Origin of the sequence: Flavobacterium sp. DG1-102-2, assembly GCF_033042555.1 — a bacterium.
Taxonomy (GTDB): domain Bacteria; phylum Bacteroidota; class Bacteroidia; order Flavobacteriales; family Flavobacteriaceae; genus Flavobacterium.
On sequence record NZ_JAWLIK010000001.1, the window covers coordinates 461,374 to 692,059 of the forward strand.

General features: G+C 37.6%; 219 protein-coding genes, 1 tRNA gene, 1 other RNA gene and 1 riboswitch (1 of these 222 cut by a window edge). Of the genes, 89 read left to right on the forward strand and 132 right to left on the reverse strand.

Annotation, left to right across the window (positions count from 1 at the left end; translation table 11 throughout):
• The first annotated feature begins 60 nt into the window (after positions 1 to 60).
• Entirely contained in the window at positions 61 to 261 is a 201-nt protein-coding gene (locus R1T16_RS01950; RefSeq protein WP_317499374.1) for a hypothetical protein, read from the forward strand.
• 308 nt (positions 262 to 569) lie between these two features.
• Here R1T16_RS01950 and R1T16_RS01955 read toward each other — a convergent pair whose 3' ends face one another.
• The 9 genes from R1T16_RS01955 to R1T16_RS01995 form a co-directional block, all read right to left on the reverse strand.
• Positions 570 to 1,058, reverse strand: coding sequence for a hypothetical protein (locus R1T16_RS01955; protein WP_317499375.1), 489 nt, complete (start codon positions 1,056 to 1,058; stop codon positions 570 to 572).
• 199 nt (positions 1,059 to 1,257) lie between these two features.
• Positions 1,258 to 1,743 carry a hypothetical protein gene (locus R1T16_RS01960; RefSeq protein WP_317499376.1) on the reverse strand — a complete coding sequence of 162 codons (486 nt, stop codon included), beginning with the start codon at positions 1,741 to 1,743 and terminating at the stop codon, positions 1,258 to 1,260.
• A 13-nt stretch (positions 1,744 to 1,756) separates the two neighbouring features.
• Complete coding sequence (locus tag R1T16_RS01965; protein WP_317499377.1) at positions 1,757 to 2,263, reverse strand: hypothetical protein; 507 nt, start codon at positions 2,261 to 2,263, stop codon at positions 1,757 to 1,759.
• Between the two features lie 64 nt (positions 2,264 to 2,327).
• Positions 2,328 to 4,970: a carboxypeptidase-like regulatory domain-containing protein gene (locus tag R1T16_RS01970; RefSeq protein WP_317499378.1), complete on the reverse strand. Its 2,643-nt coding sequence runs from the start codon at positions 4,968 to 4,970 to the stop codon at positions 2,328 to 2,330.
• Positions 4,971 to 4,983: 13 nt separating this feature from the next.
• Positions 4,984 to 5,739, reverse strand: coding sequence for a GLPGLI family protein (locus R1T16_RS01975; protein WP_317499379.1), 756 nt, complete (start codon positions 5,737 to 5,739; stop codon positions 4,984 to 4,986).
• A 105-nt stretch (positions 5,740 to 5,844) separates the two neighbouring features.
• Positions 5,845 to 6,162 carry a hypothetical protein gene (locus tag R1T16_RS01980; protein WP_317499380.1) on the reverse strand — a complete coding sequence of 106 codons (318 nt, stop codon included), beginning with the start codon at positions 6,160 to 6,162 and terminating at the stop codon, positions 5,845 to 5,847.
• A 153-nt stretch (positions 6,163 to 6,315) separates the two neighbouring features.
• Complete coding sequence (locus R1T16_RS01985) at positions 6,316 to 6,642, reverse strand: hypothetical protein (RefSeq protein ID WP_317499381.1); 327 nt, start codon at positions 6,640 to 6,642, stop codon at positions 6,316 to 6,318.
• A 1,020-nt stretch (positions 6,643 to 7,662) separates the two neighbouring features.
• Positions 7,663 to 7,824 carry a hypothetical protein gene (locus R1T16_RS01990; RefSeq protein WP_317499382.1) on the reverse strand — a complete coding sequence of 54 codons (162 nt, stop codon included), beginning with the start codon at positions 7,822 to 7,824 and terminating at the stop codon, positions 7,663 to 7,665.
• Positions 7,825 to 8,574: 750 nt separating this feature from the next.
• A complete protein-coding gene (locus R1T16_RS01995) occupies positions 8,575 to 10,185 on the reverse strand; it encodes a GH39 family glycosyl hydrolase (protein WP_411162009.1) in 1,611 nt (536 codons plus the stop codon).
• Between the two features lie 146 nt (positions 10,186 to 10,331).
• Here R1T16_RS01995 and R1T16_RS02000 point away from each other — a divergent pair, with 146 nt between their 5' ends.
• The 6 genes from R1T16_RS02000 to R1T16_RS02025 all read left to right on the forward strand — a co-directional run bounded on the left by R1T16_RS02000 (position 10,332) and on the right by R1T16_RS02025 (position 18,221).
• Positions 10,332 to 11,207 (forward strand): helix-turn-helix domain-containing protein, encoded by an 876-nt coding sequence (locus R1T16_RS02000; RefSeq protein WP_317499383.1) that lies wholly within the window; start codon positions 10,332 to 10,334, stop codon positions 11,205 to 11,207.
• A 121-nt stretch (positions 11,208 to 11,328) separates the two neighbouring features.
• Positions 11,329 to 12,465 (forward strand): aldo/keto reductase, encoded by a 1,137-nt coding sequence (locus tag R1T16_RS02005; RefSeq protein WP_317499384.1) that lies wholly within the window; start codon positions 11,329 to 11,331, stop codon positions 12,463 to 12,465.
• 27 nt (positions 12,466 to 12,492) lie between these two features.
• Positions 12,493 to 13,086 (forward strand): NAD(P)H-dependent oxidoreductase, encoded by a 594-nt coding sequence (locus R1T16_RS02010; protein WP_317499385.1) that lies wholly within the window; start codon positions 12,493 to 12,495, stop codon positions 13,084 to 13,086.
• A gap of 370 nt (positions 13,087 to 13,456) precedes the next feature.
• Positions 13,457 to 14,377: a helix-turn-helix domain-containing protein gene (locus R1T16_RS02015; RefSeq protein WP_317499386.1), complete on the forward strand. Its 921-nt coding sequence runs from the start codon at positions 13,457 to 13,459 to the stop codon at positions 14,375 to 14,377.
• Positions 14,378 to 14,467: 90 nt separating this feature from the next.
• Positions 14,468 to 17,035, forward strand: a complete 2,568-nt coding sequence (locus tag R1T16_RS02020; protein WP_317499387.1) for a TonB-dependent receptor plug domain-containing protein — start codon at positions 14,468 to 14,470, stop codon at positions 17,033 to 17,035.
• 49 nt (positions 17,036 to 17,084) lie between these two features.
• On the forward strand, positions 17,085 to 18,221 hold the full coding sequence (locus R1T16_RS02025; protein ID WP_317499388.1) for a cysteine desulfurase family protein: 1,137 nt from the start codon (positions 17,085 to 17,087) through the stop codon (positions 18,219 to 18,221).
• Between the two features lie 2 nt (positions 18,222 to 18,223).
• Here R1T16_RS02025 and R1T16_RS02030 read toward each other — a convergent pair whose 3' ends face one another.
• From R1T16_RS02030 to R1T16_RS02145, 24 genes are all read right to left on the reverse strand, one after another.
• Entirely contained in the window at positions 18,224 to 19,345 is a 1,122-nt protein-coding gene (locus R1T16_RS02030; protein WP_317499389.1) for an ATP-grasp domain-containing protein, read from the reverse strand.
• A 9-nt stretch (positions 19,346 to 19,354) separates the two neighbouring features.
• Positions 19,355 to 20,263, reverse strand: coding sequence for a bifunctional molybdenum cofactor biosynthesis protein MoaC/MoaB (moaCB, locus tag R1T16_RS02035; protein ID WP_317499390.1), 909 nt, complete (start codon positions 20,261 to 20,263; stop codon positions 19,355 to 19,357).
• 1 nt (position 20,264) lies between these two features.
• Entirely contained in the window at positions 20,265 to 20,705 is a 441-nt protein-coding gene (locus R1T16_RS02040) for a molybdenum cofactor biosynthesis protein MoaE (protein WP_317499391.1), read from the reverse strand.
• Positions 20,698 to 21,810 (reverse strand): HesA/MoeB/ThiF family protein, encoded by a 1,113-nt coding sequence (locus R1T16_RS02045; RefSeq protein ID WP_317499392.1) that lies wholly within the window; start codon positions 21,808 to 21,810, stop codon positions 20,698 to 20,700. Before R1T16_RS02045 ends, R1T16_RS02040 begins: the two co-directional genes overlap by 8 nt.
• 1 nt (position 21,811) lies before the next feature.
• Complete coding sequence (locus tag R1T16_RS02050; RefSeq protein ID WP_317499393.1) at positions 21,812 to 22,039, reverse strand: MoaD/ThiS family protein; 228 nt, start codon at positions 22,037 to 22,039, stop codon at positions 21,812 to 21,814.
• Position 22,040: 1 nt separating this feature from the next.
• Positions 22,041 to 22,544: a molybdopterin-binding protein gene (locus R1T16_RS02055; RefSeq protein WP_317499394.1), complete on the reverse strand. Its 504-nt coding sequence runs from the start codon at positions 22,542 to 22,544 to the stop codon at positions 22,041 to 22,043.
• 2 nt (positions 22,545 to 22,546) lie between these two features.
• Positions 22,547 to 23,281, reverse strand: coding sequence for a sulfite exporter TauE/SafE family protein (locus tag R1T16_RS02060; protein WP_317499395.1), 735 nt, complete (start codon positions 23,279 to 23,281; stop codon positions 22,547 to 22,549).
• Between the two features lie 15 nt (positions 23,282 to 23,296).
• Positions 23,297 to 24,475 carry a gephyrin-like molybdotransferase Glp gene (glp, locus tag R1T16_RS02065; RefSeq protein WP_317499396.1) on the reverse strand — a complete coding sequence of 393 codons (1,179 nt, stop codon included), beginning with the start codon at positions 24,473 to 24,475 and terminating at the stop codon, positions 23,297 to 23,299.
• Positions 24,472 to 25,059 carry a nucleotidyltransferase family protein gene (locus R1T16_RS02070; protein ID WP_317499397.1) on the reverse strand — a complete coding sequence of 196 codons (588 nt, stop codon included), beginning with the start codon at positions 25,057 to 25,059 and terminating at the stop codon, positions 24,472 to 24,474. The genes glp and R1T16_RS02070 overlap by 4 nt, the downstream gene beginning before the upstream one ends.
• Positions 25,056 to 26,036: a GTP 3',8-cyclase MoaA gene (gene moaA / locus R1T16_RS02075; RefSeq protein WP_317499398.1), complete on the reverse strand. Its 981-nt coding sequence runs from the start codon at positions 26,034 to 26,036 to the stop codon at positions 25,056 to 25,058. Before moaA ends, R1T16_RS02070 begins: the two co-directional genes overlap by 4 nt.
• A gap of 1 nt (position 26,037) precedes the next feature.
• Positions 26,038 to 27,162 carry an XdhC/CoxI family protein gene (locus R1T16_RS02080; protein WP_317499399.1) on the reverse strand — a complete coding sequence of 375 codons (1,125 nt, stop codon included), beginning with the start codon at positions 27,160 to 27,162 and terminating at the stop codon, positions 26,038 to 26,040.
• 65 nt (positions 27,163 to 27,227) lie between these two features.
• The gene (locus R1T16_RS02085; protein WP_317499400.1) at positions 27,228 to 29,387 is read right to left on the reverse strand and encodes a xanthine dehydrogenase family protein molybdopterin-binding subunit; all 2,160 of its coding nucleotides are present in this window, start codon (positions 29,385 to 29,387) and stop codon (positions 27,228 to 27,230) included.
• An 18-nt stretch (positions 29,388 to 29,405) separates the two neighbouring features.
• Complete coding sequence (locus R1T16_RS02090) at positions 29,406 to 30,035, reverse strand: hypothetical protein (RefSeq protein WP_317499401.1); 630 nt, start codon at positions 30,033 to 30,035, stop codon at positions 29,406 to 29,408.
• Between the two features lie 5 nt (positions 30,036 to 30,040).
• Positions 30,041 to 30,508, reverse strand: a complete 468-nt coding sequence (locus R1T16_RS02095; protein WP_317499402.1) for a (2Fe-2S)-binding protein — start codon at positions 30,506 to 30,508, stop codon at positions 30,041 to 30,043.
• 724 nt (positions 30,509 to 31,232) lie between these two features.
• Positions 31,233 to 31,511, reverse strand: a complete 279-nt coding sequence (locus tag R1T16_RS02100; RefSeq protein ID WP_317499403.1) for a hypothetical protein — start codon at positions 31,509 to 31,511, stop codon at positions 31,233 to 31,235.
• Positions 31,512 to 31,547: 36 nt separating this feature from the next.
• Positions 31,548 to 32,135, reverse strand: coding sequence for a ferritin-like domain-containing protein (locus R1T16_RS02105; RefSeq protein ID WP_317499404.1), 588 nt, complete (start codon positions 32,133 to 32,135; stop codon positions 31,548 to 31,550).
• A 13-nt stretch (positions 32,136 to 32,148) separates the two neighbouring features.
• A complete protein-coding gene (locus tag R1T16_RS02110) occupies positions 32,149 to 34,314 on the reverse strand; it encodes a catalase (RefSeq protein WP_317499405.1) in 2,166 nt (721 codons plus the stop codon).
• Between the two features lie 347 nt (positions 34,315 to 34,661).
• Entirely contained in the window at positions 34,662 to 35,114 is a 453-nt protein-coding gene (locus tag R1T16_RS02115) for a response regulator (RefSeq protein WP_317499406.1), read from the reverse strand.
• Positions 35,115 to 35,124: 10 nt separating this feature from the next.
• Positions 35,125 to 35,685, reverse strand: a complete 561-nt coding sequence (locus R1T16_RS02120; RefSeq protein WP_317499407.1) for an AraC family transcriptional regulator — start codon at positions 35,683 to 35,685, stop codon at positions 35,125 to 35,127.
• Between the two features lie 165 nt (positions 35,686 to 35,850).
• On the reverse strand, positions 35,851 to 37,041 hold the full coding sequence (locus tag R1T16_RS02125) for a hypothetical protein (protein WP_317499408.1): 1,191 nt from the start codon (positions 37,039 to 37,041) through the stop codon (positions 35,851 to 35,853).
• Positions 37,038 to 38,180 (reverse strand): UDP-galactopyranose mutase, encoded by a 1,143-nt coding sequence (gene glf / locus R1T16_RS02130; RefSeq protein ID WP_317499409.1) that lies wholly within the window; start codon positions 38,178 to 38,180, stop codon positions 37,038 to 37,040. Before glf ends, R1T16_RS02125 begins: the two co-directional genes overlap by 4 nt.
• Positions 38,177 to 39,307 carry a glycosyltransferase gene (locus R1T16_RS02135; protein ID WP_317499410.1) on the reverse strand — a complete coding sequence of 377 codons (1,131 nt, stop codon included), beginning with the start codon at positions 39,305 to 39,307 and terminating at the stop codon, positions 38,177 to 38,179. Before R1T16_RS02135 ends, glf begins: the two co-directional genes overlap by 4 nt.
• Before the next feature lie 153 nt (positions 39,308 to 39,460).
• The gene (locus tag R1T16_RS02140; RefSeq protein ID WP_317499411.1) at positions 39,461 to 40,111 is read right to left on the reverse strand and encodes a ferritin-like domain-containing protein; all 651 of its coding nucleotides are present in this window, start codon (positions 40,109 to 40,111) and stop codon (positions 39,461 to 39,463) included.
• Positions 40,112 to 40,358: 247 nt separating this feature from the next.
• Entirely contained in the window at positions 40,359 to 40,577 is a 219-nt protein-coding gene (locus R1T16_RS02145; protein WP_317499412.1) for a hypothetical protein, read from the reverse strand.
• Between the two features lie 264 nt (positions 40,578 to 40,841).
• On the opposite strand from R1T16_RS02145, the gene R1T16_RS02150 reads away from it, so the two are divergent.
• From R1T16_RS02150 to R1T16_RS02160, 3 genes are all read left to right on the forward strand, one after another.
• Positions 40,842 to 41,267 carry a response regulator gene (locus R1T16_RS02150; protein WP_317499413.1) on the forward strand — a complete coding sequence of 142 codons (426 nt, stop codon included), beginning with the start codon at positions 40,842 to 40,844 and terminating at the stop codon, positions 41,265 to 41,267.
• A gap of 29 nt (positions 41,268 to 41,296) precedes the next feature.
• A complete protein-coding gene (locus tag R1T16_RS02155) occupies positions 41,297 to 42,427 on the forward strand; it encodes a sensor histidine kinase (protein WP_317499414.1) in 1,131 nt (376 codons plus the stop codon).
• A 204-nt stretch (positions 42,428 to 42,631) separates the two neighbouring features.
• Positions 42,632 to 43,147: a hypothetical protein gene (locus R1T16_RS02160; RefSeq protein WP_317499415.1), complete on the forward strand. Its 516-nt coding sequence runs from the start codon at positions 42,632 to 42,634 to the stop codon at positions 43,145 to 43,147.
• Between the two features lie 207 nt (positions 43,148 to 43,354).
• Here R1T16_RS02160 and R1T16_RS02165 read toward each other — a convergent pair whose 3' ends face one another.
• The 3 genes from R1T16_RS02165 to aroC all read right to left on the reverse strand — a co-directional run bounded on the left by R1T16_RS02165 (position 43,355) and on the right by aroC (position 47,158).
• Complete coding sequence (locus tag R1T16_RS02165; RefSeq protein ID WP_317499416.1) at positions 43,355 to 44,854, reverse strand: T9SS-dependent choice-of-anchor J family protein; 1,500 nt, start codon at positions 44,852 to 44,854, stop codon at positions 43,355 to 43,357.
• Between the two features lie 121 nt (positions 44,855 to 44,975).
• The gene (locus R1T16_RS02170) at positions 44,976 to 45,926 is read right to left on the reverse strand and encodes a T9SS type A sorting domain-containing protein (RefSeq protein ID WP_317499417.1); all 951 of its coding nucleotides are present in this window, start codon (positions 45,924 to 45,926) and stop codon (positions 44,976 to 44,978) included.
• Between the two features lie 188 nt (positions 45,927 to 46,114).
• Positions 46,115 to 47,158 (reverse strand): chorismate synthase, encoded by a 1,044-nt coding sequence (gene aroC / locus R1T16_RS02175; RefSeq protein WP_317499661.1) that lies wholly within the window; start codon positions 47,156 to 47,158, stop codon positions 46,115 to 46,117.
• A 146-nt stretch (positions 47,159 to 47,304) separates the two neighbouring features.
• Here aroC and R1T16_RS02180 point away from each other — a divergent pair, with 146 nt between their 5' ends.
• From R1T16_RS02180 to R1T16_RS02195, 4 genes are all read left to right on the forward strand, one after another.
• The gene (locus R1T16_RS02180; protein WP_317499418.1) at positions 47,305 to 48,132 is read left to right on the forward strand and encodes a UDP-2,3-diacylglucosamine diphosphatase; all 828 of its coding nucleotides are present in this window, start codon (positions 47,305 to 47,307) and stop codon (positions 48,130 to 48,132) included.
• Positions 48,133 to 48,184: 52 nt separating this feature from the next.
• Positions 48,185 to 48,979 (forward strand): hypothetical protein, encoded by a 795-nt coding sequence (locus tag R1T16_RS02185; protein ID WP_317499419.1) that lies wholly within the window; start codon positions 48,185 to 48,187, stop codon positions 48,977 to 48,979.
• Between the two features lie 101 nt (positions 48,980 to 49,080).
• Positions 49,081 to 49,581: a hypothetical protein gene (locus R1T16_RS02190; RefSeq protein WP_317499420.1), complete on the forward strand. Its 501-nt coding sequence runs from the start codon at positions 49,081 to 49,083 to the stop codon at positions 49,579 to 49,581.
• Between the two features lie 62 nt (positions 49,582 to 49,643).
• Positions 49,644 to 50,045 carry a glyoxalase gene (locus R1T16_RS02195; protein ID WP_317499421.1) on the forward strand — a complete coding sequence of 134 codons (402 nt, stop codon included), beginning with the start codon at positions 49,644 to 49,646 and terminating at the stop codon, positions 50,043 to 50,045.
• A gap of 11 nt (positions 50,046 to 50,056) precedes the next feature.
• Here the strand turns inward: R1T16_RS02195 and R1T16_RS02200 are convergent, their stop codons facing one another.
• From R1T16_RS02200 to R1T16_RS02260, 13 genes are all read right to left on the reverse strand, one after another.
• The gene (locus R1T16_RS02200; protein WP_317499422.1) at positions 50,057 to 50,725 is read right to left on the reverse strand and encodes a DUF2461 domain-containing protein; all 669 of its coding nucleotides are present in this window, start codon (positions 50,723 to 50,725) and stop codon (positions 50,057 to 50,059) included.
• Positions 50,726 to 50,731: 6 nt separating this feature from the next.
• On the reverse strand, positions 50,732 to 51,160 hold the full coding sequence (locus R1T16_RS02205) for an META domain-containing protein (protein ID WP_317499423.1): 429 nt from the start codon (positions 51,158 to 51,160) through the stop codon (positions 50,732 to 50,734).
• 75 nt (positions 51,161 to 51,235) lie between these two features.
• A complete protein-coding gene (locus R1T16_RS02210; protein ID WP_317499424.1) occupies positions 51,236 to 53,263 on the reverse strand; it encodes a hypothetical protein in 2,028 nt (675 codons plus the stop codon).
• 48 nt (positions 53,264 to 53,311) lie between these two features.
• On the reverse strand, positions 53,312 to 54,058 hold the full coding sequence (gene fabG, locus R1T16_RS02215; protein WP_317499425.1) for a 3-oxoacyl-[acyl-carrier-protein] reductase: 747 nt from the start codon (positions 54,056 to 54,058) through the stop codon (positions 53,312 to 53,314).
• Positions 54,059 to 54,125: 67 nt separating this feature from the next.
• The gene (locus R1T16_RS02220; protein WP_317499426.1) at positions 54,126 to 55,109 is read right to left on the reverse strand and encodes a TerC/Alx family metal homeostasis membrane protein; all 984 of its coding nucleotides are present in this window, start codon (positions 55,107 to 55,109) and stop codon (positions 54,126 to 54,128) included.
• A 25-nt stretch (positions 55,110 to 55,134) separates the two neighbouring features.
• The gene (locus tag R1T16_RS02225) at positions 55,135 to 55,797 is read right to left on the reverse strand and encodes a TerD family protein (protein WP_317499427.1); all 663 of its coding nucleotides are present in this window, start codon (positions 55,795 to 55,797) and stop codon (positions 55,135 to 55,137) included.
• 12 nt (positions 55,798 to 55,809) lie between these two features.
• Positions 55,810 to 56,361, reverse strand: a complete 552-nt coding sequence (locus R1T16_RS02230; RefSeq protein ID WP_317499428.1) for a TerD family protein — start codon at positions 56,359 to 56,361, stop codon at positions 55,810 to 55,812.
• Between the two features lie 3 nt (positions 56,362 to 56,364).
• Complete coding sequence (locus R1T16_RS02235; RefSeq protein WP_317499429.1) at positions 56,365 to 57,267, reverse strand: hypothetical protein; 903 nt, start codon at positions 57,265 to 57,267, stop codon at positions 56,365 to 56,367.
• A 97-nt stretch (positions 57,268 to 57,364) separates the two neighbouring features.
• Positions 57,365 to 58,456, reverse strand: a complete 1,092-nt coding sequence (locus tag R1T16_RS02240) for a toxic anion resistance protein (protein ID WP_317499430.1) — start codon at positions 58,454 to 58,456, stop codon at positions 57,365 to 57,367.
• A gap of 9 nt (positions 58,457 to 58,465) precedes the next feature.
• Complete coding sequence (locus tag R1T16_RS02245; protein ID WP_317499431.1) at positions 58,466 to 59,074, reverse strand: TerD family protein; 609 nt, start codon at positions 59,072 to 59,074, stop codon at positions 58,466 to 58,468.
• Positions 59,075 to 59,096: 22 nt separating this feature from the next.
• Positions 59,097 to 59,648, reverse strand: a complete 552-nt coding sequence (locus R1T16_RS02250) for a TerD family protein (protein ID WP_317499432.1) — start codon at positions 59,646 to 59,648, stop codon at positions 59,097 to 59,099.
• Entirely contained in the window at positions 59,617 to 60,474 is an 858-nt protein-coding gene (locus R1T16_RS02255) for a phosphoribosyltransferase family protein (protein WP_317499433.1), read from the reverse strand. Before R1T16_RS02255 ends, R1T16_RS02250 begins: the two co-directional genes overlap by 32 nt.
• Positions 60,449 to 61,150 (reverse strand): HAD family hydrolase, encoded by a 702-nt coding sequence (locus R1T16_RS02260; RefSeq protein ID WP_317499434.1) that lies wholly within the window; start codon positions 61,148 to 61,150, stop codon positions 60,449 to 60,451. Before R1T16_RS02260 ends, R1T16_RS02255 begins: the two co-directional genes overlap by 26 nt.
• A 204-nt stretch (positions 61,151 to 61,354) precedes the next feature.
• Here R1T16_RS02260 and R1T16_RS02265 point away from each other — a divergent pair, with 204 nt between their 5' ends.
• From R1T16_RS02265 to R1T16_RS02345, 17 genes are all read left to right on the forward strand, one after another.
• Complete coding sequence (locus tag R1T16_RS02265; protein WP_317499435.1) at positions 61,355 to 61,720, forward strand: VOC family protein; 366 nt, start codon at positions 61,355 to 61,357, stop codon at positions 61,718 to 61,720.
• A 1-nt stretch (position 61,721) separates the two neighbouring features.
• Positions 61,722 to 62,273 (forward strand): GNAT family N-acetyltransferase, encoded by a 552-nt coding sequence (locus tag R1T16_RS02270; RefSeq protein ID WP_317499436.1) that lies wholly within the window; start codon positions 61,722 to 61,724, stop codon positions 62,271 to 62,273.
• Between the two features lie 151 nt (positions 62,274 to 62,424).
• Positions 62,425 to 62,601, forward strand: coding sequence for a hypothetical protein (locus R1T16_RS02275; protein ID WP_317499437.1), 177 nt, complete (start codon positions 62,425 to 62,427; stop codon positions 62,599 to 62,601).
• A gap of 287 nt (positions 62,602 to 62,888) precedes the next feature.
• The gene (locus tag R1T16_RS02280) at positions 62,889 to 63,125 is read left to right on the forward strand and encodes a hypothetical protein (RefSeq protein ID WP_317499438.1); all 237 of its coding nucleotides are present in this window, start codon (positions 62,889 to 62,891) and stop codon (positions 63,123 to 63,125) included.
• A 49-nt stretch (positions 63,126 to 63,174) separates the two neighbouring features.
• Positions 63,175 to 63,459, forward strand: coding sequence for a hypothetical protein (locus R1T16_RS02285; RefSeq protein WP_317499439.1), 285 nt, complete (start codon positions 63,175 to 63,177; stop codon positions 63,457 to 63,459).
• Positions 63,460 to 63,626: 167 nt separating this feature from the next.
• The gene (locus R1T16_RS02290) at positions 63,627 to 64,391 is read left to right on the forward strand and encodes a hypothetical protein (RefSeq protein ID WP_317499440.1); all 765 of its coding nucleotides are present in this window, start codon (positions 63,627 to 63,629) and stop codon (positions 64,389 to 64,391) included.
• Between the two features lie 54 nt (positions 64,392 to 64,445).
• Positions 64,446 to 64,991 (forward strand): XAC2610-related protein, encoded by a 546-nt coding sequence (locus R1T16_RS02295; protein WP_317499441.1) that lies wholly within the window; start codon positions 64,446 to 64,448, stop codon positions 64,989 to 64,991.
• Between the two features lie 142 nt (positions 64,992 to 65,133).
• Positions 65,134 to 66,561, forward strand: coding sequence for an L-serine ammonia-lyase (locus tag R1T16_RS02300; RefSeq protein WP_317499442.1), 1,428 nt, complete (start codon positions 65,134 to 65,136; stop codon positions 66,559 to 66,561).
• A gap of 208 nt (positions 66,562 to 66,769) precedes the next feature.
• Positions 66,770 to 67,588: a 3-methyl-2-oxobutanoate hydroxymethyltransferase gene (panB, locus tag R1T16_RS02305; protein WP_317499443.1), complete on the forward strand. Its 819-nt coding sequence runs from the start codon at positions 66,770 to 66,772 to the stop codon at positions 67,586 to 67,588.
• 39 nt (positions 67,589 to 67,627) lie between these two features.
• Positions 67,628 to 68,317, forward strand: a complete 690-nt coding sequence (locus tag R1T16_RS02310; protein ID WP_317499444.1) for an RluA family pseudouridine synthase — start codon at positions 67,628 to 67,630, stop codon at positions 68,315 to 68,317.
• A 194-nt stretch (positions 68,318 to 68,511) separates the two neighbouring features.
• Positions 68,512 to 69,870 (forward strand): hypothetical protein, encoded by a 1,359-nt coding sequence (locus tag R1T16_RS02315; RefSeq protein WP_317499445.1) that lies wholly within the window; start codon positions 68,512 to 68,514, stop codon positions 69,868 to 69,870.
• Positions 69,871 to 69,994: 124 nt separating this feature from the next.
• The gene (locus R1T16_RS02320) at positions 69,995 to 70,849 is read left to right on the forward strand and encodes a neutral zinc metallopeptidase (protein ID WP_317499446.1); all 855 of its coding nucleotides are present in this window, start codon (positions 69,995 to 69,997) and stop codon (positions 70,847 to 70,849) included.
• Between the two features lie 71 nt (positions 70,850 to 70,920).
• Positions 70,921 to 71,274, forward strand: a complete 354-nt coding sequence (locus R1T16_RS02325; protein WP_317499447.1) for a heavy metal-associated domain-containing protein — start codon at positions 70,921 to 70,923, stop codon at positions 71,272 to 71,274.
• A 39-nt stretch (positions 71,275 to 71,313) separates the two neighbouring features.
• A complete protein-coding gene (locus R1T16_RS02330; protein WP_317499448.1) occupies positions 71,314 to 72,849 on the forward strand; it encodes a YifB family Mg chelatase-like AAA ATPase in 1,536 nt (511 codons plus the stop codon).
• A gap of 19 nt (positions 72,850 to 72,868) precedes the next feature.
• Positions 72,869 to 73,093 carry a hypothetical protein gene (locus R1T16_RS02335; RefSeq protein ID WP_317499449.1) on the forward strand — a complete coding sequence of 75 codons (225 nt, stop codon included), beginning with the start codon at positions 72,869 to 72,871 and terminating at the stop codon, positions 73,091 to 73,093.
• 71 nt (positions 73,094 to 73,164) lie between these two features.
• Positions 73,165 to 73,539: a PH domain-containing protein gene (locus tag R1T16_RS02340; protein WP_317499450.1), complete on the forward strand. Its 375-nt coding sequence runs from the start codon at positions 73,165 to 73,167 to the stop codon at positions 73,537 to 73,539.
• Positions 73,540 to 73,619: 80 nt separating this feature from the next.
• The gene (locus R1T16_RS02345) at positions 73,620 to 74,978 is read left to right on the forward strand and encodes an FAD-dependent oxidoreductase (RefSeq protein ID WP_317499451.1); all 1,359 of its coding nucleotides are present in this window, start codon (positions 73,620 to 73,622) and stop codon (positions 74,976 to 74,978) included.
• A 62-nt stretch (positions 74,979 to 75,040) separates the two neighbouring features.
• Here R1T16_RS02345 and lpdA read toward each other — a convergent pair whose 3' ends face one another.
• The 3 genes from lpdA to R1T16_RS02360 all read right to left on the reverse strand — a co-directional run bounded on the left by lpdA (position 75,041) and on the right by R1T16_RS02360 (position 78,718).
• The gene (gene lpdA, locus R1T16_RS02350; RefSeq protein WP_317499452.1) at positions 75,041 to 76,447 is read right to left on the reverse strand and encodes a dihydrolipoyl dehydrogenase; all 1,407 of its coding nucleotides are present in this window, start codon (positions 76,445 to 76,447) and stop codon (positions 75,041 to 75,043) included.
• A gap of 128 nt (positions 76,448 to 76,575) precedes the next feature.
• Positions 76,576 to 78,210: a carboxylesterase/lipase family protein gene (locus tag R1T16_RS02355; protein ID WP_317499453.1), complete on the reverse strand. Its 1,635-nt coding sequence runs from the start codon at positions 78,208 to 78,210 to the stop codon at positions 76,576 to 76,578.
• Between the two features lie 55 nt (positions 78,211 to 78,265).
• Positions 78,266 to 78,718, reverse strand: a complete 453-nt coding sequence (locus R1T16_RS02360) for an Lrp/AsnC family transcriptional regulator (protein ID WP_317499454.1) — start codon at positions 78,716 to 78,718, stop codon at positions 78,266 to 78,268.
• Positions 78,719 to 78,908: 190 nt separating this feature from the next.
• On the opposite strand from R1T16_RS02360, the gene R1T16_RS02365 reads away from it, so the two are divergent.
• From R1T16_RS02365 to R1T16_RS02375, 3 genes are all read left to right on the forward strand, one after another.
• Complete coding sequence (locus R1T16_RS02365; RefSeq protein ID WP_317499455.1) at positions 78,909 to 80,126, forward strand: aminotransferase class I/II-fold pyridoxal phosphate-dependent enzyme; 1,218 nt, start codon at positions 78,909 to 78,911, stop codon at positions 80,124 to 80,126.
• A 147-nt stretch (positions 80,127 to 80,273) separates the two neighbouring features.
• On the forward strand, positions 80,274 to 82,448 hold the full coding sequence (locus R1T16_RS02370; RefSeq protein ID WP_317499456.1) for a S9 family peptidase: 2,175 nt from the start codon (positions 80,274 to 80,276) through the stop codon (positions 82,446 to 82,448).
• A 51-nt stretch (positions 82,449 to 82,499) separates the two neighbouring features.
• Positions 82,500 to 83,126, forward strand: a complete 627-nt coding sequence (locus R1T16_RS02375; protein WP_317499457.1) for a hypothetical protein — start codon at positions 82,500 to 82,502, stop codon at positions 83,124 to 83,126.
• 103 nt (positions 83,127 to 83,229) lie between these two features.
• Here R1T16_RS02375 and sucD read toward each other — a convergent pair whose 3' ends face one another.
• The 8 genes from sucD to R1T16_RS02415 all read right to left on the reverse strand — a co-directional run bounded on the left by sucD (position 83,230) and on the right by R1T16_RS02415 (position 90,753).
• On the reverse strand, positions 83,230 to 84,102 hold the full coding sequence (gene sucD / locus R1T16_RS02380; RefSeq protein ID WP_317499458.1) for a succinate--CoA ligase subunit alpha: 873 nt from the start codon (positions 84,100 to 84,102) through the stop codon (positions 83,230 to 83,232).
• A 113-nt stretch (positions 84,103 to 84,215) separates the two neighbouring features.
• Positions 84,216 to 84,578: a nuclear transport factor 2 family protein gene (locus R1T16_RS02385; protein ID WP_317499459.1), complete on the reverse strand. Its 363-nt coding sequence runs from the start codon at positions 84,576 to 84,578 to the stop codon at positions 84,216 to 84,218.
• A gap of 1 nt (position 84,579) precedes the next feature.
• Positions 84,580 to 85,509: a UDP-3-O-(3-hydroxymyristoyl)glucosamine N-acyltransferase gene (locus R1T16_RS02390; protein WP_317499460.1), complete on the reverse strand. Its 930-nt coding sequence runs from the start codon at positions 85,507 to 85,509 to the stop codon at positions 84,580 to 84,582.
• An 83-nt stretch (positions 85,510 to 85,592) separates the two neighbouring features.
• The gene (efp, locus tag R1T16_RS02395) at positions 85,593 to 86,159 is read right to left on the reverse strand and encodes an elongation factor P (protein WP_317499461.1); all 567 of its coding nucleotides are present in this window, start codon (positions 86,157 to 86,159) and stop codon (positions 85,593 to 85,595) included.
• A gap of 107 nt (positions 86,160 to 86,266) precedes the next feature.
• Positions 86,267 to 87,052: an acyl-ACP--UDP-N-acetylglucosamine O-acyltransferase gene (gene lpxA, locus R1T16_RS02400; protein ID WP_317499462.1), complete on the reverse strand. Its 786-nt coding sequence runs from the start codon at positions 87,050 to 87,052 to the stop codon at positions 86,267 to 86,269.
• Positions 87,053 to 87,062: 10 nt separating this feature from the next.
• Positions 87,063 to 88,451 (reverse strand): bifunctional UDP-3-O-[3-hydroxymyristoyl] N-acetylglucosamine deacetylase/3-hydroxyacyl-ACP dehydratase, encoded by a 1,389-nt coding sequence (locus R1T16_RS02405; protein ID WP_317499463.1) that lies wholly within the window; start codon positions 88,449 to 88,451, stop codon positions 87,063 to 87,065.
• Positions 88,452 to 88,462: 11 nt separating this feature from the next.
• Positions 88,463 to 89,485 carry a UDP-3-O-(3-hydroxymyristoyl)glucosamine N-acyltransferase gene (gene lpxD / locus R1T16_RS02410; protein ID WP_317499464.1) on the reverse strand — a complete coding sequence of 341 codons (1,023 nt, stop codon included), beginning with the start codon at positions 89,483 to 89,485 and terminating at the stop codon, positions 88,463 to 88,465.
• Positions 89,486 to 89,508: 23 nt separating this feature from the next.
• Positions 89,509 to 90,753 carry an HD domain-containing protein gene (locus R1T16_RS02415; RefSeq protein ID WP_317499465.1) on the reverse strand — a complete coding sequence of 415 codons (1,245 nt, stop codon included), beginning with the start codon at positions 90,751 to 90,753 and terminating at the stop codon, positions 89,509 to 89,511.
• A 127-nt stretch (positions 90,754 to 90,880) separates the two neighbouring features.
• On the opposite strand from R1T16_RS02415, the gene R1T16_RS02420 reads away from it, so the two are divergent.
• From R1T16_RS02420 to R1T16_RS02435, 4 genes are all read left to right on the forward strand, one after another.
• Positions 90,881 to 91,225, forward strand: a complete 345-nt coding sequence (locus R1T16_RS02420; RefSeq protein WP_317499466.1) for a hypothetical protein — start codon at positions 90,881 to 90,883, stop codon at positions 91,223 to 91,225.
• Between the two features lie 206 nt (positions 91,226 to 91,431).
• Positions 91,432 to 92,988, forward strand: a complete 1,557-nt coding sequence (locus R1T16_RS02425) for a bifunctional response regulator/alkaline phosphatase family protein (protein WP_317499467.1) — start codon at positions 91,432 to 91,434, stop codon at positions 92,986 to 92,988.
• A gap of 15 nt (positions 92,989 to 93,003) precedes the next feature.
• On the forward strand, positions 93,004 to 93,411 hold the full coding sequence (gene tsaE / locus R1T16_RS02430) for a tRNA (adenosine(37)-N6)-threonylcarbamoyltransferase complex ATPase subunit type 1 TsaE (RefSeq protein WP_317499468.1): 408 nt from the start codon (positions 93,004 to 93,006) through the stop codon (positions 93,409 to 93,411).
• A gap of 51 nt (positions 93,412 to 93,462) precedes the next feature.
• Complete coding sequence (locus R1T16_RS02435; protein ID WP_317499469.1) at positions 93,463 to 94,662, forward strand: alanine dehydrogenase; 1,200 nt, start codon at positions 93,463 to 93,465, stop codon at positions 94,660 to 94,662.
• A 469-nt stretch (positions 94,663 to 95,131) separates the two neighbouring features.
• Here the strand turns inward: R1T16_RS02435 and R1T16_RS02440 are convergent, their stop codons facing one another.
• From R1T16_RS02440 to R1T16_RS02470, 7 genes are all read right to left on the reverse strand, one after another.
• Positions 95,132 to 95,452, reverse strand: a complete 321-nt coding sequence (locus R1T16_RS02440) for a MazG-like protein (RefSeq protein ID WP_317499470.1) — start codon at positions 95,450 to 95,452, stop codon at positions 95,132 to 95,134.
• Positions 95,453 to 95,464: 12 nt separating this feature from the next.
• Positions 95,465 to 95,806, reverse strand: coding sequence for a nuclear transport factor 2 family protein (locus R1T16_RS02445; RefSeq protein WP_317499471.1), 342 nt, complete (start codon positions 95,804 to 95,806; stop codon positions 95,465 to 95,467).
• Between the two features lie 60 nt (positions 95,807 to 95,866).
• Positions 95,867 to 96,778, reverse strand: coding sequence for an AraC family transcriptional regulator (locus R1T16_RS02450; RefSeq protein WP_317499472.1), 912 nt, complete (start codon positions 96,776 to 96,778; stop codon positions 95,867 to 95,869).
• Between the two features lie 40 nt (positions 96,779 to 96,818).
• On the reverse strand, positions 96,819 to 97,625 hold the full coding sequence (locus tag R1T16_RS02455) for an SDR family oxidoreductase (RefSeq protein ID WP_317499473.1): 807 nt from the start codon (positions 97,623 to 97,625) through the stop codon (positions 96,819 to 96,821).
• A gap of 189 nt (positions 97,626 to 97,814) precedes the next feature.
• Positions 97,815 to 97,889, reverse strand: a tRNA-Val gene (locus R1T16_RS02460).
• A gap of 92 nt (positions 97,890 to 97,981) precedes the next feature.
• Positions 97,982 to 98,359, reverse strand: a complete 378-nt coding sequence (locus tag R1T16_RS02465; protein WP_317499474.1) for a DUF4258 domain-containing protein — start codon at positions 98,357 to 98,359, stop codon at positions 97,982 to 97,984.
• Between the two features lie 15 nt (positions 98,360 to 98,374).
• Positions 98,375 to 99,547, reverse strand: a complete 1,173-nt coding sequence (locus R1T16_RS02470; protein ID WP_317499475.1) for a proline dehydrogenase family protein — start codon at positions 99,545 to 99,547, stop codon at positions 98,375 to 98,377.
• Between the two features lie 89 nt (positions 99,548 to 99,636).
• Here R1T16_RS02470 and aroB point away from each other — a divergent pair, with 89 nt between their 5' ends.
• The 5 genes from aroB (at position 99,637) to R1T16_RS02495 (ending at position 104,404) form a co-directional block, all read left to right on the forward strand.
• Positions 99,637 to 100,704, forward strand: coding sequence for a 3-dehydroquinate synthase (gene aroB / locus R1T16_RS02475; RefSeq protein ID WP_317499476.1), 1,068 nt, complete (start codon positions 99,637 to 99,639; stop codon positions 100,702 to 100,704).
• 299 nt (positions 100,705 to 101,003) lie between these two features.
• The gene (locus tag R1T16_RS02480; RefSeq protein ID WP_317499477.1) at positions 101,004 to 102,410 is read left to right on the forward strand and encodes an arginine decarboxylase; all 1,407 of its coding nucleotides are present in this window, start codon (positions 101,004 to 101,006) and stop codon (positions 102,408 to 102,410) included.
• 25 nt (positions 102,411 to 102,435) lie between these two features.
• Complete coding sequence (locus tag R1T16_RS02485) at positions 102,436 to 103,407, forward strand: deoxyhypusine synthase family protein (RefSeq protein WP_317499478.1); 972 nt, start codon at positions 102,436 to 102,438, stop codon at positions 103,405 to 103,407.
• A 7-nt stretch (positions 103,408 to 103,414) separates the two neighbouring features.
• Positions 103,415 to 103,843, forward strand: coding sequence for a DNA primase (locus tag R1T16_RS02490; RefSeq protein WP_317499479.1), 429 nt, complete (start codon positions 103,415 to 103,417; stop codon positions 103,841 to 103,843).
• A gap of 81 nt (positions 103,844 to 103,924) precedes the next feature.
• Positions 103,925 to 104,404 carry a hypothetical protein gene (locus tag R1T16_RS02495; protein ID WP_317499480.1) on the forward strand — a complete coding sequence of 160 codons (480 nt, stop codon included), beginning with the start codon at positions 103,925 to 103,927 and terminating at the stop codon, positions 104,402 to 104,404.
• Positions 104,405 to 104,438: 34 nt separating this feature from the next.
• Here the strand turns inward: R1T16_RS02495 and R1T16_RS02500 are convergent, their stop codons facing one another.
• The 4 genes from R1T16_RS02500 to R1T16_RS02515 all read right to left on the reverse strand — a co-directional run bounded on the left by R1T16_RS02500 (position 104,439) and on the right by R1T16_RS02515 (position 109,344).
• The gene (locus tag R1T16_RS02500; protein ID WP_317499481.1) at positions 104,439 to 104,957 is read right to left on the reverse strand and encodes a DinB family protein; all 519 of its coding nucleotides are present in this window, start codon (positions 104,955 to 104,957) and stop codon (positions 104,439 to 104,441) included.
• Between the two features lie 3 nt (positions 104,958 to 104,960).
• Positions 104,961 to 107,537: a phosphoenolpyruvate carboxylase gene (locus R1T16_RS02505; protein WP_317499482.1), complete on the reverse strand. Its 2,577-nt coding sequence runs from the start codon at positions 107,535 to 107,537 to the stop codon at positions 104,961 to 104,963.
• A gap of 81 nt (positions 107,538 to 107,618) precedes the next feature.
• Complete coding sequence (locus R1T16_RS02510) at positions 107,619 to 108,098, reverse strand: Lrp/AsnC family transcriptional regulator (RefSeq protein WP_026300077.1); 480 nt, start codon at positions 108,096 to 108,098, stop codon at positions 107,619 to 107,621.
• Positions 108,099 to 108,186: 88 nt separating this feature from the next.
• Entirely contained in the window at positions 108,187 to 109,344 is a 1,158-nt protein-coding gene (locus R1T16_RS02515) for a M14 family metallopeptidase (RefSeq protein ID WP_317499483.1), read from the reverse strand.
• Positions 109,345 to 109,625: 281 nt separating this feature from the next.
• On the opposite strand from R1T16_RS02515, the gene R1T16_RS02520 reads away from it, so the two are divergent.
• The 3 genes from R1T16_RS02520 (at position 109,626) to R1T16_RS02530 (ending at position 111,983) form a co-directional block, all read left to right on the forward strand.
• A complete protein-coding gene (locus R1T16_RS02520) occupies positions 109,626 to 110,117 on the forward strand; it encodes a helix-turn-helix domain-containing protein (RefSeq protein WP_411162010.1) in 492 nt (163 codons plus the stop codon).
• 470 nt (positions 110,118 to 110,587) lie between these two features.
• Complete coding sequence (locus R1T16_RS02525; protein ID WP_317499485.1) at positions 110,588 to 111,325, forward strand: phytanoyl-CoA dioxygenase family protein; 738 nt, start codon at positions 110,588 to 110,590, stop codon at positions 111,323 to 111,325.
• The gene (locus tag R1T16_RS02530) at positions 111,318 to 111,983 is read left to right on the forward strand and encodes a fused MFS/spermidine synthase (RefSeq protein ID WP_317499486.1); all 666 of its coding nucleotides are present in this window, start codon (positions 111,318 to 111,320) and stop codon (positions 111,981 to 111,983) included. The genes R1T16_RS02525 and R1T16_RS02530 overlap by 8 nt, the downstream gene beginning before the upstream one ends.
• On the opposite strand, the gene kdsB is transcribed toward R1T16_RS02530, so the two are convergent.
• Complete coding sequence (gene kdsB / locus R1T16_RS02535) at positions 111,984 to 112,715, reverse strand: 3-deoxy-manno-octulosonate cytidylyltransferase (protein WP_317499487.1); 732 nt, start codon at positions 112,713 to 112,715, stop codon at positions 111,984 to 111,986. It lies immediately after the preceding gene.
• Between the two features lie 15 nt (positions 112,716 to 112,730).
• Positions 112,731 to 114,152: an ATP-dependent RecD-like DNA helicase gene (locus R1T16_RS02540; RefSeq protein ID WP_317499488.1), complete on the reverse strand. Its 1,422-nt coding sequence runs from the start codon at positions 114,150 to 114,152 to the stop codon at positions 112,731 to 112,733.
• A 107-nt stretch (positions 114,153 to 114,259) separates the two neighbouring features.
• On the opposite strand from R1T16_RS02540, the gene R1T16_RS02545 reads away from it, so the two are divergent.
• The 3 genes from R1T16_RS02545 (at position 114,260) to R1T16_RS02555 (ending at position 116,368) form a co-directional block, all read left to right on the forward strand.
• Positions 114,260 to 115,063 carry a DUF3822 family protein gene (locus R1T16_RS02545; RefSeq protein ID WP_317499489.1) on the forward strand — a complete coding sequence of 268 codons (804 nt, stop codon included), beginning with the start codon at positions 114,260 to 114,262 and terminating at the stop codon, positions 115,061 to 115,063.
• On the forward strand, positions 115,060 to 115,644 hold the full coding sequence (rsmD, locus tag R1T16_RS02550) for a 16S rRNA (guanine(966)-N(2))-methyltransferase RsmD (RefSeq protein ID WP_317499490.1): 585 nt from the start codon (positions 115,060 to 115,062) through the stop codon (positions 115,642 to 115,644). Before R1T16_RS02545 ends, rsmD begins: the two co-directional genes overlap by 4 nt.
• A 64-nt stretch (positions 115,645 to 115,708) precedes the next feature.
• Positions 115,709 to 116,368 (forward strand): hypothetical protein, encoded by a 660-nt coding sequence (locus R1T16_RS02555; protein WP_317499491.1) that lies wholly within the window; start codon positions 115,709 to 115,711, stop codon positions 116,366 to 116,368.
• Positions 116,369 to 116,383: 15 nt separating this feature from the next.
• Here R1T16_RS02555 and rnpB read toward each other — a convergent pair.
• Positions 116,384 to 116,706: RNase P RNA component class A (gene rnpB, locus R1T16_RS02560), an RNA gene on the reverse strand.
• 189 nt (positions 116,707 to 116,895) lie between these two features.
• Between rnpB and R1T16_RS02565 the strand changes: the two genes are divergently transcribed.
• From R1T16_RS02565 to R1T16_RS02590, 6 genes are all read left to right on the forward strand, one after another.
• A complete protein-coding gene (locus R1T16_RS02565) occupies positions 116,896 to 117,204 on the forward strand; it encodes a hypothetical protein (RefSeq protein ID WP_317499492.1) in 309 nt (102 codons plus the stop codon).
• A 3-nt stretch (positions 117,205 to 117,207) separates the two neighbouring features.
• Positions 117,208 to 118,281, forward strand: coding sequence for a DNA topoisomerase IB (locus R1T16_RS02570; protein WP_317499493.1), 1,074 nt, complete (start codon positions 117,208 to 117,210; stop codon positions 118,279 to 118,281).
• Between the two features lie 74 nt (positions 118,282 to 118,355).
• A complete protein-coding gene (locus R1T16_RS02575) occupies positions 118,356 to 119,618 on the forward strand; it encodes a Na+/H+ antiporter (protein ID WP_317499494.1) in 1,263 nt (420 codons plus the stop codon).
• A 77-nt stretch (positions 119,619 to 119,695) separates the two neighbouring features.
• Positions 119,696 to 120,781: a DNA polymerase III subunit gamma/tau gene (dnaX, locus tag R1T16_RS02580; RefSeq protein ID WP_317499495.1), complete on the forward strand. Its 1,086-nt coding sequence runs from the start codon at positions 119,696 to 119,698 to the stop codon at positions 120,779 to 120,781.
• A gap of 50 nt (positions 120,782 to 120,831) precedes the next feature.
• Positions 120,832 to 121,455, forward strand: coding sequence for a DNA polymerase III subunit gamma/tau (locus tag R1T16_RS02585; protein ID WP_317499496.1), 624 nt, complete (start codon positions 120,832 to 120,834; stop codon positions 121,453 to 121,455).
• Between the two features lie 81 nt (positions 121,456 to 121,536).
• Positions 121,537 to 122,433 (forward strand): bestrophin family protein, encoded by an 897-nt coding sequence (locus R1T16_RS02590; protein WP_317499497.1) that lies wholly within the window; start codon positions 121,537 to 121,539, stop codon positions 122,431 to 122,433.
• On the opposite strand, the gene R1T16_RS02595 is transcribed toward R1T16_RS02590, so the two are convergent.
• The 9 genes from R1T16_RS02595 to pyrR form a co-directional block, all read right to left on the reverse strand.
• Entirely contained in the window at positions 122,434 to 122,949 is a 516-nt protein-coding gene (locus tag R1T16_RS02595; protein WP_317499498.1) for an O-acetyl-ADP-ribose deacetylase, read from the reverse strand.
• 8 nt (positions 122,950 to 122,957) lie between these two features.
• Positions 122,958 to 123,848, reverse strand: coding sequence for an exopolyphosphatase (locus R1T16_RS02600; protein WP_317499499.1), 891 nt, complete (start codon positions 123,846 to 123,848; stop codon positions 122,958 to 122,960).
• Between the two features lie 28 nt (positions 123,849 to 123,876).
• Positions 123,877 to 125,991, reverse strand: coding sequence for a polyphosphate kinase 1 (ppk1, locus tag R1T16_RS02605; RefSeq protein ID WP_317499500.1), 2,115 nt, complete (start codon positions 125,989 to 125,991; stop codon positions 123,877 to 123,879).
• A complete protein-coding gene (locus tag R1T16_RS02610) occupies positions 125,957 to 126,478 on the reverse strand; it encodes a SixA phosphatase family protein (protein WP_317499501.1) in 522 nt (173 codons plus the stop codon). Before R1T16_RS02610 ends, ppk1 begins: the two co-directional genes overlap by 35 nt.
• An 88-nt stretch (positions 126,479 to 126,566) precedes the next feature.
• Positions 126,567 to 127,211, reverse strand: coding sequence for a pyridoxamine 5'-phosphate oxidase (pdxH, locus tag R1T16_RS02615; RefSeq protein WP_317499502.1), 645 nt, complete (start codon positions 127,209 to 127,211; stop codon positions 126,567 to 126,569).
• Positions 127,212 to 127,269: 58 nt separating this feature from the next.
• Complete coding sequence (locus R1T16_RS02620; RefSeq protein WP_317499503.1) at positions 127,270 to 128,175, reverse strand: ribonuclease Z; 906 nt, start codon at positions 128,173 to 128,175, stop codon at positions 127,270 to 127,272.
• A 69-nt stretch (positions 128,176 to 128,244) separates the two neighbouring features.
• Entirely contained in the window at positions 128,245 to 128,577 is a 333-nt protein-coding gene (locus tag R1T16_RS02625; RefSeq protein ID WP_317499504.1) for a ribonuclease Z, read from the reverse strand.
• A 113-nt stretch (positions 128,578 to 128,690) separates the two neighbouring features.
• Positions 128,691 to 129,620, reverse strand: a complete 930-nt coding sequence (locus R1T16_RS02630; RefSeq protein ID WP_317499505.1) for an aspartate carbamoyltransferase catalytic subunit — start codon at positions 129,618 to 129,620, stop codon at positions 128,691 to 128,693.
• 24 nt (positions 129,621 to 129,644) lie between these two features.
• Positions 129,645 to 130,178: a bifunctional pyr operon transcriptional regulator/uracil phosphoribosyltransferase PyrR gene (gene pyrR, locus R1T16_RS02635; protein ID WP_317499506.1), complete on the reverse strand. Its 534-nt coding sequence runs from the start codon at positions 130,176 to 130,178 to the stop codon at positions 129,645 to 129,647.
• Positions 130,179 to 130,374: 196 nt separating this feature from the next.
• Between pyrR and R1T16_RS02640 the strand changes: the two genes are divergently transcribed.
• Positions 130,375 to 130,545 carry a hypothetical protein gene (locus tag R1T16_RS02640; protein ID WP_317499507.1) on the forward strand — a complete coding sequence of 57 codons (171 nt, stop codon included), beginning with the start codon at positions 130,375 to 130,377 and terminating at the stop codon, positions 130,543 to 130,545.
• Positions 130,546 to 130,606: 61 nt separating this feature from the next.
• Here R1T16_RS02640 and R1T16_RS02645 read toward each other — a convergent pair whose 3' ends face one another.
• Positions 130,607 to 132,229, reverse strand: coding sequence for an ABC-F family ATP-binding cassette domain-containing protein (locus tag R1T16_RS02645; RefSeq protein ID WP_317499508.1), 1,623 nt, complete (start codon positions 132,227 to 132,229; stop codon positions 130,607 to 130,609).
• Between the two features lie 144 nt (positions 132,230 to 132,373).
• On the opposite strand from R1T16_RS02645, the gene R1T16_RS02650 reads away from it, so the two are divergent.
• Entirely contained in the window at positions 132,374 to 133,762 is a 1,389-nt protein-coding gene (locus tag R1T16_RS02650) for a thioredoxin-like domain-containing protein (protein WP_317499509.1), read from the forward strand.
• Between the two features lie 35 nt (positions 133,763 to 133,797).
• On the opposite strand, the gene R1T16_RS02655 is transcribed toward R1T16_RS02650, so the two are convergent.
• A complete protein-coding gene (locus R1T16_RS02655) occupies positions 133,798 to 134,289 on the reverse strand; it encodes a GyrI-like domain-containing protein (protein ID WP_317499510.1) in 492 nt (163 codons plus the stop codon).
• Between the two features lie 178 nt (positions 134,290 to 134,467).
• Between R1T16_RS02655 and uvrA the strand changes: the two genes are divergently transcribed.
• The 4 genes from uvrA to R1T16_RS02675 all read left to right on the forward strand — a co-directional run bounded on the left by uvrA (position 134,468) and on the right by R1T16_RS02675 (position 143,587).
• Positions 134,468 to 137,299: an excinuclease ABC subunit UvrA gene (uvrA, locus tag R1T16_RS02660; RefSeq protein ID WP_317499511.1), complete on the forward strand. Its 2,832-nt coding sequence runs from the start codon at positions 134,468 to 134,470 to the stop codon at positions 137,297 to 137,299.
• Positions 137,300 to 137,332: 33 nt separating this feature from the next.
• On the forward strand, positions 137,333 to 138,055 hold the full coding sequence (locus tag R1T16_RS02665) for a TIGR00730 family Rossman fold protein (RefSeq protein WP_317499512.1): 723 nt from the start codon (positions 137,333 to 137,335) through the stop codon (positions 138,053 to 138,055).
• Between the two features lie 111 nt (positions 138,056 to 138,166).
• Positions 138,167 to 141,001, forward strand: a complete 2,835-nt coding sequence (locus R1T16_RS02670) for an aminopeptidase (protein WP_317499513.1) — start codon at positions 138,167 to 138,169, stop codon at positions 140,999 to 141,001.
• Between the two features lie 180 nt (positions 141,002 to 141,181).
• Positions 141,182 to 143,587 (forward strand): thiamine pyrophosphate-dependent enzyme, encoded by a 2,406-nt coding sequence (locus tag R1T16_RS02675; protein ID WP_317499514.1) that lies wholly within the window; start codon positions 141,182 to 141,184, stop codon positions 143,585 to 143,587.
• A gap of 62 nt (positions 143,588 to 143,649) precedes the next feature.
• Here R1T16_RS02675 and R1T16_RS02680 read toward each other — a convergent pair whose 3' ends face one another.
• Positions 143,650 to 145,011, reverse strand: coding sequence for an NAD-dependent succinate-semialdehyde dehydrogenase (locus tag R1T16_RS02680; protein ID WP_317499515.1), 1,362 nt, complete (start codon positions 145,009 to 145,011; stop codon positions 143,650 to 143,652).
• 96 nt (positions 145,012 to 145,107) lie between these two features.
• Between R1T16_RS02680 and R1T16_RS02685 the strand changes: the two genes are divergently transcribed.
• A complete protein-coding gene (locus tag R1T16_RS02685) occupies positions 145,108 to 146,376 on the forward strand; it encodes an OmpA family protein (RefSeq protein WP_317499516.1) in 1,269 nt (422 codons plus the stop codon).
• A 138-nt stretch (positions 146,377 to 146,514) separates the two neighbouring features.
• Here R1T16_RS02685 and metE read toward each other — a convergent pair whose 3' ends face one another.
• Positions 146,515 to 148,833, reverse strand: coding sequence for a 5-methyltetrahydropteroyltriglutamate--homocysteine S-methyltransferase (gene metE / locus R1T16_RS02690; RefSeq protein ID WP_317499662.1), 2,319 nt, complete (start codon positions 148,831 to 148,833; stop codon positions 146,515 to 146,517).
• Positions 148,834 to 149,002: 169 nt separating this feature from the next.
• Positions 149,003 to 149,188: riboswitch (cobalamin riboswitch) on the reverse strand.
• Between the two features lie 169 nt (positions 149,189 to 149,357).
• Here metE and R1T16_RS02695 point away from each other — a divergent pair.
• Complete coding sequence (locus R1T16_RS02695; protein ID WP_317499517.1) at positions 149,358 to 149,819, forward strand: Lrp/AsnC family transcriptional regulator; 462 nt, start codon at positions 149,358 to 149,360, stop codon at positions 149,817 to 149,819.
• An 18-nt stretch (positions 149,820 to 149,837) separates the two neighbouring features.
• Here the strand turns inward: R1T16_RS02695 and R1T16_RS02700 are convergent, their stop codons facing one another.
• The 5 genes from R1T16_RS02700 to R1T16_RS02720 all read right to left on the reverse strand — a co-directional run bounded on the left by R1T16_RS02700 (position 149,838) and on the right by R1T16_RS02720 (position 157,026).
• Positions 149,838 to 150,548 carry a DKNYY domain-containing protein gene (locus R1T16_RS02700; protein WP_317499518.1) on the reverse strand — a complete coding sequence of 237 codons (711 nt, stop codon included), beginning with the start codon at positions 150,546 to 150,548 and terminating at the stop codon, positions 149,838 to 149,840.
• A 155-nt stretch (positions 150,549 to 150,703) separates the two neighbouring features.
• Positions 150,704 to 152,146: an efflux transporter outer membrane subunit gene (locus R1T16_RS02705; protein ID WP_317499519.1), complete on the reverse strand. Its 1,443-nt coding sequence runs from the start codon at positions 152,144 to 152,146 to the stop codon at positions 150,704 to 150,706.
• On the reverse strand, positions 152,139 to 155,336 hold the full coding sequence (locus R1T16_RS02710) for an efflux RND transporter permease subunit (protein ID WP_317499520.1): 3,198 nt from the start codon (positions 155,334 to 155,336) through the stop codon (positions 152,139 to 152,141). The genes R1T16_RS02705 and R1T16_RS02710 overlap by 8 nt, the downstream gene beginning before the upstream one ends.
• Before the next feature lie 26 nt (positions 155,337 to 155,362).
• Complete coding sequence (locus R1T16_RS02715) at positions 155,363 to 156,445, reverse strand: efflux RND transporter periplasmic adaptor subunit (protein ID WP_317499521.1); 1,083 nt, start codon at positions 156,443 to 156,445, stop codon at positions 155,363 to 155,365.
• Positions 156,446 to 156,615: 170 nt separating this feature from the next.
• Entirely contained in the window at positions 156,616 to 157,026 is a 411-nt protein-coding gene (locus R1T16_RS02720) for a hypothetical protein (protein ID WP_317499522.1), read from the reverse strand.
• A 343-nt stretch (positions 157,027 to 157,369) separates the two neighbouring features.
• Between R1T16_RS02720 and R1T16_RS02725 the strand changes: the two genes are divergently transcribed.
• Both R1T16_RS02725 and R1T16_RS02730 read left to right on the forward strand, forming a co-directional pair.
• Positions 157,370 to 157,936, forward strand: coding sequence for a DUF4256 domain-containing protein (locus R1T16_RS02725; protein WP_317499523.1), 567 nt, complete (start codon positions 157,370 to 157,372; stop codon positions 157,934 to 157,936).
• 121 nt (positions 157,937 to 158,057) lie between these two features.
• A complete protein-coding gene (locus tag R1T16_RS02730) occupies positions 158,058 to 158,747 on the forward strand; it encodes a DUF1345 domain-containing protein (protein WP_317499524.1) in 690 nt (229 codons plus the stop codon).
• A gap of 3 nt (positions 158,748 to 158,750) precedes the next feature.
• On the opposite strand, the gene R1T16_RS02735 is transcribed toward R1T16_RS02730, so the two are convergent.
• Both R1T16_RS02735 and R1T16_RS18385 read right to left on the reverse strand, forming a co-directional pair.
• Complete coding sequence (locus R1T16_RS02735; RefSeq protein ID WP_317499525.1) at positions 158,751 to 159,623, reverse strand: DUF808 domain-containing protein; 873 nt, start codon at positions 159,621 to 159,623, stop codon at positions 158,751 to 158,753.
• A gap of 96 nt (positions 159,624 to 159,719) precedes the next feature.
• Positions 159,720 to 159,821 (reverse strand): hypothetical protein, encoded by a 102-nt coding sequence (locus R1T16_RS18385; protein WP_411162011.1) that lies wholly within the window; start codon positions 159,819 to 159,821, stop codon positions 159,720 to 159,722.
• Positions 159,822 to 160,311: 490 nt separating this feature from the next.
• Between R1T16_RS18385 and R1T16_RS02740 the strand changes: the two genes are divergently transcribed.
• Entirely contained in the window at positions 160,312 to 161,424 is a 1,113-nt protein-coding gene (locus R1T16_RS02740) for an AI-2E family transporter (RefSeq protein ID WP_317499526.1), read from the forward strand.
• On the opposite strand, the gene R1T16_RS02745 is transcribed toward R1T16_RS02740, so the two are convergent.
• From R1T16_RS02745 to holA, 5 genes are all read right to left on the reverse strand, one after another.
• Positions 161,421 to 161,822: a hypothetical protein gene (locus tag R1T16_RS02745; RefSeq protein ID WP_317499527.1), complete on the reverse strand. Its 402-nt coding sequence runs from the start codon at positions 161,820 to 161,822 to the stop codon at positions 161,421 to 161,423. The genes R1T16_RS02740 and R1T16_RS02745 overlap by 4 nt on opposite strands.
• Before the next feature lie 103 nt (positions 161,823 to 161,925).
• Positions 161,926 to 162,816, reverse strand: a complete 891-nt coding sequence (locus tag R1T16_RS02750) for a sulfite exporter TauE/SafE family protein (RefSeq protein ID WP_317499528.1) — start codon at positions 162,814 to 162,816, stop codon at positions 161,926 to 161,928.
• Positions 162,817 to 162,984: 168 nt separating this feature from the next.
• Entirely contained in the window at positions 162,985 to 164,679 is a 1,695-nt protein-coding gene (gene ettA, locus R1T16_RS02755) for an energy-dependent translational throttle protein EttA (RefSeq protein WP_317499529.1), read from the reverse strand.
• 36 nt (positions 164,680 to 164,715) lie between these two features.
• Positions 164,716 to 164,892 (reverse strand): CAL67264 family membrane protein, encoded by a 177-nt coding sequence (locus R1T16_RS02760; protein ID WP_317499530.1) that lies wholly within the window; start codon positions 164,890 to 164,892, stop codon positions 164,716 to 164,718.
• Between the two features lie 49 nt (positions 164,893 to 164,941).
• Positions 164,942 to 165,946, reverse strand: a complete 1,005-nt coding sequence (holA, locus tag R1T16_RS02765; protein WP_317499531.1) for a DNA polymerase III subunit delta — start codon at positions 165,944 to 165,946, stop codon at positions 164,942 to 164,944.
• A 189-nt stretch (positions 165,947 to 166,135) separates the two neighbouring features.
• Between holA and R1T16_RS02770 the strand changes: the two genes are divergently transcribed.
• The 3 genes from R1T16_RS02770 (at position 166,136) to R1T16_RS02780 (ending at position 168,492) form a co-directional block, all read left to right on the forward strand.
• Positions 166,136 to 166,588, forward strand: a complete 453-nt coding sequence (locus tag R1T16_RS02770) for a type I restriction enzyme HsdR N-terminal domain-containing protein (protein WP_317499532.1) — start codon at positions 166,136 to 166,138, stop codon at positions 166,586 to 166,588.
• Positions 166,585 to 167,592 carry a glycosyltransferase family 2 protein gene (locus R1T16_RS02775; protein ID WP_317499533.1) on the forward strand — a complete coding sequence of 336 codons (1,008 nt, stop codon included), beginning with the start codon at positions 166,585 to 166,587 and terminating at the stop codon, positions 167,590 to 167,592. Before R1T16_RS02770 ends, R1T16_RS02775 begins: the two co-directional genes overlap by 4 nt.
• A 63-nt stretch (positions 167,593 to 167,655) precedes the next feature.
• A complete protein-coding gene (locus R1T16_RS02780) occupies positions 167,656 to 168,492 on the forward strand; it encodes an OmpA family protein (protein WP_317499534.1) in 837 nt (278 codons plus the stop codon).
• A gap of 107 nt (positions 168,493 to 168,599) precedes the next feature.
• Here R1T16_RS02780 and R1T16_RS02785 read toward each other — a convergent pair whose 3' ends face one another.
• The 5 genes from R1T16_RS02785 to ychF all read right to left on the reverse strand — a co-directional run bounded on the left by R1T16_RS02785 (position 168,600) and on the right by ychF (position 176,304).
• Positions 168,600 to 171,248 carry a DNA gyrase/topoisomerase IV subunit A gene (locus tag R1T16_RS02785; protein ID WP_317499535.1) on the reverse strand — a complete coding sequence of 883 codons (2,649 nt, stop codon included), beginning with the start codon at positions 171,246 to 171,248 and terminating at the stop codon, positions 168,600 to 168,602.
• A gap of 91 nt (positions 171,249 to 171,339) precedes the next feature.
• Entirely contained in the window at positions 171,340 to 173,190 is a 1,851-nt protein-coding gene (locus R1T16_RS02790; RefSeq protein ID WP_317499536.1) for a DNA topoisomerase IV subunit B, read from the reverse strand.
• A 125-nt stretch (positions 173,191 to 173,315) separates the two neighbouring features.
• Positions 173,316 to 174,299, reverse strand: a complete 984-nt coding sequence (locus tag R1T16_RS02795; RefSeq protein WP_317499537.1) for a transglutaminase domain-containing protein — start codon at positions 174,297 to 174,299, stop codon at positions 173,316 to 173,318.
• Between the two features lie 106 nt (positions 174,300 to 174,405).
• Positions 174,406 to 175,089 carry a TIGR02117 family protein gene (locus R1T16_RS02800; RefSeq protein ID WP_317499538.1) on the reverse strand — a complete coding sequence of 228 codons (684 nt, stop codon included), beginning with the start codon at positions 175,087 to 175,089 and terminating at the stop codon, positions 174,406 to 174,408.
• Between the two features lie 120 nt (positions 175,090 to 175,209).
• Entirely contained in the window at positions 175,210 to 176,304 is a 1,095-nt protein-coding gene (gene ychF / locus R1T16_RS02805; protein ID WP_317499539.1) for a redox-regulated ATPase YchF, read from the reverse strand.
• 217 nt (positions 176,305 to 176,521) lie between these two features.
• Between ychF and R1T16_RS02810 the strand changes: the two genes are divergently transcribed.
• Complete coding sequence (locus R1T16_RS02810; RefSeq protein ID WP_317499540.1) at positions 176,522 to 177,049, forward strand: hypothetical protein; 528 nt, start codon at positions 176,522 to 176,524, stop codon at positions 177,047 to 177,049.
• 73 nt (positions 177,050 to 177,122) lie between these two features.
• Here R1T16_RS02810 and R1T16_RS02815 read toward each other — a convergent pair whose 3' ends face one another.
• Complete coding sequence (locus R1T16_RS02815) at positions 177,123 to 177,476, reverse strand: 4Fe-4S dicluster domain-containing protein (protein WP_317499541.1); 354 nt, start codon at positions 177,474 to 177,476, stop codon at positions 177,123 to 177,125.
• Positions 177,477 to 177,545: 69 nt separating this feature from the next.
• Between R1T16_RS02815 and R1T16_RS02820 the strand changes: the two genes are divergently transcribed.
• From R1T16_RS02820 to R1T16_RS02830, 3 genes are all read left to right on the forward strand, one after another.
• Positions 177,546 to 178,604 (forward strand): acyl-CoA reductase, encoded by a 1,059-nt coding sequence (locus tag R1T16_RS02820; RefSeq protein WP_317499542.1) that lies wholly within the window; start codon positions 177,546 to 177,548, stop codon positions 178,602 to 178,604.
• Positions 178,605 to 178,683: 79 nt separating this feature from the next.
• Positions 178,684 to 179,757, forward strand: a complete 1,074-nt coding sequence (gene serC / locus R1T16_RS02825) for a 3-phosphoserine/phosphohydroxythreonine transaminase (protein ID WP_317499543.1) — start codon at positions 178,684 to 178,686, stop codon at positions 179,755 to 179,757.
• 101 nt (positions 179,758 to 179,858) lie between these two features.
• Positions 179,859 to 180,824, forward strand: coding sequence for a D-2-hydroxyacid dehydrogenase (locus R1T16_RS02830; protein WP_317499544.1), 966 nt, complete (start codon positions 179,859 to 179,861; stop codon positions 180,822 to 180,824).
• A gap of 93 nt (positions 180,825 to 180,917) precedes the next feature.
• Here the strand turns inward: R1T16_RS02830 and R1T16_RS02835 are convergent, their stop codons facing one another.
• On the reverse strand, positions 180,918 to 181,538 hold the full coding sequence (locus R1T16_RS02835; protein WP_317499545.1) for an L-threonylcarbamoyladenylate synthase: 621 nt from the start codon (positions 181,536 to 181,538) through the stop codon (positions 180,918 to 180,920).
• Between the two features lie 196 nt (positions 181,539 to 181,734).
• Here R1T16_RS02835 and R1T16_RS02840 point away from each other — a divergent pair, with 196 nt between their 5' ends.
• Genes R1T16_RS02840 through R1T16_RS02850 form a run of 3 tightly spaced genes read left to right on the forward strand, consistent with a single transcriptional unit; the run spans position 181,735 to position 186,381 of the window.
• Entirely contained in the window at positions 181,735 to 183,024 is a 1,290-nt protein-coding gene (locus R1T16_RS02840; RefSeq protein WP_317499546.1) for an anthranilate synthase component I family protein, read from the forward strand.
• Positions 182,979 to 184,361, forward strand: a complete 1,383-nt coding sequence (tilS, locus tag R1T16_RS02845; protein WP_317499547.1) for a tRNA lysidine(34) synthetase TilS — start codon at positions 182,979 to 182,981, stop codon at positions 184,359 to 184,361. The genes R1T16_RS02840 and tilS overlap by 46 nt, the downstream gene beginning before the upstream one ends.
• A 1-nt stretch (position 184,362) precedes the next feature.
• Complete coding sequence (locus R1T16_RS02850) at positions 184,363 to 186,381, forward strand: protein-disulfide reductase DsbD family protein (protein ID WP_317499548.1); 2,019 nt, start codon at positions 184,363 to 184,365, stop codon at positions 186,379 to 186,381.
• A gap of 39 nt (positions 186,382 to 186,420) precedes the next feature.
• Here R1T16_RS02850 and R1T16_RS02855 read toward each other — a convergent pair whose 3' ends face one another.
• Complete coding sequence (locus R1T16_RS02855; protein WP_317499663.1) at positions 186,421 to 188,757, reverse strand: ATP-dependent helicase; 2,337 nt, start codon at positions 188,755 to 188,757, stop codon at positions 186,421 to 186,423.
• A 49-nt stretch (positions 188,758 to 188,806) separates the two neighbouring features.
• Positions 188,807 to 189,199 carry a DUF2809 domain-containing protein gene (locus R1T16_RS02860; RefSeq protein WP_317499549.1) on the reverse strand — a complete coding sequence of 131 codons (393 nt, stop codon included), beginning with the start codon at positions 189,197 to 189,199 and terminating at the stop codon, positions 188,807 to 188,809.
• A gap of 140 nt (positions 189,200 to 189,339) precedes the next feature.
• Between R1T16_RS02860 and R1T16_RS02865 the strand changes: the two genes are divergently transcribed.
• The 8 genes from R1T16_RS02865 (at position 189,340) to R1T16_RS02900 (ending at position 196,148) form a co-directional block, all read left to right on the forward strand.
• Positions 189,340 to 189,867: a hypothetical protein gene (locus tag R1T16_RS02865; protein WP_317499550.1), complete on the forward strand. Its 528-nt coding sequence runs from the start codon at positions 189,340 to 189,342 to the stop codon at positions 189,865 to 189,867.
• Positions 189,868 to 190,051: 184 nt separating this feature from the next.
• Entirely contained in the window at positions 190,052 to 191,941 is a 1,890-nt protein-coding gene (locus tag R1T16_RS02870) for an amidohydrolase (RefSeq protein WP_317499551.1), read from the forward strand.
• A gap of 10 nt (positions 191,942 to 191,951) precedes the next feature.
• A complete protein-coding gene (locus R1T16_RS02875) occupies positions 191,952 to 192,389 on the forward strand; it encodes a DoxX family protein (RefSeq protein WP_317499552.1) in 438 nt (145 codons plus the stop codon).
• A 23-nt stretch (positions 192,390 to 192,412) separates the two neighbouring features.
• Entirely contained in the window at positions 192,413 to 193,075 is a 663-nt protein-coding gene (locus tag R1T16_RS02880; protein ID WP_317499553.1) for a YoaK family protein, read from the forward strand.
• Between the two features lie 221 nt (positions 193,076 to 193,296).
• On the forward strand, positions 193,297 to 194,244 hold the full coding sequence (locus R1T16_RS02885; RefSeq protein WP_317499554.1) for an alpha/beta hydrolase: 948 nt from the start codon (positions 193,297 to 193,299) through the stop codon (positions 194,242 to 194,244).
• A 51-nt stretch (positions 194,245 to 194,295) separates the two neighbouring features.
• Positions 194,296 to 194,613, forward strand: a complete 318-nt coding sequence (locus R1T16_RS02890) for a phosphoribosylpyrophosphate synthetase (RefSeq protein ID WP_317499555.1) — start codon at positions 194,296 to 194,298, stop codon at positions 194,611 to 194,613.
• 2 nt (positions 194,614 to 194,615) lie between these two features.
• A complete protein-coding gene (locus tag R1T16_RS02895; protein ID WP_317499556.1) occupies positions 194,616 to 195,092 on the forward strand; it encodes a MaoC family dehydratase in 477 nt (158 codons plus the stop codon).
• 48 nt (positions 195,093 to 195,140) lie between these two features.
• The gene (locus tag R1T16_RS02900; protein WP_317499557.1) at positions 195,141 to 196,148 is read left to right on the forward strand and encodes a type I glyceraldehyde-3-phosphate dehydrogenase; all 1,008 of its coding nucleotides are present in this window, start codon (positions 195,141 to 195,143) and stop codon (positions 196,146 to 196,148) included.
• A 67-nt stretch (positions 196,149 to 196,215) separates the two neighbouring features.
• Here R1T16_RS02900 and R1T16_RS02905 read toward each other — a convergent pair whose 3' ends face one another.
• The 8 genes from R1T16_RS02905 to R1T16_RS02940 all read right to left on the reverse strand — a co-directional run bounded on the left by R1T16_RS02905 (position 196,216) and on the right by R1T16_RS02940 (position 210,841).
• Positions 196,216 to 197,013 (reverse strand): TerC family protein, encoded by a 798-nt coding sequence (locus tag R1T16_RS02905; protein ID WP_317499558.1) that lies wholly within the window; start codon positions 197,011 to 197,013, stop codon positions 196,216 to 196,218.
• A gap of 138 nt (positions 197,014 to 197,151) precedes the next feature.
• Complete coding sequence (locus tag R1T16_RS02910) at positions 197,152 to 197,541, reverse strand: DUF1634 domain-containing protein (RefSeq protein WP_317499559.1); 390 nt, start codon at positions 197,539 to 197,541, stop codon at positions 197,152 to 197,154.
• Positions 197,542 to 197,543: 2 nt separating this feature from the next.
• Positions 197,544 to 198,380 (reverse strand): sulfite exporter TauE/SafE family protein, encoded by an 837-nt coding sequence (locus R1T16_RS02915; protein WP_317499560.1) that lies wholly within the window; start codon positions 198,378 to 198,380, stop codon positions 197,544 to 197,546.
• 69 nt (positions 198,381 to 198,449) lie between these two features.
• A complete protein-coding gene (locus R1T16_RS02920) occupies positions 198,450 to 200,027 on the reverse strand; it encodes a Na+/H+ antiporter (protein WP_317499561.1) in 1,578 nt (525 codons plus the stop codon).
• Between the two features lie 74 nt (positions 200,028 to 200,101).
• Positions 200,102 to 202,921: a beta-galactosidase GalA gene (galA, locus tag R1T16_RS02925; protein WP_317499562.1), complete on the reverse strand. Its 2,820-nt coding sequence runs from the start codon at positions 202,919 to 202,921 to the stop codon at positions 200,102 to 200,104.
• Between the two features lie 150 nt (positions 202,922 to 203,071).
• Positions 203,072 to 204,931, reverse strand: coding sequence for a T9SS type A sorting domain-containing protein (locus R1T16_RS02930; RefSeq protein ID WP_317499563.1), 1,860 nt, complete (start codon positions 204,929 to 204,931; stop codon positions 203,072 to 203,074).
• Between the two features lie 84 nt (positions 204,932 to 205,015).
• Positions 205,016 to 209,908, reverse strand: a complete 4,893-nt coding sequence (locus R1T16_RS02935; protein ID WP_317499564.1) for a PKD domain-containing protein — start codon at positions 209,906 to 209,908, stop codon at positions 205,016 to 205,018.
• A 276-nt stretch (positions 209,909 to 210,184) separates the two neighbouring features.
• Entirely contained in the window at positions 210,185 to 210,841 is a 657-nt protein-coding gene (locus R1T16_RS02940) for a response regulator (protein ID WP_317499565.1), read from the reverse strand.
• A 487-nt stretch (positions 210,842 to 211,328) separates the two neighbouring features.
• Here R1T16_RS02940 and R1T16_RS02945 point away from each other — a divergent pair, with 487 nt between their 5' ends.
• The 5 genes from R1T16_RS02945 to R1T16_RS02965 are packed head-to-tail and all read left to right on the forward strand — an operon-like array spanning position 211,329 to position 215,857.
• Positions 211,329 to 211,802 (forward strand): DNA starvation/stationary phase protection protein, encoded by a 474-nt coding sequence (locus R1T16_RS02945; protein WP_317499566.1) that lies wholly within the window; start codon positions 211,329 to 211,331, stop codon positions 211,800 to 211,802.
• A 4-nt stretch (positions 211,803 to 211,806) separates the two neighbouring features.
• Positions 211,807 to 212,571, forward strand: coding sequence for a sensor histidine kinase (locus R1T16_RS02950; protein ID WP_317499567.1), 765 nt, complete (start codon positions 211,807 to 211,809; stop codon positions 212,569 to 212,571).
• A gap of 11 nt (positions 212,572 to 212,582) precedes the next feature.
• Complete coding sequence (locus R1T16_RS02955; protein WP_317499568.1) at positions 212,583 to 213,950, forward strand: sigma-54 dependent transcriptional regulator; 1,368 nt, start codon at positions 212,583 to 212,585, stop codon at positions 213,948 to 213,950.
• A gap of 11 nt (positions 213,951 to 213,961) precedes the next feature.
• A complete protein-coding gene (locus tag R1T16_RS02960; protein WP_317499569.1) occupies positions 213,962 to 214,267 on the forward strand; it encodes a GNAT family N-acetyltransferase in 306 nt (101 codons plus the stop codon).
• Positions 214,268 to 214,285: 18 nt separating this feature from the next.
• Complete coding sequence (locus tag R1T16_RS02965; RefSeq protein ID WP_317499570.1) at positions 214,286 to 215,857, forward strand: sigma-54-dependent Fis family transcriptional regulator; 1,572 nt, start codon at positions 214,286 to 214,288, stop codon at positions 215,855 to 215,857.
• An 8-nt stretch (positions 215,858 to 215,865) separates the two neighbouring features.
• On the opposite strand, the gene R1T16_RS02970 is transcribed toward R1T16_RS02965, so the two are convergent.
• From R1T16_RS02970 to R1T16_RS03045, 16 genes are all read right to left on the reverse strand, one after another.
• Positions 215,866 to 216,624, reverse strand: coding sequence for a hypothetical protein (locus R1T16_RS02970; RefSeq protein WP_317499571.1), 759 nt, complete (start codon positions 216,622 to 216,624; stop codon positions 215,866 to 215,868).
• Complete coding sequence (locus R1T16_RS02975; protein ID WP_317499572.1) at positions 216,624 to 217,415, reverse strand: hypothetical protein; 792 nt, start codon at positions 217,413 to 217,415, stop codon at positions 216,624 to 216,626. Before R1T16_RS02975 ends, R1T16_RS02970 begins: the two co-directional genes overlap by 1 nt.
• Before the next feature lie 6 nt (positions 217,416 to 217,421).
• Positions 217,422 to 218,132, reverse strand: a complete 711-nt coding sequence (locus R1T16_RS02980) for a hypothetical protein (RefSeq protein WP_317499573.1) — start codon at positions 218,130 to 218,132, stop codon at positions 217,422 to 217,424.
• Positions 218,133 to 218,134: 2 nt separating this feature from the next.
• Positions 218,135 to 220,798 carry an OmpA family protein gene (locus R1T16_RS02985; RefSeq protein WP_317499574.1) on the reverse strand — a complete coding sequence of 888 codons (2,664 nt, stop codon included), beginning with the start codon at positions 220,796 to 220,798 and terminating at the stop codon, positions 218,135 to 218,137.
• A gap of 19 nt (positions 220,799 to 220,817) precedes the next feature.
• Complete coding sequence (locus R1T16_RS02990) at positions 220,818 to 221,318, reverse strand: DUF4280 domain-containing protein (RefSeq protein WP_317499575.1); 501 nt, start codon at positions 221,316 to 221,318, stop codon at positions 220,818 to 220,820.
• Positions 221,319 to 221,338: 20 nt separating this feature from the next.
• Complete coding sequence (locus R1T16_RS02995; RefSeq protein ID WP_317499576.1) at positions 221,339 to 222,391, reverse strand: hypothetical protein; 1,053 nt, start codon at positions 222,389 to 222,391, stop codon at positions 221,339 to 221,341.
• Positions 222,392 to 222,397: 6 nt separating this feature from the next.
• The gene (locus tag R1T16_RS03000) at positions 222,398 to 223,411 is read right to left on the reverse strand and encodes a DUF2931 family protein (RefSeq protein ID WP_317499577.1); all 1,014 of its coding nucleotides are present in this window, start codon (positions 223,409 to 223,411) and stop codon (positions 222,398 to 222,400) included.
• On the reverse strand, positions 223,408 to 224,967 hold the full coding sequence (locus tag R1T16_RS03005) for a phospholipase effector Tle1 domain-containing protein (RefSeq protein ID WP_317499578.1): 1,560 nt from the start codon (positions 224,965 to 224,967) through the stop codon (positions 223,408 to 223,410). Before R1T16_RS03005 ends, R1T16_RS03000 begins: the two co-directional genes overlap by 4 nt.
• Entirely contained in the window at positions 224,951 to 225,124 is a 174-nt protein-coding gene (locus R1T16_RS03010) for a hypothetical protein (protein WP_317499579.1), read from the reverse strand. Before R1T16_RS03010 ends, R1T16_RS03005 begins: the two co-directional genes overlap by 17 nt.
• Positions 225,125 to 225,134: 10 nt before the next feature.
• On the reverse strand, positions 225,135 to 226,982 hold the full coding sequence (locus R1T16_RS03015; protein ID WP_317499580.1) for a type VI secretion system Vgr family protein: 1,848 nt from the start codon (positions 226,980 to 226,982) through the stop codon (positions 225,135 to 225,137).
• A gap of 47 nt (positions 226,983 to 227,029) precedes the next feature.
• A complete protein-coding gene (locus R1T16_RS03020) occupies positions 227,030 to 227,728 on the reverse strand; it encodes a tetratricopeptide repeat protein (RefSeq protein ID WP_317499581.1) in 699 nt (232 codons plus the stop codon).
• 96 nt (positions 227,729 to 227,824) lie between these two features.
• Positions 227,825 to 228,358 (reverse strand): hypothetical protein, encoded by a 534-nt coding sequence (locus R1T16_RS03025; protein WP_317499582.1) that lies wholly within the window; start codon positions 228,356 to 228,358, stop codon positions 227,825 to 227,827.
• 32 nt (positions 228,359 to 228,390) lie between these two features.
• Positions 228,391 to 229,329, reverse strand: coding sequence for a polymorphic toxin type 23 domain-containing protein (locus R1T16_RS03030; RefSeq protein WP_317499583.1), 939 nt, complete (start codon positions 229,327 to 229,329; stop codon positions 228,391 to 228,393).
• Between the two features lie 3 nt (positions 229,330 to 229,332).
• Positions 229,333 to 229,728, reverse strand: a complete 396-nt coding sequence (gene tssD, locus R1T16_RS03035; RefSeq protein WP_317499584.1) for a type VI secretion system tube protein TssD — start codon at positions 229,726 to 229,728, stop codon at positions 229,333 to 229,335.
• A gap of 95 nt (positions 229,729 to 229,823) precedes the next feature.
• The gene (gene tssD, locus R1T16_RS03040) at positions 229,824 to 230,210 is read right to left on the reverse strand and encodes a type VI secretion system tube protein TssD (RefSeq protein ID WP_317499585.1); all 387 of its coding nucleotides are present in this window, start codon (positions 230,208 to 230,210) and stop codon (positions 229,824 to 229,826) included.
• A gap of 142 nt (positions 230,211 to 230,352) precedes the next feature.
• A protein-coding gene (locus R1T16_RS03045; RefSeq protein ID WP_317499586.1) for a DUF5458 family protein crosses the window boundary here: on the reverse strand, positions 230,353 to 230,686 show its 3' portion. The gene runs 1,034 nt beyond the window's last position; only the last 334 of its 1,368 coding nucleotides appear in the window; its start codon lies off the right edge, out of view; it ends in the stop codon at positions 230,353 to 230,355.

A 230,686-nucleotide genomic window follows, 5' to 3' on the forward strand; every position in this document is an offset into this window, starting at 1 on the left:
ATAGTTATTCTCAACTATAAGCTACGTTAGACGAATGATGCGGAGTTTATTAACAACTACATGATGGATAATAGAGAGCGCATAGAGGTATTACAATTCCTTAAAAATGAAAAAATTAGAGAATACAGGAAAGCTGTAGCAGAGTACGTTCAGCCGTTCCAGACTGTTATTTCACGTGAAGAAATCCAAGCTTTAAGGGAGGAACTTGATGAGCTCTATGCAATGATTGACGCCATTGAAATTGAGACTATTTTGCGTTAAAAATTGGCGATTTATAATAAAAAAGCCCTTCCGAACTACCAGAAGGGCATAATTAATCGCATCTCTTTCCAATCACAGAAAGAAAGTGCTAAGGTAAATATTTTTCTAAATGTATGCCGTGTTTGAATGGTAGATTTCCAACAATCTCATTATTCTCCTGATTGTAATGTATCTCTACAAAGAAGTTATTAATTGCATATAGTTGGTATATAATACCATCTTTTTCTTTAGTATCAATATGCTTACCGTTGTGCCAAATAGCCTCATATCTATTTCTTCGGGAAGACTTAAGAATTCATATATTTTCATTAATCGAATGAGTAGGGATGAGTCTGTCTGAGAATGATAGTCTTTTTCTTTAGGTCACCTTCATATATAACATAGTACTTATGAAGCTTCCTGTTTTGTACTTTCAGGGTTTCATAGAATAATTTCCTGTATCCATATTTTTCTATTTCCTTTAGCGTAATAATGTTATTCTTATGTGTTTTAAGAAATTTTGAGCCTTTCACAGTGATATTATTCTTAACCATATAGGGTGATGATGAATCATCCTGAGTGTTGAGGCTAATTTTTCCATTGCTGGCGAGATCATTAAATGAATACTGAATGGAACCGTAAGTTTTAGTTCCCATATAGCTTAGTTTAAAGTCTTTAAAATTGAGTTCTATATTTTTAAACTCATTGTTTTGCGGTAGTACCAAAAAAATGGTGTCATATTCAGCTATGTTTGACAAGCCTTGCGAAAATGCATTTAAAGCAAACAATAAAAAGAAGAGATAGCTAACATACTTCATTGCAAGGAAATTTTGACTTAATGGTTAATAAGAGATGCCATAAAAATACGACAGTATACAAAATTACTTTTTCTCATTACTAGAGATACAAATTTAATCAAAAAATAAGCCCGCTGTGATGCGGGCATTTTTATTATGGAAACTATTTTTACACTAGAGGCCATCTGGATTATGCTTCAAATACTTTTAGTGAGTGTAATTATTCTTGTTCTGCTTGAACTTCTTTTGTACTTGATGCGGAAGTATTTGTAGCGGGTTTATTGTAGTTCAATATTTGAAAAGTTGTATTGACTAAAAATGTGATAAATGCTAAAATCCAAAAGAATTTCTGAAGCACATCTTTAACCCTTTCATTATTCCTTTGTTTTAAAATTCCGCCATTCTCAATTAATTCCAAGCCTTTATAACTTATCAAATAATCAGGGTTTAGAGGATTTTTATCCTGCCTCATTATAAGACCGAGCTCAACTAAATAGATAGTCGCAGTTCTAAAAAACAAACGTTCTTTGTCGACGGGGATATTAGCCTTAGTGACACTAATCTCGCCAAATACTTTGTGTTTTATTTTTTCAAATGTGACTTTGGGAGCAACATCATCTTCGCTAACAAAACTCCCTGAGTTTTTTGCAAGTTCTTTCATAATATCGTCAAGATAAGAAAGTCTTGCATTCTCCATTAATTTCATATTATACTTGGTTTTAAAATGGTTGCTTGATTGTTTCATCTCTTCTTGCCTCTGAGTATGTGTAAGTCTTTTGATACTTACCATCTTTCAATTCAGCAAAGAACATTACAAATCTAAAATTTTTATCAATCATGATTTGCTGTCCATAATTATCGGCGAACAGATAATAATCTCTTGAATTTTCAGATAAAGTGAGACTATTAAATTTCCACTCTGGATTACCCTTTCTTAGAAAACCAAGACTCCCTCTGGAAAAGTAAAGTTGTGCACCGCTCCAGTCACTTCCAATTGTATCGTATTTCCCAGTTTGAGGATTGTATACAGCTTCAATAATACCCATAACAGAATACCCACCAAAAAGTTTTGATAGTGCAATTTCTAATTGTGACTTTTCAACAATCAATTCTGTATTATACCTGTTGATTTCTTCTTTGGTTATATTATTAGTGGTGTCATAAAGCCATTTGATAATTTGGTTAGTTGTTGAAGCATTTGAGATATCGTAATTTTTACCGTTCAAATAGTTTACACCTTCTTTTAATGAATTGATACATTTTTGAAACAAGGTATTATACTTATTTGTGTTAAAATCTAACCTTAAAAGAAAAAAGAATGTATCTCGGCAATAAACGGTAAGAAGTTGATGAATAACCATAATCTGAAATGGTATATGATGAAAAAGTTTTGACGTTGAGCAAATTCCTTGCATCAAGGCTTATTATATATTTTTTATCATTAAAAAAATAACTGCTCTCTATGTCATTAAAAAAGTAATTATTATATTTATCGAGACCCCCGAAATTATAATGCTCTGTACGTATTTTCAACGTAAAGTAGTCCTCCTGTTTATACATTAAATCCAGAAAGCTGTTTTTTGTGCTATTGCGAAATGTTTGCTCGGAATCAGTCTGGTAAAAATTCCAGTCTGCTCCAATATTAAAATTAAATGCTCCTTTAAAATTACTTCGCCAGCTTAAATTGTAATTCTGGTTGTCAGCAGTGTTTCTACGAAGTCCCGAATCATTTATAATATTGTAGTATACAGACTTTCCTGCCATAGCCTCCAGCATAATACTGCCCCTTAATTTTTTGACAACAAAATGTGATTTAAAATTTGCGTTAACCCTGTCACCACCTTTCATTACAAATGCTTCTGAGAGGGCATTGTTTTGTTCAAGAGTGTTCCGATATCTTATTGCATCGATCTGTTGAGAATAATCTAGTCCCCATGAGAAACTGTAACGGTTAAGGTAATGCTTGGTGTTATACTCAATTCCTGCCATTGTATTCTGCAACTGATTAAAATCACCAAGGCCCTTAACGAAACTACGTGATGAGGTAAGCAAATAGGCATCGTTTATTTGTAATATGCTATTGTTATTAACTCGATAATTGTAGTGTGCTGAAATGAAATTTTTAGAATTAATTGAATATAAAGCATCCAGAATTATATTTACGAAAAAAGGATTTTGATCCCTGTGTGTATTAGATTTGCTTTCAAACTTATTGAAAAATTGATGGGCAGTTAAATTGGCGGTTACAGAGAACTTATCTACTTTCAAAGTATATGCAGTGTTAGCATAAAGATCACCTGTATTAAGTTGCGAATCGGATTGAAAATCCTGCGGTAAATTGTTTCCTGAATCTGAAAATAACGTAAATGCTGTTTTTAGAAAATCAATGTTATTATCATATCCAAAAGTAAAGGCTATCAGGTTGTTGTTTTTTTGTCTTATTCTAAAGTCAGACTGAAAACCTACGTATTGTCTTTTACTTCTCACATTGGTTCCTACAGAAGCAATATTTTCATCCAAAAATAAATCGCCCAATAAATAATCATTTATCTGATATTGCTGTGGCATTTTATCCGTTAAAAAACGTCCTTTTAGCAGCAACGCCGTGTTCTTGTTCCATTGTTGTGTGTATGTCAACTTCTGATCAAAGTAGTTGTCCGAAGTTCCAAGATCTTCTCGTGTATTAATGCCATTAAAAGTTAAATCGTTCCTGAAATCATTAGTTCCCTTATTCAAGGTTGAGGATGACTGAATCATCATCGTCTTTGAGATATCAAAATTTACAAATGCATTAATGTAACCTTTTCTAATTTTGTTGACCGATTTGTTTACATCGGTGTTTTCAAAGTGGGTATCTGGGAGATCTACAACAGAATAAGAGCTATTCCAGGCAGAGAGTTTATCCGAACCTAAGAAACCTTTTAACTGAAGTTTTAATTTGGTAGTTACCGGCACGATAGAGCTTAGGGTAACCATTTTTGCATTATTGAACGACGAACGTTTTTGGTCTAACCTGGTTATGCCCGTTCCCAAGTTCATTACCGTAACTGCACTATAACCTCTGCCTATAGATTCAATCTCATTAGAATCAAAAATCATTTCATTTATATCCCCTACCTTATCGTAGCCGGCATTATTAGCATTGCACGTGAGAAATAGTTTGTATGCATTACTGAAATTCATAAGATTACTACCGAAATTGTAGCGATCATAACTACCAAAGCCTGCAGTTAAGTCACCAAACCATATATTTTTATATTTTTCATCTATGGTAAGGTTAAGGGCGACCTTACCGGAGTCTTCGATGCCTTTAAGTAATTTATTGTTGGAATAATTCTGCAAAATTTCAATTTTATCCAACGGTTGTGTTGGCATGTTTTTAGTGAGAAGCGAATAACCTTTGCTAAAGAAATCGTCACCGTCAACCATAACTTTTTCAATTTCAGTCTTTCCATAAAAAATTCTTCCATCGTTGGATACTGTAAGTCCCGGGATATTTTTCAATAAATCCTGAACAACTACTTCGTGCCCTGTTGCAAGTTTTTTTGCATCATAGACCAATGTATCACCGCGTAATTTTACAGGCTGTTCATATTCTATTACGATTTCATTCAAAACTTCTTTGGATTCTTCCAATAAAAAGTTAATGCCAACTGAGTCCTTTGATATTTTTATTGTTTGTTTTTGCTTGGTAAATCCCATGTATATGGCCTCCACTGTATAGGTGCCAGACTGATTAATGTCAATAAGATAAGTGCCGTCTGCCTCCGAAATTGCATAGGCAATAAGTTTATCCTCATCACTTTTTACCATTATAGAGGCACCTGGCAATGCTGCTCCCGATGCGGTGGTCACTCTTCCTGAAATGTGATGTTGTGCCATTGTCCTCAAAGAAATCATAGACAACATAGAAAAAATTAAAAATTTGAGCACTTGTTAGTAATAATTATTTGGTCTCCCATTCATATTTTAGTTCATAACCTGTTCTGGTATGTATAGGTGTTCCCATGTCGGGCATAAGTTGCTTCATTTGCGCTTCAAGATTAGCTTGATATTCATCCATATCGTCTAGAAGCTTTCTTTTGGTTACTGGAGTTTTGTTTTTAACCTTGACCAAGGTATTGAAATCCATATCAAAGACCGGATCTTTTCTGAATTCTATTTTTTCAACTGCCCAACTAAATGTGTTAGTAGAATCTGTTGCTTCAACGATCAAGCCCGGCAAGCCATGAAGCTTCCAAGGCCCATAGTTTAACGGAATCTCAGGAGTGAACCACACTAACCAATCTTTGCCACGATAAGTAGTGGTCGCTTTGATACATTTATATTTTCCTATAACTTTCTCTTCTTGCGATATATCCCATTTAAGGTTAGGATATTCATCTTTAACAAGTATATAATCAGCCTCAAATGGTTCTATTGAAAGTGATTCTTTGTTTTTATGATCAATTTTTAAGTAATCGGTATCTTGTGTTTTTCTGTTTGGCCGATCAGCTTCCTCCTTTGGGTTGTTGAATTTTTGAGTACTAAATTTCGCAAGGAAAATTGTACTAGAATTGTGTACAGATAGGGTCGAAGTTAAAGTGTTTGGAGTTTCAGTATTATTATATTCTTTATAATCTATAACGGCATTGCTTGTATTCTGCTGGGAAAATATGCTAAGTGTAAAAAAATTTATAATAAGTAAAAAAAATAATTTCATAGTTTGTGCTTTATATGAACCAGATGAGAACATGTTGTCCCACCTGGTTGTATTAATACATAGGAATTAATTTTACGCCACCCTATTAGTTAGAATGGCGAACCACTAAATAGAGCAGTCCATGTCAGATTCTGCCGTATAGCCCGGAGAATTGGCATATTGTGCTTTCCAAATTTTAACATTATTCGCTGCCCAATCACAACAATCTCTAACTGTTGGAGTTGAACCATTATATGGAATCGTCCTAACAACCTGTCCTCTGACGTTTTTAATTAGTATGTTATAAGTACATGGAGGTGCTAGTGTATTTTCAGATGTATTTTTAACCTCTGTTTTTGTATCAGTCACAGTTTTAGAATTTTTTGCGAAACCTGTCGCACTAATTGCTACCAATAAGCATGTCGTAATAAAAGCTTTTTTCATAAAAGTAAATTAATTGGTTAAAAGACGCCCTAAACATTACTGATATTAACGCCTCCTTTATTTGTTTTTATTTGGTCAAATAGATATTAACCAGGGTTGTTTATTAGAGAACAGGTGCGGTCAATAGACCACACCTGTTTAATGCAATTGCGATTAATACAAATCGTGTTCAGCAGTATATCCCGGAGAATGAGCATATTGCGCAGTCCAAATCTTAACATTACTTGCTGCCCAATTGAAACAATCTGTCCAATTAGCTGTAGTTCCGTTATAAGGAATAGTGTTAACTACCTGTCCTCTCGAATTTTTAATCAAAATATTGTATACACATGGCATTACCTCATCTTCTGAAGTATTTTTGTCATCTTTTGAAGTGTTTTTGTCTGATGATTTAACATCTACGATAGTCTCAGAATTTTTGGCAAAGCCAGTCGCTGTTAATGTAAGGATAAGTCCTGCTGTTAAAAAAACTTTTTTCATATTAATAATTAAAATTGGTTGAAATATCCCTTAAACGCGTATGGGTTGAGCGTTTCTTTTATTCATTTTTTCTTTGGTCCAATAAAAGAAGACCGCAATTTATCGCGACTAAATATTTTGATTATCCTGATTTGATAATATGATACTAACTCTTTAAACCTGTATACATTAACTTAAATGTAACTTGATATGACTCGTCATATTAAAGTTAATTATGCTAGAATGATTTTTATAATTGTCTTTTTTGAAATCTATTATAAAATGTTGAAAACTAATAATTTTTATTCTTTTGTGTAATAAAATTCTGTTCTTTTCATTTAGTAAAGCTAATAGATATTTATATAAGTTGTTTACGGAAAACCACATCTTTATCATAATTTTTTGTTAAATTTAATATTACATGAAATTATAAGGTAATTTTTAGCAAAAATTTTGGCAGTACATATTTTATCAAATACCAATTTTCTTGGCAATATGCTCCAAATTATACAAGTTTAACCATATTTACATTCTCAGTAATCGGAGAGCTGTAGTAGAATATATTGTCATAAATTTGACAGTACACAGGCTGAGATTTTAGGTATTGATTAATTTTGACAAGGCCGTAGTTCTAGTTTGGAAAATATCAATAAGATTTCCTTTCCGAACCATCAGAGGATATTAATCAACTTTTCCTTCAACCACGGAAGAAAGCGCTAAGGTAGGATACGTATAATATTCAATATTTAGGGGTGAAATGTAAAATTACCTAAAAATGAAACAGTTAGAAGATATATTTATGGGAAGTTATTCACATTAAAAACACGCTTAAAGGCGGTTTTTATTTTGAAGGATAATAATAGATTTCATAAATTTCTGAGGGATATAGAGAAGATGTAAATTTACCTCATAAAAGTAAAACTTAAATATTTGATATAGTAGGAGGTAAAACTATAGACAAATCATATTAAGTATTGATTTAATGTGTTAGATTTAATGTACTTTTTTTGTGCAATGCTACTTTTCCCCCTTCCTTAACCTCTATGTCATCCTTTTAATTTCCTTTGGATCAACTACCGCTGTTTTCCCATCCTTAATTACCGTAACTTTATCCGGCCTGATATCCAGCAAAGCCTTAATACTTCTTTTCGCCTTATCCACTGCTGCACCCTGAAACCATTCCCCTATTGAATAAAACACCATGACCGCTAATTAATCTTATTTGTTATACTGTTGGTTACTGTATTATAAAATAAAGTAAAAAGATTAACGCTTTTCTGCTTCAAAAAGAAAGTTAATTTTAATAACAATTTGAAAAGGAAAATATTTAGAAATGGAATATTATTACAAGGACGAAACAAATTGAAACTTTGTTTGATTAAATTTTTAAGACTTCATATCTTACAATTTGTTTGATTTTTTTCTGTTGAGGTTCCCGAATTGACAATATTGATCCAGTACAAAAATTCGCAAAATCGAAATTAATTTTTGAAAAATATTATATATTTGCGGTATAACTAGTCCCAAAGTTCTTATACATCTCTGATATAAAACTATTGGTTTGTTTGTGATGTTTGCGTTATTATGCTCAAAATTGTACCTCATTTGTACCTCGCCATTCGGAAAGGCCTGCAAATGCTGGATAGTTAATTTCTGCATCGGAAAATAACCCTGCAAAAGTCAGATAATCTTAAAATTAGCTAAAAAAAATATAACGTAAAACTTCCTATTATTCCGAAAAAAACTGGTTTGATTCTGTCGCATCTTAATTAGAGGATGAAAGTTTATTATAGCCTTGATAGCCATAGTATCGGAACCACTTTGTCAATGAAAATTACTTTTAGCTTACAATTATTAGCAATTGCTTAGTAATGGACTTTGGATAACAATTAACCTTTAAACACCAAATGTGTAGATACTACAGATCTCGACGTTAAAAGCCAATAATAGAAACTATATTTTAACCAGGTTAACCATAATAACATCATTTTCGCGAAGGTCAATTTCTCTAGAGAACTTGCCGTCGTCGTTAATTGTAATTGTTTCGTTGGAAAAAGGTTTGCCATCATTTTTGCTCTTAATCTCGGTAAGCTGTTTTCTGGTAAGTTGAGTTGGTTTTCCAAGTTCCATGTAAGTAGCATAAGCATCGTTAGCTTTATAGCCTATTTTATAAAGTTCCATACGATATTTGCCTTTTGGCATACCCGTAACTGATACTGTGGTTTTTCCTTTGTCCTTAGCGGGCAAATCGCGTATATAATACTGCTGGTTATTTACCCCCTCGCCTCCATCGGTATAAGTGAAATCCCAAAATAATAGCTGAACGTCGCCCTTACTGTTCTTAGCAGCCCAGGAGCGGGTATCTGTATTGGTAAGTTCAATTTCACCTAGCCTGTTTAAAAACTGATATGAATAAAAAGCCGGCTTGTTAATACCTTGTGTATTCAATAGCCCAAAACCACCGTGAAAAGGTGTAAACCGCGGACCTGCTTCTTCAAAAATGTCGGTAAATACCCAATACGACATTGAATTGGGTGCAGTTCCTACCTGTTTTAATTTTTCAAGTATATATGCCGCCTGATGATAGCTGTCATGCATTGGGTCGGCCGGAGTGTAGGATGAACTCCACTCGGTGTAATGTAATTCGATATTTGGATTTGTTGAACTTTGGATTTGCTTACGTGAACTGATTACATCGCTGCTTACCGCCATAGGGTCTTTGCTAAGTACCGTACCCGAATTACCAAATTCATCCAGGAATCCTTGATTTACACCATAGGAGTGTGTACTGGCAAAATCTATGGGCACATTATTCTTGTGGCAGAACTCTAAAGTTTCAGGAATCCAGGCAGCACCTGCTGTTGCCGGCCCTCCTACCTTATAATTTTTATTTACACTTTTTATTGCCTTGGCAGCAGAAGCATAAAGCTTAAAATATTCATCTTGTGTCCCTGCCCAAAAGCCGTCGAGGTTGGGTTCGTTCCAAACTTCAAAATACCAGGTCTTTACCTCTTCAGCACCATAACGATCTGTAAAATGGGCTGTCAGATTTTTAATAAGTGCCTCCCATTTTGCATAATCTTTGGGAGGTGTAACATTACCCCTCCACCAAAAAATGGTTTTATCTCCACTTGCAAGTGCACTCGGCATAAAACCCAACTCTACAAATGGTTTTATCCCGATGCTTAGTAAATAATCATAGAGGGCATCAACATACATGTAGTTGTATTCTGGTTTGCCTTTGTTGTCTTCCTTGTACACAGCCATCTCATCAGTCAGTAGTCCATGCATACGGATGTATTTAAAATCGCACTCCTTTTTTACATAAGCCAGCTGCTGCTGCCAGTCGGCACGCAGGCCTTCATTAGCTCTCCCCGCGCCTATACATTCTTTAAACATTGTATTCAGTTTTCCTGAGGATTTAGTATAATCAACCGAAATAACACGATTTGTTTGTGCTTCTATAGAGTTGGAAAGAGCAATGATACTGATTAATAAAAACAGAAGACTTTTTGCTTTAATTTTGAATAATTTAAAATTAAATAGAGATAAAATTATTGACATATGATATTTATTATCTATTAAAAGACAAATATACATTTTTTTTTGAACTTATAGTCTTTTAAACCATAAGGTAGAGATTTTATATTTTAATGATACCTGGATTTTTAAATTATGGCAAATGCAATAACTAATCGTAACTTTGCTTAATGAAAATTTTTAAAGACTTCATATCATATAACACCTATTTAGGGCTCCCAGCTCCGCTGGATAATAACATTGATGTCGGCTACTATGATCCGCCTAATATGTTGCTAAAGTCGGAACCTGTAGCTGTAGACTTTTACAGAATTTCTTTTAAGGTAAATTTTAAAAGCAAAATACTACCTGATAATGATCCAATAACTGCGGTATTTTTCAACAGTCCAAATATTGTACTATCCGAGGGGTGGGATATAGAACCAACCTATACTGGAATGTATTTGCAGCTCTCTAAAAAAATAATTGAAGAGAACCGTTTCCTCTTTAAAACATATCTCGACTATGGGCAGCACGAGGCACTTTATTTAACTGAGGAAGAAATAAAAGAAATTAGCTCAGTTTTTGAATTGATGATGAAATATTACAAAAATAGCACACGAAATTTTAATGTGTTGATTTCTTATGTCAATGTGTTAGTTTCTTTAGTCGAAGCTTACTATAAGAGACAGTTTTCTACAGACCCTAAACTATACAGCCGTATCGTTTCTGATTTTCAGCAAAGCCTGATTCAATATTATGATCAGCCCGTATCGCAGCTCCCATCTGTGCAATATTTTGCAGAAAAACTAGGCCTGACTCCAAATTATTTGGGCGACATAGTTAAACACTACACACAAAAATCAGCTTTGGAAAATATTCATGATTTTGTAACCAAAAAAGCAAAAGAACTGCTGGAGCAAAACAGCAACATGAATAATTCTGAAATAGCATATGAACTCGGCTTTGAATATCCCAACTACTTCTCAAAATTCTTTAAAAAACAAGTCGGCTTAAGTCCCAAAGAATACAGGTCACAGGTCATTACCAAACTTCAAAATCAATAATTGTAACGCCCCCGAGGGCGTTTTTAAGTATCAGTAATTTGTTTCTTTTTTACAGGTAGTCTGTTTCCAGCCGTTCGTTTTTAACCGGGTAATTTTGAATACTATTTAAACAGAAAGTCAAATGGTAACAAATACACCACAAAGTAACGAAGAGCATCCAAGGCGAAAATTCATTCGGCAAACTACAATTGCAGGGATGGGTTTATTGCTCGCGCCAAACCTTTTATCAGCAACCGTCGGCCCGAATGAAAATAGACCTGATGAAAATAAAAAAGAAAAAAATACGAACATCCGGAAATTAGGAAAATTAGAAGTATCTCAAATAGGAGCCGGATGTATGAGCATTAGTGCTAATTATGGTGCTGCTGCAGATAAGCAACAAGGCATTAAAACCATGCGTACCACCTTTGAAAAAGGGGTAACTTTTTTCGACACTGCCGAAGTATATGGCCCGTATACCAGCGAGCAACTCGTAGGTGAAGCATTGGCACCATTAAGGAATCAGGTAGCTATTGCTACTAAATTTGGCTTTGACATTGAAAAAGGCGGATTGAACAGTAAGCCAGAGCATATCAAAAGAGTGGTTGAAGCATCATTAAAAAGACTTAAAACCGACCGTATAGACCTTTTATATCAACATCGTGTTGATCCAAATGTACCAATTGAAGATGTAGCGGGCACTGTTAAGGATTTAATCGGGCAAGGTAAAGTTTTACATTTCGGATTGTCTGAGGCAAATACAGACACTATCAGGAAGGCGCATACTGTTCAACCTCTATCGGCTATACAGACAGAATATTCATTCATGGAACGAAGTGTCGAAAAAAATGGAGTCCTGGAAATCTGCGAAGAACTAGGAATTGGTTTTGTCCCTTGGGGGCCGCTAGGCATGGGGTATTTAACCGGTAAATTAAATGCGCAGACGAAATTTGAAGAGAAGCTGGATCTGCGTTTAACCTTTGACCGATTCAGTCCTGAGAATTTAGCGGCTAATATGTCAATTGTAAATCTATTAAACCGGTTTGCTTCCAGTAGAAATACAACAGCCTCTCAAATAGCCCTGGCATGGTTAATGGCTCAGAAACCTTTTATAGTTTCGATTCCCGGCACACGTAATATTCTGCATCTTACAGAAAATTTAGGCGCGACAACTATTCAGATAACAACTGCCGATCTAAACGAACTTGAAACAGAATTTTTAAAATTAAACGTTTCGGGTGGAAGGATGAATGCAATGCAAATGGCATTTTGCCAATAAATAATTTTTAAAAAGTATTTAAACTCAATGAAAAAAGTTTTGCTAATAAATACGCATTTAACATATCCGAACTGGTCAGAAGGAACGCTGAATAATGCTTTCTTTAAGAAAGCTAAAGACTTCTTTACAATTAAAGATTATGAAGTTTTAGAAACTCTGGTTGAAGCCGGATACGATGCAGAGGAAGAAGTGGAAAAGCACCTGCAGGCCGATATTATTATTTTACAAACGCCTGTAAATTGGTTTGGTGCACCGTGGATTTATAAAAAATATGTAGATGAAGTTTTCAATAGTGGGCTTCAATCCCAAAAGTTCCTTACCGGTGATGGGAGAACCCGGGAAGATGCAGGCAGACAATATGGAACAGGTGGAAAATTGCAAGGTAAAAAATTTATGGTATGCGCAACTTTCAACGCTCCGGCAGAAAGTTTTGATAATCCCTCCCAACAATTAATGCAAGGCAAAGGTACATCTGAATTATTCCTGAATATAACAAGTAACTATCGTTTCTGTGGTGTTGAAATCCTGCCTGGCTATAACTGTTTTGATATTTTCAAGGATGGAGATACTATCGCTGACTTAGAAAATTATCCTGCACATCTTTTGAAGGTCATTATATAATTATCAAATTGTGCATTATATAAAAAGGGGCTGTCTCAAACTGACAGCCCGCTTTAACCCTAGCTATACCATTCCTTCTTTAACTGTACATACCCGGTAATATGTGTTACGGTAAAACCGGAATCTAAAAGCGAATCCATCTCAATGATGTTTATCAATCATCATTCTGGATAGTTCCCTCACGGCGGCAAGGATTGTTCTTTATTTTCGGAATACACATTGTTCGATTTTAAAGTAAATTTCAGTTTTATGAGACTGCAAATTGTATATATATTACAGTTTCCCTTACCATTTTTACTGATTACGACGACCCGTTTAACTATCTGAATAAAAAAGCCTTAATTTTGAATGTAATTAAATGAAATGACATATGGAAAGGATTGTAAACTTTGAAAGCATTAATGATTATAATGTTTTTAATAACCACAAAACGCTGCATCCGTTAGTAAGCATAGTAGATTTATCTAAGGCCAGCCCAAGGCTGCCCTACAAGATGAATTTTGGCATCTACACCGTTATCCTAAAAGATGTTAAGTGTGGTGATCTTAAATACGGAAAGCAATATTACGATTACCAGGAAGGGACTCTTGTATTTTTTAGTCCGGGTCAAACGGTGGAAATTGAAGATACAGGTATTGCTTACCAACCGTACGGTCACGCTCTTATATTTCATCCTGACCTGCTTGCAGGAACATCACTGGGCAAGCTTATGGACGATTACAGCTTTTTTTCGTACAGTACCAGTGAAGCGCTGCATTTGTCTGAGAAAGAACGACAGATTATACTTGACTGTTTCGACAAGATTGCTACAGAACTTGAGCGTGGTGTTGACAAACACAGTAAAAAACTAATTGCAAGCAATATAGAACTGCTCTTAAACTATTGCGATCGCTTTTATGATCGTCAGTTTATTACCCGTGACAACGCAAACAAAGGCATTATAGAACGTTTTGAAAATCTTTTAAGCGAGTTTTTCCTGGAAAACAAAGCACAACAAATGGGCTTACCAACTGTTTCTTATTGTGCCGATCAGTTACACCTTTCGTCCAATTATTTTGGCGACCTTATAAAGAAAGAAACCGGACGCACCGCACAGGACTATATACAGACAAAAATAATAGCCATTGCTAAAGACCGTGTTTACGACCTCACAAAATCGGTTAGCGAAATTGCATACGAACTAGGCTTTAAATACCCACAGCATTTTACAAGATTATTTAAACAAAAGGTAGGCTGTACTCCTCTGGAATACCGTAAAGTAACCGACATGATACAGGCATCTGATAATTAAACTAATTAAAATATTTATAAACAGCAATTGGAGAATCTGATTGCTGTTTCATTGTTAAATAAAATCTGGTATAGGCACTAATAAACATTTATGAAACAAAGCTACCTTTTACTACTTTTATCATTTACCGGGCTATCTGCACAAACAAAGCCCAATGATTCTATAAAACGTCTTGATACACTGTCTGACCATTATCTCGAAGAGGTAGTTGTATCCGCTTCACGTACGCCGGAGAGCATCTTAAAATCTCCGGTTACAATAGAAAATATAAGTAATAAGGAAATTAAAAATATGGCTGCACCATCCTTTTTTGATGGGCTTGAAAACATAAAAGGCGTTCAGATGCTTACACCTAGTTTAGGTTTTAAGATTATTAATACACGCGGTTTTGCTAATACTACGAACGTGCGCTTTACCCAAATGGTAGATGGTTTTGATAACCAGGCACCGCATATAGGCGCACCCATAGGCAACGCTATGGGGCCTACAGACCTGGATATAGACCGGGTTGAAATTATTCCGGGTACTACTTCTGCACTTTATGGGCTGAACGCTATTAACGGCTTGGCAAATTTTATTACTAAAGACCCTTTTTCCTCAACAGGCATTACCCTGCAGCAAAAGACAGGGGTAAATCACTTGGGAGACACTAATTCAGGTGCTACGCTATACACTGAAAGTGTTTTCCGTATCGCAGAAAAACTAAGTGACCGCTTTGCATTCAAGGTAAATTTTTCCCTTACAAATGGACAGGACTGGATTGCCGACGACCGTACAGACCTAAATGCAAATGCAAATACGGGCATAGGGATTGCAGGAGGTGTAAACAATCCGGCTTATGATCCTGCAAACGGCTATGGTAACGAATCATCTAACAGACGCACACTTACTTTAAACGGTACGCGTTATGTAGTGGCACGTACAGGTTATGCCGAAAAAGATGTTGCGGATTATGACATTAAAAACATCAAATCTGATATCGGGCTTTATTATAAACTTAGTCCCAAAACCACTATATCCTACAACTACCGATTTGCTGACCTCAATAATGTATACCAGCGTGCCAATCGTTTTACGCTAAAGGACTATAGATTACAACAGCACACTCTCGAACTAAAAAATGACATTTTTCAGATTCGGGCTTTTGCTACTGGCGAAGATACCGGTAATTCCTATAACCTTCGGTCTGCCTCAGAAAACCTTGACCGTCGATTTAAAACGGATAATGACTGGTACGCCGATTTTACCAATGCCTTTACGAATGCCACCGGTCAGCCGGGTATGAGTACACAGCAGGCTCTAACCCTGGCACGCAACGCGGCCGACTTGGGAAGGCTGCAACCCGGCACGGCCGAGTTTAAACAGGCTCTAAATGAACTGGCCGATATAAACAACTGGGATGAAGGCGCTGCCCTGCGCGTTAAAGACTGGCTGGTGCATGGCGAGGCGCAGGTCAATATTTCTAAAGCCATTAGTGCTGACTTTGAAAACAATACTGGATTACAATTGCTTGCCGGAGCCGATTACCAATCCTATATCATAAAGCCTGATGGAAATTATTTTGTTAACCCTACAGCAGCAAATCAATTTTCCACGCTAAGCTATGGCAAAACGGGAGGCTTTATACAAGCTGGTAAAAACCTGTTTGAAGGTCTTCTGAAGCTATCGGCTACATTAAGGGTAGATAAGAATGACTATTTTGACGTAAAATACAATCCAAGGTTTTCAGCCGTGCTTACACCTGCACAGGGACAGAGTATCCGCTTTTCATTTCAGAGCGGGTCTCGTTTTCCAAGCATATTCGAAGCCTTTAGTAATGTAAACAGCGGCGGTGTCAGGAGGGTTGGCGGCCTGCGGGTAATGTCAGACGGTGTATTTGAGAATGGTTACCTGCGCAGTTCTATAGATCGTTTTCAATCGGCCGTAACAAACGATTTCAACAACGGCGCTACACTTGATGATGCAATACAAAGCAACAAGGATTTACTTCAAAAAAACACTTACACTTACCTGAAACCAGAGAAAATCAATTCGTTTGAGGCGGGTTACAAAGGGCTGTTCTTTAACCGGGCGTTGAAAGTAGATGCCGATTTTTACTTTAACCGCTATAATAACTTTATAGCCCAGATTGAAATGAATGTACCCCAAACCACCGATGCTGCTCAGATACCCTACTACCTTAATGACCGTGCCCTGCAAGACCGTTACCGTATTTATACCAACTCACAGAGTGTAGTATACAACTATGGTGCAAGCCTTGGGCTTAGCTACGCAATAACACAGCAATATGCTGTAAGCGGTAATGTATCATACGCCAAGCTAAGCCGTACTGATAATGGCGATGGGTTTGAAGACGGTTTTAATACGCCGGAATGGATAGGCAATGTATCTTTCGCTGGAGAAAATGTCTGGAGGACTCTTAGCTTTAATGTGACCTATAAACGTCAAAGCAGCTTTTACTGGAAATCATTCCTGGTAAATGGAGATGTAAAGGCTTATGGGACGCTTGACGCGCAGGTTAGTTACGCGTTACCTGAATCGAAGCTGGGGATAAAAATCGGAGCCACAAATCTTACCAATACCTACTACAATTCATTTCTGGGAGGCCCGGCAGTAGGTGGCTTGTACTATACAACACTTACTTACCAATTGCAGTAACTGTATTACAATAAATAAACCGTATATTTATTATAGAAGATATTTAAGTATGCCTGTAATTTACCTCGATAATAATGCAACTACCCGTTTAGACGATAGGGTACTTACTGCTATGCTGCCTTTTTTTACAGAGCAATATGCTAACGCCGTAAGCAGCCATTTATTTGGCCTCACTATAAAAGAGGCTGTTGAAAATGCCCAGCAGCAGATTGCAGATTTAATTGGCGCACGCCCAACAGAAATTATCTTTACCTCCGGAGCTACAGAATCTATCAACTTTGCCATAAAAGGGCTTGGTAATAACAGCCGAAAACATATTGTTGCCGTTACTACGGAACATAAAGCTGTACTTGATACCTGTCCCTATATGGAAAAAGATGGATTTACTGTAACATACCTTACGGTAAATAAAAACGGGTTGATTGACCTTGATGAACTGAAAGCTAACATAACTGACGATACACTCCTTGTTTGTATTATGCTTGCCAATAACGAAACCGGTGTAATACAGCCAATTACAGAAGTTGTAAATATAGCTCATACAAAGGGCGCACTTTTATTATGTGATGCTACACAGGCAGTTGGTAAAATCCCCGTTAATGTAAAAAATTTAGGTATTGACCTAATGCCGTTTTCGGCACACAAGTTTTATGGACCGAAAGGCGTGGGAGGATTATTTGTGTCATCTAAAATTAGTAAACTGCTATCACCCCAAATACACGGCGGAGGCCAGCAACGCAACCTTCGCAGTGGCACACTCAACGTTACGGGAATTATCGGACTTGGTAAAGCCAGTGAAATAGCCCTTACAGATATGCAGGATGATGTTTTAAGGATTAGGGATTTGCGAAACAGTCTGGAGAAGGAGCTATTAAAAATTAAAGGCAGCTCTATAAATGGTGATACTGACTCACGCCTGCCCAATACCACAAACATCTGCTTTCCTGGTGTTAATTCTGAAAAACTGATCATCGGGCTGCAAAATATTGCAGTATCCAGTGGATCTGCCTGCTCGGCTGTAACTACCGAGCCCAGTCATGTACTTAAGGCAATGGGACTAAGTGATGCAGATGCACTCGCATCTATACGCTTTAGCCTCGGTCGATTCACTACTGCTGAAGAAATCGAAACCGCTATTTCAAAAGTTACCGAACTGGTAGTTAAAATGAGGCAGCAGGTTATTTAAAATCAGGCAGGTAAAAAATAATCGTCAAAGTCAATGTTTAATAACTCATTTAAATTTTCCTCATTTTCCTGTAAGCAATAAACCCCAAAAGCCAATTGTTTTTGGTAGTCAAAAAGGCGTTCAAGTTTTATATTTGTAAATTTTCCCCTTAGTTTTTCAACAACAGGATAATGGGTCAGTTTATCTTTGCCTGCCGCATTATACGCTATGAAATATACAAATCGATAATCATACGGAATGTCCTTAAATATATTTTGCCAATCCGGTTCAATGCCTTCAAGAAAATAGTAATAAGGGTCTACATTAAAACTGTGGTATACTAAATTGCCAAGTCCCATCCCTCCATAACGCATACAATTAATTTCGATAGGTACTAAAGCGTCCCCACACATCTTAAACTCGCTATGCATGGCAAAATCAGTTACCTGTAATTGCTTGTTTAACTGATTAAAAAACGTTTTTGCCTTCTGATATACCGCCTCATGCACACCTCTGGATGAATAATATATCATGTGCAGGTATTCTTCATGCTTTGGTAACGGATGATGATATATATTTACAATACAGGCTGCACCCTCGCTATTGTAAAACATATCTACGGCATATTCCTCTCCATCAATAAAATCCTCAACTATAAAGTCCTTTGTACTAAGTACGGCATCTCCAAACATACTACCATTTCTGGCAAGTTCAGCGATAATAGTTTCATATACATCTCGCATATCAGTGTTACTGTCCACAATTTTTACCGCAGTACCAAAACAACCTTTAAGTGGTTTAACCACTGATTTTCTATCAATATTTAAATTGGTTAACTCATCTAAAGCTACTTTCTTAATTTGGTAATGGGCATCTTTAACCAATTCCCTAAAGCAGTATTTATCCTTTAAAACCTCAATAGCCTTTCTTTTATTGGTATCATTTGGCAGGCATCCCAAAACTTTTTCAATAGACGATTCTGAAATAAGCAATACTTTTTCGTTACCCGATAACACACCCGTAAGTTTAAGTGTATCTGAGTCTGATATTATTTGTAGATTATGGTTTTCAGGCAATGTTTGTAGTGTACCCGATTCTGAGTTATCTGAGTTAATCAAAAAAATATTCACTGGCTGGTTTTCCATGGTCAATAGTTAATTGTGTCGATTTCCTTCCCTTACGCTAAATACATGCAGCACTTGCGGAAAGATTGCCTGCAGGCTCTCCTCTACCCCTTTTTTAGACCCAGGCAGCGTTATAACTAATGTATCGCCCGCAAAACCTGCAACACCACGGCTTAGCATTGCGGTTTTTACCCTGTCCTGCCCATAGGCACGGGCAGCTTCCATAATACCGGCAATCTCTGTATCTATAAACGGTCGTACAGCCTCCGGGGTTACATCACGTTGCGATAATCCTGTACCTCCTGTAAAGAGAACTAAGTCGGTTTTAGTTTCAATAAGTCCACGTAATACCTGTTGTATCGTTTCAATTTCGTCAGGTACAATCTGATAATCGATTTCATCATATCCCTGGGAGCCAAGAATTTTCATAATCACCTTACCGGAACTATCTTCTTTTTCACCTTTAGACACTGTATCACTGCAAACCACGACTGCACATTTCAGGTTTTGAGGAAAATTGTTTTTATCCGATTTACCGCCATGTTTTTCATTTAGACGGATATTTTGTATTTCAACATTCTTGTCTATCGGCTTTAGCATATCATACATTACCAGTGCCGCGACAGAAGCACCATGCATGGCCTCTACCTCTACCCCGGTTTTATAAATAGTATGCACTTCTACAGATATTATCACAGCCAGGCCTTCAATGGCATAGGTAATACTGGCGTACTCTACCGGAAGCGGATGGCAGTCCGGTATTACATCGCTGGTTTTTTTAATCCCGAAAAGTGCTGCCGCACGTGCAAATTCAAAGATATCGCCTTTAGGTACTTTTCGCTGTTCTACAGCATCAATGGTTTCCTGCTTTGAAGTCAGCACTATCGCAGTAGCGATAGCCTTGCGCAGTGTATTAGTTTTATGTGTAATATTTACCATATTATTTATTTACTTTCCACTGGTGGGTGGCATCTTCAAAAATTTCTCTTCCCCATACAGGTAGTTCTGCTTTAATACGTTCTACTACCTCATTGGAGGCTTCGGTAGCTGCTTTACGGTGTTTAGATGATGCGAATACAAAAAGGCATATTTCGCCTGTATTTATTGTGCCAAGACTATGGTGGATATGCATGCACGTCAGCTCATATTTGTCAAATATTTCTTCGCGGATTTCGTGCATTTTTTCAAGGGCCATATTCTCATGTGATGTGTACTCTATAGCACTGACTATTTTACCATCAATTTCATCAGCACGCACCTGTCCCAAAAAAATGGCATGTGCTCCAATATTTGTCTTCGCCGAATGCTTTGCAATACTGTCGGCTATAAATGTGGGACTGATAGCACCCTGCGTAAATATATTTTTAATGCTCTTATCCATAATCATGTTCTTGTAATGCTAAAATGCCGCCTGTAAGGTGGCTAATTTTCTTCTGTTTTCTGTATCTATTTAAAAAAAGCTGTCCGGCTTTCAAACTGCGCTTACCGCTTTGGCAAAACAAGATGATATTGTTTTCTTTAATTTCCGGCAAATTATCTGTCAAACCCGATAGTGGTAACGAAATGCATTGAAACAGCGCTTTCGGCAATTCATTGTGCTCCCGCACGTCTATAATAATTGTGTCAGACTTATCCAATACAGATAAAAATTTCTGGGGGGACAGTTCATTTATGCCTTTTTCCTTCATACCGCAAAGCCATTCATAATCAGTTGCTTTAAAAACAGCCATATCTTTTGGTATCAATTTAAACACAGAATCATCTGCTGAAAGCTCAAAGATATGCGTTGCATAATTTAGTAAATTGAACGTCATCAGCGTTCCTGCCTGCACTTCGCCAATTCCGGTTATGACTTTTATCGCCTCAGTAGCTTGCAGTGTACCTATAATTCCCGGCAATACGCCAAGTACTCCTGCCTCATTACAATCCTGGACTTCAAGAGAGTTAGGTGGCGTAGGAAACAAATGTCTGTAATTCAACTTATTACCAGTAACATCTGCTACATTGAATACAGAAACCTGCCCTTCATATTCCGAAATCGCTCCAAAAATTAATGGTTTATCCAAAAGTACACATGCATCGTTGATAAGGTAACGCGTTGCAAAATTGTCGGTACAGTCAATTGTTACATCGTGTTCTGCAATCAGCTCAAGCGCATTTAATGTAGATATAGATTCGCTTTTAAAAGTTATAGTAATTTCAGGATTTAAGGATTTCAGCCTTCTTGAAGCAACTTCCGCTTTAGGCTTGCCAATATCTTCGGTCGTAAACAATACCTGGCGTTGCAGGTTACTTAACGAAACCATATCATGGTCAACAATAGTAATTGTCCCAACGCCGGCAGCAGTAAGGTACTGCAAAGCCGGACAGCCCAGGCCACCGGCACCGACAACCAATACTTTTGCCGCAGCAAGCTTTTTCTGCCCCTGCAATCCAAATCCTTTCAGGCTGTAATGCCTGGCATATCGTTGGTTAACTTCTTTCATTTTATCCTCCCGAATAAGGCGGCATTAACGCCACCACATCATTTTCTGATAAGCCTTTAGTATCAGTTATTACTTTATTATTAACTGCGATTGCATATTTCTTATCCGCTAAAGCGGGAAACTCTATTTGTAAAGCCGCTTTTAAAACGGCAGTGTCTATCGCTTCCATATACAGTTGGCTTCCTGTAATCTCAGCTATTTGCCCAAAGGCTAGAACTTTAATTTTCATATTATTTAATCTGTTGAATGCTAACCTTCGAAAAGTTTTTCACATAACGCCTGCCCGTTGCCCTGTCTGTGGGTGTAAGTAACATAATACCTTCCTTTTGATTTATGGAAGGTGTTTTATTAACCTCTGTAACAATGAGGGTTTGATCACCAGTGGAGCTGTTAAACAGCTCATTCCAGGAATACACCACCTTATAGCCGTCATCAGCAATACACACTATGTAAAACTCGCTTAACACTTTTGGAGAATTCACGCTAAATTCAGCCTTCGACAATACGTCTTTAAGCAACACGCCTTTAATGCCTTTAAGCGTGCTCTTGTATTCATGTTTGTGGTTTAATATTTGCAGGCTGTCAATGGTTTTACTTTTGAAAGACTTAAGGTTATCAAAGCTAACGACTAATGGTTTGGCAATTGCTCCCTCTATGGTAATTGTTTTAGTAACCTGACCATTAGCAGAAAGGCAAAATACCAACCATAGCAAAAAAACATAAATATATCGCATAACTAAGCTGTCGTAAATAATAGTTTATATGATGCAAGCAGTAGTACTGTGGCAAGTGTGTATTTTAAAACATTCTGATCAAATTTCTTAGAACCAAAATACGCTCCCAGCAATCCTCCCGCAAAAGCTACCACCACATACATAAACATGTTTGAATTAAACACAATACCCTGAGTAAACTGGCCCATAAGACCAGCTACCGAATTTACAAAAATAAATAACGCACTTATAGCTGCCGTTTGTTTTTGGTTTGTCCATTTGAGCAGCAGTAATATCGGTGAAAGGATAATTCCACCGCCAATGCCTATCATACCCGAAAGTAATCCTACAACACCTCCGGTACCAGCAGCGACATAAGTATTGTGCGGTTTTAGTTCCTCATCAGGCACATTTTTAAAAAAGAAAAAACGTATTACAGGAAACAGCAGCAGAACTCCCAGAACAGTCTTGTACAGACGGTCTTCAACGGTAACCATTCCACCTAAAAATGCCATTGGCACCGAAGCTAAAGCGACAGGAATAAACAATTTCCATTTGAAATGCCCTCCCCTGTAATATTGAATAAAAGAGGTTAGCGATACAAAAAGGTTAAGCATTAAAGCAGTGGGCTTCATCTCTTCCGGGGCTGCACCATACAGCGCCATAAGTGCCAGATAGCCACTCGCTCCGCCGTGTCCTACAGCAGCATATAAAAACGCAACAAAAAAAAGTATAATGTAAAAGAGTTCTAAAGACATGTATCAAATTTATATTTATAAGGGCAAAAGGTGTACTTCAACACTGTCCCCGCCTTTGCATCCTTCAGAATCTTCAGGCAGCACCAGAAAACAATTGGCCTGAGCAAACGAATGAAGCCTGTATGACTCCTGTGCGTGGAGTGGAGTTACATTGCCATTATTATGGTAAGCTTTTAGGAAATGGGTAAGGCCTTGTGGTTTTATATAATCGTGGGTAGCAATTGCTGCGGTTTTTGTCACAGAACCAGGTAGATTCATCATCTTTTCAAGAGCTGGCAGCACATATTCATAAAAGCAGGTAAGTGAAGACGACGGGTTACCCGGAAGCCCAAATATTGTAGTAGTACCTTTTATTCCAAAAAAGAGTGGCTTGCCTGGTTTTTGTTTTATTTTATGAAATTTTTGTTCAATATCACAAGCCTCAGCAGCTGCCGGAACATAGTCATAATCACCTACGCTGACACCTCCTGTAAGCAATACCACCTTACTTGTAGCAAGTGCATATTTTAAACACTTTTTAAGTGACTCAGGGTCGTCTTCAGCATGCATTACACCGATGTTTTTTATTCCTGCTTTTTGCAGCGCCGCTTTCAGCTGAAAAGAGCTTGCTTCATATACCTGGCCAAATTTTAATGGCTTACCCTGTTCCTGCAATTCATTTCCTGTGAGAATAATACTCACATCGGGAGGACTGTATACGGAAACTTCTGCACAGCCAATACCCGCTAAAAAACCAATGGCAGCAGCCGAAAGGTATGTCCCTTTTTGCATGGCAACTTGTCCTTCGGTAACTTCTGATCCTTTAGGCCTCACGTTAAGGCCAAGAATTATCTTATCATCCAGTATTTTTATCATCCCGTTTTCAACAGCTACTTTCTCTTGCATCACTACTGTATCAGCACCTTCGGGTAATGGTGCACCGGTAAATATTCTTGCTGCCTGTCCATTTCTTATAAGTATCGACTCTGTAGTTCCGGCAGCCATCTCACCGATTATCTGTAGATCATTATCCTTATCGGCAAACTTAATTGCATAACCGTCCATGGAAGACTGCACAAAATTAGGTATGCTTACCGTAGCGATTATATCGTTTGCCGTTACAAGGCCAAAAGCCTGTAATAAAGGGAGGATTTGTATGTTTGTATAGCTTACAGATTCATTAATAAACTGCTTTGCCTGTTGTACATTTATCATTTATTAATGAGGTTATTATAATCTTCAATAGTATCAATGTCAATTGCTCCTTTTTCAAAGGAAATTACAGCCATATCGTCTTTATATTTTGCAATAAGCTTGCGTGCGCCTTCCTGCCCTTTAAGATGCAGCAATGCATCAAAATACTGCCTTTCAAAAAGCGCTGGCACACCTGTAACTTCTGCATACTGAGAGGCAACAATACCTGTACCTGATTTTTGTTGTTGAAGAACCAGCTGTTGGAATACTTCCGCATTAAGATGAGGCTGGTCACAAACACTTATAATACAGCTTTTTAGTTTAGGGTAAACAAGAAGTAAATGCTTAAGTCCCGTCTTTATAGAAGAAGCCATGCCATCTTTCCAGTTGGGGTTATGACAGGTTATTATGCTTAGGCCGGCTATATCGGCTTCAATAGTATCGTGCGCTGAACCTGTCACTACAATTACAGCATCACCTGCAAATAACGTTGCTTCACGCGTTACGCGGTTTATAAGGCTTGTGTCTTCGTAGTATAAAAGCTGCTTGGGCTGCCCAAGCCTTGAAGAATTCCCGGCAGCAAGGATAATAACACCTATACTCATCCTCCTATAGTTATCATGCTGCGGTTTTGCAATTTGCCCGCATCAAGATCTTCAAATTTTTGATCCATCTGTCCACCCAATGCTTTTGCCTTAGCTTTTACAGCACCTATAATAAGTGGTAACACATCCTCACCACGCCTTAAGCTCCCTAGAAGGTCGGTTTCTGTTTTAGAGAACAGGCAGTTTTTAAGTTTGCCATCTGCAGTAAGTCGCATACGATTACAACCTTCACAAAAAGGTGAACTCATAGTGCTTATTACTGCAAAAGTTCCTATATGACCGGGTATCATAAAATGTTTTGCGGTATCATTAGGGCCTGCTTCTACCGGCAGGGTCTCATATTCTTCGGAAATTTTGCTCAACACATCCTTTAAGGTAAAAACCTGATTACTAGTCCACTGATTACCAGCAAAAGGCATGAACTCTATAAAGCGGATCTCAAGCGGATAGTGTTTAGTCAGGGCAATAAAGTCGTTTATCTCATTATCATTAAGCCCTTTCATTACCACCACATTAATTTTTGTACGTATATTATGCTGCAAAAGCAGTTCTATATTGCTTCGCACACGGTGATATAAATCCCTGCGCGTAATTTTAAGGAACTTATCGGGTTGCAGGGTGTCAAGGCTTATGTTAATGGTACTGATATTGGCGGCCATAAGCTCTGGCAGCATTTCGTGCAAACGAACGCCATTTGTCGTGATAGCTAATTCAATACCTAACTTTCCCAATGCCTCGATGATCTTTGGAGCATCCTTACGTACTAAAGGTTCGCCACCGGTAAGGCGTATCTTTTTTACGCCATTGTCTACAAACAATTTTGCCAGCTGCTCTATCTCATTCACCTGCATTAGCTTTGATGCCGGAGCAAAGGCATACTTCTCTTCTGGCATACAGTAAAAGCAGCGCAGGTTGCAGTTATCGGTAAGCGATATCCTGAGGTAATCGTGCACTCGTCCAAAGGTGTCTGTTATCATATTATTGTATCACGATAGTGGTATCGTGTATTTTTTGGGTTTTGAACTTTAGAGATGCACCTGTTTTTCCGCTTATCACTGCTTTAATTTCAGCAACAACCGAAATAGCGATCTCTTCTGATGTTTCTGCGCCTATATCCAGGCCTATGGGCCCATAGATCCTGTCAAGCTGCGCATCATTTATAATAATGCCTTCCTGTTGTAAATCGTCAAACATACGGTTAAGTTTCGTCTTTGGCCCGAGGATACCTATGTAAGGTACTTCAGTTTCCAGCAACATTTTCAATAAAGCGAGGTCATATTTGTAATTGTGAGTCATTAATACAAAACAGGTTGACACATTAATTTTAATTTGTGCTATGAGCTCATCCGGTTTAGCCAGAAATACCTGTTTGGCATCGGGAAATCGTTGTGGCAATGCATGTGTTGCACGACCATCGCCCACTACAACATCCCAGCCTATTAACGACGCCGCTTTTACAACTGGTTGTATATCATTACCTGCGCCGGCTATTACTAATTGCAGTGATGGAGAAATATATTCAATTAGGGCTTCATGATTTTGTTCCTCAATTGATACCTGTTTAATCAACGAAATATGGTTTTTCAATACAGTTTCTGCATCAGGTAATAATTGAAATGCCGTATTATTGTTGCAAATGGTAACACCTTCCCTGTAAAATAGTGATGTCCCAATCTGTTCTTGATTCCTCTTCAGGCTGTAAATTGTTACCAATACAGCATCGCTAAGCTCTTCCTCTAGTTTTTTAAGTAGGGAGATAGGATTATCCTGTTTAGTTTCATCTATATATTCAAAAAGGATATGCACAATACCATTACAGCCTAACTGTACACCAAACTCTACATCATCTTCATTATTAGTATCATAAGTAATAAGCTTATTTTGCTGCTGGTTAATACACAAAAGCGCTTTACGAAGGGCATCACCCTCAAGGCATCCTCCGCTTATCGCTCCGGTTAGTAAGCCTTCATCAGTAACCAGCATTCTGGCACCTGGCTGCCGATACGAAGATCCCTCGACCTTAACTACAGTAGCAAGGGCAGTTTTTATACCAAGGCTATGTGCAGCATCATAAGCTTTTATGATATTTGAAATTTCCTTCATACTATAAATATAAGCTGTGGGCAGAAATTAATGCCATTTTTAATGATGAGTTTAATTCAGCATTTTTATACTTCTTCCATTTTAAATGGTAATGTCCTCACACGTTTGCCGGTGAGGTCAAAAATAGCATTGGTTAGTGCAGGCGCAAAAGACGGTAATCCCGGTTCACCTACACCGCCTGCATCTTCGCCATTCTCCATGATATGTACTTCAATAGGCGGAATATCATAGATACGAGGCATTTGGTACGAGTGAAAATTTCTTTGATCAACCAGTCCATCAGTAAAGGTAATTTCGTGCATGGTAGCAGCGCCAAGGCCCATTACGATAGCACCTTCTACCTGTGCCCTAACAATGTCAGGATTTACATACCAGCCACAATCCATGACGGCCCAAACCTTGTCAATCTTTACTTTTCCATCTGTTTTACGTGAAACCTTAACCACCTGAGCTACGGTCGCTTCAAAACATTCTGTGATAGCGACACCAAAGCCTTCGTTCTTTTTGCGGTTTTTCCATCCTGATACCTCTTCCATTTTGTCCAGAAGTTTTTGGCTGCGCTCATCGGTCAGGTACTGCCTGCGCAGTTGCATAGGGTCCTTGCCAGCAGCGTGTGCCACCTCGTCAAGAAAACTCTCGTAGGCAAATCCGTTAGTAGAGGCATAAACCGATCGCCACCACATACTTGGCATTGGCATTTCGAAAATCACCTCGGCGAAGCTTATATTTTTAATTGAATCATAATACGGTTTCAAGAATCCTTCGCTCGTACTGCGGTTAGCTTTTTCTTTGTTTTTAGGGTCGCGCCAGTGGTCATTATTCTGACCTGACATACGGAACTTCAGTGCATCGATATTTCCATTATCAATCGATGCTTCACAACGATAGGTAATACCTGGGCGATAAGGGCCTTGCGTCATCTCGTCTTCACGTGTCCAAACCACCTGGACAGGCGCATTAATTTCTTTTGAAATTACAGCAGCCTCATGCGGATAGTCCATAAATGCCTTACGCCCAAAGCCGCCACCAAGGAAGGTCATGTTTACAATTACATTTTCTCTTTTAAGCCCCATTTCTTCACTCAGCGCATCCTGAATCCAGTCCGGTGCCTGTATAGGACCCCAAATCTCTACCTTATCGCCTTGATAGTGTGCCACACAGTTTAGCGGCTCAATGGGCGAATGCGACTGAAAAGGCGTTTGATATATTACATCCAGCTTTTGTGATGACTTTGTAAGTGCAGCGTCAGGATCTCCCTGTTTTTTAAAGGATAATCCTTCTTTAGTTTGTACATTTTCAAGCTGGCGTTTATAAATATCGGCAGTATTAATATGTTCAAATCCGCTATCATCCCATTCTATTTTAAGGGCTTTTTTTCCCTTAAGTGCGGCATAAGTACTGTTAGCTACTACAGCTACACCTTCACGATAGGTTTTAAAGACCAGCATTTTTATTTTGAAAACTTTTTGTACACCCGGTACTTTTAAAGCTTCCGAGGCATCAAAACTTTTTACTTTACCCCTTAGTCGCGGATTGCGCTCTACAGCAGCGAAGAGCATTCCCGGCACACGCTTGTCAAGGCCAAAAATGGCAGTACCGTTAGTTTTCATTGGTGTGTCGAGGCGCTTAAGAGGTTTTCCGATTAATCTGTATTCAGAACGTTTTTTAAGCTTCACGTCCGTCGGAGGGGTTAGCTTTGACGCAGCAACTACGAGTTCGCCATAATGTGCTTTTCTATCCGATTTTTTATGAATAACATGTCCATGTTCTGCATGGCATTCTTTGTGGGGTACAGCCCATTGTGCAGCCGCCGCCGCAATTAACATTTCGCGCGCTGTTGCCGTTAATTTTAAAAAGTTCTTATAATTTGAGCGTATCGTGGAACTACCACCAGTCACCTGACTGCCATATTTTTTATCCCCTTTACCAAAGATGATATTTACATTATTAAGGTCTACCTCAAGCTCTTCAGCGAGTATTTGTGAAACCGATTGGTAAGACCCCTGACCCATTTCAGCACGGTGGTCTACAAGTGTTACCTTACCCGAGGTATCTATTATAACCCAGGCATTAAGTTCAACACTTTGGTTAGCGGCATTTCCTGCATTTATAACCGTAGCACCTGCCTCCGTACCTGAACTGAAAAGACCAAGGTATAAGGCTGTGCTGCCAAGACCTGCAATTTTAAGAAAGCCTCTTCTTGATATATCTGTTGTTGATGACATAATCTTATATTTAGTTTGTTAAGGAGCAGGTGCATAAGCACCTTTTTCAATCCACTCGATCCACGCTTTTTTGAATTCTTTGTGGCTTAATGGCGGTTTTTTAAGCCCTTCGCCAGGATTCCATCCTGTTTTTACAAGACCATCGTCGGCGTGTTCTATAAGTTTCTTTAAGTCCTTATGTCCATTTTGGCTTGGATCTATCAACTGCTTAGCCAACTCATGAGCTGTTTTTCCTTCAAAAACCATTTTCATATCAGCTGGTGGTAAATGCCAGTCCGGATGACCTGGTGGCATATGTAGACCCGGCGTATTTTCGGGCTGGTGGCAGTTAGTACATTTCATTGCATAAATTCCTTTTCCGTCCTTACCTCTTTGCGGCATCATTTGATGGATATGGCTGTCCTCTCCCTGCAATGGCACGTCACCGATAGGATGACAATTCATGCAGCGTGGGCTCATTAATACCGTATATACTTTTTGAAAAGCCTTTACAGACGCTACACTGTCTTTCTTAACTTCTTTTATAGGAGAATATTCACTTACCTTTGTTTTATCGTTATTAAAGGAAAATGCCATAGCAAGCGCAGAAACAGACAGCAATGCCACAATTGTCACTCTTGAAGCAATCTTATTATTCGTATTTTTCATGGCATCTATTTTAGTGTTTTTTGTTGGAGCTCTGCTGCTGCATGTATCGCTTTACGTATACGCGGATAAGTGCCACAACGGCAAATGTTTCCAGCCATAGCCACATCTATATCGGCGTCGCTAGGATTTGGGTTATCACGCAGTAGTACTGCCGCTGCCATGATTTGTCCAGAATGGCAATAGCCGCATTGCGGCACATCAATTTCTGCCCACGCCTGCTGCACCGGATGGTTATTGTTTTGCGAAAGGCCTTCTATAGTAATTACCTGTTTGCCTACAGCACGATTTACCTTAGTTACGCATGAACGCACAGCATCACCATCAAGGTGTACCATACATGCACCGCATTGTGCCACGCCGCAACCAAATTTAGTTCCTGTCAATCCTGCCAAATCACGGATTGCCCATAATAATGGCATTTCCGGATCGGCATCGAGACTATGCTCTTTTCCGTTAATAGTCAGTTTTATCATATTAGTTTTTGTTTTATTTTTGTAAAGAGAAGTAAATTTCGCAATTTTTAACTGATATCTATTTATCATTATTCCTGTTTTACTTACCAATATTACGGATTAACAATAATTTAAGAAAAAACCGGAAAAACAAAACCGGCTTCAAATAAAGAAAAGGCTTTACATAATCTCATAATAATATCGGATTAACTCAATGAAGCCACGTCAATTACAAATCGATATTTAACCTTTTTGAGCTTTCTCATAGCCTATATCTTTAATTCAAAGTTTAGTGGGAACAAAAAAATTTCTTTTCTTGAGATGCCACGTTTTTGGACAGCCCTGACCAGAGCTTCTTCATTTCATAAGCAGAAGCCATGTGATCTGCTAGTTAAATAAAAAAATAGTAAGGCTACCAATATGAAGTAACTTTAATCTTCATCCTAAATGTTTTTAATGACAAACTTCACAACTTATATGTAAATAGCCTGTAGACAGATTACGGTATTGCCTACCAATATTACTGATGGGGAGTTGAAATGGTTTAAATTCGTTTTTGAAGATTACTCAAAGCCAGAGTTCGTAAAACTTAAACCTAGATTTGGCACGTTTAATAGTGGCAAATCCTATACTTATACCTTTAAAAAACAGGTAAAAAAAAAGCCTGTAGTTACCTACAGGCTTTTGCAAGTGATATAAGTTCAATACATCTGCCTGCTGGAAAAAAAGGATATTTTAAGGCTGTTTAAGGCCTGTTTGTAGTTGTACCCGTTCCGTTTGTTCCGCTTTTACGCGTTTCATTTGTAGCAGGTTGGGCTGTACCCTGTGATGTTGTCGTTGTACCTGATGTATTATTTGCAACTTTCTTCTTAGCATTCTTTTTATGCTGCTTTTGAGTACCCGTTTGCTGAGCAGTGGTAGTCTTCCCAGATGTTGATGAACGGCTTGTTGAAGTGCTGTCGGTCTGGGCTGAAGCTATACCAAAAGCCAGCATAGCGCCAAGTGTTAAAAATACTTTTTTCATGATATTATAGTTATATTAAATTTAAAAGAGTACATGTTAATTAGTAAGAGCTTGATCTGACAGATTATCAGCAGCCTTAAAATTGATTGAACTATAAGCCGCATCACTAAGGATCATATCTGCTTCTTTCTCTTCCGCGAGAGTCTGGCTAAGCAATTTTGCAGCGTCGTTTTCACCCAGGGTTTTAGCGAAGGCGCAAAGTGTGCCGTAAGTAGCTATTTCATAATGTTCAATTTTTTGAGAGGCAGCAATGATGCCTGCATCACGCACAGGGCCGGGTACTGTTTCCTCAAGAATACTATCGCCCTCTTTAAGCAGGCCTGCCATAGCCTCACATTTTTTTCCTTCTGCTTTTTCACCAAGAAGCTCAAAAACACTTTCAAGTCGTACTACCTGATTTTTAGTAACCTCAAGATGTTCTCTTATAGCTGATGCCAACAATGGCGATGTTGCATTTTGAGCCATGTTAGGTAAAGCAGAAACTAAGGCATTTTCTGCCCAGTATATATCCTTTAATGAATCGATAAAGAAGTCTTTTAGCTCAACAGCTGCATTAGCTGCAGGTGAAACCACACTATTATCATTGTTTGATTTTTCTTTTGCAGGCATATCTGAATTTTTCATAATCTATTTTTTATTAATTGTTTGATAGTGTAGCTTCACGTGCCCAAAAACGATGGCCGGCCATGGCAATGATAAAATTTGCGGCAAATTCAGGGCTATTGTTGTCTTCTTCCGCTACAATGCCCTCGTCGCCATTATCAATCTTATCTGCAAATGCAGTTCCTGACAATAATTCTATCCCCTGCCCCTGCACTCCTATTATTTTACAATGCCTGTAAGCATCGTTCAAAAAGTCCATAACATCGGCGTCCTGTGAGAGCTCATTAAGTCCCTGCCCTCCAGGTACGTAAACAGCGTCAAATAATACCGATGAACAGGTAAGAAATGTAAAGTCAACCGCCATCTCTCCACCTTTGTCTGTTTTTACTATACCGTGATACGGCGCTATAATACAGCCCTTAGCGTCTTCTTTTAAAAGTGCCATCTTTAAATTCAGTACGACCTGTTCGTCAACACCGTCAGCACATACAATGGCAACCTTACGCGAAGCTATCGTTGGCGTTACTGTAGGATTATTGATCATACTCAATGCCTGCGAAGATTCTACCGAAGAGGGCACTGTTTTAGGTTCCTGCTCACCACCTAAATTTTCAGGTGACACACCATGGTTCATTGGCTGCTCAGGAGATGCCGGAACTACTAAACGTAATCCTTGTGCTACACTTTGGGCCAGACCGGTATCAACCTGAGATAATATCCCAAGCATACGCACCCTGATAGCTGTAGTTTCTACTTTTGTCAATTCAAAACGCAGGGCTCTTATAATGTGATCCTTTTCAGTCTGCGTCTGGCTGTTGAAGAACAACTTAGCCTGCCCAAAATGATCTGAAAAGCTCTCGCTTCTTGCACGTACTTTGTGCGCATCTACACGTTCATTAAAACTTGAGAAACCACCCTCAGCTATTTTTGCCTGATAAGGGCATCCGCCACCTAATGAATTTGGCGAATAACTTACACGGCCCATATTTATTTCCTGACGCATATGGCCGTCACGCTGATTGTTATGCACTGGCGCAATACTCCTGTTAATAGGAATTTCATGGAAGTTAGGGCTTCCTAAACGCGATAATTGAGTATCGGTATAAGAGAACAATCTTCCCTGTAATAATGGGTCATTTGTAAAATCAATTCCCGGCACTACATGCCCAGGGTGAAAAGCTATCTGTTCTGTCTCTGCAAAAAAGTTGTCGGGGTTCCTATTCAAAACCATTTTTCCAATAATGGTAACAGGAACAAGTTCTTCCGGAATTATTTTGGTAGGATCCAGAAGGTCAAATTCATATTTATGCTCATCAGCTTCCGGTACTATCTGTACACCAAGTTCCCATTCGGGAAAGTTGCCTGTATCGATAGCTTCCCAAAGGTCACGCCTGTGAAAATCAGGATCTTTACCTGAAATTTTTTGTGCTTCGTCCCAAACAACAGCATGTGTGCCTAATTTTGGTTTCCAATGTATTTTTACAAAATGAGATTCGTTTAGCTCATTAATGAAGCGGAATGTGTGTACCCCAAAACCTTCCATCATACGATAACTACGGGGAATAGCCCTATCTGACATAAGCCACATAATCATATGGGTAGATTCAGGCATTAGTGAAATAAAGTCCCAAAATGTATCGTGGGCTGAAGACGCCTGTGGAATTTCGTTGTGCGGCTCAGGTTTAACAGCATGTACCAAATCAGGAAATTTTGTTGCATCCTGTATAAAGAAAACCGGAATGTTGTTACCTACAAAATCATATATACCTTCCTGAGTGTAAAACTTTACCGAGAAACCACGCACGTCACGGGCGAGATCTGTAGATCCGCGTGAGCCGGCTACAGTAGAAAAACGTGCAAAAACCGGCGTCTTTTGTCCTGCTTCCTGTAAAAATCCAGCCTTTGTAAATTGAGGTATAGGGTTAGTAACCTCAAAATAGCCATGAGCGCCAGATCCACGGGCGTGGACAATTCTTTCAGGAATGCGTTCATGGTCAAAATGAGTGATTTTTTCCCTTAAGATGAAATCTTCCAACAAGGAAGGCCCACGATCTCCTGCCTTTAATGAATTGTTGTCGTCGTTTATTTTTATTCCCTGGTTTGTTGTCAGGAATTTGTTTGTTGCATCAGACTTGTCTTTAGAAAGATCCATCTGCTTAGCCTCCTGATTGTTTGGAAGTGGTTTGTTGTTTTGTTTCATATTATAACTGTAATGGTTGATTATGGAAATACCCGGCTACTTTTCTTTTGTCTTTAAGATAACTTTTTAACGTCTTTTGCTTTTGTGCGCCAATTTTGATGATTTTTGATTTGAATTGTTGTACACTGCGTAGCGCCATATTATCCTGCTGATTTTGAGGGAAAAATCGAATAAAACAAAACCTGTAAAGAACTTGATATCGCAGCAGCAGCTTACTCAAAGTAACAACACTTAATGCAGCGCAGAATTACATCATTTTAAATAATCATTACATCATTTGGTATGGTAAAACTATACACCATAAAAAAAGTCCTGCTGATTAGCAGGACTCTATATAATAAATTGATTTAGGTATTGTAGTAATTAATCATGTAATTTTCGCGGTTCATGCCATCTGTAACATATTGCCAGTTGATATACATTACCTCTTTTAGTATTTTTCTAAGCTCATCAAACTCATTAGGCTTTTTTATAAAAACATTCGCGCCACTTATAAAAGCATCTTCAATTGTTTCCCGGGACGACAGACTGGAATACATTGCAACGGTAGTTTCCCGTAATTTAGTACTTGACCTTATAGCTTTTAAACACTCCATTCCTGATCTACCCGGCATATTGACATCAAGAAATATGATGTGCGGTAAAATGTTAGAATCGTCAAGATAAGCCATGAGTTCATCGCCGTCTTCACACATATCCAGCGTGTGTTTAATCTTTAAACTATCAAAAACCTTCTTAAAGAAAAGGCGGTCGTCCTGGTCATCTTCTGCAAGCAAAATGTAAAGTTTTTCCGGATCCATAATTTAAGATTTAGTTTATGTTAATTGTTAACGTACGTTTGTTCTGGACTACCTTTTGAAAGACTGTAGGAGTAAATCCGGTAATTTTTTTGAATTGGTTTGATAGGTGCGCAACGCTGCTGTAATTCATACGAAATGATATTTCTGTTAACGAAAGGTTCTCAGTGATGAGCAGCTGTTTTACACGTTCTATTTTTTGGATTATAATGAAGCTTTCAATAGAAATATGGCATACTTCTGTAAAGACATTAGACAGTGTCCTGTAATTCTCATCAAGTTTCTCTGAAAGATAGGTTGATATCTTGATTAGCGGCATATTGTCCTGTTCAAGCATAGCCATTATAGCTGCCTTTATCTTTTGGACAAGTATAGCTTTTTGGTTATCCACTATTTCTATTCCATAGTGCATAAGCCGTTGTTGCAGCGAAACATATTGTTCCATAGAAATATTTTCCTCAAAACTTATGGTTCCCGTTTCTGCAATTGCATATTTAAAATCGAACTTATCAAGCTGTTCTTGCAGGACGACGCGGCAGGTCCTGTCAAAATTGTATTTTAAATATAGGTTCATGGTAAGGTAAGGTTTCTATAAATGTAGCTTAAATGCTCTTGCACATACCATAAAAAGAGTTAATTAATACTATTATAACAGTTGTTTACATATTATCAGAAATAATTAGCTCCTAAATCTCCCCAATAGACAAGTGATAACCATAGTTGGCATTAAATGAGCCTTTTACTTTAAATACCTATCCTTGATTATGATATCAAAATTTTTGGACATTTCGTCTATTTCTGTGGCAAGTGAATTATATATCAGCGATCGGGAGATTGCCTCTTGCGATTCCAATATAGCGATTACCGTAGGCAGGTGTGCCATACGGTTTTTTTGTAAATCCAGATCATATATGCCACAATCACTATAACTGCTTAAATCATCCCAATCAGGCCTGTCGGTAACAGGATAAATGCACATTCCTTGTAACGGAATGCCCTCACTGAGTGCTATGATACAACCTTCTGTGATTTCCTCTATCCATTGTGCCCTGCCGGTACCAAAGTGGCCGGTTTCAGACAAGAAAATAGGTTTAGAGTACCTAAGATATGCCATCTTTAGTAAATCTGCTATTCTTGTTCTCCTTTTGTAATCTTCCGGCCACGGCAGTGTACCAGTATTATGATCCCATTGACTGTTCCAATAATAATTAAACCCTAATATGTCCAGATAGACCTCACTCCCACCCAACTCAGGACACATTCGCCCTGCAATAATATCCATTGCCTGGAACTGATGCTCGTTAAGGTTATAAATATGGAACGGATCATCTGATAATCCGCCATGAATGCTAATAAGGGGTTCAACCAATACGATACGGCATTCAGGTAAAACAGATTTAAGTGCCCTGATGCCTTCTATGGCAGCTTTGCATAGATGGTACTTGATATCAAAGCCGCAATTTACCGCAAAAGGTACAGTCCCCCTTACATCTCCTGAATGCCAGGAGAGAAAACTAATTTCGTTTACAGGCACTACAAAAAAAGGCTGGCTTGTTGTTTTGTCATAAAAGCTGGCAAAGGCGCAGCACAGCGCCACGAATCTCTGGCAAAAATGGGGGTGCGTAGGATATATGCCATCCGGGTAACCAAAATGGCATAAATCCCAAATCACCTGTATTCCTTTTTCTTCAGCAAGGCGTATCCTGTTTTCTACTTCGGTAAAGTCAAATACATAGGGTGCTACCTCTACTGCACTCCAGCAAATGCCTTCGCGTGCTACTTTGATGCCCAGGTCTGCAAGATCCTGATAGTCGTCTCCTGCCCTTATATCATGTTCGGTCTCCTTTAGCAGATTTACGCGTTCACCGGAACGGTTAATGTGGTCCGCACATTCATAACCACCCATAAAAAAAGATTTAAATAAACTCATATAATAGCTTTTGCAGACGCAGCGCTTTCTACTTTTTCAAGCGACTTAAAAAGATCCAGCGCATTTTTGAAAGCCTGGTCCATATTAAAATATTTATAATTGGCAAGCCTCCCTACAAAATAAACATCGGGTACAGTTGTAGCTTCGTTTTTATACATTTCATAAATCTCCTGATTCCTCGCATTTGGCACCGGATAATACGGCTCGCCTTCGTCCATTGTATACTCTCGTACTATAGTCGTTTTTGCCGATTCCTGATTGCCAAAATGTTTGTATTCAATAATTCTTGTAAAGTCTACCTCACGCCCGGGATAATTAATTACCGAATTATTCTGGAAAAATTCAGCATCTACCGTTTCGCTAACAAAGTTGATAGACCTGTATTCCAGTTTTTCGTCAAGGCTATACTTAAAGTCAAAGAAGCGATCAATGGGACCTGTATAAAACAGTTTTTCATACCCATCCAACTGATCTCTGATGTCAAAAAAATCTGTATTAAGCATTACCTCTATATTAGAATGATTTAATATACTATCAAAAAGCTGAGTATATCCACCCTTTGGCAGTGCCTGATAGGTGTCCGAAAAGTAACGATCATCATAATTTGTGCGAACAGGGATACGATCAAGGACTGAAGCGTCAAGTTCTTCAGGATATTTATCCCATTGCTTTTTGGTATAATGCCTGAACATTTTTTCGTATAGTACCGGGCCTACTTTACTTAATGCGGCTTCCCTCCCATCTGCGGGTTGAGAAATAGATGGCGCATTATCTTCAAACCACTTTTTCATTTCTGATTCCGTTTTTATATCGGTACCGAAAAGTGTGTTGACAGTGGTTATGTTAACCGGTATAGGAACTAATGAACCGTCTACATTTGCAAGCACCTTATGCTCCCATGGATACCATTCTGAAAAGCTGTTTACATATTTCCATACTGTTTCATCATTAGTATGAAAAAGGTGTGCGCCATATTTAGAGACTAATATTCCGTTTTCATCAATGTAGTCATAGCAGTTACCTGCAATATGGTTACGTTTTTCAATAATTAGCACCCTTTTACCCGCATTAGCATACTGTTCTGCCAGTACTGCGCCAGAAATGCCTGCTCCTATGATTACAATTTCTGCGTTTGTCATGATGTTACGGTATCTAATAATAATTGTTTCATTTTACTAACGGTGCTATCCCATGATGTATTCTTAAGTATCTCGTTATAATCATACTTCATAAATGGATCGGGAATATCTGATATCGCCTGGTCAATTGAAGCCGAAAATTCTTCTGCTGTAGCTACAATCTTGACGATATTTTTATAGTCTCGTAATACATCTTTTATCGCTGTAGAAATTATAGGCTTTCCTGCTGCCATATATTCAAGAGTCTTGGTTGGGCTTATATATTTGGTAGCATCGTTAAGGGCAAAGGGCATCATAGCCACTGTAAACGCTTTTAGATAGCCGGGTAGCTCAATGTAGTCTTTCATGCCCAAATAGTGAATGTTTCCAAGTCGTGGCAGCTCATGTTCTCCTATCTTCGCCAATGGGCCAATCATTACAAATGATACCTCAGGTTTCAACGCTGCAGTATCCCTTAAAAGTTCAAGATCTATACGTTCATCAATCACACCAAAATATCCGGTTATAGGATACGGGATATTGACAATATCATCATGGAGGACAATTCCGTTCAGCGCCTTTGCAAAATGTGCCTGGTCTACTGAGCTTGGAAAACAGTGTACATTATCATGAAGTAAAGCCTTTGATTCATAAAGCGACTTGCCTCCGGTAAAAACGATATTAGCATTAGCGACCAGGTATTTTTCCTGCTCTATAAGCTTTTCAGGAGCACCCTTAAAGAGTGACAGTTCGTCCATACAGTCATAGGCAATGGTGTCAAAATTGAAATATGGTAGTAAAGGGACAAATGCTGCAGAATAAAACCATCCCAATGATATTTTGTTATTAATATACTGGGGTAATACATCTGCAATCTGCTCAATTGAATCTACATTAGGCTGAAGTATATGAAGGGTGTCACTAATTTTTTGCAGGTTACTCCCTGACACATCATGTCTGCGCCATGGTTCTTCTATCAGTAATATTTTTCTGTCCTTAGCAAACCGGCTTATAATATGCTGGGGTCTTTGATAAACGAAATCCCATCTTAAATGACAAAATACGACCATGTCGTAAGTTTGCTGTTCATTTAGGTCTACATCAGACGGGTTTACCCCGTGCGTTATCTTATTTTTTAGTGGATGCATTTTAGAAGTTTTTAGATATTATTGATAAGCGTTATCATCTTCTTATGATTATAAAGACCCCGATACAGTTAAACAAGCCAGCCGGCGTTTCGGATTTGGCTATCGCAGCTATATCGGGATTTAATTTTTCCGGTACATCGTGTTACCCGGATATTACCTTTTCTCCTGAACTGAGTCGTCATCACTTTGCTCGCCAGCTGCCTCAAAATTAATGTCATTGTATGCTGCATCGCTAAGAACGGCATCGGCTTCTTTTTCTTCATTAAGAGTTTCTTCAAGAAGGCTTGCAACTTCTTCTTCGCCAAGCGTTCTAGCAAAAGCGCACAATGTGCCATAGGTAGCGATCTCATAATGTTCAATTTTTTGCGAGGCTGCAATAATTCCAGCATCACGCACAGGACCCGGCTCAGTGCTTTCCATAATTTCCTGCCCTTCTTTTATAAGACCATCCATGGCTTCACATTTTTTGGCTACTGCCTTTTCGTTAAGAAGCTCAAAAACGCTTTCAAGTCGTTGCACCTGTGCCTCTGTAACGGTAGTGTGCTCTTCTATCGCATCAACAAGGCTAAGTGTTGTAGCATTTTTTCTCATCTTAGGCAACGCCTTGGTCAAAGCCTTTTCTGCCCAGTAAATATCTTTAAGGCTATCTACAAACAACTTCCTCAATCCGTCAGCAGCATCGCCGTTTGCTTTTACCTTGTCCTTACTGTCTCCTTTAGTCGTTGAAGTTTTTGCCGTAGTCGTTTTCGCTGTAGCCGTTTTTTTGGCAGCGGCGCCATCTAGTTTACCTGGTGTACTTTTCATAATTGTAATTGTTTATTTTTATGTTTTACAAATTACCCTGTTTATAGGGATTATAGGCTTACACAATTTTTCTGTAAGCTTGCATAATGTTGCTGATTAAGAAAAGTTTATGAAGCAAAAATCCCCGGAAGACATAACCTTGGACTAACCAAAGTAATAATTAAAATCAACCATAAACCATCTAAGGTTCATTGCGTTTATATTCTATTGCATTCTTTGTTTACATTGCAAACTGCATTCGTTAATGTTACAGCCCAGATCCTTTAGCAGTGCTATTTCCATTATTAGTGGTTGTTGTAGTATCCATCTTTGCAGCACCTTCTGATTGTTGTGCAGGTTCTGTTTGTGCGCCTGCCGCATCACCATTTGATGTCTCATCGTATTCGGAACTACTATCACTTGCTTCGGTAGTATTATCAGTACCCTGCCCGGTGCTCTCCCCTTGTTTGCAAGATGTGGTTAACATAAAGTTTACTCCCAACATTAAACACAAAAAACCATTAATCAATTTTCTATTTTTCATATACTATATTTAGTAAAGCAAAGGTCGATTGTAACATACAGAGTAACTTACATGATATTGTATAATCGTTACATAATTATGGTTCAGGCATATTATAACAAAAATTGGGGATATTATGCAAGGTAGATGCCTTCTGTTTAGTTATATTTGTGAGACAACTTTAGCTACCAACAGCAATATATAAATGCTTTAATCAAAACAATACGTATGTCAAAATCCGGTGTAATTGTAATCGTAGAAGAAGATGTTGATGACCGAAAATTTTTAAGCGATATCATAGAGGAGCTTGAAATTCAAAATGAGCTTAAGTGGTTTGAAACTTCTGAAGATGCAATGGAATATTTGTCTACAACTTTTCAATCTATATTTGTTATTCTTTCAGATGTAAAACTTCCCGGCAAAAGCGGACTGGAGTTTAAAAAAACTCTCGATGAAAATCCTGAGTTACGCCGCAAAAGCATTCCGTTTATATTCTATTCAACAGTTGCTAGTCAGGAAGACGTTAACGATGCTTTCCTGAATATGACAACTCAGGGATTCTTTAAAAAAGGGCCTGATTACGAGAGTTCTAAAACTACTATGAAGGCAATTTTCGATTATTGGAGACTTTGCAGGCATCCTAACACACAATAAATTCTTGTATCACTATTCAATTTAAACCTATGCGACAACTTGCCGGGCTTTATTCTGCATCTATTGTTGAAACGATACGGGAGCCTTTAATTGTATTAGATACCGACTTGCGAATTAAAAGCGCAAACACATCATTTTACAGTTATTTTAAAACTACAGAGCGTGACACTGAAGATAAAATACTTCTTGACCTGGCAGATGGCAGATGGCAAAACGAAAATTTTAAAAATGAGCTTTTAAAAGTACAGTATACAGGAATAAATGTTGACGAGTTTCAAATTGAAATGTTCTTACCGGAAATTGGTGAAAGAATCTTGTTATTAAATATACGGCCAATGCTTCATGCAAACCTAAAAGAACAGCTTATACTAATTACCATCAATGATATTAGTGAAATTCATATTGCTAACAACATACTCGAAACGAAAAATAATGCCCTTGAAGATATCAACAAAGAATTAACTTCTTTCAATTATATATTAAGTCACGACCTTCAGGAACCGTTACGTAAAATACATACATTCAGCAAATTAATTGCAGACGATTATAAATCTAAACTATCAGTAGAAAGCACTGAACATATAAACAGGATACTGGTGTCTACCAGGCGTATGCAACAGCTAACAGAAGATCTACTGAATTATTCACAAATAGGCAGTTCTGATAATTACCAATTGTTTGACACTGACATGAATATAATAATTCAGGAAGGTATTGATGAATTAAGAGACAGCATTACTTCAAAAGCAGCCACCGTTAAAGTTTCTAAATTTCCTGTGTTAAGAGCCATTCCTATATTAGTTCGCCAACTGTTTATAAACCTTATTGGTAACGCAATTAAATATTCAGATAAAAACCTGGAGCCTGTTATAACAATAGAAGGAAAGGAGATTGAAGATAACGAAATGCTTTCAGCTCATGGAAAATATTATAAGATTATAGTAGCCGATAATGGCATAGGATTCCCGAATGAGCAGGCCGTGAAAATATTTGATCCTTTTTACAGGCTTCATGGTAAAGATAAATATGATGGTACAGGCATAGGGCTGGCAATATGTAAAAAGATAATGGCAAAGCATCAGGGATTTATTACTGCCGAAAGTTTGCCGGGAAATGGCGCCACTTTTACCCTCTACTTCCCTTTACAGCGAAAACGCTAGTCATAAATTTCGTGGATACATCTTGCCGGTTAACATGATGGTTAGCATTGCAAAATAGTGTAAGAAAACTTAAATGTTGTGTAAGCTATACTCGCGATTTCGCTATTAAATTTGTGTTGATTTTCTTTAACCTTAGATGTAAGTTATGCAATTTCATATAAGTAAAGGATAGAAAATATAATTGTAACTATTAAGCTAAACGATATGAATACAGCGGGAAAAATTTTGGTTGCGGGTATTATAGGAACTACGTTTATGACAATGTTCAGCTATCTTATAGCAGATAAGGAAGATGAACAGTACAGGGAACCCGAACTACTTAACGCACTTATAGATAGATCAAAATACCTGCCTGCGATTTCCAATAAAAAAACGCATCCTGCTGGATGGTGTGCGCATTATCTCATCGGAATATTGTTTATGATATCCTACAGGATACTTTGGTATAACGCATTAAAAAGACCTTCTACAGTGAGATCAATTATAATTGGCGCTGCAAGTGGCGGAATAGGTATTCTATCATGGAAAATTTTCTTTTCGCAGCATGATAACCCGCCCCACAACTACAGGTACGGTTATTACAGGCAATTGTTCTTTGCCCATATTGTATTTTCGAGTTTTGCAATTATGTCCTATAAACAGTTATCACCGACAAGCCCCACTTCGAACAAAGACTTCAGAAACTTAATCAAAAGAGTTAAAGCCGAAAAAAAATACTAATATAAATTTATTGTAACGAACAACGCGTTGTTTTATGTCAATATTATAATCCTATCTTATAAAACCCGCCACGGTAAACACGCGTAGAAATTAAAGTGACCCTAAAAAAATTGGAATAAAAAAACCTGCTCCATTTAAGGAACAGGTTTACTATATTTAATTAAAATAAAGGGTCAACCTTTTAGGGCTACCTTTAATTAAAATTGATTAATTTTTAATAATTTTTTTTACTGCTATTCCATTGTCAGAAGAAATTGTCATCATATAAATGCCGGATGCAAGACCAGAAAAATCTATAGCTGCGTTAGATATATTATCGTACTTGGATGTCATTATCATCCTTCCGTTAATATCTGTCACATTGATGTTATTTATAAGGATATTTTCGCTGCTCGATATATTTACAATTCCACTGGTTGGGTTTGGGGTTGCAGCTAATTTAGAAATTAAACCCTGGTTAAGGCCTGCACTAACATCCACTAAAAAATTGTCAAGAGCCAGCAATCCATAATTATCTTCAGCGTGAGCAGGTGCTGTATAGTTGAATCCTATATAATAGACACCTGAAGCAGGAACAGTAAAGCTATGAGATTGTAGTACATAGCCATTTTCGGAATAATTATCAAATGATTGTAGACTGGTTGTCTGAGCCTCAACTGTCGCCTCAGTACCGATAGTTACATCAAAATTATTTACATTTCCGGCTCCCTCTAATGCTGATCTCATCAAATAGTAACTTAGCGTATAAGTTGTACCTTCATTAAGGCTCAATCCACGAGAAAATAACCACGAGTCTGATGGATTAGGATAAGCACCGGCTGCGGCATAGTAGTCTCCTGCGTATGCTGCTACAAACTCATCTCCTTCTTCAATCGACCAAGGGCTGCCATCAGCGTCATTGAGTACAGACCAACCACCAACATCACCTTCAAAGTCCTGTGAATATGGAATCGTTGCAGGGCCAAAAGGCGTTGTAAAGCTGACAGGACCCACCAAGCTGCTTGTTTCATCTTCTCCACAAACGGTTCTCACATAAAAATCATAATCTGCATTAGATGTAAGTCCCGATATAGTAACTTGAGGTGTCAAAAGACCGGCAATCAAAGTTCCGGCTGTTTCAGGATCAAACCCTGTTTCACCCCAAATAACTTCATAACCGGTAGGGTTATTAATTGCAGGAGTCCACTCTATAGTTACCTCCTCAGCTGTTGGAGTACCCACAAAAGCATATCCGCCTGTAATAGGATAGCATGAAAAAGCCTCAAAAGAAACTTCCACCTGAAATCCTAATTCATCCCAGCGGTCATCAAAAGCGATGTAATATGTTTGACCCGCTACAAGTTGTACCTGAAAATCAGTTAAGTATTCTCCGTTTTCAAGACTAACATCATCAGAAAAAGTATAACACGTAAGATTATCACATGCGCCTGTATAGACCGAAACCCTGGTGTCGCCGCTATTCAACTCACCGTCATTTACTTCTAAGTTTGTATTAATTCGAAGTCCACCGTTTTCTGTTGCAGTGTAGGAATACCAATTCGCTGCAGTGCCTGCAGACGTAAAACAGCTTCCTGCATATGTCCCCGAAATAGTAGAAACTGTAGTTGTCCCAATTGGGAGTGGTAGTGCTGTAGCACATGAAGATTGTGCTTTAACCGAAAGAAAGGAACCAAATATAAAAGCCCCTAAGAGTAATTTTTGTTTCATGATTCTGTGATTTAAGGTTGTTTCTACTCAAAGCTACCTATAACACACTAAAAAACAATATATTTTAACATAAAAAAAGCAGGCCGTTAGGCCTGCTTCAAATATTTCATTTAAAAACTAATTAGTTTTTGATGATTTTTTTAGTTGTAGCACCTTTATCAGATGAAATAGTCATCATGTAGATACCAGAAGCAAGATCAGAAACATTTACCTGAGCTTCAGAAACACCTGCAAATTTTACAGTTTTAACTGTACGACCGTTAAGATCAGTTACAACTACACCATTAACCAGTGCATTTTCGTTGTTAGTGATTGTGACAAAATCATTAGCTGGATTTGGAGAAACAGTTAAGCTAGTGATAGCATTATCTTTAACACCTGCTGTAGATTCTGTTACGTTAATATTATCGAAGTAAAAGCTAGTTGTATAATCGTCAAAAGCATAACCTAGAACGTTTACAGATTCCCCTGCGTAAAAAGGTCCTGTAAAAAGAGCAGTACCATCTAAAGAATAAGAAACAGTTGATGCATCTGTGTTATAAGTAACAGATAACGTATGCCATTCACCAGCTGTATAAGTACCAAATGAGTCATATGCTAAAACTGTATTACCCTGTTCATCTAATTCAGTCCCAGTCGCAATAACTACATCTCCAGTGTAAGAAAGAATAACCCTAGAAGTAATATCCAAACCAGCAGTTTCATCATAAGAGAAAGCCTGAACATAAGCATCAGATCCATTCGCATCAAGAGCAGGAAGATAGAAATCCTGATTTACAGTATAAACTGTAGGTGTAACATCAAATAATGGGCTGTACGCACCTAGAAGTGTTTGAGAGCCAGTACTTCCTGATTGAAGTTTTAAAGAATTTGTTCCTTCGCTAGCAAAATCTGCAGAAACTACAGCCTGATCTCCTACAGACCCAACTCTCTGCCAAGTATTTTGACCATGAATAGCTCCGGCAGTATAACCTTCAGAAGCTTCAAATGAGATAGGAAATAATGCGGTCTGCGCGTTAGCAGCAAAAAAAGAAGCCAAAACGAAGGCTCCAGCAAGTAATTGTTTTTTCATGATGATAAATAGTTTATAATTTTTCTCAAAAATAGGAAAAATTTTCCCGTCTACACAAATTTTATTTTATTTTTTTCAATAAAATGTAGACGTTAAACCTTGTTGTATCTTAATATATTGAAAATTAATATATTTACAAATTAATATGTTTTGTTAAAAATAGTTAAGAAATGTTTATTTTTATAATATTAGAGTATAAAATCTGCTAGCACCAATGCCGCCATCGCCTCGACTATAGGAACAGCCCTTGGCACTACACAAGGGTCATGCCTGCCTTTACCCTGCATTTCGACAATATTCCCTTTCTTATCAATTGTTTCTTGTTTTTGCATGATGGTAGCAACCGGCTTGAATGCAACCCTGAAATAAATATCCATACCATTGCTTATCCCTCCCTGTATACCTCCTGATAAATTTGATTTTGTTGTACCGTCAATATTAAATAAATCGTTATGTTCACTCCCTTTCATTTTAGCGCCACAAAATCCGCTGCCATATTCAAATCCCTTTACTGCATTTATTGAAAGCATGGCTTTTCCCAGTTCAGCATGTAATTTATCAAATACCGGTTCACCTAACCCTGCGGGCACATTTTGCAGCACACATGTAATAGTTCCACCTATTGTATCGCCCTCTTTACGAATTTGCTTTATGTAATCTATCATCTTTTCCGCCGTTGCAAGATCAGGACAGCGGACATCATTTGACTCCGTCAGAGAGAAGTCCAGCGCCTGATACGGCTTATCTATAAAAACATCACCTACTGAGGATACAAAAGCATTTATTTTTATTTCTGGCATTATCTGTTTTGCTATTGCACCGCCCACTACCCTGCTTACGGTTTCTCTCGCAGAACTACGCCCGCCGCCTCTATAATCTCTAATGCCATATTTTTTGTCATAAGTATAATCAGCGTGAGATGGCCTGTAAACATCTTTTATATGTGAGTAATCGTCAGACTTCTGATTTGTGTTTTTAATTATAAATCCTATCGGGGTTCCCGTTGTTTTTCCTTCAAAGATGCCCGAAAGAAATTCAACTTTATCGGATTCTTTCCTTTGGGTAACAATAGCCGACTGACCCGGCCTCCTTCTGTCAAGCTCTTTTTGTATAAACTCAAAATCAAGCTCTATACCTGGAGGGCATCCATCTATTATACCCCCTAAAGCTTCTCCATGCGATTCACCGAAAGTAGTCAACTTGAAATTTTTTCCAAATGTATTGCCTGCCATTGCTGTCTTGTTTTTAACAAATGTAACCTGTTCTTCCCTATTATTAAAATATTTCAATAGATACGTAATCTAAACAATTTAGTAATGATAACATAAACACATCATTATATATATGTTAGTAATTTGCAGAAGAAAAAACACCCTGAATGAAAAAAAGGAATGTTGACCTCGTAGTATTGTCTGATATCCACCTGGGCACTTATGGCTGCCATGCAAAAGAAGTATTTAATTATCTCTCTTCAATAAAGCCAAAGACATTAATACTTAATGGTGATATTATAGATATCTGGCAGTTCAGAAAATCGTATTTCCCCAAAACACATCTTAAAGTAGTAAAAAAACTGCTTGATTTTGCTTCAAAAGGCACTAAGGTCTACTACATTACCGGTAATCATGATGAAATGCTAAGAAAGTTTAGCGGCACATCTATGGGAAACTTTTCTATTGCCGATAAAGTCGTACTTGAGCTCGACGGCAAAAAGGCCTGGTTTTTTCATGGGGATGTTTTTGACAGTTCTGTACAGCATGCGAAATGGATAGCGAAGCTTGGAGGTCTCGGCTATGATTATTTAATCCTTTTAAATCGTTTTGTAAACTGGATGCTTAAAAAGATGGGTAAGGAACCATATTCCCTTTCTAAAAAAATAAAGGCCAGTGTGAAAAAGGCGGTTAAATTCATTTCAGATTTTGAAGAAACGGCGTCAGACCTTGCCATCGAAAACAATTATGACTATGTAATTTGCGGACACATCCACGAGCCGGTCATCACTACAAAAGAAAATAAAAAAGGAAGTGTGATGTATCTCAATTCCGGAGACTGGATTGAAAACCTGACCGCTTTAGAATATAATAAAAAACGATGGAAACTATACCGTCATGCAGAAAGCGAAACCATAACAGAAGAGGATTACTTTGAACAGGAAACAGAATTAGGACATCAGCTCATTGCAACCATGCTCTTTACAAATAAATAAGACATTTAAAAGTGTTGGTTATTTAGCTATATTAGCGTCAAAATCAACTAACATGAAAAAAACATACCTTTTAATTGTACTTGGCGCTTTTTTAGTTTCGTGCTCAAGTGATGATGACAGTACAAACGGAAACAATAATCCTGATCAATCCTATTTTCCTTCGGAACAAGGTAAATATTGGGTTTACGATGTAAATAGTAATGTTATGAACGGAAGAGATTCGCTGTTTGTAACAAATGACACTCTAATAAATAGTACTACCTACAAAAAATTAAAAACTAAGGAAGAATTTCCATTCGGTTTTTTTTCTAACTCTCTACGAAATAACGCAATCAGGCAATCTGATGGAAAAACATATCTTTCAGGGGCGGTCGGCTTCAACATTTCGGAAGATTTGCCATTAAGCCTTCCAATTAATGACTTTGTAATCTTTGACGAAAACGCAACTGAAAACCAACAGTTGGGTTCAATTAATGGAACTTTACAACAAGAAGTTCAGGGCTACAATCTGGGACTTACCTATACTTTAAGCGCAAAGGCAAAAGCCCCTATCAGCTCTTTTACTTCAGGCCCACAAACATATACAAATGTAAAGCCTGTAGAGATCACTCTTAACCTCGGAATCAATGTTACGACAGAAATTGCAGGTTTTCCTATAACTTTTCCATTAATGAGCCAGCAGAATGTAGTAGTTTCTACACAGTATTACGCACAGGGAATCGGAGTTGTAAAAACATCCACAAATCTGTCATATCAATTATCTGAAATACCTGTCGTGCAGTTACCTATCCCTACTACTGGTTCTGAGCAGCAAGATGAAGTACTTGTAAAGTATAGCACCGAGTAATTTCTTTAACATAATGATAACTGTTAAAACTTTAACAACGGCATATTCTTACCAGTTTAGTCGTGTTAAATTTGACTCATAAATAACCTAATAAATCATTTATGAAAAAAGTATTGTTATCAGCTTTCTTGCTAATCGGTTTAGCATTTAGCTCGCAAGCACAGGAAAAAAATGCAATTGGTCTTCGTTTGGGAGATAATGACGGTTTTGGAGCAGAAGTGTCATATCAAAGAAAATTTAGCTCAGACAACAGGCTGGAACTTGACCTTGGATGGCGTGATTCAAGTTATTATGATGCAGTAAAGCTTGCCGCTTTATACCAATGGGTATGGAACATAGAAGGCGGATTTAACTGGTATGCAGGTGTAGGTGGTGGCGTAGGTACATGGGATTTTAATGACAGAGTTCCTAACTATTACCATGGTAACGATGACAGCGGAACATTTATTTTTGTAGCTGGAGATATAGGTATTGAGTACAACTTCGATTTCCCACTTCAATTATCACTTGATTTCAGACCGGAGATATACTTTGGAGATGATGATTACCGTGAAAACAATTTTGGGCCGGATATTGCGCTTGGAGCAAGATTTAGATTCTAGAAATAATTTATATAAAAACCCTGTAGTGATACAGGGTTTTTTCTTACCTTTAAAAGAAAACCATGGATCAGCGCGACCATCAGCTACTTGCCTTTCGTGGCGGAGCAATAGGAGATATTCTGCCTCAGTCTTCTAAAGAAGAAATATTCCAGAACCAAACCTTACGACCAATATTAAAATTGCAGAATGAATTATTTTTGGAATCGTTTATTAATTACATAAATAAGTCTAAGAGTGATTTTTATTCGTTCTCAACAGAGAAGAAGATGACGTTTATAGACAATGCTATCCATAAGGATATCAAATTCAGGAATGCGTTAAAAGGTATGGTGATGGGGCTTTTTACTATTGAAGAATTCAGGGATTATATTCAAAATTCATCGAGCCTCAATAAGCGGATGATGAATTTGCTAATAGAACGTTTAAAGGATCAGGTACAGCTACTAATAAAAAGAGAGGAATAATTTCCTCTCTTTTATTCTATAACACTTTCGCCGTTAAGGTTAGTGGTGAGCACATCACTCATATAGTCAAAAAAAGGGCGCATTGCCGTAAATGTCGCCAATACTTCTTTTTTAAAATTTTTACCCAGCACCTCTTTATCTGTAAACCTGCGCACTACCAAAAATTGCTTTTTACGTATAAGATCGATTGCCTTGTGCGATTTATCAAAATCTTTTGGTGCAGATTTTAATTCTTCACCCCCAATTCCATTAAAATACTTGACAAAGTCAGGTGCCTGCATAATATCTCTGATTTCAGAATCGTCGAGCTCAAATTCCTTCCTGATACGTTTTAGATCCGGAGCCTCCGGATTCCAGAAACCTCCCTCTACAAAGCTATTCCCCGGTTCTAAATGCAGATAATAGCTTCCTCTGAAGAATGGCTTCGTGCGGGAATACCAGGCACCTAGATATTTTTTATAAGGAGACTTATCTTTTGAAAAACGTACGTCGCGATATATCCTATACACCTGTATATTTTCAATAGAGTCTTGTTTTTTGAGCTCCTCTCCCACTTCATTAAAATAAGAACGTGAAATACCCTCAATTCTCTGGAACTCCGTTTTATTTTCGGCAAACCATTCCCTGTTATTGTTTTTTTCCAGCTTAACTAAAAAATCAAGCGTAGGTTGTAATCCCATTTGGTTTTATTTCTTAGGTTTAAACACCAAAAGTTCATCAGTTCCATTTAACAGGACCAGGTTACCATTGCTAATCTTCGCTGTATTGACCTGCCCTATTGCCTTCATATACTCCTCTTCTCCTCCACCTGGACAAAACATCTTTGTAGCCATCATAGGCCCAAATGCAAGTTTTCCATCGTCATTCAAAGAATAGGAGCCACTGTATCTGTTGCAGCCGCCATTACCGCCAACCCTGCCATCAGCTCCAAATACAGCATCGGGAATTCCTTTGGCATAATTTGCAGAAGATATTTCTTTACCCATCAGGGTAGATAGTTCCCAGCTTGTGCCTGAAAGCGATTTTTGCGAAAGGACTGCTGTTTTGGTTGTTTTACAACTAATCGTAAGAACTATTAGTAGAGTGATACTAAAAGTAATGATAGACTTTTTCATAAGATGGTGATGTTTGTTATTGATCAAATTTAAAGCTTATTAGATCTTTAAATAAGATTTTTATAATTTCTTTGGCTAAAGTAAACCGTTGTATTTACGTACAAACCATTCGGCTGCGAGTGTTACAGAAAGCATAACCAATAACCATACCCAGTCTATAAGCGGAGATTTCTTAGTAATCTCCTTTTGCACCGCCTTATAGTTGTCGTTATTGATAAGTGCATCAATAAGCTTGTCAGCGTTATCAGGATAATAAACAACACCTGAAGTATTTGCAGCAACCTGTTGAAGCCGTGTGAGGTCGGGGTTTACAAATTGTTTTTCAATCTCAAAGTCAAGAACTTCAAATGAGCCGGAATAACTTGTTTTAGAGGTGTTTTCGTTTACTGTAAAACTATAAACACCTGCATCAAGTCCATCAAGATTAACTTTATATTCACCTGTTCCTTTAAGAAAATCGTACGTTTTTGAAGAATTTGTCTTTTTGTTTTTAAGCTGTATTGTAAGCCTAGCATTTTCGTCAAATTCATAGTTCTTGTTAAAATATTGGGCAGAAACCGAGATTACCTCTCCCGAATTGTAAAAACTCTCGTGATTAACCACAAGCGACTTACGCTTAGAATTTGAAGCAAGGTATTGGATCGTCTTATCTATAAAGATATCAAACTGCTCAAATGATTTGGAATTAAGATAAGTCTCCATTCTCCACTTCCAAATATTTTCACCTAAAATGAAAGCATTTCTTGAAGCGCCACTCTCAGAAAAAAACATTAATGGGTTATCCGTTTTCACATTCCTTATGCGCGCCTGAAGCAGTGTCGTAGCATTAGATTTCAATGTTGCTGTTCCAAAAGCGTTCTGTAAAGGCGGAAACTGCTCAAAACCTATATTGTCAACACTAAAAGAATTAAATCCACTTTCAAGATCTGCCAGATAATCTTCTTTTTGAGATGTCATTTTAAAGCTGACAATATTTTGGGCTTGGTTCAGCAGATTAAAATCAGTGCTTAAACCAGTGATGGTTAATGTATTCAGTCCCGCATTTTTATTTAGCTCCAATAATTGTTTAAAGGAAGCATCCGGCTGATACAAAATCAAGACATTATAATCCTGAAGCGATTTCACTTCTGTAGGTTTTAATATGGTGACTTTTCGCTGTTGGTTCGTTTCTATAGAGCGTTTTAAAGCACTAAGGTCAGGATGGTTTATAGATGAAATCAAGGCTACCTCAGAACGCTGATCTATTACTTCTACAGCAAAATTCTTAACATTGTTGTATTTGTTTTTCTCAGTTTCCGAAGATGATAACACTGCCCGGTATGTCTGAACTCCTACTCTGCCGGCATCAAGCAAAATATTTACTGAGGCTGCTTTTTTGTCTTTGGTAAACGTGATATTCTGCTTGTGCAGCACCGTATTTCCCTGCATGATATTGAATACAGCATTTACTGTTTTATTTCCATTGTATTGCAGGAATACTTCGGCAGGAAATTTATTTTTTAAGAAGGCATACTTATTCACATTTACCTGGCTAACCCTTAGGTCCAGAAATGTAGTTGTATCGCCTAATACTAATGGGTAAACCGCGGTGTTTTCCCTAAAACTGTAAATATAATCGTTACCTATGGTCTGATTGCCATCTGTAAGCATTACGACTGGATAACTCGAGTTTCTGTAAAGCTGCTTAAGGTTTTGCGCAACCTGATCGATATGCGTTTGCTTTCCTTTAAAGTTCAGCGAATCTCCGGTTTCAAATCCATCTGAAAAAGTGTAGAACTGAACATCATACTTATCTTTAAGTCCTTTGTTTGACAAAAACTTTTCGGTAAGCTCCTGAGTAACCTTATCAGCCCCTAATTCTTTAATTGACTGCGAGTTGTCTACGACTACCGGAAGCGGAGTTTTAACGATCTTTAAATCTTTCGTGGTAATAACCGGATTTATCAGAAGGATAAAAATCGCAAACAATGTAGTAAAACGAAGAAAAGCCAAAAAGAAGAACAATCTGCCCTTCTTTTTAGCTTTAAAAAGATATTGATAAAACGACAATCCAAAAGCTGCAAATGCAGATAATACTAACAATAAAATTGTAGATGCAGTCATGTAAATTACCGGTTATATCTAATAATTATTTATTTAATATAGTCACTCTTAAGTAAGCATACCTCCGTCTACGTTAAGGGTCTGGCCTGTAACATAAGCGGACATATCAGAAGCAAGGTAAAGACAAGCATTAGCAACGTCTTCAGTTGTACCTCCTCTTTTTAGAGGAATAGCATCTGCCCATCCTTTTACAACATCTTCAGGTAGCTTTGCTGTCATTTCTGTTTCAATGAAACCTGGAGCAATAGCGTTGCAGCGGATATTTCTCGAGCCAAGTTCAAGAGCTATAGACTTCGTAAACCCAAGTACACCTGCCTTAGAAGCAGCATAGTTAGATTGTCCTGCATTTCCTTTAACACCTACCACAGAACTCATGTTTATGATAGATCCGTGACGCTGCTTAAGCATTGGCCTTTGCACCGCTTTCGTCATATTGAAAACCGACTTAAGGTTTACTTCAATTACCTTGTCGAAATCTTCTTCAGAAATACGCATTAACAGGTTATCTTTAGTGATACCTGCATTGTTGATAAGGATATCTATACCGCCAAACTCAGTTAATACATCATCCACAAGCTTTTGCGCCTCGTCAAACTTAGCAGCATCAGACTGGTAGCCCTTAGCCTGGATTCCGTAAGCTTTAAGTTCTTCTTCTAAAGACTTAGCTGCTTCTGCTGAAGCGCTGTAAGTAAAAGCAACGTTAGCGCCATGCTTGGCAAAAACAATGGCAATACCTCGACCAATGCCCCTGCTTGCGCCGGTAATTATTGCCGTTTTTCCTTCTAATAGTTTCATAAATTGTTTCAGTTTGTTTCTTTACAAAGTGACAAATATAGTAAAATGTTTGAGCTTGCCCGCCCTTTTATGCATCCTGTTTTTCAGGAAACATAACCGATGCCAGTACAGATACTATAAGGACTCCGGCAACAACAAGGAGCGAATGGATAGACTCAATGTGATATAGTGGAGATATAACCATCTTAACCCCTATGAACGCCAATATGATAGCTAAACCATATTTAAGCTTACTAAACAAATGGATAAAATTAGCCAATAAAAAGTATAATGCCCTAAGCCCTAATATTGCAAAAATATTTGACGTATAAAGGATAAAAGGATCATCAGGAGCAATGGCAAAAATTGCCGGAATTGAGTCAACTGCAAACAGCAAATCGGTAAATTCAATAACACCTACTACAACCAGCAATGGTGTGGCAAGCTTTTTTCCATTTTCTATCGTAAAGAACTTATCCTTGTCATAGTTTTTACTTACGCTAAAAAATTTATGCACAACCCTTGCACCCGGACTCTTATTAAAGTCTTTGTCTTCATCTTCATCATCCTCGGCAAACCATGATTTGATACCTGCGTAAATAAGGAATATACCAAATAACGTAAGCAGGACATTAATCTTCATATTGTAACCAAATATTTCCATTTCAGGGAGGTATGTAAGCTTGATAAGGCCTACGCCACTAAATATAAAGACAGCCCTTAATAAAAGTGCTCCTATGATACCCCAAAACAAGACCTTGTGATGATTTTCCTTTGGTACGTTAAAGAACCCGAAAACCAGAATAAAGACAAAAAGATTATCTACTGAAAGCGCCTTTTCTATCCAATAGGCCGACTGGAACTGAGAAAACTTCTCAACTCCCATGTAGTAATAAATAAATCCGCTAAAAATCATAGAAAGACTTATCCACACTATAGACCACACAATAGCTTCTTTGTTTGAAACAACATGGCTGTTCTTATTAAAAACACCAAGATCCAGTAAAAGCATTACCACGATAACAACCGAAAATACAGCTATAAGTCCCGGATGATTAATTAAATTGTCCATAATTTTATATTTATAAGTTAATGGACTATAAGTAATTTTTCACAATTCTCTGGATAGTCTGGCCAAGGAAAGTATCTTCTGTTGGGTCACCAATTGCGCTGAACTTCCATTCGCCTTCCCTTTTATACAGCTTACCCATAATAATTGAACGCTTGTTTGCATACTGCCCTTCAGCAGATACATTATACGATGCAAATTCAGAAACTACCTTTGTAGGCGTTCCTTCGTACATCCTGATCTTAGAATATGGAATCTGTGAAAAATCTTCTTTGCCCGCATTATTAAGGAAAAAGAAAATCTGGCTTACTTTAGGATTAATCTTTGAAAGATCTATAGTAATAATTTCATTATCAAGTCCGTCATCTCCTCCGGTATCACCGGCAAGGTCGTCACCGGAATGTTTCATTGCCCTGTCAGATGTTTCCAGCTTACCTTTCTGAAGCCCAAACTGCCTAAGCACTTCTTCTTTGTATAAAGGAGAATACAGGTGATCTGCAATCTTATTCTGATCATCTATCAGCACACAGCTAAGGTCAAGGTCAATACTTTGCACTTTTTTAGAAAGTCCTAAAACACCTCCTTTACTTTCTATTGCGCCCCAGTTTACACCTACACAAAAATTGGTTAGTGATTCACCACTGCTCTTTTTAAGGTCAATCTTCTGACCTTTACTTAGGTTAATTGCCATTGTGATATGTTTTTAGTTGTATTTGTTTAGGAAATCCTGAAGTCCGCCTTTCATGCCTGCCCCTACTGCTTCAAACTTCCAGTCATCATTTCTCTTGTAAATCCTGCCAAACTCTACAGCTGTTTCTATAGAGAAATCTTCGTCAAGTTCATATTTTACAAGCTCTGTGTTATTTGTATCTACAACCCTTATAAACGAATTGCGTATCTGTCCAAAATTTTGTCTCTTTGTATCTGCATGGTGAATGGTAACTACAAAACATATTTCTGTAACATCAGATGCAACTTTTGAAAGGTCAACAATAATTTTCTCATCGTCGCCATCTCCGGCGCCTGTTAGGTTGTCGCCTGTGTGTTCTACAGCTCCATCAGGAGATGTAAGGTTATTGTAGAATACGAAGTAATTTTCATTTACAAGCTTGCCATTACTGCCAAGCACAAAAATTGACACATCAAGATCAAACGGTTCACCTGTATTGCTTGCGTTTGTATCCCAGCCAAGGCCCACTGTAAATTTTGGAGCCGCTATATTTTGTCTTTGTCCTTTTTCTAAATTAATTGCCATTGCTTATTTTGAATTAATATTGATATTTAGCATTGCCCTTAAAATATTTGTCTGTTCGTCAACATTTTGCAGTTCATCCAGAAAATCTACGCCCGATATCTTTTCAAGATAGCCCGAAAGCACGTCTTCAACATCAGGTGCTATTGATGATTTTATGGTTGCCTGCCTTTCTCTCAAAGCGTCAGACTTGATTTTAAGATCAATTATTATACTTGTTTTATTAGATTCATTTTTAGATAAATCGATTCCCTGGGACATTTTTTCATCTAAAAAATAAAATGATTTAGAGCTATTTATAAAAACAAACTTATCGTTTGAATCTACAAAATCAAACACTTCTGCAACTTCATCATCACAAACAAAAGCACAGGAAAATTTTATCCTGAAATTATGAATATTAAGCCTCCCTAATAGTTTGCGCTCGATCGTTACAAATTCGTTCTTGTAGCAGTTCCGCCCCTCAGTTTTTGTAAGCTGTGCAAATTGTTCACTTTCCAGCGGCCTGAAAAACTCGGCACGCATTAATTGCGAAAACGCCATAGTGTCTCCCCAGCTAAAAGCTGACAACGCTCCTCCTGCAAGCATTTCATATAGCTGTTTTATTTTTGCAGCCATCGCTTTGGCGTGCTTTCGGGAAATATCTGTAAAATTTACGGATACAGTTTCTCCCTCTAATTTTCGCACGAGATCCTGATTGATGTAAATTTCATCAGAAAGCAAAAGATACTGCTGTTCTTTGGCTTTTTTTAGCTTTTGGAATAAATCAATCAGACTGCTGGTATATTGTACATGAAACAAGTCCAGCTTATTAGGGTCAAGATTTTTGTTTGACTCAAACAGATTATGAATAACCTGCGTGCGAACAAAAACAGCAAAAAGGTCCTTATGGCTAAAAAAGTTTGACAACGTTTTTAAAACCACCAGCCTTTTGCTACTCTCCTTAATTATCTGAGCATATATTTTTTCCTGCTCCTGCGTCATTTATACTTTCCTCCCTTATCTCTTAGCTAACAACACCTTTTTTAAGTTCTGCCTCAAGACTCTGTAGTCCCGCATCGAGTTCCCTTCTTGTCTGGGTTCCCTGCTCATGGATCTGTTTTACCTCTGTAAGCGTATCTATAAGTGATTTGGTCGTCATTTTTAATGTATCCAGCGACACGATAGTGTTTTCGTTCTCTTTGGCAACTTCAATACTGTTCATTTTTAGCATTTCTGCATTTTTCTGGAGTATTGTGTTTGTAGTTTCAGATACTTTACGCTGTACTTCTATATTCTGTTTTTGCCTTTGAAGCGCTACCGCAAGTGTAAGCTGGTTTTTCCAAACCGGCATTGTAGTAGTAAGTATAGACTGTGCTTTTTCTGCAAGGGAAGTGTTATTGTTTTGAACAACTCTTATTTGTGCTAATGACTGCAGTAATATAAAACGAACCACCTTCATATCAGCCAGTCTTTTGTCAAGCCTGTTAATGAAAGTCCTTTTATCTGAAATTTCATAATCCTGATAATTAGCAGGATTACCTTCCATCACTGCAAGTTCTTCGCTAAGTTCTTTGAATCGTATCTGCCCCGCAACGATGTATTTTTCAATTTCTTTGATAAGGTTCACATTACCTTCAAACATAGTCTGAAGCGAGGTGTTATCCTTAACCGAATTAATCATTCCAGCTTTAACCTTATTACTGATCCTGTCAACATTAGCAGTGATCTTATCATACTTTTGGAATATCTTTTTTACATCGATAACCAGTTTATTAAGCAATGGTACTTTAGATAAAAACTTTTGGAAACCAGTTTTGTTAAGCTCATCTACATCTATGTAGTTTAATTCAGCAAGCAACTCGTTGATAAGATTACCAACTTCTCCACCCTGCTGTGCCCTTACGTTTGAAAGAAACGTATCACTCTGCCTGGAAATCGTATTCTGGATCTCTGCACCGTAATTTAGTATCGAATTTACATCTCCTTCATTTAGCTGATTGGCAATCGGCCTGTAGGTAGTATCCAGATCTGCCTGAGTTACATTAGCCAGGTTAACATTGCCTTCCTTATCCATAGGCCCGGTAATACCGGAAACCGTGATTTCTTTATTTTCCATAACTTAAATTTACAGATGATTTTGTTGAATCGTTACAACTGTCTGTTCCAGTTTTTTGTCTGCTGTAGGTGTTCCAACTGCGTTAAATTTCCATTCACCGTTTTTTTTATAGAATACACCCAATATCATTGACACACTGCCTTCAAAAGCTTTTTCGTTAGCAATATCATATTTGGCGAATACTTCCTGCACACGTGTTGGTGTACCTTCATATATCCTTATTGATGCAAACGGGATATCTTTAAAATCCTGTCCACGGAAACTGTTGATAAAAAATCCTAAATAGGTAGCGTTAGGGCTAAGCTTGGTGAGATCTACAGTAATTACTTCGTTATCAAGGCCATCATCGCCATTTAAGTCGCCTGTAAGGTCGTCTCCGCTATGCTTAATAGCCTGGTCGTTACTTTTTAATTGCCTGAAGCTTACTGTATCAATGTGTTTTTTGTTCTCGTCATAAACAGCACAGCTTGCATCAAGATCTACAGCCTCTTTTTTAGTCCCGAAGAATCCTTTTTTCTCCATTGCACCCCAGTTGATGCCTACACAAATATTTTGCAGTTTAGCGCCATTGCTTTTCTCAAGGTTAATGCGCTGTCCTTTTTCCAGATTGATTGCCATTGGTTATATTGGTTTGATTGATTTAGTTGTATTTATTTAGGTAATCCTGAAGGCCGCCACGCATTCCTGCGCCCACAGCTTCAAATTTCCATTCATTATTTCTTTTATAGATCCTGCCAAATTCTACTGCAGTCTCTATAGAGAAATCTTCCTCAAGTTCATATTTAAGAAGCTCCGTTCCGTTAGCATCTACAATGCGTACGAAAGAATTTCTTACCTGCCCAAAGTTTTGTTTCCTAGTATCTGCGTCGTGAATCGTAACAATAATGCTAAGTTCTGAAACCCTTAGATCCACTTTAGATAGATCCACTACTATTTGTTCATCATCACCATCTCCGTCTCCCGTAAGATTATCTCCCGTGTGCTCTACGGCATCGTCTGGTGATTTTAGATTGTTGTAAAATACAAAAAATTCATCGGCAAGCAGTTTTTTATTATCCCCCATTATGAAAACAGATGCATCTAAGTCAAACTGGGCTCCTGTAGATGTTGTATTTACATCCCATCCAAGGCCTATAGTAAACTTAGGAGCATTCAGTACTTCACGTTGCCCTTTCTGTAAATTGATAGCCATAATTTAATTTTTTATTGGTTAAACTGTTGTTTATGTAATTAAGGTTTGATTTATATTCGTCTATAGTATGGTAGTTGTTGCTTACCGCCAGATCAAACAATTTCTGCATGATCGATCCCGGTATTTTACCCAAAAGCCTAAAGAAATCATTTTCTTCCAGCTTAAGTATATATTTTACCACACGTGTATTAAATGTAAATGTAGCAGAATTGATAACAGAGCTAAGACTTTCTATATCTTTTACATAGAAATAATTATAGTAGTTCTCTATGTTAGGATGGATATTCCTATTCTTTAGTTCAGCAAAATATAAAAAGGCAAACTCACCCTTCACCTCATACTGGTCAAGTATCTTGGTAATAATATGCTCGTGACTGCCTGTTATTTTTATATCATCTATAAAGAGGCATAGTTTACCGCTTATATAGTTTCTGTCAATATAATAGGTATCGTTAGAAATAAGTTTAACCCTGTCGTCATAGCTAAGATTTCCGTAATCTGTCGTATACGTTTGATTCCTGTATATTTTAGACTCTGCCAATGCTTTTTTTCCATAATCAAATAAGAATTTGTTCATCCTGAGCTTAAAATAATAGCATAGGTAGTTTGATGCAGTAGGTATAGATAAATAAGGACTTGGTAGTATCACGATCTCATCATGAGAAAGGATAAGTTCTTTATGTGTCGTAATAAACCCTTCAAAAAGTTCTTCTGCAAACTTTTCGGCGTACGAATTCACACCAAATTTGAATTTGCTGTATTCGGCTTCAGAAAAAGGGCAATCGTTTTTATTGGTTATTTTATGCTGGCTGTAAGTTATGTTCATTATGGTTGTTGGTAATTAAAAAGGCATTAAATCCAAAATTCTTCGCTCCATTATAATCAGACACGAGGTTGTCACCCACGTGCAATATCTCATTTTTTTGTATATCTCCTATTTTAAGTATATTATCATAAGCATAATTATACATTTCGGTTCCGGGTTTAGAGAAACCTGTTTCATCAGAATAAGCCTGGAAAGAAAATAAATCTTCCATGCCATAATGCGAAATTATGCCACGAAGTGTGCTTCCTTTTATAAAGGCCGTATTGCTGAGTATATTCAAGGTAATACCTTCTCCGTATATTTTAGAGAGGCTGTCAGGAATGCTATCTGAAAGGAGGATAGGCTTGTATTCATTAAAAAGCAACTCTGTCTCTTTATAAAATACCGGTAACTTGTCAGCAGATATAGTTTCTATATCAACATCAAGTGCATTAAGTATTAAATAGTAGATTTCGTAAGTGTCAAAATTGCGGCAGACTTTTTCGTTGATGCTATTCGTAAGTACATCAAACTTTCTGATAACCGCCGATACTTCATCTATGGATTTATCTATAGAAAAGAAATCTTTAAATAAGATATCCCTTTTACTTTTAAATTGTGGATTAGATTTAATGAGCGTAAGCCATAAATCAAAAGAAACGTGTCTGTATTTATATAATTCCGGTATCCGCTCCATCGTAAATTTAGTAACATAAAAATATAAACATGGTAAATATATACTTTATAATTTTTTAAAACAATTAATTTATCATTAACAATATAGGTATTTAATAAATCTTGTCGTGTGATTTACGTAAATAATAAGCCACATAAGCTTTATATTTGTACTAGATGTAATGTATCATCAAGATTATAAACCTAATACAAAAAATCTTACACTATGGCTTTAAAAATTTTAGGTCTTCGCACAGTTTGTTATAAAGTTTCAGATATTGATCTAGCAAAAGAATGGTATGCCAAAGCTTTCGGTACGGCTCCCTATTTTGACGAGCCGTTTTATGTTGGTTTCAACATCAGTGGATATGAATTAGGCCTGCAACCGGATGAATCGATAAAAGGTGATAATGTTGTTACATATTGGGGCGTGGACGATATCCAGAATCAATATGAGCATTTCATCAGCCTTGGCGCTACAGAACATGAAGCACCGCAAAATGTAGGCGGAGAAATCATTGTAGCATCAGTAAAAGACTTATGGGGAAATATTATTGGACTTATATACAATCCTGAATTTAAATTGCCATAAAATGAAAACAAATCCTTTAATCCGCTTCACAAAGGATGGTAAGGAAATTATTATCCGTGAAGCTAACGAAGACGATGCGCTAAACCTTATTGAACTTAAGAAAAGTTACATTAAGAACACCACTTCCATCCCAATGTATGAGTTTGAATACAAAAACGATATTCAGGCAGAGAAGGAATTAATCAATAAATTCTGTACCGAGCAAAACAGCCTGTTATTGGTCGCTGAACACGCAAATACACTTATAGGTAACATTGACCTCCATGGTAACCAGCGTAAAAAAATGTATCATACTGCTATGCTTGGAATGGGAATAGCTAACGAATGGCACAACCGAAAAATTGGGAGTTTCCTAATGCAGTGTACTCTTGAATGGGCTATGAAAAAATCTTCGCTGGAAATTATATGGCTTGACGTATATAGTACAAATACCGCAGGGATTAAACTGTATGACAAATTTGGGTTTGAGCAATGCGGCATAATTAAAAACTTCTTCGAAAAAGAAAATCCTGCAGATAAGATTACCATGGTAAAACATCTTTATAAGATCTAACCGTTTGCACTCTGAAATTTTCATTACACGAAACTTCCTTTTCGTTGCAAATTAAGGTCTTGTCTATTAAAATTTTGCCAACATCTATAGGCAGAAACATGAACATTTTGTAATTTCAGCCTATCAATCAGGTAAAAAATTATTAAAAGCCATGAAAAAAGACATTAACCTTAAAAAAGCTGACGACATGAAACTAATTAAATTTCTCTTAGCAGGACTGGCAGGATTTGGTCTTGTAAAATTATTCGGTTACATTACCGAAGCTGAATTTGACGAAGAAGGAGATTTTGATTTATATGACGAAGACGAATATCCTCTTTTTGTGTAATCATATTCAAAATACCTAACTATAATATAAGCGACCGATACAGTTGCCACGATTTTCTGTGCCCATGCTGATGCATGGGCTTTTTTATTCCGATACTCTTTGATGTGCACTTGCCATAATTCTTAATTGCTTTAACACAAAACACCTGAATTACAGGTTTTTATTTAATTAAAAGTTAAATGAAGTAACTTTAAGAGAACCTTAGGAAAGCTTCCTTTTTACAATGTTTACCTTAGTGTTATAATTACAAAACAAGGAAATATATCCTGATTTAAAATTAAAATGTCATGAAAAATCCAGATCAAAACCACGAAAACTCAATTCCGGGTAATGAGGATATGCAGGCTAAGCCTCACAATCCAAATCCGGAGAGGGACACGACGGGAAACTGGGATGAAACTGCCCATATGAGCCGAAATATTCAAAGCAACATTTCGCATAATGAAAGGAGAAATCTTAATCCTGACCGTGAAAAACGCACAGGGAGCAATTTAAATCCTGACAGAAATGGCGGAGACAGATAGTATATGTATTATAAATATTCAATAATTACAACCATTAAAAACTAGAGCTATGAGTAACAAAAAAATGATTTTAGGGATTGCAGCAGGAGTTGCAGCCTTAGCAGTAGTAGGAATTATTCTTAAAAGAAGAGGTCATCTTGACGGTATTATCGCTAAAGCTGAAGAACTTGGCGGAGATATCGCAGACAAATACTCTAACATTAAAGATTCTGCTAAAAAGAAGTTTGATGAAGTAGTGGAAAAAGGCGGAGAAATCGCAGAAAAGCTTTCATCTCATGCTGATAATACAGCTTCAAAATCAATAGCGGGCACTACCCCTACGGCAAAAGCATAATTTAATGCCTAATCCTTTAGCAATTTAGGATTTAAAATAGATTTAAAAGTAAGCAGGTTAACGCCTGCTTACTTTTTTTTGATTAAACAATATAAAATATGCAGATAAAAATACCGTTGAGATTAAAGAATCGTATTTTTACTAAGTTTGCTTTACAATAATATTTTATGAAACCTTTCTTCCTATTTACATTTCTATATCTTGCCTTTTCTTCTAATGCCCAGACTAAAATTTATGAATACAACAACTATGTAGCCTTCAATTTAAAATACGCAAAAGACACTACAACGGTAGATGGAATTGACTGGGAAAAAGAAAAGCTATTTTCTGAATTCACTCTTAAAGGAAAGAAAGACATAAAATACGCTATCAGTATAAAAAATCAACATTCTGCTTCATTATTATTTTTAAATAAGGGTAAGTGGGAAATACAGGAAAAAATAAACATTACAGGATTAACCTTACGGCGTATTGCTAATAAAGTTATTATTTCTGAATTCCATATTACAGATTTTAATAATGATGGAAATGAAGATATTGTCTGCTGGGCAGATACAAATATAAACAGCAATAAATGGTCACTCATTTATCTTAACGATAATGAAAACCAAAAATTAGTCAAACTCTGGAACGATGCCGATAAAACAGATATTTGGGCAAGGTCTTTATATGATACAGAAACATCAACAGTAAGAACCCAGCGTGATGGCAGTGTAAATGGAACATCTGATGAATGCCTCTTTATTCTTGACGGGATTGATGCATTGCCGGTAAGTAAGCATTATCAGGATCGCACAGGCGATAGAGCTATAGATTACTATTATTCTGGCAACAATGATAAGTGGGAATTACAGCAGACTTTTCAGGATAATACGCGAAACGTTGTTTTTAATTTTCCAAAAGGAATTAATAATATTGAAGATATAAACTGAAAAAGGGAAAATTTATCTTCGGAATTTATTTTAAACGGAAATTCTCAATTAAAAATGAAAATCGCCCTTATGAGCGATTCAGAAGCAATTCTTTATGAATTTAAGGACAATCAATGGATAAAACGCGAAGATTTGTATTGGTTTGAATGGCCGGATGGATATGATCAGAAAGAAGGCTTTACGTATTCCTTTAAAATAACTGATTTTGACCGTGATGGCAACGAAGATCTTGTATGCTGGACGCATACAAATGTAAATGGCAATGAGTGGACTAATATCTATCTTAACGACCCTAAAACGAAGTCTTTGGTCAAGCTTGAAAACGCCGATGAAGATGTGTGGGCATCACCAGAATTTGACAAGCTTACAAACACAATCATGTGCAATACAGTTTCAGGTGCTTTTGGAAAATCATACATAAGCACTTATACTCTTGAAGGATTAATAGCTGCACCCATATCAAAAAAAGAAACTGATTTTTCTCAAATAGCAAATAATCCATCTGATACAGCTTTTTTGAGGACTTATAAAGGAGAAAACGGCTTATGGAAATTAGTTTCTGAAGAAAAAGTAAAACCGGAGATTGAAAATAACAATTAAACTTATAACATCTCCCCACTACTTTGTTATTTACATTTTATCAAATCAATAATTTTATTTCTATATCGTTATAGTATTAGCAATTTATCTACATTTGCAGGCGGTAAATAAACTATCTTTATAAGAATTACCGTAAGTTGCTATGAACGAATGTATTTCAGTTTTTGATATGCTCAAAATTGGTGTAGGGCCTTCCAGCTCTCACACTCTGGGGCCTTGGCGTGGTGCCGAACGTTTTTTAAGAGAGCTTCGTGAAGAAGGCATTTTTGAAAAAGTAAACCGCATTAAGGTTGATTTGTATGGTTCACTATCCCTGACAGGAAAAGGCCATGCTACAGATCTTGCCGTTATGCTTGGCCTAAGCGGCGCAGATCCCGAATATGTCCCTATAGAGAGCATATCTTCTATTATTGACACTATTAGTGTATCGTATCAGCTTAATCTGGGAGGTGAACGAATTATTCCTTTCTTTATTAAAACAGATATTGTTTTCAATAAAAACTTCCTTCCCTTTCATGCAAACGGTTTTATGTTTACGGCATATACTGGTGATGACAGGCTATATGAATCGACTTTTTATTCTATAGGAGGTGGTTTTGTAGTAAAAGAACAACGTACAGTAGCAAAAGAAAAGGAACTTATCAAATGCGCCTTCCCCTACCCTATAGACAAGGCAGATGAACTTTTAGCATACACCAGGGAACACGGTAAAAAGATTTCTGAAATCGTGTATAAGAACGAAAAATCGATACGAAGCGAAGAAAATATCAATAAAGAACTGATGCGTATTTGGAACACCATGTTAGAATGCATGTATACCGGATGCCATACTTCAGGCATATTGCCAGGCGGACTGAATGTGCGTCGCAGAGCATTTGATATGCACGCTAACCTGATTGGTGAGATGCCATATAACAACCCAACAGAATGGCTGCAGGTAATCAGAGGAACTGAAGTTAAATTCCGCCAGATATTAAAATGGGTAAGCTGTTTCGCATTGGCTGTAAATGAGGTTAATGCGGCACTAGGCCGTGTTGTTACTGCTCCTACCAACGGCAGTGCGGGCGTTATTCCTGCAGTACTTATGTATTATCTGGTAATTGAAAATCATGATGCTGACGAAAGCCACATCAAACAATTCCTAATGGTTGCCGGCGAAGTAGGCAGTATCTTCAAGAAAGGCGCTACTATTTCTGCGGCAATGGGCGGATGCCAGGCTGAAATTGGAGTTTCATCTGCAATGGCTGCTGCCGCGCTATGTGAACTTATGGGAGGCACACCTGAACAGTGCCTTATGGCTGCAGAAATAGCAATGGAGCACCACTTAGGAATGACCTGCGACCCTATAGGCGGATTGGTGCAAATACCTTGTATTGAGCGCAATACTATGGGCGCGATTAAGGCCATAAATGCTGCGGAGTTAGCATTAGAAACTGACCCAAAAAATGCAAAGGTCCCTTTAGATAAAGTAGTTGACACTATGTGGAAGACTGCTCAGGATATGAACAACAAATATAAAGAAACATCTGAAGGCGGACTCGCTGTAACAGTTAACAATGCCGACTGTTAGTCAAATAAAGTATCAAAAAAAAGCCTCAATTCATTGTAAGAAATTGAGGCTTTTTCTTTTTTACATCCATCCGGTTATAAACTGTTTATTGGTACGCGATTACCTAACTTATGATAACTATCTGCACGAGGGAGCGCTAATAAAAAACACAATAAAAGCCTTGTTTTAGACACAATTTACTACATTTACCCCTCAAAATTTTAATGTCATGTCAGTAGCAAAAAAAGATTATAAAAGAATTACAACTAAATCTTTAATCGAAATGAAAGCCAATGGTGAAAAAATATCAATGCTAACTGCATATGATTACACTATGGCGAAACTTGTTGACACTGCCGGAATGGATGTTATCCTTGTGGGTGATTCTGCTTCAAATGTTATGGCAGGACATGAGACTACCCTGCCAATTACCCTTGACCAGATGATATATCATGCATCATCTGTAGTAAGAGGTGTCACAAGGGCTCTGGTTGTAGTAGATCTTCCTTTTGGGAGTTACCAGTCTGACCCTAAAGAAGCGCTTCGCTCTTCCATACGTATTATGAAAGAAAGCGGCGGCCATGCTGTTAAGCTTGAAGGCGGAAGCGAAATAAAAGATTCTATCAAAAAAATACTTAATGCGGGGATTCCTGTTATGGGCCACCTTGGATTAACACCTCAGTCAATTTATAAATTCGGAACATATACTGTGCGTGCTAAGGAGGAAGAAGAAGCCGACAAATTAATTGAAGACGCTAAAATGCTGGAACGCATCGGCTGTTTTGCCGTGGTACTTGAAAAAATACCTGCACATTTGGCCAAAAAAGTAGCCGAAAGCATTTCGATTCCTGTAATAGGTATTGGTGCTGGAGGCGGTGTAGACGGGCAAGTGCTTGTAATACACGACATGCTGGGAATGAATAATGAGTTCAGCCCACGTTTCCTTCGCAGATATATGGATCTTTATGAAGGAATGACAAAGGCTATTGGGCAGTACGTTGCCGATGTAAAGTCTAGTGATTTCCCTAACGCTAACGAGCAATATTAATTTTCTAATTTGAAAATGTAATAATTTGAAAATTAGCTAATGAAGATTCTTTCAAATAAACAAAATCTTGAAGTTCTTTACGAAGACAATCATATCATTGCTGTCAACAAACGCGTAGGCGATATTGTTCAGGGTGATAAAACAGGAGATAAACCTTTAAGTGATATCGTTAAGGAATACATTAAAGACAAATACGATAAACCGGGAGAAGTTTTCTTGGGTGTCGTCCACAGACTCGATAGGCCAACAACCGGTATCGTAATTTTTGCCCGTACCTCTAAAGCCCTTACCCGGTTGAATGACCTTTTTAAAAATCGCGAAACAAAAAAGACATATTGGGCTGTGGTTAAAAATAAGCCTCAGAAGAATAATGACACACTAGTGCATTACCTAAAGCGTAACGAAAAGTCCAACACATCTAAAGCGCATATAAAAGAGGTTCCTGAAAGCAAATTAGCAAGCCTTGATTATACGATTATAAAAGAATTGCATAATTATTTTGCTTTAGAGATAAATCTTCATACTGGCAGGCACCACCAGATACGTTCCCAACTATCGGCTATTGGCTCTCCCATAAAAGGCGATCTTAAATATGGCTTTGACCGCAGTAACCCAGATGGCGGCATACATCTTCATGCACGAAAATTATTTTTTGTACATCCGGTAACCAAAGAAAACGTAACAATTGTTGCTCCTGTTCCTGATGAAGTGGTTTGGAGAGCTATCTAAAGTTATGATAGTGATATGATTATGTAAAAGTGTTAAAATACCTATAGATAGGTATACGATTTTAGGGGTTGTTTTAAGATATTTGTACTGTAAATCTGCCTTAGGGTAAATTACGTATAAGATGTTATAATGTTAATATCTTATAATATTAATTTATTTTAGTAAATTTAAGTACATAAACAATCACCAAATCTATGAAAAAACCATTACTTATCATTTTTGCCCTTTGGGGTACGGGCATGTTTGCCCAGGAACATTTCTCCGGTATAAATACTTCCCGAAGAACAGGCATAATTAATGCTTACACAAATCCTTCTGAACTTGTAAATATTAAAAGTGACTATGAAGTAAATGTATTTACTTTTAGTGCAAACCTTTCAAATAACAAGGTGAGTTTTGGAGATCTTGTTGGCGGAAATTCAGATTTTGAAGACATGATATTTTCGGGTAACGAAGCTCTGAACATGAAACTCGATGTTCAGATACTGGGTCCGTCGTTTGCTATGAAAATAGATAAGTGGGCCTTTGCCGTTACCACAGCTGCAAAAATAAATGCAACCGCGACAGAAGTGGACACAAGCTTGGGTAGGGCATTAACTACAGGTGCGGATGGGTTAACAATTCTGGGAGATTTTATAACGGCAGGATCAAACCAAAAAGTTACCGGTACATCTTGGGGTGAAATTGGTTTTTCAGGAGCAAGGGACATCTTTGAAAATGAGAGCCATAAATTTTCGGGAGGGGTAACTTTCAAATTAATATTTCCAGGATCATATGCTAACATAGCTGCAGGACAATTTAGCGGAAATATTGGCCTTGGAACAGGTATTAATACAGGAGATGTAGTTTTAAGAAATGCAAGTACAAATATAAATATAGCATATTCAGGATCTCTTGCAGACGGATTTACGGACGCGAGTAACTTTACCGATTTTTTTGCTGGAGGTCTCAATGGTTTTGCAGCTGACCTTGGTGTAAACTACCGCTGGAAAGATCCTAATGATGACAAAGGATACAGGATAAATGCAGGTTTATCTGTACGTAACCTTGGCAGCATGACGTTTAAAGATGATAATAACGAATCATCAAACTATGCACTAAACGTGTCAGGTACACAGGAATTTAATTTAAGCCAGTTTGAAGGCGTTGATGATCTGAAAGAAATTCAGGCAATTCTTGATAACGATCCCCTTGTAACAAAAGGTACTCCACAAAAAGATTTTAAAGTTAAGCAGCCGGCAGTGCTGTCTACTTATGCTGATGTTAAGGTATACAACAACTGGTATGTAACCGGTTTTCTACAGCAAAGGCTTAGCGATGATGAAAAAAATGATCAGATTGTTTCTCAAAACGTGTTTACTGTGACGCCTCGTTATTCAGGAGAATGGTTTGAAGCATATATGCCGATATCAACAAACGAAATTTCAGGGTTTACGGCAGGAATAGGTGTACGCCTTGGTGGATTTTATATTGGTTCCGGATCTATATTATCTGCCGCTGTTAGCGATACAGATCAGGCAGATGCTTACTTAGGTTTCCGTTTTGCATTCTAATTCAGGACTATACACTATTCTATAAATACAAGCCGCATTAATAATGCGGCTTTTTTATTAAATTCTAATTAAAGTTTATTCCGCACAGATTAATTTAAGTAACTTCAATACAAATTAGCAGTATATGAAATGGTCAGGCAGAAGGCAAAGTGATAATGTAGACGATCGCCGCGGAATTTCCGGAGGCAAAGTTGCGGTGGGTGGTGGTATTATTGGTGTTATAATACTTTTAGTCAATATGTTTATGGGCGGCGACAGCTCCACAATCATAAATGATATTAATAACCAGATACAGCAAAGCAGTCCCCAGGAAAACGTTGAACTTAGTGCGCGTGATAAAGAAATGGGTGAGTTTGTAGCGACTGTATTAGCTGACACAGAAGACGTATGGACAAAAATATTTGCAGAAAATGGCATGACCTATGAAAAACCTAAGCTAGTTTTATTTAGAGACGGAGTGCAAACTGCCTGCGGCGGAGCTACTTCTGCATCTGGGCCATTTTACTGTCCGTTAGATAAAAAAGTTTACATGGATCTATCTTTCTTTGACGAACTTCAATCGCGTTTTGGCGCAAAAGGTGGCGATTTTGCCATTGCCTATGTAATTGCACACGAAATTGGTCATCACGTTCAGACCCTGATCGGTACTTCAACAAAAGTAAGAGAACAACAATCAGAGACTGATGAAGCCGGAGCCAATAAATTATCTGTAGGCTTAGAACTTCAGGCAGATTTCTATGCGGGTCTATGGGCACACTATGATCAGAAAATGAATAATATTTTAGAGCAAGGCGATATAGAGGAAGCTTTGAGTGCTGCTAATGCTGTAGGTGATGATGCCATACAGAAAAAAGCACAAGGGCATACCGTTCCAGATTCTTTTACACACGGTACATCTGCCCAACGAATGTATTGGTTTAAAAAGGGGTTTGAAACTGGAAATATTAAAGATGGGGATACATTTAGTACTATAAAATAATACTGTCCTGATTTAACAGTCTTAATTTATTTTCTTATTTTCGACTGACCAATTATAACTGAGAATTACCCATGAAAAATATATTCAAGTGGCTGACGATCTTTGCGATAGTATTTACTTGCCATTTCGCATCTGCACAGCAAAAAACCGTACAGACAGCTGTAATCAAAACTGCAATATACTGTGACCATTGTAAAGCCTGCGAATCTTGCGGAGACAGGCTCCAAAATACATTGCTAAAAGAAAAAGGTGTACAGATGATTACGCTAGATGACAAGGCAATGACAATCAAAGTCGTTTATAATTCTAAAAAGACAGACCTAACTAAGATAAGAACAGCCATAAGTAAACTTGGCTACGATGCTGATGATATAAAAGCAGATGTAGCAGCTTATGAAAGCCTGGACGGATGCTGCAAAAAATAAAGCCTTTAAAATTTTATACACGCCACACAAAAAAATTATATGCTGATAAAAGTCTTTGGTAGTGCCGTTTTTGGCGTAGAAGCTACCACTATTACCGTAGAGGTAAATATTGATAAAGGTGTAGGATACCATTTGGTAGGCCTCCCTGATAATGCAATTAAAGAAAGTAGCTATCGTATCGCTGCAGCTTTAAAAAACAACGGTTATCAATTACCAGTAAAAAAGATTACCATTAATATGGCTCCTGCCGATTTAAGAAAGGAAGGATCGGCTTACGATCTTACGCTTGCAGTAGGCATATTAGCTGCTTCAGGGCAAATAAATGCTGATGAAGTTGACAAGTATGTCATTATGGGTGAACTTTCGCTTGACGGAAGCCTTCAGCCCATCAGAGGTGCGTTGCCTATTGCAATAAAAGCACGTGAAGAGGGTTTTAAAGGTTTCTTTCTGCCAAAACAAAATGCAAAAGAAGCCGCTATTGTTGATGGGCTTGAGGTTTATGGTGTGGAAAATGTCCTCGAAGTAATCGAATTTCTTGAAGGGAAAGGCGATTTAAAACCAACCGTTTTTAATACAAGGGAAGAATTTTACAAAACGATCGATTTTCCGGAATTTGATTTTAGCGATGTTAAAGGACAGGAATCTATAAAACGCTGTATGGAAATTGCAGCAGCGGGTGGACATAATATTATTCTCATTGGACCGCCGGGAGCCGGAAAGACTATGCTTGCCAAACGTTTGCCCAGCATTCTCCCTCCTATGACGCTAAAAGAAGCACTGGAAACAACTAAAATACATAGTGTGGCAGGTAAAATGAAAGAAGTTGGACTTATGAACCAAAGACCTTTCAGAAGTCCGCATCACACAATTTCAAATGTAGCTTTGGTTGGAGGCGGAAGTTTTCCGCAACCCGGAGAAATATCTATGGCTCATAATGGAGTTTTGTTCCTTGATGAACTGCCAGAATTTAAGCGTGACGTTCTAGAAGTAATGCGACAGCCGCTTGAAGATCGTGAGGTTACGATATCAAGAGCGAAATTTACAATAACCTACCCATCTTCGTTTATGCTTGTTGCAAGTATGAACCCAAGTCCTGGAGGGTATTTTAATGACCCTGACGCTCCGGTTAGTTCATCACCACATGAAATGCAGCGTTATTTAAGCAAAATATCGGGACCGTTGCTCGATCGTATTGACATACATATAGAAGTTACGCCTGTTCCATTTGAAAAACTATCGGAAAAACAAAAAGCCGAAAGCAGTGTAGAGATACGCCAAAGAGTGACAGCTGCGAGAGAAATTCAAACCGCGCGTTTCGCTCATCTGGAAAATGTGCATTATAATGCACAAATGAATACAAAACAGTTACGTGAATACTGCGAACTTGACGAACCTTCGTTACAGCTCCTTAAAACGGCTATGGAAAGACTTAATCTTTCAGCAAGGGCCTACGACAGGATATTAAAAGTATCAAGAACAATAGCCGACCTTGATGCTGCAGAAAATGTTGGTCAGCATCATATCGCCGAAGCTATACAGTATAGAAGCCTCGACCGGGAGGGTTGGTTAGGATAATAAATGTAAAAAAGAAATTATGAAGAAAGAACTTGAAGACCTGTTTAACGGCATGCCGCCCATAGTAAAGGAAAAATTGAATCCGGTAATGGAAAATTTACTTGAAAGAGCACAAATACTTGACGATATGGGTGAGGCTGACCCTGATTATGACGAAGAATATGAACTTATAAGAAAAGAAGTAAACAAGGTAAAATACCTTAACGATCAGTGGCATATAATGAACTCTAAAAAGAATAATTAATTGCTAAAATTAATTTGTACAATATATAATTCCTTACATTTAATATAACTCAAACATCAATTACACATTTTATGGGACTATTTAACGCCATTATGGGCAACGCTTCCGAAGTTAACATTGAGAAGATTCAGAATGAATTTCAGCCAATGCTTATTCCTGGAGAAACTATTGAGAAAGCATACAAGCTTATAAGGGATATGTTTGTGTTTACGAATAAAAGACTTATCCTGGTTGACAAACAGGGATTAACAGGTTCCAAGGTTGACTATCAATCTATTCCTTACCATAGTATTACAAAGTTTTCTAAAGAGAGTGCAGGTCTTTTGGACCTTGATGCAGAATTAAAAATATGGGTAAGAGGCGAAGCACTTCCTATTAAAAAACAATTTGGTAAAGACAATAACATCAACGAAGTGTATGTTATCCTGAGCCAGCATATTCTATAAAGAACAACCACCTAAACCTAATTTATATTACTTTGGCCAAAACACGCAACGTTTTGGCTATTTTTTTAAACACAGCAAGTATGGGTAACAGTACATTAGTGATTATTGGCGGAGATGCAGCCGGAATGAGTGCCGCATCAAAAGTGAGGCGTGAACAATCTGATAGGGAGATAATTGTTTTTGAAAAGTCAAATTACACCTCCTACTCTGCTTGTGGTATTCCTTACTTTATATCTGAAACGGTAAAGTCAGCTGACGAACTAGTGGTGAGAAGTCCGGAAATATTTCGCAATAAATTCAATATTGATGTACGAACAATGCATCTTGTCAAATCTGTAGATACAACGGCTAAGCGCATTAAAGTTCTTGATAAAATTAAAAACGAAGAATTTTGGCAGCCTTATGATCAACTGCTGATAGCTACAGGAGGTAAACCTTACTGTCCGTCTAATATACATGGTCATAATGCGGCAAATGCTTTTGGTGTATCAACATTAAAAAGCGGCATTAACATAGAAAACTTCATTGAGGAAAAGAAGCCCAAAAAAGCGGTGATTATTGGTGCAGGATATATCGGGCTCGAAATGGCAGAAGCGTTACTTATCCGTGGGCTTAAAGTTACGATGATCAACAGGGCAAAACAAGTTATGACAACTCTTGATCCGGATATGGGTGAGCTAATTTCTGTTGCAGTGCGTAACCTTGGCGTCAAACTCTATTGCGAGGAAGAATTAAAATCTTTTGAAATTAAAGGCAGCCTAATTACGGCTGTAGTTACAGATAAACAAGAAATTGCCACTGATATGGTTGTGTTTGGAATGGGTACGACTCCAAATACAGAATTTTTAAAGGATTCCGGGATTGAACTGGGAGTCAGGAATGCCATAAGGGTTAATAGCCAAATGCAGACTAACATAAAGGATGTGTGGGCCGCCGGAGATTGTACTGAAACGTTAAATCTTGTTAGTCATAAACATATACATATAGCGCTTGGTACTGTGGCTAATAAAACCGGACTGGTAGCCGGGGCCAGTATTGCCGGCGAAAAAGCAGCATTTCCTGGAGCAGTGGGCACTGCCGTTTGTAAAATATGCAGCTATGAGGTGGCACGCACCGGATTACTCGAAAAGGAGTTAAAGGAGTTGGGCATAGACTATGTGACTACATCTACAAAGAGTAAAACAAGGGCGCATTATTATCCAAACGCAAAAGACATTACCGTAAAGTTAATCGCCGAAAAAAATAGTGGACGCCTGCTGGGTGGGCAGATTATTGGCGAAGAGGGCGCTGCAAAACGTATTGACGTTTTAGCTACAGCCCTGACACATAATCTTACCATACAGAATATAATCGACCTTGATTTATCTTACGCACCTCCATTCTCTCCTGTTTGGGATCCTGTACAAACAGCTGCACGAAAATTGTTAAAAGACATTTAAATAACAATAGGCTGCCTAAATTTTAGACAGCCTACTTTTTTATAAACTTTGCAATTGATGTATTAGATATGTATTGGCCTGTTATCAGTTGCTGCAAGAGCCGCTTCTTTAACTGCCTCAGCATAAGTAGGGTGAGCATGAGACATTCTTGAAATATCTTCGGCAGATGCTTTGAATTCCATTGCAGTTACAGCTTCAGCAATAAGGTCGGCTGTACGTGCACCAATCATATGTATACCAAGAACTTCATCAGTTTTAGCGTCAGCAAGAATCTTAACGAAACCATCCGTATCCATACTAGCACGCGAGCGTCCAAGCGCTTTGAATGGGAAGCTACCTGATTTATAAGCTACACCGGCTTCTTTAAGCTGCTCTTCTGTTTTACCAACAGCAGCAACCTCAGGCCAGGTATAGACTACGCCAGGGATAAGGTTATAATCAATGTGGGGTTTTTGTCCTGCTAGCGTTTCAGCAACGAATACACCTTCTTCTTCTGCTTTGTGGGCAAGCATTGCGCCTTTAATAACATCACCAATAGCATAGATGTTAGAAGCACTTGTTTGTAGATGATCGTTTACTTCAATTTGACCTCTTTCAGTCACTTTTACTCCGGCAGCTTCTGCGTTTAGGCCATCTGTATAAGGACGGCGTCCAACAGATACTAACGAATAATCACCATCAAGAGTAATAGTTTCACCTTTAGCATTTTCAGCCTGAACCTGAACACCTTCACCACTTCTTTCCACAGATTTCACCTTGTGGGAAGTGTAGAATTTCATGCCCTGCTTCTTAAGTACCTTAGTAAGCTCTTTAGAAAGTCCAGCATCCATACCAGGAATGATCCTGTCAAGATATTCAACTACAGATACCTGTGCACCAAGGCGAAGGTACACCTGACCTAACTCAAGACCAATAACACCACCACCAATAACTATAAGGTGTTTAGGTACTTCTTTAAGATTAAGCGCCTCAGTAGAAGTTATAATTTTTTCTTTGTCAATTTTTATGAATGGCAGCGATGATGGCTTAGAACCTGTAGCTATAATTGTATTTTTAGCTTCGATAGTCTCTTCAGAACCGTCGTTTTTAGCCACTTTAATATGTGTAGCATCTACAAAAGAACCGAGACCTTCAAAAACAGTGATTTTGTTTTTATCCATAAGGTATTTAATACCCGATACGTTTTGATCTACAACTCCCTGCTTACGGGCAATCATCTGCTCAATATTTATTTTTATTTCGCCGGCTATATCAATACCGTGCTCTTTAAAATGAGATGTAGCGTCGTGGTAATGGTGAGAAGAATCTAATAAAGCTTTTGACGGAATACAACCTACGTTAAGGCAAGTACCACCAAGCGTTGGATATTTTTCAATAATTGCAGTATTAAAACCCAGTTGCGCACAACGAATTGCCGCTACATATCCGCCGGGTCCAGAACCTATAACGACTACGTCAAATGAACTCATAATATATTTTTTTGTGTAAATTTTTATTTTGTAAGGCAAATTTAGTCATTAAGATTTATATGATATAAATAAAAAAGAGGAAATTACATTCCTCTTTAATTATCTAACATTTTACTGTGTAATCATTACTATTTCTTAGTGGTAAAATAATTATCCAGCAACAAGTAACGCTCCCTGTTTTGTTCAGGTCCTGCTTTGCTGGTAACATTAATTTCCATAATATTTAAAGCATTACTATATTCACAAGGAAGCCATTCCGGCAGATTCTTTCCGTTAGGATTTCCCGTTTTTATAAAGTTTGCAAAATAGTCTTCCATTGCCGCAGATGTTTTATAATCATCTGCACTCCATTCATAAGAAGTATTCGATGCTAAATTCCCCAAAGCATATTCAATATCAGAGGCATGATTTGCACCTTTTACCCCTTCCGGCATTTTAGTCTCTTCTTTTTTATTCTCATCTTTAGACAATCCTCCTGCAAGTCCTTCTTTCATATTGCCAAGTTCTGACTTTAAAGAAGGTCGTTGTCTAGAAAAAACATAGGTGTAAACTGGTTTTTTCGTGTAACTTTTATGTAATTCCGCCCACTTCCATGTGCTGTAAACTATAAATCCATCGCTTCCTAAGGCAGTGGCCGACTCGATAACCTCTCTCTCATTCTTACCTGAATATTTTTTTAATATTTCAGCAGCCCAGTCTTTATACGTTTCCTGAACTCTTTTTTTGTAGTTCTCGGGATTTGGGTATTGACCCTGCATAAATGCCTGATAAGGTATCTCGGCCGAAGTCCACCCTACCAGCAAGGGAATCTGCGAATGATAACCTCCCTGATAAGCCTGTATAGGATCCATTGTTAAAAAGTATCCGTCTAATGTGGCTCTGGTTATAAAAGCACCCGGTTTAGATGCTTCTTCTAACAATTGCTCAGCAGGTATTGACCGTAATTTTGACAATTCTGTAACGTTGATTTTTTCTGCGAAGGCAACTCCGTTTCTTTCAGCATCAGCCAATGGAACAGCTGCTAATGTTGGATTTATCATAGCGCCACTCTGCCCTATCGCTCCGGCAATTAACCTGCTAGACAACGGCGAAACCATTTGAGCCGACACAGATATTGAACCAGCCGATTCTCCTGCAATTGTAATTTTATTTGGGTCACCGCCAAAAGCGGCTATGTTTTTCTGGACCCATAATAATGCAGCATTTTGATCCAGGAGTCCATAATTTCCTGATGCATGATTTGGTGATTCTTTGGTAAGCTCGGGATGAGAGAAAAAACCAAAAATACCAAGGCGATAATTAAGCGTAACAGTTACAATACCTTTTTCTGCAAGGCTCTCACCATCGTAGCGGTTTTCAGATCCATCTCCTGCAATAAAACCGCCACCGTAAAAATATACCAATACAGGTAGTTTATCCGTTGACTTTTTTGCCGGAGTCCATACATTAAGATACAAACAATCTTCATTCATAGATGGGGCACGAAAACTCATATCGCCAAACACAGGTTTCTGCATTGCGTTACTTCCAAACTCAACAGCTTTTCGTACACCTGACCATTTTTTTGCCGGTTGGGGCGCTTTCCATCGCAGCTCACCTACAGGCGGCTCTGCAAAAGGTATACCTCTATAATTTTGTATTCCTGATTTTAATACCATTCCTTCAACTGTGCCTTGCTCCACTTTCGCCTGAGGCGCTTTTTGAGCAAGAACACAAAAGGCTGACTGTATTATTAATAAGAGTACTAGACATTTTTTATTCATTGTGAGAACATTTTTATTTATCCAAATATAATCAAAAACAAAAATTAATGCTTCGTTACAAAACAATAACATTTGTATTCTTTACCTCACTTATCATAAAGGTACTGTGGGTACTGCCTATGTGCTGAAGTGTTGTGAGTTTCGTAACCATGAATTCTCTGTAAGCTTCCATATCTTTAACATATATCTTTAGGATGTAATCATAATCGCCGCTTACATGGTAGCACTCTAAAACTTCTTCCAGTTTTGTAACCTCCTGTTCAAATCTGGTAAGGTATTCTTTAGTATGCTGAATCAGTTTTAAATGGCAAAACACCACAAATGTCTTCTCCACTTTTTTTTGGTCGAGTATCGCGACATATTTTTTTATGATACCTTCGCGCTCTAATTTTTTTACACGCTCGTAAATTGCCGTAACCGACAAATTGAGTTTCAATGATAATTCTTTTGTTGTTTTTGTGCTGTCCTGCTGTAGCAGCATAAGCAGTTTTCTATCGGTTGTATCCATACTGTGCCGTAAAATTTTCTTTTATCGCAAGGAAATTAAATCAGGTTATCGTAATATTTTTTAAAAAAAGTCAAATGTATAGATTAAAAATCTAAACAATATAAATTGTATTGATTTTTAATTTAAAAAATATTCTATTTGTAAATATATATTCTATAAAATTTAAGTCGATAATTTTAAAATTTTAGTTATGGAATTCAATCCGGCAGATAAAATACAGGATTTACAATATTTTGGAGAATTTGGTGGCGTTAACCCATCAATATCCGATTCATCTACTTATACTTTCTTATCGGCGAAAACAATGTTCGATACTTTTGAAGGTAATGCAGAAGGATGTTACTTATACTCACGTCATTCTTCACCAAGTAATCTTTACTTAGGCCAGGCACTTGCTGCAATGGAAGGAACAGAATCGGCTAATGTAGCTGCGTCTGGTATGGGGGCGATCACACCTGTATTATTACAATTATGTGCTGCGGGCGATCATATTGTATCCAGCCGTACTATTTATGGAGGTACTTATGCTTTCATGAAAAACTTTTTACCAAAATTAAACATCAAAACGTCTTTTATAGATATCACTAAACTCGATGTTGTTGAAGCAGCAATTACACCTTCAACCAAAATATTGTATTGCGAAACAGTAAGCAATCCGCTTTTAGAGGTCGCCGATATTGAGGGCCTTGCCAAAATTGCTAAAAAAAACAATCTTAAGCTAGTAGTTGACAATACATTTTCTCCCTTGTCTGTTGCTCCCGCTAAAATGGGTGCTGATGTTGTAATCCACAGCCTTACCAAATTTATTAACGGAAGCAGCGATACTGTAGGTGGCGTTAACTGTGGTACCCAGGAATTCATTGACAGCCTTAAAAATGTGAATGATGGTGCAAGTATGCTGCTAGGCCCAACCATGGACAGCCTTCGCGCAGCAAGTGTACTTAAGAACCTTCGTACATTACACATTAGAATGAAGCAACACAGTCATAATGCATTATACCTTGCTGAGCGTTTTGAAAAAGACGGACTTAAAGTAGTATATCCAGGCCTTGAAAGCCACCCAAGCCATAGGTTGTACAAAGGAATGATTAATCCTGAATACGGCTTTGGAGGTATGATGACCCTTGATGTTGGCACGCTGGATAAAGCAAATGAACTGATGGAACTTATGCAAAACCGTAACCTTGGTTACCTTGCCGTGAGCCTTGGTTTCTATAAAACATTGTTCAGTGCACCGGGAACATCTACCTCGAGCGAAATCCCTATGGATGAACAGATTGAAATGGGATTAACCGATGGCCTGATCCGTTTCTCTATAGGCCTCGATAATGATATTGAAAGAACATACCAGATGATGAAAAAATGCATGGCAGATGTTGGCGTACTAAGAGCCGAAGCAGCTATTTAATATCAAATAACAACAATTAAATCCGTTTCCCCTGAGGAACGGATTTTTTATTTGTAACAAATTGGGGGCTGCGTACTACTAATTAACATACTAATATTTCGCGGAAATTTATAGTTTAATTAAATTCGCCACTCTAACAACAAACACATGAAAAAACTAGTATGGCTATTCCTGGTTTCGGGTATGGCCGCCACAGCACAAAAAAACCTTACCGTTCAGGAAGCTACCTTTGGGCAATACCAAATGTATGCCCCAAAAAATCTTGTTGCTCCTGCATGGAGAAAAGATGCTAAAACAATAACGTATCTGGATAACACCTACGCCAATCTTATGGCGCGTAGTGAAGATGGAAAATGGTCAGAAACAACCCTGATATCTAAAGCAGAGCTAGCCGCTGCACTTAAAGCGAAATTTCCGTCGGAGACTTTTGAGCTACAAATGTTCCCGTACACTTACAAGTGGAAAGATAAAAGCACGCTTTTATTAGAAGTTGAAGGCAAAGATAAAGTATACTTAGTGCTTTTTGATGCTGATAAAAAAGCCGTTAAAAGTGCTGTTGCTATTGCATCTGATGCAGCACAGCAAACACTTTCTCCCAATGGCACTGCTGCTGCATGGCTGAAAGAAAACAATATAATTATCTCTTCTAACGGTAAAGAGATTAATGTTACCAATGATACCGATAAAGGCATTGTCAACGGTAGTGACTATGTACACCGCCAGGAATTTGGTATTAACAAAGGTATGTGGTGGAGCCCAAACAGTGATAAACTGTTGTTTTACCGCAAAGATGAAACTATGGTGGCAAACTATCCGCTTACCAACTGGGATGCGCGAATAGCAGCAACTAAAGATATTAAATACCCAATGGCAGGTATGAAAAGTGAAGAAGTTACCCTTGTGGTTTATGATGTTGCTTCTGGTAAATCGGTTACATTAAAAACCGAAGGCCCTAAAGAGCAGTTTCTTACATGCGTTACCTGGTCACCCGATGGTAAAAAAGTATATGTAGGTGTGTTGAACAGGGAACAAAACGACCTGAAACTTAACCGATATGATGCAGCGACAGGAAACTTCGAAAAGACCTTATTTGAAGAAAAAGCACCTACCTATGTAGAGCCGCTTCATGACTTAACTTTTATTCCCGGTAAAAATGACCAGTTCTTATACCGTACTGAAAAAGACGGATATGAGCAGCTTTACCTTTATACTACAGACGGACAACAGCTTAAGAAATTAGGTTACAAAGACGTAGTTATTACAGAACTTTTAAACTTTGATAGCGGAGCTAAAAATGTATTTTACATTGGTACCGCAAACAACGGCCTTGACAGACAACTGTATAAAGTTGAGCTTTCTTCAGGTAAGACAACGCAACTAACAACAGTATCAGGTACGCACACCGCTGTTGTATGTACTGATGGAACTTTAGCATTAGATGCTTTCGCTAATACTGCTACCCCTAACGATGTAAACATCGTTGACCTTAAAAATAACAAGGCGACTTCAGTACTAAAAGCTGATAACCCGTATACTGGCAAAACAGTGCTTCCTAAAATGGAACTGATAACAATTACCTCTGCCGATGGCAAAACGCCGCTTAACGGAAGGATCATTTATCCTGCAAATTTTGATGCAGCTAAAAAATATCCGGTTATTGTTTATATCTACGGAGGTCCTCACGCGCAATTAGTTAACAACGAATGGTTAGGTGGTGCCTCTCTATTCGATTACTATCTTGCCCAACAGGGATATGTGGTTTTTACAATGGATAACCGCGGAAGTGATGCTCGCGGACGTGATTTTGAACACGTGGTGCACCGTAATCTTGGAATAAATGAAATGGCCGACCAGATGAAAGGGGTCGAATTCCTTAAATCGAAAGCATTTGTAGACCAGGACAGGATTGGTGTTTCAGGATGGAGCTTTGGTGGATTTATGACCTCTTCGCTAATGCTTGATCACGCCGATGTTTTTAAAGTTGGTGTTGCCGGCGGACCTGTGTGCGACTGGAAATACTATGAAGTGATGTATGGCGAGCGCTATATGGATATGCCACAGGAAAACCCTAAAGGCTATGCTAAGACAAACATTATAGACAAAGCAAAGCAGCTTAAAGGCAGACTGCTTATTATACACGGCGCTCAGGACAATGTTGTTGTACAGCAACACAGCATGGAGTTCATCAATGCATGTATTGCAGCAGGTAAACAGGTTGATTATTTCTTATACCCAACACACGAGCATAATGTTCGCGGTAAAGACAGGATTCACCTGAATCAGAAAATTGCTGATTATTTTGATACTTACCTTAAAAAGTAATAATATTGACGGAGGCTTAGGCCTCCGTTTTTATTTGAATACATTTACATTATGGATATGCAGATCTCAAACTTAAACCGCTATACTACCCTTCCAATCTTATTGGATATGCTGGAAAGGAAGAAACTTACCTTGCTTAATCCTAAGCTGTGGGAAGACAAGAATGATTCGGAAATCATTTTAGATTACAAGAACCGTAAAGGTATTGTCAATCTTTTTGCTTTGTGTTTTTCGCACAATGATGAAACCATCCATCATTGGAAAACCTATTCTAACGGTCCGAGTGGATGTGTAATTGATTTTGATGCCAATAAACTTTTTTCCATACTTGATAAAATTCCGGGACTAAAACACGGAATTGTAGATTATAAAAAACTGCCGGAAATTGAAAAAACAAAGGTGGAAGTTGATGCCATGCCTTTTACAAAACGCTGGCCCTACCGCGTTGAGGAAGAATACCGGGTAATTTATGAAACGAATGAAAAAATGGACTTTTTTGAAATTGATATTCCTCTAAGCGTTATAAGGAAAGTAACCATAAGCCAGCAAATGCCTGAGCAAATATACAATACGATCAAAAAGCATCTTAAAGGAACCTCTAAAGATCCTGACAGCAGAATAAGCAGATCTACTTTATACGCAAACCAACGTTGGATAAACGGGTTTAAAAAAATGTAATAGCGGCTTAAGCAGCAACAGAAATCAACATAAAAAAATATAAAAAAAAGAACCGTCTAAAAATTACTTTCAGACGGTTCTTTAGTTCTATAAAAATTTAGGATTACCCTAAAACTTCTTTTACTTTTTTACCGATTTCAGCAGGAGAGTCAACAACGTGGATACCGTTTTCTCTCATGATGCGCTTTTTAGCTTCAGCCGTGTCATCAGCACCACCTACAATTGCACCTGCGTGGCCCATTGTACGTCCTTTAGGAGCCGTCTCACCAGCGATAAATCCGATTACAGGTTTTCTGTTACCGTCTTCTTTAATCCATTTAGCAGCATCAGCTTCTAATTGGCCACCAATTTCACCTATCATGATGATAACTTCAGTTTCAGGATCATTCATTAAAAGTTCAACAGCTTCTTTAGTAGTTGTACCGATGATTGGGTCACCACCGATACCAATAGCTGTAGTAATACCTAAACCTTGTTTTACAACCTGGTCAGCAGCTTCGTAAGTAAGAGTTCCTGATTTAGAAACAATACCAACAGTACCTTTTTTGAAAACAAAACCTGGCATGATACCAACTTTAGCCTCTCCCGGAGTAATAACACCAGGACAGTTAGGACCTACTAAACGGCAATCTTTACCTTGAATATAGTCATAAGCTTTAATCATATCTGCAACAGGAATACCTTCTGTAATCGTGATGATTACTTTGATACCTGCTTCAGCAGCTTCCATAATTGCATCAGCAGCAAAAGCTGGCGGAACAAAAATGATAGTTGTATCAGCACCTGCGATATCTACAGCATCTTTTACTGTATTAAATACAGGACGGTCTAAGTGAGTAGTACCACCTTTACCAGGCGTAACACCACCTACTACGTTAGTACCATATTCTATCATTTGAGTAGCATGGAAAGTACCTTCGCTACCTGTAAATCCCTGAACAATTATCTTGGAATCTTTATTTACTAAAACACTCATGATATATTTTTTAAATTATTTTTTAAATCGTGATGCAAAAATAGGGTTTTGTGAAATATAATTAAAGCTTTGGCCGATTTTTATAAAGATATTTTTATTAAAATAATATTCTATTAACCCAGCTGGCTCATTAAATATCCCTTGTAAAATTTGTTGTCTTTAACTTCCCAAATAACCACAAAGTGAGCGAGCACCATTTCTTCGTTAGGGCTTTCTATTGGGTTTACATAATGTGTGTATCTAACCGTAACGGAATTATCTTCTGTCAGAAGATGGGATATATCAACTCGCGAAGAAGAATAAGATTTATCAAGCTCTGCAGCGAGTGCAAGAAGATCCTCTTTTTCGAGTTCAAGATATCCTTTAGAACTGTGCCATTGCACTAAAAGCTCATCGTGAAGATATTGCTCCATCGTTTCTTTAGTCCTGAAAGCCTCTGTTCTGTAATACTCCGTTACAAGTTCCTTTGCACTCATATTATTTCAGTTTTTCTAATATTTCGGGAATACGTTTTATGTGAGCCATTTGTTTTAGTTTTTCCCTAACTTCTTCAGCAGGTGAACCAAAATAAACTTTTCCGCCTTCAAGCGATTTGCTGACACCTGATTGCGCCTGGATAACCGCCTTAGTGCCAATCGTAATACCACTGGTCGTTCCTGCCTGCCCCCAAAGCGTAACTTCGTCTTCAATAATTACACAGCCTGCAATACCGGTTTGTGCCGCAATTAGGCATTTTTTGCCTATTACAGTATCGTGGCCTATATGCACCTGGTTATCAATTTTTGTGCCTTCGCCAATTGTTGTATCTCCGGTAACGCCTTTATCAATTGTACACAGCGCTCCAAGCCCTACATTATCCTTAATTACAACACGTCCTCCCGATATAAGCTGGTCAAACCCTTCAGGACGTTTCTTATAATAAAAAGCATCTCCGCCAAGAACTGTACCGGCATGAATAATAACATTATCACCTATAATGGTGTTGTCATAAATACTTACATTAGAGTGTATAAGACAATTTTTACCTATCTCAACATTGTTACCAACAAAAGTATTGGGCTGAATAACAGTTCCCTCTCCTATTTGTGCAGTAGCCGAAATAGTGACATTGGAAGACTGAAATGGCCTGAAATGGCGTGTTAGGAAATTGAAATCCCTGAATGGATCGTCAGAAATCAGTAAAGCTTTTCCGTCAGGACAAACAACTTCTTTATTAATAAGAACGATAGTTGCGGCAGACTGAAGGGCTTTATCGTAATATTTGGGATGGTCTACAAATACAATATCCCCGGGCTCGACAACATGAATCTCATTCATGCCGTGCACAGGGAAATCATCATCACCTACATACTCACAGCCTATTATAGCTGCAACCTCTTTAAGAGGATAAACGTTAGGGAATTTCATTTTTATTTTGATTTATTTTTTGCGATCCGGTTATTTGCTTTGCCAATTTACAAATAATCAAATAACCAGACCTGCAAAATAAACTATTCTTTTACACGCTCCATATAGTGGCCTGTAGCAGTATCAATTTTAATTTTGTCGCCCTCGTTAATAAATAATGGAACGTTAACATTTGCGCCTGTTTCAACTTTGGCAGGTTTAGTTGCGTTTGTTGCAGTGTTACCTTTAACACCCGGTTCAGCATAAGTAACCTCAAGTACTACAGATGCAGGCATATCTACAGATAGAGGCGCATCGGTTTCTGCATTCCATATTACCATTACATTCTCACCTTCTTTTAAAAGATCAGGTGCATCAAGGATGTCTTTGTGCAATGATATTTGTTCATACGTTTCAACATGCATAAAGTGGTATTGATCACCTTCCGGATATAAGAATTGGAACTTGTGGGTTTCTACCCTTACATCATCAATTTTATGTCCGGCAGAAAAAGTATTATCCAATACTTTACCGTTAGTAAGACTTTTCAGTTTAGTCCTTACAAAAGCTGGTCCCTTACCAGGCTTAACGTGAAGAAACTCTATAATTTTATAAATATCGTGGTTAAACTTAATGCATAATCCGTTTCTGATATCTGATGTACTTGCCATTTATTAGTTTATTTGTTTGATTTGTATATCTTTTTAATCTGTCGAACTTGAGTTGGATTATTCGCTAATGATCCGAATAATCGCATCCACAAATAACCAAATCAACTTTAATATATTCCTGTATACCCTTTCATAACACCTCTTGAAGAGTTCCTTATGAAAAGGATTATTTCGTCACGTTCCGGTGTAGCTTCCATCTCAGCTTCGATAATGCTCAACGCCTGGGTAGTGTTATAATTTTTTTGGTATAATATCCTGTAAATATCCTGTATTTCCCTTATTTTTTCAGGTGTGAATCCCCTTCTCCTAAGGCCAATTGAATTGATCCCTACGTAAGAAAGAGGTTCTTTAGCCGCTTTAGTAAATGGAGGTACATCTTTACGCACAAGCGATCCGCCGGAAATCATTGCATGGTCTCCAATGCTAATGAACTGGTGAATTGCTGCAAGTCCGCCAATGATAGCATAATTACCTACAGTAACATGACCGGCCAGTGCAACGCCATTCACTATAATTGCATTATCTCCGATATGGCAGTCGTGTGCAATGTGTGCCGTGGCCATAACAAGACAGTTTTTACCAAGTCTCGTCTGCCCTGAAGCAATAGTTCCTCTATTAATTGTAACACACTCTCTTATAGTGCAGTTATCTCCAATTATTGCAAGTGAATCTTCACCTCCAAATTTAAGATCCTGAGGTACAGCTGAAATTACTGCCCCCGGAAATATATTACAGTTTTTACCTATTCTGGCACCCTCCATAATTGTCACATTAGAACCTATCCAGGTTCCTTCACCTATTTCCACATTATTGTGGATAGTGGTAAAAGGCTCAATCACTACATTTTTAGCGATCTTAGCGCCCGGATGTACATATGCTAACGGTTGATTCATAAATTTCTTTTTAACTGTTTTTTACTACTTGTGCCATTAGTTCAGCTTCAGCTACAAGTTTACCGTTTGCATAAGCATTTGCCTGCATGTGGCATATTCCTCTGCGTATAGGTGATATAAGATCGCATTTAAATACAAGTGTATCGCCCGGAAGCACTTTATGCTTGAATTTAACATTATCAATCTTCATAAAGTATGTAAGATAGTTTTCAGGATCAGGTACAGAGCTTAATATAAGTATACCTCCGCACTGTGCCATGGCTTCAACTATAAGTACACCCGGCATAACCGGTGCACCCGGGAAGTGGCCCACGAAGAAACTTTCGTTCATCGTTACATTTTTAAGGCCTACAACATGAGTAGCACTCATCTCTAAGATCTTATCTACCAATAAGAATGGCGGACGATGAGGCAGCATGCTCATTATCTTGTTAACATCCATTAGAGGCTCCTTGTGCAGGTCATAAACCGGTACCTGGTTACGCTCTTCGATTTTGATGATCTTAGACATTTTTTTAGCAAACTGCGTGTTTACAAAATGCCCTGGTTTATTTGCTATAACTTTACCTTTTATCCTTGTACCAATTAAAGCAAGGTCTCCTATCACGTCAAGCAATTTATGGCGCGCCGCTTCGTTAGGATGGTGAAGCGTAAGGTTATCAAGGATACCATTTGGCTTAACAGTAATATTGTCTTTACCAAAAGCAACTTTAAGGCTCTCCATTGTCTCAGGAGATATTTCTTTATCTACATAAACAATTGCATTATTAAGGTCACCGCCTTTAATAAGACCATTATTCAAGAGTGCTTCAAGCTCATGCAGAAAACTAAATGTACGTGACGATGCAATTTCTTGCTTGAAATCGCTCATTGTTTTTAGGTTTGCATTTTGTGTGCCTAATACTTTAGTTCCAAAATCTACCATTGCAGTTACCTGGTAATCATCAGATGGCATAACGATAATTTCACTACCAGTAGCTTCGTCAGTATAAGAAATAACTTCTTTTACAACATACACTTTACGCTCTGCTTCAAGTTCAGTTACGCCTACTTTTTCAATAGCCTCTACAAAAAACTTAGAAGAACCATCCATAATTGGAGGTTCAGAAGCATCCAGTTCGATAATGACATTATCCACATCACACCCTACAAAAGCTGCAAGAACATGCTCAGACGTTTGTATTTTAACACCCTTTTTTTCAAGGTTAGTCCCCCTTTGGGTATTGACTACATAGTTAGCGTCTGCTTCAACAACAGGCTGTCCTTCTAAATCTACCCTTACAAAAGTGTATCCGTTGTTAGCAGGAGCAGGTTTAAAAGTCATAGTAACTTCTTTACCTGTATGCAATCCAACCCCTTTTAATGAAATATCACCTTTGATTGTGGTTTGTTTAACCATTATCTGTATTTTTATTGTTTGATTTGTTGTTTAAGTTCGTCTATATCAGATACTATTTTAGGGAAATTCCTAAAATGAACATACGATTTATTGAAGTCATTATAAGCCAGCGCAGGACTTCCCTGAATGATATCTCCATCAGAAATGCTTTTACCCACACCCGACTGCGCCTGAATCCGTACCCCGTTACCAATTGTAATATGTCCGACGATTCCAACCTGCCCGCCTATGACACAATTACTTCCTATTTTGGTAGATCCTGCAACACCTGTTTGAGAAGCTATAACCGTATTCTCGCCAATTACGACATTATGGGCTATCTGGATCTGATTATCAAGTTTTACTCCTTTTTTTATAATTGTAGAGCCTAAAGTAGCTCTATCTATTGTCGTACAAGACCCAATATCTACGTTATCTTCAATAATAACATTCCCTATTTGTGGTATCTTACTGTAAATACCTTCTTCGTTTGGCACAAAGCCGAAACCGTCAGAACCTATAATTGATCCCGAATGAATGGTACATCCGTTACCAATCTCTGTTTCAGAATAGACTCGTACTCCGGCAAAAAGTATTGTATCGTCGCCTATAATTACATTATCACCTACAAATGTATTAGGGTATATCTTTACATTATTACCTATCCTTACATTCTTGCCTATATAGCAAAAACTTCCCAGATACAGATTTTCGCCATAAGTAACATTTTCTGATACAACCGACGGCTGCTCAATACCAGACTTCATCAATTTTACCTGATTGTAATATTCTAAAAGCTTAGAAAATGACTTGTAAGCATCGTCTACCTTTATAAGCGTGGTAAAAATATCTGCTTCAGGCTCAAAAGTCCTGTTAACTATTGTAATGGTAGCCTGGGTAGAATATATGTATTGCTGATATTTAGGATTAGCTAAGAAAGTAAGAGAACCGCTTGTCCCCTCCTCAATTTTAGCTAGTTTAAAGACTTCGGCCTGTGGATTACCCACGACCTCACCTTCCAGTATACCTGCTATTTGTTCTGCTGTGAATTTCATCCCGACAAAAATATAAAATTAAATTAAAATGATGCTTTTTCCAAAAGCACTTTTGGAAAACACAGGTAATACTTGGTTACCGGCTTAGACAATGCCTTTAAATTCAACTGGTCAGAGGCCTCAACCACATCTTCAATTGTACGGTCTTTCTTTAATATATGTATTGGTTCGCCCGTTTTATTGTAGGCCTGATTTTTAATTTTACCCTTAAACACAAAATAATCTGCGTCTTTTTCCGTTAATCCTGACACTTCGATGAAGCGGCTTTTAAGGTCTTCTACTTCCGCTTTATCAACCTTTTCAGATCTCATTTTGATTTTTAGAAGGTCTCGGTTAATAATCATTTTACTCAATTCACTCAGAACGTAATCATCATTAAATTGCCAAGACTTTACGGCACTTATAATATCAAAATCGTCCAGATAAGAGAATTTAGTCAGCACATCGTCATTAAAATCGTTAAGAGTAACTTTGTTCTGCATAAAGTACTGAAGCGGTTCGCTGGCAGGAAGTAATACACCCGATTGTGTAAGCTCCTTAGCTCTCTTAAGTATTTTTGTTATGATAAGTTCTGCGGCTACGCTTGTTTTGTGCAGGTAAGCCTGCCAATACATTAATCGTCTTGCTACAAGGAACATCTCTACAGAATAAATGCCCTTTTCTTCTATTACGAGCTTATCATCTTCAACATCAAACATCTGAATAAGCCTTTCAGAATTTATATTGCCCTCTGCAACACCTGAATAGAAGCTGTCACGTTTTAAATAATCCATCCTATCCATATCCAGCTGGCTCGAAATAAGCTGAAGCATAAAATGACGGTGGTATTCGCCTTTAAATATCTGTATTGCCAGACTAAGTTTACCATCAAATATTTCATTAAGCTTATCCATAAATAAAAGAGAGATAGCTTCATGGTGAACATCTTCTGCAATGCTGTGTTCCATTGCGTGCGAAAAAGGTCCGTGGCCTATATCGTGAAGAAGGATAGCTATATTTAACGCTGTTTCTTCTTCCTGGCTGATTTCGGTACCTTTAAATTTTAGAACCTGAATGGTTTTTTGCATAATATGCATACATCCAAGTGCGTGGTGAAAACGTGTATGATGCGCTCCCGGATACACAAGATAAGACATACCCATTTGGGAAATTCTACGTAGTCGTTGAAAATAAGGGTGCTGTATAAGGTCGTATATCAGCGGATTAGTTATGGTAATGAACCCATAAATAGGGTCGTTTAATATTTTTAGCTTGTTTATTTGGCCCACAGGTCGATAAATTTTACACAAATATACTAATTATGGTACAGGCAAAAGCGGGAAACAAGTGTTTTTTACCCCTAAGAACGCCTGCTCAACTTAACTTAATTTAGCAAAAAGCGTTAAACATTGGTTAATGAATTATTTCATAGCACTGAATAAGAACATAATACCTAAATTTATATTCGTAACCAATCTATTTAAAGTCATGAAGACCATATTTTTAATAGTTACATTATTTTTTGCGCTGACATTGACGGCGCAGGAAAATGAAAGGTCTGACAAACAACCGCCACCCATAACGCAGGCTCAGGTAGAAAAAGATGCTGCAATGGCACAGCAGGAGCGCCAAAAACATGAACAGGAAAAAATCAACGCAGCCAAAGACAAAAAACAAAAAATTGAAACAAAACAGACAACTCCCGTTTTGAATAGTACTAGCCCCTCTAAAAAGACTTCAACAAGGCCGGGAAAACAATAATAACGTTATTTTTTGTTACTTAGGTTATTGAAGGAAAGCTCTGCAGAATTATATCTGCAGGGCTTTTTTGTTGATTATAAGCTTAATAATAAAAGCCTTCGGAATAAGTTTAAATAGCCTGTATTTTTATAAAAATATTGGGATTAAATTCCTTACTTTACGCTAAATTGCAGGATTAATTTAAGAACGAAACCAGACTCATAACTATGAATGAGATTAAGATACTTTGGGTAGACGATGAAATTGACATGCTGAAACCCCATATTCTTTTCCTTGAAAAGAAAAACTATAAGGTTACCACAGCAAATAATGGGCAGGATGGATTAGACTTGTTTGATCAGGAAAATTTTGATGTCGTTTTTCTTGATGAAAATATGCCTGGCCTCAGCGGCCTCGAGACATTGACAATGATTAAAGAAAAAAAATCTTCGGTACCGGTAATAATGATTACTAAAAGTGAAGAAGAATATATAATGGAAGATGCCATTGGCTCAAAAATTGCCGATTATCTTATTAAGCCGGTTAACCCTAACCAGATATTACTTTCTCTGAAAAAAAATCTTGATAATTCCCGTCTTGTATCCTCGAAAACCACTTTGGATTACCAAAAGGAATTCCGCAAGATAGCTATGGACATGGGCATGGTAAATTCATGGGAAGAGTGGATTGACATGTACAAAAGGCTTATATTCTGGGAACTTGAACTGGAAAACATCGAGGACCAAAGTATGGTTGAGATACTCGAGTCTCAAAAAGTTGAAGCTAATTCGCAGTTTGGCAAATTCATTGAAAAAAATTACGAAGACTGGTTTGATCCTAAAGAGAAAGATAAACCAGTCCTTTCGCACAATTTATTCAGAGAGCTTGTAGTACCTGAATTAAAAAAGAAAGAGCCAATATTATTTGTAGTAATCGACAACCTTCGTTATGACCAATGGAAAGCTTTTGAGAGTGTAATAAACAACCATTACAAGCTTGAAAAGGAAGCTCCTTTCTACTCTATCCTGCCTACGGCTACTCAATATGCACGTAATGCAATATTCTCAGGTCTTACGCCACTTGAGATGGAGAAAAAATATCCGCAATACTGGAAGAACGACGTTGAAGAAGGTGGTAAAAATCTCTTTGAAGCCGAATTCCTGACAGAACAATTACGCCGATTAGGCCTTTCGGACCTAAAGCAAGAGTATTACAAAATAACAAACTTTAGAGATGGTAAAAAACTTGTAGATAACTTTAAAGGTTTAAAGGATAACGACCTTACTACAATAGTTTATAATTTTGTCGATATGCTATCGCATGCCAAAACAGAGATGGACGTTGTAAAAGAACTTGCATCTAATGATAAGGCTTACCGTTCCCTTACCTTAAGCTGGTTTCGCAATTCACCGTTGCTTGAAATGATACAACAGGCACAGCAAATGGGCATGAAGCTTATACTTACCACAGATCACGGTACGATAAACGTTAAGAATCCTAGTAAAGTTATTGGTGATAAAAATACCAGTCTAAACCTTAGGTATAAAACAGGCAGAAGCCTTACTTACGAAGACAGGGACGTTTATCATGTAAAAGATCCTAAAGCAGTCCAGTTACCTACAATAAATATGAGTAGCTCTTTTATATTTGCAAAAAACGACTATTTCTTAGCTTACGTTAATAACTATAACCATTATGTTAGCTATTACAGAAACAGTTATCAGCATGGAGGAATTTCTCTTGAAGAAATGATTATTCCTTTCTTAGTTTTCAATCCTAAATAATTGTCTCATACATTTATGGAAATCACATTTTCTTTAGAAGAAATTGATACCGTAGCCGAAAAGGTACTGGCTCAAAATATAAAAAAAACTATTCTTTTTCATGCCGGCATGGGCGTAGGAAAAACTACATTCATAAAAGCTATTGCGAGAAAATTAGGTGTCAAGGATATGACTTCCAGCCCAACGTTTTCTCTTGTAAATGAGTATGAAACCGAAAATGGCGAAGTATTATACCATTTTGACCTTTACCGTATAAACACTGAAGAAGAAGGTTATGATATGGGTTTAGACGAATACTTTTACTCAGGTAATCTATGTCTGATAGAATGGCCGGAAAAAACACCAAACCTTATTCCTATAGATCATACGTCTATTACTATAAGGCAGCTTGCCGACGGAAGGCGCCATCTTACCGTAAAATAATTTATTTTAGAGTTTTTTTTGTAAATTAGAAAATTATATCCAACCTGAACCATGTCATTGTCATTAACACCTTTTACAAAGCAGCAGTTGCTGCCGCAGGAAGAGAAGCTAGAAGTTGAGCGTCAAAAGAGTGAACTTTTTATAGGTATCCCGAAGGAAACATCCTATCAGGAAAGGCGTATATGCCTAACACCTGATGCTGTCAATTCGTTAACAGCACATGGACACAGGGTTATGATTGAGGCCGGTGCCGGATTAAGTTCCAGCTACACAGATAAAGAGTATAGCGATGCCGGTGCCGAAATCACACAGGATACTAAGAAAGTATTTGGCTGCCCTGTTATTTTAAAAGTGGAACCGCCAAGTGTTGCAGAAATCGAAATGATGAATCATCAAACATTAGTAATTTCTGCATTACAATTAAAAACACAGAAGAAAGAATATTTTACTGCCCTGGCAGCAAAAAAAATAACGGCATTGGCCTTCGAATTCATTAAAGATGAAGATGGCTCCTACCCTGCTGTAAAATCTTTGAGTGAAATTGCAGGAACGGCATCAGTGCTAATTGCAGCCGAACTTATGATAAATCAAAAAATCGGTAAAGGACTGCTGATGGGGAATATTACTGGTGTACCGCCTACTGAAGTAGTTATTCTAGGCGCCGGCACTGTGGCAGAATTTGCTGCAAAAACTGCCTTAGGACTTGGTGCAAGCGTAAAAGTCTTTGATAACTCGATCAACAAACTACGAAGACTGCAAAACAATATAAACCAGCGCATCTTTACCTCTACCATCCAGGAAAAATCGTTGCTTAAAGCGTTAATGCGATGTGATGTTGCCATAGGTGCTATGCGAGGTAAAAACCGCACACCTATCGTAGTTACAGAAACGATGGTGGAACACATGAAAAAAGGCGCCGTTATCATAGATGTCTGTATCGATACGGGAGGATGTTTTGAAACATCTGAAGTTACCACGCATGAAAAGCCAACATTTGTAAAGAACAATGTTATACATTACTGCGTACCAAATATTCCATCAAGGTATTCAAAAACAGCTTCAATATCGATTAGTAATATAATTAGTCCATTTTTACTGCAAATGGCTGAAGACGGTGGTATCGAAAGTTCTATACGCTGCAATCCCGGTCTTAAACACGGAGTTTATTTTTATCATGGCGTATTAACTAACAGATCGATAGGAGAATGGTTTTCTTTAGACTACAGGGATGTTAATTTGTTTTTATTATAATCTAAATTTCAATCACTTTATAAGCATACTGTTTTTAAATAAGCCCTACTCTGCCTCTTATAATTGAAGTAAAAAAGCTTTTGACCAATCGTCAAAATTCTCGATTTGAAAACCAAAATAAAATATCTGGAAGCCAGGCCCAAAATATTCAATAGAAATGGTCTCCCCATCACTTATAGACTTTACTGAACGATGCGCATAAACAATTACAGCAAAGTTTCTGTCAGCTTTTTACCAAGTCAGTTTTTTGTATAATAAATCAGGGAAAAATTTAATCTAAATGCTCATAACGTTGCTGAGGGGTAAGCGTCACTTACACCATGCACAATCAGCCCATATCCCTTTGATACGAATAAATTAATGCTTTTCGCCTAAAACAACGAGTATTGCATAGGAAAAATTGTCATGAAACAAATTCACATTTTTTTATTGCCATCAATCAGCCAGTCCATAATTTGGTTCTTAATCATTAACCAATTAAATTTTCCGTCTTAGCCAAAAAATCATCTACTGCCTGTTTAATATCTATCCCTGATCTTTCGGCCAATACTATAAGCCACCATATATTTTCTCCCAGCTTATGTTCCAGTTCTGCTTTAGAATCATTTTTAGGCCAGCGCTTTTGTTCAGACATGATAGTACGCCCTATTAACCCTGCATCTGTAAGATATGCAAGGGCATCTTCTTCTACAGTCCATTCGCTGCCGTGATGAAGTAACTCCAACTTATGGTACTTTTTTCTAAGTTCTATTGATCTGGTAACTATATTATCAAAATTATCTTTGCTCATAATAATAAAAATTTAAAGTATTAAGTCAGCTTTAATATATGCTATTTTTCCGTCCTTAAAAGTAATATCAAAAGTACCTCCTATATTTCCTTCAGAAAAACTGCCACTGAATTCAACTTCAAGATATGCATTGTTTCGATCTTCTGAAATTTCAAGTTTTACAATTTCGGTGTGTGTATCGTATCCAATAAAATAGCTTTCAAAATAGTTCTTGATACCTACGTGCCCATCAAATTTACTGCCTACAGAAGGATCATCAAGAACTGCATCTGCTAAATAAAAATCCAGGTATTTTTTTGTGTTGAAAGAATTGCTTGTTGCAATCCAGTCGCTAATAAATGTGTGTAAATCCATTATATGGCTAAACTTTAATTTTTAATGATGTACTACTGTATGTCGTTAAGTAAATACTATCTAATTTAAGAGACTTTTCTTGTATTCTAATGGTGAGAAAGATGTTTTACTTTTAAAAAGTTTATTAAATGATTGTGGATGTTCAAACCCTAAATTATAAGCTATTTCTGCAACAGTCAATTCATCTTTAGCCAAATGCTCTTTAGCTTTTTCAATCACTTTTTCGTGTATAAACTGTTGCGTATTTAAGCCTATAAGGTTTCGCAGCATATCGCTAAGGTAGCGCGAAGTTACATTTAGTTTTTCTGCAACAGAATTTACAGAAGGTAATACTGCAGCTTTGTTTATCTCGTCATTAAAACAGTCTTCCAAATGCTTTTCAAGTCGTACAAGGAGTTCATTATTTACTGATTTACGGGTAATAAACTGGCGGTCATAAAAACGATTGGCATAATTAAGGAGTACTTCAATCTGGGAAATAATTACATCCTGGCTAAACTTGTCAATTCTCTGAGCCAATTCATCCTGTATAAACTTGTATATGCTTAGTACGGTTATTTTTTCTTTTTCTGAAAGGTATAAGGCTTCTGCTGCAGAATAGGTAAAATACCCATATTGCTTAATTGACGAACCCAGAGCATAATTGCGAATAAAATCAGGATGGATATGAAGTGTCATTCCGTCATAATTGGCTTCTTCATCCTGCATTTTTAAAAGTTGTCCCGGAGCTATGAACGACATTCCGCCTTCCTCAAAATCGTAGAATCCCTGTCCGTATTTCAGTTTCCCGGAAAAATATGTTTTAAACGATATTTTATAAAAATTAAGAATAATACCTTCCTCATAATCTTTCGGATTAAATTGCGCCTCACCGTAATTTATAATGCCTATAAGCGGATGTAGCGGCGCAGGCTGGCCCATTGCTTTATGCAATTGTGTCAACGAATTGAATACTACAGGTTGTCTTTTCATTAAAAACAAATTTAATCAATTAATAATTGAGGGATAAACACTAAAAGACAAACTGATATCTTATTTTTTGAAATTGCACTTCGGGCGTAGATTCAATACGATCCTTGTATAAGGCGATAGCATCATGGCCGGCAATATACCTCAATTGATTGGTGCCGTCTGTAGCAGCATTATAGATGATTTGCGCAACGTCTTCTGCCTTTGTGTAATTGGCAATTTGTTCTTCACTATAACCTTCGCTTACTTTATCAATCAAACGTCTGTAAGCGTTGTGTGTCCCGCTGGCCATGGATCTGCCTGTAAAATCAGTTTGCATACCGCCGGGTGCCACTATTTTTACTTTAATATCAAACTGGGCGAGCTCATAAGCGATACCTTCTGAAAAACCATCTACGGCAAATTTGGTAGCATTATAAATTGAGCATGTAGGATAACCTACCAAACCGAACGTAGAAGTAATATTAATGAATGTCCCTGCCTGCCTATTTCTAAAATGAGATAGAAATGATTTAGTGACATTAATCACACCCGAGAGGTTGGTCGCAATTTGTTTCTGTATTTGCTCAGCACTAAATGACTCAAGTGGTCCAATTAGCCCATACCCTGCGTTGTTAAGCACTACGTCTACGTTATAATTTTCCAGAACATCACTAATTACACTCTCAATCTGATCTGTAAGTGTTACATCCATGGAGACCACGGTTACATTTTTCATTTTTGTAAGTTCGGTCTCATTGTGAGGATTTCGCATTGTCGCAATTACATGCCAACCTTTCGCAACAAATAATTTAGCTGCCGCTTTTCCAAGTCCTGATGATGCTCCTGTAATAAAAATTGTCTTTTGCATAATAAATAAGTTAAATATTTAATGCAAAGTTCTTTTAATAACCTACGGTATATGTATCCAAATTGGTTTGATTATAAGCCTAATTGACAGAGTCCCTGTAAAACTCAGCTAACATTTTGGATGATTATGCTGATGTGAGAATAGTTTAAAGCAAAAAAACTCTTCAGTTTCCTGAAGAGTTTTAATCTGTGGGCGATGAGGGATTCGAACCCCCGACCCTCTCGGTGTAAACGAGATGCTCTGAACCAACTGAGCTAATCGCCCTATTTTCCTAATTGGTAACCGTTATTTAGTTCCTTATTACGGGTGCAAATATACGCTTAGTATTTGTATTTGCAAGTCTTTTCCAAAAAAAATTACTGTTTTTTTATATCTTTTAGTACCGCCTTATCACTATGGCTTATAATTTCAAATATAACAGGTTCATTTTTAGAGGTAACAGCCTCTATAATATACAGCTTACCTCCTCCCGGATTTGGTTTATTACTTTTAGAAAAATCGACGTTTCCGTTTTCCAGACTATTTTTTACATCATCCATTGTAACCCATTTCTCATCAATAGTCGCCTGTGCCTGCTTGGATATTGTTAGCCCTTTTGCTTTGAAATCTTTTAAAACCCTGCAATTTGGCAAATAACAAAAGTCCTGTCCTCGTTTGGTAAATATAAAAGCGACAAGGAAAAAACCTAAGGTAAGTCCAAAAATATAATATGCTAATCTGTGTGTAAATTTCATTCTGTCTTGTTTTATTTAATCGTGAAGTTTCCTTCTTTTTCGCTCTGCACTTATAAGGTTAAGCTCCCTGCTCGTTTGTCCTGCAACTGAAGTATTCTCTTCTGCCCTTCTTATGAGATAAGGCATAACATCTCTTACAGGCCCAAAGGGAAGATATTTAGCAACATGGTAGCCATGTGCTGCCAGATTAAAGCTGATATTATCGCTCATGCCGTAAAGCTGTCCGAAAAATATCCTTTCATCCGTAGCAGCGATTCCTTTTTGTTTCATAAGCTCCATAAGCCTATATGAGCTGTCCTCATTATGTGTCCCTGCAAAAATTGCCATTGTATCTATGTGATCAACCATATATTTTATGGCGTCATCATAATTTATATCGGTAGCTTCTTTAGAAATACATATAGGCGATACATAACTCATTTCTTCTGCACGCTTGTTTTCTTTTTCCATATAAGCACCTCTTACAATCTTCATACCTATATAAAAACCTTCCTCTTTAGCCTGTTCGTGCAATTTTTTAAGATAATCAAGTCTGTCCCAGCGATACATTTGTAATGTATTATACACAATAGCTTTTTCCTTATTGTACTTGCGCATCATATCTGCCACAAGATCATCAGCTGCATCCTGCATCCAGCTTTCTTCAGCATCTATGAGGAGGGCAACATCATCCGTATGGGCTGCTTTACAAACAGTTTCAAAACGCTCCACTACCCTTTTCCACTCTGCGGCCTCTTCGACAGTAAATGTTTTTCCTTCACCTAATTTTACCCATAGATCAAAACGTCCAAAACCTGTTGGCTTAAATACTGCAAAAGGAATCGCATTTCTTTCTTTAGCAAATTCAATGGTCTTTAATGTCTTCTCTAATGCTTTGTCAAACTCTGATTCTTCTTCTTTAGCCTCTACCGAATAATCCAAAACAGACGATACACCTTTAGTAAACATTTTATCTACTACAGGCAGACAGTCTTCTTCGGTAGTACCACCACAAAAATGATCAAATACTGTAGCTCTTATAAGACCTTCTACGGGTAAGTGGACTTTTAATGCAAAATTGGTTACAGCTGTACCAATCCTTACCAATGGCTGCGAAGCTATCAGTTTAAACAGAAAATATGCCCTATCCAGTTCTGTATCGCTTTTTAGTGCGAAAGCATCGGCAGTATTATTGAAGATTTTTTCCATTGTCTTTAAAAAATTTGTGCAAATATAAAGACTGTTCAAGAATTTATAGTATTAATTACTTTATTTTGCTATTTCTTTAATCTGAAATCATGCAGGCACTTAAAACTACTGGCTATACCATATATTTTAATGAAGATTGCTATTCACATCTTCATCAAATTTTAATTGAGGGTAATTATTCAACTCTATTTGTTATTGTAGATTCAAATACTGCAAAATATTGCCTTCCAAATTTTCTTTCGCAAGTAGCTACAGAACTGCCTATTGAAATAATAGAAATTGAAGCAGGGGAAATAAATAAATCCATAGAGACCTGTATTGAAGTATGGCACGCATTGACTGAGTTGCATGCTGATCGTAAAAGTATTGTAATAAACCTTGGGGGCGGCGTAGTGACTGACCTTGGCGGATTTGTTTCTTCTACTTTTAAAAGAGGGATGGACTTTATAAATGTTCCCACTTCTTTATTAGCAATGGTAGATGCATCTGTAGGTGGGAAGACCGGTGTTGATCTTGGTAGACTTAAAAATCAGATTGGTGTTATAAATACTCCTGTTGCAGTTCTTGTAGACACAGCTTTTTTAGAGACACTTCCATCAAACGAAATGCGTTCAGGACTTGCAGAGATGCTGAAACACGGACTTATAGCAGACGCAGCTTACTGGAGGCAGTTCTCAGATCTCACCTCGCTTACCACAGACGATCTTGGATTACTCATATATCATTCTATAGAAATTAAGAACACATTTGCTGAAGAAGACCCTAGAGAAAAAGGAATACGAAAAGCACTTAATTTTGGGCATACTATTGGCCACGCAATAGAATCATATTGTTTAGCCAGTTCACAAAAAGAAACACTTTTGCATGGAGAAGCAATTGCTATAGGTATGATAATTGAAGCCTATCTGTCATTACAGCTCAATTTTATTTCGTCAGAAGAATATTATGAGATAAAATATATAATTACCGGTATTTTTGAAAAAGTATCATTTAACGATAAAGATGTAAATGAGATAATGAATTTACTTGTGCATGATAAAAAAAATGTATCTGGTGAGGTTCAATTTGTCCTGCTAGATAAAATAGGCAAAACCGTTATTAACAAAACCGTCGAAAACAGTTTGATTATCAAAGGATTTGAAGAGTATCAAAACTAACAATTTTTTAAGACATTTGTTTTTAAATACGAAGTAATATTTTTTACATTTGCCCTGATGAAAATGAATCACAACATGTTTTCCCTTTTCGGGACAATTAATAAAATAAGGGCTTTTGCAGACGCAGTTAAGTCGGCCTTTTTGATGCAAAAAATTGCAGACATGTCGGTAATGCATAATGAAAAATATTGCCTGGAAAAACTGCAGATAAGGTATGCAAATATAAGGGTTTGAAAATCAGATTATAATTTTAGGAAAACAATCTTATTTTTATAATCTTTTTTATCTCACTATTCTAAATGAACACAAAATATTTCGACCTAATAAACCAGACTTTTTACTTCCCTCAGGAAGAATTCACACTTAATAAAGATAACCTTCAGTTTCATAACATAGACCTTATGAAATTGGTGGAACAATATGGTACGCCATTAAAATTTACTTACCTGCCACAAATCTCTAACAATATCCGTAAAGCTAAAAGCTGGTTCAGGAATTCTATGGAGAAAAACAAGTATGACGGTAAGTACTATTACTGCTATTGTACTAAAAGCTCACATTTTGAATATATCATGAATGAGGCTTTTAAAAACAATATTCACATAGAAACATCGGCTGCTTTTGACGTTAACATAGTTGAAAAATTACTGGAAAACGGTAAAATAAATAAAAACACTTATGTTATATGTAATGGTTTTAAGAGAGAGCAGTATATAGATAATATTGCAAAACTTATAAACGGTGGGCATAACAAGACTATCCCTATTATTGATAACTTTGAAGAACTTGACCTGCTTCAGGACAAAATAGATGGAAAGTTTAAAATAGGAATCCGTATTGCAGCTGAAGAAGAACCTAAATTCGAATTTTATACTTCACGTTTAGGTATTGGTTATAAAAACATTCTTCCATTCTACAGGAAACAAATACACGAAAATAAGAATGTTGAGCTAAAAATGCTTCACTTCTTTATCAATACAGGAATTAGGGATACATCATATTACTGGAATGAACTTTCAAAATGTCTTAAGGTATATATCAGTCTTAAAAAAGAATGCCCTACCCTTGACAGCCTTAACATAGGTGGTGGTTTCCCAATCAAGAACTCTCTTGCATTTGAATACGATTACCAATACATGATCGACGAAATTCTTAACCAGATTAAGATCTCGTGTGATGATGCAGATGTTCCTGTTCCGAATATCTTTACCGAATTTGGTTCGTTTACAGTAGGTGAAAGCGGCGGTGCTATTTATCAGGTATTGTATCAAAAACAGCAGAATGACAGGGAAAAATGGAATATGATTGATTCTTCTTTCATTACAACGCTTCCTGACACGTGGGCCATCAACAAACGCTTCATTATGCTTGCTATAAACAGGTGGAATGATTCTTATGAAAGGGTTCTACTTGGAGGCCTGACATGCGATAGCGACGACTATTATAACTCAGAGCAGAATATGAATGCCATATACCTGCCTAAATACAATAAGGAAAAACCTTTGTATATTGGCTTTTTCAATACCGGTGCTTACCAGGAATCAATCGGTGGGTTTGGTGGTTTACACCACTGCCTAATCCCTCAGCCGAAGCATATATTGATAGATAGAGATGAAAATGGTATTATTGCAACTGAAGTTTTCTCAGAACAGCAACAGGCAGAAGAAGTCCTTTCGATACTAGGATATAATAAAGAAAAGAAATAAACATTTATATTTAAATATACACACAATGAGCAAAGGACCTATTAGCCAGTTTATTGAAAAGTACTATCTGCACTTTAACAGTGCTGCGCTGGTGGATGCCGCTAAGGGATACGAAAAGCAGTTGCAGGATGGTGCCCAGATGATGGTTACACTTGCAGGCGCTATGAGTACTGCAGAACTTGGAAAAATTTTCGCAGAGATGATCCGTCAGGATAAAGTACAGATTATTTCATGTACAGGTGCTAACCTTGAAGAAGATATCATGAACCTTGTTGCCCACTCTCACTACGAGCGTGTGCCAAACTACAGAGATCTTACTCCTCAGGAAGAATGGGATCTTTTAGAGCGTGGCCTTAACCGCGTAACTGATACTTGTATTCCTGAGCATGAAGCTTTCCGTCGCCTTCAAAAACATATTCATAAAATATGGAAAGATGCAGACGATAAAGGTGAGCGTTATTTACCGCATGAATTCATGTATAAAATGCTTCTGTCTGGCGTTTTAGAAGAATATTATGAAATTGATTTAAAAGACAGCTGGATGTATGCCGCAGCAGAGAAAAATTTACCTATTATTGTACCGGGATGGGAAGATAGCACAATGGGTAACATCTTTGCTTCATACGTAATTAAGGGAGAATTAAAAGCCTCTACAATGAAATCGGGTATAGAATACATGACTTTCCTTGCAGACTGGTATACAAAAAACAGCAGTAAAGGTGTTGGTTTCTTCCAGATAGGTGGAGGTATTGCAGGAGATTTCCCAATCTGTGTTGTACCGATGCTTTATCAGGATATGGAAATGCATGATGTTCCTTTCTGGAGCTATTTTTGCCAGATATCTGATTCAACAACAAGTTACGGTTCTTATTCAGGAGCTGTACCTAATGAAAAGATAACATGGGGTAAACTGGATATCAACACCCCTAAATTTATAATAGAATCTGATGCAACAATTGTTGCGCCTCTTATATTTGCTTACTTATTAGATTTATAATAGATTTATGAAAAGAGTTATAGTTGACTACGCAAAGCTAACTAATGAAATTTTAACCCTTTTGGTTGAAAAATTTCCTGACGGATATGATGATTCGAACATCGTCCGTTTTAAAAATGCAAAAAACGAAACTATTGAAGCTGTTGAAGTTAGAACTGAAGACACTATCTATCTTGTTAAAGTAAGTACTAAACTTGCAGACAGGATTGAGAACTTCGATGATGACGACATTGACGAACCGGCAGATGAAATCGACACATTAAAAGACCTGGAAATAGGTGACGATGATGATGACGATGATACTGTTGAAAAAGAAAACAGTGGTAGTGATGATTCAGCCGATGGAGAAGATGATGACGATGAAGATGATGAAGACAGAGAAGATCGTGATTACAGCGATGAAGATGATGAAGAAGACGAAGAAGACGAAGATTAATTTTTCGTAAAATTTATATAAAGAACTCTTAACAGAGTTCTTTTTTTGTTTGCAATCTTATATTTTTATAAAAAAAACAATATGAAATACTATACTCCCCTATTCGCCTTTGGATTATTATTGGCAGCTTCATGCCAAAAAAAAGAAGAAAAAACTGAATCTGAATCTGTAATAAAAGAAGTTATTACAGAAACAGCAAAAACTCCGGAGCTTCCTGAAAGTGGCAAAATGTGCTTTTTACAAATTGTATCTAAAGACACGCTTTCACTTACCATCGATAAAAATGGAGATAACGTAAAAGGGACTTATAGATCTGTACCCTATGAAAAAGACAAAAGGACAATTGTTTTTGAAGGAAATCTAAACGGAAATACTGTTACTGCAGTGGGGTCCGCTATGGGTGAAGGGCAAACACAAAAAGAAGAAATTATATTTACACTGGAAAATAACCAGGCCGGAATAAAATTTGGAGAAATGATACAGGGCGATGATGGCGTATACCGATATAAAAATAAAAACAGTGCTACACCGCTTTATATAAACAAAGTGGAATGTAACTAAAATAAAGGGCTGCAAATTGCAGCCCTTCTTGTTTCTATAAATATCGTTCTTTAAATATTTTGATGTGATGGTTTTGATGCCCTATCAACAAGAATCCAAAAGCGCGTACAGATACTGTATAACCAGATGCTGTACCCTTTTTTGAAAGATCATCTTCATTAAACGATTTAAACATCATTATCGTAGCGTGTCTCAATGCCGACATTTCAGTAAGCAAATCATTTATACTTCTGGCATCACCGTGGGCAACATTACCATATGAAGTTTCATCAAATCCCGGAAGTTCAGTTTCATCTGCCCTTGCAAAACGCAATGCTCTATAAACAAAAATCCTCTCGGTATCTATAAGATGCTGGATAATATCTTTTATAGTCCACTTCCCTTCAGCGTAACGATAATCATACTTATCCATAGGAATTTCGCGTACGAAATGTATTAGGTTATGGACACTGACTTCCAACTCTTCCGTTAGCGAGTACGTAGGATCAACCAAGTTAATGTAAGCTGATTGATACGGCGCATACTCATCAGGAGTAATATCTGTAATTTTCATTCTTTAAGCAGAATTTCTGCTGGCATTAATATTCCCAAACAGAGAACGGGTTACAATTTTTTCATAAACTTCCAGCTTAGATGCATCTTTACCATCATGTTTTATCTGACGTATCATATTAAGCGCATACTGCTGAATGGTAAGCAAAGGTAACACAATATGTTCTCTTAATTTAATAGAAGCCTTTCCATCAGGATAGTTTTCCATCAACTCATCGTAGCCGGATATTTTAAGCAGCAATCTTTTCGTCTCAAGGAATTCATTATAAATAATCTCCCAGAATTCCCCAAACTCGTCATCATTTTTCATGTAAGCCGTAAGCGGAAAAAATGATTTAGAAAGTGACATCATACTATTTTCAAGCAGTGTCCTAAAGAATAATGATTTATCATATAAAGCCTGAACTTCTTCCCACTTTCCGTTTTTTTCGTATTGACCCAATGCATAGCCCACACCGAAGAATCCCGGAACGTTTTGCTTAAGCTGACTCCACGAGCCTACAAAAGGAATTGCCCTTAACTCGCTAAAATCAAGCGTGGCAGATTTACTTCTTTTTGAAGGCCTGCTTCCTATATTTGTCTTAGCGTAATAATTCAACGTACTCATCTGTTCAAGATAAGGCAGGAACTTAGGGTGTTTTTTAAACGCTACATATTTTTCATAACCAAGCTTGGAAAGATCGCTCATGAGTTCGCGCTGCTCCTGGGTAAATTGCTTTTTCTCGTTATTGAATACACCATTAGTAATACCGGCGCTTAGCAGGTTTTCGAGATTGAATCTACAACTGTCCAGTGTGCCAAAATTTGAGCTTATCGTTTGCCCCTGAATGGTTATCTGGATCTCATTATTTTCTATCGTTGCTCCCTGAGATGCATAGTACTTATGAGTCTTCCCTCCTCCTCTTGCAGGCGGGCCTCCACGGCCATCAAAAAATACAACTTTAACATCATATTCCCTGGCCATACGGGTCAGGTTTTCTTTTGCAGTATAAATACTCCAATTAGCCATAAGGTAACCACCGTCTTTTGTTCCGTCAGAAAAGCCAAGCATAATAGTTTGTTTATTATTTCTAGCTTTTAGGTGTTTTGCATAAACTTCATTTATATACAACAACTCCATTATTGCGTGTGCATCTTCAAGATCGTCAACAGTTTCAAATAACGGCACTATATCTACAGGCAGGCTATCGACACCTAATAACCTGAACATTGCCAGTAATTCGAGAACATTTAATGCACTTTCATTATTACTGATTATATAACGATTACAACCCTGTTCGCCATTATTGTCCTGAATGGTTTTTATAGCCATTATCGACTCCAATGTTTTCTTCGTTTCTTCGTCTTCAAAATCAGAAGGATCAATTTTAGATTTTAATCTACTAAGTACTTTAATTTTTTCGGCTTCTTCAAGATTTTCATAGCCATCCAAGACCTTATCCTTTTTCGCAAGGTGTTCCACTACATCAGCAAAAACCTTATCATGAATCTTGCTGTTTTGACGGATATCCAATGAAGCAAAGTGATAGCCGAAAAGATTTACTTTATTAATAAGAGCATCTATCTCGTCAGAATACAATGCCTGATGCTCTTTCACGATCAAATCCCTTATAACTGACAATTCGTTTTTAAGTTCATCAAGCGAAATGTAAATTTCACCTTCAGAATAAAATACCGAACGGTATAGTCTTTCTTCTATAGCTGTCACTTTTTCGGCAACGCCGATAAAAGTAAGTTTACGTTTTAAATTTCTGATATCCTTATAGTAACACTTAAGAATTGATGTGCGTAATCTGTCTGCAACTTTCAGGGTAATTTCGGTAGTTACAAAAGGATTACCATCACGGTCTCCCCCCGGCCAAAAACCAAATGCGAGTACAGGATGTTTTAGCGCACCTTCTTTAAAAATCGCATCCTGAATATAAGAAGACATATCTCCCGCAGCATCATAAAATACATTTTCAAGATACCAGATAAGGCTTACTGCCTCATCATAAGGTGTTGGCTTCTCTTTCTTTATAAACGGCGTTTTACCCAACTGAGAAAGAAGGTTTTTCACCTCTGCGAGGTTATTATCTTTTATAGCCTTGGTAAGGTCTGTAATTATACCTAATACCGAACCAGGATAAAACTGGGTTGGATGCGCAGTAAGCACGGCGCGGACCTGAAAATCTTCAAGAAATTCACGCAGTTTATCCATTTCTCCTGAACTTTCGGCCTTATCACGGCTATAACGTAGAGAACCATTACCTTCAAGGCTATTAAGGCTTGTAAAAGCGGCGTCTTCAATTGCGTCAAAAAGTACAATCTGGCGTTCTACATATTGTATAAACCGAAACATCATACTAATCTTGTCGTCCTCATTGGCATCAGTCAGATATTTGTCTGCAAAGTCATTAAATATCTGTTCCGGGCTTTTATTATTTCTATAACCTTCATCACAAAGTTCTGAGAACAAAGGAAGTAAACTTCCTGTATTATCTATTGCCTGAAAAGGCAGTGTCATGAATATACTATTAAAAAGTTGGTATTTGAGCTGAACCTGCTCATTGAAACGTTCAATTCTTGTTGCGGGATACATAAAGTGTTTTTTGGTTGTATGAATTTAATAAAAAAACCCTCATATATTGCTATATGAGGGTTATAAAATTTTGATAAAGTCTTACAGATCTTTGAAGATCGTGTGCATAAGCCTTTTCTTATCGTTGATGCTTTCTTCAAGAGAGATCATCGTTTCAGTTCTGTAAACTCCTTCAATGTCATCTATCATGAAAATAACCTCTTTTGCATGTTTAGTATCTTTAGCCCTGATCTTACAGAAGATATTAAATTTACCTGTAGTAACATGTGCAACTGTAACAAACGGTATTTCGTTGATTCGCTCTAACACAAATTTAGTTTGTGAAGTATTATGAAGGAATACTCCAACATAAGCTATGAAAGAGTAACCTAATTTTTCATAATCCAATGTTAACGAAGATCCCATTATAATACCTGCATCTTCCATCTTTTTAACCCTTACATGGACAGTTCCTGCGGAAATTAAAAGCTTTTTTGCTATGTCAGTAAACGGAACCCTTGTGTTGTCAATCAGCATATCCAGAATCTGATGGTCAACTTCATCTAAACGAAACTTGCTCATAAATGTGTCTTTTTAAAGGTTATATTGGTTTCTTTAATTCAATTTTAAACCCTGTTATTAAAAAAAATTCATCTATAAGGATATTTTTCTACTTTATTTCCTTCCCGTTAACAAAATTTCTGTCTCCTCCGAAAGAAAAATCCGCTTTTTGTCCAATAATTGGTATTTTATTTAGCTCTTTGTCCTGGAATTCGGCGCCTGAAACGTCAAATTCTTCGTGACCACAAAGCCCTTCTAAATTACCTATTTCGCTAATTATAGCTTGAAAAATTACAGAATTCTCAAATAGCTCTTCCTTATATTGTGATGCAAAATTCGTTATTTTTTCTTTATTTTCATAATTTATTTTGACATTTTTGTACATCACGTCATAAAAAATAATCTTATTTTGAGGAATATTGAAATAATCTGTCTTTTTGTTAACAACTACAACGTTTTCGTAAATTGCATTAAATCCTGATAATAATGCAAAAAAGATATATTTCCTTGTTTGCTCCCTTTCATAATCATTTTGATAGTGCCCGGCCTCAAATAATATTGTAGGAACATTTAACGACTGAAACATATCGCCGATACAGTTTATATTAAAAGAATCGTCAAATCTGCCTACTTGCCCGGGTATGAATTGCTGTAATGTCTCATTCATGCATGCAATAACATTGATTGCCTTTTGACGAAACTCATTTATATCCCTTTCAATATTGAAGGAAGGTGCTAAAAACGAAACTGTGGCTGGCTTAGGTTTGTCACCTACTCCAAATATGGTACGCTGATCGTGCATGTTGTAGCAGTAATCAGGTTTAAACTCTTCGAAAAGCTTACGCAGCAACTGACTTTCCGGTTGGGTAAGATATAACGAATCTCTATTGAGATCAACTTCAACAGCGTTAGCCCTCGTATATAGCTTTGCTCCGTCAGGATTAAGCACAGGTAGTATTAAAAACGTAAATGCCTTTCTTAACTGATACGACAACTCTGTTTCATCATTAAGCAGGTTTAAAAAATCAAAAATAGCTTTGGTAGTAGTTGCTTCGTTGCCGTGCATCTGCGACCACATATAAATTTTAATCGGTCCGTTTCCTGCTGCTATACTATATATAGGGTCACCAAGAACAGAATTTCCTTCTACCTTAACCTTAAAGTTTTGTTTTAAATCTGCCAGTAATGGTTCAATATGTGTATTTGTAACATAGCGGCCATACAGCCTGCTCTCATTGTAATTTGAATGCAATTGCTCGAAATCCATGTGCTTATAAATTTGGTTACAAAAGTAAACATCTTAATATTTACAATTGTAAACAATGTAATTTAAATGGATGTTTACTTTTGTAAACATTAAAAAATTAAAATTAAGAAGACATCAATAACTAGTTTATTTTAATCAATTTATTATATCATATTCAATGATATAAGCTTAACAACTTAACTTTTATATTTATGTATTTTTCATTATTATTCATGTTTAATTTTTCATATATAATAATTGTTTACATTTGTAATACTACAATCTTTATAAATTAAGTTACAATGGTAAACATGGATGACTTTATAAAACGGCTCGAAACAATCTTGGAATTCTACGGATTATCTGCCTCTTTATTTGCTGATAAAATGGGAATTCAACGTTCTGGCCTTTCTCATTTGATGTCGGGGCGAAATAAGCCCAGTCTCGATTTTGTAATGAAAATTGTTGAAAATTTTCCGGATGTCGATTTCTATTGGCTGTTAAATGGCAATGGAGTATTTCCTAAATTAGAAGAAACGAATCGGAAAATTTTAGATGAAAGTAAAGCTGCTCCTCCTCTATTTTCCACAGATGCAGCTTCAATGGATTTGTTTTCATCTGAAGTGAATGAGATTGTAAAAGAAGATAAGACCGTAACAGATTTATTTTCGCAGCCGGAAATAATGAGTAATAAATCATTGGATAATGCCGAAATAACAAAGTCTAAAGGGATTGAGAGAATCGTTATCTTCTACACCAACGGTACATTTAAAGAATATACCGCCGAAAATTAAAAAACCCCGATAGCTTTATAAAAAGCTGATCGGGGCCATTAACCAATAAAACAAACACAAATTATCTTTAATGAGATAATCCCCTCTTCCCGGGGAATGATATTCAATATATACTTTATTGGTAATAAGGTATCATTCGTATTTCTCTTATTGTAAAGTTACCACTACCTAATGTTAATTACTCTAAACACTAAGTTAAACTATTCTTAATCATTCTTGTAACTATAGTTAGGATTATAACCTACAACATTTCGGGTCCTGTACTTCCTCTAGTAAGCACTCCAATAAAAAAATAAAAATTGCTAGTCTGCGGTACAACTATCATGATACCTTTCTTACTTCAGAGTATATAAAACCATTTATACACCAGCCCAATAGCTTAAAGAAAATAAATTGATATATTTTTTTCATAATCTTCTAAAACAGAGCTTTAAAAATACTATATATTTACATCACAAATATTATAGGATATGACCTTTACTGAGGCAGGTTTCCAGTTAAAAAAAAATGGTTTTACTATACTGGAAAACATATATACTAAGGAAGAAACTGAACAGATTATCAAGATCATTAATGAGGCCGACACAACTGCTGATACATTCAGAAAATCGTCTAATCTCTTTGCAATACGACAATTTTTAAAAGAAGTTCCTGAGTCGATTTCGTATATAATGAACTACAATCTGATTACCATGGTCAGGCAATTATTTGGAAATGAATATTTTGCTGTTAAATCAATTTATTTTGACAAACCTGGCGAGTCAAACTGGTTTGTAGCATATCATCAGGATCTTACCGTATCAGTTGATAAAAAACAAGAAACAGAAGGCTTTGGTCCCTGGACAGTTAAACAAAACCAGTTTGCTGTACAGCCGACATTAGACGTACTCGAAAACATCTTTACCATACGCATACATCTAGATGAGACCGATGAAAATAATGGTGCGTTAAAAGTTATTCCAGGCTCTCACAACAAACAAATCTACCGCCCGGAAACTATTGACTGGTCTAAAGAGAGCGAAGTTAATTGTAATGTTTCACAGGGTGGAATTATGATTATGAAACCTTTACTACTTCACAGTTCCGGAAAGACAACAAATAATGCCCGACGCAGGGTGATACATATTGAATTTAGTAATAAATCGTTACCGAATGACTTGCAATGGGCTGAATACATTAATGTTTTAAATACAGAAAGCCATGCTTAAAAGATTACTCAGCTTTTTTGTACCCATAAATATCTACAAGAAGAATTCCGCTTTCAGTAAAAAGCTCGAGGTTACATATAATAATGGCCAGCTTGTACTAGACTCTAAAAATACAAATTATTCGTATGGCAGCCTGCAGCGCATCCTGCGTAAGGGACTTGACTATATTGGTTTTGATAGAATAAGAGGATTTGAAAATATACTGGTATTAGGTGTGGCTGGAGGGAGTGTCATAAAAACCTTGACTGACGAAATACACTTTAAAGGAAAAATTACCGGTGTAGAGATCGATCCCGCTGCCATAGAAATCGCTAATAGATACTTCGGACTAGATAAAATTAGTAACCTGAATATTGTTGTAGAAGATGCATTTGAATTTGTATTGAAGACTAAAGAAAAGTACGATCTTATTATTATAGATATCTTTCAGGACACTGATATGCCTAACTTTTTATTTGAAGATTTCTTTATAAACAGGATTAATTTTTTACTCAATATAAATGGTTTTATTCTATTCAATACCATGACACTAAATGAAAAACACTTTGAAAGAAATATAAAATACAAAACTCGCTTTTGCGCCAATTATTCGGTAAGAATGTACCCAAAAGTAGAGGTGCATAATGAGTTGTTTACTATTAAAAAATTAGGAGAGTAATTACTCTCCTAACATCTTTTTTGCTTTCTCTAAATCTTCCGGGGTATCTATACCGATCCCTGCATGGCTGGTTTCTACCATCTTTATTTTCTTTCCATATTCCAGGTAGCGGAGCTGTTCTAGTTTCTCTGATCCTTCCAGCGATTGCATAGGCAAGTTATAAAAATCAAGTAATGCATGTTTCCTGAAAGCGTAGATGCCTATGTGACGAAAATACCTCACTCCTGCCTCCTTATCCCTTGGATACGGAATTACAGATCTTGAAAAATACAATGCAAAATTTTTCTGGTCTACGATAACTTTTACGTTGTTAGGGTTTTCGATATCATCCCAATCTGTAATGTGAATCATAACAGACGCTAAGTCAATTTCATGGGCAGTATCGCCTTTAAAAACCTGAAGCACGTCGGTCAGAGGTTCTTTATTGATAAAAGGTTCGTCGCCCTGCACATTTACTACAATATCAACATCCAGGTTTTCAATAGCTTCGGCAATACGGTCGCTGCCGCTTTCATGCTCTTTTATACTCATAATGGCTTTGCCGCCATTAGAAACGATTTCATCATAAATTATATCAGAATCGGTCACAACAAATACGTCATCAAAAAGTGCAGTATTGAGTGCCGCCTGGTACGTACGTGTAATGACAGTTTTGCCTCTCAGGTCCTGCATCAGTTTAGCAGGAAAACGGGTTGAAGCATATCTTGCGGGTATAACGGCTATGATTTTCATAATTATATATTGGTATTACTCTTCAAAATAATCATCTTTAAAACCTATGAGGTACAATCGGTCTTTGGCACGCGTTACAGCGGTGTAAAGCCATCGAATATAATCTTTTGTTATGCCATCCGGCAGGTAAGGCTGCTCTATAAATACCGTATTCCATTGCCCGCCCTGAGATTTGTGACAGGTTATGGCATAAGAGAACTTAACCTGCAAAGCATTAAAATGAGGGTTATTCTTAACCTTCATAAATTTTTTGTATTGCGCTTCGCCTTCATAATCCTTCAATACTTCCTGATACAGGCGGTTAGATTCATCATAAGTAAGTGATGGCGATTCACTTTCTATTGTATCCAGCAACAGATGTGTTTCAAACGGAGTCTGGTTAGGGTAATCTACCATTCGAATTTTAACACGCGCAAATTTAAAACCGTACAATTCTTCAATCCTGAAAATCTCCAGTATCTCGATAATATCGCCATTGGCAATAAAACCGGCTTCTGACTTTTCATTAAGCCAAAAATAGTTATTCTTGACCACCATCATATAATCACCTGTTGAAAGTTCACTTTCACGCGATAATATTCTGGTGCGTATCTGCTGGTTATATTGATTAGCACGTTTGTTAGAACGTACAATGAATGCAGTGTCTTCTATACTGTAATTACTATACGCCTGATCTATGGCGTCCTGAATATCATAACCATCTACAAGGCGTACAATATCTTTAAATCCTCTTAGCTTAAACTGAAAGGAATCAAAAAAAGCTGATTTAAGCGTTTCCCTCAATTCAGTAGCATTATAAAGTATCCCTGAATTTTCTTCCTGGCGCATTACCTCGTCCAGCTCAATATGTATTACATCTTTAAAATAATGCTTTGAAAGCGAATCAATATCAAGGGCAGGGCTTATGTCTGAATTTACAGGAGGCAGCTGTGCTGTATCTCCTATAAGTATCATTTTACAGTTCTTGCCGGAATATACAAAAGATACCAAATCATCTAACAAAGATCCATTTTCGTACATTTTCGATTCCTGTATCGAGTCCGATATCATAGATGCTTCATCTACCAGAAAAATAGTATTGGTAAGTTTGTTAGGCTGAAGTGTAAAACCAACGCTCCCCCCACTACCTTTTTTGGGGAAATAAATTCTTTTATGGATTGTAAAGGCAGGTTTGTTAGAATAGCTTGCAATTACTTTAGCGGCACGCCCTGTAGGCGCAAGCAGCACATATTTTTTATCGGCTTCCTGTAAGTGATTTACAATGGTTGAAATAATTGTAGTTTTACCTGTACCTGCATAACCTTTAAGTACAAAAATTTCATCGTTTGATGTAGACGTAATGAATTCAGCCGCCTTTTGCAAAAAGATGTCCTGTTTAACGGTTGGTTCAAACGGAAATTTTTGTCGGAGCAATTTATAAAATGGGGCAGAATTCATTAAATCAGGCAGGTATTATATTTATTAGCCCAAAGATAACATGAATTTAAAGATGTGCCCATCCTAAACCAAAAAAGAATGTAAATTTGCATTGAAACTCCGTTTTAATGAACAACACCATAACTTCAAGAAATTATAAAAAACTAGCGCTGCAGGTATCTGCCAGCGGAATGTCTTTTTGCTGTTTTGACACCCTTAATAGGGAAATAACACATATGGTTTCGGCTGCGTTCCCAAAATACAGCCCTATTGAAGAAGAATTATGGTCGGCTTTTGTAAAAAATCCACTACTTACAAATCCGTTTGACGAAATTGTTGTACTGCACAATAATAGTTATAACACTTTTGTGCCAACAGCTTTGTTTGATGCAAACTATCCGGGAAGTTACCTGCAATACAATACGAAGGTATTTGATACCGATTTTTTTGCAGTAGATGAGCTGGACAGTTACGAACTTAATAATGTTTATGTTCCTATGATGAATGTGAACAATTTCCTAATAGATCAATTTGGCGCTTTTGAATACAAAAATGCTAACAGTGTATTGGTTGCCAAATTACTGGATATTTCAAAGAATATAGATGAGAAACAGGTTTTTGTACATTTTCAGGATACTCACTTTGAAATTATAGTCGTACGAAATCAAAAACTGCTGCTATATAATTCATTCGAATATAAAACACCTGAAGACTTTTTATACTTTTTACTTTTCACGATGGAGCAGTTGTTCCTGAATCCAGAAACAGCAAGAGTATACCTGCTTGGAAAGGTTCTGGAAGACGATGCAAACTTTTCTATAGCTTACACTTACATAAGGCACCTGTCCTTATTTGACACAAAGCCATTACAACAAAAATGGAACACAGGAAGAAACGAAACATTACAACACTTTATACTATTTAACTCATGAGGATCATTTCGGGAAAATTTAAAGGGCGAAGGATAACTGCGCCAAAAAACCTGCCGGTGCGCCCCACGACAGATATGTCTAAAGAGTCGTTATTCAATATTTTAAATAATCGCTTTGATTTTGACGGCCTGAAAGTCTTGGACCTTTTTTCTGGAACGGGAAATATCAGCTATGAATTTGCATCGAGAGGCGCGGTAGCCATAACAGCTGTAGATGCTGATTTTGGCTGTATAAAATTTATAAAACAAACTAGCGCAGAATTTGAATTTAATATATCTGCGATCAAGAATGATGTGATTAAATTCTTAGGAGGCCATAAATCATCGTATGATATAATTTTTGCCGATCCTCCATATAATATGGATCAAAAGGTTTTTGAGGAAATAGTTACACTTGTTTTAGAAAACGAACTGCTTCAGCCTGATGGAATGATGATTATTGAACATTCTAAACACACTAAACTGAACCACATGATGAATTTTTCATTCCAGAAAAATTATGGCGGTTCTGTATTCTCTTTCTTTGAATTTGACGAAGAAATAGAAGATGAAAACATGGCTGACGACGAAGACAATATGTGAATTTTTATCTTAAAAAAATAGTAGAAAAACTATTATATTTGATTTTATATCTGCATTAATCAAAATGGAAGAAAATGAAACTATCATATATCGAAACGATAAATATAGTATTCTAAAGGTCATTGGTAAAGAATATATATTTACCAATAATTGGAAACATTTAATCTATTTGAAACAAAAAAATTGCGGCTGGGAACTTAATCAAGATAAGCTTTTTTTAATTTCTACTCATGCCGATATTAAATTATCAAAACCAATATTTGCAGTTTGGTTTACAGGTAAAATGGAATTCCAAATATTTAACAATGAAGATTACATTATATCTTATCAAAATTATTTAGCTTTAGAAGTGAGAAATGGATCTATAATCCATAGGTCAATTAAGAAAAAATTTAGCACTGACTTCTTAATTACTTTTGGAAAATATACAAACTGCTTATTTTCTGAAGTTTTAATTAGAAATCCAAGTTATATAAAATGGGCGATTATAAATGTAAGTAACTTTAGTATACCTCCAAATCTTCTTGAAAAAATAGAAAATTTTAATTTTAGACTAACAGAAGATATTAAATATAAGAATCTATTAAAATTTTTATCAAGATATAAGGTTGCATATCATCCAATACATCATATATATTCTCCTAATTTAAAAAATTTTGAACTATACGAAAAATACGGATACTATCTCGATGAAGACTATCCATACGAAAATGAATTTGATTAAAGAATTTCATCCATAAAAAATAGCAGGCCTGTAAGCCGGATTCTGTAACCCCGCCCTAAAGCGGGGTTTCTTATCATTTATCTAGTCCTTACATTACTGTAAGGATCAATCTGCCTACCCCCCGGCATTGGGCGGGCAGCCCTTAATTGCCGGTGTACATGGCATTTCACCACATAGAGTTTACCTGGTTTCACTACAGCATTATCTGTACATACTTTCTGTTGCACTTGTCCTCTTACGCCAAAGCGTAATGACGGGCGTTACCCGCTATGCTGCCCTACGGTGTCCGGACTTTCCTCCCTTATGCAATGCACAACGGCGATAAGACGGCCTGCGTGAGCAAAAGTAGTCTTTTAACCCAATGTGAGAAAGGATAAATCTATAAAGTATGTAAATATTATAGTTTCAGCCGCTTATGTTATGACATTTATACTGTGAGAAAATGTTTAACATTTCGTTGGCTTGCAAAAAAAGGCGAAAGCCGTAATTTTAAGTAAATAAAACAAACTAATTTAAAGGACAGCATTATGGACAGACAGATGTATCATTACGCTACAGTATCAAAAGCGTTACAGGAATTAAACGATAAAGGTTATACTACTGATTTTAACCTTGAAGAAGAACGTATAAAAACAAATTTTGAAGATTTTGAAATAGAGCATATTTACCGTTATGAGGGCGAAAGCGATCCTGGAGACGAAGCCACTGTTTACGGAATTAAGGAAAAAAGCGGAGAAAAAGGTGTTTTTGTAGTAAGCCCGGGCGCATTTAGCGAAGACGGTGCTGCGAAAGTATTACTTGATATGAGTATTAAAGGCAGGGCTGAACAGCAATAAGCCATGAACAGGTTGCAAAAAAAACTCGAAAAAATAGGGAGTGATCCTAAAATCACGGCAAAAGCCATTGGTCTGCGATATTCTTTAAAAGCTGATAAAGGTTTTTACAGAAAGCGCAAAGCCAATGGCTTTACTTATATAGATGAGACTGGTACTATAGTTAAAGATAAAGATGCGTTAGAACGAATAAAAAAACTTGTGGTTCCTCCCGCCTGGGAAAACGTATGGATATCTCCTTTTGAAAATGGACACCTACAGGTAACGGGGATTGATGTAAGAGGAAGAAAACAATACAGGTACCACCCGGACTGGAACAAAATACGCAACCAGTCAAAATTTTTCAGGCTGAGACGTTTCGCCTTAGCATTGCCCTCTATAAGAAAACAGGTAGAACAGGACCTTAACCGTAAAGGACTGCCTTATGAGAAAGTTGTTGCTCTGGTGGTAAAACTTATAGAGATGACAAACATACGTATAGGCAACGATGCCTATAAAAAATTGTATGGCTCATTTGGCCTTACAACATTAAGGGATAAACATGTAAAGTTTGAAGGCTCTACCGTGTGGTTTGAATTTGTAGGCAAAAAAGGAGTGAAACATAAAATTAAGCTGCAAAGCCGAAAAATGGCAAATCTTGTAAAAAAATGTCAGGATATTCCGGGTCAGGAGTTGTTCCAGTATTATGATGACAATAACCACAGGCACACAATAGGCTCAGCAGATGTAAATAATTACATTAAGAGCATAACAGGCGAAGACTTTACTGCAAAAGATTTTCGTGCCTGGGCAGGAAGTCTTAATGCACTATGTGCTTTTTTAGATGTTGGCGATTTTACAAGCGATACCGATTGCAAACACAAAATCGTGAATGTGATAGATTCTGTTGCCCAAAAGCTTGGCAATACGAGAACAGTATGCAAAAAATATTACATACACCCTACAGTTATCGCAACCTACGAAAAAAAACGTATTGAAAATTACAAACCCGGCAAAACCAAAAATGAGGAGTTTAACGCCAATGAAAAAGCGCTGCTCAGACTCCTTACAACCGAAGACATAGCAGAGGTCATCGCTTAATTAGACTTGAAGTAGTATTTCTAAAAGTGAATAGTATGTTTTTTTATACATTTACTTTCTTACATCATAGAAGAATGGAAAACTACAGCGTTGTATTATTTATACTGGCACTAATGCTTATACTTTCGGCAATTGCCGATAAGATAAGACTGCCCTACCCTATAATCCTTATTAGTGCTGGTATAGCCATTGGTTTTATACCTGCACTGCCCAAGGTAGAAATAAACCCGGAGATTATTTTCCTTATATTTTTACCGCCGCTTTTATATGATGCTGCCTTTAATATATCTGCAAGGCAGTTCAAAACAAACATGAGCACAATTACTGCATTGGCAATATCGTTAGTATTCTTTACAGTATTGGGTATTGCGGTATTCGCACACTATTGCATACCCGGCATGAGCTGGCCGCTAAGTTTTGTATTGGGTGCTATACTCTCGGCAACAGATGCCGTTGCCGCAATGAGCATTACTAAAGGGTTGGGGTTATCTCACAAAACAAATACTATCCTCGAAGGCGAAAGCCTTATCAACGATGCCTCTGCACTTGTGGCTTACCGATTTGCCGTAGCAGCGGTTACTGGTACTGCCTTTGTGTTTTGGCAAGCATCATTTGAATTTGCTTTACTTCTGGGAGGCGGTGTACTTATAGGAATGGTGATGGGCAAAATTTTGGCCTACATTATCGAAAAAATAAAAGACGACGCAATTGTTGTAATAAGCTTTATGCTTATAATGCCATTTGTTACCTACCTAACTGCGGAAGAATTGCACGTTTCGGGTGTAATAGCTGTGGTAACTTTAGGATTAGGCATATCAAGGTTTAGCACAAAGGTGTTTCCTGAACGTATCAAAAGCCAGTCAAAATCAATATGGGATATAATAATCTTTCTGCTAAACGGACTCATTTTTATTCTCATAGGCCTTCAGTTCCCATATTTGTTAGGTAGTATAGATAAAACTATGATCCTTCCATACATAGGCTATTCGTTCCTTATAACAATAGCGATATTAATTATCAGAATGATGCGGGTATTTATGCAGCAGGCGGGTCTGCAAAACGCATTAAAGAAAGGAAGGCGAAGAATAACAAAGCACGCTTTGCTTGACGCTAAAACAAGCCTCATCATTAGCTGGTCTGGAATGCGTGGTATAGTTTCATTGGCGATAGCTATAGGTTTACCCCATAAGTTGGGAGACGGCTCACCTTTTCCGCTACGTAACGAAGTAATCTTTATTTCTGTGGTTGTAGTACTAATTACTCTTATAGGCCAGGGGCTTACTTTACCGTGGCTGGTAAAGAAACTGACCAAAGACGAAAGCACTGAAATCTCCTAAAAAAAGATATAATTATTAAGCGGTAATAATGCTATTCCCTGCCGTAAAAATTTTATATTTGTATCTCTTTACAGCTTATGGAACAGTTTATAGTATCAGCCAGAAAATACCGCCCGCAAACCTTTAAGGATGTTGTTGGGCAGCAGGCCATTACAAATACATTACTGAATGCCATAGAAAACAATCACCTTGCACAGGCATTATTATTTACCGGTCCGCGTGGTGTGGGTAAGACAACATGCGCGCGTATTCTGGCCAGAAAAATAAACCAGGAAGGCTATGACGACCCGTATGAAGATTTTGCTTTTAACGTGTTTGAGCTGGATGCTGCATCTAACAACTCCGTAGACGACATCAGGAGCCTAATTGATCAGGTACGCATACCGCCACAAACAGGAAAATATAAAGTATACATTATAGATGAGGTGCATATGCTGTCTCAGGCTGCCTTCAACGCTTTTCTTAAAACGCTTGAAGAGCCGCCAAGACACGCCATCTTCATACTCGCTACTACAGAAAAGCATAAGATAATACCAACCATTTTATCGCGCTGCCAGATATTTGATTTTAAAAGGATTACCGTTAGGGATGCCAAAGACCACCTTGCAGAAGTGGCACGCAGCCAGGGAATTTCTTTTGAAGATGATGCCCTGCATATTATTGCCCAAAAAGCCGATGGTGCAATGCGTGATGCACTTTCTATTTTTGACAGGGTAGTTAGCTACTGCGGTACAAACCTTACCCGTCAGGCAGTTACAGAAAACCTTAATGTACTTGATTACGAGTATTATATCAAAGTCACTGAGCTTCTGCTTGAAAACAGGATACCTGAATTATTGCTAACGTATAACGAAATTTTAGCTAAAGGTTTTGATGGCCACCATTTTGTAGCAGGACTGGCATCTCATTTCCGTGACCTTTTAGTATCTAAAAATCCGGCAACACTTTCTTTGCTTGAAGCGGGTGAGGTGGCACAGAACTTATACAGGGAACAATCGCAAAAAGCAAGTCAGGACTTTTTGCTTAAAGCAATCGACCTTGCAAATGACTGCGACCTTAAATACAAATCCAGCCAAAACCAAAGGCTGCTTGTAGAACTATGCCTTATGCAGCTTGCCTCCATCACTTTTGATGGAGAAAAAAAAAAGCTGACCAATTTATAATCCCTCCTCATTACTTTAAAGATAATGCTCCGGCTGTAACAAAAGTTACTGTGCAGGAAACTATTATCCTAACGGAAAGCTCTATCACTGATGTCGTGTCAGTAACGTCCGAAACTACACCTGCAACTATTGCTCCCCTGCCTGCCGCAGAGCTGGAAGTAGAAAAACCTGAAATAGTTAAACCGCCGGTTATAAAACCTGAAGATGACGGTTCGCCTAAAGTATCGGCTTTTTCGCTGGCCGGGCTTCGCCAGAAAAAAGAACTACAGGAAACACAACGGGCAATGGTAAGGCAGACAGACGAGCTTCCGCGTGAAAAGTTTAGCGAAACAGATATGCTCCTGCAATGGAACAAATTTGCGCAGCGACTTAGCGATACCGGCCAAAAGATCATGGCAACTTACATGCAGATCAATGACCCCATTTTAGAAGGCACAACTATAAAACTTGAACTGCCTAACAAAGGCTCAAAGGTAGATTTTGACAGCAATAAGCATGAGTTACTCGGTTATCTTCGCGGCAAGCTTCATAACCATGATATTGTGATAGATGTTCATGTAAACGAAGTTATTACTTCTAAACACGCTTTTACACCAATTGAGAAATTTGAGAAATTAAAATCATTGAATCCGGCTGTGGAGACTTTAAGAAAGATGTTTGACCTTGATATATAGTATCAACTTAAAATTTTATTAAGCTTTAATTTTTACTAAAGAACATTTACTAACTTTATATTGCAACCTAAATAATGCTATATGCTAGTAGACAAACGCGTTCCCATACGCTATCTTTTAAACCTTGTCAAATATGAAATGTTGATCGTGCTGTTTCTGGGTGTGGTCATACACTTTCTAACCGAGCATTTTTACACCTACGTACCTGAGATGCCTTTAACTATAGCCACCTTTTTAGGAACGGCCATATCAGTACTTTTATCATTTAAAATGAGCCAGTCCTACGACCGTTGGTGGGAAGCGCGTAAAATATGGGGTGCAATTGTGAACGATTCAAGAAGTTTTGTATTACAGCTTCAGGGATTTCTTAAAGGCGACAATAAAAATGAGCAGACAAAGGAAATGGCTTACAGGCAGATTGCATGGTGCTATTCCCTTGGCCAGTCGCTACGCGGACTGCCGCCACTTGAAAGCTGCGATAATTTTATTTCCAAAAATGAGCTTTCTGAATTGTCATTCTTCAAGAATAAACCTTTAGGTATGCTCCAAAAAAATGTGTTGCAAATAAGCAAACTTAGAGAGAATGGGCAACTAACCGATTTTGAAAACATACAACTTAATAATACAGCTGTACGCTTTTCTGATAGCATGGGAGCTGCAGAAAGGATAAATTCAACTATATTTCCTACCACATACAGGATGTTCCTTCACTTTACTATTTATCTTTTTATCGCCATACTTTCTATTGGCCTTAAAGGTGTAATGCTGGCATATGAAATTCCACTACTACTATTGATATCGTTGGTATTTTTTATGCTCGAGAAAACAGCTTACTATTTACAGGATCCTTTCAGGAACAGACCAAGTGACACTTCGGTCACAGCCATTGCGAGAACTATAGAGATAAATATCAGGCAATTACTTCATGAAGAGGATGTACCAGACCCGATAACCAAAGATGAATTTTATATAATGTAATTAGCTAAGCAACTTTTTATATAAGTCATAATTTTCGTCATCGAAACAAACAAAAATCACTTCTGTAATACTCTCGTTTTTTGTCAAAAAATCTTGAACAGTTTCAATTGCTATTCGAGCAGCATTGTCCTTTGGAAAGTGATAAATACCTGTGCTTATGTTAGGAAAGGCAATCGTTTGGATAGAATTATTTATAGCAATCCGCAGGCTATTACGATAACAATTGGCAAGTAATTCTTCCTTTTCTGCTTTATCACCATTCCAAACCGGACCAACAGTATGAATAACATAGTTGGAGGGAAGGTTACCGGCTGTCGTAACAACAGCTTCTCCTGTACTACAGCCACCCTGACGATTGCGTATGGCAACACACTCATCTAAAATTGCTTTTCCACCCGCCCTATGAATCGCACCATCTACACCTCCGCCCCCAAGTAAGGAAGAGTTGGCCGCATTGACAATTGCATCGGCTTCAATTTTTGTAATATCTCCTTTAACCAGTTTGATTTTTTCCATAAACAAAATTATATATTGCCGTAATACATCGCTTTCACAATACCATCAGAAAGTCCGATTTTCGGAACATATATATTTCGGGCACCACTCCATTTCATGGCATTAAGATAAATTCGAACGGCATAAATAATAACATCTGCACGGTCAGGGTTAAGCCCGAGTTCAGAAATACGCTGCTCGTAACTAAGACTGTTAAGAAACTGATACTGGCTATTTACATAAAAATATGAAAGCGGCTTTTCCTGCTGCTTGCCGGACATTTTGAAAAGTTTATTGATATTACCGCCTGAACCTATAAGGGTTACGGTATCATACGCCTCAGTTACCGATTTGATCCATTTTTCAATCTCTGTCCAGACAACCTCGTTGACCATATTATTCAACAGGCGCACTGTACCGTTCTTAAATGATTTTGAGGCAACAATTTTTCCGCTATCAAATAAAGAAAACTCTGTACTTCCACCACCTACGTCTACATACAAATAAGTCTGATCTGTTTTAACAAGATGGTGTAAATCGGTAGACGCGATAATAGCAGCTTCTTTTTTACCATCTATTATTTCAATTTTAATTCCTGATTCCCTCTCAATAATTTCAGCAACCTCTTTTCCATTAAAAGCTTCTCTCATTGCTGAAGTAGCACAAGCCATATATTTTTCAACCTTATGTACTTTCATAAGGAGCTTATACGCCTTCATAGCATCAACCATGCGTTCAATATTTTCTTCTGTAATCTCGCCTACAGTAAAGGCATCCTGTCCAAGGCGGATAGGTACCCTCACTAACGAATTTTTATTAAATTGAGGCTCTTTGCCTTCCTGCTCCACGATATTAGATATAAGTAACCTCATGGCATTTGAACCAATATCTATAGCAGCATATTTTTTTATTGTAATCATTCCTAAGTACCAAAGTGCTTAAACACCATTATTTAACATGTTCGTAAATCACATCCAGTTTATCCCTATAATAATTATACGTTTCCAGCTGAGCGCGGAAAGGTTTTTCGTCGGGGCGCTTCCTGTATTTATTTTCCAGATTTTCAGAATGAAGTCTGGCTTTAACATTTGCCTTCCATCCTATTTCAAAAGTTTCGAGTAATTCTGTCTTAATTTCAGGATCATATATAGGGCAGGTAACTTCTACCCGTGCATCAAGATTCCTTGTCATAAAATCGGCCGAAGAAATAAATATTTCAGGATCACCGCAGTTTGCAAATATGTACGCTCTTGTATGTTCAAGATAATTATCGACAATACTGATAGCTTCAATATTTTCGCTCATACCGGGCACTCCGGGAATAAGACAGCATATACCCCTAATTATCAATTGTATTTTAACACCTTCCCTACTGGCTTCATACAGCTTATCGATCATTTTAATATCGGTGAGGCTGTTCATTTTCAACTTTATGTAAGCCTCCTTACCGGCAATAGCATTTAGTATCTCCCTGTCTATAAGCTTATAGAATTTACTCCTCGTGTAATGTGGCGACACAAAAAGATGCTTATACCTGTGCACACGATAGTTTACCTCAAAAAATTCAAATATTCTTTGTGTCTCTTTTAATATCTGCTGGTGGGCAGTAAAAAGTGTAACATCTGTATATACTTTCGCTGTGGATTCATTGAAGTTACCTGTAGAAATAAAACCATAGCGCCTTATGCGATTGTTTTCCCTACGCTCTATAACACATATTTTACTATGTACTTTTAAGCCTTTAACACCAAAAATAAGATTGATGCCTTCTGTCTGCATTTGTTCTGCGTACGAGATATTGCTTGCCTCATCAAAACGTGCCTGCAGCTCTATCTGCACAGTAACTTTTTTTCCGTTTTTTGCAGCATTAACAAGAGAACTAATGATTTGGGAGTTCTTTGCAAGCCTGTATAGGGTTATGCTTATAGTGGTTACCTTAGGATCTAATGCTGCTTCGCGTAAAAATTTGATCACATAAGCATACGACTGATAAGGTGAATTCTGAAGGTAATCTTTGTGTTTTATCTTTTGAAGGATACTCCCTTCAAGACTTAGACCCGGAACAGGCAGCGGGACATTTTGTTTGTACAAAAGGTCATATCTTCCAAGGTTAGGAAAATCCATGTAATCACGTCTGTTGTGATATCTTCCTCCCGGAATGATGCTATCAGAGGAATCAATTTCCATTCTGGTAAGGAAAAAGTCAAGTGTATCGCCCCCAATGGCCTGGTCGTACACAAAACGTACAGGTTCGCCAATACGTCTGTCTTTAACACTTGTGGAAATTTTTTCCATCAAACTTTTACTTTGATCACTGTCTATTTCCAATTGGGCGTCACGCGTAATTTTAATCATGTGGGCATTAATGCTCGCATAATCAAATATATTAAATATACTGTGCAGGTTAAAGCGTATAACATCGTCAAGCATAATAATATACTGCTTATCATTTTTTGATGGCAGTATAACAAACCTGTTAACTGTTTTAGGCATTTCTATCACAGCATAACGTGTTTCCTGAATAACATCACCAGCTTCCTCATGGCAGTCCTTTGGCTTCATGACAAGCTTTATAGCCAGGTAGCCCGCTGTATCCTTTAGCAACGGAAATTCATCAAGGTCGTTAAGAATGATGGTAACAAGTTCAGGACTTACTTTTTGTATAAAGAAGTCTTTAACATAGCTCTCCTGCTCTTTAGTAAGCTGGGTCTCATTTACCATGAAAATATTTTCCTTCTCCAATTCCTTTTCGATAACGCTAAGGATGCGAAGGCTTTCCGACTGCTGTTCTATAACAATATCGGTAATTTCGGTGAGGAGCTGCTGAGCAGTAATTCCTCCCAAAATCTTCTCGCCGGTCTGGCCTGTAAGGCTTAAACGGCGAATGGCTGCATAACGCACCCTGAAAAATTCGTCAAAATTGTTTGAAAATATTCCTAAGAAGCGAAGCCTGTCAAGCAAAGGCACTTTATCATCGCCTGCTTCCTGTAGTACTCTTGCGTTAAATGCCAGCCAGCTTTTTTCTCTGTCAATGTACCTGTTTACCGGTGAGTGGTGGATCATGTTTCTTTAATTCACTTGGAAATAATACTTTTTCTATCTTTCCCTTTTGGATATTTTTCCAGTCATTTTCCTGAAAGGAAAGGGATACAAAACCAGCGGTAGGTACGTTTTCTACAGCTCGGTTCCCAAAGGTATTAACAAAATTAGTAATAGCGTCGTTATGTCCAAAAAGAATTAGGTTATCAAATTGATTATTGCAGCTTTTAATTACACTTTCCAGGCTTTTTTCATCAAATGTATATAAGTCATCCTTAAATATTATCGTATCTATGGGAATAGAAAGGTTCTCGGCAAATATGTAAGCTGTGTTTTTAGCACGTTTGGCTGTGCTGCTCCATACAATGTAAGATTTAGGTAAAAGGGCTTCCACTTGAGATGCCATTAGGTGCGCATCATTAATTCCTCTCTGTGATAAGGGGCGGTCTTTATCTACCAATGGAGCTTCCCAACTCGACTTGGCATGTCTAATAAGGATTAAATTTTTCATACGCTGGTTTTAATAGTTATGTATCAACTTACTAAATATCCAAAAAAATCTAAAGCCCTATTCTTTAAATTTTGTTAAATTAAAAGTCTTATGGGGCCAACCGATCTGTTTTCCACGAAAAATCGTCTAATTGCATATATCGTATCCGGTCATGTAAGCGGTTCGGCCTTCCTTGCCAAAACTCAACTTCTACAGGTTTTACAATATACCCTCCCCAATGTTTAGGCCTTGGTATTTCTTTACCTTCAAATTCCTGCTTAAGCTGTTTTAAATTATCCTCTAAATAATTACGTGAAGGTATAACCTGGCTTTGTGGCGAAACAATAGCTCCTAATCTGCTACCTTCAGGCCTGGTTTCAAAATAGCCGTCAGATGTATTTTGGGATACCTTTTCTGCTTTACCTTTTATTATGACCTGACGCTCCATACCCTCCCAAAAAAATGACAGGCATACATTAGGATTAGAAGCTATTGCTTTACCCTTCTCAGAACCATAGTTTGTAAAGAAAATAAAACCTTCGTAAGTATATTGCTTAAGCAATACGATACGCGATTTGGGAAAACCGTCGAGGCCGAGAGTTGAAACCGTCATTGCATTTACCTCGCCCGGACCGTCAAACTCTTCCATCTCTATGAACCATTTTTTGAAAAGGTTTATAGGATCTTCCGGAAGATGGTCTTCAGCCAATTCACTTTTTTCGTATGATTTTCGGTAATTGCTTAAATCAGTCATTTTAATATCGGATTATTAAGATTTAAAAATACGTACTTTTAATGATTCTAAAAATCAATTAAAACTCAAAAACCTTTCCGTCATCTGCCAGTTCAACATTAGAAAATATTGTTTCAGCTTCTTCTTTAAAAGGTTCTATAGAACCATAGCGAGTAGAAAAATGACCCAGTATGAGTTTTTTCACATTTGCTTTTACAGCTATAGCAGCTGCCTGTTTAGAGGTAGAATGCATCGTTTTTTCGCAAAGATGTTCTTCCGAATCAAGAAATGTACTTTCATGGTAAAGTACATCTACTTCTCTAAGCAACGAAACGATAGTTTCATCATACATAGTATCTGAACAAAATGCATAGCTCTTGGCAGGGTATGGATCAAAGGTTAGCTTTTCGTTAGATATAACGGTGCCATCATCAAGTGTTATGTCGCCTCCACTTTTTATCTTGTTGTAATAGCAAGTTTCTATATTATGATTTAATACAGCATCAAGATTTAGTTTCCTATCTCCTGTTTTTTCCTGAAAGAGAAAGCCATTTGTATATACCCTATGTCTAAGCGGTATTGTACTAACAATCACTTTGTCGTCTTCAAAAATAACCTCTGATTCCTTGCTGTCAAGTTCATGAAAGTAAAGATTATAGCTTGTCCAGGATGCAGAAAGCTTTAATTGCAGTAATGTAACTTCTTTTATTCCCTTTGGCCCATAAACATGCAGGTCATTTTGGCGTCCGAGGAGCGAAAATGTAGATATCAAACCTATAAGTCCGTAAAAGTGGTCGCCATGCAAATGCGAGATAAAAACATGATTTATGCGTGAAAACTTAATTTTCTGTTTCCTTAACTGTACCTGTGTGCCTTCTCCGCAGTCTATAAGAAACATTCTGTTCTTTATCTCCAGTACCTGGGCAGTGGGATTGGTCATAGAACGTGGAGTGGCGGCATAACAGCCAAGTATAGTTAAATTCATTTGATAAGATTAAGGTATTAAGGTTTGAAGTTTTATCAAAACCCTAAGCGATATAAATCAAAAGGTCATTTAAAAACCAAGGTCTCTCTCTATCTCTTCCATTTCAATAATGTCATTTGCTTCAAGCAGTGTAGGTACCACTACCATTTCGTCAGGAACATCATTAAAATCAACATCAGAAGCGACCAATACAAATGACTTCTTAGCTTTTCTGTGTTTATTAGACAGCGAAAGAAAAGTTAGTACAACTTCCAGGGTAATATCTTTATCCTGGCTCAGGTCAAGTATTATATTACGCTCTTTGTACGAATTATATTCAGATGTTATCTTATTCAAAAAGGCTTTTATGTCTCCCTGAGTATCTTTTATAATAACCGTATGTCCTTTTTCTTCTACTTTCATTTTTTGAGTTACTGAGTTGCAGCGAAGCTAAGTTACAATGTTTGTGCAATAACTGAAACTTCTCTTCAGAATATTTTAATATATCAAACCTTAGATGTCCGGTTTAAAATTATTTATTGCTTAATCTTAGAAGCCAGCAGATAAATAACTGCCATCCTCACAGCCACACCGTTCTCTACCTGTTCAAGAATAACAGATTGTTGCGAATCGGCTACATCACTTGTTATCTCCACACCACGGTTTATAGGACCGGGGTGCATAATAATGACCTCTTTGTCTAACGAGTCAAGTAAAGCTTTGTCTACACCATATTGCTGAGCATATTCTCTGGTAGAAGGAAAATAGTTCACATCCAGCCTTTCATTCTGCACTCTCAGCATATTAGCTACATCAGCCCATTCTAAGGCCTTACGTAAATTGGGCTCAACTTTTACACCTAGTGATTCGATATATTTTGGGATAAGCGTTTTAGGCCCGCAAACTTTTACTTCTGCACCCTGCATCTGTAATGCAAATATGTTAGAAAGTGCCACCCTGGAGTGAAGAATGTCACCTACAATGACTACCTTCTTACCCCCTACTTCACCAAGTTTTTCCCTTATGGTGAAAGAATCAAGCAGACCCTGAGTAGGATGCTCATGTGCTCCGTCTCCGGCATTCACGATGCTTGCATTTACATTTCTCGAAAGAAAATGTGCTGCTCCGGGCCTTTCATGTCGCATAACAACCATATCAACTTTCATTGAAAGAATGTTATTTACAGTATCTATAAGAGTCTCCCCTTTTTTTACCGAAGACTGTGCAGCTGAAAAGCTTATCACATCGGCAGAAAGTCTTTTTTGTGCCAGCTCAAAAGACAGTTTCGTCCGGGTACTGTTTTCAAAAAATATATTGGCTATAGTAATATCCCTGAGCGAAGGGACTTTCTTAATAGGTCGGTTTATTACTTCTTTAAATTGATCGGCCGTTTCAAAAATAAGGTCAATATCGTTTTTGTTGATATATTTTATCCCTAGTAAATGATTAACGCTTAATTCTTTCATTGTAGTTACTGTTGCAGTTAAGCCTTATATTAAATAAACACTGTCTTCTCCTTCGTGTTCTTTCCACGACACTTTTACCTTCTCATCATTAATAGCATCAACCTGACGGCCTCTGTAATCAGGCTGAATTGGCAAATGGCGGCTAAAGCGGCGATCTATAAGAACCAAAAGTTCTATTTCTGACGGACGCCCAAACGATTGTATCGCGGTAAGTGCAGCACGTATACTGCGGCCTGTGTAAAGCACATCATCAATAAAAACCACTTTTTTATTCTCAACCAGAAAATCAATCTCTGTCCTGTTAGCTTCCAGCGGTTTGTCTGATCGGCGAAAATCATCCCTGAAGAAGGTTATATCAAGAAAACCAAGCTCTATGCCTGTTACGTTATATTCCTGTTCCAGCAATTGTTTGATACGCTCTGCAAGAAAACGTCCTCGCGGTTGAAGACCAATAAGTACGGTATCTGAAAAATCGAGATGTTTTTCGATTAACTGGCAGGCCAAACGGTTAAGAATGATATTGACTTCTTTTGATGTAAGCAATATTTTATGGCTCATAATGCGGTATTGTGTTTGGATTGTAAAAGTAGGTAAAAAATGGATTTAGAAAAAATAACAATGCAATTAATTAGAACAATGCTGCATAGTCTACAGGTGTTGCAGTTTCATAATTTTGATACAATTGATTCAATTTTAACAAAAACAAGATTTTGCTGTAATAACTTTATGATAAATAACCTAAAACACAAAAGATATGCAAAGCAGATTATTTAAACTCGGATTTTTAGCGCTCTTATTAAGCACAATGCTTACAAGCTGCGAAGTTATAGGCGATATATTTCAGGCCGGTGTAGGCGTTGGTATTTTTATCGTCATTTTTGTAATCGTGATTATCATTTGGATAATAAGCCGTTTTAGAAAATAGGACGGAATCATTTGTATTAATAAAAAATCCCGTAAGCATATTGTTTACGGGATTTTTTATTTTAGTTGTACATCTTCTTTCTTAGTTCCCGAACCTTTTCATCATCCAGATAATCATCAAAGGTCATGTAACGATCTATAACACCGTTTGGAGTTATCTCAAGAACACGATTAGCTACAGTCTGCGCGAATTCGTGGTCATGTGTTGTAAACAGCACCGATCCTTTAAAGTTTTTAAGGGAGTTATTGAATGCCGTGATCGATTCAAGGTCAAGGTGGTTTGTAGGCTCATCAAGCATAAGGACGTTAGCACGAAGCATCATCATACGTGAAAGCATACAACGTACTTTTTCACCTCCTGATAATACCCTTCCTGTTTTCAATGCTTCCTCACCGCTGAAGATCATCTTACCGAGAAATCCACGGATATATACTTCATCGCGCTCTTCTTCAGTCTTAGCCCACTGGCGTAACCAGTCAACAAGGGTAAGGTCGTTTTCAAAGAAAGAGTGGTTATCTGCCGGAAGATATGATTGAATAGTCGTAATACCCCAATCGAAAGTACCGCTGTCGGCTGTCATGTTTCCGTTAAGGATTTCGTAGAAAGCTGATGTCGCACGTGAATCTTTAGAGAATACAACGATCTTATCGCCTTTAGCCATGTTAAGGTCAACATTCTTAAAAAGAAGTTCACCATCTGCTGAGGCACTAAGGTCTTTTACATTAAGAATCTGGTCTCCTGCTTCACGCTCTTGGTCAAAAATGATCGCAGGATATCTTCTGCTCGAAGGCTTGATATCATCAACCTTAAGTTTTTCAAGCATTTTTTTACGGCTGGTAGCCTGTTTAGACTTCGCAACGTTAGCAGAGAATCGCATAATAAATTCCTGAAGCTCTTTCTTTTTCTCGTCTGCTTTTTTGTTCTGCTGCGCCCTTTGCCTTGCAGCAAGCTGGCTTGACTCATACCAGAACGTATAATTTCCTGAGTATTGATTTATTTTACTAAAATCTATATCAGATATATGCGTACATACCGCATCAAGGAAGTGACGGTCGTGAGATACAACAATTACAGTATTCTCGTAGTTAGCAAGGAAATTTTCCAACCATGAAATTGTCTCAAAGTCAAGGTCGTTGGTAGGCTCATCCATGATAAGTACATCAGGGTTACCAAATAATGCCTGTGCCAAAAGCACACGTACTTTAAGCTTACCATCCATCTCGCCCATAAGCGTGTAATGGTATTCTTCGCCAATACCCAAGTTTGAAAGCATTGCTGCAGCATCAGAATCGGCATTCCAGCCATTCATCTCTTCAAATATAACCTGAAGTTCTCCTACCCTGTCGCCATCTTTATCAGAAAAATCAGGTTTAAGGTAGATCTCATCCATTTCCTTCTTAACGGCATAAAGGGTTTTATTACCCATTAGTATTGTTTCAAGAACAGTATGCTCATCAAACATATTGTGGTTCTGGTTAAGTACCGACATACGCTTGCCCGGCTCTAAATGAACGTGGCCTGATGTAGGATCTATATCTCCTGCAAGAATTTTAAGGAATGTAGATTTTCCGGCGCCATTAGCACCAATGATTCCGTAGCAGTTGCCGTGGATGAATGATGTATTAACTTCGTCAAACAATATACGTTTGCCAAACTGAACCGATAAATTTGAAACTGATAGCATTTTGAAAAAATTTTTGCAAAAGTACAAAAAATGCCACATTTATTTTAATATGGGGCAAGGATTATAGTTTTAATTTTTTAACGGTGTTTTAACAGCATCAAGGGTATAATAAAAATATTTTTGCTTTTGCACCAATGTCACCTTATGCTCAAACTCACAAATTACGGATTACTACTTCTTACCATGACAGTACTGGTGTCATGTAAAAATGACGATGCCCCGTACACAGCATATCTTGAAGGTAAAATTAGCAACCCGGGCGTTAACTATATAATTCTAAGTAAAGACAACAGGATTATAGATACGCTTTATCTTGATGAAGAAAACCACTTTTATAAAAAATTTGATTCTCTGGCTCCCGGACTTTACAGCTTTAAACATGAACCGGATTACCAATATGTTTATTTTGAAAAAAATGATAGCATAAACCTGACATTTGATGCCGTAAATTTTAACGAATCACTTACATTCAATGGGCGTGGCAGCGAAAAGAACAATTTCATGATGCAGGAATACCTGGCTAATGAATCTGACAATACCAGGCTGCGCGACATTTATAATGATAACAACACTTCTTTCCTCAAAACAGCGGAAGCCAATTACAAGAGCCATTTAAAAAGCTACACCCGGGAGAAAAAAAAACTGCACTGGAGTAAGGACTTTGACTTTTATGCTAAAGCACGCCTTGATTTTGAATTCTATATTCAAAAAGAGCACTACCCATACGTTCATGAACTGCATACCCATGAAAATATAAGAAAAGACCTCCCAGAAAACTATTATGCGTATCGCAAAGACATAAGCTTCAACGATCCGAGGTTATTATACTTTTCTCCATTTACGCGCTACCTTAACGCCATGCTTACCAATATGGCGTTCGCAAAAAAATATGAGGATTCCGCCCCAAAGGACAAATCCCTGCGGGAAAATATAGAGAAATTGCGTATCGCTGATTCGGTATTTACCGATAAAAGAATTAAAAATGTAGTACTGGACAATATAGCTTTCGCCTACATACTTGAAGACAGGAACATTGCAAACAATGAACAATTCTTAGACGAATATGTAAAACTGTCTTCGGTAAATGATGATAATGAGATCAAGAAGATGGGCAAAGCCATCAAGCTTCTTAAACCCGGGAAAGAAATTCCTGCGATTGCTTTAACCGACGACACCAACAAATCTTTTTCCATCGCAAAAGACCTCAAAAAAGAAACAGTTGTATTTTTCTGGACAGCCTGCGCAAGAATCCAGCTGGATATTGTACAGCAAAAAGTAATTGCGCTGCGAAAATCACATCCTGAAGTCAATTTCATTGCCATAAATATCGATGATACAATCCAATGGAAAAGAATGCTTGACGAATATCACTTCAGAGGGATTCATCCACTTCATGCTGAGAATTTTGATGAGCTTAAATACAAATGGGTATTTACCAAAATCAACCGTACAATTATTCTGAATCCTGACGGCACCATCAAAAATGCCTTTACCAATTTAATGGATCCTAAGTTTACGGAATTTCTTAAATAGTGAAAAAGTTCAAACTAACGATCTGACTTTGGCACTCAGTTACTTTGCAAATATCTCACAGGAATCCATATCTCCTCCTCCGAATTAGGATCGGCGTTTTTGTACTTGGGTCCAAGTATCTCAAAATGCGGACGGTCGTCCAGCTCATACCCCGAAGCAGGCAGCCATTCGCAAAAAATATAACTGAATACATCATGACCATTGTTGTGCGATCCCTTATAGTGGAACACCGCATACTGTCCGGCAGGAATAGTAAAGGTTTCCATGCCTTCAGGAATAACATCTACATTCTCAACCTCTAACGCGGCCCATTTTACAAACTCTCTTTTCGGATTGAAATTGGTGTAAAAATCTCTACCATACACCTGTAAAGAATACATATGGGTAGAATCTACAGCATTGGTTATAAATTTACGCTGCGGCATAAAACCACTCCAAAGCTGAAAGGTTTTATTATCTGCAAACGACATGGTAGCATATTTACCGATTAAAGTTTTAGCGGGTATGGTTTGGATGGTTGGGGTCATAAACGATCAAACGGATATTCTTAACGCGAAATAAAATATACTCAAATTAAGACTTTAAAAAATCAAATGTAAAAAATATCTCTCAATTCTCATTCTCCACTTTAACAATTTCTTACCCAAACCCTCTGTATAAAAATAGCTTAAAAATGAGTACCTTTGCGTTTTGCACAAAACTGCTATGCTAGATACTACCGATAATATAGAAGTGTTAGGCGCCCGTGCGCATAACCTTAAGAATATAGATGTTACCATTCCGCGTGAAAAACTTGTTGTGATTACCGGGCTTTCGGGCTCAGGGAAATCATCACTTGCTTTTGACACCATTTATGCCGAAGGGCAGCGCCGCTACATTGAGACATTCTCTGCCTATGCGCGCCAGTTCCTTGGCGGGCTGGAACGACCTGATGTTGACAAGATAGACGGCCTTAGTCCCGTTATTGCCATTGAGCAGAAAACAACGAGTAAGAGTCCGCGTTCTACGGTAGGTACCATTACCGAGATTTATGATTTCCTTCGCCTTTTATACGCCCGTGGAGCGGATGCCTATAGTTACGTTACAGGCGAGAAGATGGTGAGCTATAACGACGAGCAGATAAAAGACCTTATCGTTGAAAAGTTTGATGGTAAGCGCATTACTATCCTTGCGCCAATCGTGCGTACCCGTAAAGGGCATTACCGCGAATTGTTTGAGCAGATATCCAAACAAGGGTTCCTGAAAGTACGTGTAGACGGCGAAATAAAAGACATCGAGCCCGGAATGAAACTGGACCGATATAAAAATCACGACATTGAAACGGTTATTGACCGTATGTCGGTGGATACTTCTGCCGATACTGATAAACGCCTTGCCGACAGTATTAAGACTGCTATGTATCACGGCGAAGATGTTATGATGGTTATTGAGCACGATACTAACGAAGCGCGTTACTACAGCCGTAACCTGATGTGTCCTTCTTCGGGTATCTCCTACCCTAACCCAGAACCGAATAACTTTTCGTTCAACTCCCCTAAAGGGGCGTGCCCGCATTGTAATGGTTTAGGTACCATCAACGAAATCAACCGTAAAAAAATTATCCCCAACCCTAAGCTTACTATCAAACAGGGTGGTTTTGCGCCGTTGGGCGAATACAAAAGCTCGTGGATATTCAAACAGATTGAAGTCATTGGCGAGAAATTCGGCTTTAAGCTGACGGACGCTATCGAGAAGATATCGGATGAAGCCATGGAAATGATTTTGAACGGCGGTAAAGAAAAATTTACCGTCAGCTCTAAATCACTGGGTGTTAACCGTGAATATAAAATTGATTTTGAAGGTATTTCAAGCTTCATCAAAAACCAGTACGACGAGAGCGGATCGGCGTCTATAAAACGCTGGGCAAAAGACTTTATGGATGAGATTCCGTGCCCGGTTTGCCACGGTACCCGACTTAGGCAGGAATCACTGAACTTTAAAGTAAACGGGCTGAACATCGCCGAGCTTTCGGCTATGGATATATCAGATCTTGCCGAGTGGTTTGAAAACCTGGACAGCAACCTATCTGAAAAACAAAAAGTTATAGCTATAGAGATCGTAAAAGAGATCAAGGCACGCCTTAGTTTTCTTGTAGATGTTGGGTTAAACTACCTCTCATTAAGCCGCGGGTCAGGGTCGCTTTCGGGTGGCGAGGCACAACGTATCAGGCTGGCAACACAAATTGGCTCACAGCTTGTCGGGGTATTGTATATCCTTGATGAACCGAGTATAGGCCTTCACCAGCGCGATAATGAAAAGCTTATTAAATCATTGGAATCGCTTCGTGACATAGGCAACTCTGTTATTGTAGTTGAACACGATAAAGACATGATTGAACGTGCCGATTATGTAATTGACATAGGCCCTGCGGCAGGACGCTTTGGCGGACAAATCGTTAGCCAGGGAACTCCGGCAGAGCTATTGAAGGAACACACGCTTACCGCTGCTTATCTTAATGGAGAAAAAGAAATTGCAGTCCCGGAAAAACGCCGTGAGGGCAACGGAAAAACTCTTAAGCTTACAGGCGCAACAGGTAATAACCTGAAGAACGTTTCTATAGAAATTCCGTTAGGAAAAATGATTTGTGTCACAGGTGTTTCGGGTAGTGGTAAGTCAACACTTATTAACGGGACGCTATACCCTATTCTTAACGCACATTTCTTTAATGGGGTTAAAAAGCCCCAGCCGTATAAAAAGATTGAAGGGCTTGAGCATATCGATAAAGTCATAGATATTGATCAGTCGCCTATCGGGCGTACGCCACGTTCTAACCCGGCTACATATACCGATGTGTTTTCAGAGATACGTTCGCTCTTCACACAAACTCCCGAGGCCATGATACGTGGTTACAAACCGGGGCGTTTCAGCTTTAATGTTAGCGGCGGCCGTTGTGAAACCTGCGAGGGTTCAGGCCTGCGCGTTATTGAGATGAGTTTCCTTCCAGATGTGTATGTGGAATGCGAAACCTGCCAGGGCAAGCGCTTTAACCGTGAAACACTGGAGATTCGCTATAAGGGCAAATCAATATCAGATATACTGGATATGACCGTAGACGAGGCAGTGCCTTTCTTTGAGAATATCCCGAAGATCTACAGAAAGATAAAGACTATTCAGGATGTTGGCCTTGGGTATATTACCCTTGGGCAGCAAAGTACTACCCTATCGGGTGGGGAGGCACAGCGTATTAAACTGGCAAGCGAACTTTCTAAGAAAGACACAGGCAACACGTTCTATATTCTTGACGAACCTACAACCGGACTTCATTTTGAAGACATAAGAGTGCTTATGGAAGTCATCAATAAACTGGTAGACAAAGGAAATACTGTACTTATTATTGAACATAATATGGACGTCATTAAACTAGCAGATTACGTTATAGATATTGGTTATGAGGGCGGTAAAGGCGGAGGCCAGCTTATTGCTAAAGGCACCCCGGAAGAAGTTGCCAAAAACAAAAAGAGCTATACTGCACAATTCTTAAAAAAAGAATTATCTTAGAAACCTGTTTAAAATTTACCGCATAAAAAAGCCATGAAAGAAAAGTTTGAAAACGACGACGAATGGATCAATGAAAGCCTTAAGCAAAAGCCTTGGCACGAAATAAGAAGTAACGACTCCTGGGTTATCTTTAAGGTAATGGCCGAGTTTGTTAATGGTTACGAAACCATGGCAAAAATAGGTCCGTGTATTTCTATATTTGGATCTGCGAGAACTACGCCTGACAATAAATACTACCAGCTTGCCGACAGGATTGCTGAGAAAATAACGCGTGCCGGCTACGGAATCATTACGGGTGGCGGACCCGGTATTATGGAAGCAGGAAACAAAGGCGCAGCTGCAGGTGGCGGGCCATCAGTAGGGCTCAATATAGAACTTCCTTTTGAGCAGCATTTTAATCCATACATTGACCACGATAAAAACGTAAACTTTGATTACTTCTTTGTAAGGAAAGTAATGTTCGTTAAATATTCTCAGGGATTTGTAGTTATGCCGGGCGGCTTTGGTACTCTTGACGAAATGTTTGAGGCACTTACGCTTATACAAACAAAGAAAATTGCAAAATTCCCAATTATACTTGTAGGCAAAGAATACTGGACCGGATTGATGGACTGGATCAAGGATGTGCTTATTGATAAATTTAAAAATGCTAATCCTGAAGACCTTAACCTGATAAAACTCGTAGATACTGAAGATGAAGTCGTAGAGGTTATAGATGCCTTCTATAAAAAATATACGCTTAGCCCCAATTTTTAGAAATAGAATACTATTTTTAACACAAATCACGGGCAACTATTCGTGTAATTTTACATCTCAATCTATAGTAATGACAGCTTAAGTATAAACGCCATTAATCTTTAGGTAAACTTGAATATAAGAGTAAGATTATTTTTCTTATTGCTGCTGACGTTTTCAGTACAGCTTAATGCGCAGCATCATAACAGGATGTTTGTAGAAGCTGATACTGAAAAACAGGTATTCAAAATCAGACAGGAGATTACGTATCACAACCAGACAGCTGATACGCTAAAGGAATTTATATTTAACGATTGGAATAATGCCTATTCGGGTAAAGAAACACCCCTTGCAAAACGCTTTTCAGATGAATATGTAAGAGCTTTTCACCTAGCGCGCAATGATGAAAGAGGCGCAACATCAATAACTTCCATCGTAGACCAAAACAGTCTTATTCTTACTTGGAAAAGGCCTGTAAACCACCCTGACCTTATTGACGTTCAGCTTAAAAATCCTATTTATCCTAACCAAAAGTTTAGGGTAACAATACAATATGAGGTAAAGATTCCTAACGACCGCTTTACGCGATTTGGTTACGATGATAAGGCGAAAGCTTTTAACCTCAAAGACTGGTACATTACCCCTGCCCGAGTAGAAAATAATAAATTTGTTCGCTATAGCAATGAAAATCTGGATGATATTGCGAATGCAGAAGCTAATTACGAAATAACTTTGTCATTGCCTAAAGACCTGACAGTAACCACAGATCTTCTGGAAGCCGATAAATATGATAAGGATGGCTTATGGTACTATGAGCTTAAAGGAGCAAACCGTATGGGGTTCAATCTCGCAATAGAAAAATCCAACACCTTTAAGCTGTACAGCACCAAACCCACCGAAATTAGCACTAACCTTAAAGACAGCCGTGTTACTGACGCGCAAAAGGAACTTCTTATAAACCAAATTGCTGAGTTTACCGAAAAAAATATTGGGCGTTATCCTTATGGCAAAATCATGGTTACCCAAACCGATTATGATCGCAACCCAATGTATGGGATCAACCAGATACCTGCCTTCTTTAACCCTTATCCTGATTCGTTTATGTTTGAGGTACGTTTCCTTAAAACCTATCTCAACACGTTTTTAAAAAATACTTTAAAGCTTGATCCCCGTAAAGACAACTGGATCTATGACGGTATACAGATGGAGATGATGATGAAATATATCGACCTACATCATCCGGACAGGAAGATGATGGGACAACTATCTAAATGGGGAATATTGAAAGGACATAACATTTTCAATATCAGTTTTAATGGACAGTATAACTACATTTACCTGCTGATGGCACGTAAAAATCTCGATCAGCCTATTGGAGACTCAAAGAACACATTAATAAAGTTTAACGAACAGATTGCCGGAAAATACAAGGCAGGATTAAGTATCAGATACCTTGACGACTATTTGGGTAATGCCGCAGTTCCAAAAACGATAGCCGAATTTTATAAATTTAATGTAGATCACAGGCAGACTGATAGGAAGAATTTTCAGGATATATTAAATAAGAATACCCCTAAGGATACCGATTGGTTCTTTACCACCGTCGTAGGAAGTCGTGATCTTATTGATTTTAAGATTGCCGATGTAGACAAAGAGAAAGATTCGCTTAAAGTAACTATTAAGAATCGCACCGGCGCTAATGTACCAGTGTCATTGTACGGGCTGAAAAAAGGAAGTATAGTTTTTAAACAGTGGCTTGAAGGTATTGATAAAGACAGTACCATAACTGTAGCTCGTGCAAATATAGACCGGCTTGCCATTAACTATAATAATGAAATGCCAGAATACAACAGGCGTAACAACTGGAGAAGGCTAGACAAATTTTTCCCTAACAATAAGCCTGTAAAGTTCACTTTCTTTCAGGATATTGAAAATCCGCATTATAATCAGGTATTTTATGTGCCTAGTTTTTCTTTTAATCTTTATGACGGTTTTTCTCCGGGATTACGTTTTCACAATAAATCGTTGTTAGACAAACCTTTTATTTTTGATATCGAGCCTACCTACTCTGTAAAAACTGGCGAACTGATTGGATCAGCTTCAGTGCTTATCAATCAGTATATCCGTAACGAATCCCTATATAGCATTCGTTACCTCGTTGGAGGATCTACCTATCACTATGCTCCCGATGCACGTTACATGAAATTTAATCCGGCCGTCATTTTCAGGCTGCGCGAAGACGATTATCGGGAAAATAAAAAACAGACAATTGTACTTCGACAAGTAATGGTTAACAGGGAGAAATCGGCTTACGCGGCTACAGAATCCCAAAATGAGAATTACTCGGTTTTTAATGCACGCTACAGCAAATTTGAATCGGAAATAACAAGGCATTATAATTTTTATACCGATGCCCAGATAGCAGGAGCCTTTGGAAAACTTTCAGGAGAAATACAATACAGGAGACTGTTTAACGATAACAGAAGGATTAATCTGCGTTTGTTTGCGGGTATGTTCCTTTATCGCGACACAAAATCAGAATTTTTTAGTTTTGGCTTAGACAGGCCTACCGACTATATGTTTGATTATAGTTTTTATGGCCGTTCTGAAACTACAGGTTTATTTAGCCAGCAGTATGTAATGGCAGAAGGCGGGTTTAAATCTAAACTCGATACACGCTATGCTAACCAGTGGATGACTACTGCTAATGCAAGCTTTAATATATGGAACTGGATAGAAGTATATGGCGATGCCGGGGTATTTAAAAATCATTACGCCAATCCTAAATTTGTTTATGACAGCGGAATCAGACTAAATTTGTTACCTGATTATTTCGAATTATATTTTCCAATACAATCGAGTAACGGTTTTGAACCTTCAATAGGCAATTATAGCCAAAAAATACGTTTTGTAGTTACCATAAGCCCTGGTACTCTTGTCGGACTCTTTACCAGAAAATGGCTTTAGCGAACTAATAAACTCAAAAAAATTACACAAAACACACTTTTTATGTGTTTTTGTTAAAATAAATATATTCAAAACTACAGATAGGGAACTTTTATTATTAAAAACGAAATCATTTTTTTGATGAGTTTTTATGATATGTCATTCTTTTAATTAAATTTGTAGTCATCCAAAACCGGTTTTATGATAGAGACAGAAACAAAAAAATCGATTTCATTTGAAGATTTCAAAGCAGAAGTGCTTAATGATTATAAAATTGCTGTTATCAGCAGGGAGTGCAGCCTTTTAGGCCGTCGCGAAGTACTTACAGGAAAAGCCAAGTTTGGCATTTTTGGTGATGGAAAAGAAGTGCCGCAGCTTGCAATGGCAAAAGCATTTAAGAATGGCGATTTCCGCTCAGGCTATTATCGTGACCAGACGTTTATGATGGCTATAGGCCAGCTAAACATTCAGCAATTCTTTGCAGGATTGTACGGGCACAGTGATTTAGAGCATGACCCAATGTCTGCCGGAAGGCAAATGGGCGGGCATTTTGCTACGCACAGCCTTGACGAAAATGGTAACTGGAAAAACCTTACGCTTCAAAAAAATTCAAGCTCAGATATATCGCCTACTGCAGGCCAGATGCCAAGGCTACTTGGTTTAGCGCAGGCTTCAAAAATATATAGGAATGTAACAGGCATAGAAAATAAAACTAATTTCTCTATCAACGGTAACGAAGTAGCATGGGGTACCATTGGTAATGCCAGCTCTTCTGAAGGTTTATTTTTTGAAACTATAAATGCTGCCGGAGTTCTACAGGTACCAATGGTAATCAGTGTTTGGGATGATGAGTATGGAATCTCTGTACACGCCCGTTACCAGACAACCAAAGAAAGTATTTCTGAAATTCTTAAAGGTTTCCAGAGAGATGAAAATGCTAATGGTTATGAGATCATAAGAGTAAAAGGATGGGATTACCCGGAACTGGTTTCTGCTTATGAAAGAGCCTCGCAAATAGCACGTACAGAACACGTACCTGTGCTTATACATGTGTACCAGTTAACGCAGCCACAGGGTCACTCAACTTCAGGTTCGCACGAACGTTACAAAAATGCCGACCGACTTTCATGGGAAGCAGAATATGACTGTATTGCACAGATGAAAAAGTGGATGCTTGAAAACAACATGGCAACCACGAAAGAGCTTGAAGCTATTGACGAGCAGGCTAAAAAAGATGTGCTTGAAGGTAAAAAAGCAGCATGGTCTGCTTATGTAAATCCTATAAAAGATGAGCAAAAAGAGCTTGTTGCACTACTTACAGGTATTGCAGCCCAAAGCCCTAACAAGGTTTTTATCGATAAATTTATTAATGATCTTGCAGGTATTAAGGAACCTATCCGTAAAGATTTACTGGTAACAGCAAGAAAAATACTCAGAGTCATTATAAAAGAAAACGGTAAAGCTACCTTATCACAGTGGATAACTGCGTATACCGAAAAAATACAGCCTAAGTTCAGTTCGCACCTTTTCTCACAATCGGAAAAAAATGCAATTAATGTGATAGAGGTTGCCCCGCAATACAACGATGACTCAGAAGATGCAGACGGGCGTATGGTAATGCGTAATAACTTTGATGCTATATTCACCAAATATCCTGAAGCACTTGTTTTTGGTGAAGACTGTGGTAACATAGGCGACGTAAACCAGGGACTTGAAGGCTTACAGGAAAAATATGGTGATTTCCGAGTATGCGATGCAGGTATTCGTGAGGCTACAATTTTAGGCCAGGGAATTGGCATGGCTATGCGAGGCCTTCGCCCTATCGCCGAGATTCAATACCTTGATTACTTATTGTATGCTATCCAGATTATGAGTGACGACCTCGCTACACTGCAATACAGGACGGCGGGAAGGCAAAAAGCACCACTTATAATCAGGACACGCGGACACAGGCTTGAGGGCATATGGCACTCAGGTTCTCCAATGGGAATGATTATTAATGCCATTCGTGGCATACATGTACTTGTACCAAGAAATATGACAAAAGCTGCAGGTTTCTACAATACATTGCTAACGACAGATGAGCCTGCTCTTGTAGTAGAATGCCTTAACGGCTATCGTCTAAAAGAGAAAATGCCATCTAACCTTGGCGAATTCAAAACACCGCTTGGCGTCGTGGAAACTATAAAAGAAGGTAAAGACATTACGCTTGTGTCATATGGCTCTACCCTGCGTATTGTTGAACAGGCTGCTAAAGAACTTTTAGAAACAGGCATAGATGCAGAGATTATAGATATTCAGTCACTGCTTCCGTTTGATATTAGTCACGACATTGTTAAGAGTGTAGCTAAAACCAACAGACTGTTGGTTATTGATGAAGATGTACCGGGAGGTGCTTCGGCTTATATCCTACAGCAAATTGTAGACGAGCAGGATGCTTATAAATATCTAGACAGTAAGCCGGAAACACTTGCCGCAAAAGCACACCGCCCTTCTTATGGAACCGATGGCGACTATTTCTCTAAACCATCTGTAGAAGATGTATATGAAAAAGTTTATGCGATTATGCACGAGGCTAAGCCAAATGAATTTCCGAAATTATACTAACAATTTAGTTATACAGAAATGCCCACGCAAAACGTGGGCATTTTTATGTCTAACAAATAGGCTTATTTAATATAAACCGTTTTTACATTTACAAATTCCTTTATACCGTTTTCGGCAAGTTCCCTCCCATAGCCCGAGCGCTTAACACCCCCAAAAGGTAATGCAGGATCTGATTTTACCATCGCATTTATAAAAACTGCCCCTTCTTCAAAAAGATGTATTTTGCTTTTCAAAGTATCTACATCCTTTGTAAAAACTGTCACTCCTAAACCAAATGCAGAATTATTACTCAATTCAACTGCTTCCTCAAAAGTTCTGAAATGCACTATAGGAACGGCAGGAGCAAAAACCTCTTCATTGAATATTGGCATATCTGTAGTAACATTAGTCAATACAGTAGGCAGATAGAAAGCTCCATCTCTTTTACCGCCTGTTATCAGTCTGGCTCCCATCTCAATAGATTTATTTACTTGTTGTTCTACATCCTTCGCAAGATCAACACGCGCCAATGGACCCATTTCGGTATCTTCTGATAAAGGATCGCCAAGTTTCATGGCTTCTACCTTCGACTTAAATTCAGTTACAAATTTTTCAAATAGAGATTCATGTACAAAAAAGCGCTTGGCAGCAATACAGCTCTGTCCTGCATTTTGCATCCTTGCAGTAACAGCAGTGGAAATGGCGTCATCAAGACTGGCATCCTCACAAACAATAAAGGCGTTACTTCCACCCAATTCCAATACTGCTTTCTTAATCTCTTTTGCAGCCGCAGATGCAACAGCTGCCCCTGCTTTTTCACTTCCTGTAAGCGAAACACCTTTTATGATGGGATTGTTAATAACAGCATCGACCTGACTGCTGGAAATCGTTAGATTTTGGTATACGCCTTCTGGAAAACCTGCTTCCAAAAAAATGTCTTCTATAAATTGTGCACAACCGGCAACATTAGATGCGTGTTTAACCACTACAGTATTTCCCGCTATGATTGCCGGAATTGCAAAACGGAAAACCTGCCAGTAAGGAAAATTCCACGGCATAACCCCTAAAATTACACCTAAAGGCTCATAAGTGACAAAACTTTCAGAACCATCTGTCTTAATTGCTAACGGGCTTAAGAATTGTTCAGCATTTTCCAAGTAATAATCGCACAAAAGCTTACATTTTTGTACTTCAGCAATGGACTGTTTAATGGGCTTTCCCATCTCTAAAGTGCACTTTTCTGACAACAAATGTTGGCGTTTTGTTAAAACAAATCCTAAAGTTTTGATAAAATTCAGCCGTTCGTTAACACTTATAACCCCCCATTTTTTAAAACTTTTCTGATTAATTTTTAGTTTATCAGAAACCTGAATAGCACTTAGATACTGATGTTTAGCGAGTATATTATTGTTAAAAGGATTTATAGTTTCTATTGAATTTTCCATAGCTGGCAAGGGTTTTTGTTAAGAGTTGTCAAATTTTAGGTGTTTCTAAATTACTACTTTTGGAGAAATAAATCATCAAAACGATAATCATTATTTATGAAAAAGATTGCACTCCCTTTATTATTAGTTGGCCTGACATCGGCAAGCTTACAAGCGCAGGACATGCAGGAAACAGCAGCCACTACATCAATAGACAACAGTTTCAACAAATGGTCGATTGAGGTGAGCGGCGGTGCTAACAAACCTTTCAGGACACTTGCTCCTGGTTACAGAACAGACAGAGTAAACTTTTTTACTGTTGATCTTGGAACAAGATATATGTTCAATAACAAATTCGGTCTGAAACTTGATTTTGGTTACAACCAATTTCAAAACAATGACGAAACACCTGAATTTAAAAGCTCTTACGTAAGAGGTGATATCCAGGGAGTAATCAACGTAGGACGAGTTCTTAACTTTGAAGACTGGACAAGTACTATAGGTCTTTTAGCCCATGGTGGTGGAGGTGTTTATATGCTTAAAGCAGATGACGGATTTGACGGTGAAGACTGGGGAGCAAACCTTATTGGAGGTTTAACTGCACAGTTTAAACTTTCTGACAGAATCGTACTTACTGCAGACGTTACAGGTATCGCAAACGGTTTCCAAAACTGGACTTTTGACGGTATGGCTCAAAACGCTGGCAGATCGGTAGACGGTGTAGTACTTAACGGTACGCTTGGTCTTACATTCTATCTTGGTGGCGCAGAAAAACATGCTGACTGGGTTACTGACGTAAAATCAGACGAGCTTGCAGCACTTGACGAAAGAATTGGTGCAGTTGAGACTATGATGAACGACTCTGACAAAGATGGTGTTCCTGATTATCTTGATGCTGAACCAAACTCTACAGCTGGTGTAGCGGTAGATACTAAAGGAAGAGCTATTGACCGTAACAATAACGGTGTGCCTGATGAACTAGAATCTTACATAGAAAATAAAACTAAAGAAATTGCTGCTGCCGGTGGTTCTGGTACAGATCTTCAGGGGTTAATCAATGGTGGATATGTTAATGTATATTTTGACTTTAATAAAGATATGCCAAACTCATCTTCTACAACGGGTATTAATTTCTTAACTAAGTACTTAAAAGAAAATCCATCTGCTAAAACTGACGTAATTGGTTATGCTGATGAAATTGGAAACAGCGACTATAACAAAGCACTTTCTCAAAGAAGAGCTGAAAACGTTAAGAAGATATTAGTTGATTCTGGTATCGATGCTTCAAGACTTAACATAATTGGCAACGGTGAAGATACATCTGTAAACAAAGACAGTAAACAAGCCCGCCAGGTAGTAAGAAGAGTTACATTTATTATCAAATAAATAACTTTTAACTGCAAAGGTTAGAAAGATATCCCGCTTAGGCGGGATATTTTTTTATATAGTTTTACAAATTGTGCTGCAACAAAGAAAGTCCGGTTATTTAACCGGACTTTTTGTTTAAGACTAACACTAAATATTTTAAACTTCAGCAGTTTTCTTTTCTCTCATAGCTTTTGCAGCGCCTACCATTTGTTTTAGTGCTTTTTTAGTCTCATCCCAATGGCGTGTTTTAAGTCCACAATCTGGATTTACCCAAAGCTGTGAAGATGGTATAAGCGTATCTGCTTTACTGAGCAAATCAACCATTTCACTCTTAGTTGGAACCCTGGGTGAATGAATATCGTACACCCCCGGGCCAATATCGTTCGGATATTTAAAATTTGCAAAAGCATCTAAAAGTTCCATCTGTGAACGGGAACATTCAATGGTAATTACGTCGGCATCCATATCTGCAATATCTTGTATAATATCATTAAACTCAGAATAACACATATGAGTATGTATCTGTGTAGCATCTTCAACTACAGAAGAAGAAACCCTAAAGGCTTTAATAGACCAGTCTAGATATTGAGGCCATTCATCTTTTCGTAGCGGAAGCCCTTCCCTTATAGCAGGTTCATCAATCTGGATTATCTTAATGCCGGCATTTTCAAGATCTGCAACTTCGTCCCGAATGGCCAGTGCAATCTGAAGGCAAGTTTGTGAACGCGGCTGATCATCTCTGACAAAAGACCATTGCAATATTGTAACCGGACCTGTAAGCATCCCTTTTACAGGTTTATCGGTTATGGATTGGGCATATTTAGTCCAGAATACAGTCATCGGCTCCGGCCTGCTTACATCGCCAAATATTACGGGAGGTTTCACACATCTGCTGCCATAACTCTGTACCCAGCCATTTTGGGTAAATACAAAGCCATCAAGTTGTTCTCCAAAATACTCAACCATATCATTTCGCTCAAATTCGCCATGCACCAGCACGTCAAGCCCAACCTCTTCCTGAAAACGTATTGTATCTTCTGTTTCTTTCTTTAAAAGTGCTTCATACTGACTTTTTGTTAATTCATCTTTTTTTACCTTAGCCCTCCAGGAGCGGACTTCTGTAGTTTGCGGAAAAGATCCTATAGTTGTTGTTGGATATAAAGGCAGATTCAGTTCCTGTTCCTGAAATGCCTTACGTATTGTAAAATTATTTTTTCGGCGTGCTGTATCATCGGTAATTGCCGACACCCTATCCTTAACATTATCATCATGAATAAGTGCAGATTTCTTACGCTTAGCATTATCTTCAATGTTGCGCTGCAATGCAACGGCAGCAACAGTTATATTTTCGCTATTGGCAAGCTGCCTTAGTGTTACTACCTCAGTGAGTTTTTGTTTTGCAAACGAAAGCCACGTTTTAATCTCGGTAGTAAGAAAGGCTTCGTTAGTTTCATTCTCAAGATCGCAAGGCACATGTAATAGCGAGCATGACGGCGCAATCAATATCCGGTCTTTACCAATCACTTTTACAGCTTTATCTATTATGCTAAGAGAATTCTTGTAGTCGTTTTTCCAAATATTACGTCCGTCGATTACACCCAATGATAAGCTAAGATTTTCCGGTATAGCAGTAAGAACATCCTGCAATTGTTCAGGGTATCTTACCACGTCTACATGCAATGCACACACCGGCAATGACACAGCCAACGACAAATTGTCCTTTAATCCATCAAAATATGTGGCAACAAGTATCTTTATGTGTGGAAATTCTGCCCTTATACCATCGTAAGTCTTAGCTATGGCATTCTTTTCAGTCTCGTTTATATCCAATGCTAAAAAAGGCTCGTCAAACTGTATCCATTCTGCACCTTCATTAACAAGTTTTCCTATCAGCTCTAGATAAACCGGAAGAAGTTTTTCTAACAATTCGATCCTGTGAAAACCTTCCTCTTTTTCTTTGCCCAATAATAAATAAGATACAGGAGCAATAAGTACGGGCTTACTGGTGATTCCAAATTCTTTTGCTTCAACAAACTCATTAACTGCCTTAAGCGATTTAAGCGTAAAAGATTGATTTTTATAAAACTCAGGCACTATGTAATGATAATTGGTGTCAAACCACTTAGTCATTTCCATGGCCGTAATATCGAATCCATCCTTTTGATATCCTCTTGCCATAGCGAAATAATGATCAAGCTCAGAATTTGATTTGCTTTCTATGATTTCACGATAACGATCAGGTACAGCACCTACTGTTAGTGATAAGTCCAGCACCTGATCATAAAAAGAAAAATCATTAGAAGGAATCAGGTCAATTCCGGATTCCTGCTGTAGTTTCCAGTTTTTTAAACGTAATTCTTTTCCAATCGCAAGTAATTCCTCTGAAGTAATTTTACCTGACCAGTAATTTTCGCAGGCTTTTTTTAATTCTCTGTTGCCACCAATGCGCGGGTAGCCAAGATTGTGCGTTAACATGTCTTTCAACTTTTTAAATGGTTAATAATCATTATAAAGTTCCTTAATGCTTCGCAACGCTACAGGATAGAACAATAGAAAGAAATATGCATAAAAAATGGACATAGTATTCTGATGAATACGCTGTTTGTTATACATCTGTCTGACATTTTGCTTTAGATCGCGAAAGCATTGTCAATCCAAAAAAGGCAGGTCTCCTGACTTGTAACGGTTCTCATCGTCCTTCCCGCTATTGGCAGTGGATGTTCTAAGGATGAAGACCTTCATGTTACTTACAGTTGCGCGACAGTTCGTGATTTGCACACGATTCCCTATTAATCTACAGTTAAGTAAAACCTCTTTTTGGTTGATAAAGTACTAAAAACTTTAGCCATATTCTGGCAATAATTCTACACAAACATACAATTAAAGATTATTAAATTTTAAATATGTAAAATATAAGTATATAATACCGATATATATATTTTGAAAGAATTTTATACCTTTACACTCGATTTTAATCTGCTAAAAAAGAATTTTATACCATGGAACAAATCGATGAAACTGATCTTCAGCTTTTAAAAATACTAAGCAATAACTCTAATTTTACCGTTAAAGAGCTTGCTGCGCAGGTAAACCTCTCTCCATCTCCCGTTTTTGAAAGGGTCAAAAAACTTGAAGCCAATGGTTATATTAAAAAATATGTTGCATTGCTTGATGCCGAAAAACTAGACTATGGTTTTATAGTATTCTGTAACATAAGGCTTAAGCAGCACGAAAAAAGCGTTGGCCATCAGTTTGTTGAAGATATACTTAAAATTGATGAAGTGGCAGAATGTTACAATATATCGGGAGACTATGATTTTTTATTAAAAGTATATGCCAAGAGCATGAAGCACTACCAGGATTTTGTATTCAATAAACTGGGGTCTGTAGAAAGTATTGGGAGCGCGCACAGCACATTTGTAATGTCTGAAATAAAGAATTCCCACAATATAATATTTTAACGAACAGACAGACGCATTTTATAAAACACCTTTCTTTCGGACACCAAAAAAATAAAAATTGTTTCCGCATATTCCATAAAGCCTTTCATCAATAACTTTTACCGAAAACTCTTCAGGCTTTACGCCGTTGAGTTTTTTCAGGCTTTTACCAAGCGTGTTAACAAAATAAACATTACTGTCATCGGATGCATAATACGTGTGGCTCTGATCAAGATGGAAAGTATCAAAACAACCGGGCACCATTTTGAAACTATTTACATCAACATCTTCTTTTACGCCTTTAAAAAAAAGATTATTCTTATCCCTGCCGATGTTCTGCCAGATAATACTAAAACTTTCGGCATCAGCGCCTTCTACAGGTTGAATTAAAAAGAATACACCATTCCCTTCTCGAAGATAGTATTCGTTATATTTTTGAGCGTTGCTATAATCATAAGGCAGTGTTTTGTCATACCAGTAATAGTTGTTACCGTCAAAACCTATGCCTTCTTCACCGTTAATAATTTTAAAGTGTGCAGGATCTGCCCACTCTATAACAGATGGAGTACACATATAACTTGAAACATACACATGCTCCTTATCTTTAAAATAGAACGTTTTATCTCTATAATTGTCGATAAGTTCAAATGATTTATAATCGATAATTTTCCTTAGATTGGTAAAAGTTTTAGAATCATAGTGATAAATATTTTTCTCAGCCAAACTAAAGCCATGCCCTAAATCTTTCATATCGATACTCATTTTATGATTTTCAAATTGCAGGAATAAAATTGTAAAAACAATTTGCTTAAAAAATATTTAACAAAAAAGCTCCAGTTTTCACTGAAGCTTTCTTTTGTGTTCCATAACAGAACTATTCATAGCATTTTTGGTAAACTTATTTGTTACTGATTCCAGCCTCCACCAAGAGCTCTGTAAATATTTACAGTAGCATTCATTTGCTGCATTTTGGTTTCAATAAGGTCAAATCTTGATTCAAGGGCGTCGCGCTGTGTTAAAAGCACTTCCATATAGTCTGCTCTTGTAGATTTGAAAAGGTCATTGGAAATTTCTATAGACTGCGTTAATGCCTCTACTTCTTTAGATTTAAAATCGTAGCTTTTCTCAAGATTACTAATTTTAGCAACCTGATTGGCAACTTCTATATAAGCATTCAATATTGTACGCTCATAGTCATAAACTGCCTGAAGCTGTTTTGCATTAGCCGTAATGTAAGCGGCTTTAATAGCATTTCTATTAATAAGCGGAGCCATTAGGTCGCCGGCTACAGAGTAAAGCAACGACTTTGGTTTTATAAGATATGACGGATCAAAAGCATTATATCCTATCCCCGCAGAAATACTCAGCGAGGGATAAAACCTTGCCTTAGCCACTTTAATGTCTAGTTTAGCCGCTGCAAGCTCAAGTTCTGCCTGTTTGATATCAGGACGATTAGCCAATAGCTGGGATGGTATACCTGCGCTTATAACAGCAGGCATTATATCAAGAAACGGCTGTTTATTCCTTTCTATAGGCTGCGGATATCTTGCAAGCAGGAAGTTGATCCTATTCTCCGTTTCAGTAATCTTCTGCTGAATATCATACTGAAGGCTTTTCGTGTTCAACACCTGAGCTTCAAATCTACGTACTGCTAGTTCTGTAACACGAGCCGCCTGCTTTTGATATTTTACGATTTCAAGGGCATTATTCTGTATCTCTATATTCTGCTTTACAATAGCCAGCTGATTATCCAGAGCCAATAGTTCGTAATATGAATTTGCTACTTCAGCGATCAGGTTGGTAATAACAAAGTTTTTACCTTCTACAGTTGCAAGGTACCTGCTAACAGCTGACTTTTTTGCATTATGAAGCTTATTCCATATATCCAGCTCCCAGTTAGCGTAAGCGCCAATCATGTAGTCCTGTAACGGCTCTGGCATTTCTTTACCCGGCATGATGTCAGTAGTAGCTTCGCTTGCACCTTTGCTTGTGTAGCGCCCTACTTTATCTACACCGGCACCGGCACGTAAACCTATAGATGGCAAGTACTCCCCTTTTCTGGCTCTAACTTCGCTTCTAGCGATTTCTATCTCCTGCAAGGTAATATTCAGTTCCTGATTATTTACAAGTGCAGTGTCAATTAACGCCGTAAGGTATTTATCAGTAAAATACTGTTTCCATTTGATCGTGGCAGAGTTAATAGTATCCTGCGAGGTACTATAACTCGCAGGAACATTTTTATTTTCTGTCTTTTGAACTAAAGAAGGCGTTTTACACCCTGTAAACGTTAATGTTAGGCAGGCAACAGCCGCAAACATAACTGTGTATCTGTTCAATTTCTTATTCATGGTCGTTTTCGTCATGTTTAAAGTTATCTATCTGATGAACAAATCCTTCAGATAGCGAAGTTTCCTCTTCATCGCGTATTAGTTTTCTACCGGCCGCAAGTGAGCCAAATATGTAATATAATCCGGGTACGACAATTACCCCGAAAACTGTTCCGAAAAGCATACCTCCAAGTGCAGTAGCACCAAGTGTCTTGTTACCAATTGCACCTGCACCAGATGCAAGCAATAATGGAATCATACCGGCGATAAACGCGAATGATGTCATAAGAATAGGGCGGAAACGTACTTTTGCTCCTTCTATGGCAGCTTCCAGTATGGTCATTCCCTCCTGGTGCTTGAGCACGGCAAATTCTACAATAAGTACGGCATTCTTACCAAGCAGCCCGACGAGCATGATAAGGCCAATCTGTGCGTAGATATTATTTTGAAGCCCCATTACCTCAAGCAATAGGAATGATCCAAATATACCTACCGGTATTGACAGGATTACTGCAAAAGGAAGAATGAAACTCTCGTATTGTGCTGCAAGTACAAAGAATACAAACAGTAATACAATTCCAAAAATGTAAATTGATTCGTTACCTCTCATAGATTCATCATACGAAAGTCCTTCCCACGCAATGTCATAGCCTTTCGGCAATGTTTTTGCAGCTACTTCCTTAACAGCGCCAATAGCATCTGCAGTTGTATAACCTTTTGCAGGAAGTCCCTGTATTGCTGCAGAGTTATACATATTGTAACGCGTAATCTCATTTGGCCCCTGAGTCTTTTTAAGTTTCATAAACGCCGAGTACGGAACCATTTCTCCCTGATCATTTTTTATGAAAAGGTTAAGTATATCAGAAGGAAGTCTTCTATATTGAGGATCTGACTGAACATAAACTTTAAAGAAACGGTTGAACTTAATAAAACCCTGCTCGTATGTACTACCGATAAGAATATCAAGGTTGTCCATAGCTTTACCTATAGATACACCTTTTTGCATTGCTAGGTTGTTGTCTATAACTAATTCATACTGCGGGTAATTTGCAGCAAAGAAGGTAAACAGACCCGAAAGCTCTTTACGTTTGCCTAATTCAGCCATGAATTTTTTGTTGATCTTATCAAAATCCTGATAATCGGTAGTCGTGTTTTTATCAAGCAAACGCATTGAGAAACCACCTGAAGAACCAAATCCAGGAATGGCCGGCGGCTCAAAATACTCAATTTTTGCCCCAAGACCTTTAGATTTTTCCTCAAGCTCTTCCATGATCTCGGTAACTTTATGTTTCCTGTCATGCCAAGGCTTAAGGTCAATCATACACGTACCTGCATTAGATCCCCTACCTTCTGTCATGATCTCATAACCAGCAAGAGAAGAAACTGATGCTACACCTTCTACCTTTTCACATATCTTCATAAGTTTTTGCGAAACCTGGTTTGTCGTTTCCAGCGTAGATCCCGGAGGTGTTTGTATGATGGCGTAAATAGTACCCTGGTCTTCACTCGGGATAAATCCTGATGGAAGGATCTGGTTTACGTAGAATGTTCCTGCACAAAATGCAATAAGTACTCCAAATGTAACTACCCTCCTGCTAACGATAACCTTTAAAAGTGATACATATTTACCCGTCATTTTATCAAATCCCTTATTAAATTTGTCAAGAGCCTTGGTAAAAAGATTCTTTTTCTTTTCCTGGCCATGATTGTTTTTCAATAACATAGCACACAATACTGGTGTAAGCGTAAGTGCAATAAGTGCAGAAATTACAATTGAACTCGCCATAGTAATAGAGAACTGACGATAGAATGTTCCCACAGGACCAGACATGAAAGATATCGGTACGAATACAGAAACCATTACCGCGGTAATTGCTATAATTGCTCCACTGATTTCACCTAATACTCTTTTAACTGCCATGTAAGGCGATATATGCGGAAACTCTTCGAACTTGGCATGCACCGCCTCGACGACGACAATTGCATCATCTACCACGATACCAATCGCTAATACAAGGGCAAATAATGTTACCATGTTGATTGTTATACCAAAGAACTGGATAACAAAGAATGCCCCTACCAGCGATACCGGAACCGCTAGTATCGGTATCAGCGTAGAACGCCAGTCGCCAAGGAAAATAAATACTACAAGGGCAACAAGAATAAATGCGTCGCGCAGCGTATCCACAACCTGTTCTATAGAGGCATCAAGAAATTTAGATACGTCATAACCAATTTTATAGTCTATTCCCGGAGGGAAACTTTTTTTCATCTCTTCCAGCTTGCCTTTAACCCTTTCGATTACATCACTCGCATTACTACCGTAGTTTTGTTTCAACACGATAGAGGCTGACGGGTGTCCATCAAGGTTAGAGTAGATGTCGAAGAATTCACTACCAAGTTCGGCGCGGCCGATGTCTTTTAAGCGTATAGCCTCACCTTCAGCATTAGCACGTATAATGATGTCATTATATTGCTTAGGATCGTTAAACTGGCCTTTATAAGTAAGAACATATTCAAGAGATTGTGCCTTGATACCTGAACTTTGTCCAATACGTCCCGGACGTCCAATAATACTTTGCTCTCCAAGCGCTTTCATAACTTCTTCCGAAGAAACATTGTAAGCCCTCATGCGCTCAGGATTCAACCATATACGCATTGCATAGGTCCTACTACCTAATATTTGTGATCTTGCTACCCCTTTAATCCTGTTGATTTCAGGAAGCATATTTACACTGGCATAATTAAACAGGTATTTTTCATCCATATCTTTACCTGTAGCATACAAATTGACGTACATCAACATACTTGGCTGGATAGGCGTAATAACTACACCTTCCCTTTGTACAAGTTCCGGCAAAAGGGGCATAACCTGATCGACCCTCGTTTTTACCCTGATTACAGCCTGATTAGGATCGGTACCCGGTTCAAAAATAATTCTTAACGTTGCTTCACCGGCACTGGTTGCGTCTGTAGCCATATATCGCATATCCTGAACACCATTGATGGCATTCTCTAATGTAATAAGGGTAGACTTAACCAATACCTCCGCACTCGCACCAGGGTAAGCAATAAAAATATTTACTGTTGTTGGCGCAATATCGGGAAACTGCGATGTAGGCAGTTTTACGATCGCAAGGGAACCCATAAATACAATCATAATCGAAATTACAATTGCAAACACAGGCCTTTGTATAAATTTACTAAACATGTTTTTTTCTTTTTAAGTTATTTCGATTACTCAGCATATAGCTCTAAATGCGATAAAACATATTCAGGCTTTTGTAGTTTGTACTTGATTTTTTCATTTTCCTGAACAAGACGCAAACCTTCAAGAAGAATTTTATCACCTGTAGATAAGCCATCGCTAATTGCAAAAATATGTGGCAGCTCTGCCGCAATAGTAATCTCTCTCGATTTTACAACACCGTTTTTGTCAACAACATAAACGTATTTCTTATCAAGGACTTCAAAAGTTGCTTTTTGTGGAATAAGGATAGCATTTTTAAGAGGCACAGTCATTTCTACATTACCTGTTTCACCATGTCTCAATAATCCTTTTGGGTTAGGAAAAGTTGCCCTAAAAGCAATATTACCTGTTTCATTGTTAAATTCACCTTCTATAGTCTCAACTACTCCTGGATAATCAAACAATTGGTTATTAGCCATTAACAAGTTTACCTTAGGCTTGCCCTCACTTTGCAGCTTTCCCTTAAAGTCAAGGTACTCAGCCTCAGGTACGTTATAATAAACCCACATTTTACTGTTATCAGAAAGATTAGTAAGAAGATCTCCTTCATCTATAAGGCTGCCTTCCCTTACATGAAAGCGGTCTATAATCCCATCAAATGGTGCTCTTATTTCTGTAAACTGTAAGTGAACTTTCGTCAAAGCTAGCTCTGCTTTAGCTTTGTCATATTTAGCCTTTGCCATTGCAAGCTCATTTGGGGCAACGACATTTCTATCGGCAAGAGATTTTGTATTTTGAACCTCAATTTCAGCGAATTTGGCTTCTGCCTGCGCCCTCTGAAGGTCTGCCTCATATAATTTAGGCATGATTTTGAACAACAGTTGGCCTTTTTTAACAGATTGCCCTTCATCTACATAAATCTTTTCTAAATAACCTCGTTCCTGGGCTCTTAGTTCGATATGTTGAATTGAATGGATTTGCGACACATACTCCTTAGTAATTGATGTGTCTTTTTTTACAGGATTAGTAACCGAGTATTCGGCTTCCTTTTCTTCTGTTTCTTTTTTTGACTGGCAGCTTGTATAAGACAATAATGTACACAAGCCCATTAACATAAGAATTTGCTTCATAATAATTTGCTTTTTAGGGCACTACAATAATTAATTGATTTTTGTTTCTTTAAAGGATGTGTATAGCAATACACGTGCACATCTATTCATTTCAAAGTAATGAACAATGGCAGTAATGTTGAGCGGAAAGTTATCAGTTAATCGATAAAAATATCCTATTTAACGCTGAATCACAGTCGTATAACGCGGAAAATTATATACCACCTGTGAGAAGTAAAATAGGAAATGTTTTTATTAATGGCAGGAATGCCATTGTTTGTGTAGCTTATTATGTCCCTTGCAGAATGGGAAAAAGATAAAAGCGTGAAACACTTATTTATTTCAAGAGACTTTTTTGAAGAACTTGTTTCATCGTCTTCAATCTCATTATCTGAAATAACGACTTTATTGTTTTCTTTAATAGTTGGTGTGCAATTAACGATATGAGTATTGTCGTCAATTAAAGTTACCAGGCTGATATGTTCTGTTGCTTCAAGATTTTTAACAGACTCAGGACACATGTTTGCCTGCGTATGAGCATGGAGGTTACCATACCCGCTAAGCAGGAATATGTACAGCGTTAAAAAAAATCTAAACATCATCTTTATCATTGGGCGCAAAATTACATAATGTTATTATACCTACAAATACTGATTTGTTAAATATTTGCGTATGAGGTTTACAAACATTACTCTCACACTATTTAAAACACGATTAAACAGTGAAAATTTAATCTCACAAAAAGTGTTAACAAACATGATGCCAATGAAAATTAAAATTGTTAAAAATCATATTGAAATTCATTTACAACGTTTGAAGCAGAGTTTATTTCACAAAATTTTTATTTGGGCCCATGTCAATAAATTTTATTTAATCTCTTTTCTTAGGAATATTTCTTATTTTTAATCCCCTTACATAATTTAACCTATCAAAATATTTTTTACGATGAGTACCGAAAAAAATAAGCTTGCAACCGAACAACGTACAGAGTTGCTCGAAAAACTTCATAAACGTTTTATTAGTAACATGAATCGCCATAAAGATATTGACTGGGATAAAGTATTGATCAAAATGGAGACACGTGCACAAAAGCTATGGTCATTAGACAAAATGGAAATGACTGGCGGCGAACCGGATGTTATAAAATATGATAGTAAAACAGATGAATATATATTTTATGACTGTTCTCCTGAAACTCCTAAAGGTCGTAGAAGCATATGTTATGACAGGGAAGCATTAGACTCAAGAAAACAATATAAACCTGAGAACAGTGCGGTAGATCTCGCAGCAGAAATGGGTATCGAAATACTGAATGAATCACAATACAAAGAGTTGCAATTATTAGGTAATTTTGATACTAAAACCTCAAGTTGGATAAAGACCCCTTCAGAAATAAGAAAATTAGGAGGCGCATTGTTTTGCGACAAACGTTATGATACCGTATTTACATATCACAATGGCGCAGATTCTTATTATGCAGCCAGAGGATTTAGAGGATCAATAAGAGTGTAAATGCAATCCTTACATTAACCTTAGATTATTATTTTTACAAGATAGATATCAATAAATTTATACGATTACTTTTTGCTTAGAACTATACTTAACAATTATCGCAATATCTTCTTCAAAAATAATGGCTACAAACAAAAATGCAAAATTACCCCTGTGGGTATCAAAAACAAGTGGGTACCAAAAACTTGTCGTTTCACTATTATTGGCTGCAATCGCCTACCCTTTTTTATATTTGTCTGAAATCGATTCGAGCTTAAGATTTATAATCTGTTGGGATATTTTTGCAGTTGCAATGATAACTATGAGCTGGCTGTTATTTTTTTATACCAATGCACAACAACAGCGCCAAATAGTAATAAAACAAGACGAAGATATAAGGGTAATATTTACCATAGTACTTAGTTCGGTATGTATAAGTTTAGCAGGAGCCATACTTCTGCTCATAAACACAAAGGAGTCTCCATTTGACAATGACCTTAGGACAATAGTAACTATTTTAGCAGTTACCACGTCATGGATACTTTTACATACCATATTCACCATACGGTATGCTCACTTATATCATAATAATCAAACCGAAAAAAAAGCAGATGAAGGCGGCGGTCTTGACTTTCCTAACTCTGAACTTCCCGATTATATAGATTTTGCTTATTTTTCTTTTGTAATAGGCATGACATTCCAGGTATCAGATGTTACAATATCATCTAAGACAATAAGACGTTATGCATTGCTTCACAGTCTCATATCGTTTGTTTTTAACACTATAATTGTAGCGCTAACAGTAAATATTATTGCCGGAATCATTAAATAGGTATTAATGCCCTTTTCCTGCAGAGAATATCTTTTTACCACCGGTCGTGATCGCCACAGCAATAATTCCCGCTATTAAACCTGCGCTAAATTCTTTAATGATTGAAGGAAGATCTGGATATATATGGTGGAGGTAGTCTATGTTATGGACAAAGATTCCTCCTGACACTAAAATTAACGCAATTGTACCAACAACTGCTAAAATCCTAATTACTATAGGGAGTGACTTAACTAGTACTGCTCCCACTTTTGATAAAAAACCTTTGTTTTGCGAATGCTTAATAAGTTTGTATCCGGCGTCGTCCATCCTTACGATAAGCGCTACAATACCATACACTCCAACTGTAGCTAAAATTGCCACGATAGAAACTGTAAGTATCTGTATATATAAACTCTTATCTAAAACGGTACCTAAGGCAATAATTACAATCTCTATAGAAAGAATAAAATCTGTTGTTATGGCAGACTTTACTTTCTTCTTTTCAGCTACAGCTGCATCTTCTTCTACATCCTCCTCTATAACTTCTTCGCCTGTTTTTGACGAGTGGAAAAAATATTCGACAATTTTTTCTACTCCCTCATAGGCAAGATACACACCTCCAAGAACAAGAATTACTTTTATAGCGACCGGAAAGAAAACATTAAGCAAAAGTGCAATAGGAACTATTATAAGTTTGTTTAAGAAAGAACCTTTAGTAATAGCCCACAATACAGGCAATTCACGCGAAGACATAAAACCGGTAGCTTTTTCAGCGTTTACTGCCAAATCATCACCTAAAATTCCCGCAGTTTTTTGGGTCGCAACTTTACTTGCCACTGCTACATCATCCATTAAGGAAGCCAAATCATCTAAAATTGCAAAAAATCCTGATGCCATTTTTTATTTATAGTTTAAGCAAACAAAAATATAAATTTAATCCGACAGGCAGAAGCTTCTAATTGCCAAAAATCTATTAATTTGTTGCACAAACGCTTATGTTTCCGATGAATTACTTTTTTCAATTTCCATTGGTGTCATTCCAAAATATTTCTGAAAATTGCCTCCAAAATTGGTCTGCGATTTATAGCCCACCATTTCAGCTATCTCATAATACTTTTGCTTTCAAAAAAACATGACTTTATAAATAAAGAATATGCAGCGGGTTATGCCTTAAGTAAATGCCCTTACGACAAGTAGGATAAAAATAACAATAGTACGTTTATTTCGAAGTGGATGTTGAAATATCCGGGTGCAGAGCACGGAGACATTTTTATGATAAAAAAGGGTATGTATATATTACGTGTTTCACACACACTTCTCTGAAACAGAAGTGTCACCCACAAAATCGGCAATCATACCAACTTCTTTAGAAAAGATAAAATGGCTATAAAGAAAAACTAATTTATACTACGGTTAATTAAATAGAGAGCGTTTTAAGTTAATTACAGACAGGGATTCAATTATTAAGCCCTGTCTTTTTTATATTGTTAAATAAAATTATATAACAATTAAAGTGCAATACTATAACTACCCAACCAAATTTGGGAGTACCTTTATTCTTAAGCTCAAACTTATACTGTATATAATGAAACAAACACTACAATTTCCTTTTTACGCAAAATTTGCATTCATTCTCCTGATATTAATATTGATCACAATAATCTATTTTTATGGCCAGAGTGTTATATCACCACTATTGTTGTCACTTTTATTTGCAATCCTTTTGCGCCCGGTGTCTGGCTTTTTAAATATAAAACTTCGCATTCCGCATACCCTTGCGTGTGTAATAACAGTATTGTTATTTGTAGTGTTTTTTGGGATAATCCTTTATTTTATTTCAACCCAGCTTGCAGTGATGGCTAACGACTGGGACAAAATAAAATCTAACCTGGCACAGCATTATAAAAATATTCAGCTGTACATAAACGATACGCTTAACATCAGCAAAACTGAACAGGACGAAATGGTCAGTAAAGCTACAAGTGGCTCTATGGACACCGGAAAACAGCTACTAGGTACAACACTTATTTCGTTTAGCGATTCTATGATGTCTTTGATAACCATCCCAATATACACATTCTTAATATTACTTTACAGGACTCACTTTGTTTCCTTTTTGTGCCAATTAGTGAAAGATAAATACCATGCTACCCTACAAGATATTCTTAAAACGGTAAAAACGTCTGTACAGAGTTATATAATTGGATTACTTTTTGAGTTTGTAATCGTATCTGTATTGACCTCAATTGGGCTTATGATTCTTGGATTAAAATACGCCATATTGCTTGGTGTAATTACAGGTCTTCTAAACCTTATCCCTTATATAGGTATTGTTATTGCGGGCGTTTTAACTGTAATAGCATCGCTTACAGGTACTAGCGACCTTTCTATCATTCTAGGAATTCTTATCGTAAATGTAGTTGTACAGCTTATTGATAATAACATTCTTGTGCCTATGGTTGTTAGTTCTAAAGTAGAAATTAATTCCATTGCCTCCATTGTCGGGATTATTATTTTCGGGATGATCGCAGGAATATCCGGGATGTTTTTGGCAATTCCGATTATGGCTATCGCTAAAGTGATTTTTGACCGGGTAGATTCATTAAAACCGTGGGGATATCTGTTAGGAGACGATCTTCCAAAAAACTTTTCATGGAAAAAAGGAAAAAGACTAAGGGCAGTACAAAAACCGGATTAAAGATTTTTGTTGGTGTCTTTTTCAACTTCATGTTCCAGTACCTGTATTTCTGTCTTTTCTTTTTTTATAGCCTGTCTCAATAATGCAAACAGGCTCATGTAAACATTAGCCATAAACACAAGTGCAAAGCCTGCAATGAGGTAACCTCTCCAACCGGTTAATAACAGCTGATAGTTTGTAACAATTAAAAAAAAGACGGTTACATAATGGCTGAAACAATATTCGCAGGTAAACAGGTAGAAGAACTTTCGTCTCAGTACAGTCTTACTGTGTTTGCTTTGTCCAACACAGTATTCCCGCGGTTCCCGAAAAACTTCTTCGTGCGTAACTGTCCATGCCACACAGGCTATAGGCAGCGCTAATATAAAAAGCCAGTAAATATGATCTGATAATAACATAAGCTGATAATTAATGAGCCTTAATATCTCCTACTAAACTAAATCTAAATAAACAGTATTAAAACATATTTAATCTTTTTTTAGCTAAGATATTTTGTATATCCTAAATCAAAAACTTTGCTATACTATAAACAGATGTAAGTATTATAACGCACCCGACTAATATCATTAACAACTTTTTATTTGCCTTTGTAGCAAAGTATGCGCCCATTGGCGCAGCTACTGCCCCACCTGCAACAAGCCCCAAGATTACCTGCCAATGTGTAACTCCAAGAAAAAATATAAAAGTAATAGTAGAAAAAAAAGTGATGAAAAATTCTGCTGTATTTACTGTTCCGATAGTTTTTGCTGGATTATAACCTTTACTCAACAGGTTTGAAGTCACAATTGGCCCCCATCCGCCGCCGCCTATAGCGTCCAGAAATCCCCCTGCAAAGGCAAGTGCAGGAACTTTTTTATCAACTTTCGGCTGTTCTTCCTTATTTTTTATTCCTTTGTAGATAACATAAATTCCCATAATAAGTAAATAAGCAGACACATAAGGTTTTATAGTATCTCCATCAAAAAGTCCGGAAATCAGATAACTACCGGCTACTGCGCCTACAACCCCAGTAATAACTAATTGAAAAAACAGTTTCTTATCAATATTTTTTAATTTTATATGAGATAGTCCTGAAATACCTGTAGTAAATACTTCTGAGGTATGCACGCTCGCAGAAGCCACAGCGGCCGGTATTCCGAAAGTGAGCAGTAATGTCGAACAAATTATGCCATAAGCCATTCCTAAAGCTCCGTCTATCATCTGTGCTAGGAAGCCAACAACAAGGAAAATGTAAAAAGATTCGTCAAATGTAAACTCCTTGCTTGTAAATTGCGTTATGAGTAGATAAGCAAAATAGAATAATATCAGGACTTTGAAAGATAGTATGCTCAAACCTATTTGCCTAAACGTTACCTTATTAGATATTTCTTTTAATTTTATTGATAATTCCATAGATGGGCCATTTGAATAAGTAATACTGGCTGACCAAATATAAAAATATTTAACTTAATAATCTACTAATTCTGTAGACTATTAAGTTTTGAGAAATTAGACCTAATAATTAAGTAATAATAGCATAAATAAAAAAAGCTGCCCGGTTCAGGACAGCTTTCTGAATCATTAGCCTCTTATAAGCTTTCTGTATTTTATTCGCTTAGGGGTTAAGTCACCGCCAAGGCGTTTCTTCCTGTTCTCTTCATATTCCGAGAAGCTTCCTTCAAAGAAATAAACTTCAGAGTTGCCTTCAAATGCAAGGATGTGAGTACATACCCTGTCAAGGAACCACCTGTCGTGGGAAATTACCACGGCACAGCCCGCAAAGTTTTCAAGACCCTCTTCAAGCGCACGAAGTGTATTGATATCAAGGTCATTAGTAGGCTCATCCAGTAGTAAAACGTTACCTTCTTCTTTTAGGGTTATCGCTAAGTGAAGCCTGTTACGCTCACCACCTGAAAGTGTAGCTACCTTTTTATTTTGGTCGCTGCCACTAAAGTTAAATCGGCTTAAATAAGCTCTTGAATTAACCTGTCTTCCACCCATCATAATAAGCTCCTGTCCATCACAGAAGTTTTCCCAAATTGTTTTTTCTGGATTGATGTTAGAATGCGCCTGGTCTACATAAGCGATCTTTACTGTTTCACCAACTTTAAATTCACCGGCATCAGGAGTTTCCTGACCCATGATCATCTTAAAGATAGTCGTTTTACCGGCACCATTGGGACCTATAATACCTACGATACCCGCTTGCGGAAGCGTAAAGTTAAGATTATCGTATAATAATTTATCACCATATCCCTTAGCGACACCTGTAGCCTCAATAACATTTGTACCAAGCCTTGGTCCGTTAGGGATATAAATCTCAAGTTTTTCGTCAAGTTCTTTCTGGTCTTCGTTCAATAACCTGTCATAGTTTTGAAGACGCGCTTTTTGTTTTGTCTGACGGCCTTTTGCACCTTGTCTTACCCAGTCAAGCTCACGCTCAAGGGTTTTTCTGCGTTTAGATGCTGTTTTCTCTTCCTGCTCAAGGCGTTTAGATTTCTGGTCAAGCCATGAAGAATAGTTTCCTTTCCAAGGGATACCTTCCCCCCTGTCAAGTTCTAGTATCCATCCTGCAACGTTATCAAGAAAGTAACGATCGTGTGTTACAGCGATAACCGTACCTGCATAATGCTGCAGGTGCTGCTCTAACCACAGTACACTTTCTGCATCAAGGTGGTTGGTAGGCTCATCCAGTAGTAGCACATCAGGTTGTTGTAAAAGAAGACGGCACAATGCGACGCGCCTTTTTTCACCGCCTGAAAGTACTTTAATAGGAGTATCAGGCTCAGGAGTACGAAGCGCATCCATCGCTATTTCAAGCTTGGTATCAAGCTCCCATGCTCCTGATGCATCGATTTTATCCTGAAGCTCAGCCTGACGATCCATAAGCTTCTGCATTTTATCTGCATCTTCATATACCTCAGGATCTCCAAAGCTGTCATTTATCTTGTTGAATTCGTCAAGTATTGCCACAGTTTCTGCAACTCCCTCGCGAACTATTTCAATAACTGTTTTATTTTCGTCAAGTTGTGGTTCCTGCTCAAGGTAACCTACAGTATATCCCGGTGAAAAAACTACATCACCCTGATAGTTCTTGTCTACTCCGGCAATAATTTTTAAAAGCGATGATTTACCCGATCCATTAAGACCAAGGATACCAATTTTAGCTCCGTAAAAAAAGCTAAGGTAAATATCTTTAAGTACAGGCTTTTGTGCGCCCGGAAAAGTCTTGCTTAAGCGGGACATCGAAAATATTACTTTCTTATCGTCTGACATATATATGTTTATTGTTGTTTTTTGTTATTCTTAAAACTAAACTCTCCCTTTAAGAGAGCTGAATACCCATGCAATGGCAAAAAAGCCAATGCCTACTGCAGCAAAGCCCCAGCCTGCAATATCATTATATCTAAATGCACCTAAACCAATTAGCAACAGGCCCATAAGTATCATTATAAATGTAGCCCATCCTAAGATAGTATTCTTATTCATTCCCATTTTTCTTTTTCAGATTAGCCTGCAAATATCGTGATTAAAAAGCTTAATTAAAAATCTTTACGAGCATCTCTTTCATAAGGTCAGATTGCGGGATGGCATTTGCCCCCACCCCTTTACTTTTTACATCTACATCCCTCAGCGCGGCTATAACGGCACTTACTTTTTTCATGGGATAATTGCGCAGTGCGATATCATAGTCCTTTACAAAATAAGGGTTTACCTTGAGTACTTTTGCAACGTTTGAAGGGTTTTTATCCTTCAGTCCGTGATATTGCAGCAGTTGTAAAAAAAATCCGAATACAAGTCCGGTAGTCATTACAAGAGGATTGTCTTTTGGATTTTGAGAAAAATAATCGGCTATCTTATAGGCTTTCAGCTGATCACGCTCTCCAATAGCTTTACGCAGTTCAAACACATTGTAATCTTTACTTATACCAATATTTTCCTCAATTACTTTAGGTGTAATTGTACTGCCTTTAGGCAATATAATCATTAGTTTTTCAAGTTCATTGTTTATTTTACTGAGATCAGTACCTAAAAACTCAACCAGCATAGCAGCAGCTTTTGGTTCTATAGCGTAGTTTTTTCCCTGTAATATTCTTTTTATCCAGTCTCCTACCTGGTTCTCGTACATTTTTTTGCTTTCAAAAACGACACCTTTCTTTTCTAAAAGCTTAGTGATTTTTTTGCGCTTGTCCAGTGATTTATATTTATAAGCGAAAACAAGCACTGTTGTAGGCTGCGGATTTTCTGCATAGCTTTCCAGCTTCTCAATACTACGCGATAGCTCCTGTGCTTCCTTAACTATTACCACCTGTCTGTCGGCCATCATAGGGTAACGTTTTGCATTGGAAATAACGTCTTCAATAGACACATCCTTTCCATACAGCACCATTTGGTTAAATCCCTTGTCTTCTTCAGACAGCACATTATTCTCGATATACTCAGTTAAGCGATCGATGTAATAAGGCTCTTCGCCCATAAAAAAATAAATGGGCTTTATGTTGCCCTGTTTTATTTCGTTAACTATTCGTACTACTTCGTCCACTTGTTATATTTTGAGAATCCAAAAATAACACATTCCTTACTATAAAAGAAAAAGCCCCTCTTAAAAAGAAGTTCTGTTACAAACAAAATTATAATGCTTGATTAGGATTGAAGATAGCTATACTTACTATGTATGCACACTAATTCAATTTTGCTTTAAGCTTATGCTTTTAATTTGTTACTTTGCCCTATGCAGCAGCTGAATTTTAAAGACTATACTTTCAGGTTTAAAAATACAGATAACAAAATTTCTGTATTTGATGAAATTCGCCGGAAATTTATAATCCTTACTCCCGAAGAATGGGTAAGGCAGCATGTAGTGCGCTATCTTTTAGAGGAAAAACAATACCCAAAGTCATATATAAACGTTGAAAAAATTATTAAAATAAATGGTTTAACCAAGCGTTATGATATAGTTGTTTTTCAGCCGGATGGTTCTATATTTCTACTGGTAGAGTGCAAAGCTCCCGCGATAACAATATCCCAAAACACTTTTGACCAGATCGCGCGTTATAATATGACGTTAAACGCAGGCCATTTAATGGTGACAAACGGCCTAAATCATTATTTTTGCCAGATGGATTACGAACAGGAAAAATATTTTTTCCTTCAGGATCTGCCTGATTTTATACCAACCTTATGAAAGATATAGCCGTAGTAATTTTAAACTGGAACGGAAAAGGGCTGCTTGAACAGTTTCTTCCTTCTGTTGTTGAGCATTCACCCGAAGCTGCGATTTACGTAGCAGACAATGCTTCTACAGATGACTCTGTTTCATTTGTGAAAACAAATTATCCTGAAATAAAAATCATCCAAAACAAGGGTAATTTTGGATACGCAAAGGGCTATAACGAGGCTTTAGCAGAAGTTGAGGAAGAAATATATGCTCTTGTAAACTCTGATGTGGAAGTGACCAAACATTGGCTTGCACCCGTGCTGGCTTTGTTTGAAGAAGATAGCGAAACAGGTATAATCCAGCCAAAGATATTAGACTATAAGAATAAAACTCATTTTGAATACGCCGGTGCTGCAGGCGGCTTTATTGATAAATACGGTTTTCCATTTTGTCGCGGCCGTATCTTTGATACCATAGAAGAAGATATAGGACAGTATGATGACAATACGCAAATACTCTGGGCATCGGGCGCGTGTTTCTTTATCCGTAAGAAAGTGTTCAGAGAGCTTCGCGGTTTTGACCCGGACTTTTTTGCACACCAGGAAGAGATAGATCTATGCTGGCGTGCCTTCAATAAAAATTATAATGCCCGTTTCTGCTATCAGTCGGTAATTTATCACGTGGGCGGAGCGACACTTACTACAGGCAGTTCGAAGAAAACATTCCTCAACTTTAGGAACTCCTTATGGATGATGACAAAGAATCTTCCTACAGCAAAATTGTTCCCGGTACTGTTTATAAGGCTGTCACAGGATGGTCTCGCAGGTATCCGATTTGCAACAAAAGGTCAATTTGGGCATTTATGGGCTGTCTTATCTTCTCACTTTTATTTTTATTTAAAAATTTTTCACTTCTTAAACAAAAGAGAATCAAAGCAGTATACCAATTACTACAAAACTAACAGTATAGTGCATTTGTATTTTGTAACAAAAGGCAAGATATTTGATAAAAATTTTAACAATAGTTTATAGACAAAAAACGTTACTATTTTTTATTAATACTTAATTTTGTTAGACATTTTAAATTTGAATTTTATGAAAAGAGCCATTCTAGTACTTACCTTAGCAGCTATGACGCTGACTTCTTGCGGGTCTAAGAAAAAGATCGCCGAGCTGGAAGCTAAAAACAAAGAGATCCAGGATTTGCTAAATAGTGCTACTATTAAGCTTAATACATGTCTTGCAGAAAGAGATGCAATGGGCCGTAATCTGGACGATTTGAGAAAAACTAATACTGACCTTATCAATACTAAGGACAACCTTACAACACTTTCTTCTAAAGGTGCAGCCACAATTGAAAAATCTCTTGAGAGCCTTAAAGAAAAAGACCTTAAAATTTCAAGGCTTCAGGACGCACTTACACGTAAAGACTCTGTTACGCTTGCACTTGTTACAAGCATCAAAAGAGCAGTTGGCGTAAACGATCCGGATATTGAAGTGAACGTTGAAAAAGGTGTTGTTTACATCTCTATCGCAGATAAATTACTATTCAAAAGCGGTAGCTACCAGGTAAGCGACAGGGCTAAAGAAATATTAGGCAAAGTTGCCAAAATCGTTCAGGACAAACCAGACTTCGAATGTATGGTTGAAGGACACACTGATAATGTGCCAATCAAAAACCCTGTACTTCAGGACAACTGGGATCTTAGTACTAAACGTGCAACTTCTATCGTAAGAATGCTTCAGAATGATTTTGGTATTGACCCAAAACGTTTAGTAGCCTCAGGACGTGGTGAATACCAGCCTTTAACATCTAACGATACTGCAGAAGGAAGAGCTACAAACAGAAGAACAAGAATACTTGTACTTCCTAAAATTGACCAGTTCTATGACATGATCGAAAAAGAAATGAAAAACCAGACCGGTAAATAATTTCATTGCTTTAGATAGATACAAAACAGGCTCCGATTGGAGCCTGTTTTTTTATATACTAATCAATCATAAAAAAAGCTTCCTGATTCAGGAAGCTTTTGTTTTTACTAATCTAAGGACAACGTTATCTGTCCGTCATCTTCAAGTGTTACTGGACCTTCATCAATATCCTCTCCCGATGGTTCAGCATCTTCAGGAACCTCTTCCACAGGAGGGTCATACGGCAGTGGTTCAAGTAAGCTTATTTGTTTTACCTTATCAGCAGTAAGCTGATTACCCAAAGCCTTTATACCCTTTACGGCAATAAAGCTCTCTATATCTACAACCTGATTTTCTTTCTGCACGCCTTTTACTTTAGTAAATATTACTTCTGCTACGGGGCGATACTCTGTGGACACTATCTCAAGCTGCGATTTTGGGTGCTCAGTAATGAATACCTCTTCTTTATTCTCGTTTTCAACAAGGAAACGTTTCAAATAGTAACGCTCTTTCTCACCATCAAAGTAAATAGCCGATATAGGCTTATTCTTAACCCATTTTTCCAATACGATCATACCTTCGTCGAAATGCGTGGTGAGCTCAGGAATAATGGTTTTAACCTTACCCGACTGATTTACGATAAGCAGCCTGTCATTTGGCCTGAATTCGCCAAGCAGCTCTCCCCTGCCATCCACATTTAGACGGTGCACGGTGTCATCAAACCAAACCCTTCTCGGCTTAAGCGTAGAAATACCTTTCTCTTTAAGCTCAATTTTTTTGATAGGATATTTAGTAACCGTATTACCTTTAGACGCACGACCTTTTATTGCCATAGCAGCAAAATCAAGATCGAACTTTAGCTTTTTAACACTGCCTACCTGGCGGAGCAGCACGGTGATCACTTCTGCCTCTCCGTTAGGATTATCAGAGAAATACAATACCATAGAGTCTTTGGTGCCCGCAGTAAGATCGTAAGGCTTATCACGGGTTACCCCCGATACGTTAAACCTCTTGATATACGATGGCCCCGACTTACCGTCACGGTAAATCATATTGTATATGGTACGCTTATCGTTTTTATCAAATACAGCAACGTGAATGATATCTTTGCCGACAAATGTTTTCACATCCACTTTAGTAATCATCATGCTTCCATTACGAAGGAATACGATAACATCATCAATATCCGAACAATCGGCAACGTATTCATCCTTTTTAAGGCCAGTACCCACGAAACCTTCTTCACGGTTTACATAAAGTTTAGTATTCCTAAGTACAACCTTAGTCGCTTCAATATTATCAAAACTTCTTAATTCAGTTTTACGCTCACGGCCTTTTCCGTAACGGTCTTTAAGCCCCTGGAAGAAATCGATCGTAAAATCTATAATGTTTGCAAGATGATGTTTTACCTGCTCGATATCACCCTCCAAAGCTTCTATCTTCTCCTGAGCCTTATCAATATCAAACTTAGAAATACGTTTAATTCGGATTTCAGTAAGCCTTACTATGTCATCTTCAGTAACAGCGCGCCTTAGGTGTGTTGTGAACGGCTTTAAGCCTTCATCAATTGCTTTTATAACGCCTTCCCAGGTTTCTTCTTCCTCAATGGCACGGTATATTCTGTTTTCAATAAATATACGCTCCAGCGATTGAAAATGCCATTGTTCTTCTAATTCGTCCAGCTGTATTTCAAGCTCGCGCCTTAAAAGTTCTACTGTTCTAGCAGTAGATATCTTGAGCATGTGTGTTACACCTACAAATAATGGTTTGTGGTCTTCAATTACACAGCCAAGCGGCGCTACCGATGTTTCGCATGCGGTAAAAGCAAACAGGGCATCAATAGTTTTATCAGGAGAAACACCCGCCGGAAGATGTATCAGTATCTCAACATCTGCAGCGGTATTATCCTCAATCTTGCGGATCTTTATCTTGCCTTTTTCATTCGCTTTAAGAATGCTGTCAATTAAAGTCGTTGTATTAGTACTGAATGGTATCTGTGTGATTACCAACGTACTTTTATCCAATTGCGAAATTCTTGCGCGAACCCTTACACGCCCGCCGCGCATACCGTCGTTATAATTAGAAACGTCGGCGATACCAGCAGTAGGAAAATCGGGATAAATGGTAAAAGGTTTATTTTTTAATATTTTGATGGATGCATCAATCAGCTCATTGAAGTTGTGCGGAAGCACCTTTGTAGATAAACCTACAGCGATACCCTCGGCACCCTGTGCCAATAGCAAAGGGAATTTTACCGGAAGATTGATTGGTTCGTTACGTCTACCGTCATACGACGACTGCCACGGTGTGATTTTGGGGCTGTACAACACTTCGAGCGCGAACTTAGAAAGACGCGCCTCAATATAACGCGATGCAGCTGCGCCATCTCCCGTTAGTATGTTACCCCAGTTACCCTGTGTATCGATAAGAAGTTCCTTCTGGCCTATCTGCACCATAGCATCGCCAATACTGGCATCACCGTGCGGGTGGTATTGCATGGTATGCCCTACTACGTTGGCCACCTTATTATAACGCCCATCGTCAAGTTCCTTAAGTGAGTGCATGATCCTGCGCTGAACGGGTTTAAATCCGTCTTCAATAGCGGGAACGGCACGCTCCAGGATAACGTAAGACGCATAGTCCAAAAACCAGTCTTTGTACATACCGGTTACCTTGGTAATAGTATCGCCAGACTCAGGGTCTCCGGTCTTATCATAAAAATGTTGTCCGCCTTCTTCTTTTAAAGGCTCAAAATTTACATCTTCTTCTTCGTCCATGTATTACTTTCCGAATTTTGATATTTGATTTAAATACAACAGACGTAGCAATGCTACGCCTCTACTGCAAACTGTCACTGATAATTAATTACTATTCAACAGCATCAAGTTCTACCTTAAGGTTATTGATGATAAATACCTGCCTGTCAGGTGTATTTTTACCCATGTAGAATTCTAATAAGGTTTCTATTGGGGTCGCCTTATCCATCAAAACAGGATCAAGACGTATGTCCTGCCCTATAAAGTGTTTGAACTCATCTGGCGATATCTCACCTAATCCCTTAAATCGGGTAATCTCCGGTTTGCCTTTCAACTTCTCAATTGCATCCCTGCGCTCTTCATCAGAATAGCAGTATATCGTTTCCTTTTTATTACGTACCCTGAAAAGTGGTGTCTGCAATATGTAAAGGTGATTTTCTTTTATAAGTTCAGGGAAAAACTGCAGGAAGAATGTTATAAGCAGTAGACGGATGTGCATACCATCAACATCGGCATCGGTAGCGATCACGATGTTATTGTAACGCAGGTTTTCCATTTCCTCCTCAATATCAAGTGCAGCCTGCAACAGGTTGAATTCTTCATTTTCGTACACGATCTTTTTGCTCATACCGTACGAGTTCAGTGGCTTACCCCTAAGACTGAAAACCGCCTGGGTATTAACATCCCTCGATTTGGTTATAGAACCTGAAGCCGAGTCACCCTCTGTAATAAACAGCGTACTTTCAAGGCTTCGGGGGTTTTTGGCATCAGTAAGGTGCACGCGGCAGTCACGCAGCTTCTTATTGTGCAGCGAGGCTTTCTTAGCCCTGTCCCTTGCCAGTTTACGGATACCCGAAAGTTCTTTACGCTCACGCTCAGCCTGTAATATCTTTTTAAGCAACAGGTCGGCTACCTCCGGATTACGGTGAAGGTAATTGTCTAGCTTATTTTTAACGAAGTCGTTTACAAACGTACGCACCGACGGCGCTTCGGGGCCCATATCGGTAGAGCCCAGCTTGGTTTTAGTCTGCGATTCAAATACAGGCTCCTCTACCTTTACGCTTATCGCACTAACAATAGACTTACGAATGTCTGACGCTTCAAAGTTCTTATTGTAAAACTCCTTGATCGTCCTAACGATAGCCTCACGGAAAGCACCTAAGTGCGTACCACCCTGTGTAGTATTCTGACCGTTTACGAAAGAATAATATTCTTCGCTATACTGTGTCCTGCTGTGGGTCATGGCTATCTCAATATCCTCATCCTTAAGGTGGATAATAGGATAGATACGATCGTCTTCACTTATAGTTTCAGCAAGAAGGTCTTTAAGTCCGTCTTCGCTAAAATATTTTTCACCGTTGTAAATTATTGTCAGACCTGTATTCAGGTAACAATAATTTTTGAGCATCTTGATAATGTACTCATTACGGTATTTGTAGTTCTTGAATATAGTTTCATCAGCAGTAAAGGTTACCTTAGTTCCCTTACGCTTAGTGGTTTCTACTTGGTCTTCTTCAATAGTAAGTTCTCCTGCAGAGAATTCAGCAGCTTTAAGAACGCCATCCCTAACCGATTCTACACGGAAATAGTTAGACAGCGCATTAACCGCCTTTGTACCGACACCGTTAAGACCAACTGATTTTTTAAATGCCTTAGAATCGTACTTACCACCTGTGTTCATCTTAGACACAACGTCCACGACTTTACCCAATGGAATACCACGACCAAAGTCGCGAACGCTTACGGTTTTATCTCTAAGGGTAACTTCAATGGTTTTACCGGTACCCATAACAAACTCATCAATAGAGTTATCAATAACCTCTTTTATAAGGATATAGATACCGTCATCGGGAGAAGACCCATCACCCAGCTTACCGATGTACATACCCGGACGCATACGGATATGTTCTTTCCAGTCGAGTGAACGGATGTTATCTTCAGTGTACTGATTCTGCTCCAGCATAAAATTTTATGGATTTTCTGCTAATGTAGCATTTCTGTAGAAAAAATGAAAGCCGGATTGCAGAAACTTATCAATAGTTACGCAAAAATCCGGCTTATTTTTAGCCCTGATTATTTAATTTTTAGTTAGGCCTTATTAATCTTGTAAGATGCAACCGATTTTTGATTTATATAAACGGTAAGTGTACCTACAGAACTATTATTTAACGGAATAGCAAAAGCCGTGAGGCCGCCTTTTTGCTGAACTGCAGCCTCCTTAATAATCCTATCCCTGCTAAAGGCATAATGCACCTTGTCTTCAGGTCTTAAATTTTTGACTTTAAACTCAATAAAACCCGATGATGCGGTTTTAAAAGTACCTGCCTGCGGACTTACAAATTCATATCCTTTCATAAGATAATCACCATAATACAACGGCAGGTTAGCAAAATCTTCTTCAGTTTTATTCGTCAGCAGCCATTTTTTATCATCGGGAAAATGGTTCAGGAAAAAAGTATCGGGATCGCTGAAAAAATAGCTGTCATTGAATTTAAAAACGAATTCAGGTTTTGCACCCGTTACTGTCCCAGCCGCAAAAGTGACATCAAGCAGCTTCCATTCGCTGCCTATTTTCACTGCATTCCAGGCATGGTCACTTGCGCCGGGTGCCTTACCAATGTGTGCAGGATGCGACTTAGATGAACCCGGAATAATCTCGCTTTCGAGCCCCAGTTTCTCAGCCACTACAAGAAACAATGTCGAGTAGCCCTGGCACACCCCTTTTTTAGACTTAAGCGTCTTTTGGGCGAGGTCAGTTTTCATGGCTTTTTCTTTGGCTATCTTTTCCTGCTCCGTCCTGAATGAATAAGCCACAGGGCGTTCGTTTACGCCATAAGCGGCATAATCGTATTTTATATTGATCGCTATCCAGGTAAAGGCAGCACGGGCTTTTTCATCGTCACGGGAAAAATCTTTAGCTATTTGTTCGGCTAACTTATCAGGAGATGAAAATGATTTTGGATACGCTTTCACAATATTATCCACTCTTGCATAATCCTGTGCATTTACAGAAAACCCAAGGAACAAAAACAGCAAAAGACAAATATTGAATGTTTTAGTTATGTTTTTCATGTCTTATTCAAGACAAAAAGAGTGCCAAACTAAGTTTCTTAGATACCGAGACGCTTAGGTTCTAAAGGTTCAACCAAGCATCTAAGAAACTAAGTTGCTAAGAACCTTACTGATAATGATAAAAAATTCCTTTGTCATAAACCGTCCATAACGCTGCTTTCTGATGTCCTGCTTTCAGGCAGTTGTTAGCCCAGGTATTACAGGTGTAGAACAAGCTGTATTTACCGTTGGCTTCATAAAAGGCATCATATTGTCCATAACTTTGATTGGCTATGCATTGCACATGTCCGTCAGCATCAAGTGTAAAACTATCTTCAATATATTTAACCATATCCTGATAGTCCTTTTTACTGATAGTGACTTTTACGCATTCAGCATCTTCTTTTATAGTATTATAAAAACGTGTATGCATAGCCGATGTACCCAGGTAAAAAGCCGCTTTGGCAGCCGTACTGGCCTTCAAGTCGCTCCACTCAGGTGTATCAAGATAAAAGCCCTTATCGCCCCAGCCAAAAGCCACATAATACATAAGGCTGTCTTTAGATTTGGTCTGGTCGTATCGTATTTGTTTAGTCCAGTCTTTAACTTCATTCTTAACCGGAACAACAATATCTGTATGCACGCCATTTGAATTGATGTATATAGTAACATCCTCACTTTTTTCGGGCGTTGAATTTACAGTTATATGTGCCAATGCAAAAGCAGCAATTACATATACAGCCAAAAATATCAACACAGCAAGTATAAACCTGCCCGTAAATTTTAAAACCTGTCTAAGTTTTTTGTTCATAGTATAATAGCTTGGTGCCGTAAATATATACAAAACCTGAATACAGTTACATTAATAAAAAAAGCCTGTCAGAAATAATCCAACAGGCTCGTAATTCGTAATTTATAATTCGTAATTAAATTACACGTTAAACCTAAAGTGCATTACATCACCATCTTTAACAATATATTCTTTTCCTTCTACACGAAGTTTTCCTGCTTCTTTTACTTTGGCTTCTGTACCAAAATTCACATAATCATCATAAGCGATAACCTCTGCACGGATGAAACCTTTTTCAAAATCGGTGTGGATAACACCAGCTGCCTGCGGCGCAGTATCTCCAACATTTATAGTCCAAGCCCTCACTTCTTTTACGCCAGCCGTAAAATACGTTTGAAGATTTAATAATTTGTAAGCCGACCTGATAAGCGATGATGCTCCCGGCTCTGTAAGACCAAGGTCTTCAAGGAACATTTTACGTTCTTCATAAGTCTCAAGCTCTGTAATATCTGCTTCTGTGCCTACAGCAAGGAACATAACCTCTGCATTTTCGTCTTTTACAAGTTCACGAACCTGCTCCACATATTTATTACCTGTTGCAGCAGCAGACTCATCTACGTTGCAAACATATAATACAGGTTTAGTTGTAATTAATTGAAAATCTTCAAGCAAAGCAATTTCGTCATTATTTTTAGGTTCAACCGTTCTTGCCGATTTTGCCTGTAATAAAGCTTCTCTGATTCTTTCTAAAAGTGCTTCTTCAACCTGAGCCTCTTTGTTTCCGGTTTTTGCAGCTCTCTTAGTTTTCTCAAGGCGTTTTTCAACGGTCTCAAGATCTTTAAGCTGAAGCTCAATATCAATAGTTTCTTTATCACGGATAGGGTTCACACTACCGTCAACGTGAACGATATTATCATTATCAAAACATCTAAGTACATGGATAATAGCATTGCACTCCCTTATGTTACCAAGGAACTGGTTACCTAATCCTTCACCTTTACTTGCCCCTTTTACAAGGCCTGCAATATCTACAATATCTACAGTTGCCGGCTGAACACGCTCAGGCGATACAAGCTCCTCCAGTTTTTCAAGTCTTGGGTCCGGCACATTTACCACACCGATATTAGGCTCGATAGTACAAAACGGGAAGTTAGCGCTTTGTGCTTTAGCATTAGACAAACAATTAAAAAGTGTTGATTTACCAACGTTTGGCAATCCTACTATACCTGCTTTCATGAATTGGCTTTTTTTGAGGGTGCAAATATAGTTGTTTTACAACAAAGACGAAAGTCTAAAGTCGTAAACTCCAAAGTAAGGAGTATTACCCCTTATGACATTAGACTTTACTACTTTATGAGTGCTTATATTTTACCAATACTTTATGTTTTTATATGTACTTGTTTAACATCACGAAGTTAAATTTGTTTCAGTAATAATCTAAATTAACACAATTATGAAAAATATTGCAATAATCACCATGCTAGCATTGGGTTTTTCGCTAAATGCTCAGGTGAATCAAAATGTAACTAAAGAATCTAAGACAACTAAAGTTACTGTAACAGACGGTAAGACACCCAAAACGCTTACAAAAACAGAAACACGCAATGCTCAGCAAAATATTGAGCTTAAAGACGCCGATTCTAAAAAACTGAATAAGGACGTTCAGCCTACACCTGTACAAGTTAATTCAACTACCACCGTTTCAGGAGATGGTGTACCTACACAAATAAACCAGACAAGTTTTTATACGATGAATGGCGAACGTTACCAGTTTGTAACAGACGCTAATGGTTATAAAATTGCGTCACCGGGTAATGTAAACTATGGTGTACTTAGAAAAACTTCAAACAATAACTATATCTATACAACTGGAACAAGAACTTCTACCGGCTATTTTGACGCCAACGGAAATTTTGTTGTAGAAACCTATGATAAAGGAACAGATGGTGTAACTGTAGAAACCTATACTAAAACTCCATAAGAGATTCCGATTGTTATGAAAACTAAAAAATCCTGAGTTATGCTCAGGATTTTTTATGCTTTATATTTTCTAATTATTCATCTCCATGTAAAAATGCCTGCCTGTTTAAAAGCGTTTCTTCGCTTTCTACATGGTTATCATCCGGCACACAGCAGTCTACCGGGCAAACAGCAGCGCATTGTGGCTCGTCGTGGAAACCTTTACATTCGGTACATTTATCAGGTACTATATAATAGATATCGTCAGACACCGGTGTACGCGGTTCTTCAGAATCTACTTCTTCACCAGAAGGCAGTACAATTTTGCCGCGGAGGCTTGTACCATCTTTGTATCTCCAGTCATCGGCTCCTTCATATATAGCCGTATTTGGACACTCGGGCTCGCAGGCCCCGCAGTTAATACATTCGTCTGTTATAATGATTGCCATAGCGTATCTTAGTATTTAATCGTAAATTTGCAACAAAATTACACTCAAATCCATTCATACGCAAACATAATGACGTTAACGAAAAGAAAAAACGCTTTTATTGAGCTCGGAAAGTTTTTAAGCCAGTTTCATTTGGATAACAGCAGCCTGAAAGAAGAGGTGAAAAACAACGAACCTTTCTATACTCAAATGCTTGATCTCATAAAATTGTCAAGATCGCACAATGGCTGGTATACTGAAGAACAGGTGTTCTTTGCATTAGAATCCTGGGCGGAAGCATTAACCGAAGAAAATCTTGATAAATGGCTTTCTAATTATGAGTTGGACAGTGTACAAGCTAAAACCATCGGATTAGTGCTGGCAGGAAATATTCCGCTTGTTGGGTTTCATGATTTCTTATCAGTGTTAATCACAGGACATAAAGCATTGGTAAAAGCGTCGAGTAATGACCAGCATATTCTACCCTTTCTTTCCAGATATATTATAGGTATTGAACCTGAATTTGCTAATTATATAACTTTCACTGAGGGTAAACTTGAAGGTTTTGATGCCGTAATTGCTACAGGGAGTAATAATACTTCCCGTTATTTTGAATACTATTTTAAAGACAAACCTTCAATCATTCGTAAAAACAGGAATTCTGCCGCGATACTTACAGGAAATGAGTCTCGTAAAGACCTTGTAGGCCTTGGCGAAGATATATTCCGCTACTTTGGCCTGGGCTGCCGAAATGTGTCTAAGCTATTTGTACCAACCGGATATGACTTCAAAGATTTCTTTGAAGCTATATTTGAGTATCGTGACGTAATACATTATGATAAATATGCCAATAACTACGATTACAATAAGGCGGTTTTCCTGATGAGTAATTTCAAACTGTTGGATAACGAATTCCTTACTATAAAAGAAGATACAGGTTATGCCTCCCCTATTTCAAGCGTATTTTATGAATATTATGACAGTTTAGATACGCTGAAACATAAAATCGGGACGGAAAAAGATCAGCTTCAATGCGTTGTAAGCAACAGCTTGACAGAAGACAGTATACCTTTTGGACAGACGCAAAAACCAGGTTTGTTAGATTATGCCGATAATATTGACACTATCGCATTTTTATCAAAAATTTAGCCTGCTTTTTTATATTATTTTCAGTTGTTATTCGGGCTTTAATTAAGAAATTTGCATTTCCAAAATTCATCATCATTCAATGAAAAAACATAATTTCAGCGCAGGTCCATCTATCCTGCCACAGGAAGTATTCGATAAAGCTGCACAAGCAGTATTAAATTTCAACGATTCAGGCCTTTCGCTGCTTGAAATTTCGCACCGAAGCAAAGACTTTGTGGCTGTGATGGAAGATGCCCGTGCACTTGCTTTAGAGCTTTTAGGACTTACAGGCAAAGGTTATCAGGCGCTTTTTCTTTCGGGAGGTGCAAGCCTAGAATTCTTGAGGGTACCATACAACCTGATGACCCTACACGGTAAAGCCGCTTACCTTGATACAGGAACGTGGGCAGCAGGAGCTATCAAAGAAGCGAAACAATTTGGCGACACCCTTATTATAGGATCTTCTAAAGCTGATAATTATTCCTATATACCGAAAGAATTCACCATACCTGCTGATGCAGATTATTTTCACTGCACCAGCAACAACACTATCTTTGGTACACAAATGCACAGTTTCCCTGAAACAAATATCCCGGTAGTATGCGATATGAGTTCAGATATTTTTTCGCGTCAGCTGGATTTCTCTAAATTTGACCTTATATATGCTGGCGCACAAAAAAACATGGGTCCAGCAGGAACTACACTTATCGTTGTAAAAGAAGAAATACTTGGAAAAACGGGAAGACAGACACCTAATATACTTGATTACAAACAGCATATTGATAAAGAGAGCATGTACAATACACCATCGGTGTTCGCTATATACACTTCTTACTTAACATTACAATGGCTTAAGAATAATGGTGGCGTTGCAGCTATGGAAAAAAAGAACGATGCAAAAGCAGCCCTTCTTTATGCTGAAATAGACCGTAACCCTTTATTCAAAGGTACAGCAAACGCAGAAGACCGTTCTAAAATGAATGTTACTTTCCTTCTTAACAATGAAGCATATGCAGAACAGTTCGACAAACTTTGGAAATCTAAAGGCATCAGCGGACTTCCGGGGCATCGTTCAGTAGGCGGATACCGTGCATCAATCTATAACGCAATGCCAATTGAAAGTGTTCAGGTATTGGTAAATGCAATGCAGGAGCTGGAGAAAAGTATTCAGTAAGCAAGTCGCAATTGGCAGAAATTTTCTTTCTGCTGAAATCGTATTTTATAAAATCAGATTGAAATTCAAAACTTTCAGTCATCAAATTTTAAATAAACAAAATGAAAGTATTAGCAAATGACGGTATTTCTAAAAGTGGCATCGCTGCCCTTGAAGAAGGCGGATTTGAAGTTATAACAACCAAAGTTGCACAGGAACAGGTAGCCAACTATATAAATACCAACAATGTTAGCGTACTGCTTGTACGTAGCGCTACTAAAGTACGTAAAGACATTATAGATGCCTGCCCTGGCCTTAAGATTGTTGGTCGTGGCGGCGTAGGTATGGATAATATTGACGTGGAATATGCCCGTGAAAAAGGGGTACATGTTATAAACACACCGGCATCTTCATCTGATTCTGTTGCTGAACTTGTTTTTGCACACCTTTTTAGCGGCGTACGTTTTTTATATGATGCAAACCGAAATATGCCGCTTGAAGGCGAAACCAATTTCGAAGGTCTTAAAAAGGCGTATGCAAACGGTATTGAGCTTCGTGGAAAAACGTTGGGTATCATTGGGTTTGGCCGTATAGGACGTTCGGTAGCAAGGATTGCGCTTGGTTTGGGAATGCGTGTTATCGCTTCTGATAAATTTGTTGGAAATGCAGAAATCAGGGTAGATTTTTATAACGGTCAATTCATAAACGTTGATATTGTTACTGAACCTATTGAAGATATCTATAAGCACGCCGACTTTATTACACTTCACGTTCCTGCACAGGAAGGTGGTTATGTAATAGGCAAAGCAGAACTTGATGCCATGAAAGATGGTGTAGGCATCGTTAACGCCTCACGTGGAGGTGTTATTGACGAAGTCGCCTTGGTAGATGCACTTGATTCCGGTAAGGTAGGTTTCGCAGGACTTGACGTTTTTGAAGAAGAACCAACTCCGGCTATACCCGTATTAATGAACCCTAAAGTATCACTTACACCGCACATCGGTGCTGCAACACTTGAAGCCCAGGACCGTATTGGCACTGAACTGGCTGAACAGATCATCAGTTTACTAAAGACAGAGAATTCATAAACTAATTCTTTATATAAAATTAAAGCTCCCAATGGGAGCTTTTTTTGTTGTATACGTTTCTTCACGGCATTCGTACGCACTAACCTTCGCCCGTTAAAATATATCAATATCCCCTTTACCTTCCCTTATCACTACAGGTTCATCACCTGAAAGGTCAATTATGGTAGAAGCTGTATTATCGCCATAACCGCCATCTATAACAGCATCTACAAGGTTTTGCCATTTTTCGAAGATCAGTTCAGGATCGGTAGAATATTCAAGCACTTCATCTTCATCATAAATAGAGGTTGAGACAATTGGATTGCCTAACTGACGAACTATTTCAAGTGCAATATTATTATCGGGTACACGAATTCCTACTGTGGTTTTCTTTTTAAATTCCTTTGGCAAATTATTATTCCCCGGTAGAATAAAGGTATAAGGCCCAGGCAACGATCGTTTAAGTATCTTAAAAGTTGAAGTGTCAATCTGTTTAACGTAGTCTGATATATTACTCAGGTTGCTACACACAAAAGAAAAATTTGCCTTTTCAAGCTTTATACCTTTAATCCTCGCAATACGCTCTAATGCTTTGCTGTTGGTAATATCGCACCCGAGGCCGTAAACAGTATCGGTTGGGTATATGATAATTCCCCCGTCACGAAGAATCTTTACAACACGGGCAATTTCTTTTTCGTTAGGATTTTCAGGATATATTTTAATAAATTGAGACATGGCTCTGTAGTTTGTTATTTTTTAAATTTAATGGTTAAAGTTAACTATTCTGTATGAATAGTTACGTTAAAGCAAATATAAGATTTGTAAACACAGTTCATAAAATCAATGAGATTTAACGCAATAGCAGTTAAGCATTATCGTCACTTTGTAGTTACGTGTAATGTATGTACTTTTGATTGTTTAAATATTTCACGTGAGAACTTACCAAACAGTTACTGTAAATAATACCAATCAATATAAAAAGCAATTATTAGGCTGGGCACAGCAGTTTCGCGAAGTTGTGTTTTTTGACAGTAACAACTATCAGCAGCTATACACTTCGTACGACGCTGTACTTGCTGTCGATGCTTTTACCTCTGTAAAAACTGATTTTCACAACTCATTTGACGAGCTTAAAATCTATCAGCAGACTACCAAAGACTGGATATTTGGGTATTTATCCTATGATTTAAAAAATGACACGGAAGATCTTAAATCTGATAATTTTGACGGTTTACAATTTCCCGACCTGTTCTTTTTTCAGCCAAAAAAAATATTTTTACTAAAGGGTAATCAACTGGAAATTCAGTATCTGAATCTTTGCGATGACGAGATTGAAGATGACCTGAAAACAATTGCCGGTTATTGTAAACAGGAAACTGTAAAGGGACAACCATTATACATTAAGCAAAGAATTTCGAAAGAAAGCTACCTTAAAAAGGCAAAGGATATGCTGGGTCACATACATAGAGGAGATATTTATGAGGCCAATTTTTGCATGGAGTTTTATACCGAAAATTCAGGAATAGATCCATTTGAAACATACGCTAGCCTGAATGCAATATCCGAACCTCCATTTGCGGTGTTCTTTAAAAATTACAAACAATATCTCTTATCCGCATCACCAGAACGTTATATACGTAAAGAAGGTACCAAGATTATTTCGCAGCCAATTAAAGGAACTGCAAGACGAAGCGATACTGTTGATGAAGACAAAACAATACAAAAAGAACTTTCATTAAACGAAAAGGAACGTTCAGAAAATATAATGATTGTTGACCTTGTACGTAATGATCTTTCCCGTACCGCAACTAAAGGATCTGTCAATGTAGAAGAACTCTGCGGCGCTTATGCCTTTAAGCAGGTGCACCATCTTATTTCAACAGTGATTTCAGAAATTGAAGATAGCACTTCTCCTGTTGATGTGATAAGAACGACATTTCCCATGGGTAGTATGACAGGTGCACCGAAAATATCTGCCATGCACATTATTGAAAAACTTGAAGAAACAAAGCGAGGGCTTTACAGCGGAGCAGTAGGCTATTTTACGCCACAAGGCGATTTCGATTTTAATGTTGTTATCCGCAGTATTTTATATAATGAGGCAAACAACTATGTATCTTTTTCTGTAGGCAGTGCTATTACCTCAAAGGCGATCCCTGAACAGGAATATGAAGAATGCCTTTTAAAGGCGAAGGCAATGCGCAGTGTTTTGGAGAATTAAGTCCGCTAATTTCATTAACTTTGAATATGCTTTCAGAACTCAAAACACATTTAGAAAACAATCTCCCTTTTCTAAGAAACAAAAAGCTGCTTGTCGCCGTTAGCGGTGGTATAGACAGCATGGTTATATTACATCTTTTAGCGCAACTTAATTACGATATAACTATCGCGCACTGCAATTTTAATTTAAGAGGAAAAGAAAGTGATGGTGACGAGGGATTCGTTAGAGACTACGCCAAAAAAAATAAAATAAAAATATTTGTTACGAGCTTTGATACTAAATCTTTCGCATCAGACAATAAGTTATCCATTCAGGTTGCCGCAAGACAGTTACGGTATTTATGGTTCAATGAATTGTTAGATGACAACGGTTTTGATTATCTCATTACAGCACACCATCTTGATGACACTATTGAAACCTTCCTGATAAATTTTATTCGTGGCACAGGAATAGAGGGACTAACAGGAATTCCACTACAAAATGAAAGGATTACTCGTCCATTACTTAATTTTACACGTGTTCAGATTGAGACTTATGCAAAAAGACATGACATTGCATGGCGGGAAGATAGCAGCAATTCGTCAACCAAGTACTTGCGTAATAAACTGCGTCATGAAATAGTTCCACAATTAAAAGACCTCAATCCGGCATTTGCCGATGCTTTCCTTCAAACAATTCAAAACCTGAAACAAACAGCATCGCTTGCACACGATGCTGCCATAGTGATTTACCAACAGGTAGTAGCCGAAAAAGAAGGACAAAAGCATATTGACGTTAACCAATTATTACGCCTGCCTAATTATAAGGCATACCTATACCAATGGCTAAATCCGTTTGGGTTTACCGCCTGGGAAGATATTTATGCCTTGACAGAAGCACAACCGGGAAAACAGGTCCTGTCAGCCGGATACAGGATTTTAAAAGACCGCGATGTATTGATACTTGAGCCCATAAAATCGGTTGACAGAAAAATCTATGAAATTAGTGAAGGTGTCACTTCGGTTTCTGAGCCATTATCAATTAAATTAGAATTTACGACCGAAATATCAGTAGAATCAACAAAAAATGTAATTTTTGTTAATAATAACTTAATAAATTTCCCTTTATTTGTGCGGAAATGGCAGGAGGGTGATTATTTTTGTCCTCATGGCATGAAGGGGCTTAAAAAAAAGGTTTCCAAATATTTTAAAGACGAAAAAATGTCTTTGTCAGATAAGGAAAATACCTGGATTTTATGCTCGGGAAATGAAATAATCTGGATCATTGGCAGGCGTGCTGATGATCGTTTTAAAGTACGCAATACAACAGACACAATATTAAAAATAGAAGTTTTATAAAATGAAAAAAGCCTCTTTATTATTCTTTTTTTTATTTGCTTTTTTAACGCTTCAGGCACAGCCGGGAGCAGGTGTTATCGAACCGGTTAAATGGACCTCAAAAATTGAAAAGAAATCAGATACAGAATTTATTCTAATATTTAATGCCACAATTGAAGACAAATGGCATATGTATTCTCAATTTACCGATGAAAATGGTGCGCTTCCTATGGAAGTTATTTTCAATAACAATAAGGGTAACTTTGAAGCTGTGGGAAAAGCTGAGGAAAGCAAAACCGAAAAAGCTTTCAATGAAACTTTTGGGGTAGATGAAACTTTCTGGAGCCACAATGCCCAGCTAAAGCAGACAGTAAAGATTACCAATTCTTCTAATACGATTCTTCAGGTAGAACTTGCTTATCAGGTTTGTAAAGAAGTATGTATCCAGGGCGATAAGCTTTTCCAATTTGATACTAAAGCACTAACAGCTACTGAGGTAACTAATTTTGAAGACATTAAAACTACAGCAGCAGGGACAGAAAAAAAAAAAGAAGCTGAAGCTGTAGCGACTCCTAAAGAAAATGATAAGTCCGGTGAGGATAAAACAAACCCATGGACTATATTTTTAGGCACATTGCTGGCGGGTATATTTGTAACATTTACACCCTGCGTTTTCCCTATGATTCCAATGACTGTGAGTTTTTTTATTAAACAAAACAGTGGTAATCAAGCTAAAGGAAAATTCAATGCTGTATTCTATGGCTTTTGCATCATATTAATATATGTTTTACTATCAATCCCATTTCATATATTTGAAGGGCTTGATGGTAATATTTTCGCCGATATTTCTACAAATGTTTATCTAAATCTTTTCTTTTTTATAGTATTTGTAGTTTTCGCTATTTCGTTTCTTGGAGCATTCGAAATTACTATTCCAAGTAGCCTTGCAAATAAAGCTGATAACGCTTCAAATTCAGGGGGCCTTATAGGAATTTTTTTTATGGCCCTAACGCTTATTATAGTATCATTTTCATGTACTGGACCTGCACTAGGATTTGTTTTTGGAACTGTTCTCTCTTCTGACGGAGGAGCACTTTTAGTTTCACTCGCGATGTTTGGCTTCGGTTTGGGCTTATCTATGCCATTTATGTTTTTCGCATTATTTCCGAGCTTAATGGGCAATCTTCCGAAATCTGGAGGATGGCTTAATACCGTAAAAGTTGTTTTCGGTTTTATTGAACTTGCTTTAGCTTTCAAATTTTTGTCAAATGCAGACCTTGTATTACAATTACATTGGTTGGAAAGAGAAATTTTCTTAGCTATATGGATTGCTATTTTTGCTGCATTGACATTATACTTATTTGGTAAATTTTCAACACCTCATGATTCGCCCGTTCCTTTTCTTTCAGTGGGCAGAACTTTATTAGCTGTACTGGCATTTACTTTTACAGTTTATTTAATACCAGGTCTTTGGGGAGCACCTCTAAAGCTTCTTAGCGGAATAACACCTCCGTTAAATTACAGTGAAGCACCATTTGGTTTCGGAGGTGGAGGTAATAGTCCTTCAGCAGCGGATTCGTTCAAATTGCCGGACGGAGCAGCTCCCGCAGTACACGGTATTATTGCTTTTGAAGATTATGAAAAAGGGTTGGCTTACGCCAAAGAAGTAAACAAACCCGTTCTTTTAGACTTCACTGGACGTGCTTGCGTAAATTGTCGAAAAATGGAAGAATCTGTGTGGTCTGATCCAGCAGTTCTGACAATTCTTAAAAACGATGTGGTTCTGATTTCCCTATATGGCGATGAACAAAAAGACTTACCTGAAAGCGAGCAATTTGTTTCTAAATATTCAGGCAGAAAAATAACTACTGTTGGTAAGAAATGGAGTGATTTCCAATTAGGAAGATATAATTCAAACGCAAGACCTTATTATGTACTTATGGGGCTTGACGAAAAAAATCTTAATGAGCCGGTGGCGTACACTCCAGACATTGAAGAATATCTAACATGGCTGACTACCGGCATTGCCAACTTCAAATAGTAAAAAATTAGGCTGTCTAGATTTAGACAGCCTAATTTTTTATTCTAATATATCCAGTCTTGCAAACCTGAGCAGCAGTTTTTTGATACCTCCTACTTCAAAGTGAATCTCAGCTTTCTTATCGGCACCTACTCCTTCAAGGTTTAGAACTTTACCTTTACCAAAACGTTCGTGCATAACTATATTGCCAGCAACAAGCTTCGTATCGGGCATTGCAGGCCCTGATTGTGCCGGAGCATTACATGACATTGGCTTAAGCTTACGTATCGGCATATCATGTTTTGGATCACTATCCGTTACCCATTTAGGCGGCGCTGAACTTACAGGTTTGTTTAATCGCAATTTTGATTTATCTGCATCGCCAAAAATATCGGCGTTAATCATTGGCTTATAGCGATAGTTTGTTTCAGCCGGTGTTAAATATTCAAGATATTTATCGGTGATCTCTTCAATAAAACGTGATGGTTCGCTGTCTACCAGCTTACCCCAACGATAACGCGACTGAGCATACGTCAAGTAAGCCTGATGTTCTGCACGGGTAAGTGCTACATAAAACAGCCTCCTCTCCTCTTCCAGTTCGCTTCGCGTATTCATGCTCATAGCACTTGGAAAAAGATCTTCTTCCATACCGACCACAAATACATGCGGAAACTCAAGCCCTTTTGCAAGGTGAATGGTCATCAATGCTACACGGTCGTCATCTCCTGTGTCATTATCAAGGTCTGTAGCCAGGGCAACATCTTCAAGAAATTCTGAAAGTGCACCGCGAGCCCCGTCTACTTCTTTCTGCCCTTCTATAAAGTCCCTTATACCACTTAATAATTGTTCAATATTTTCTATACGTGCAATACCTTCTGGCGTAGCATCTTTTTTAAGCTCCTGAATTAGCCCTGTTTTTTTGGCAACGTGATCTGACAGGTAGAAAGCATCCTGCGTTTCATTGATCACCTGAAAGCTTTTAATCATCGTTACAAAATCCGATAGCTTATTTTTAGTACCTCCCGTAAGCTTAAGATCTATACGGTCAATGTTTTCCATGACCTCAAAAATGGAGCGGCCGTAATGATTTGCAGCAACGGTAAGTTTTTCAATTGTGCTGCCACCAATACCTCTTGCAGGATAGTTGATGACACGCATAAGTGCTTCTTCATCCTTAGGGTTAATAACTAACCTTAGATATGATAAAACATCTTTAATCTCTTTCCGTTGGTAAAAAGAAAGTCCTCCGTAAATGCGGTACGGTATATCACGCTTACGCAAAGCATCCTCCATAGCACGTGATTGTGCATTGGTACGATATAGAATCGCAAACTTATTATTAGTAAGCTGATTCTGCATTTTTTCTTCAAAAATAGTGCTGGCTACAAAACGGCCTTCCTCGCCATCAGTAAGGCTACGGTGCACTTTAATTTTTGGCCCGTCATCGTTAGATGTCCAGACCACCTTATCAAGTTTCGTCTTATTATGATCTATGATAGCATTTGCAGCCTCAACAATGTTTCGGCTTGAACGATAGTTTTGCTCAAGGCGGTACATCTGTACATTCTCGTAATCCTTCTGGAAGTTAAGGATGTTATTAATGTTTGCCCCCCTAAAGGCATAGATACTCTGGGCATCATCGCCTACCACACAGATATTCTGAAAGCGGTCTGACAACGCACGCACAATTAGATATTGTGAGTGATTGGTATCCTGGTACTCATCTACCAATATGTAACGGAAACGATCCTGGTATTTCATTAATACATCAGGAAAACGTGTAAGTAATTCATTGGTGCGAAGCAAAAGGTCATCAAAGTCCATAGCACCGGCTTTAAAACAGCGGTCTACATAAGCCTCATAAATTTCTCCAAGACGTGGCTTTTTAGACATAGCATCAGCCTCCTGGAGTTCAGGGTCGTTATAATATGCTTTAACGGTTATAAGACTATTTTTATAAGTAGATATTCGGCCTAACACCTGTTTAGGTTTGTATACATCCTTATCCAGCTGCTTTTCTTTTATGATTGAGCTGATAAGGCGCACGCTATCCTGAGAATCGTAGATACTAAAATTAGAAGGATAACCCAATTTATCGGCTTCAAAACGTAATATCTTTGCAAATATGGAGTGAAACGTTCCCATCCATAAATTCTTAGCTTCAGAATTACCTACGATATCTGCAATACGTTTTTTCATTTCTTTTGCCGCCTTATTAGTAAAGGTTAACGAAAGTATATTAAACGCATCTACTCCTTGGCTCATCAGGTAAGCAATACGAAGGGTTAACACCCTTGTTTTTCCCGAACCCGCTCCGGCAATCACGATCATCGGACCGTCTTTTTGAAGTGTCGGTGCCTTTTGGGCATCATTTAACTGGCCTATATAATTTAGAATATCCATTTTTGCAATTTACAACGCAAAAATAGCGATTTTAAGCGAGATTCTATCGGGCTGTAGTTGGTTTGAAAAGCATAAATTTTTCAAAAATAAAAGCAACGCTAACTCCTATTGTGTAGGCCAGTAAATCGCTCCACAGAAAACCGGAACCTAATACCAGCCTGCCCGGAAACGTGCCACGGATACTATTTATCCAATCTGCCCGATAAAGCTGTAAGAACTCAATACAAAAACAAACGGCTAAGGCAAGAATGGCCCTGTAACGAATAACATTTTCTATCGTTATAAAACTGATAATGTAATACATCATGAAAGCATAAAGTATATCGCCCAAATATAGGTTTACAATATCAGGAAACCACTGCCGCTTAACCCTTACAAAAAGACCCAAAGCGATTGTAATTATAATGATGATACAGTAAATAATTCGCTTCTTCATAAAGGAGATGTGTTAATGTGCCAAATATAATTGCAAATTATTTGAATAGCATAACCGGGAAAAAACATTATTCCTTATTTTCGCTTTTGCAATTCATAAGCCTGCATGGCGTTATATCTTAAACACACAAACTATTTACAATGATAGACAAAATTATAGAAGTTGCTGCTTATACACTTCCCTCTCTAATTACCGGAGGAGTAGCGTATTACTTTTTTAGCATGCATACAAAAAATGAGGAAGGCCGCCGCCGTTATCTTATACATAAAGAGGCACAAAAAAATGCGCTCCCGTTACGACTACAGGCTTATGAAAGACTTACACTTTTCATGGAAAGAATAAATCCTACCAAGCTGCTTATTCGTATTACGCCACAATCGTCTAACAAGAGTGACTATGAAGATTATCTAACTTCTCAGATAGAAGTGGAATTTGAACACAACCTGTCGCAGCAAATTTATATATCTGGTGAAAGCTGGGATATAGTTACAACTGCAAAAAATGCTACAATACAAATGGTACGTAAAACAAGTGCCGATCCATCTATCGCAACTGCACAGGATTTGCGTGAAACTATTCTGAAAAATCTGTTTGACAAACAAACGCCAAGCAGCGTTGCCATCGCCCACCTTAAGAATGAAGTGTCGGGTTTATGGAGCGAAGCATAAGTTTAAAATACATACAATTTATAAAGGCCGGAAATTCTCCGGCCTTTATATTCTTTATCAATCATCTCAAAATTAACGGTATATCGTAGATTGAATTTGAAACCTATAGTTGTAAAATTCTAAAAATAAGACATTTACTACTATGGCAGCAAAATAGCTGAAGTATGGACAAAAATCTATACTTATGAAAGCTGATCTTATACTCTACAACGGAAAAGTACACAGTTTTAATGCTACACATAAAGATGCAACAGCAGTTGCAATCAAAGATGGAAAATTTATTGCCATAGGCAGCGACAGCGATATATTATCCCTATCTAATGATGCAGATAAAATTATAGACCTTAAACAAAGGCGCGTTATACCCGGCATCAACGATTCTCATATTCATTTAATACGGGGCGGACTTAATTATAACCTTGAACTCCGCTGGGACGGTGTTCCTTCTTTAGCAGATGCCTTAAGAATGCTGAAAGAACAGGTAGACCGTACACCCTCTCCGCAGTGGGCTCGTGTTGTGGGCGGATGGACTGAGTTCCAGTTTGCCGAGAGACGAATGCCTACTCTTGAAGAAATAAATACAATAGCCCCAGATACTCCTGTATTTATACTGCATCTCTATGACAGGGCCCTGATGAATGCTGCTGCTCTGAGAGCTGTAGGCTACGCTAAAAACACTCCCGCACCCCCAGGGGGAAACTTACAAAGGGATAGCAAAGGAAATCCAACAGGACTTATTATTGCTACACCAAATGCCATGATTTTGTATTCTACCCTTGCTAAAGCTCCAACACTTCCTTACAAACAGCAGGTGAATTCTACCAGGCATTTTATGAAAGAACTGAACCGACTTGGTATAACAAGCGTAATTGATGCCGGAGGAGGGTTTCAGAATTTTCCGGATGACTATAAAGTCATAAGTGATTTGAATGAACAAAAACAGTTAACAGTAAGGATTGCATACAATCTGTTTACACAGCGCCCTAAAAATGAACTGGAAGATTTTCAGAATTGGATTGATAGTGTAGAACTACATCAGGGAAATGATATGTACAGGCATAATGGCGCGGGTGAAATGCTGGTGTTTTCTGCTGCCGATTTTGAAGATTTCCTTCAGCCAAGACCAGATCTGCCCGAAAACATGGAAGCCGAACTGGAAAAAGTAGTACGATTGCTTGTCGCAAACAGGTGGCCTTTCAGGCTGCACGCAACATACAATGAAAGTATAACCCGCTTTTTAAATGTTTTTGAAAAAGTTAACAGAGATATACCTTTTAATGGCCTTACATGGATCTTTGACCATGCAGAAACTATTGACGAACGCAATATAGAAAGAGTAAGAGCCCTTGGTGGCGGCATCGCAATACAAAGCAGGATGGCATATCAGGGAGAGTACTTTACTGACAGATACGGATCAGTAGCAGCAGAGAATACTCCTCCTATAAAAACGATGCTTGAAATGGGTGTTCCTGTAGGTGGAGGATCTGATGCTACAAGGGTAAGCAGTTATAATCCGTGGGTTTCGCTTTATTGGCTTACAACAGGTAAAACTGTGGGTGGTCTGCAAATTTATGACAAGTCAAGGCTTGATCGTGAAACTGCACTTCAACTGTATACTCAGGGCAGCGCGTGGTTTTCTCAGGAACAACATAAAAAAGGAGATATCGCAGTAGGCATGCTTGCCGATCTTGTGGTACTGGATAGCGACTATTTTACTGTGGACGGACAAAAGATTAAAGATATTAAAGCCGAAATGACTATAGTTGACGGGAAGATAGTTTATGCTAAAGGAAACTTCACGACTTACTCCCCTCCTTCTATCCCAATACTCCCTGACTGGTCACCCAGCAACATTTATAATGGCTATTACAGCCCTGAACAACACAATAACCATTTGCATACAACAAGAACTGTCGGCAACGGAAAATCCGAGACAGCAAATAGTATACATAATTGCAGTGGTAGCTGTAATGTGCATGCCCATAACCACAACAGCGCGAGAATGAGTACTATTCCTTTAAATAATTATACTGCATTTTGGGGTGCTTTAGGCTGCTCATGCTTTGCTTTTTAAATTTTAAAAAATGATGGAACTAATTAAATCAATACTCACTTCTGATTTAGGAAGTGACTTTAACAATATAGCATTTTTGTTATTCAGGATTTTACTGGCACTGGAGCTTTTCAGGGTGCATGGTATGAAAAAGTTCAGAGTGCAGAATGGTAAACGGGAACATATACCTAACCCGTTACACTTACCTGAAAAACTGAATAGATTTGCAGCTGCTTTTTCGGATACTGTTGTTCCTTTCCTAATCATGAGCGGATTCGCTACCAGATTGGTCGTACTCCCTACAATCGGCGTCACGTCTATAGGCTATTTTATAGTGCACCGAAACGATTCTGTTGAAGTGCGCGATGTGCCATATATGTATACACTGAGCCTGCTTTTAATTTTATGCATGGGCGCCGGCACCTATTCGGCAGACAATTATCTATTACAATTACTCACACAACAATAATCAGACGCTAACTTAAAGTATATATGGATCAGCAAAAAAACATTAATGTAGTTACCCTCATGCTTACTGCCGTAGCCGGCTATTGCGATACAGTAACATTTGTATCGGGTGATACTATTTTTTCCGCACATGTTACCGGCAACTTTATAGTATTTGCTTATCAGATGGTAAGCGGTGGCAGCATAGATGCATGGATTAAACTAATAACATTCCCTGTATTTATAATAGCGGTAATAACGGGGGGATGGATGGCTTCAAGATCAAAACAAGACAACAAGATTCTCCTGTTTGAAGCAATACTGCTTATTGCAGCGGGAATACTCTCAGTATTCTTTTATATAAAAGGAGATGAAAAAATTGTTATGTATGCGGTAGTAATGCTTGTTGTTTTTGCATTAGGACTTCAAAACGCATTTGGTAAATTATTCAGTAAAGCTACTCACGGTCCTACTACCATGATGACAGGAAATGTTACACAAGCATCACTAGACATTGGCACACTAATTACAAATAAATTTAAAGGCACAGATGCACTGATAAGCTTTAAGAAACAACTTATAACTATTTCCGGCTTTTTAGCAGGCTGTGTTTCAGGGGCATTTGCAGGCATGCAATTTGGACTTGCGGCCGTGTTGTTAGCTGGTATATCAATGTTATTTTGTTACATACTATCCTGCAGGGAATAACATAGACCCTTATCACTTTTAAAGTCAGCCGCGTCGGCTGACTTTTTTATTTACAAAACCTTATGTGTTTTACAAAAGCTTAGACAGCACTATCAAATAGACGATATATCGTAAATAAGAAATTGTGACCACAACAATAAACATTTGATTATCAAAAAGTTACACCTAAGGCATGTCGTTTGGCTATTACTATTTATTATAAATCCATAAAACATTTAATTATGAAAACGAAGTACTCTATTTGCGCAGCAGCCATTGGCTTACTCACTCTGGCAACGGTTTCCTGTAACAAAGAAGCAAAAACTGAGACTACAATTACCAACAATGCCTCAACTAAACAAGAAACGGCAGCGAGAGCAGAGTACATTGAAGTTGAACCAAATGTAAGACTTCATGTGACTGACCTTGGTGAAGGTAAACCTGTTATACTAATACACGGTTATCCATTAAGCGATGCTAGCTGGGAATATCAATACCCAGCGTTAATTAAAGCGGGATACAGGGTTATAGGCATAACACTAAGAGGATTTGGACAATCTGATAAACCATACGGCAAATACAATTATGACCAGTTTGCAGATGATATTAAAGTTGTGCTTGATAAACTGAATATAGAAGATGCTGCATTAGGAGGTCACTCTATGGGTGGAGCAATTGCACTACATTATGCCGCAAAATATAATGGTGCCCATCTAAGCAAGCTGGCATTATTTTCGGCCGCAGCTCCATGTCATACCAAAAAAACTGACTATCCTTATCCTTTCTTTACAAAAGAAGATATAAACCAATGGATAGAACTTAACAATACTAACAGGCCTGCATTGTTAGCTGCTGTTGGTGCACGTTTCACACTTACACCTACATCTGTACCAGCAGGTATAGGAGCATGGCTGGGCAATATAGAAATGCAGTCATCGTCATACGCAATGGAGCACGCTCTTATCGCATTACGCGATGAAGACTTAAGAGGTGATCTTCCAAAAATTAAAATACCTACACTTATCCTTCATGCTAAACAAGATAATATAGTAGCCTATGCACTTGCTGAAGAAATGAATAAAGGCATAGCTGGTTCTGTACTTGTGCCCTTTGAAAAAAGCGGGCATGCATCGTTTATTGAAGAAAGAGAAAAATTCAACGATGAACTTATAAAATTCTTAAAAAAATAAATTTAGAAATCATGCCTGTAGTTTACAACTACAGGCTTTACATTTTATTCTATGACAATAAATAATCAACCATCATTTGATACAGTTACTGAAGCGCTTCAATGGCTCAACCAACAGGGTTTCAGCCATGACTTTAATCTAGATGAAGACTGCCTGCGTTTTGATAATAACTCTCAGTCAATGTCTCCCAATGAATTTTCTATAGAATATGTTTTTCGTTTTGAAGGCGATACAGACCCTGGAGATGAAGATATAGTTTATGGAATTACATCTGATGTGTATAACATTAAGGGCGTGCTTACCAGTGCCTTTGGCATATATGCTGACAGCCTGTCTTCAGAAATGATAAAAAAACTTTCAACACATTAATCATGGAAAATAAAGTTAATTTCTACAAAGAAGACTTTGCTATTGTTGCTCCACGCACCTTTAAAGAATTACAGATAGGCGAAATATTCCGTGCACCAAGCAGAACCCTTACTGATGCACATGCATCTGCCTTTCAGGCGGTGTCGGCAGACAATCACCCTATTCATTATGATGTGGAATATGCGCAACGATACGGGCATACCGCCCCTGTTGTACATGGGCTGCAGGTACTGGCTTTTACAGCTCCGGGAGCGACGTTGTTCCCCCACTACATCGGTCACGTTTTTATAGCATTTACATCACTTTCTTGTGACTTTTTAAAGGAGGTACATTCAGGAGATACGCTATATCCGTCAATAGAGATCATTGAACTTATAGATAATGGAAACACGGGAACTGTAGTTACACGCGCAACAGTATATAACCAGAACAACGAATTAGTTTTACAGGGAGAACACAGGTATCTCCTTAAAAATTAGTAATTTAATATCCGTAAAAATTCATTATTAATCAATAACACTTAAATCATGGCAAAAATAGCTTTATATGGCTTTGGCCGAATAGGAAGACAATTTCTTAAAGCAACATTCAAAAATAGTGGCGTACTTCCTGCTGTAATAGCAGATATACAATCGCTGCCAACACTTGCAGCCCTTCTTAGCGTTGATACTAATTACGGAAGATGGGATCAAAACGTTTCAACTGATGGAGAAACGACTTTAAATGTGGGAGATAAAAGCATATCATATATCAATTCTAAAGAAGGAATTCCGGACTGGGGTGCTTTAGGTATTGAACTTGTAGTAGAATGTTCAGGCAGGGCAACTACTCGTACCGGTGCACAGGCTCATATAGACAGGGGAGCAAAATATGTTCTTGTAAGTGCTCCAAGCAAATCTTTAGCCGACTGCGACGCTGTACTTTTAAAGGGCATAAACCTTGAAGATTTCGACCCTGACAGTCAAAAAATAATAAGTATGGGAAGCTGTACTACAAATGCATTGGCGATCCCTATTAAAGTAATACTTGAAAATTTTGGAATCCAGTATGGCTTATTTTCTACTGTGCATTCATACACAAATACACAGTCATTGACAGATCAGCCAATGAAGGACAGAAGGGATTCGTGGGCCGCCGCCGAAAATATTATTCCGTCGTCATCGGGAGCAGCTAAGGCATTGCAATTTATATGGAAAGACCTGAAGATAACAGGTAAAGCCTACAGGATTCCTACACGTACCGGCAGTATCGCAGAACTGAATCTTGTAACCGAAAAAGACTGTACCCCGGAAGAAGTAAAGGAAGCATTTAGAAAAGCGGCACAATCTGGAGAGTTAAAAGGTGTGCTGGATGTACTTGAAGACGAATGGACATCTGCGCGTATTGTAGGAGATTCACATTCGTCGTTGATTGACCTTCCACTTACAATTAAAGAAGGTAATTTGCTTTCAATTGCTTCCTGGTACGATAATGAGTGGGGCTTTGCAAATCGTCTGGCAGAGGTAACACAATATCTTTTTAAAAGAGTTCAATAACTCTCTTAAAAATTTAAAGTGCCCATCCTGAATCAGGATGGGCACTTTATTGTAAAATATAATATGCTTATTCAGCTGTCTCTGTACTTTTCTTTGGAAAATTAAAAAGCATGCTGGTAATTATAGGTATAAAGAAGATTGCTACTGTTAAAGCAGAAATTCCAATATCTGCCGCATGACTTCCCAAAAACTGGCTCACAGGGCTTTCAGGATAAAAATGCTCGTATATTGAAAGTGTAAGTTTTACACCTAATATCGCTATTACCACAAATGCAGCAGTTTCTAAAAAATTGTAAGCCTGCATAAGTTTTACAAACCATTGTGCAATGAAACGCATTGCTAAAATACCAATAAATACTCCTATACAAACTAGTATAATGTTTGGTGTAAAGGCTACTGCAGCAAAAACATTATCTATAGAAAAGGCCATATCCATAATCTCTACAAGGCATACTGTTGCCCAAAAAGTTCCCAAAGAACCGACTGTCATTTTGTAGAACCAGTTGCCTTCTTTATTTACCGTTTCTTCCTCATCACTTTCTTTTTGTTTTCCTTTATACCAGTCAAAAACCAAATACAAAAGGTATAAACCACCTATAGGCTTAAGCCACCAGATGGTGATAAGTGCCGATGCAAAAATCATGGCTATACCCCTGAATATGTAAGCACCCCAAATTCCGTATTTTAATGCACGATCCCTTTGGTCTTCTGGTAGATCCATTACCATGGTAGCCAGCACTGCAGCATTATCTACAGATAGTAAACTTTCGATAATGATAAGGTTACCGATAATTGCCAATGAAGTACCGGGATTGTTGATGATGTCCTGCCAAAGGCTGCTAAAACTGCTGAAAAATTCAACCATTTTTATTGATTTGTGTTAAGTTATAAATTGCATCGGTATACAACCGGCAGCGCAAATATAGAAAAAGAAAAGTAGTGTTGATAATATGAAGCCACAACTGAATAAAGGAAGTTGGCATTAATGGGGTTATTAGACGCATTAGTGCGAAAATCCGAAACCTATACTTATTATGATGATTAAGATGACGACAAGGGTAATTACGGTATACAAATAATCTTTTTCTAAAATAAAGGACATTAACGATAAAAGTATTCTTAAAACAGGGGTTAAGAATAATAAAATCACCCCAAAAAATATCACGGACTCTCCCCTTCCTTGTATAGCGCCTTCAATTACAGAATCAATAACCACGAAAAGATTACTGTCTTTTTCTACAAAATTAGAATAATTTTCTAGTTCACCGCCATGGTGAATCAGGTAGATAACTCCACCCAGTGCGGCAAAAGCCAATGATATCCAAACTCCGTATCGTAGTAAATTTCCAATAATCAATTGAAAATTTTTATCGTTATATACTTGTCTTTCCATCATTAAATTTTTCCTGATAATCCGTTATAAATCATATTTACGGCAAGTATGAATATTAGCACTGAGAAAAACAATCGCAACTTTTTAGGATTAGTTTTGACTAATACTTTAGCACCCGTCATGGCGCCAAGCAATACACCTATAACAACAGGCATACAGATACCCGGTTCTATATAACCTTTTTGGATATAAATTACAGAACTTGCAGTGGCTGTTACCCCCATCATAAAATTGCTTGTAGTTGTTGACACCTTAAATGGAATACGCATAATATTATCCATTGCAATAACTTTAAATGCCCCTGAACCTATACCCAGCAGGCCAGACATCATTCCCGCAATTCCCATCATACTAAACCCTCCAACAACATTTTTAGTGCCGTAGTGAATCAACTGCCCGTCGTGAGAAGGATATGTTCCTGATAATCTGAATTTTTCAGCAAGGGGACTGGACTCTTTTACAACATGTTCCGACTTTTTTCGCAGTGAATTAATAGCAGAAAATATTAAAGTCAATCCAAACAACACCGCTATAAAAGATGTTGGCGCAATAGTAGAGAGCAATGCTCCGCACACTGCTCCTATAGTAGTCGCAACTTCTAAAAATATGCCCAGCCGCATATTGGTAATGCCTTCTCTCACATAAGCCGCAGCAGAACCTGAGGATGTAGCGATAACTGACACCAACGCCGTTCCTATAGCATAATGAATATCAACATTGAGAAAAATAGTTAGCAGCGGGATTATGATTATGCCTCCGCCAAGGCCGGATAATGAACCTATAAGTCCTGCGAGGAAAGCGCCAAGAAGGATTATAAGTGTAAATACAGCAATCGTCATGGTAAATACTTAGGTAGAGCAAAGTTACCATTAATAACGAAAACAAAGGCTTCTTGTTGAAGCAAAAGCTTATATAAACTGTAATTTTTCTTCTTCAAGATCAAGATACAAAAGATGCCTTCTTACTATTTCTTCATTTATTTGTTGCTTCTCTCGGTTAAGGTTATGAAGCCATTTTCGCTGATGATCTAAAATCGCTTTGTATATAATTTTTGACTCTTCCGACATGAGTCCCGTTTCTTCAGCCATTTCCTCGGTTCTTTCCCATTTTTTAGCCATATGGAGCAGCATAGGATGATTATCAAGTTCATCGCTATAATTTTCCTTTAAATGATGAAGCGCTTCATGTGTCATTTTCTTCCTTAATTTTATGTACAAATCTTCATCAGGCATAATAAAATCAGGATCGGGCATATTGATCTTCTTAATCAAAAATGGCAGTGTAAGCCCCTGTAAAAGAAGCGTTGTAAGTATAACAACAAAGGTTATGAAAAGTATCAGGTTACGGTGAGGGAAAGCAGAACCATTTTCCAGCTGCAAAGGAATTGATAATGCTGCTGCCAGAGAAACAACGCCTCGCATACCCGACCACCCAATAAGTATTGGAACTTTGTATCCCGGATTAGACCTATCGGCTACTTTTATGTAATTACGGGCTATAAGCGTTACTGCTACGGCGCTATAAGCCGATATAATCCTTCCCACAATAAGGACAGCTGTAACCAGAAGTCCGTAACCTATTGCAGATAGTATACTGACTTCTTCAAGCCCCGCAATGATTTGCGGTAGGTCTAAGCCTATAAACATAAATACAAGACCATTGAGGAGGTAACTAAAACTTTCCCAAACGTTAACACCCCGAAGGCGTGAAGTACTGCTGAGAAAATTAAGCCTTTTTTCAGAAAGTAACAATCCGCCACTTACTACTGCCAGAACTCCGGAACTGTGAATTTCTTCTGCTGCAATGTACATTACATAAGGTGTAACAATGGTAAGAATAATATCTGCATTTGCGTCGGTAGGCAGGTATTTATGAATCTTCATAAACATATAACCCACAATAAGTCCGCTGGCTACACCTCCTACTATCATCCATACAAAACTTAATGCAGCCTCATGCCATATAAACTGACCGGTGGCTACAGCAATAAATGCAAACCTGAAAATAATAAGGGAAGAAGCATCATTCAGTAAACTTTCGCCTTCAAGGATAGATGAAAATCGTTTGGGAACGGTCACAAACTTCATTATCGCACCAGTACTTACCGCATCCGGAGGCGATACTATACCGCCGAGTAAAAAACCTAGAGCCAGAGAAAAGCCGGGTATAAAATAATTAGCAACTACTGCTACAGACATCGCTGAAAAAAAGACAACTAAAAAGGCAAAGCTAGTAATTATCCGGCGCCACTTCCATAACTCTTTCCATGAAATGGCCCACGCTGCGTCGTAAAGCAAAGGAGGAAGAAATATTATGAATATAAGCTCTGCCTCTATATGAAGCGTAGGTATAGCCGGAATAAAACTAATTCCTAATCCTGCCAGCACAAGTAAAATAGGGTAAGCGACCCTTATCTTCTTTGCCAGCATTATGATTAAAAGTATTACTACAATAATAGTTAAGTAAAAAGGAAAGTCATGAAGCATCAATCTAAATATTTATGATTTTTAAATATAATTAACGAATTTAAAATCTCCAACTATTTTACTTAATCTTTGCTTTAATTCTTATTTTTAATAACTACTTCTCCTGTTTTTAATCCTTTTGCAGAAGCCGACAAAGTAATATTTTTGTCGCTTCCATGGGGTTTAATTATAACCTGGGCATATCCGTTAAATAATTTTCTTTTCCATGCACCTGCCGGTGTAATTACCTGCAAAACTCCCGGATTGCCATTAATAACGTCCCAGTCCTTTACTTTATGTATTGGCGGTGCTATTATATGGATCTCGTTTTCGCCTTGTTTTAAAATGCTGCTGTCTAAAACAAACTTCTGAGCATCATCTGAAGAAGCAGTAACTTTTTTACCGTTTACAAAAACAACAGCATCTGTACCTAGCTTTTGGTAAAAGAAGGTTACAACCGTGTTCCTGGGGTTATCCTTAAGATTAAATTTACCGTTATAAACATATGCCGGCGCAAGGTTTTTATAATCCCTGTCTTTAAAAGCTTCTTTCCAATTGTTCTTCGAATAGTTGCCAAGCTGCTGTGGCAGTTCTGTCGAGACAAGCGCCTGTTCTTTAAAATCCGTTATTTGAACTAATGCGATATCGTCTAAAAATTTATCATTTTCCAGAGACGTAGGGTCTCCATTTCCAATTCCAAGTATTTTACCTCCAGTAATGGCAAAAGTAATTTCGTCATTTGCCGTAGGTATATGCATTGCATTTTTATCAGTCAGTTCCACAGTTACTACTACTGCGTCAGGTTTAGTCTGCGCGTCTGCTGTAAGTTTTATTTTTTCAGGTTTCTCTGTAGTTTTTTGTACATCAGTAAGGACTTTTTTACCATCTTTATACCCTACTGCTTCTACCACTCCAGGCTGATAAACAACTTTCCACTCCAGGTGCCCAAGCTTTTCCATTTTATTTTTACCAAGGCTCTTGTTGTTTAGAAAAAGTTCAACCTCATCACAGTTAGAATATACCCAAACGTCAATTTCTTTACTTTCCATTCCCTCCCAGTTCCAATGTGGCAATACGTGTACAACAGGTGCATCTGTCCACCATGACCTTAAATAATACACATTGTCTTTAGGGAAGCCGCATACATCCATCATTCCGAAATATGAAGTGACCGATGGCCATCCATAAGGTGTAGGTTCCCCACGATAGTCAAAACCGGTCCATATAAACATTCCGGCCAGATACGGGCGAGAAGCATAAAATTTCCATCCTTCTTCTATACTGTAAAATGTAGATCGGGGCTTACGGTCGTAGGCGCTTTGATAATGTTTAGCATCGTCATTAAAATAAATGCCGCGTGTTGCAAATGTAGAACCTTCCTCAGTACCCATACCCGGCTGCTGCTTAAACTGATTTCTGTGAGCATCTATATCTCCATTACCCAGATAGTTATACCCCATTACCTCAACAACAGATGATATACCGCTTTTAAAACCGCTACTTATACCTACCGTTACAGGGCGCGAAGGATCTATGCTTTTAGAATAGCCCTGCATTATATCCGTTATACGCTCTCCAGTAATATTGCCTTCAATTTTCCACTCTTCGTTACCAACCGACCAGCAAATTATACTTGGGTGATTTCTGTCACGTTCAATCATTCTTTTTACTGCTCCTAGATGGATATCGTTTATACCCATAAGCCTCGTTTCATCTATAACCAACATACCTAGCCTGTCGCAGGCTTCCAGTAGTTCAGGCGTCGGGGGGTGATGAGAGCATCGATAAGCGTTAGATCCCATATCTTTAAGCTTTTTAATTCTGAAATACTGCAATTCATCTGGAAGGGCGACTCCCAGCCCTACGTGATCCTGATGGTTATTTGTACCTTTAAGCTTAATATGTTTACCGTTTAAAAAGAAGCCTTCTTCAGCATCAAAACGGATTGTACGGATACCAAACTCCGTTTCATATCTGTCAATTACCTTTCCATCATTTTTAATTTCGGTAACAAGACGGTATAAATTTGGATTATCAACATCCCAAAGCAGAGGACTATCAACTTTTAAAAGTGATTTAAATACAGCTGTTTTATAAAAATCAGGAACCGTAACTTTCTCAGAAGATGAAGTTATGAGCTTACTTGCAGAATCGTATATACTCTGTAAAAGTTCAACCTTACCTCTCAGGCTGCCTTTATTCTCTATTGTAACTTGTGCATTAATAGCCGCAAAATTATCTTTAACTTCGCTTGTTGTGTAAGTTCCGTTAGTAATTACGTGAAGAGGATTTGTTTTTTGCAGATACACATGCCTGTACATACCCGCCCCTTCATAAAACCATCCTTCTTCCATAGAGGCATCTACTCTTACAACAATAGTATTTTCGGCATCATAATTAATATAGGCAGTAACGTCATATTCAAAACCGTCATAGCCGCTTTCATTAGTTCCTAAAAAATGTCCGTTAAACCATACTTTAGAATTGCGAAAAACACCATCAAACTTTACAGTGATAATTTTACCGAGGTCGCTTTTAAGTATAGCAATTTTTTTTCGATACCAGCCAATATTTTTTTCCGGGAAATTTTTACCAGCTGCCTTAAAACCATGACTAAAGCTTCCCATCTCACTAAAAGGCTGTTCAACTGCCCAGTCATGCGGCAAATCTAATAAACGCCAGGCACGGTCATCAAACGAAGGGTCTGCAGGACCGTCGCCGTTACCGGTTTTAGATAGATATGAAAAATACGCTGTACCATGGTTAAAATCTTTTGAAGTATCATACTGATGTCCAAATGCAAAATGCCAATCATTATCTATTACTGTCTTTTCGCGTACAGGGTTCTGTGCTATTGCACTAAAACTTACAAAAAAAATAAGGCTTAGCAATTTAATCTTTAAAGAAGTGGTCATGTGAAACAGTTTGAGTAATTGGTTTGTTTGTAACCCGTAAAACTAGCTGTTTTTAAAGAATTTTAATAGTATTATTTTGTCATAATGCAATATATAAGGGGAAGACAATTTAAATTGTCTTCCCCTTATATAGTAATAAACACGAGTAAATTACTGCCTGATTATTTTTTGAGTTATGATTTTATTATCAGCTGTTTTCAGATTTAACATATAGGTCCCTGCACTAAGGCTTTGTATAGAAACAATTTTTTGAAGGTTCTCAAAGTCTCCTTTTAAAAGAACCTGCCCTAACATACTTACAACTTCATAGCTGCGCAGCGACTCATCCGTAACTATATTTACAATATCTGAAGTAGGATTAGGATATAACTCCAAAACAGAATGATTAAAATCTTTAGTTCCCGATGTTTCACCACATGGGCCTGAGGCTAATTTAACGATAAAAAAATCCGTTCCATCTGCCTGCCCCATAACTTTATTTACTGTAGATACATTGTCGTCCTGAGCCGTAAATAAGTTATAATAGAAATATCCTCCTGCTATATAATTACCATCGTTATCTGCTGCGATAGCTGTAAATGAATCATCATACCCTTCAATTGCCATTATATCGTGTAATGCTATTGCTGCACCAGTATTTCTATTAAGCCTCAATAATCCAGGATCTGATCTGTGATTAGCAGGACGATTAATAGATACTGTACCCCACATCTCGTTATCAACCTGAGTTGCCACTCCTATCTCATTGCCATTTAAAGCCAAACTGTAATAGTAATGTGCTCCTGTAAAAAAACCTTCTGGTGTTGTGTATCCGGAAGGAATTGTTATCCATTGTACTATACCAGATGCATTAATTTTTAAAACAAAAGGAACGTTACCCATTATATTTGTAGGAAACTCATATTCTCCAAAGTTTACAGCCGTATCTGCAGAAGTTATAAAATATTTTCCTGCCAGATATAAATTGGAGTTATCGTCAATTTTAAGATCGTAAATCCTATTATCTTTTAACTCTTCATCCACACTTAATTCCTTAGACCAAATACTCGTACCTACATTGTTAAAAGCAATGGCATAAGCCTGCTCCTCTAGTTCTGTTCCATTTAATGAAAGTGGCGATAATGCAAAAATGTCTCCGTTAGTTCTAAAGCCTGAAATATAATAACGATCTAAATTTTCATCATATCTAAATTCTGTATTATTCTCTAAAAGCACTCCTTCTAAAGCCAATGGAATATTACCTTCATAATCTCCATCAGAGGTTAATTTTATTATATAATATTTATAAATATTTGTAAAACTTTCCGGTACTACTATATTACCGTTAAGGTGCGTACCCGCCATAAATCCCACAAGAGCATGTACTGTACCATCAGATTCCAGTGCTAGCTGATTAATACTTCCATACCTAAGCGCAAGGCTAACTTCTCCCTGTGGCATAACACGCCAATCAAGAGACCCATCATTTGTTTTATATTTTACTATTGCAATTGTTTTATAACCTGGCTGAGGCTGACTTGTATCGCTATCAAGAACCGGCATAGCGTCGATAGGACTAAAATGCGGCGGTAAATATTCTGAACCAAAATTAGAAAGGTTCATTACATTTGCACCTATATACAGCCCTCCATTGTTGTCCAGTATTATTTTGTATGCATAGTCTGTACCCCCGCCCCCTATTGTCTGTGACCATCGAAAAGTACCTTCGCAATCTGTAGATAACAACACAATATCAGTAGATCCTGTTACCTGTGGCTGAGAATTATAGACAGTAATTGGAAGATCTTCATATTGAGTATCTTGTTCTGTCATAAATGCCAGATAGTAATAATTATTATCACTATCTACAGCAATATCAAGTATCTGCTCACTATCAAAATTATAAGCAGTAGCAGTTTCATTAGGCGAAAGCTTAATACCGCCGCCACGCTTAGCCCATTGCCACTCGTAGTCTTGAGCAAATGCCCCCAAAGAAACGAATGCAGAAATTATTAGTAATTTTTTATTCATGTATATTTTGTTTAATTGATAGCTAAATATAAGAAAAACAACGCCATAGCTATCACCATGGCGTTGAATTTTTAAAAAATAATGTTATTTTTTAACCAGTGTCTGCTGAATCGCTCTTTGGCCATCTGCCTGTATACTTACAATGTACGTACCAGAAGCAAGACCAGAAAGAAGAAGTTCAACATCTCCTGATGATTTATCCAGTTTGTGGATAATTTGCTCATTACCTAATAGGTCAAATACAATTAAGCTTTCTGCCTGTTTGAATTCGTCACCTAAGTTATAATGTACTACCGTTGTCTCCTCTGCAGGGTTTGGAGCTACAGATAATACTGCCGGTGAAGCACTAGTAGAAAGTGATTTTTGCTTAGGGAAGGTAACACGTACCAAACTCATACAATTTCTACCTTGTACCTGAACAACCATATAATCTTCACCACCTGTAAAGTTAGCATTAGGTGTAAAATATAATGGACTGAATATATATGATCCACCCGCAGGTATAGTTACAGTATTTGGACTGTATGTACCATAGTTATTAAAGCTTGTAATAGTTACTGTAATAGGAGATCCTGTAGGATTGTCAATTTGACCGTCAAGTACATAAAGAGGTTCTTTTATGCCCACTTTTTTTATTCCTACTTTAATATCACATGGCCTGATATCACATTTTTCAAGATTAGGAGCAACATTCATTATACCACTTTCAGAAAGACAACCATTATTAATTACAGCAAGCTGATATGTACCTGATTGATTAACAACTTGATTTGGAACTACAGTATTATTACCTGATGAAGTTATGTTTCCATTAACAATCCATTCGTAGTGGCTAAATATTCCAAATGGGCCTAAAATATATGGTACTGGATTTGTAAGACATACATCATAACAACCTGTTGGGAAAATCCATAATAATCGTTCTGGTGCCTGAGGAATTGTAGCATTACCTACTGCTTTACAACCTGTTACTGCAGTGTAGGTAACATTTAAAGCACCTCCGTTTTGTACTGAAATTGTTTGGCCTGTCATTCCGTTAGACCAATTGTATGTACCAGTGGCCGGACCAGAAGCCGTTACTACAACCTCATATGGTTCACACTGAGTGGAAACAATAGATATAACCGGAGGTGTTACCGGAGGATTTACAGTTACTGATATTGAAGCTGTAGAACCACAACTTACATCTCCGGCTGGGCGAACTTCAAAAGTATAGTTATAAGTACCGGCTGCTGAAGGTACAGTTACCACCAGTGAATTATTTCCTGTACTCCAAGTACCAAAAGGAGCTGCCATAGGGTTGCCGCCAAGTAACCAACGGTGCTCAACAGTGTTATTTGTTACGACTCCTTGTATCGTTGCAGTATCACCGGCACATACCGTTGTACTACCTACAATGCCTGCATAAGGACGTTGTTTAATAACAACATTAATGGATTGTGGAGAAACATATTGACATCCCTGAGCACTAAATAATTTTAACCAATAGTTTCCAGAGACAGTAGGTGAATATGTTGATGCAGTACCCACCTGAATATTACCTCTCATCCATGCATATGTAGAAGGCAATGTTCCTGTTCCCGCAAAAGACAAAACCGGTGCAGGGCTGCTTCCTTCGCATACACTTGGTCCAGGAGTGATTTGCATATTACCATTAAATACTGGTTTGCTAATGTTAACCGCTACAGGATTACTTGTAAATGAGCATCCCTGAGCATTAGTTGCTTTTAAGGTAATAGGGAATGTTCCGCCAGCATTAATATTTATAAGGGTAGTTGGTCCACTTGCAATATAAGATGTACCGTTAAAGAACCATTGATAAGTATTAACAGAGTTATAAGACGGAATAGTCAGACTAATCGCATTTTCAGCACAATAGCTGCTTGGGCTAACAGTAAAGTTTACAACCGGCAGTGGGTTTAATATTACTGTCTTTGTTATACTACAGCTTGGTTTACCAGGCATACTTACAGTTAACGTGTATGTATATGTACCCGGAGCAAGATTTGTTAGATTAATTACTTGATCCGTTTGTGGCGACATACCAGTTCCACTAAATGTATATGTTGCTGTACTGGCCTCAAACACTGTAGAATTATTTAGTAATGTTACATTGTAACCATTGTTAGTACCATTACAAGTTACAGTTGTATTAAAGTCTGGTTTGTAATGCGTTTTTATCTCTACTGTTTTTTGCACAGTACATGGACCAGACGGAGTATTATATGTAACTTTTACAGTGACAAGGTGTGCGCCCGGAACCGTTACAGAGAACTGCCCGGTAGCTGAATTATTTCCACTAAGATACGTTAAAAATGGGCTGCCCTGCCATACAATTGATGCCGGAGTACCGTTATATGTTGCGGTCGCTGTAACTGTATTACAAGCAGACCATACAGCTGTAACATCCAGATTAGGCGCCGGAGTTATAGTACATGGAGGAAGAGGATTGCAATCTGCAATTACAGTTATGTTCTGTGAGTCTGTAACACATCCATTACTATCAGTAACTCTTACAAAATAAGTTCCCTGCGGTGTAGTTCCCTGAGTAGCATTAGAAATGGTATATGTATTTCCACTACCGATTGCACCGGTACCCACTTTAATCCACTGATAAGAAACTGTTACTCCTAAACCTGAAATTGCATTTGCACTTAATGTTGTTGAGTATGTTCCTGTAGGGCAAATAACATAGTTATACCCTGGAGTAACTGATATTGTAGTTCTTGGAAAAACAATAATTGTGTCATACGCATCTACTACATAATTACAACCATTAGGTACTGAAAGTGATGCCTTTATGGTGTAGCTTATATTACTAGATGTTGTATTATTATATGGGTTAGCTACTGTATAACTTGTTACCAGAGGGTTGTAGATTGATGAAGCCGTATTTCCATTTCCAAAATCCCAATTGATAGTGCCTGTAGTTGCACCTGATGCAGTAAAATCAAGAACTAATGGGCTTCCATAACATATTTGTTGAGGCGCATTAAATACAGTTGTTGGCCTTGGCATAATTGTTATTGGAGTGTTAAAATAGGTGTCAACACCACATTTCTTAACTTTTAAGATAAGTGTACCGGTATTAGTACCAGATATTTCATTCCAGGCTACAACTGCAGTAGTTGAATTAACACCAGATACAACACCTCCTAATGTTGAAGGGGAAACACTCCACTCCACCATATCTGGCGTTACACCGTTAAGATTTGCACTAAATGTTGCCTGGCTACTTGGACAGAATACGGAAGTAGCCGGTATTGAAGTGATAGCAGCAGTTATAACTATTTTACTAACTGTAACATTTAATGGAGCCGATGTACAACCTGAACCGTCTAGAGAACGTCTCACTACTGTAATCGTTGCAGTAGCCGAAGTACCAAATACGATTGTAACATTATTACCTGTATTATCGCCCTGAATTGTACCGCCTGCTACAGACCATTCTAAAACAGTATTTGGTACAGTATTATTTAACGAATACTCATATGGTACAGTTGGACAATATTTAGTTTCGCCAACGATCGGACCTACTGGTACTGCCGGTGTTTGTGTTATATTAATTACCCTTGGCTGGCTTATACATCCTCCTGCAGCTGCAGTTAATGTATACACACCACCTGTAGGGAAGGGATATGAAAAATTAACACCTGTAGTGGAAGCTACTATAGCATTGCCTTTTTTAAGCTGCCATTGTACTGATCCGCCACCGGCAGTAGTATATGTACCCACAGTTCCACTACATGTAGGTTCTGTTCCGATCGGAACAATTAATGTTTCACCTGCAACGGTTATTTTAATTCTTGCCTCACCAGAACACCCTAATAAAGTGTTTGTATACTTACACACAAGATCATAACTTCCAGGTGAAAGTGCATCTACCACAATCTGATTGCGTTGATCTACATACACTAAATGTGTTCCGGTAGTATTGGGTGATAAGGTCCATACAAAATCTGTAGTTGGCCATTGTGGTAAAGTATATAATCCCTGCTCATTTAAACATAATATACTATTACCTTCAATTTTTCCTACCTGCTTAACTACAGGTATTTTTACTGTAGTCCAAAAAGGACAAGTACACCCTGACATGTAGCTAACTGTACCAAAACCACTATCATCAACGTTGTCCCAGACAACTGTTACTGATGTAGGTGTCTGGTCTACAACATGACCTCCAACTACTTCCCAGTGACCACCGCAGTCATTAACTGTATAAGTTTCTTTTTCACCCTTTTCACATACTACAGATGGGCATTCTATAACCACAGTAGGTTTGTCAACAATCTCTACTTTTAAATCATAATAACTAGAACAATTACATTTATTTGTTACTCTAAGTTTTATGGTATATGTACCTGGCTGATCATAACTATGGGTTGGTTCATAAGTGTATGAAAATTCTCCGTCTCCAAAATCCCAAAAATACTGAACGATCTCTGTCCCACCATTATTGACTGACAGGTTGTCAAAATTAATTGGTGTATCAAGACAAAATACAGGTTCATTATTTCCCAAAATAGCAAACTCAGCCTTTGGCCCATTAATGATCTCAATACAAACTGTAATGGTAGATTGCGTGCCATTACTGTAGTTAATAGTAAGATTTAATGCCGCATTACCGGGAGCGCCCCAGTTTACAGTAGCATTTTTGTTTCCCGCACCACCTGTTGAGACAAGTGTTCCCCCTGCAGTACTCCATTGAACATTTGTTATTGTTGCACCATTCATTACATAATTAACGATGCTGTTTTCGCAAACCCTTATGCAGGGAGCGTTCTCTATATCCTGCAAAAGGACATACTCTTTTCGGGGATCCTTAGGGTCTCCCTGCGAGTCATAGGAGATACACCCTACTTGGTTATTCCAGCTTAGATAACTGCCTGTTTGAGCATGGGCAGTACCCTGAAAAACCAAAATCCAGAAACATGCCACGAGAACCCGCGTGACCAAATTGGAAGTAATTGTTTTCATAAATAAAAAAGTTTGTAATTAAAAATTGGTTGAATACAATAAAATAATAATGCTATTACTCTCTGCTTCCGTTAAAATTATAATTAAAAACCTTTGTTATTTTAATAGATATTTAACATTAACATAATAGAATATCAAAACGCAAATTATGTTAAAATTTAGTTAATAGACACAAATTTTAGACAATTAAAGACTATTATTCAAATAGATGCAAATTAAGTACTAAGAAAAAAACAAGCAAACCCGTATTGAATATTAATTAGATAATTAATACTATTACAAGAATCCTTGTTCAAAAACTTTTTTAAGTAATTCTCTTTCATCGTGTGCATCAAAGACCTTCTTCAATTTTACGACCCTCTTTTGAATGGCGCTGCCCGACAGCAAAACAATCTCTTCGAGATCTTTTATCCTGTAGCCTTTGGCAAGATGTAAAAGTATTTTTCTGTTATAATCATCAAACATAAAGTCCTTATTCCAGACTTCGTCAATGCATGCCTTTATCTGTGGACTCCTGTATGCGTTTCCGCCAAGAATGTGGTGTATTATTGTACATAAATTACCAGTAGTGATATCATTCTTGGATACTAATCCAAGAGGATTTATTTTACGTAACAAATCATATATTATCAAAACTTCAGTATGAGAAGTTATAATACAAATCTTGCATTTAGCAAATCGTTTAGTTATGAAAGACGCTAAATCGCCGCCGGACATAATTTTTTCTTTTTCAAACGGAGGTAAATTAACATCTATAATGGCAAAGTCAATTTTGCTATTAGAATTTTCAAATTCTAAAACTGCATTGTAACCATCCTGACAGTTATGCGCTATAGAAGTGTGCGAATTTTGTAAAGACGATTCATCTTGTAAAATGATACTTGAATATATAGACGCAGTTAATGGATGATCATCGACAATTAAAATATTCATGGTTAGTAATTTGAATTGACAATCTACAAAAAAATACATAATTCAATAATATTATTAAATAAAAATTAATAAAATATTTATTTTTTAGATACAAAATAATTAAAATGTAAAATTTTAACATTACCAAAAGCACCATTATTTTGATAAATGCCTTTGAATATGGGAAAAATTAAAATGTTTTTCATGAGACAGTCCAAAAAATATCGTTAATTAATTTACTACTATTTATATAAGATTCGACTTAATTAAAGATGTTGGCTGCAACCTATATCGAAAAAAGAAAGAGACTTTTTGAAGGAACAGCCTAATTCTATTCATTTGGTAACAAATCCAAATCACATTTGGTAAAATAATTTACAACTGTATTTTAAATTTAACGAAATATCGTAAATTTTAAAATATAAGTGAGTACACATATACACTTATTACCAACAACTTATATGTTTGGCTAAATAATCGCAAATAAGATTACCAAACTGGAAAAATTATGGACGCATTTATCGGAATTAAAAAAAGTCAGCTTGAAGAAGTTGCCACAATATTAAGCAAAATCCTTGCTGACGAATTTGTATTATATACTAAAACAAGAAACGCACATTGGAATGTTGAAGGACTGGATTTCTATAATAAACACTTATTTTTTGAGACGCAGTACAAAGAATTAGATCAAATTATTGATAATGTGGCTGAAAGGATAAGAACTTTAGGACACTATCCTCCGGCAAAATTGAAAGATTATTTGCAGCTTACCCATCTTACAGAAGAGAGCCGCCAAAAAAATGACAGCGTGGGGTTTATAAAAGAATTACTGACAGATCATGAATCTATACTCTTGCATCTACGTGAAAATATAAACAATTTTGCCGCAATACTTAAGGACTCAGGTACAAGTGATTACATCACAGGACTTATGGAAACACACGAAAAAATGGCCTGGATGCTTCGTGCTCACCTGAAATAATAAGATGCCTTTTACTGACAGCGTTTTTATGTGGCTTGTCCATATAAATTTTAGCAGATATCTCAATTATATAGTATACATTCTGTGTTTAGGACTACTAGCAAACAAATTTTTATCACGCAGGAAAAGAAGCATAGAGCTACTGCAGCTAGCCACAAAAAATCAAAGGCTCTTAAAAGAACTCCAACATCGGATAAAAAATAATCTTCAAATTGTAATTTCCCTTTTAAATACACAATCAGAATATCTTAAAGACGATGAAGTAATCAATGTTGTACAAAGCATTCAGCACCGAATATATGCAATATTCCTTATTCACAAAAAACTATATCAAACAAAAAATTCATTAAGCATTGATATTTCCTGGTATATAAAAGAGCTGGTAAATTATTTAAAAGATAGTTTTACTATTAATAATAAAATTAAATTTGAACTTAATATCAAATCCGTTCAGCTGGATGTGGAACAGGCTGTACCTTTAGGACTAATATTAAATGAAGCCATAACTAATGCTATAAAATATGCATTTCCTGAAAAAGGGGGATTGATAAGTATTTCGTTTAAAGAAATTTCTAAAAATGAATATAAACTAAGCATTGCCGATAATGGAATAGGTTTCTCTACCGGAATTAATTACGGGGAAAACAACACCTTGGGAATGAATCTCATGAAAGGACTTACCGAACAACTAGATGGAACGTTTAAAATTACTTCTAAAAATGGTATTACGGTAACAATTGAATTTATTAAAAAAGAAAGTGTAATTTAAAGGCTGTAGTAATGAATATGAAAGAAAAAATATTAATTGTTGAAGATGAATTCATTGTTGCTAATGACCTGAAGATAATTCTTAAAAAGGCGGGGTATGAAGTTGTAGGTATTGCGTCTTCTGTACCTCAGGCGAGAGATTTGATAAAAAACAAAATGCCTGACTGGGTTTTACTTGATATTATATTAAAGGGCAGCGAAACGGGTATTGACCTTGCCTGGGAACTTGACAAACAACAAATTCCTTTTCTTTTTATCTCTGCCAATACTAATCAAACCACACTTGAGGCTGTAAAACAAACCCAGCCTTATGGTTTTATGGTTAAGCCATTCCGTGAGAAAGACCTTATTGTAATGCTGGATATTGCAAAGTATCGCTACAACCTTAAAAATAATATGCCTGACACGGCTACTAAGGAGAAAAAAGACCTCAATGTAGACGGGATTGTAGGACATAACGATGCTCTCAAAGGTATTCTTAAAAAAATAAATATTGTTGCGCCTACAGATACGTCTGTTCTTATATTAGGAGAAAGTGGTACGGGAAAAGAAAAAATAGCACATGCCGTGCACAATCTGTCTTCCAGAAAAAGCAAATCTATAGTAGTGGTAAATTGTGCGGCGTTACCAATCTATTTGATTGAATCTGAACTTTTTGGACATGAAAAAGGAGCATTTACAGGCGCAAATGCCAAACGAATAGGTAAATTTGAACAGGCAAATGGTGGCACCCTGTTTCTTGACGAGATTGGAGAACTCCCTCTTGATGCCCAGGTAAAGTTATTGCGCGTACTTCAGGAGAAAGAGATTGAAAGGGTTGGCGGAGACAGAACCATAAAAGTCGATGTACGTATTGTTGCTGCAACAAACCGAAACCTCGAACAGGAAGTTGCCGAAGGCCGTTTCAGGCTTGATCTTTATTACCGGTTAAATGTATTTCCTGTAGAACTTCCGCCCTTAAGGGATCGTAAGGATGATATAGTGCTTCTGGCAGAATATTTTCTTAGAAAGTATAGTATAAAGACAAAAAAACAAGTCTCAGCATTTAGCGATAGCGCTTTAAAACAGCTTACTGAGTATATGTGGCCCGGAAACATACGTGAACTTGAACATCTCATAGAAAGAAGTGTACTTATGGCTAATGGAAACGAAATAAATATAATAGAACTTCCGGTTACGATAAATGCTCCACAAATGATGGTGACTCCCGTGGGCTTAAAATCACTTGAAGAAATGGAGAGAGACTATATCCTTCGTGCATTAGAATCGTGTGGAGGGAAGGTATTTGGGCCTGGAGGTGCAGCAGAGATACTTAAGATACCAGCAACGTCACTGTATAACAAAATGAAAAAACTGGGAATAAGGCAGGAACACACATAATAAACTTTAAAATGATAGAAATTAAACCGGAATTAGACGAAAAAAGACATGGATCTTTTAGCCTTTACGAAGACAACATCAAAATGGGAATGATGGTGATAAGCATTACCGATGAAGTCTTTACTGTTTATCACACCGAAGTTGACGAGGCGGCAGCAGGTAAAGGATTCGCAAAATTATTATTAGAAGAAATAGTAAAATACACAAGGGAGCACAACCTCAAACTAAAGCCGCTATGCCCTTATGTACATGCTCAATTTAAAAAACACCCTGAGTTATACTCCGACATTTGGTTGAAAACCCAGGGAGAAGAATAATAAAGGTTATATAGGCTTATGGCACTAAATTCAGATAAGGACGACATAATAAGACGAATTCAGGAAAGGGAAGTAGAACAAACACTACTTCTTTCTCTGAACAGGCTTCTCGCGCCGGTTACAAACTTGTTAGAATTTGATGATTTTATTAATAGCCTAAAAACACATATACCGGCAGATAATTTTATTATATGTATAAGCGATGAAGCTGAGAAAGAATATAGCGTTTTTTACCACAATGACAAAGCGCGCTGCGAGGCTTTAAGAACAGAACGCTTTGCAACAAAAGATGACTTTTTTTCCACGGCGCTGAATTCTGCCGACCCTATAACTGTAACTTCAGCAGACGTAAATTCAAAAAGTGGAAATACGCCCGGTTTTTTGAGTGATTTGTTTAAATCCGGCATTAGGGAAGTTATTTCTTACCCTCTCTACTGCCATAACAATATACCTGCTGTCGTTTTTATTGGCTTGAAAAAGCAGGGAACACTTAACCGAAATGATTTGCGCTTACTTAACAGCCTGTCGCACCAAATGGCGATTACATTAGATAACATACATCTCAGGCAAAAACTGTATTTACATACATCAAACCAGTTAAAAATTACTGAAGAAGTTATTTCTGACGAAAGCGGTAAGTCAGCTTTAGAAGCAATCGTAGGTACGAGTGAAGTTATGCAATTGCTTAGGGATAAAGTACTAACCGTCGCAAAATCTGACACGGGAGTATTATTGTTGGGCGAAAGCGGCACGGGTAAAGAAATGGCGGCGCGGGCCATTCATGAAAACTCTGAACGCTGTAAAAGGGAAATGGTAAAAGTTAACTGTGCTGCAATTCCTAAAAATTTAATAGAAAGCGAACTATTTGGCCACGAAAAAGGAAGCTTTACGGGTGCTGTACAACTAAAGACAGGAAAATTTGAGCGTGCTAATAACAGCACTTTATTTCTCGATGAAATTGGCGAATTACCCCTTGAGCTACAGGTTAAACTACTCAGGGTATTACAGGAACAGGAAATAGAACGCATTGGCGGAAGTACTACGATACGTGTCAACGTACGTATCATTGCTGCTACAAACAGGGATTTACAAAAAGAAGTGGCTTTAGGTAACTTTAGGGCAGACCTATTTTACAGGCTGAACATTTTTCCCATACATATACCCGCATTAAGAGAACATTTAGAAGATATAGATGAATTAAGCAGAATCTTTATCAATAAATATTCAATAAAATCGCCCAAGGTATTAGCAGCGAAAGCGTTAGCTGTAATGAAGCTGTATTCCTGGCCGGGTAACATACGTGAACTCCAACATACTATGGAAAGAGCTGTTTTACTAACAACAGGGCCAACGATAAAAGAAGTTTCACTCACTACGATTTCACCGGAGACTAATAAGGCAACCGCTGAGTTTTCTATAAAACCATTAGCAGATTTCGAAAGAGAGTATATTGTATGGATACTTTCTAAATGTAACGGCAGAATATCCGGGCCAAACGGCGCAGCTACATTACTCGGCCTGCCTCCTACTACGCTTCAGTCTAAAATGGTTAAGCTCGGTATAAAAAAGAAACATTTTGCCGGCAATTGATAGCACAACTAACTACGAGTTCGGCCTTTTTTTATATATGCTGTAAAAAGGAATAAGAGAAGTCCGGCAATACAAAGGTACACGAAGGCTAATGCCCATAGCGGCATTATCACAGTCCCTGTATAGTAACCATAAAGGCCATAAACCAATCCTGCAGCAAATAGCGCGCTGCATAATGGAAGCGCCGTTAATAAAGATTTGGCAAAAATCTCCTTGAAAGTGTCCATTCTACTTCCAAAAGCATAAAATATCAGGGCTGTAAGCAAAAATCCAAATACGAGGCTAAATAAAAATCCAAGCAGTATAAGTCCAAAAGTCGAAAATGTCTTAGGGACTACCGATCCCGTAGACGCATTATAAGAAATGGTCTCTGTTTGCCCCAAAACCGGAACATCACTACTATGCTCGTCAGATTCTATTTTTAGTAGTGTTCCTTTATTGTCAGTAAATTGATACATCGGAACATTCATATTATGATACCTGTATTTATCGTCACTATCTCTGTATTTTTCTCTATAAGACCTGTAGGAGATAATTTTTGCTTCGTAAACATCGCCGTAAAAATAGGTATGTGAAGTAGTTATTGTTCCCACCACCGATCCTGCAAAAATTGAAATTACGCTAATTGTAAGCAGGAAAGTAAAACCTATCGATACGCATCCGCCATCTTTAAGCCTTTTTGAAATCATATAACACAAAAAAATAGCAGCAATTAATACAATTGCTGCTATATATCCTGTAGTAGTTATCTTTAAAAATGGAATCATTATCTTATTATTTCAAAAGAATCTTTAGTTTGCTGTTTTTGTAAAAAAATTGGATAACCAAATTCTTCGCCGCTTATATTTTTGTAATATATGACAGGGTTTCCATCAGCCCTTATATAGTTAAGCACTTTTGAATCTCCAAATTTTTCTAATCTTGCTGAATCTGGGAAAGGTTCTAACTCATATTTTTCTGAATTGAGTCTATTAAATAAATTTTCAAGTTCCCTTTTGTTATCAGCATCGCCAAGATACATAGAAATATCAGTTTCTTCAAAACGGTTTTGCATAACATTGTGTATCTTACCAATATTTTCTTCCTTAAATGCGTTATAAAGTTCTTTATAGTAGCTAATTACTTCAGATGCATAATCGTGTTCATCGACATCCTTAAAGCTAATGGCGTTTTTCCAACCCTTAATATCATAAGATACTTCTGCGCTAAATCCAGAAGATACATTTATAACAGGTAATGGTGTCTTTTCTAAATCAGGCGTGTCATATTTAAAGGCTTCTACTGTATCTTCATAATTAGTAGTAGATGAATCGTAACAAAAAACTTTAATTTTTAAATGTCCATCAGGCCTTAATTCGCTTTCGCCTTTAATAGGTAAAATAGTAATCTTTATGTTTTGTAATCCTGCCTGCAATATAAAATGGTTAATCGGATAATGCGAAGCTATAGAACCACCCCTGTGATGTTTAAACGCAGGCATATCGTTGATGTAAATTTCAAAATTACAAAGAGCAGCGTCAAAATCAACGAGATAATAGGGTTCCTTAAAATTTGCCATACTTTACTATTTTATGTATTTGCTTAGAATAGGATCTTGTGCCGGATTGTGATAACCCATAATCACTTTGTCTTTAAATGCTTTTTTTGAGATAACCACAAGCTGATTATCAACGTAATTACCTGTAGCTGATAACGTAAGCTGGTATATTACATCATTTTTATCCCACACGAAATTTTCAGGGTAAGTAACATAATATTCATCTAACATATCATCCTTAACTTTTTTAGTATACTTTGGTAATTTATCAAAAAGTAATTTTTGAGATTTGTCATTTTCGTCAAAATTATTTCCTTCATTGTAAACTACATCGGTTGGCTCACCAATTTTTTTCTTAAGCGTTTCAAACAAGGCAATACTCTGATCATTTTTTACGTGCATCCTCATAAATGCAATTTTGTTATCATAAACGCTCAATGCCGTACCCATTACATCGTTAATTGCCAGCCCGGCATAATTAAGCTGGGCGGTATTTTTTTCGCCCATAAATACATAGTTGGTAAGTTTTTCTCCTTTATCCACTAATTTAAAACTGGCGTCCTCTCCCTTTAAATCGGCTTCATAGTGGCCTTTTTGTTCTGTTTTAGAAGATGATGACAGCCCGTCCAGATAAGTGCCTGCATCCTGATTGTAATCCACAGTTGACAGATCTAATGAGTTTGTTGTACAGCTCATGAACAATAATAAATTAAGTGCAATTAAAATTTTGTTTTTCATATTTACATACTTAAGTCTAGGTAATATTTTTTAAAATCTATCTTATCAGGTTTTACAATAACAGCCTCATCTTCAAACGAGAATGTTCTGTTAAAGAATCCAAATTTAACTGTTGTGGCAGCTACGAATGTAGCCTTTACACCTCCAAATTCACCTATCGGAGAGGCAAAAATTCCGTCCTTATCGGCCCCGGCTTTTATACCTGCTGTTACAGATGTACTTGCATCGGCCTTAATAACTCCATCTACCCCAATATTTGCCGATCCTGCTTTTGCCCAGGCTTTAAATTCTACCTTTATCATTATTTTACCGGTAGCTTTTACTTCGCCCGTGGTCTCTCTCCAGTACGTAGTATTGGCAGTAACCTTTCCATCAACATTTATTGCCCCTGAAAAAATCAGCATAAAATGGATACCTGCATTAGACTCCAGTTTATCCATAACCCAGGTTATAACCTTTCCTGCCCCGGGACAAACAGCATTTCCGGCTGTTTCAACAAATATCTTAAAGAGGTTAATCTTAAACTCTGCCTCGACAAGCGGTTTAGATGACACGCCTATCTCTACGATCATGGCCAGATCAAGAGATTTGTCCTTACCTCTGTCAAGATTCCATTGTGCGGCAAAAGCAATTACGGGAGCTTTGATTTCAAAAGTTGCTTTACCTTTTGTAACAGGAGAGCTTGCAATCCTGTCGGTCATTTGCTTTATCTTATTGAAAAGCTTTAAGGTTTTGGCAATACGCTCACCAAATTCGCCACTAAATTCAGCCTTTTGAGGGAGCTTGCCAAATTTTTGCAGGTTCCTGTTCCATTCTCCCGAAAAAGCAAGCTCAAATGATTGCGACATTTCACCATGCTTTTCAGACCAGCCCCTGTCTATTGCAGAACCTATAACTTTCTTTTTACCTGATTCTATGTCATGTGGATGAAGCTTGCTGCCATAACTATAAGCAAATGCTTCCTTATGATTCCATTTAAACTCAAGTGTCCATTGAATATCCGGATATGCCTTAATGGCAATGGTTGTATGCTTGTCGTTACTAAAATACCTGCAGGAATGTACATTTACATTGTAAATATTAGCTGCATCAAGCTTTTTGCCAGACGCTCCTTTAATGATATTATACCTCGGCCATAAATATTGTAGCGGTACAGGATTTGCAATAGATATTGCTGCCTGGACGGGTATTACCAGGGTATCTGCTTTTTGCAAAGGTTTACTTAATTCTGCAGAGCTTACTTCTATAAGTTTTTTGTGCTTGTTCTTTTCCCTAAAACAGGCTTTAGTATCATGCCCTTTAACTGTAATCGTAATATCTTTATTATAAGACGGGGCAATAGTTTCATAAACTATAGTCTGGGCATCATGGCCGTAAAAAGTAAATGTAATATCTACCCTTCTTGCTTCTTTATATGATTTCTCATCTTTACGTTTTACATTGTCTCCCGCTTTCTTATCATCAGTTGCGTTGATTTCTCCTTTACCTTTAGAGATTATCCTTGATGTTTCTAATTTACCATCTGCAAAGAATTTCTTAACGGCATCGCTTCGTTTCTGCGAAAGGCCCATATTGTAATTTTGCTTACCAATTACACATGCATACCCATCAAGGGTTATTACGGAATGTTCGTGCTCCAAAAGAAATCCAAGTACATTACTTAATTTCTTATGTCCATCGGCATTGATAGCAAAACTGTCAAAATCAAAGAAAATGGTTTTTGTTATAATTTCAGGTGGATGTTCCACCTTGGCCATTTTTTTTCCGCTTTCAAATACGGTAGTTTCTCCAGGTACCTCTTTGCCATCTTTAATTTCTTTCTCAGTAATTACTACTGCTTCATATTTACAAGGCTCATAACGATCTGGTTTTTGGGCGGGTTGTCCAGTTTTTAAAGGCGTATTGTTAACCGGAGGCTCAGGATGCTGGGCAACAATTTTATTTTTTATCCTTAAGTAGCGGGCGTGCGCAGTATCATTTCTGTCATCTGGAATATACTTTCCATTCACCTTTACCTTGACATAAAATTCCTCCACGGCATCAGTAAACCTCAATTTAGCCTTCCAGGTAGAAGTATTTTTTATCTGTAAGTTAACTTCGCCATCTATCACAGGAATATTAGGATAGGTATCTACAATCCTGTCGTCGCCCCACTGCTGGTTGTAAACTTCTATAGTTACCTTACCCCCGTTTAAACCTTCAGTATCAAGATTTAGGTGAACCACATTGCCAAAAGAAAACTGATAGCTTTTCCTTACATCTTCACCATCATTAGAAAGACACCATTTACTGGCCATTACCCTGGGTGCGCAAAAACCCCTGAATTTTATACCTGTATCTTGCGTAGGGCTTGATTTTCCTGTAATGCTGGCATCAAGAAAGTAAGTATATGGTCCTGAAAGTTTTCTGGATACCTTTACACCATAAACCTGGGAAGAAGGCAGCGTCTTCTGACGGATTATTGTAGTAGCCTGCCCATTCTGCCACATCCACGTCCTGTTCTTTTTTTTCTCTGCCTCTGTTGTGCCTGCATTCCACTCACCTACAGTAAAGTAAGCAAATTTGCCTGGATGCAATGTAATAAGTTTGTTAGGAACAGACATATTTGCAATTACTGCGCCTGCATCCCTACCGTCCCATTTTATTTTTTTTATACCTCCTGCCATAGTGTTTTAGAAATATAAATTATAAAACTGCATCGGTTAAATCTGGGTTAACCGGCTGCCTGTTTATCATTTCGTCATTATTTACTAACGGATTGAGCTGTGCCTGAACATCTTCATTAGCATTTTTAGAATTCTGGCTGCTGCCTTCCGCTTTTTGTCCATGCTTATCTATAGAAATACAGTCAGGTCCTCCTATGGGGCAAGTAGCTTTGCTGTCTTCCAGCAAAATTTTTCCGGTATTAGACATAACTACTTCCTGGTATGTATTGCTCCATTTTGTAATTACTGCCATGCATGGAAGGTATCCGCCTGATGTGGGCTGCAATTTACATTTGCCAAATGTGTTCTTTTCCAGTGTCTGGCCAATCTCTTTATCTGTAGCTATAAGTTTTTTTGAACCGTCTTTATCATTAGCATATTCTTTAGTATGGGTCTTTACCAATAGCTTATCGGTTTTAGGCTCTACACTAAATTTGCATTTGCAATCGGCTCCTTGTACTACGACATGTTTTTCGCTCATAACCTCATTTTTACAATACTTTATAATACCGAAACAACAATCTCTACACGTTTAGGAACTGCTAAATCTATAGAGCAGTCTACGTAAAGGGTTTCAATTGTTTTGTTAGAACCGTTCAGGAAATATTTAGACCTGAATTTACCTTCTGCTTTTTTTTCTGCCGGATCAAGCAATGAATAATACGGCATAATGTTATTCTCTTCAATGTCCGCCTTACATCTCTCATCGTTAAGAAAGCCGTTAATCTCTATGGCTATCAAGTTGTCTTCATCAAGATATTGTTCAATTTTATGCTCCGTTTTATAAGACAATGCTGTGGTGGAGGGCAACAAATTAAAGAGTGTTTCAGACTCATATTTCAATTGGTTTGTATAATTAGCATATACTCCCGAAAAGTATGCGTTTAAGAACCAGTCTTTAGACAATGAGCTGTTAAGCCCAATTTCATTTTCTAATGTCCTTTCTGTAAACATCAGATATTTGTCAACCCATTCGCCTTCAAACTCGTCGAGGATAACATCTTTTACTTTTTCCCAGCGGCTAAGTATAACATGATGATTATAAACCTGCTGCCATTTTCCGTTCTCATCTACCACCACGTCCAATGGATATAAAACCGAAGCTGCTTTTTCAGCCAGCTCATCGGCAATTGTATTTGCCTCATCATCATTTATAAACGTTTTAGACAAACGTTCTATCCTGTACAGGTAAGCAGATGCTTCAAGCTTTTCTAAGAAACTTACCCTTACCTCATATTTCATTGTATTTTCCTCTTCACCGCTATGAATGGTATACATAACACCATAATCGATACTTTTTTCAGATGGCTTTAAACTCAGCCTGCTGCCGTCTAAAGGTGTTCTTGGTATGTTGTATAATTTGGCATCTTCATACTGCGGATAAATAAAAAGCTCCTGCAGCGTCTCCGGAAAATCAAAAACTATTACCTCTTCATGCTCACAAAAAATATTATGAAAGTTTTTAATCTCCTGTACGGGCTTTCCCAATATTGAAGCAACGCCCGATAAAGTGTCTCCTTTTTTTAACCTGTATTTTTTGTATTTAGAATTCATGATTAGTTAATTCTCCCACATATTTTCAAAATCAAGCTTTTTAAGCTGATATTCTCTTTCTCCTTGTTTTACAATTAATTTTCTATTGCCCAGATTATCATCCATTTTTAAAATAATATCTATAGGCTGTTTGTCATCGAGCTTTTTAAAAATTGAAAATATTTCATCTTCATCAATATTTTTAAACTCAATAATCTTTTCCTTGCCTTCTTTGTCTTTAAAAGAATAATTTAAAAAACAGGGTACCGCTCTCTCTTTGTATTTATTATCTGCAATCGTGGCATCAAAGATTACTTCACGTTCACCGTTAAACATCTGCATCATTATAATTTCAGGCTTCCTTTCAGGAATTTGAATTACTGGCCTCCAATTGTATTTTTTTCTGTAGGTGTCCCATAATCCGAATTCTATGCCTTTAGCCTTCATGTTAGCGTAAGCTTCAGGCACCGACTCACTTACGTCAAAATATTCCTCTTGTGTAATCGTAGAATTTCCTGGTACATAATCTCTTATATCAACATGTGTTTCTTTAGCCTGAAAGTGTGCAACTTCAATCTGCTGATGTGCTCCGTACAGCCAAACTACGGCAACTCCCCCGGGAGCAAGCCCTACAACAACTTCAGAATAGGTTTCTTTTTCTTTATTGTCCCAGTTAATGACACCTTCTTTAAAACGCTTTTTAATTTCATCAACAGGTAAATCCCAACTGCCTGTATAATATTTATTTTCAAGGAACGATGCCCAGGTAACTTCAAGCTTTACAGGTACAGGTTTTAAATCTTCACCCTGCACGTGTGTGGATCCGCTATGCCCCCAGCCCACATGAGAGACACCTGAACAAGGTATATATACACTACTGCCGTCCTCCAGAATTAAATTCCCTTTATAAATGTTCATAGGATATAACAGAGGTGAACTTTCTGTCGGCAGCCATTCATATTTTTCTGTCATCATAGTAGTTTGGCATGAAAGTGTAAACGTCATTATGGTTATCAGTAATATCGTGAGCTTTACTTTCATGAGTTAGGTTCCAGTTTTCTTTTTCGTGTTATTTGAGAATTATTGTAATCTACCTTATAGCTTGGCCTGTAGCCTATAGCCCCAAATTTGGAGTTCCAGTGCAGGTATTTATTTCTCAACAACATTAACATATTATGATCCTCGGCATATATATTATACTGTGCAGCTGTAAGTCTTTTTGCCTGCATGTCTGCTTTAAATTTGTCAAGTTCCCTGTTAGTGTAATATACCATTTTGGGCTTCCTGCCGTAAACAAAATCGATAAGACGATCTCTAACTTTAGTAAGATCTAAAGAGAAATAAGCATCTCCGGCTCCGGTAGGAATTTCATAGTCTGTCGTTAAGCGGCCTATATCTACCGTATCGCTATAATTATGATTTACAAGGTCTGCCATTACATTCAACGTCACATGACTATACCTGTTACTTATTTTGGCACGGGTAACATATGTTTCCAGCCAGTAATTAGGCCTTGTAACCTGTTCTGGCCTAAACCATGCCTGTTCAATAAGATTATTAAGGTCATTGTTTAGTATTCTTTCATAGTCTTCATTGTCCCTCCCATCACCTGGTTTATTATCAAAATCCATTATCTGGATATTTTTTTCTTCAATATTATTAGTGTAAGATCCCCCAATATCAGAGTGGACACCAGGCAGATAGAAATCTGTACCACCGGCAGCAGAGCACGGCGTGAGCATAAAATTTTCCCTGTGCTCATCTGATGCGGCGAGTTGTATAATTTTTTTTGCCCTCAGATCATTCAAAAAAAGTTCACTTACATCATTATCAAAATTTGGACTGGTAGTTACCTGTGAAGCATGTGGATCGTAAGATGATACGGTGTCATATAATCCTAAAAAACGAACAGTAATAGTTTGAATATTTTCAATATCGCTTTTTAATGTCATTCCTATATGCCCCCACTTTGGCAGATCATTTGCTCCGGTAGTAACTCTTTTACCAAAACTATCAGTATATACGGTTCCTGCCTTTCCGGCAGAACCAGATTTAGGCTTATATGGACCTTTATTAACTTCATGTACAAAATTTCTGGCAGCAGCAGCACCACGGCTAAAGCCAAATACATCAAGAATAAGATTTGTAACTTTTTTTCTGCCTCTAAGCTCATTAACTTTCTTTACCACCTCTTCGCAACCCTTTCTAACCTTTTCTCTTACTCCTGTATCTCCAGAGCCATAGGCAACTCCAGTATGCTCAGTTATATCGTCGCTATCGGCACCACCATTGCGTGTTCCAATACCCTCGATATAAATTTTGCTTATGTAGTTTCCTGTATCTTCTTTATAATGTATTTCTTTTCTGGCAACGTTAGAAAGATCATTGCAGTAACTGTCGTCATCTTTATTTGAGTATTCCTGATACGTTAATATCTCTGCATTCGTCCTGGTTTTATGATGCGGATCACGCCCGCCAGCACGAGAGTTATCCCTGTTATTTTGAGTGCCGTCAAAAAAAACCCCAATACGTATCTCCACCATTCCCGGTGGGGTTTCAGCTGCGTTATATGGATTAAAACTAACGTTTGTTGCCATCGGTAACTATTTTTTTGTTGGATATAAAAAGTAAATTTCCGGCTGTAGCCTCAACATTCATTTTATTGGCAACTTTTTCCAGCTTACCGCCTACAGTAAGATTGTAATCTTTTGTAACCGTAATTTTTATATTGTCTGCTTTTTTAATAATTGCCATATTCTCAAGTTTAAAAAAGTTTAGATTTCTCAGCACTATTAAACTCAACCGTCTTGCCGCTCTGCATTGTCATATTCTCTTTTTCACTAAACATCTTAGCTTCAGATGCCATTTCGCTTGAATTATCTGCCTGACGGAAAAAATCTTTATCAACTGTTTCCATCCTGTTGTCGGATGTTTCAATTATATCGCCTGTAGCTGTCTGCATAATATCTTTACCAGCAACAACTGTAATTGTATCGCCTGCACTGCTATCCATATTGACAGCAGCACTTACCGATACATTTTTGCCTGCTCTTATATTAACATTGTCACCGGCAGTAATACTAAAGTTTTTAGGGGCATTTACGCTTATATTGCCCTGCCCATCCATAAGCCAGGTGTTACCGCTAGGGTCTTCTATAAATACGCTTCCGGCAGAATCATTGAATACGATCTTAGTTCCTGAACGTGTATGTATCGCTTTTTGATCGTTTCCTACAGTATGATAATTACTGGTTGCAGCACCATTGTACATTGCCCCCAGTACAAAAGGTTTTTCAGCATTGCCGCCTTCAAAGCCTACAAGTACCTCCTCGCCTTCTTCCGGTATAAAATAAAAACCTTTACCGCTTCCGCTATGAGGGTTTATCATTCGTATCCATGGAGTATTTTTACCGTCTGTCTTTTGCCAGGCAAAAGCAACTTTTATACGCCCCAGACCGGCAGGGTCCTGATTAGAAATTACCGTTGCCGGCTGAGAATCTGCCACGGGAAAACTGTGTACATTTCCATATGGCGGTATGACAGCACTTTCTGGTACAGCGTCAAAGGTATTATGGTATGTTCCTGACTCATCGCAAACGTGCATAATATCGGTAAGTATATAATTACCAAAGGTTTGCTCCTTTAAGCCATCAAGAAGATTTCCTGTTAACGAAAACGCAGGCTCGTTGATGGTAACCACATCGCCTATTTTAAGGCCTGTTTCATCAGAATCTCCTTTTGCAGTAACAAGATCTGCAGCCCTTGACTGCAATTGTGTTGTAATCCTTTCGGTAAGATGTGTTTTAGAATTATTCTCTTCTAAAGAATGCGTATATAATATCGTGCTTGTATTTGGAAACATCTTTTTACATGCTTCATACATAGATTTAGAATAGCCATTTGGTTCGTAGTTTACCTCTCCTGTATTTGCCTTTTGCGTTTCACCGTTGGCCGGGTCATAGCCCACATATTCAAAACCAAGCGATTTTGCACGCATCTCTATATTAAAGGAATGTAGCGAACGTCCGTACTCCAGGGTAAAGTTCTTTGGTTTTGGCTCGCCAAAGATCAGGTCTTCACCGTTATAATAAAACCATTGCCCTTTTTTTTGAGCGAGCCTGCAAATAAATGCAAAGTCGCTTTCGCCATATTGAACTGTATATGGCAAAACAGTATCTTTTTGAATATTTACTGTAGACTTGATACTCTCTTTAGAATATGTCCCTGTAACCTCTTTTACAATATCTCCGAGTGATTTATCCGTAAAAGATTTGGTGTTAGGTGTACCTTCCATAAGTATCGTAGGGCTGTAACCGTTTATAACAATCCCACCTGATGCGCCAGCTGTTCTTACCAGCTGTGCTTCGGTTATTACACCATTAAACAGCAGCGGAGAAGAAGTAGTCATGCTTGTTGGCGTGATGCTTATTTTTACGGGCTGCCCGATATAGCCCTGCGCCTTATCAATAGCTTCACTCACAAACTCTTTAGGTAAAGGCTGCAATATTGAAAAACGATGATGGGTATGTACCTTTTGGTTAATAATAAGCTTGGAAAAGCGGGTTAATGTCTCTCCTCCAATTTGAATATTAATCTGGGTGGTTATTGGCATAACATATTTTTTTGATGAAAACCTTATTACCTTGTTAGTGTATTGTGCTACCTGTCCTTTTTAGAAACAGTTGATTGTGCTATTTCGTTAAGTTTTGCCTGTGCCCTTTCATAATCCGGCTGTATTGCTAATGCAGCTTTATAATCCTGGACCGCTTTATCCTTTTGCCCTGATTTTAAATAAAGGTCTCCCCTGTTAGTAAATATTTGGGCACTTTCAGGTTTAACTTTTACTGCATCATTGTAAGCGGTTAAAGCTTCGGCATCTTTATTCATACTGTGCAGCAAAGCTGCTTTAAAATTATAGCCAATGCTCCAATCTGGAGATTGAGCTATTAATGTGTTTATCGTTTTGAGTGCAGTTTGTATATCACCGCTTTCAGCCTCTGCAGTCGCTTTATTAATGTAAAACCAATTATTTTTTGGCTCTAACCTAACTGCTTCACTAAACGATTGTACTGCTACTGAGGCATCTCCGTTTTTAGATTGTATTTTGCCTTTAAAATTCTTTACGTCAGCATTTTTAGGATAAGCAGTCTCCATTCTTAATGCTATTTGTAAAGCCAATGCATAGTCTTTATTACGGATAGCGTAAGTAGCTTCTGTATTCATTTTTTGGAAAGGTTCAGGCTGTGATTGGATGCGTTTGGTAAGTCTGGCATTTTCTGCCTTCATCTCCGTCAAATAAGCTTCATCCAGATCATTATATCCATAAGGGTTTCCCTGAGCATATCCATCGATAAACATCAGTAATAAAATTTTTAGATATAGTATAGACCTGATCATGCTTATGCTGTAATGCATAGCCAATACCTTTAACAGAGAAGTAAGTAACCGAAGAAATTACCATTTAGGAATTACACTATCAACCTCTTTTAAAGGTTTAAAAATGTAATATTCTTTATAGTAATCAGTAAAATATTTATTGTCAAATTTTCCGTTTCCTTCGTGGGTCGCCTTAACAATAACAAGTGTATTGTTTTCAAGATAACCGTACTTATACTCAAACTGTTTTCTGGGCACCACCATGCTTTGAATAATTATCCTTTCTCCCTCCAGTTTATAATAACCTTCAAAAAGGGTGTTACCTCTTTCAAGATTATCTTTTTTAACGGCATTGCTATAATCTTCATCTGATTTTATAATAGTATCAGCGTCAAGAAATAAATTGCTTTGCCCTGTTTTATAAAATTTATAGAACCTATGCTCTCTTGGCTTTTTTGATGTACCACCGTTATGATTTGTCCATATATGATCTAAAACATAAACACCGTCTGTTTTTAGCGCCGAATTACTGTTCAGCGTAAAGACATCATTGTAAAAGGTATAGTCTTTTTTTTGATAAACCTTCTGGCCGCACGATGTAAATATGCTCATGAAAAATAACATAAGGTAACAACTGTACTTCATTAAAATCCTTTATTAAAAGTCTTAGGCCCATATTGAAATTCCCATTGGTTAGGCCTTTCAGATGGTATTAAGTGAAAATTCTTTAACCTGTGAATTATATCCTGAGAATACATGTGCCCACCTCCGACACCATTAATACCAAAGTTTCCTTCGGGGGTCCTGCCCCTAAATGATGTACGGCCCTGATTAAGATTGAACGAGTGCTGATCCGGAGTCCACGGAACGTTATTTCTGCTTTTTGCCAGAAAATCGGTGTCTACCTCACTAGCTGTAGACGGCGTATATTCAAACGCTCTTCTTTTTGTCCTCTCTAACCAGCTACCTGTATTATTCTCAGAAAAAGCTTCAAGGTTATTGTTGGCAGTCAGCCTGTCAGTTTCACTATTATCATCTGTATCTGCGGTAAAAACATCACTGGCAATAATCAGCTGGTAATCGCTGTTCTTTGCGCCAATTGTAACATTTCCGCCACCGGTCCACCAACGGTCGTAGCCGTCAGTCAGCCCTATTTTTTTACCTATACCAAAGTCATTGTACGTCTGGAAACTAAAATCTCCCGCCCTTAACTGGACAAAACCTACATGCTGGTTCCTGTTACTATTATTAAAAATAAAGCTTGTTCCTACTGTTGCAGAATACTTATAGTGATCTTCCATACCGGTACCGCTATCTATATGTAATGGATACACAGACATTGGATTACCATGGCCGCCACCCATTGTTACTTTACCTGTAAATACAGCATCTATATGAAATTTATCTGAATCCTGCCTGGTGCCAAGCCCTCCGTTATAGAAATTAAAGGCAAAGTTTACACCTGGCTGAACAAATTCAAACTTCTTGCTTATGCCCACACCGGCAGTACCACTCATATAGGGTTTACCACCGCCAAAGTGCCAGGTTAAGCCCGCAAAAAATGTAGTTTCAAGTTCATTCATAACCTATAGTTTTAAAGGCCAGTTCCTCGCAAACTGAGAACCGTTCATGTTGATTTCTTTGGCAGAAATAACAATTTCGATTTTCATGGACATGCTGTTGTAAGCAACAAAAATTTCGTCGTATCTAATGCAGTAGGCCTCCTTAAACTGAAGTTCGCGCATTTTAGAAATGGCGTCTCTCCTGTAAAAAGTAAGTTTTCCGTTTTTGGTCTGCGAGTTGCTTACCATCCAGTCAAAAAGCATTGTGCTTTTTGTAGACTCAACAACCACGCGGATTTTACCACCGGCGGGATCAGCCGCTGGCTTTCCGCTTTTATCGGTATCCTGACCAAGTGTGCACTGAAACTCTAAAACGTTCATTGATTCTCCATCAATTTCAAGCTTTGCTAAAAAAGACATATTAATGAGTTTTTAGTTAATAAAATAAATCAGGTGATTGAAACGATAAAGGGTTATACGAACCCTTTATCATTTGTTTCAATACACTAATTCAATTAAACCCATTCATTAACGTGCTCACCACCACCACAAGAAATTTCTTTAGCAGAAATTGTAAATGTTTCTACAAGCGGGCTGTGGTCTGCAGCATCAAAAGTTTCGTTGTACTTTACAAGATACCCTTCCTTAAAGTTCATTTCTTTAAGTTTTGCATCAGTATCACGTTTTACGTACTGGATACTTCCGTCTTTTCTTTCGAAGTTGTTCGTCATCCATTCAAAGAAGAATGAATCACCTGTAGACTCTACAGTTAGGTTGATTGTACCACCACGGGTAACAGAAGATGGGCGGCCAGTAGCATCGATTTCCTGGTGAAGGTCATAAGACGCACTTAAAATGTTTAATTCTTTTCCGCCAACTTTTAGTTTAGATTTGAATGACATAATAAAAATAATTTAGGAATTAATTTAGTTTGGAGTATAGTAAGAGTGATTTATTATGCATGCATTATAAAATTAATAAAAAGAAAATTGATACGCTTTAATTTAATATTAAATTTTAGGTAAATAACTAATATTTAACATTTTAAGACTCAGCATATTCGGTATCCCATTCGTTTCCTTCGTCCCCTTTCTGACCATCCATTTTGATAAGGAAGTTTTTTGCAGGAAAATAAGGCTTTAAGCGGATGTCAAGAAAAATACGGTCTTTTTGGTTGATGTCCTGTTCAAAACGCTTGATCTCAAAATCTTCAATAAGTTTATCCGGTCCGGATACATTATCAAGAAATTTTACAATCTGGTTTAATATCTCTTTTCTCGTTTTTGCATTAAAGTTTTCAAATGCACGTCTGTTAAGGAAGTCCATTAATACTTTAGTAACGTAATCAAAAACCCTTACGACTGAGTAGGTCTGAAGT

What these genes read in the sequence shown, in the direction of transcription:
- R1T16_RS01950 (WP_317499374.1), top strand. Translation starts at nt 61, where the DNA reads ATGATGGATAATAGAGAGCGCATAGAGGTATTACAATTCCTTAAAAAT.
- R1T16_RS01955 (WP_317499375.1), bottom strand. Translation starts at nt 1,058, where the DNA reads ATGAAGTATGTTAGCTATCTCTTCTTTTTATTGTTTGCTTTAAATGCA.
- R1T16_RS01960 (WP_317499376.1), bottom strand. Translation starts at nt 1,743, where the DNA reads ATGAAATTAATGGAGAATGCAAGACTTTCTTATCTTGACGATATTATG.
- R1T16_RS01975 (WP_317499379.1), bottom strand. Translation starts at nt 5,739, where the DNA reads ATGAAATTATTTTTTTTACTTATTATAAATTTTTTTACACTTAGCATA.
- R1T16_RS01980 (WP_317499380.1), bottom strand. Translation starts at nt 6,162, where the DNA reads ATGAAAAAAGCTTTTATTACGACATGCTTATTGGTAGCAATTAGTGCG.
- R1T16_RS01985 (WP_317499381.1), bottom strand. Translation starts at nt 6,642, where the DNA reads ATGAAAAAAGTTTTTTTAACAGCAGGACTTATCCTTACATTAACAGCG.
- R1T16_RS01990 (WP_317499382.1), bottom strand. Translation starts at nt 7,824, where the DNA reads ATGGTGTTTTATTCAATAGGGGAATGGTTTCAGGGTGCAGCAGTGGAT.
- R1T16_RS01995 (WP_411162009.1), bottom strand. Translation starts at nt 10,185, where the DNA reads ATGTCAATAATTTTATCTCTATTTAATTTTAAATTATTCAAAATTAAA.
- R1T16_RS02000 (WP_317499383.1), top strand. Translation starts at nt 10,332, where the DNA reads ATGAAAATTTTTAAAGACTTCATATCATATAACACCTATTTAGGGCTC.
- R1T16_RS02005 (WP_317499384.1), top strand. Translation starts at nt 11,329, where the DNA reads ATGGTAACAAATACACCACAAAGTAACGAAGAGCATCCAAGGCGAAAA.
- R1T16_RS02010 (WP_317499385.1), top strand. Translation starts at nt 12,493, where the DNA reads ATGAAAAAAGTTTTGCTAATAAATACGCATTTAACATATCCGAACTGG.
- R1T16_RS02015 (WP_317499386.1), top strand. Translation starts at nt 13,457, where the DNA reads ATGGAAAGGATTGTAAACTTTGAAAGCATTAATGATTATAATGTTTTT.
- R1T16_RS02020 (WP_317499387.1), top strand. Translation starts at nt 14,468, where the DNA reads ATGAAACAAAGCTACCTTTTACTACTTTTATCATTTACCGGGCTATCT.
- R1T16_RS02025 (WP_317499388.1), top strand. Translation starts at nt 17,085, where the DNA reads ATGCCTGTAATTTACCTCGATAATAATGCAACTACCCGTTTAGACGAT.
- R1T16_RS02030 (WP_317499389.1), bottom strand. Translation starts at nt 19,345, where the DNA reads ATGGAAAACCAGCCAGTGAATATTTTTTTGATTAACTCAGATAACTCA.
- moaCB (WP_317499390.1), bottom strand. Translation starts at nt 20,263, where the DNA reads ATGGTAAATATTACACATAAAACTAATACACTGCGCAAGGCTATCGCT.
- R1T16_RS02040 (WP_317499391.1), bottom strand. Translation starts at nt 20,705, where the DNA reads ATGGATAAGAGCATTAAAAATATATTTACGCAGGGTGCTATCAGTCCC.
- R1T16_RS02045 (WP_317499392.1), bottom strand. Translation starts at nt 21,810, where the DNA reads ATGAAAGAAGTTAACCAACGATATGCCAGGCATTACAGCCTGAAAGGA.
- R1T16_RS02050 (WP_317499393.1), bottom strand. Translation starts at nt 22,039, where the DNA reads ATGAAAATTAAAGTTCTAGCCTTTGGGCAAATAGCTGAGATTACAGGA.
- R1T16_RS02055 (WP_317499394.1), bottom strand. Translation starts at nt 22,544, where the DNA reads ATGCGATATATTTATGTTTTTTTGCTATGGTTGGTATTTTGCCTTTCT.
- R1T16_RS02060 (WP_317499395.1), bottom strand. Translation starts at nt 23,281, where the DNA reads ATGTCTTTAGAACTCTTTTACATTATACTTTTTTTTGTTGCGTTTTTA.
- glp (WP_317499396.1), bottom strand. Translation starts at nt 24,475, where the DNA reads ATGATAAATGTACAACAGGCAAAGCAGTTTATTAATGAATCTGTAAGC.
- R1T16_RS02070 (WP_317499397.1), bottom strand. Translation starts at nt 25,059, where the DNA reads ATGAGTATAGGTGTTATTATCCTTGCTGCCGGGAATTCTTCAAGGCTT.
- moaA (WP_317499398.1), bottom strand. Translation starts at nt 26,036, where the DNA reads ATGATAACAGACACCTTTGGACGAGTGCACGATTACCTCAGGATATCG.
- R1T16_RS02080 (WP_317499399.1), bottom strand. Translation starts at nt 27,162, where the DNA reads ATGAAGGAAATTTCAAATATCATAAAAGCTTATGATGCTGCACATAGC.
- R1T16_RS02085 (WP_317499400.1), bottom strand. Translation starts at nt 29,387, where the DNA reads ATGTCATCAACAACAGATATATCAAGAAGAGGCTTTCTTAAAATTGCA.
- R1T16_RS02090 (WP_317499401.1), bottom strand. Translation starts at nt 30,035, where the DNA reads ATGAAAAATACGAATAATAAGATTGCTTCAAGAGTGACAATTGTGGCA.
- R1T16_RS02095 (WP_317499402.1), bottom strand. Translation starts at nt 30,508, where the DNA reads ATGATAAAACTGACTATTAACGGAAAAGAGCATAGTCTCGATGCCGAT.
- R1T16_RS02100 (WP_317499403.1), bottom strand. Translation starts at nt 31,511, where the DNA reads ATGAAAAAAGTATTTTTAACACTTGGCGCTATGCTGGCTTTTGGTATA.
- R1T16_RS02105 (WP_317499404.1), bottom strand. Translation starts at nt 32,135, where the DNA reads ATGAAAAATTCAGATATGCCTGCAAAAGAAAAATCAAACAATGATAAT.
- R1T16_RS02110 (WP_317499405.1), bottom strand. Translation starts at nt 34,314, where the DNA reads ATGAAACAAAACAACAAACCACTTCCAAACAATCAGGAGGCTAAGCAG.
- R1T16_RS02115 (WP_317499406.1), bottom strand. Translation starts at nt 35,114, where the DNA reads ATGGATCCGGAAAAACTTTACATTTTGCTTGCAGAAGATGACCAGGAC.
- R1T16_RS02120 (WP_317499407.1), bottom strand. Translation starts at nt 35,685, where the DNA reads ATGAACCTATATTTAAAATACAATTTTGACAGGACCTGCCGCGTCGTC.
- R1T16_RS02125 (WP_317499408.1), bottom strand. Translation starts at nt 37,041, where the DNA reads ATGAGTTTATTTAAATCTTTTTTTATGGGTGGTTATGAATGTGCGGAC.
- glf (WP_317499409.1), bottom strand. Translation starts at nt 38,180, where the DNA reads ATGACAAACGCAGAAATTGTAATCATAGGAGCAGGCATTTCTGGCGCA.
- R1T16_RS02135 (WP_317499410.1), bottom strand. Translation starts at nt 39,307, where the DNA reads ATGCATCCACTAAAAAATAAGATAACGCACGGGGTAAACCCGTCTGAT.
- R1T16_RS02140 (WP_317499411.1), bottom strand. Translation starts at nt 40,111, where the DNA reads ATGAAAAGTACACCAGGTAAACTAGATGGCGCCGCTGCCAAAAAAACG.
- R1T16_RS02145 (WP_317499412.1), bottom strand. Translation starts at nt 40,577, where the DNA reads ATGTTAACCACATCTTGCAAACAAGGGGAGAGCACCGGGCAGGGTACT.
- R1T16_RS02150 (WP_317499413.1), top strand. Translation starts at nt 40,842, where the DNA reads ATGTCAAAATCCGGTGTAATTGTAATCGTAGAAGAAGATGTTGATGAC.
- R1T16_RS02155 (WP_317499414.1), top strand. Translation starts at nt 41,297, where the DNA reads ATGCGACAACTTGCCGGGCTTTATTCTGCATCTATTGTTGAAACGATA.
- R1T16_RS02160 (WP_317499415.1), top strand. Translation starts at nt 42,632, where the DNA reads ATGAATACAGCGGGAAAAATTTTGGTTGCGGGTATTATAGGAACTACG.
- R1T16_RS02165 (WP_317499416.1), bottom strand. Translation starts at nt 44,854, where the DNA reads ATGAAACAAAAATTACTCTTAGGGGCTTTTATATTTGGTTCCTTTCTT.
- R1T16_RS02170 (WP_317499417.1), bottom strand. Translation starts at nt 45,926, where the DNA reads ATGAAAAAACAATTACTTGCTGGAGCCTTCGTTTTGGCTTCTTTTTTT.
- aroC (WP_317499661.1), bottom strand. Translation starts at nt 47,158, where the DNA reads ATGGCAGGCAATACATTTGGAAAAAATTTCAAGTTGACTACTTTCGGT.
- R1T16_RS02180 (WP_317499418.1), top strand. Translation starts at nt 47,305, where the DNA reads ATGAAAAAAAGGAATGTTGACCTCGTAGTATTGTCTGATATCCACCTG.
- R1T16_RS02185 (WP_317499419.1), top strand. Translation starts at nt 48,185, where the DNA reads ATGAAAAAAACATACCTTTTAATTGTACTTGGCGCTTTTTTAGTTTCG.
- R1T16_RS02190 (WP_317499420.1), top strand. Translation starts at nt 49,081, where the DNA reads ATGAAAAAAGTATTGTTATCAGCTTTCTTGCTAATCGGTTTAGCATTT.
- R1T16_RS02195 (WP_317499421.1), top strand. Translation starts at nt 49,644, where the DNA reads ATGGATCAGCGCGACCATCAGCTACTTGCCTTTCGTGGCGGAGCAATA.
- R1T16_RS02200 (WP_317499422.1), bottom strand. Translation starts at nt 50,725, where the DNA reads ATGGGATTACAACCTACGCTTGATTTTTTAGTTAAGCTGGAAAAAAAC.
- R1T16_RS02205 (WP_317499423.1), bottom strand. Translation starts at nt 51,160, where the DNA reads ATGAAAAAGTCTATCATTACTTTTAGTATCACTCTACTAATAGTTCTT.
- R1T16_RS02210 (WP_317499424.1), bottom strand. Translation starts at nt 53,263, where the DNA reads ATGACTGCATCTACAATTTTATTGTTAGTATTATCTGCATTTGCAGCT.
- fabG (WP_317499425.1), bottom strand. Translation starts at nt 54,058, where the DNA reads ATGAAACTATTAGAAGGAAAAACGGCAATAATTACCGGCGCAAGCAGG.
- R1T16_RS02220 (WP_317499426.1), bottom strand. Translation starts at nt 55,109, where the DNA reads ATGGACAATTTAATTAATCATCCGGGACTTATAGCTGTATTTTCGGTT.
- R1T16_RS02225 (WP_317499427.1), bottom strand. Translation starts at nt 55,797, where the DNA reads ATGGCAATTAACCTAAGTAAAGGTCAGAAGATTGACCTTAAAAAGAGC.
- R1T16_RS02230 (WP_317499428.1), bottom strand. Translation starts at nt 56,361, where the DNA reads ATGGCAATTAATTTAGAAAAAGGACAAAGACAAAATATAGCGGCTCCA.
- R1T16_RS02240 (WP_317499430.1), bottom strand. Translation starts at nt 58,456, where the DNA reads ATGGAAAATAAAGAAATCACGGTTTCCGGTATTACCGGGCCTATGGAT.
- R1T16_RS02245 (WP_317499431.1), bottom strand. Translation starts at nt 59,074, where the DNA reads ATGGCAATCAATCTGGAAAAAGGACAGCGCATTAACCTTGAGAAAAGC.
- R1T16_RS02250 (WP_317499432.1), bottom strand. Translation starts at nt 59,648, where the DNA reads ATGGCTATCAATTTACAGAAAGGGCAACGTGAAGTACTGAATGCTCCT.
- R1T16_RS02255 (WP_317499433.1), bottom strand. Translation starts at nt 60,474, where the DNA reads ATGAACATAACTTACAGCCAGCATAAAATAACCAATAAAAACGATTGC.
- R1T16_RS02260 (WP_317499434.1), bottom strand. Translation starts at nt 61,150, where the DNA reads ATGGAGCGGATACCGGAATTATATAAATACAGACACGTTTCTTTTGAT.
- R1T16_RS02265 (WP_317499435.1), top strand. Translation starts at nt 61,355, where the DNA reads ATGGCTTTAAAAATTTTAGGTCTTCGCACAGTTTGTTATAAAGTTTCA.
- R1T16_RS02270 (WP_317499436.1), top strand. Translation starts at nt 61,722, where the DNA reads ATGAAAACAAATCCTTTAATCCGCTTCACAAAGGATGGTAAGGAAATT.
- R1T16_RS02275 (WP_317499437.1), top strand. Translation starts at nt 62,425, where the DNA reads ATGAAAAAAGACATTAACCTTAAAAAAGCTGACGACATGAAACTAATT.
- R1T16_RS02280 (WP_317499438.1), top strand. Translation starts at nt 62,889, where the DNA reads ATGAAAAATCCAGATCAAAACCACGAAAACTCAATTCCGGGTAATGAG.
- R1T16_RS02285 (WP_317499439.1), top strand. Translation starts at nt 63,175, where the DNA reads ATGAGTAACAAAAAAATGATTTTAGGGATTGCAGCAGGAGTTGCAGCC.
- R1T16_RS02290 (WP_317499440.1), top strand. Translation starts at nt 63,627, where the DNA reads ATGAAACCTTTCTTCCTATTTACATTTCTATATCTTGCCTTTTCTTCT.
- R1T16_RS02295 (WP_317499441.1), top strand. Translation starts at nt 64,446, where the DNA reads ATGAAAATCGCCCTTATGAGCGATTCAGAAGCAATTCTTTATGAATTT.
- R1T16_RS02300 (WP_317499442.1), top strand. Translation starts at nt 65,134, where the DNA reads ATGAACGAATGTATTTCAGTTTTTGATATGCTCAAAATTGGTGTAGGG.
- panB (WP_317499443.1), top strand. Translation starts at nt 66,770, where the DNA reads ATGTCAGTAGCAAAAAAAGATTATAAAAGAATTACAACTAAATCTTTA.
- R1T16_RS02310 (WP_317499444.1), top strand. Translation starts at nt 67,628, where the DNA reads ATGAAGATTCTTTCAAATAAACAAAATCTTGAAGTTCTTTACGAAGAC.
- R1T16_RS02315 (WP_317499445.1), top strand. Translation starts at nt 68,512, where the DNA reads ATGAAAAAACCATTACTTATCATTTTTGCCCTTTGGGGTACGGGCATG.
- R1T16_RS02320 (WP_317499446.1), top strand. Translation starts at nt 69,995, where the DNA reads ATGAAATGGTCAGGCAGAAGGCAAAGTGATAATGTAGACGATCGCCGC.
- R1T16_RS02325 (WP_317499447.1), top strand. Translation starts at nt 70,921, where the DNA reads ATGAAAAATATATTCAAGTGGCTGACGATCTTTGCGATAGTATTTACT.
- R1T16_RS02330 (WP_317499448.1), top strand. Translation starts at nt 71,314, where the DNA reads ATGCTGATAAAAGTCTTTGGTAGTGCCGTTTTTGGCGTAGAAGCTACC.
- R1T16_RS02335 (WP_317499449.1), top strand. Translation starts at nt 72,869, where the DNA reads ATGAAGAAAGAACTTGAAGACCTGTTTAACGGCATGCCGCCCATAGTA.
- R1T16_RS02340 (WP_317499450.1), top strand. Translation starts at nt 73,165, where the DNA reads ATGGGACTATTTAACGCCATTATGGGCAACGCTTCCGAAGTTAACATT.
- R1T16_RS02345 (WP_317499451.1), top strand. Translation starts at nt 73,620, where the DNA reads ATGGGTAACAGTACATTAGTGATTATTGGCGGAGATGCAGCCGGAATG.
- lpdA (WP_317499452.1), bottom strand. Translation starts at nt 76,447, where the DNA reads ATGAGTTCATTTGACGTAGTCGTTATAGGTTCTGGACCCGGCGGATAT.
- R1T16_RS02355 (WP_317499453.1), bottom strand. Translation starts at nt 78,210, where the DNA reads ATGAATAAAAAATGTCTAGTACTCTTATTAATAATACAGTCAGCCTTT.
- R1T16_RS02360 (WP_317499454.1), bottom strand. Translation starts at nt 78,718, where the DNA reads ATGGATACAACCGATAGAAAACTGCTTATGCTGCTACAGCAGGACAGC.
- R1T16_RS02365 (WP_317499455.1), top strand. Translation starts at nt 78,909, where the DNA reads ATGGAATTCAATCCGGCAGATAAAATACAGGATTTACAATATTTTGGA.
- R1T16_RS02370 (WP_317499456.1), top strand. Translation starts at nt 80,274, where the DNA reads ATGAAAAAACTAGTATGGCTATTCCTGGTTTCGGGTATGGCCGCCACA.
- R1T16_RS02375 (WP_317499457.1), top strand. Translation starts at nt 82,500, where the DNA reads ATGGATATGCAGATCTCAAACTTAAACCGCTATACTACCCTTCCAATC.
- sucD (WP_317499458.1), bottom strand. Translation starts at nt 84,102, where the DNA reads ATGAGTGTTTTAGTAAATAAAGATTCCAAGATAATTGTTCAGGGATTT.
- R1T16_RS02385 (WP_317499459.1), bottom strand. Translation starts at nt 84,578, where the DNA reads ATGAGTGCAAAGGAACTTGTAACGGAGTATTACAGAACAGAGGCTTTC.
- R1T16_RS02390 (WP_317499460.1), bottom strand. Translation starts at nt 85,509, where the DNA reads ATGAAATTCCCTAACGTTTATCCTCTTAAAGAGGTTGCAGCTATAATA.
- efp (WP_317499461.1), bottom strand. Translation starts at nt 86,159, where the DNA reads ATGGCAAGTACATCAGATATCAGAAACGGATTATGCATTAAGTTTAAC.
- lpxA (WP_317499462.1), bottom strand. Translation starts at nt 87,052, where the DNA reads ATGAATCAACCGTTAGCATATGTACATCCGGGCGCTAAGATCGCTAAA.
- R1T16_RS02405 (WP_317499463.1), bottom strand. Translation starts at nt 88,451, where the DNA reads ATGGTTAAACAAACCACAATCAAAGGTGATATTTCATTAAAAGGGGTT.
- lpxD (WP_317499464.1), bottom strand. Translation starts at nt 89,485, where the DNA reads ATGAAATTCACAGCAGAACAAATAGCAGGTATACTGGAAGGTGAGGTC.
- R1T16_RS02420 (WP_317499466.1), top strand. Translation starts at nt 90,881, where the DNA reads ATGAATTATTTCATAGCACTGAATAAGAACATAATACCTAAATTTATA.
- R1T16_RS02425 (WP_317499467.1), top strand. Translation starts at nt 91,432, where the DNA reads ATGAATGAGATTAAGATACTTTGGGTAGACGATGAAATTGACATGCTG.
- tsaE (WP_317499468.1), top strand. Translation starts at nt 93,004, where the DNA reads ATGGAAATCACATTTTCTTTAGAAGAAATTGATACCGTAGCCGAAAAG.
- R1T16_RS02435 (WP_317499469.1), top strand. Translation starts at nt 93,463, where the DNA reads ATGTCATTGTCATTAACACCTTTTACAAAGCAGCAGTTGCTGCCGCAG.
- R1T16_RS02440 (WP_317499470.1), bottom strand. Translation starts at nt 95,452, where the DNA reads ATGAGCAAAGATAATTTTGATAATATAGTTACCAGATCAATAGAACTT.
- R1T16_RS02445 (WP_317499471.1), bottom strand. Translation starts at nt 95,806, where the DNA reads ATGGATTTACACACATTTATTAGCGACTGGATTGCAACAAGCAATTCT.
- R1T16_RS02450 (WP_317499472.1), bottom strand. Translation starts at nt 96,778, where the DNA reads ATGAAAAGACAACCTGTAGTATTCAATTCGTTGACACAATTGCATAAA.
- R1T16_RS02455 (WP_317499473.1), bottom strand. Translation starts at nt 97,625, where the DNA reads ATGCAAAAGACAATTTTTATTACAGGAGCATCATCAGGACTTGGAAAA.
- R1T16_RS02465 (WP_317499474.1), bottom strand. Translation starts at nt 98,359, where the DNA reads ATGAAATTTACACACAGATTAGCATATTATATTTTTGGACTTACCTTA.
- R1T16_RS02470 (WP_317499475.1), bottom strand. Translation starts at nt 99,547, where the DNA reads ATGGAAAAAATCTTCAATAATACTGCCGATGCTTTCGCACTAAAAAGC.
- aroB (WP_317499476.1), top strand. Translation starts at nt 99,637, where the DNA reads ATGCAGGCACTTAAAACTACTGGCTATACCATATATTTTAATGAAGAT.
- R1T16_RS02480 (WP_317499477.1), top strand. Translation starts at nt 101,004, where the DNA reads ATGAACACAAAATATTTCGACCTAATAAACCAGACTTTTTACTTCCCT.
- R1T16_RS02485 (WP_317499478.1), top strand. Translation starts at nt 102,436, where the DNA reads ATGAGCAAAGGACCTATTAGCCAGTTTATTGAAAAGTACTATCTGCAC.
- R1T16_RS02490 (WP_317499479.1), top strand. Translation starts at nt 103,415, where the DNA reads ATGAAAAGAGTTATAGTTGACTACGCAAAGCTAACTAATGAAATTTTA.
- R1T16_RS02495 (WP_317499480.1), top strand. Translation starts at nt 103,925, where the DNA reads ATGAAATACTATACTCCCCTATTCGCCTTTGGATTATTATTGGCAGCT.
- R1T16_RS02500 (WP_317499481.1), bottom strand. Translation starts at nt 104,957, where the DNA reads ATGAAAATTACAGATATTACTCCTGATGAGTATGCGCCGTATCAATCA.
- R1T16_RS02505 (WP_317499482.1), bottom strand. Translation starts at nt 107,537, where the DNA reads ATGTATCCCGCAACAAGAATTGAACGTTTCAATGAGCAGGTTCAGCTC.
- R1T16_RS02510 (WP_026300077.1), bottom strand. Translation starts at nt 108,098, where the DNA reads ATGAGCAAGTTTCGTTTAGATGAAGTTGACCATCAGATTCTGGATATG.
- R1T16_RS02515 (WP_317499483.1), bottom strand. Translation starts at nt 109,344, where the DNA reads ATGGATTTCGAGCAATTGCATTCAAATTACAATGAGAGCAGGCTGTAT.
- R1T16_RS02520 (WP_411162010.1), top strand. Translation starts at nt 109,626, where the DNA reads ATGGTAAACATGGATGACTTTATAAAACGGCTCGAAACAATCTTGGAA.
- R1T16_RS02525 (WP_317499485.1), top strand. Translation starts at nt 110,588, where the DNA reads ATGACCTTTACTGAGGCAGGTTTCCAGTTAAAAAAAAATGGTTTTACT.
- R1T16_RS02530 (WP_317499486.1), top strand. Translation starts at nt 111,318, where the DNA reads ATGCTTAAAAGATTACTCAGCTTTTTTGTACCCATAAATATCTACAAG.
- kdsB (WP_317499487.1), bottom strand. Translation starts at nt 112,715, where the DNA reads ATGAAAATCATAGCCGTTATACCCGCAAGATATGCTTCAACCCGTTTT.
- R1T16_RS02540 (WP_317499488.1), bottom strand. Translation starts at nt 114,152, where the DNA reads ATGAATTCTGCCCCATTTTATAAATTGCTCCGACAAAAATTTCCGTTT.
- R1T16_RS02545 (WP_317499489.1), top strand. Translation starts at nt 114,260, where the DNA reads ATGAACAACACCATAACTTCAAGAAATTATAAAAAACTAGCGCTGCAG.
- rsmD (WP_317499490.1), top strand. Translation starts at nt 115,060, where the DNA reads ATGAGGATCATTTCGGGAAAATTTAAAGGGCGAAGGATAACTGCGCCA.
- R1T16_RS02555 (WP_317499491.1), top strand. Translation starts at nt 115,709, where the DNA reads ATGGAAGAAAATGAAACTATCATATATCGAAACGATAAATATAGTATT.
- R1T16_RS02565 (WP_317499492.1), top strand. Translation starts at nt 116,896, where the DNA reads ATGGACAGACAGATGTATCATTACGCTACAGTATCAAAAGCGTTACAG.
- R1T16_RS02570 (WP_317499493.1), top strand. Translation starts at nt 117,208, where the DNA reads ATGAACAGGTTGCAAAAAAAACTCGAAAAAATAGGGAGTGATCCTAAA.
- R1T16_RS02575 (WP_317499494.1), top strand. Translation starts at nt 118,356, where the DNA reads ATGGAAAACTACAGCGTTGTATTATTTATACTGGCACTAATGCTTATA.
- dnaX (WP_317499495.1), top strand. Translation starts at nt 119,696, where the DNA reads ATGGAACAGTTTATAGTATCAGCCAGAAAATACCGCCCGCAAACCTTT.
- R1T16_RS02590 (WP_317499497.1), top strand. Translation starts at nt 121,537, where the DNA reads ATGCTAGTAGACAAACGCGTTCCCATACGCTATCTTTTAAACCTTGTC.
- R1T16_RS02595 (WP_317499498.1), bottom strand. Translation starts at nt 122,949, where the DNA reads ATGGAAAAAATCAAACTGGTTAAAGGAGATATTACAAAAATTGAAGCC.
- R1T16_RS02600 (WP_317499499.1), bottom strand. Translation starts at nt 123,848, where the DNA reads ATGATTACAATAAAAAAATATGCTGCTATAGATATTGGTTCAAATGCC.
- ppk1 (WP_317499500.1), bottom strand. Translation starts at nt 125,991, where the DNA reads ATGATCCACCACTCACCGGTAAACAGGTACATTGACAGAGAAAAAAGC.
- R1T16_RS02610 (WP_317499501.1), bottom strand. Translation starts at nt 126,478, where the DNA reads ATGAAAAATTTAATCCTTATTAGACATGCCAAGTCGAGTTGGGAAGCT.
- pdxH (WP_317499502.1), bottom strand. Translation starts at nt 127,211, where the DNA reads ATGACTGATTTAAGCAATTACCGAAAATCATACGAAAAAAGTGAATTG.
- R1T16_RS02620 (WP_317499503.1), bottom strand. Translation starts at nt 128,175, where the DNA reads ATGAATTTAACTATACTTGGCTGTTATGCCGCCACTCCACGTTCTATG.
- R1T16_RS02625 (WP_317499504.1), bottom strand. Translation starts at nt 128,577, where the DNA reads ATGAAAGTAGAAGAAAAAGGACATACGGTTATTATAAAAGATACTCAG.
- R1T16_RS02630 (WP_317499505.1), bottom strand. Translation starts at nt 129,620, where the DNA reads ATGAAAGAATTAAGCGTTAATCATTTACTAGGGATAAAATATATCAAC.
- pyrR (WP_317499506.1), bottom strand. Translation starts at nt 130,178, where the DNA reads ATGAGCCATAAAATATTGCTTACATCAAAAGAAGTCAATATCATTCTT.
- R1T16_RS02640 (WP_317499507.1), top strand. Translation starts at nt 130,375, where the DNA reads ATGCAAAGCAGATTATTTAAACTCGGATTTTTAGCGCTCTTATTAAGC.
- R1T16_RS02645 (WP_317499508.1), bottom strand. Translation starts at nt 132,229, where the DNA reads ATGCTATCAGTTTCAAATTTATCGGTTCAGTTTGGCAAACGTATATTG.
- R1T16_RS02650 (WP_317499509.1), top strand. Translation starts at nt 132,374, where the DNA reads ATGCTCAAACTCACAAATTACGGATTACTACTTCTTACCATGACAGTA.
- R1T16_RS02655 (WP_317499510.1), bottom strand. Translation starts at nt 134,289, where the DNA reads ATGACCCCAACCATCCAAACCATACCCGCTAAAACTTTAATCGGTAAA.
- uvrA (WP_317499511.1), top strand. Translation starts at nt 134,468, where the DNA reads ATGCTAGATACTACCGATAATATAGAAGTGTTAGGCGCCCGTGCGCAT.
- R1T16_RS02665 (WP_317499512.1), top strand. Translation starts at nt 137,333, where the DNA reads ATGAAAGAAAAGTTTGAAAACGACGACGAATGGATCAATGAAAGCCTT.
- R1T16_RS02675 (WP_317499514.1), top strand. Translation starts at nt 141,182, where the DNA reads ATGATAGAGACAGAAACAAAAAAATCGATTTCATTTGAAGATTTCAAA.
- R1T16_RS02680 (WP_317499515.1), bottom strand. Translation starts at nt 145,011, where the DNA reads ATGGAAAATTCAATAGAAACTATAAATCCTTTTAACAATAATATACTC.
- R1T16_RS02685 (WP_317499516.1), top strand. Translation starts at nt 145,108, where the DNA reads ATGAAAAAGATTGCACTCCCTTTATTATTAGTTGGCCTGACATCGGCA.
- metE (WP_317499662.1), bottom strand. Translation starts at nt 148,833, where the DNA reads ATGTTAACGCACAATCTTGGCTACCCGCGCATTGGTGGCAACAGAGAA.
- R1T16_RS02695 (WP_317499517.1), top strand. Translation starts at nt 149,358, where the DNA reads ATGGAACAAATCGATGAAACTGATCTTCAGCTTTTAAAAATACTAAGC.
- R1T16_RS02700 (WP_317499518.1), bottom strand. Translation starts at nt 150,548, where the DNA reads ATGAAAGATTTAGGGCATGGCTTTAGTTTGGCTGAGAAAAATATTTAT.
- R1T16_RS02705 (WP_317499519.1), bottom strand. Translation starts at nt 152,146, where the DNA reads ATGAATAAGAAATTGAACAGATACACAGTTATGTTTGCGGCTGTTGCC.
- R1T16_RS02710 (WP_317499520.1), bottom strand. Translation starts at nt 155,336, where the DNA reads ATGTTTAGTAAATTTATACAAAGGCCTGTGTTTGCAATTGTAATTTCG.
- R1T16_RS02715 (WP_317499521.1), bottom strand. Translation starts at nt 156,445, where the DNA reads ATGAAGCAAATTCTTATGTTAATGGGCTTGTGTACATTATTGTCTTAT.
- R1T16_RS02720 (WP_317499522.1), bottom strand. Translation starts at nt 157,026, where the DNA reads ATGATGTTTAGATTTTTTTTAACGCTGTACATATTCCTGCTTAGCGGG.
- R1T16_RS02725 (WP_317499523.1), top strand. Translation starts at nt 157,370, where the DNA reads ATGAGTACCGAAAAAAATAAGCTTGCAACCGAACAACGTACAGAGTTG.
- R1T16_RS02730 (WP_317499524.1), top strand. Translation starts at nt 158,058, where the DNA reads ATGGCTACAAACAAAAATGCAAAATTACCCCTGTGGGTATCAAAAACA.
- R1T16_RS02735 (WP_317499525.1), bottom strand. Translation starts at nt 159,623, where the DNA reads ATGGCATCAGGATTTTTTGCAATTTTAGATGATTTGGCTTCCTTAATG.
- R1T16_RS18385 (WP_411162011.1), bottom strand. Translation starts at nt 159,821, where the DNA reads ATGGTGGGCTATAAATCGCAGACCAATTTTGGAGGCAATTTTCAGAAA.
- R1T16_RS02740 (WP_317499526.1), top strand. Translation starts at nt 160,312, where the DNA reads ATGAAACAAACACTACAATTTCCTTTTTACGCAAAATTTGCATTCATT.
- R1T16_RS02745 (WP_317499527.1), bottom strand. Translation starts at nt 161,822, where the DNA reads ATGTTATTATCAGATCATATTTACTGGCTTTTTATATTAGCGCTGCCT.
- R1T16_RS02750 (WP_317499528.1), bottom strand. Translation starts at nt 162,816, where the DNA reads ATGGAATTATCAATAAAATTAAAAGAAATATCTAATAAGGTAACGTTT.
- ettA (WP_317499529.1), bottom strand. Translation starts at nt 164,679, where the DNA reads ATGTCAGACGATAAGAAAGTAATATTTTCGATGTCCCGCTTAAGCAAG.
- R1T16_RS02760 (WP_317499530.1), bottom strand. Translation starts at nt 164,892, where the DNA reads ATGAATAAGAATACTATCTTAGGATGGGCTACATTTATAATGATACTT.
- R1T16_RS02770 (WP_317499532.1), top strand. Translation starts at nt 166,136, where the DNA reads ATGCAGCAGCTGAATTTTAAAGACTATACTTTCAGGTTTAAAAATACA.
- R1T16_RS02775 (WP_317499533.1), top strand. Translation starts at nt 166,585, where the DNA reads ATGAAAGATATAGCCGTAGTAATTTTAAACTGGAACGGAAAAGGGCTG.
- R1T16_RS02780 (WP_317499534.1), top strand. Translation starts at nt 167,656, where the DNA reads ATGAAAAGAGCCATTCTAGTACTTACCTTAGCAGCTATGACGCTGACT.
- R1T16_RS02785 (WP_317499535.1), bottom strand. Translation starts at nt 171,248, where the DNA reads ATGGACGAAGAAGAAGATGTAAATTTTGAGCCTTTAAAAGAAGAAGGC.
- R1T16_RS02790 (WP_317499536.1), bottom strand. Translation starts at nt 173,190, where the DNA reads ATGCTGGAGCAGAATCAGTACACTGAAGATAACATCCGTTCACTCGAC.
- R1T16_RS02795 (WP_317499537.1), bottom strand. Translation starts at nt 174,299, where the DNA reads ATGAAAAACATAACTAAAACATTCAATATTTGTCTTTTGCTGTTTTTG.
- R1T16_RS02800 (WP_317499538.1), bottom strand. Translation starts at nt 175,089, where the DNA reads ATGAACAAAAAACTTAGACAGGTTTTAAAATTTACGGGCAGGTTTATA.
- ychF (WP_317499539.1), bottom strand. Translation starts at nt 176,304, where the DNA reads ATGAAAGCAGGTATAGTAGGATTGCCAAACGTTGGTAAATCAACACTT.
- R1T16_RS02810 (WP_317499540.1), top strand. Translation starts at nt 176,522, where the DNA reads ATGAAAAATATTGCAATAATCACCATGCTAGCATTGGGTTTTTCGCTA.
- R1T16_RS02815 (WP_317499541.1), bottom strand. Translation starts at nt 177,476, where the DNA reads ATGGCAATCATTATAACAGACGAATGTATTAACTGCGGGGCCTGCGAG.
- R1T16_RS02820 (WP_317499542.1), top strand. Translation starts at nt 177,546, where the DNA reads ATGACGTTAACGAAAAGAAAAAACGCTTTTATTGAGCTCGGAAAGTTT.
- serC (WP_317499543.1), top strand. Translation starts at nt 178,684, where the DNA reads ATGAAAAAACATAATTTCAGCGCAGGTCCATCTATCCTGCCACAGGAA.
- R1T16_RS02830 (WP_317499544.1), top strand. Translation starts at nt 179,859, where the DNA reads ATGAAAGTATTAGCAAATGACGGTATTTCTAAAAGTGGCATCGCTGCC.
- R1T16_RS02835 (WP_317499545.1), bottom strand. Translation starts at nt 181,538, where the DNA reads ATGTCTCAATTTATTAAAATATATCCTGAAAATCCTAACGAAAAAGAA.
- tilS (WP_317499547.1), top strand. Translation starts at nt 182,979, where the DNA reads ATGCCTTTTAAAGGCGAAGGCAATGCGCAGTGTTTTGGAGAATTAAGT.
- R1T16_RS02850 (WP_317499548.1), top strand. Translation starts at nt 184,363, where the DNA reads ATGAAAAAAGCCTCTTTATTATTCTTTTTTTTATTTGCTTTTTTAACG.
- R1T16_RS02860 (WP_317499549.1), bottom strand. Translation starts at nt 189,199, where the DNA reads ATGAAGAAGCGAATTATTTACTGTATCATCATTATAATTACAATCGCT.
- R1T16_RS02865 (WP_317499550.1), top strand. Translation starts at nt 189,340, where the DNA reads ATGATAGACAAAATTATAGAAGTTGCTGCTTATACACTTCCCTCTCTA.
- R1T16_RS02870 (WP_317499551.1), top strand. Translation starts at nt 190,052, where the DNA reads ATGAAAGCTGATCTTATACTCTACAACGGAAAAGTACACAGTTTTAAT.
- R1T16_RS02875 (WP_317499552.1), top strand. Translation starts at nt 191,952, where the DNA reads ATGATGGAACTAATTAAATCAATACTCACTTCTGATTTAGGAAGTGAC.
- R1T16_RS02880 (WP_317499553.1), top strand. Translation starts at nt 192,413, where the DNA reads ATGGATCAGCAAAAAAACATTAATGTAGTTACCCTCATGCTTACTGCC.
- R1T16_RS02885 (WP_317499554.1), top strand. Translation starts at nt 193,297, where the DNA reads ATGAAAACGAAGTACTCTATTTGCGCAGCAGCCATTGGCTTACTCACT.
- R1T16_RS02890 (WP_317499555.1), top strand. Translation starts at nt 194,296, where the DNA reads ATGACAATAAATAATCAACCATCATTTGATACAGTTACTGAAGCGCTT.
- R1T16_RS02895 (WP_317499556.1), top strand. Translation starts at nt 194,616, where the DNA reads ATGGAAAATAAAGTTAATTTCTACAAAGAAGACTTTGCTATTGTTGCT.
- R1T16_RS02900 (WP_317499557.1), top strand. Translation starts at nt 195,141, where the DNA reads ATGGCAAAAATAGCTTTATATGGCTTTGGCCGAATAGGAAGACAATTT.
- R1T16_RS02905 (WP_317499558.1), bottom strand. Translation starts at nt 197,013, where the DNA reads ATGGTTGAATTTTTCAGCAGTTTTAGCAGCCTTTGGCAGGACATCATC.
- R1T16_RS02910 (WP_317499559.1), bottom strand. Translation starts at nt 197,541, where the DNA reads ATGGAAAGACAAGTATATAACGATAAAAATTTTCAATTGATTATTGGA.
- R1T16_RS02915 (WP_317499560.1), bottom strand. Translation starts at nt 198,380, where the DNA reads ATGACGATTGCTGTATTTACACTTATAATCCTTCTTGGCGCTTTCCTC.
- R1T16_RS02920 (WP_317499561.1), bottom strand. Translation starts at nt 200,027, where the DNA reads ATGCTTCATGACTTTCCTTTTTACTTAACTATTATTGTAGTAATACTT.
- galA (WP_317499562.1), bottom strand. Translation starts at nt 202,921, where the DNA reads ATGACCACTTCTTTAAAGATTAAATTGCTAAGCCTTATTTTTTTTGTA.
- R1T16_RS02930 (WP_317499563.1), bottom strand. Translation starts at nt 204,931, where the DNA reads ATGAATAAAAAATTACTAATAATTTCTGCATTCGTTTCTTTGGGGGCA.
- R1T16_RS02935 (WP_317499564.1), bottom strand. Translation starts at nt 209,908, where the DNA reads ATGAAAACAATTACTTCCAATTTGGTCACGCGGGTTCTCGTGGCATGT.
- R1T16_RS02940 (WP_317499565.1), bottom strand. Translation starts at nt 210,841, where the DNA reads ATGAATATTTTAATTGTCGATGATCATCCATTAACTGCGTCTATATAT.
- R1T16_RS02945 (WP_317499566.1), top strand. Translation starts at nt 211,329, where the DNA reads ATGGACGCATTTATCGGAATTAAAAAAAGTCAGCTTGAAGAAGTTGCC.
- R1T16_RS02950 (WP_317499567.1), top strand. Translation starts at nt 211,807, where the DNA reads ATGCCTTTTACTGACAGCGTTTTTATGTGGCTTGTCCATATAAATTTT.
- R1T16_RS02955 (WP_317499568.1), top strand. Translation starts at nt 212,583, where the DNA reads ATGAATATGAAAGAAAAAATATTAATTGTTGAAGATGAATTCATTGTT.
- R1T16_RS02960 (WP_317499569.1), top strand. Translation starts at nt 213,962, where the DNA reads ATGATAGAAATTAAACCGGAATTAGACGAAAAAAGACATGGATCTTTT.
- R1T16_RS02965 (WP_317499570.1), top strand. Translation starts at nt 214,286, where the DNA reads ATGGCACTAAATTCAGATAAGGACGACATAATAAGACGAATTCAGGAA.
- R1T16_RS02970 (WP_317499571.1), bottom strand. Translation starts at nt 216,624, where the DNA reads ATGATTCCATTTTTAAAGATAACTACTACAGGATATATAGCAGCAATT.
- R1T16_RS02975 (WP_317499572.1), bottom strand. Translation starts at nt 217,415, where the DNA reads ATGGCAAATTTTAAGGAACCCTATTATCTCGTTGATTTTGACGCTGCT.
- R1T16_RS02980 (WP_317499573.1), bottom strand. Translation starts at nt 218,132, where the DNA reads ATGAAAAACAAAATTTTAATTGCACTTAATTTATTATTGTTCATGAGC.
- R1T16_RS02985 (WP_317499574.1), bottom strand. Translation starts at nt 220,798, where the DNA reads ATGGCAGGAGGTATAAAAAAAATAAAATGGGACGGTAGGGATGCAGGC.
- R1T16_RS02990 (WP_317499575.1), bottom strand. Translation starts at nt 221,318, where the DNA reads ATGAGCGAAAAACATGTCGTAGTACAAGGAGCCGATTGCAAATGCAAA.
- R1T16_RS02995 (WP_317499576.1), bottom strand. Translation starts at nt 222,391, where the DNA reads ATGAATTCTAAATACAAAAAATACAGGTTAAAAAAAGGAGACACTTTA.
- R1T16_RS03000 (WP_317499577.1), bottom strand. Translation starts at nt 223,411, where the DNA reads ATGAAAGTAAAGCTCACGATATTACTGATAACCATAATGACGTTTACA.
- R1T16_RS03005 (WP_317499578.1), bottom strand. Translation starts at nt 224,967, where the DNA reads ATGGCAACAAACGTTAGTTTTAATCCATATAACGCAGCTGAAACCCCA.
- R1T16_RS03010 (WP_317499579.1), bottom strand. Translation starts at nt 225,124, where the DNA reads ATGGCAATTATTAAAAAAGCAGACAATATAAAAATTACGGTTACAAAA.
- R1T16_RS03015 (WP_317499580.1), bottom strand. Translation starts at nt 226,982, where the DNA reads ATGCCAATAACCACCCAGATTAATATTCAAATTGGAGGAGAGACATTA.
- R1T16_RS03020 (WP_317499581.1), bottom strand. Translation starts at nt 227,728, where the DNA reads ATGTTTATCGATGGATATGCTCAGGGAAACCCTTATGGATATAATGAT.
- R1T16_RS03025 (WP_317499582.1), bottom strand. Translation starts at nt 228,358, where the DNA reads ATGAGCATATTTACATCGTGCGGCCAGAAGGTTTATCAAAAAAAAGAC.
- R1T16_RS03030 (WP_317499583.1), bottom strand. Translation starts at nt 229,329, where the DNA reads ATGAATGAACTTGAAACTACATTTTTTGCGGGCTTAACCTGGCACTTT.
- tssD (WP_317499584.1), bottom strand. Translation starts at nt 229,728, where the DNA reads ATGTCTTTTTTAGCAAAGCTTGAAATTGATGGAGAATCAATGAACGTT.
- tssD (WP_317499585.1), bottom strand. Translation starts at nt 230,210, where the DNA reads ATGTCATTCAAATCTAAACTAAAAGTTGGCGGAAAAGAATTAAACATT.